At 71.3% G+C, this 221,404-nt stretch carries 214 protein-coding genes, 3 pseudogenes and 2 riboswitches (2 of these 219 only partly in view); of the genes and pseudogenes, 96 read left to right on the forward strand and 121 right to left on the reverse strand.

The annotated features are described in order from the left end of the window. From ACFV9W_RS03185 to ACFV9W_RS03195, 3 genes are all read left to right on the forward strand, one after another. Positions 1–50 carry the 3' end of a TetR/AcrR family transcriptional regulator gene (locus tag ACFV9W_RS03185; protein WP_385755085.1) on the forward strand. 508 nt of this gene lie to the left of the window's left edge, so the window shows 50 of its 558 coding nt (coding positions 509–558); its start codon lies beyond the left edge, outside the window; the stop codon is at positions 48–50. A gap of 72 nt (positions 51–122) precedes the next feature. Then, positions 123–713 (forward strand): TetR/AcrR family transcriptional regulator, encoded by a 591-nt coding sequence (locus ACFV9W_RS03190; protein ID WP_385755087.1) that lies wholly within the window; start codon positions 123–125, stop codon positions 711–713. Further along, positions 710–2,134 carry an MFS transporter gene (locus ACFV9W_RS03195; RefSeq protein WP_385755088.1) on the forward strand — a complete coding sequence of 475 codons (1,425 nt, stop codon included), beginning with the start codon at positions 710–712 and terminating at the stop codon, positions 2,132–2,134. The genes ACFV9W_RS03190 and ACFV9W_RS03195 overlap by 4 nt, the downstream gene beginning before the upstream one ends. Positions 2,135–2,184: 50 nt before the next feature. Here ACFV9W_RS03195 and ACFV9W_RS03200 read toward each other — a convergent pair whose 3' ends face one another. Beyond that, entirely contained in the window at positions 2,185–2,718 is a 534-nt protein-coding gene (locus ACFV9W_RS03200) for a MarR family winged helix-turn-helix transcriptional regulator (protein ID WP_385755091.1), read from the reverse strand. A gap of 58 nt (positions 2,719–2,776) precedes the next feature. Here ACFV9W_RS03200 and ACFV9W_RS03205 point away from each other — a divergent pair, with 58 nt between their 5' ends. Continuing rightward, positions 2,777–3,721: an amidohydrolase family protein gene (locus tag ACFV9W_RS03205; protein WP_385755093.1), complete on the forward strand. Its 945-nt coding sequence runs from the start codon at positions 2,777–2,779 to the stop codon at positions 3,719–3,721. Between the two features lie 25 nt (positions 3,722–3,746). On the opposite strand, the gene ACFV9W_RS03210 is transcribed toward ACFV9W_RS03205, so the two are convergent. From ACFV9W_RS03210 to ACFV9W_RS03225, 4 genes are all read right to left on the reverse strand, one after another. Then, positions 3,747–4,391, reverse strand: a complete 645-nt coding sequence (locus tag ACFV9W_RS03210) for a LysE family translocator (RefSeq protein WP_385755095.1) — start codon at positions 4,389–4,391, stop codon at positions 3,747–3,749. A 116-nt stretch (positions 4,392–4,507) separates the two neighbouring features. Next, positions 4,508–5,440 (reverse strand): hydroxymethylbilane synthase, encoded by a 933-nt coding sequence (gene hemC, locus ACFV9W_RS03215; RefSeq protein WP_385755097.1) that lies wholly within the window; start codon positions 5,438–5,440, stop codon positions 4,508–4,510. A 61-nt stretch (positions 5,441–5,501) separates the two neighbouring features. Then, positions 5,502–6,182 carry an HD family hydrolase gene (locus ACFV9W_RS03220; protein WP_385755098.1) on the reverse strand — a complete coding sequence of 227 codons (681 nt, stop codon included), beginning with the start codon at positions 6,180–6,182 and terminating at the stop codon, positions 5,502–5,504. A 48-nt stretch (positions 6,183–6,230) separates the two neighbouring features. Further along, positions 6,231–6,812, reverse strand: a complete 582-nt coding sequence (locus ACFV9W_RS03225) for a TetR/AcrR family transcriptional regulator (protein WP_385755100.1) — start codon at positions 6,810–6,812, stop codon at positions 6,231–6,233. A gap of 177 nt (positions 6,813–6,989) precedes the next feature. Here ACFV9W_RS03225 and ACFV9W_RS03230 point away from each other — a divergent pair, with 177 nt between their 5' ends. Beyond that, positions 6,990–7,541 (forward strand): hypothetical protein, encoded by a 552-nt coding sequence (locus tag ACFV9W_RS03230; protein ID WP_385755102.1) that lies wholly within the window; start codon positions 6,990–6,992, stop codon positions 7,539–7,541. Positions 7,542–7,565: 24 nt separating this feature from the next. On the opposite strand, the gene ACFV9W_RS03235 is transcribed toward ACFV9W_RS03230, so the two are convergent. Then, positions 7,566–8,318 (reverse strand): PIG-L deacetylase family protein, encoded by a 753-nt coding sequence (locus ACFV9W_RS03235; RefSeq protein ID WP_385755104.1) that lies wholly within the window; start codon positions 8,316–8,318, stop codon positions 7,566–7,568. A 29-nt stretch (positions 8,319–8,347) separates the two neighbouring features. Then, positions 8,348–9,652 carry an alpha/beta fold hydrolase gene (locus ACFV9W_RS03240; RefSeq protein ID WP_385755105.1) on the reverse strand — a complete coding sequence of 435 codons (1,305 nt, stop codon included), beginning with the start codon at positions 9,650–9,652 and terminating at the stop codon, positions 8,348–8,350. 157 nt (positions 9,653–9,809) lie between these two features. Here ACFV9W_RS03240 and ACFV9W_RS03245 point away from each other — a divergent pair, with 157 nt between their 5' ends. Further along, positions 9,810–10,280 carry a flavodoxin family protein gene (locus tag ACFV9W_RS03245; protein WP_385755107.1) on the forward strand — a complete coding sequence of 157 codons (471 nt, stop codon included), beginning with the start codon at positions 9,810–9,812 and terminating at the stop codon, positions 10,278–10,280. 20 nt (positions 10,281–10,300) lie between these two features. Here ACFV9W_RS03245 and ACFV9W_RS03250 read toward each other — a convergent pair whose 3' ends face one another. Next, complete coding sequence (locus ACFV9W_RS03250; RefSeq protein WP_385755109.1) at positions 10,301–10,768, reverse strand: nitroreductase/quinone reductase family protein; 468 nt, start codon at positions 10,766–10,768, stop codon at positions 10,301–10,303. A 91-nt stretch (positions 10,769–10,859) separates the two neighbouring features. Next, entirely contained in the window at positions 10,860–11,888 is a 1,029-nt protein-coding gene (locus ACFV9W_RS03255) for a LacI family DNA-binding transcriptional regulator (protein ID WP_385755111.1), read from the reverse strand. Between the two features lie 277 nt (positions 11,889–12,165). On the opposite strand from ACFV9W_RS03255, the gene ACFV9W_RS03260 reads away from it, so the two are divergent. Together ACFV9W_RS03260 and ACFV9W_RS03265 are read left to right on the forward strand one after the other, a co-directional pair. Further along, on the forward strand, positions 12,166–15,270 hold the full coding sequence (locus ACFV9W_RS03260) for a family 78 glycoside hydrolase catalytic domain (protein WP_385755113.1): 3,105 nt from the start codon (positions 12,166–12,168) through the stop codon (positions 15,268–15,270). Between the two features lie 89 nt (positions 15,271–15,359). Beyond that, positions 15,360–15,683: a hypothetical protein gene (locus ACFV9W_RS03265; RefSeq protein WP_385755115.1), complete on the forward strand. Its 324-nt coding sequence runs from the start codon at positions 15,360–15,362 to the stop codon at positions 15,681–15,683. A 446-nt stretch (positions 15,684–16,129) separates the two neighbouring features. Here ACFV9W_RS03265 and ACFV9W_RS03270 read toward each other — a convergent pair whose 3' ends face one another. From ACFV9W_RS03270 to ACFV9W_RS03300, 7 genes are read right to left on the reverse strand one after another with little or no spacing between them, the layout of a single operon-like run. Then, positions 16,130–17,155, reverse strand: coding sequence for a LacI family DNA-binding transcriptional regulator (locus ACFV9W_RS03270; protein WP_385755117.1), 1,026 nt, complete (start codon positions 17,153–17,155; stop codon positions 16,130–16,132). Further along, positions 17,148–17,468, reverse strand: a complete 321-nt coding sequence (locus tag ACFV9W_RS03275) for an L-rhamnose mutarotase (protein ID WP_385755510.1) — start codon at positions 17,466–17,468, stop codon at positions 17,148–17,150. The genes ACFV9W_RS03270 and ACFV9W_RS03275 overlap by 8 nt, the downstream gene beginning before the upstream one ends. 37 nt (positions 17,469–17,505) lie before the next feature. Beyond that, a complete protein-coding gene (rhaS, locus tag ACFV9W_RS03280) occupies positions 17,506–18,585 on the reverse strand; it encodes a rhamnose ABC transporter substrate-binding protein (protein WP_385755119.1) in 1,080 nt (359 codons plus the stop codon). 24 nt (positions 18,586–18,609) lie between these two features. Beyond that, positions 18,610–19,608, reverse strand: a complete 999-nt coding sequence (locus ACFV9W_RS03285; protein ID WP_385755121.1) for an ABC transporter permease — start codon at positions 19,606–19,608, stop codon at positions 18,610–18,612. Next, a complete protein-coding gene (locus ACFV9W_RS03290; RefSeq protein ID WP_385755122.1) occupies positions 19,601–20,656 on the reverse strand; it encodes an ABC transporter permease in 1,056 nt (351 codons plus the stop codon). Before ACFV9W_RS03290 ends, ACFV9W_RS03285 begins: the two co-directional genes overlap by 8 nt. After that, entirely contained in the window at positions 20,653–20,913 is a 261-nt protein-coding gene (locus tag ACFV9W_RS03295; RefSeq protein ID WP_385755123.1) for a hypothetical protein, read from the reverse strand. The genes ACFV9W_RS03290 and ACFV9W_RS03295 overlap by 4 nt, the downstream gene beginning before the upstream one ends. Next, the gene (locus ACFV9W_RS03300; protein ID WP_385755125.1) at positions 20,910–22,421 is read right to left on the reverse strand and encodes a sugar ABC transporter ATP-binding protein; all 1,512 of its coding nucleotides are present in this window, start codon (positions 22,419–22,421) and stop codon (positions 20,910–20,912) included. Before ACFV9W_RS03300 ends, ACFV9W_RS03295 begins: the two co-directional genes overlap by 4 nt. A gap of 276 nt (positions 22,422–22,697) precedes the next feature. On the opposite strand from ACFV9W_RS03300, the gene rhaI reads away from it, so the two are divergent. From rhaI to ACFV9W_RS03335, 7 genes are all read left to right on the forward strand, one after another. Further along, positions 22,698–23,864 carry an L-rhamnose isomerase gene (gene rhaI / locus ACFV9W_RS03305; protein WP_385755127.1) on the forward strand — a complete coding sequence of 389 codons (1,167 nt, stop codon included), beginning with the start codon at positions 22,698–22,700 and terminating at the stop codon, positions 23,862–23,864. Between the two features lie 52 nt (positions 23,865–23,916). Then, entirely contained in the window at positions 23,917–25,956 is a 2,040-nt protein-coding gene (locus tag ACFV9W_RS03310; RefSeq protein ID WP_385755129.1) for a bifunctional aldolase/short-chain dehydrogenase, read from the forward strand. 484 nt (positions 25,957–26,440) lie between these two features. Continuing rightward, positions 26,441–27,883 carry a rhamnulokinase family protein gene (locus tag ACFV9W_RS03315; RefSeq protein WP_385755131.1) on the forward strand — a complete coding sequence of 481 codons (1,443 nt, stop codon included), beginning with the start codon at positions 26,441–26,443 and terminating at the stop codon, positions 27,881–27,883. 92 nt (positions 27,884–27,975) lie between these two features. Beyond that, positions 27,976–28,752, forward strand: coding sequence for a (Fe-S)-binding protein (locus tag ACFV9W_RS03320; RefSeq protein ID WP_385755132.1), 777 nt, complete (start codon positions 27,976–27,978; stop codon positions 28,750–28,752). Then, a complete protein-coding gene (locus tag ACFV9W_RS03325) occupies positions 28,749–30,230 on the forward strand; it encodes a LutB/LldF family L-lactate oxidation iron-sulfur protein (RefSeq protein WP_385755134.1) in 1,482 nt (493 codons plus the stop codon). The genes ACFV9W_RS03320 and ACFV9W_RS03325 overlap by 4 nt, the downstream gene beginning before the upstream one ends. Further along, positions 30,227–30,874: a lactate utilization protein C gene (locus ACFV9W_RS03330; RefSeq protein WP_385755136.1), complete on the forward strand. Its 648-nt coding sequence runs from the start codon at positions 30,227–30,229 to the stop codon at positions 30,872–30,874. Before ACFV9W_RS03325 ends, ACFV9W_RS03330 begins: the two co-directional genes overlap by 4 nt. 23 nt (positions 30,875–30,897) lie before the next feature. Beyond that, positions 30,898–32,061: an ABC transporter ATP-binding protein gene (locus ACFV9W_RS03335; protein WP_385755138.1), complete on the forward strand. Its 1,164-nt coding sequence runs from the start codon at positions 30,898–30,900 to the stop codon at positions 32,059–32,061. Between the two features lie 49 nt (positions 32,062–32,110). Here ACFV9W_RS03335 and ACFV9W_RS03340 read toward each other — a convergent pair whose 3' ends face one another. From ACFV9W_RS03340 to ACFV9W_RS03355, 4 genes are all read right to left on the reverse strand, one after another. After that, positions 32,111–33,262: an NAD(P)/FAD-dependent oxidoreductase gene (locus tag ACFV9W_RS03340; protein WP_385755140.1), complete on the reverse strand. Its 1,152-nt coding sequence runs from the start codon at positions 33,260–33,262 to the stop codon at positions 32,111–32,113. Positions 33,263–33,340: 78 nt separating this feature from the next. After that, positions 33,341–34,300 carry an ABC transporter substrate-binding protein gene (locus ACFV9W_RS03345; protein WP_385755142.1) on the reverse strand — a complete coding sequence of 320 codons (960 nt, stop codon included), beginning with the start codon at positions 34,298–34,300 and terminating at the stop codon, positions 33,341–33,343. Beyond that, positions 34,300–34,977 carry an ABC transporter permease gene (locus ACFV9W_RS03350; protein WP_385755144.1) on the reverse strand — a complete coding sequence of 226 codons (678 nt, stop codon included), beginning with the start codon at positions 34,975–34,977 and terminating at the stop codon, positions 34,300–34,302. The genes ACFV9W_RS03345 and ACFV9W_RS03350 overlap by 1 nt, the downstream gene beginning before the upstream one ends. Next, positions 34,974–35,669: an ABC transporter permease gene (locus tag ACFV9W_RS03355; RefSeq protein ID WP_385755146.1), complete on the reverse strand. Its 696-nt coding sequence runs from the start codon at positions 35,667–35,669 to the stop codon at positions 34,974–34,976. Before ACFV9W_RS03355 ends, ACFV9W_RS03350 begins: the two co-directional genes overlap by 4 nt. Before the next feature lie 128 nt (positions 35,670–35,797). On the opposite strand from ACFV9W_RS03355, the gene ACFV9W_RS03360 reads away from it, so the two are divergent. Both ACFV9W_RS03360 and ACFV9W_RS03365 read left to right on the forward strand, forming a co-directional pair. Then, positions 35,798–36,763 (forward strand): pirin family protein, encoded by a 966-nt coding sequence (locus tag ACFV9W_RS03360; RefSeq protein ID WP_385755147.1) that lies wholly within the window; start codon positions 35,798–35,800, stop codon positions 36,761–36,763. Between the two features lie 388 nt (positions 36,764–37,151). Beyond that, on the forward strand, positions 37,152–37,772 hold the full coding sequence (locus ACFV9W_RS03365; protein WP_385755148.1) for a dihydrofolate reductase family protein: 621 nt from the start codon (positions 37,152–37,154) through the stop codon (positions 37,770–37,772). A 115-nt stretch (positions 37,773–37,887) separates the two neighbouring features. Here ACFV9W_RS03365 and ACFV9W_RS03370 read toward each other — a convergent pair whose 3' ends face one another. Then, positions 37,888–39,489, reverse strand: coding sequence for a BCCT family transporter (locus ACFV9W_RS03370; protein ID WP_385755149.1), 1,602 nt, complete (start codon positions 39,487–39,489; stop codon positions 37,888–37,890). Between the two features lie 559 nt (positions 39,490–40,048). Here ACFV9W_RS03370 and ACFV9W_RS03375 point away from each other — a divergent pair. After that, a complete protein-coding gene (locus ACFV9W_RS03375) occupies positions 40,049–40,558 on the forward strand; it encodes a DinB family protein (protein ID WP_385755150.1) in 510 nt (169 codons plus the stop codon). Positions 40,559–40,998: 440 nt separating this feature from the next. Here ACFV9W_RS03375 and ACFV9W_RS03380 read toward each other — a convergent pair whose 3' ends face one another. Continuing rightward, entirely contained in the window at positions 40,999–42,906 is a 1,908-nt protein-coding gene (locus ACFV9W_RS03380; protein ID WP_385755151.1) for an FAD-dependent monooxygenase, read from the reverse strand. Between the two features lie 80 nt (positions 42,907–42,986). On the opposite strand from ACFV9W_RS03380, the gene ACFV9W_RS03385 reads away from it, so the two are divergent. From ACFV9W_RS03385 to ACFV9W_RS03410, 6 genes are all read left to right on the forward strand, one after another. Next, positions 42,987–43,727, forward strand: coding sequence for an IclR family transcriptional regulator (locus ACFV9W_RS03385; RefSeq protein WP_385755152.1), 741 nt, complete (start codon positions 42,987–42,989; stop codon positions 43,725–43,727). A 329-nt stretch (positions 43,728–44,056) separates the two neighbouring features. Continuing rightward, positions 44,057–44,488, forward strand: coding sequence for a tryptophan synthase subunit alpha (locus ACFV9W_RS03390; protein WP_385755154.1), 432 nt, complete (start codon positions 44,057–44,059; stop codon positions 44,486–44,488). Between the two features lie 173 nt (positions 44,489–44,661). Next, positions 44,662–46,650 (forward strand): pentapeptide repeat-containing protein, encoded by a 1,989-nt coding sequence (locus ACFV9W_RS03395; protein ID WP_385755156.1) that lies wholly within the window; start codon positions 44,662–44,664, stop codon positions 46,648–46,650. Between the two features lie 134 nt (positions 46,651–46,784). Beyond that, complete coding sequence (locus ACFV9W_RS03400) at positions 46,785–46,925, forward strand: hypothetical protein (protein WP_385755158.1); 141 nt, start codon at positions 46,785–46,787, stop codon at positions 46,923–46,925. Between the two features lie 1,056 nt (positions 46,926–47,981). After that, entirely contained in the window at positions 47,982–48,152 is a 171-nt protein-coding gene (locus ACFV9W_RS03405) for a hypothetical protein (RefSeq protein WP_385755159.1), read from the forward strand. A gap of 6 nt (positions 48,153–48,158) precedes the next feature. Beyond that, positions 48,159–48,398, forward strand: a complete 240-nt coding sequence (locus ACFV9W_RS03410; RefSeq protein ID WP_385755160.1) for a hypothetical protein — start codon at positions 48,159–48,161, stop codon at positions 48,396–48,398. A gap of 550 nt (positions 48,399–48,948) precedes the next feature. Here ACFV9W_RS03410 and ACFV9W_RS03415 read toward each other — a convergent pair. Further along, entirely contained in the window at positions 48,949–49,611 is a 663-nt protein-coding gene (locus tag ACFV9W_RS03415; RefSeq protein ID WP_385755162.1) for a helix-turn-helix domain-containing protein, read from the reverse strand. Positions 49,612–49,642: 31 nt separating this feature from the next. On the opposite strand from ACFV9W_RS03415, the gene ACFV9W_RS03420 reads away from it, so the two are divergent. Further along, on the forward strand, positions 49,643–49,969 hold the full coding sequence (locus ACFV9W_RS03420; protein WP_385755163.1) for a hypothetical protein: 327 nt from the start codon (positions 49,643–49,645) through the stop codon (positions 49,967–49,969). Between the two features lie 146 nt (positions 49,970–50,115). Here the strand turns inward: ACFV9W_RS03420 and ACFV9W_RS03425 are convergent, their stop codons facing one another. Continuing rightward, positions 50,116–51,189, reverse strand: a complete 1,074-nt coding sequence (locus ACFV9W_RS03425) for a DMT family transporter (RefSeq protein WP_385755165.1) — start codon at positions 51,187–51,189, stop codon at positions 50,116–50,118. Between the two features lie 336 nt (positions 51,190–51,525). Between ACFV9W_RS03425 and ACFV9W_RS03430 the strand changes: the two genes are divergently transcribed. Further along, positions 51,526–52,983, forward strand: coding sequence for an alanine/glycine:cation symporter family protein (locus tag ACFV9W_RS03430; RefSeq protein WP_385755166.1), 1,458 nt, complete (start codon positions 51,526–51,528; stop codon positions 52,981–52,983). A 99-nt stretch (positions 52,984–53,082) separates the two neighbouring features. On the opposite strand, the gene ACFV9W_RS03435 is transcribed toward ACFV9W_RS03430, so the two are convergent. Further along, on the reverse strand, positions 53,083–53,769 hold the full coding sequence (locus ACFV9W_RS03435) for a GntR family transcriptional regulator (RefSeq protein WP_385755167.1): 687 nt from the start codon (positions 53,767–53,769) through the stop codon (positions 53,083–53,085). A 320-nt stretch (positions 53,770–54,089) separates the two neighbouring features. Here ACFV9W_RS03435 and ACFV9W_RS03440 point away from each other — a divergent pair, with 320 nt between their 5' ends. The 7 genes and pseudogenes from ACFV9W_RS03440 to ACFV9W_RS03470 all read left to right on the forward strand — a co-directional run. Next, positions 54,090–55,469 (forward strand): protoporphyrinogen/coproporphyrinogen oxidase, encoded by a 1,380-nt coding sequence (locus ACFV9W_RS03440; protein WP_385755169.1) that lies wholly within the window; start codon positions 54,090–54,092, stop codon positions 55,467–55,469. A 53-nt stretch (positions 55,470–55,522) separates the two neighbouring features. After that, on the forward strand, positions 55,523–56,416 hold the full coding sequence (locus tag ACFV9W_RS03445) for a dihydrodipicolinate synthase family protein (protein ID WP_385755171.1): 894 nt from the start codon (positions 55,523–55,525) through the stop codon (positions 56,414–56,416). 35 nt (positions 56,417–56,451) lie between these two features. Further along, a complete protein-coding gene (locus ACFV9W_RS03450; RefSeq protein ID WP_385755173.1) occupies positions 56,452–57,951 on the forward strand; it encodes an aldehyde dehydrogenase family protein in 1,500 nt (499 codons plus the stop codon). Positions 57,952–57,959: 8 nt separating this feature from the next. Then, complete coding sequence (locus ACFV9W_RS03455) at positions 57,960–58,214, forward strand: hypothetical protein (protein WP_385755174.1); 255 nt, start codon at positions 57,960–57,962, stop codon at positions 58,212–58,214. Positions 58,215–58,466: 252 nt separating this feature from the next. Then, entirely contained in the window at positions 58,467–59,375 is a 909-nt protein-coding gene (locus ACFV9W_RS03460) for a hypothetical protein (RefSeq protein WP_385755176.1), read from the forward strand. A 205-nt stretch (positions 59,376–59,580) separates the two neighbouring features. Further along, positions 59,581–59,799: a hypothetical protein gene (locus tag ACFV9W_RS03465; RefSeq protein WP_385755178.1), complete on the forward strand. Its 219-nt coding sequence runs from the start codon at positions 59,581–59,583 to the stop codon at positions 59,797–59,799. Then, positions 59,741–60,061: pseudogene (locus ACFV9W_RS03470) on the forward strand (transposase); the annotation flags it as partial. The gene ACFV9W_RS03465 and the pseudogene ACFV9W_RS03470, both read left to right, overlap by 59 nt. A 164-nt stretch (positions 60,062–60,225) precedes the next feature. Here ACFV9W_RS03470 and ACFV9W_RS03475 read toward each other — a convergent pair. Together ACFV9W_RS03475 and ACFV9W_RS03480 are read right to left on the reverse strand one after the other, a co-directional pair. Next, positions 60,226–60,504, reverse strand: coding sequence for a hypothetical protein (locus ACFV9W_RS03475; protein ID WP_385755179.1), 279 nt, complete (start codon positions 60,502–60,504; stop codon positions 60,226–60,228). Between the two features lie 6 nt (positions 60,505–60,510). Next, positions 60,511–61,806: a MerR family transcriptional regulator gene (locus ACFV9W_RS03480; RefSeq protein WP_385755511.1), complete on the reverse strand. Its 1,296-nt coding sequence runs from the start codon at positions 61,804–61,806 to the stop codon at positions 60,511–60,513. Positions 61,807–61,847: 41 nt separating this feature from the next. On the opposite strand from ACFV9W_RS03480, the gene ACFV9W_RS03485 reads away from it, so the two are divergent. From ACFV9W_RS03485 to ACFV9W_RS03505, 5 genes are all read left to right on the forward strand, one after another. After that, positions 61,848–62,015, forward strand: a complete 168-nt coding sequence (locus ACFV9W_RS03485) for a hypothetical protein (protein ID WP_385755181.1) — start codon at positions 61,848–61,850, stop codon at positions 62,013–62,015. A gap of 122 nt (positions 62,016–62,137) precedes the next feature. Beyond that, positions 62,138–62,581, forward strand: a complete 444-nt coding sequence (locus tag ACFV9W_RS03490; RefSeq protein ID WP_385755183.1) for an NUDIX hydrolase — start codon at positions 62,138–62,140, stop codon at positions 62,579–62,581. Positions 62,582–62,931: 350 nt separating this feature from the next. After that, positions 62,932–63,738 (forward strand): hypothetical protein, encoded by an 807-nt coding sequence (locus ACFV9W_RS03495; RefSeq protein ID WP_385755185.1) that lies wholly within the window; start codon positions 62,932–62,934, stop codon positions 63,736–63,738. A gap of 441 nt (positions 63,739–64,179) precedes the next feature. Beyond that, entirely contained in the window at positions 64,180–64,851 is a 672-nt protein-coding gene (locus tag ACFV9W_RS03500; protein ID WP_385755187.1) for an RNA polymerase sigma factor, read from the forward strand. Further along, the gene (locus ACFV9W_RS03505; RefSeq protein ID WP_385755189.1) at positions 64,848–65,939 is read left to right on the forward strand and encodes a CU044_5270 family protein; all 1,092 of its coding nucleotides are present in this window, start codon (positions 64,848–64,850) and stop codon (positions 65,937–65,939) included. The genes ACFV9W_RS03500 and ACFV9W_RS03505 overlap by 4 nt, the downstream gene beginning before the upstream one ends. Positions 65,940–66,398: 459 nt before the next feature. Here ACFV9W_RS03505 and ACFV9W_RS03510 read toward each other — a convergent pair. Continuing rightward, positions 66,399–66,590 (reverse strand): annotated as a pseudogene (locus tag ACFV9W_RS03510) (GNAT family N-acetyltransferase); the annotation flags it as partial. Between the two features lie 421 nt (positions 66,591–67,011). Here ACFV9W_RS03510 and ACFV9W_RS03515 point away from each other — a divergent pair. Further along, positions 67,012–68,781 carry an ATP-binding cassette domain-containing protein gene (locus ACFV9W_RS03515; RefSeq protein WP_385755512.1) on the forward strand — a complete coding sequence of 590 codons (1,770 nt, stop codon included), beginning with the start codon at positions 67,012–67,014 and terminating at the stop codon, positions 68,779–68,781. A gap of 176 nt (positions 68,782–68,957) precedes the next feature. Here ACFV9W_RS03515 and ACFV9W_RS03520 read toward each other — a convergent pair whose 3' ends face one another. Further along, the gene (locus ACFV9W_RS03520; protein WP_385755191.1) at positions 68,958–69,086 is read right to left on the reverse strand and encodes a DUF6281 family protein; all 129 of its coding nucleotides are present in this window, start codon (positions 69,084–69,086) and stop codon (positions 68,958–68,960) included. Between the two features lie 112 nt (positions 69,087–69,198). On the opposite strand from ACFV9W_RS03520, the gene ACFV9W_RS03525 reads away from it, so the two are divergent. Further along, on the forward strand, positions 69,199–69,447 hold the full coding sequence (locus ACFV9W_RS03525; protein ID WP_385755193.1) for an SCO4226 family nickel-binding protein: 249 nt from the start codon (positions 69,199–69,201) through the stop codon (positions 69,445–69,447). 166 nt (positions 69,448–69,613) lie between these two features. Continuing rightward, complete coding sequence (locus ACFV9W_RS03530) at positions 69,614–70,393, forward strand: methyltransferase domain-containing protein (protein WP_385755514.1); 780 nt, start codon at positions 69,614–69,616, stop codon at positions 70,391–70,393. A 100-nt stretch (positions 70,394–70,493) separates the two neighbouring features. Here the strand turns inward: ACFV9W_RS03530 and ACFV9W_RS03535 are convergent, their stop codons facing one another. The 11 genes and pseudogenes from ACFV9W_RS03535 to tnpA form a co-directional block, all read right to left on the reverse strand. Continuing rightward, positions 70,494–70,733 carry a hypothetical protein gene (locus ACFV9W_RS03535; RefSeq protein ID WP_385755194.1) on the reverse strand — a complete coding sequence of 80 codons (240 nt, stop codon included), beginning with the start codon at positions 70,731–70,733 and terminating at the stop codon, positions 70,494–70,496. 112 nt (positions 70,734–70,845) lie between these two features. Next, positions 70,846–72,009 carry an aromatic acid exporter family protein gene (locus ACFV9W_RS03540; RefSeq protein WP_385755195.1) on the reverse strand — a complete coding sequence of 388 codons (1,164 nt, stop codon included), beginning with the start codon at positions 72,007–72,009 and terminating at the stop codon, positions 70,846–70,848. A gap of 81 nt (positions 72,010–72,090) precedes the next feature. Next, a complete protein-coding gene (locus ACFV9W_RS03545; RefSeq protein ID WP_385755197.1) occupies positions 72,091–72,309 on the reverse strand; it encodes a hypothetical protein in 219 nt (72 codons plus the stop codon). Positions 72,310–72,354: 45 nt separating this feature from the next. Further along, on the reverse strand, positions 72,355–73,125 hold the full coding sequence (locus ACFV9W_RS03550) for a DUF1206 domain-containing protein (protein ID WP_385755198.1): 771 nt from the start codon (positions 73,123–73,125) through the stop codon (positions 72,355–72,357). 144 nt (positions 73,126–73,269) lie between these two features. Further along, complete coding sequence (locus ACFV9W_RS03555; protein WP_385755200.1) at positions 73,270–74,211, reverse strand: LysR substrate-binding domain-containing protein; 942 nt, start codon at positions 74,209–74,211, stop codon at positions 73,270–73,272. Positions 74,212–74,251: 40 nt separating this feature from the next. Then, a complete protein-coding gene (locus ACFV9W_RS03560) occupies positions 74,252–75,109 on the reverse strand; it encodes an HpcH/HpaI aldolase/citrate lyase family protein (protein WP_385755202.1) in 858 nt (285 codons plus the stop codon). Beyond that, positions 75,106–76,281, reverse strand: a complete 1,176-nt coding sequence (locus tag ACFV9W_RS03565; RefSeq protein ID WP_385755203.1) for a CaiB/BaiF CoA transferase family protein — start codon at positions 76,279–76,281, stop codon at positions 75,106–75,108. Before ACFV9W_RS03565 ends, ACFV9W_RS03560 begins: the two co-directional genes overlap by 4 nt. 44 nt (positions 76,282–76,325) lie before the next feature. Then, entirely contained in the window at positions 76,326–77,705 is a 1,380-nt protein-coding gene (locus ACFV9W_RS03570) for a GntP family permease (RefSeq protein WP_385755205.1), read from the reverse strand. Positions 77,706–77,835: 130 nt separating this feature from the next. Continuing rightward, positions 77,836–78,147 (reverse strand): winged helix-turn-helix domain-containing protein, encoded by a 312-nt coding sequence (locus ACFV9W_RS03575; RefSeq protein WP_385755206.1) that lies wholly within the window; start codon positions 78,145–78,147, stop codon positions 77,836–77,838. Beyond that, a complete protein-coding gene (locus ACFV9W_RS03580; protein ID WP_385755207.1) occupies positions 78,134–78,685 on the reverse strand; it encodes a hypothetical protein in 552 nt (183 codons plus the stop codon). Before ACFV9W_RS03580 ends, ACFV9W_RS03575 begins: the two co-directional genes overlap by 14 nt. A gap of 384 nt (positions 78,686–79,069) precedes the next feature. Further along, positions 79,070–79,345: pseudogene (gene tnpA / locus ACFV9W_RS03585) on the reverse strand (IS200/IS605 family transposase); the annotation flags it as partial. Between the two features lie 42 nt (positions 79,346–79,387). Between tnpA and ACFV9W_RS03590 the strand changes: the two are divergent. Further along, positions 79,388–80,620 (forward strand): RNA-guided endonuclease InsQ/TnpB family protein, encoded by a 1,233-nt coding sequence (locus tag ACFV9W_RS03590; protein WP_385755516.1) that lies wholly within the window; start codon positions 79,388–79,390, stop codon positions 80,618–80,620. 185 nt (positions 80,621–80,805) lie between these two features. Here the strand turns inward: ACFV9W_RS03590 and ACFV9W_RS03595 are convergent, their stop codons facing one another. Continuing rightward, positions 80,806–81,555, reverse strand: a complete 750-nt coding sequence (locus ACFV9W_RS03595; protein ID WP_385755208.1) for a TetR/AcrR family transcriptional regulator — start codon at positions 81,553–81,555, stop codon at positions 80,806–80,808. An 89-nt stretch (positions 81,556–81,644) separates the two neighbouring features. Between ACFV9W_RS03595 and ACFV9W_RS03600 the strand changes: the two genes are divergently transcribed. After that, positions 81,645–82,505, forward strand: a complete 861-nt coding sequence (locus ACFV9W_RS03600) for an SDR family oxidoreductase (protein ID WP_385755210.1) — start codon at positions 81,645–81,647, stop codon at positions 82,503–82,505. 34 nt (positions 82,506–82,539) lie between these two features. Here ACFV9W_RS03600 and ACFV9W_RS03605 read toward each other — a convergent pair whose 3' ends face one another. Further along, entirely contained in the window at positions 82,540–83,553 is a 1,014-nt protein-coding gene (locus ACFV9W_RS03605; protein WP_385755211.1) for a LacI family DNA-binding transcriptional regulator, read from the reverse strand. Positions 83,554–83,715: 162 nt separating this feature from the next. Between ACFV9W_RS03605 and ACFV9W_RS03610 the strand changes: the two genes are divergently transcribed. Next, complete coding sequence (locus tag ACFV9W_RS03610) at positions 83,716–85,194, forward strand: glycoside hydrolase family 43 protein (RefSeq protein ID WP_385755212.1); 1,479 nt, start codon at positions 83,716–83,718, stop codon at positions 85,192–85,194. Positions 85,195–85,239: 45 nt separating this feature from the next. On the opposite strand, the gene ACFV9W_RS03615 is transcribed toward ACFV9W_RS03610, so the two are convergent. The 3 genes from ACFV9W_RS03615 to ACFV9W_RS03625 form a co-directional block, all read right to left on the reverse strand. Then, positions 85,240–85,980: a class I SAM-dependent methyltransferase gene (locus tag ACFV9W_RS03615; RefSeq protein WP_385755213.1), complete on the reverse strand. Its 741-nt coding sequence runs from the start codon at positions 85,978–85,980 to the stop codon at positions 85,240–85,242. Between the two features lie 167 nt (positions 85,981–86,147). After that, the gene (locus ACFV9W_RS03620; RefSeq protein WP_385755214.1) at positions 86,148–87,065 is read right to left on the reverse strand and encodes a fumarylacetoacetate hydrolase family protein; all 918 of its coding nucleotides are present in this window, start codon (positions 87,063–87,065) and stop codon (positions 86,148–86,150) included. Next, a complete protein-coding gene (locus ACFV9W_RS03625; RefSeq protein ID WP_385755216.1) occupies positions 87,040–88,383 on the reverse strand; it encodes an MFS transporter in 1,344 nt (447 codons plus the stop codon). The genes ACFV9W_RS03620 and ACFV9W_RS03625 overlap by 26 nt, the downstream gene beginning before the upstream one ends. A 235-nt stretch (positions 88,384–88,618) precedes the next feature. Between ACFV9W_RS03625 and ACFV9W_RS03630 the strand changes: the two genes are divergently transcribed. Together ACFV9W_RS03630 and ACFV9W_RS03635 are read left to right on the forward strand one after the other, a co-directional pair. Beyond that, the gene (locus tag ACFV9W_RS03630; protein ID WP_385755218.1) at positions 88,619–89,947 is read left to right on the forward strand and encodes an enolase C-terminal domain-like protein; all 1,329 of its coding nucleotides are present in this window, start codon (positions 88,619–88,621) and stop codon (positions 89,945–89,947) included. A gap of 4 nt (positions 89,948–89,951) precedes the next feature. Then, positions 89,952–90,725: a FadR/GntR family transcriptional regulator gene (locus ACFV9W_RS03635; protein ID WP_385755219.1), complete on the forward strand. Its 774-nt coding sequence runs from the start codon at positions 89,952–89,954 to the stop codon at positions 90,723–90,725. A 20-nt stretch (positions 90,726–90,745) separates the two neighbouring features. Here the strand turns inward: ACFV9W_RS03635 and ACFV9W_RS03640 are convergent, their stop codons facing one another. Both ACFV9W_RS03640 and ACFV9W_RS03645 read right to left on the reverse strand, forming a co-directional pair. Beyond that, positions 90,746–91,894 carry an LCP family protein gene (locus ACFV9W_RS03640; protein ID WP_385755221.1) on the reverse strand — a complete coding sequence of 383 codons (1,149 nt, stop codon included), beginning with the start codon at positions 91,892–91,894 and terminating at the stop codon, positions 90,746–90,748. Positions 91,895–91,979: 85 nt separating this feature from the next. Beyond that, entirely contained in the window at positions 91,980–92,525 is a 546-nt protein-coding gene (locus tag ACFV9W_RS03645) for a transglycosylase SLT domain-containing protein (protein WP_385755223.1), read from the reverse strand. Positions 92,526–93,006: 481 nt separating this feature from the next. On the opposite strand from ACFV9W_RS03645, the gene ACFV9W_RS03650 reads away from it, so the two are divergent. Together ACFV9W_RS03650 and ACFV9W_RS03655 are read left to right on the forward strand one after the other, a co-directional pair. After that, complete coding sequence (locus tag ACFV9W_RS03650) at positions 93,007–94,419, forward strand: FG-GAP-like repeat-containing protein (RefSeq protein WP_385755518.1); 1,413 nt, start codon at positions 93,007–93,009, stop codon at positions 94,417–94,419. A gap of 177 nt (positions 94,420–94,596) precedes the next feature. Next, positions 94,597–95,277 carry an HAD family hydrolase gene (locus ACFV9W_RS03655; RefSeq protein ID WP_385755224.1) on the forward strand — a complete coding sequence of 227 codons (681 nt, stop codon included), beginning with the start codon at positions 94,597–94,599 and terminating at the stop codon, positions 95,275–95,277. Positions 95,278–95,316: 39 nt separating this feature from the next. Here the strand turns inward: ACFV9W_RS03655 and ACFV9W_RS03660 are convergent, their stop codons facing one another. The 4 genes from ACFV9W_RS03660 to ACFV9W_RS03675 all read right to left on the reverse strand — a co-directional run bounded on the left by ACFV9W_RS03660 (position 95,317) and on the right by ACFV9W_RS03675 (position 100,626). Then, entirely contained in the window at positions 95,317–96,681 is a 1,365-nt protein-coding gene (locus tag ACFV9W_RS03660) for an aspartate aminotransferase family protein (protein ID WP_385755226.1), read from the reverse strand. 51 nt (positions 96,682–96,732) lie between these two features. Next, positions 96,733–97,839 carry a phosphotransferase gene (locus tag ACFV9W_RS03665; protein ID WP_385755227.1) on the reverse strand — a complete coding sequence of 369 codons (1,107 nt, stop codon included), beginning with the start codon at positions 97,837–97,839 and terminating at the stop codon, positions 96,733–96,735. 229 nt (positions 97,840–98,068) lie between these two features. Further along, positions 98,069–99,013, reverse strand: a complete 945-nt coding sequence (locus ACFV9W_RS03670; RefSeq protein WP_385755228.1) for an SDR family NAD(P)-dependent oxidoreductase — start codon at positions 99,011–99,013, stop codon at positions 98,069–98,071. Between the two features lie 179 nt (positions 99,014–99,192). After that, the gene (locus tag ACFV9W_RS03675) at positions 99,193–100,626 is read right to left on the reverse strand and encodes an amino acid permease (RefSeq protein ID WP_385755230.1); all 1,434 of its coding nucleotides are present in this window, start codon (positions 100,624–100,626) and stop codon (positions 99,193–99,195) included. 123 nt (positions 100,627–100,749) lie between these two features. Between ACFV9W_RS03675 and ACFV9W_RS03680 the strand changes: the two genes are divergently transcribed. Continuing rightward, positions 100,750–101,598, forward strand: a complete 849-nt coding sequence (locus tag ACFV9W_RS03680) for an IclR family transcriptional regulator (protein ID WP_385755231.1) — start codon at positions 100,750–100,752, stop codon at positions 101,596–101,598. A 13-nt stretch (positions 101,599–101,611) separates the two neighbouring features. On the opposite strand, the gene hutC is transcribed toward ACFV9W_RS03680, so the two are convergent. Then, the gene (hutC, locus tag ACFV9W_RS03685) at positions 101,612–102,388 is read right to left on the reverse strand and encodes a histidine utilization repressor (protein WP_385755233.1); all 777 of its coding nucleotides are present in this window, start codon (positions 102,386–102,388) and stop codon (positions 101,612–101,614) included. Positions 102,389–102,580: 192 nt separating this feature from the next. Here hutC and hutU point away from each other — a divergent pair, with 192 nt between their 5' ends. Further along, positions 102,581–104,266: a urocanate hydratase gene (hutU, locus tag ACFV9W_RS03690; RefSeq protein ID WP_385755235.1), complete on the forward strand. Its 1,686-nt coding sequence runs from the start codon at positions 102,581–102,583 to the stop codon at positions 104,264–104,266. 167 nt (positions 104,267–104,433) lie between these two features. Here hutU and ACFV9W_RS03695 read toward each other — a convergent pair whose 3' ends face one another. The 3 genes from ACFV9W_RS03695 to hutH form a co-directional block, all read right to left on the reverse strand. Continuing rightward, complete coding sequence (locus tag ACFV9W_RS03695) at positions 104,434–105,294, reverse strand: alpha/beta fold hydrolase (protein ID WP_385755520.1); 861 nt, start codon at positions 105,292–105,294, stop codon at positions 104,434–104,436. Positions 105,295–105,354: 60 nt separating this feature from the next. Continuing rightward, positions 105,355–105,918, reverse strand: a complete 564-nt coding sequence (locus ACFV9W_RS03700) for a HutD family protein (protein WP_385755236.1) — start codon at positions 105,916–105,918, stop codon at positions 105,355–105,357. Between the two features lie 166 nt (positions 105,919–106,084). Continuing rightward, positions 106,085–107,620, reverse strand: a complete 1,536-nt coding sequence (hutH, locus tag ACFV9W_RS03705; protein WP_385755237.1) for a histidine ammonia-lyase — start codon at positions 107,618–107,620, stop codon at positions 106,085–106,087. Positions 107,621–107,748: 128 nt separating this feature from the next. Between hutH and ACFV9W_RS03710 the strand changes: the two genes are divergently transcribed. Beyond that, positions 107,749–108,525, forward strand: coding sequence for an IclR family transcriptional regulator (locus ACFV9W_RS03710; protein ID WP_385755239.1), 777 nt, complete (start codon positions 107,749–107,751; stop codon positions 108,523–108,525). Between the two features lie 10 nt (positions 108,526–108,535). Here the strand turns inward: ACFV9W_RS03710 and ACFV9W_RS03715 are convergent, their stop codons facing one another. After that, positions 108,536–109,306 (reverse strand): NAD(P)H-dependent oxidoreductase, encoded by a 771-nt coding sequence (locus tag ACFV9W_RS03715; RefSeq protein WP_385755241.1) that lies wholly within the window; start codon positions 109,304–109,306, stop codon positions 108,536–108,538. A gap of 158 nt (positions 109,307–109,464) precedes the next feature. On the opposite strand from ACFV9W_RS03715, the gene ACFV9W_RS03720 reads away from it, so the two are divergent. Then, positions 109,465–110,595, forward strand: coding sequence for a 5-methyltetrahydropteroyltriglutamate--homocysteine S-methyltransferase (locus ACFV9W_RS03720; RefSeq protein WP_385755243.1), 1,131 nt, complete (start codon positions 109,465–109,467; stop codon positions 110,593–110,595). Positions 110,596–110,802: 207 nt separating this feature from the next. After that, positions 110,803–111,813, forward strand: coding sequence for an alpha/beta fold hydrolase (locus ACFV9W_RS03725; RefSeq protein ID WP_385755245.1), 1,011 nt, complete (start codon positions 110,803–110,805; stop codon positions 111,811–111,813). 46 nt (positions 111,814–111,859) lie between these two features. Here the strand turns inward: ACFV9W_RS03725 and ACFV9W_RS03730 are convergent, their stop codons facing one another. Together ACFV9W_RS03730 and ACFV9W_RS03735 are read right to left on the reverse strand one after the other, a co-directional pair. Then, complete coding sequence (locus tag ACFV9W_RS03730) at positions 111,860–112,066, reverse strand: hypothetical protein (protein WP_385755247.1); 207 nt, start codon at positions 112,064–112,066, stop codon at positions 111,860–111,862. Positions 112,067–112,220: 154 nt separating this feature from the next. Continuing rightward, entirely contained in the window at positions 112,221–113,270 is a 1,050-nt protein-coding gene (locus ACFV9W_RS03735) for an aldo/keto reductase (RefSeq protein WP_385755249.1), read from the reverse strand. Positions 113,271–113,343: 73 nt separating this feature from the next. Between ACFV9W_RS03735 and ACFV9W_RS03740 the strand changes: the two genes are divergently transcribed. Beyond that, a complete protein-coding gene (locus ACFV9W_RS03740) occupies positions 113,344–113,880 on the forward strand; it encodes a TetR/AcrR family transcriptional regulator (protein ID WP_385755251.1) in 537 nt (178 codons plus the stop codon). Here ACFV9W_RS03740 and ACFV9W_RS03745 read toward each other — a convergent pair. Next, on the reverse strand, positions 113,867–114,799 hold the full coding sequence (locus tag ACFV9W_RS03745) for a DMT family transporter (RefSeq protein ID WP_385755253.1): 933 nt from the start codon (positions 114,797–114,799) through the stop codon (positions 113,867–113,869). The two genes, ACFV9W_RS03740 and ACFV9W_RS03745, sit on opposite strands and share 14 nt — an antisense overlap. A gap of 82 nt (positions 114,800–114,881) precedes the next feature. Here ACFV9W_RS03745 and ACFV9W_RS03750 point away from each other — a divergent pair, with 82 nt between their 5' ends. Next, the gene (locus ACFV9W_RS03750; RefSeq protein WP_385755254.1) at positions 114,882–115,391 is read left to right on the forward strand and encodes a MarR family winged helix-turn-helix transcriptional regulator; all 510 of its coding nucleotides are present in this window, start codon (positions 114,882–114,884) and stop codon (positions 115,389–115,391) included. 4 nt (positions 115,392–115,395) lie between these two features. On the opposite strand, the gene ACFV9W_RS03755 is transcribed toward ACFV9W_RS03750, so the two are convergent. From ACFV9W_RS03755 to ACFV9W_RS03765, 3 genes are all read right to left on the reverse strand, one after another. Further along, positions 115,396–116,754 (reverse strand): MFS transporter, encoded by a 1,359-nt coding sequence (locus tag ACFV9W_RS03755; protein ID WP_385755256.1) that lies wholly within the window; start codon positions 116,752–116,754, stop codon positions 115,396–115,398. Between the two features lie 135 nt (positions 116,755–116,889). Then, positions 116,890–117,348: an RpiB/LacA/LacB family sugar-phosphate isomerase gene (locus ACFV9W_RS03760; protein WP_385755258.1), complete on the reverse strand. Its 459-nt coding sequence runs from the start codon at positions 117,346–117,348 to the stop codon at positions 116,890–116,892. Between the two features lie 50 nt (positions 117,349–117,398). Continuing rightward, positions 117,399–118,394: a LacI family DNA-binding transcriptional regulator gene (locus ACFV9W_RS03765; protein WP_385755260.1), complete on the reverse strand. Its 996-nt coding sequence runs from the start codon at positions 118,392–118,394 to the stop codon at positions 117,399–117,401. A gap of 149 nt (positions 118,395–118,543) precedes the next feature. Between ACFV9W_RS03765 and ACFV9W_RS03770 the strand changes: the two genes are divergently transcribed. After that, positions 118,544–119,506, forward strand: coding sequence for a linear amide C-N hydrolase (locus ACFV9W_RS03770; RefSeq protein ID WP_385755261.1), 963 nt, complete (start codon positions 118,544–118,546; stop codon positions 119,504–119,506). Between the two features lie 104 nt (positions 119,507–119,610). Here ACFV9W_RS03770 and ACFV9W_RS03775 read toward each other — a convergent pair whose 3' ends face one another. The 7 genes from ACFV9W_RS03775 to ACFV9W_RS03805 form a co-directional block, all read right to left on the reverse strand. Beyond that, the gene (locus ACFV9W_RS03775) at positions 119,611–121,356 is read right to left on the reverse strand and encodes a CocE/NonD family hydrolase (protein WP_385755262.1); all 1,746 of its coding nucleotides are present in this window, start codon (positions 121,354–121,356) and stop codon (positions 119,611–119,613) included. Next, complete coding sequence (locus ACFV9W_RS03780; RefSeq protein WP_385755263.1) at positions 121,353–122,327, reverse strand: MBL fold metallo-hydrolase; 975 nt, start codon at positions 122,325–122,327, stop codon at positions 121,353–121,355. The genes ACFV9W_RS03775 and ACFV9W_RS03780 overlap by 4 nt, the downstream gene beginning before the upstream one ends. 8 nt (positions 122,328–122,335) lie before the next feature. Next, positions 122,336–123,262: an alpha/beta hydrolase gene (locus tag ACFV9W_RS03785; protein WP_385755264.1), complete on the reverse strand. Its 927-nt coding sequence runs from the start codon at positions 123,260–123,262 to the stop codon at positions 122,336–122,338. A gap of 5 nt (positions 123,263–123,267) precedes the next feature. Next, positions 123,268–124,449, reverse strand: coding sequence for an FAD-dependent oxidoreductase (locus ACFV9W_RS03790; RefSeq protein WP_385755265.1), 1,182 nt, complete (start codon positions 124,447–124,449; stop codon positions 123,268–123,270). A gap of 33 nt (positions 124,450–124,482) precedes the next feature. Further along, complete coding sequence (locus tag ACFV9W_RS03795; RefSeq protein WP_385755266.1) at positions 124,483–125,445, reverse strand: phosphotriesterase; 963 nt, start codon at positions 125,443–125,445, stop codon at positions 124,483–124,485. Positions 125,446–125,507: 62 nt separating this feature from the next. Continuing rightward, the gene (locus tag ACFV9W_RS03800) at positions 125,508–126,482 is read right to left on the reverse strand and encodes a phosphotriesterase (protein WP_385755267.1); all 975 of its coding nucleotides are present in this window, start codon (positions 126,480–126,482) and stop codon (positions 125,508–125,510) included. A 214-nt stretch (positions 126,483–126,696) separates the two neighbouring features. Beyond that, positions 126,697–127,305 (reverse strand): TetR/AcrR family transcriptional regulator, encoded by a 609-nt coding sequence (locus tag ACFV9W_RS03805; protein ID WP_385755268.1) that lies wholly within the window; start codon positions 127,303–127,305, stop codon positions 126,697–126,699. Between the two features lie 182 nt (positions 127,306–127,487). Between ACFV9W_RS03805 and ACFV9W_RS03810 the strand changes: the two genes are divergently transcribed. Next, positions 127,488–128,390 carry a haloacid dehalogenase type II gene (locus ACFV9W_RS03810; protein WP_385755270.1) on the forward strand — a complete coding sequence of 301 codons (903 nt, stop codon included), beginning with the start codon at positions 127,488–127,490 and terminating at the stop codon, positions 128,388–128,390. After that, the gene (locus ACFV9W_RS03815) at positions 128,351–128,593 is read left to right on the forward strand and encodes a hypothetical protein (RefSeq protein ID WP_385755272.1); all 243 of its coding nucleotides are present in this window, start codon (positions 128,351–128,353) and stop codon (positions 128,591–128,593) included. The genes ACFV9W_RS03810 and ACFV9W_RS03815 overlap by 40 nt, the downstream gene beginning before the upstream one ends. Positions 128,594–128,635: 42 nt before the next feature. Here the strand turns inward: ACFV9W_RS03815 and ACFV9W_RS03820 are convergent, their stop codons facing one another. From ACFV9W_RS03820 to ACFV9W_RS03845, 6 genes are all read right to left on the reverse strand, one after another. Beyond that, a complete protein-coding gene (locus tag ACFV9W_RS03820; RefSeq protein ID WP_385755274.1) occupies positions 128,636–129,307 on the reverse strand; it encodes an amidohydrolase family protein in 672 nt (223 codons plus the stop codon). Continuing rightward, positions 129,304–129,531 carry a hypothetical protein gene (locus ACFV9W_RS03825; RefSeq protein ID WP_385755276.1) on the reverse strand — a complete coding sequence of 76 codons (228 nt, stop codon included), beginning with the start codon at positions 129,529–129,531 and terminating at the stop codon, positions 129,304–129,306. Before ACFV9W_RS03825 ends, ACFV9W_RS03820 begins: the two co-directional genes overlap by 4 nt. Before the next feature lie 107 nt (positions 129,532–129,638). Continuing rightward, positions 129,639–130,328: a (2Fe-2S)-binding protein gene (locus tag ACFV9W_RS03830; RefSeq protein WP_385755278.1), complete on the reverse strand. Its 690-nt coding sequence runs from the start codon at positions 130,326–130,328 to the stop codon at positions 129,639–129,641. Further along, positions 130,325–130,711, reverse strand: a complete 387-nt coding sequence (locus ACFV9W_RS03835) for a (2Fe-2S) ferredoxin domain-containing protein (protein WP_385755280.1) — start codon at positions 130,709–130,711, stop codon at positions 130,325–130,327. Before ACFV9W_RS03835 ends, ACFV9W_RS03830 begins: the two co-directional genes overlap by 4 nt. A 61-nt stretch (positions 130,712–130,772) precedes the next feature. Then, a riboswitch (cobalamin riboswitch) is annotated at positions 130,773–130,895 on the reverse strand. A gap of 99 nt (positions 130,896–130,994) precedes the next feature. Next, on the reverse strand, positions 130,995–132,416 hold the full coding sequence (locus ACFV9W_RS03840; protein ID WP_385755522.1) for a PepSY-associated TM helix domain-containing protein: 1,422 nt from the start codon (positions 132,414–132,416) through the stop codon (positions 130,995–130,997). A gap of 185 nt (positions 132,417–132,601) precedes the next feature. After that, positions 132,602–133,303 (reverse strand): hypothetical protein, encoded by a 702-nt coding sequence (locus ACFV9W_RS03845; RefSeq protein WP_385755281.1) that lies wholly within the window; start codon positions 133,301–133,303, stop codon positions 132,602–132,604. 71 nt (positions 133,304–133,374) lie between these two features. Then, a riboswitch (cobalamin riboswitch) is annotated at positions 133,375–133,517 on the forward strand. A 29-nt stretch (positions 133,518–133,546) separates the two neighbouring features. Between ACFV9W_RS03845 and ACFV9W_RS03850 the strand changes: the two genes are divergently transcribed. The 4 genes from ACFV9W_RS03850 (at position 133,547) to ACFV9W_RS03865 (ending at position 137,345) form a co-directional block, all read left to right on the forward strand. Beyond that, positions 133,547–134,623: an ABC transporter substrate-binding protein gene (locus ACFV9W_RS03850; protein ID WP_385755282.1), complete on the forward strand. Its 1,077-nt coding sequence runs from the start codon at positions 133,547–133,549 to the stop codon at positions 134,621–134,623. After that, positions 134,620–135,729 (forward strand): FecCD family ABC transporter permease, encoded by a 1,110-nt coding sequence (locus ACFV9W_RS03855; protein WP_385755284.1) that lies wholly within the window; start codon positions 134,620–134,622, stop codon positions 135,727–135,729. The genes ACFV9W_RS03850 and ACFV9W_RS03855 overlap by 4 nt, the downstream gene beginning before the upstream one ends. Continuing rightward, the gene (locus ACFV9W_RS03860; protein WP_385755286.1) at positions 135,726–136,517 is read left to right on the forward strand and encodes an ABC transporter ATP-binding protein; all 792 of its coding nucleotides are present in this window, start codon (positions 135,726–135,728) and stop codon (positions 136,515–136,517) included. The genes ACFV9W_RS03855 and ACFV9W_RS03860 overlap by 4 nt, the downstream gene beginning before the upstream one ends. A gap of 129 nt (positions 136,518–136,646) precedes the next feature. Continuing rightward, positions 136,647–137,345 carry a haloacid dehalogenase type II gene (locus ACFV9W_RS03865; protein ID WP_385755288.1) on the forward strand — a complete coding sequence of 233 codons (699 nt, stop codon included), beginning with the start codon at positions 136,647–136,649 and terminating at the stop codon, positions 137,343–137,345. Positions 137,346–137,359: 14 nt separating this feature from the next. On the opposite strand, the gene ACFV9W_RS03870 is transcribed toward ACFV9W_RS03865, so the two are convergent. Next, a complete protein-coding gene (locus tag ACFV9W_RS03870) occupies positions 137,360–138,208 on the reverse strand; it encodes an alpha/beta fold hydrolase (RefSeq protein WP_385755290.1) in 849 nt (282 codons plus the stop codon). Positions 138,209–138,306: 98 nt separating this feature from the next. Here ACFV9W_RS03870 and ACFV9W_RS03875 point away from each other — a divergent pair, with 98 nt between their 5' ends. Continuing rightward, a complete protein-coding gene (locus ACFV9W_RS03875; protein WP_385755292.1) occupies positions 138,307–139,560 on the forward strand; it encodes an amidohydrolase in 1,254 nt (417 codons plus the stop codon). A 50-nt stretch (positions 139,561–139,610) separates the two neighbouring features. Here ACFV9W_RS03875 and ACFV9W_RS03880 read toward each other — a convergent pair whose 3' ends face one another. Both ACFV9W_RS03880 and ACFV9W_RS03885 read right to left on the reverse strand, forming a co-directional pair. Continuing rightward, positions 139,611–140,147 carry a DinB family protein gene (locus ACFV9W_RS03880; protein WP_385755294.1) on the reverse strand — a complete coding sequence of 179 codons (537 nt, stop codon included), beginning with the start codon at positions 140,145–140,147 and terminating at the stop codon, positions 139,611–139,613. Positions 140,148–140,334: 187 nt separating this feature from the next. Then, positions 140,335–141,819 carry a glycosyltransferase gene (locus tag ACFV9W_RS03885; protein ID WP_385755295.1) on the reverse strand — a complete coding sequence of 495 codons (1,485 nt, stop codon included), beginning with the start codon at positions 141,817–141,819 and terminating at the stop codon, positions 140,335–140,337. Positions 141,820–142,049: 230 nt separating this feature from the next. On the opposite strand from ACFV9W_RS03885, the gene ACFV9W_RS03890 reads away from it, so the two are divergent. Continuing rightward, positions 142,050–143,531: a DUF6056 family protein gene (locus tag ACFV9W_RS03890; RefSeq protein WP_385755297.1), complete on the forward strand. Its 1,482-nt coding sequence runs from the start codon at positions 142,050–142,052 to the stop codon at positions 143,529–143,531. Between the two features lies 1 nt (position 143,532). Here ACFV9W_RS03890 and ACFV9W_RS03895 read toward each other — a convergent pair whose 3' ends face one another. The 5 genes from ACFV9W_RS03895 to ACFV9W_RS03915 form a co-directional block, all read right to left on the reverse strand. Then, positions 143,533–144,351 carry an HpcH/HpaI aldolase/citrate lyase family protein gene (locus ACFV9W_RS03895; RefSeq protein ID WP_385755299.1) on the reverse strand — a complete coding sequence of 273 codons (819 nt, stop codon included), beginning with the start codon at positions 144,349–144,351 and terminating at the stop codon, positions 143,533–143,535. Further along, complete coding sequence (locus tag ACFV9W_RS03900) at positions 144,348–145,232, reverse strand: hypothetical protein (RefSeq protein WP_385755300.1); 885 nt, start codon at positions 145,230–145,232, stop codon at positions 144,348–144,350. The genes ACFV9W_RS03895 and ACFV9W_RS03900 overlap by 4 nt, the downstream gene beginning before the upstream one ends. 32 nt (positions 145,233–145,264) lie before the next feature. Continuing rightward, positions 145,265–146,623, reverse strand: coding sequence for an MFS transporter (locus ACFV9W_RS03905; protein WP_385755302.1), 1,359 nt, complete (start codon positions 146,621–146,623; stop codon positions 145,265–145,267). Positions 146,624–146,782: 159 nt separating this feature from the next. Continuing rightward, on the reverse strand, positions 146,783–147,598 hold the full coding sequence (locus tag ACFV9W_RS03910) for an alpha/beta fold hydrolase (RefSeq protein WP_385755303.1): 816 nt from the start codon (positions 147,596–147,598) through the stop codon (positions 146,783–146,785). 16 nt (positions 147,599–147,614) lie between these two features. Then, positions 147,615–148,571, reverse strand: a complete 957-nt coding sequence (locus ACFV9W_RS03915) for a LysR family transcriptional regulator (protein WP_385755305.1) — start codon at positions 148,569–148,571, stop codon at positions 147,615–147,617. Positions 148,572–148,739: 168 nt separating this feature from the next. Here ACFV9W_RS03915 and ACFV9W_RS03920 point away from each other — a divergent pair, with 168 nt between their 5' ends. Beyond that, complete coding sequence (locus ACFV9W_RS03920; RefSeq protein WP_385755306.1) at positions 148,740–149,954, forward strand: CaiB/BaiF CoA transferase family protein; 1,215 nt, start codon at positions 148,740–148,742, stop codon at positions 149,952–149,954. Positions 149,955–150,013: 59 nt separating this feature from the next. Then, positions 150,014–151,183, forward strand: a complete 1,170-nt coding sequence (locus ACFV9W_RS03925; protein WP_385755308.1) for an acyl-CoA dehydrogenase family protein — start codon at positions 150,014–150,016, stop codon at positions 151,181–151,183. Here the strand turns inward: ACFV9W_RS03925 and ACFV9W_RS03930 are convergent. Together ACFV9W_RS03930 and ACFV9W_RS03935 are read right to left on the reverse strand one after the other, a co-directional pair. After that, positions 151,158–151,535, reverse strand: a complete 378-nt coding sequence (locus ACFV9W_RS03930; protein ID WP_385755310.1) for a recombinase family protein — start codon at positions 151,533–151,535, stop codon at positions 151,158–151,160. The genes ACFV9W_RS03925 and ACFV9W_RS03930 overlap by 26 nt on opposite strands. 83 nt (positions 151,536–151,618) lie before the next feature. After that, entirely contained in the window at positions 151,619–152,059 is a 441-nt protein-coding gene (locus ACFV9W_RS03935; RefSeq protein ID WP_385755524.1) for an ATP-binding protein, read from the reverse strand. A gap of 301 nt (positions 152,060–152,360) precedes the next feature. Between ACFV9W_RS03935 and ACFV9W_RS03940 the strand changes: the two genes are divergently transcribed. The 3 genes from ACFV9W_RS03940 to ACFV9W_RS03950 all read left to right on the forward strand — a co-directional run bounded on the left by ACFV9W_RS03940 (position 152,361) and on the right by ACFV9W_RS03950 (position 154,382). Then, entirely contained in the window at positions 152,361–153,230 is an 870-nt protein-coding gene (locus tag ACFV9W_RS03940) for a helix-turn-helix domain-containing protein (RefSeq protein WP_385755312.1), read from the forward strand. After that, positions 153,227–153,484: a DUF397 domain-containing protein gene (locus ACFV9W_RS03945; RefSeq protein WP_385755314.1), complete on the forward strand. Its 258-nt coding sequence runs from the start codon at positions 153,227–153,229 to the stop codon at positions 153,482–153,484. Before ACFV9W_RS03940 ends, ACFV9W_RS03945 begins: the two co-directional genes overlap by 4 nt. Positions 153,485–153,566: 82 nt before the next feature. Further along, positions 153,567–154,382 (forward strand): SAM-dependent methyltransferase, encoded by an 816-nt coding sequence (locus ACFV9W_RS03950; RefSeq protein WP_385755316.1) that lies wholly within the window; start codon positions 153,567–153,569, stop codon positions 154,380–154,382. Positions 154,383–154,407: 25 nt separating this feature from the next. Here ACFV9W_RS03950 and ACFV9W_RS03955 read toward each other — a convergent pair whose 3' ends face one another. The 3 genes from ACFV9W_RS03955 to ACFV9W_RS03965 all read right to left on the reverse strand — a co-directional run bounded on the left by ACFV9W_RS03955 (position 154,408) and on the right by ACFV9W_RS03965 (position 159,412). Continuing rightward, entirely contained in the window at positions 154,408–155,643 is a 1,236-nt protein-coding gene (locus ACFV9W_RS03955; RefSeq protein WP_385755318.1) for a hypothetical protein, read from the reverse strand. Positions 155,644–155,845: 202 nt separating this feature from the next. Then, positions 155,846–157,555 (reverse strand): SulP family inorganic anion transporter, encoded by a 1,710-nt coding sequence (locus ACFV9W_RS03960; RefSeq protein ID WP_385755319.1) that lies wholly within the window; start codon positions 157,553–157,555, stop codon positions 155,846–155,848. Between the two features lie 42 nt (positions 157,556–157,597). Next, positions 157,598–159,412 carry an alkyl/aryl-sulfatase gene (locus tag ACFV9W_RS03965; protein WP_385755321.1) on the reverse strand — a complete coding sequence of 605 codons (1,815 nt, stop codon included), beginning with the start codon at positions 159,410–159,412 and terminating at the stop codon, positions 157,598–157,600. 274 nt (positions 159,413–159,686) lie between these two features. On the opposite strand from ACFV9W_RS03965, the gene ACFV9W_RS03970 reads away from it, so the two are divergent. Continuing rightward, complete coding sequence (locus tag ACFV9W_RS03970) at positions 159,687–160,379, forward strand: DUF899 domain-containing protein (protein ID WP_385755323.1); 693 nt, start codon at positions 159,687–159,689, stop codon at positions 160,377–160,379. A gap of 2 nt (positions 160,380–160,381) precedes the next feature. Here ACFV9W_RS03970 and ACFV9W_RS03975 read toward each other — a convergent pair whose 3' ends face one another. Beyond that, entirely contained in the window at positions 160,382–160,603 is a 222-nt protein-coding gene (locus ACFV9W_RS03975) for a hypothetical protein (RefSeq protein ID WP_385755325.1), read from the reverse strand. A gap of 167 nt (positions 160,604–160,770) precedes the next feature. Continuing rightward, the gene (locus ACFV9W_RS03980) at positions 160,771–161,652 is read right to left on the reverse strand and encodes a universal stress protein (RefSeq protein ID WP_385755327.1); all 882 of its coding nucleotides are present in this window, start codon (positions 161,650–161,652) and stop codon (positions 160,771–160,773) included. A 202-nt stretch (positions 161,653–161,854) separates the two neighbouring features. Between ACFV9W_RS03980 and ACFV9W_RS03985 the strand changes: the two genes are divergently transcribed. Both ACFV9W_RS03985 and ACFV9W_RS03990 read left to right on the forward strand, forming a co-directional pair. Next, complete coding sequence (locus ACFV9W_RS03985; protein ID WP_385755329.1) at positions 161,855–163,057, forward strand: serine hydrolase domain-containing protein; 1,203 nt, start codon at positions 161,855–161,857, stop codon at positions 163,055–163,057. A gap of 30 nt (positions 163,058–163,087) precedes the next feature. Next, positions 163,088–163,801: a TetR/AcrR family transcriptional regulator gene (locus ACFV9W_RS03990; protein ID WP_385755331.1), complete on the forward strand. Its 714-nt coding sequence runs from the start codon at positions 163,088–163,090 to the stop codon at positions 163,799–163,801. 239 nt (positions 163,802–164,040) lie between these two features. On the opposite strand, the gene ACFV9W_RS03995 is transcribed toward ACFV9W_RS03990, so the two are convergent. Further along, positions 164,041–164,883, reverse strand: coding sequence for an alpha/beta fold hydrolase (locus ACFV9W_RS03995; RefSeq protein ID WP_385755333.1), 843 nt, complete (start codon positions 164,881–164,883; stop codon positions 164,041–164,043). Positions 164,884–165,022: 139 nt separating this feature from the next. Between ACFV9W_RS03995 and ACFV9W_RS04000 the strand changes: the two genes are divergently transcribed. Next, complete coding sequence (locus ACFV9W_RS04000) at positions 165,023–166,258, forward strand: hypothetical protein (RefSeq protein ID WP_385755334.1); 1,236 nt, start codon at positions 165,023–165,025, stop codon at positions 166,256–166,258. A gap of 37 nt (positions 166,259–166,295) precedes the next feature. Here ACFV9W_RS04000 and ACFV9W_RS04005 read toward each other — a convergent pair whose 3' ends face one another. The 5 genes from ACFV9W_RS04005 to ACFV9W_RS04025 are packed head-to-tail and all read right to left on the reverse strand — an operon-like array spanning position 166,296 to position 170,889. Beyond that, positions 166,296–166,454 (reverse strand): hypothetical protein, encoded by a 159-nt coding sequence (locus ACFV9W_RS04005; RefSeq protein ID WP_385755336.1) that lies wholly within the window; start codon positions 166,452–166,454, stop codon positions 166,296–166,298. Beyond that, positions 166,451–167,938: a glycosyltransferase gene (locus tag ACFV9W_RS04010; protein ID WP_385755338.1), complete on the reverse strand. Its 1,488-nt coding sequence runs from the start codon at positions 167,936–167,938 to the stop codon at positions 166,451–166,453. The genes ACFV9W_RS04005 and ACFV9W_RS04010 overlap by 4 nt, the downstream gene beginning before the upstream one ends. Then, on the reverse strand, positions 167,938–168,678 hold the full coding sequence (locus ACFV9W_RS04015; protein ID WP_385755339.1) for a PHP domain-containing protein: 741 nt from the start codon (positions 168,676–168,678) through the stop codon (positions 167,938–167,940). The genes ACFV9W_RS04010 and ACFV9W_RS04015 overlap by 1 nt, the downstream gene beginning before the upstream one ends. Continuing rightward, positions 168,675–169,748, reverse strand: coding sequence for an ATP-grasp domain-containing protein (locus tag ACFV9W_RS04020; RefSeq protein ID WP_385755341.1), 1,074 nt, complete (start codon positions 169,746–169,748; stop codon positions 168,675–168,677). Before ACFV9W_RS04020 ends, ACFV9W_RS04015 begins: the two co-directional genes overlap by 4 nt. Before the next feature lie 7 nt (positions 169,749–169,755). Continuing rightward, complete coding sequence (locus ACFV9W_RS04025) at positions 169,756–170,889, reverse strand: PIG-L deacetylase family protein (RefSeq protein WP_385755343.1); 1,134 nt, start codon at positions 170,887–170,889, stop codon at positions 169,756–169,758. A 174-nt stretch (positions 170,890–171,063) separates the two neighbouring features. Here ACFV9W_RS04025 and ACFV9W_RS04030 point away from each other — a divergent pair, with 174 nt between their 5' ends. From ACFV9W_RS04030 to ACFV9W_RS04060, 7 genes are all read left to right on the forward strand, one after another. Beyond that, positions 171,064–171,864: a triphosphoribosyl-dephospho-CoA synthase gene (locus ACFV9W_RS04030; RefSeq protein ID WP_385755345.1), complete on the forward strand. Its 801-nt coding sequence runs from the start codon at positions 171,064–171,066 to the stop codon at positions 171,862–171,864. Between the two features lie 116 nt (positions 171,865–171,980). Then, positions 171,981–173,738: a PP2C family protein-serine/threonine phosphatase gene (locus ACFV9W_RS04035; protein WP_385755347.1), complete on the forward strand. Its 1,758-nt coding sequence runs from the start codon at positions 171,981–171,983 to the stop codon at positions 173,736–173,738. A gap of 191 nt (positions 173,739–173,929) precedes the next feature. Beyond that, complete coding sequence (locus ACFV9W_RS04040) at positions 173,930–175,555, forward strand: AMP-binding protein (protein WP_385755349.1); 1,626 nt, start codon at positions 173,930–173,932, stop codon at positions 175,553–175,555. Between the two features lie 44 nt (positions 175,556–175,599). After that, on the forward strand, positions 175,600–176,793 hold the full coding sequence (locus tag ACFV9W_RS04045; protein ID WP_385755350.1) for an acyl-CoA dehydrogenase family protein: 1,194 nt from the start codon (positions 175,600–175,602) through the stop codon (positions 176,791–176,793). Next, positions 176,790–178,148 (forward strand): phosphotransferase family protein, encoded by a 1,359-nt coding sequence (locus ACFV9W_RS04050; RefSeq protein ID WP_385755352.1) that lies wholly within the window; start codon positions 176,790–176,792, stop codon positions 178,146–178,148. The genes ACFV9W_RS04045 and ACFV9W_RS04050 overlap by 4 nt, the downstream gene beginning before the upstream one ends. A 45-nt stretch (positions 178,149–178,193) precedes the next feature. Further along, positions 178,194–179,024 carry a crotonase/enoyl-CoA hydratase family protein gene (locus ACFV9W_RS04055; protein ID WP_385755354.1) on the forward strand — a complete coding sequence of 277 codons (831 nt, stop codon included), beginning with the start codon at positions 178,194–178,196 and terminating at the stop codon, positions 179,022–179,024. Positions 179,025–179,062: 38 nt separating this feature from the next. Beyond that, on the forward strand, positions 179,063–179,977 hold the full coding sequence (locus ACFV9W_RS04060; protein ID WP_385755356.1) for an enoyl-CoA hydratase-related protein: 915 nt from the start codon (positions 179,063–179,065) through the stop codon (positions 179,975–179,977). Positions 179,978–180,068: 91 nt separating this feature from the next. On the opposite strand, the gene ACFV9W_RS04065 is transcribed toward ACFV9W_RS04060, so the two are convergent. The 3 genes from ACFV9W_RS04065 to ACFV9W_RS04075 all read right to left on the reverse strand — a co-directional run bounded on the left by ACFV9W_RS04065 (position 180,069) and on the right by ACFV9W_RS04075 (position 183,857). Then, a complete protein-coding gene (locus tag ACFV9W_RS04065) occupies positions 180,069–181,091 on the reverse strand; it encodes a phosphotransferase family protein (RefSeq protein WP_385755358.1) in 1,023 nt (340 codons plus the stop codon). Then, complete coding sequence (locus ACFV9W_RS04070) at positions 181,088–182,638, reverse strand: acyl-CoA synthetase (RefSeq protein ID WP_385755360.1); 1,551 nt, start codon at positions 182,636–182,638, stop codon at positions 181,088–181,090. The genes ACFV9W_RS04065 and ACFV9W_RS04070 overlap by 4 nt, the downstream gene beginning before the upstream one ends. A 151-nt stretch (positions 182,639–182,789) precedes the next feature. Next, on the reverse strand, positions 182,790–183,857 hold the full coding sequence (locus ACFV9W_RS04075) for an AraC family transcriptional regulator (protein ID WP_385755362.1): 1,068 nt from the start codon (positions 183,855–183,857) through the stop codon (positions 182,790–182,792). Positions 183,858–184,116: 259 nt separating this feature from the next. Here ACFV9W_RS04075 and ACFV9W_RS04080 point away from each other — a divergent pair, with 259 nt between their 5' ends. Further along, on the forward strand, positions 184,117–185,247 hold the full coding sequence (locus ACFV9W_RS04080) for an NDMA-dependent alcohol dehydrogenase (protein ID WP_385755364.1): 1,131 nt from the start codon (positions 184,117–184,119) through the stop codon (positions 185,245–185,247). An 87-nt stretch (positions 185,248–185,334) separates the two neighbouring features. Then, positions 185,335–186,753 (forward strand): aldehyde dehydrogenase family protein, encoded by a 1,419-nt coding sequence (locus ACFV9W_RS04085; protein WP_385755365.1) that lies wholly within the window; start codon positions 185,335–185,337, stop codon positions 186,751–186,753. A 33-nt stretch (positions 186,754–186,786) separates the two neighbouring features. Here the strand turns inward: ACFV9W_RS04085 and ACFV9W_RS04090 are convergent, their stop codons facing one another. Continuing rightward, on the reverse strand, positions 186,787–187,470 hold the full coding sequence (locus tag ACFV9W_RS04090) for a GAF and ANTAR domain-containing protein (protein ID WP_385755366.1): 684 nt from the start codon (positions 187,468–187,470) through the stop codon (positions 186,787–186,789). A 111-nt stretch (positions 187,471–187,581) separates the two neighbouring features. Continuing rightward, positions 187,582–188,394, reverse strand: coding sequence for an acyl carrier protein (locus ACFV9W_RS04095; protein WP_385755368.1), 813 nt, complete (start codon positions 188,392–188,394; stop codon positions 187,582–187,584). Positions 188,395–188,742: 348 nt separating this feature from the next. Between ACFV9W_RS04095 and paaI the strand changes: the two genes are divergently transcribed. After that, complete coding sequence (paaI, locus tag ACFV9W_RS04100) at positions 188,743–189,123, forward strand: hydroxyphenylacetyl-CoA thioesterase PaaI (protein WP_385755525.1); 381 nt, start codon at positions 188,743–188,745, stop codon at positions 189,121–189,123. On the opposite strand, the gene ACFV9W_RS04105 is transcribed toward paaI, so the two are convergent. From ACFV9W_RS04105 to ACFV9W_RS04150, 10 genes are all read right to left on the reverse strand, one after another. Then, positions 189,104–189,604, reverse strand: coding sequence for a DUF1348 family protein (locus ACFV9W_RS04105; protein WP_385755369.1), 501 nt, complete (start codon positions 189,602–189,604; stop codon positions 189,104–189,106). The two genes, paaI and ACFV9W_RS04105, sit on opposite strands and share 20 nt — an antisense overlap. A gap of 70 nt (positions 189,605–189,674) precedes the next feature. Beyond that, positions 189,675–190,835: a thiolase family protein gene (locus ACFV9W_RS04110; protein WP_385755372.1), complete on the reverse strand. Its 1,161-nt coding sequence runs from the start codon at positions 190,833–190,835 to the stop codon at positions 189,675–189,677. A 44-nt stretch (positions 190,836–190,879) separates the two neighbouring features. Then, positions 190,880–191,638: a 3-hydroxyacyl-CoA dehydrogenase gene (locus ACFV9W_RS04115; protein ID WP_385755375.1), complete on the reverse strand. Its 759-nt coding sequence runs from the start codon at positions 191,636–191,638 to the stop codon at positions 190,880–190,882. Positions 191,639–191,682: 44 nt separating this feature from the next. Further along, positions 191,683–192,840, reverse strand: coding sequence for an acyl-CoA dehydrogenase family protein (locus ACFV9W_RS04120; protein WP_385755376.1), 1,158 nt, complete (start codon positions 192,838–192,840; stop codon positions 191,683–191,685). 75 nt (positions 192,841–192,915) lie between these two features. Beyond that, positions 192,916–193,815 carry an acyl-CoA thioesterase gene (locus tag ACFV9W_RS04125; protein ID WP_385755378.1) on the reverse strand — a complete coding sequence of 300 codons (900 nt, stop codon included), beginning with the start codon at positions 193,813–193,815 and terminating at the stop codon, positions 192,916–192,918. Beyond that, positions 193,812–195,491, reverse strand: coding sequence for a class I adenylate-forming enzyme family protein (locus tag ACFV9W_RS04130; protein ID WP_385755380.1), 1,680 nt, complete (start codon positions 195,489–195,491; stop codon positions 193,812–193,814). The genes ACFV9W_RS04125 and ACFV9W_RS04130 overlap by 4 nt, the downstream gene beginning before the upstream one ends. A 23-nt stretch (positions 195,492–195,514) precedes the next feature. Then, the gene (locus ACFV9W_RS04135) at positions 195,515–196,660 is read right to left on the reverse strand and encodes a CaiB/BaiF CoA transferase family protein (RefSeq protein WP_385755382.1); all 1,146 of its coding nucleotides are present in this window, start codon (positions 196,658–196,660) and stop codon (positions 195,515–195,517) included. Continuing rightward, positions 196,657–197,424 carry a crotonase/enoyl-CoA hydratase family protein gene (locus tag ACFV9W_RS04140; RefSeq protein WP_385755384.1) on the reverse strand — a complete coding sequence of 256 codons (768 nt, stop codon included), beginning with the start codon at positions 197,422–197,424 and terminating at the stop codon, positions 196,657–196,659. Before ACFV9W_RS04140 ends, ACFV9W_RS04135 begins: the two co-directional genes overlap by 4 nt. A gap of 209 nt (positions 197,425–197,633) precedes the next feature. Continuing rightward, positions 197,634–198,509, reverse strand: coding sequence for a universal stress protein (locus tag ACFV9W_RS04145; protein WP_385755386.1), 876 nt, complete (start codon positions 198,507–198,509; stop codon positions 197,634–197,636). Between the two features lie 143 nt (positions 198,510–198,652). Further along, on the reverse strand, positions 198,653–199,618 hold the full coding sequence (locus tag ACFV9W_RS04150) for an aldo/keto reductase (RefSeq protein ID WP_385755388.1): 966 nt from the start codon (positions 199,616–199,618) through the stop codon (positions 198,653–198,655). An 83-nt stretch (positions 199,619–199,701) separates the two neighbouring features. On the opposite strand from ACFV9W_RS04150, the gene ACFV9W_RS04155 reads away from it, so the two are divergent. Together ACFV9W_RS04155 and ACFV9W_RS04160 are read left to right on the forward strand one after the other, a co-directional pair. Beyond that, positions 199,702–200,319 carry a TetR/AcrR family transcriptional regulator gene (locus ACFV9W_RS04155; RefSeq protein ID WP_385755390.1) on the forward strand — a complete coding sequence of 206 codons (618 nt, stop codon included), beginning with the start codon at positions 199,702–199,704 and terminating at the stop codon, positions 200,317–200,319. A 114-nt stretch (positions 200,320–200,433) separates the two neighbouring features. Then, positions 200,434–201,456 (forward strand): hypothetical protein, encoded by a 1,023-nt coding sequence (locus tag ACFV9W_RS04160; RefSeq protein ID WP_385755392.1) that lies wholly within the window; start codon positions 200,434–200,436, stop codon positions 201,454–201,456. Positions 201,457–201,558: 102 nt separating this feature from the next. Here the strand turns inward: ACFV9W_RS04160 and ACFV9W_RS04165 are convergent, their stop codons facing one another. After that, positions 201,559–202,545, reverse strand: coding sequence for an Acg family FMN-binding oxidoreductase (locus tag ACFV9W_RS04165; protein ID WP_385755394.1), 987 nt, complete (start codon positions 202,543–202,545; stop codon positions 201,559–201,561). Positions 202,546–202,731: 186 nt separating this feature from the next. Between ACFV9W_RS04165 and ACFV9W_RS04170 the strand changes: the two genes are divergently transcribed. Beyond that, positions 202,732–203,937 carry a pyridoxal phosphate-dependent aminotransferase gene (locus ACFV9W_RS04170; protein ID WP_385755396.1) on the forward strand — a complete coding sequence of 402 codons (1,206 nt, stop codon included), beginning with the start codon at positions 202,732–202,734 and terminating at the stop codon, positions 203,935–203,937. 62 nt (positions 203,938–203,999) lie between these two features. Further along, positions 204,000–204,521: a hypothetical protein gene (locus tag ACFV9W_RS04175; protein WP_385755398.1), complete on the forward strand. Its 522-nt coding sequence runs from the start codon at positions 204,000–204,002 to the stop codon at positions 204,519–204,521. Positions 204,522–204,533: 12 nt separating this feature from the next. Here ACFV9W_RS04175 and ACFV9W_RS04180 read toward each other — a convergent pair whose 3' ends face one another. Together ACFV9W_RS04180 and ACFV9W_RS04185 are read right to left on the reverse strand one after the other, a co-directional pair. After that, the gene (locus ACFV9W_RS04180; protein WP_385755400.1) at positions 204,534–204,848 is read right to left on the reverse strand and encodes an EthD family reductase; all 315 of its coding nucleotides are present in this window, start codon (positions 204,846–204,848) and stop codon (positions 204,534–204,536) included. Positions 204,849–204,957: 109 nt separating this feature from the next. Further along, positions 204,958–205,155: an antitoxin gene (locus ACFV9W_RS04185; protein ID WP_385755402.1), complete on the reverse strand. Its 198-nt coding sequence runs from the start codon at positions 205,153–205,155 to the stop codon at positions 204,958–204,960. 143 nt (positions 205,156–205,298) lie between these two features. Here ACFV9W_RS04185 and ACFV9W_RS04190 point away from each other — a divergent pair, with 143 nt between their 5' ends. After that, complete coding sequence (locus ACFV9W_RS04190; protein ID WP_385755404.1) at positions 205,299–206,003, forward strand: nucleotidyltransferase domain-containing protein; 705 nt, start codon at positions 205,299–205,301, stop codon at positions 206,001–206,003. A gap of 6 nt (positions 206,004–206,009) precedes the next feature. On the opposite strand, the gene ACFV9W_RS04195 is transcribed toward ACFV9W_RS04190, so the two are convergent. After that, positions 206,010–206,636 (reverse strand): TetR/AcrR family transcriptional regulator, encoded by a 627-nt coding sequence (locus ACFV9W_RS04195; RefSeq protein ID WP_385755406.1) that lies wholly within the window; start codon positions 206,634–206,636, stop codon positions 206,010–206,012. A 122-nt stretch (positions 206,637–206,758) separates the two neighbouring features. Here ACFV9W_RS04195 and ACFV9W_RS04200 point away from each other — a divergent pair, with 122 nt between their 5' ends. The 3 genes from ACFV9W_RS04200 to ACFV9W_RS04210 all read left to right on the forward strand — a co-directional run bounded on the left by ACFV9W_RS04200 (position 206,759) and on the right by ACFV9W_RS04210 (position 208,518). Continuing rightward, complete coding sequence (locus ACFV9W_RS04200; protein ID WP_385755407.1) at positions 206,759–207,169, forward strand: nuclear transport factor 2 family protein; 411 nt, start codon at positions 206,759–206,761, stop codon at positions 207,167–207,169. After that, positions 207,166–207,708: an anthrone oxygenase family protein gene (locus tag ACFV9W_RS04205; RefSeq protein WP_385755409.1), complete on the forward strand. Its 543-nt coding sequence runs from the start codon at positions 207,166–207,168 to the stop codon at positions 207,706–207,708. The genes ACFV9W_RS04200 and ACFV9W_RS04205 overlap by 4 nt, the downstream gene beginning before the upstream one ends. Before the next feature lie 162 nt (positions 207,709–207,870). Continuing rightward, entirely contained in the window at positions 207,871–208,518 is a 648-nt protein-coding gene (locus tag ACFV9W_RS04210; protein WP_385755411.1) for a Pr6Pr family membrane protein, read from the forward strand. Here the strand turns inward: ACFV9W_RS04210 and ACFV9W_RS04215 are convergent. From ACFV9W_RS04215 to ACFV9W_RS04230, 4 genes are all read right to left on the reverse strand, one after another. Further along, on the reverse strand, positions 208,484–209,632 hold the full coding sequence (locus ACFV9W_RS04215) for a hypothetical protein (protein ID WP_385755413.1): 1,149 nt from the start codon (positions 209,630–209,632) through the stop codon (positions 208,484–208,486). The two genes, ACFV9W_RS04210 and ACFV9W_RS04215, sit on opposite strands and share 35 nt — an antisense overlap. A 31-nt stretch (positions 209,633–209,663) precedes the next feature. Further along, positions 209,664–213,284 carry a CDP-glycerol glycerophosphotransferase family protein gene (locus ACFV9W_RS04220; protein ID WP_385755415.1) on the reverse strand — a complete coding sequence of 1,207 codons (3,621 nt, stop codon included), beginning with the start codon at positions 213,282–213,284 and terminating at the stop codon, positions 209,664–209,666. A 179-nt stretch (positions 213,285–213,463) separates the two neighbouring features. Beyond that, positions 213,464–214,834, reverse strand: a complete 1,371-nt coding sequence (locus ACFV9W_RS04225; protein ID WP_385755416.1) for a hypothetical protein — start codon at positions 214,832–214,834, stop codon at positions 213,464–213,466. A 128-nt stretch (positions 214,835–214,962) separates the two neighbouring features. Then, positions 214,963–215,433, reverse strand: a complete 471-nt coding sequence (locus ACFV9W_RS04230; RefSeq protein ID WP_385755418.1) for an ATP-binding protein — start codon at positions 215,431–215,433, stop codon at positions 214,963–214,965. A 191-nt stretch (positions 215,434–215,624) separates the two neighbouring features. Between ACFV9W_RS04230 and ACFV9W_RS04235 the strand changes: the two genes are divergently transcribed. Beyond that, complete coding sequence (locus ACFV9W_RS04235; protein WP_385755419.1) at positions 215,625–216,314, forward strand: TetR/AcrR family transcriptional regulator; 690 nt, start codon at positions 215,625–215,627, stop codon at positions 216,312–216,314. On the opposite strand, the gene ACFV9W_RS04240 is transcribed toward ACFV9W_RS04235, so the two are convergent. Continuing rightward, the gene (locus ACFV9W_RS04240) at positions 216,284–217,036 is read right to left on the reverse strand and encodes a response regulator transcription factor (RefSeq protein ID WP_385755421.1); all 753 of its coding nucleotides are present in this window, start codon (positions 217,034–217,036) and stop codon (positions 216,284–216,286) included. The two genes, ACFV9W_RS04235 and ACFV9W_RS04240, sit on opposite strands and share 31 nt — an antisense overlap. Before the next feature lie 166 nt (positions 217,037–217,202). On the opposite strand from ACFV9W_RS04240, the gene ACFV9W_RS04245 reads away from it, so the two are divergent. From ACFV9W_RS04245 to ACFV9W_RS04255, 3 genes are all read left to right on the forward strand, one after another. Then, positions 217,203–217,616 (forward strand): hypothetical protein, encoded by a 414-nt coding sequence (locus ACFV9W_RS04245; RefSeq protein ID WP_385755423.1) that lies wholly within the window; start codon positions 217,203–217,205, stop codon positions 217,614–217,616. A 96-nt stretch (positions 217,617–217,712) separates the two neighbouring features. Beyond that, complete coding sequence (locus ACFV9W_RS04250) at positions 217,713–218,117, forward strand: SseB family protein (RefSeq protein WP_385755425.1); 405 nt, start codon at positions 217,713–217,715, stop codon at positions 218,115–218,117. A gap of 57 nt (positions 218,118–218,174) precedes the next feature. Continuing rightward, on the forward strand, positions 218,175–218,858 hold the full coding sequence (locus tag ACFV9W_RS04255; RefSeq protein ID WP_385755427.1) for a phosphoribosyltransferase: 684 nt from the start codon (positions 218,175–218,177) through the stop codon (positions 218,856–218,858). Between the two features lie 13 nt (positions 218,859–218,871). On the opposite strand, the gene ACFV9W_RS04260 is transcribed toward ACFV9W_RS04255, so the two are convergent. Then, positions 218,872–220,221: a hypothetical protein gene (locus ACFV9W_RS04260; protein WP_385755429.1), complete on the reverse strand. Its 1,350-nt coding sequence runs from the start codon at positions 220,219–220,221 to the stop codon at positions 218,872–218,874. A 113-nt stretch (positions 220,222–220,334) separates the two neighbouring features. On the opposite strand from ACFV9W_RS04260, the gene ACFV9W_RS04265 reads away from it, so the two are divergent. After that, on the forward strand, positions 220,335–221,404 hold the 5' portion of the coding sequence (locus ACFV9W_RS04265; RefSeq protein ID WP_385755431.1) for a molybdopterin-dependent oxidoreductase. 154 nt of this gene lie beyond the right edge of the window; 1,070 of the gene's 1,224 nt are visible here — the first part of the coding sequence; it begins with the start codon at positions 220,335–220,337; the stop codon falls past the right edge of the window.

Consider the following 221,404-nt stretch of genomic DNA (forward strand, 5'->3'; position numbering starts at 1 on the left):
AGTTCTACGTGACCCGGATGAGGACCGCCGTCTCGCTCATCGTGAGCTGAGGGCGACGCAGACACACACGCACACACTCGAGCGAGTAGACACTGTCTAACTACGTCCGGTAGACAGTGTCTATGCAGACGAACCGCTCCACCGGCGACAGCCTCCGCGAGCGCCTCATCGACACCGGCGTGGCGCTCGTGGACACGGAAGGCGCGGCGACGTTGTCGCTGCGCGAGATCGCCCGGAGGGCGGGTGTCTCGCACGGCGCGCCCCGGCGCTACTTCCCGACCCACCTCGAACTGCTGTCGGCCATCGCCCGGCGCGGCTTCGAGGAGCTCGGCAAGCGCGTCACGCAAGCGCTCGCCGACGGCGACGGCCAGGCCCCGCGCACGCAGGTGGCCACCCTCGCCCACACCTATCTCGACTTCGCGGCGCGACATCGCGGCATGTACGAGCTGATGTTCCGCCACGACTTGTTGGAGAGCGGCGAGTTGGGGCTTCGTGAGACCAGTCTCCCGCTCTTCAAGATGCTCACGGAGCTGATCGCCGCCGCCCGGCCGGACACGGAACCCGCCCTCGCGGCCGGCGCACTGTGGGCGAACCTGCACGGGGTCGCCCAGCTGTGGGGCTGGGGCAGTCTCCAACTGGCCGTCGCCGTCGAGGACATCGAGCCGTTGCTGGCCACGGTGGTCGACGCCCACCTGGGCCCGGCACCCCGGTGAACGGCTCGACACGTCGGCGCGTCACACTCACGGGCAGCGTCGTCGGCGCGGTCCTCGTCGCGCTCGACGGCACGGTCCTGACCGTCGCCCAGCCTGCCCTCCAGGACGACCTCGGCGCCTCCCTCGCACAGGTCCAGTGGACCAGCACCGGCTATCTGATCGCGGTGGCGAGCCTGCTGGTGTTCGCCGGGCGGCTCGGCGACCGCTACGGGCACGCGCGGCTCTTCGGGTACGGGACGCTCGGGTTCGCGGCGGCCTCCGCCGGGATCGGCTTCGTGCCGGACATCCGCTGGGTGATCGGGCTGCGCGTGCTCCAGGGGGTGTGCGGCGCGCTGCTGCAACCAGCGACGCTCGGCATGCTGCGGGCGGCCTACGCGGCCGATTCCCTCGGCATGCCGATCGCGCTGCGCACCAGTGCGATCGGGGTCGCGGCGGCCGCGGGCCCACTGGTCGGCGGGGCGCTCACGGCCCAACTGGGTTGGCGTTCGGTGTTCTTCCTCGGGGTACTGCCCGCCGTCGTGATCGCCGTCTTCGTGCTGGCGGTGCGGGACGACGTCCGCGAGCGGCCCGATGACGTACCCGCCGGTGACCGGGCGGCGACGCCCGAACCCCGCGCCGTCGGACTCGATCCGGGCGGCGCGCTGCTGCTCGCCGTGGCGCTCGGCTGCCTGGTGGCGGCGCTGGCCGGGCTGCCGGGGAACGGGTGGACGGCGGGCACGACGCTGTTCGCGGCGGGTGCGGGCGTGGCGGCGACGGGCTTCGTCGCGCACGAGCGCCGCACGGCCGACCCGCTGTTGTCCCCCGCCCTGCTCGTGTCCCCGGCCGTCGCGCCCGCGCTGGCCATCCTGCTGACGGCGTCGGCGGCCCTGTTCGGCACGCTGTTCACGGCCACGTACTTCCTTCAGGACGTGCTCGGCCTCGACCCGTTCGGCACGGCGCTGCGGATGCTGCCCGCCGCCCTGTGCATGGTGCTGGCGGCGCCGCTCACCCCGGTACTGTTGCGCCGCTGCGGGAGCCGGGCGACGACGGCGGGCGGGATGCTGCTCCTGGCGGCGGGGGTGTTCGGCTTCGGCCGCCTCGACACGTCGGCGCCCCAACTGGCCATCACGGCCTGCGCGTTCGCGATGGGCACGGGTTTCGGCACGGTGATGGTCGCCGCGACGGAGTCGCTCGTCCGCCGGGCCGACCTCGGCGCGGCCGGCGTGGCGGGAGGCCTCCAGCAGACGGCGATGAACGTGGGCCCGACGCTCGGCGTGGCGACCGCGACGACACTGCTCGCGTCCGGCGCGGACTTCGTGGCGTCGATGGGCGTGACGCTGACGGTGCTCGCGGCCCTGCTGCTCATCACCTGCGCGGCCGCCGTTCAACTTCCCGCCATTGCGGCGCAGCGAGTGACCCGGGCGCGTACGCGAGCGCCCTAGGTGTGCTGTTCGGGCACGTTGGCGACGGCGAGCCCGGCACCTCCCACACGTCAGCCCTGTGCGGCCTTGCCCCCGACCGCAGAGCGCGACGCGGTGTCGCCGATGACGCCGGCGAGCCGCTGGAGCTGGGCGGCGAGCGCATGGCGCTCCGCGGGCGTGAAGTGCGCCAGGGCCTGGAACTGGCGCGCCCTCAGTTCGGCCCGCATGGCGGCGAGCCGGTCGGCGCCGTCCTCGGTGAGGCGGATCAGGACCTGTCGCTCGTCGTGTTCGGAGCGCCGCCGCGTGACCACTCCGTCGACCTCGAGTTGTTTGAGCATACGAGTGGCCGTGGGGACACTGACTTCCGCACCCGCGGCGAGCGCTCCGACCGACGCCCCCTCCCCCCGGACGTCCCCCACCAGTGGTTCCAGCATCGCCACCTGCGCCATGGACAGCCCGGCCGCGGACTGGCCGACGGAGGCGGCCCGAGACCGACGCATGGCGTAGAAGAGCTGGTCGGCGGCTCGTGCCAGCTCCTCCACGCCCGCCTCGTCGCCGCCGCCGTCCCGCCGCTCTTCACCTGCGCGTTTGCTCACATCTCCCATGACTGTTAGCTTACTAAATGACTTCATTAGCACGCTAACTAATAGGAAGCTAAACATCATGGAACTTCCCGCCCGCATCGACGTCCACCAGCACATCGTCCCGCCCGTCTGGGCGCGGGCCCTCGACTCACGCGGCCTGGACTCGGGCGGCTGGGCCATCCCGTCCTGGACCGCGGAAAGCGCGATCGCGATGATGGATCAGCAGGGAATCGCCAGCGGCGTCCTGTCCGTCACCGCGCCCGGCGTGCACCTGGACAGCGACGCCGCCGCCCGCGACCTCGCCCGCGCCGTCAACGAGTACGGCGCCGAAGTCGTCAAGGACCGCCCCGACCGCTTCGGCCACTTCGCGAGCGTTCCGCTGCCCGACGTCGACGCCGCCGTGGCGGAGGCCGTCTACGCGCTCGACACCTTGCACGCCGACGGCGTAGTGCTGATGTCCAACGCCCACGGCCGCTACCTCGGCGACCCGGACTTCGAGCCGCTGTGGGCGGAGCTCGACCGCCGCGCGGCCAACGTCTTCGTCCACCCCGCCCAGCCGCCGATGCCGCTGCTCCCGGGCACCCCCGCCCCGCTCGCCGACTACGTCTTCGACACCACCCGCACCGCCCTGAACCTGGTGCTCAACGGCGTCATGAGCCGGTACCCGAACGTGCGCGTGATCCTCTCCCACGGCGGCGGCTTCCTTCCCTACGCCGCCTACCGGTTCACCGGGCTGACTTCAATGGCCATCGACCCGGACCGCACGGAGGAGGACGTCCTGCGGGACCTCAAGCGTTTCTACTTCGACACCGCGCTGTCCGCGAGCCCCAGCGCCCTGCCCGCCCTGCTGGCCTTCGCCGAGCCCGGCCACGTCCTCTACGGAAGCGACTGGCCCTTCGCCCCGCAGGAAGCCGGCACCTACTACAACCGATATCTGACGTCGTACCCCAACTTCACGCCCGGCCAGGCGAAGGCCATCGACCGCGACAACGCCGAGGCGCTCTTCCCCCGCCTCGCCCGCTGACCGCGCGCGACACCGGCGAGGCCGCTCAGCCCGAGACGGGCGTACGGGACAGCGCCGTGCGCACCGCGAAGACGCCGAGCAGGCCGCCCGCCGTGAACCGCTGGGCGGTCATGGCGCGGGGGCGGGCCGCCAGGAATCCCGAGACGCGCGCCGCACCCAGCATGATCACGGCGTTCACGGCGAGGCCCACGACGATCTGTACGCCGCCGAGCTGGAGCAGCTGCGCCCAGGCGGGCCCGGCGTGCGGGTCGAGGAACTGGGGCAGCAGCGCGGCGTACAGGAGCGCGATCTTGGGGTTGAGCAGATTGGTCAGCAGCCCCATCGAGAACAGCCGGGCGTCGGACACCGCCGGCAGGTCCCCCGCCGGGGCGAACGGCGAGCGCCCGCCGGGCTTGAGCATGCTCCACGCCAGGTAGGCGAGGTAGGCGGCGCCGGCCAGCTTGACGATCAGGTACGCCACCGGCACGGCGGCGAACAGCGCGGACAGTCCCGCGGCCGCGGCCAGCAGATAGGCCACGAAGCCGACGGCCGTCCCGCTCAGACTGACCAGGCCCGCCCTGCGCCCCTGGGTGATCGCGCGCGACGCCAGGTGGATCATGTTCGGCCCCGGTGTGAGCGCCATGCCCAGTTCGATCAGGGCCACTCCCCCGACTGCGGTCGCACTGATCACCGGTCACCCTCCTGGTCGCTCACGGGACACCCGAACATCCGTGCCACAGATTACGTGATCAGGAGCGTCCGCTGATCGGGCCTCAAGGCCAGCAAGCCTTCCGCGACCTCACGACCTCAGTGCGGAATCCCGTCGATCAATTCCCGCGCACCCTGCCGCAGCAGCGCCACCGCCACCGACATCCCCAGCGTCGCCGGGTCCAACGGTCCCGCCCACTCCTGCGCGTTCAGCACACGCTTGCCGTCGGGGGTGAACACGCAGCCCCGCAGCGACAGGTCGCCGGAGCGTTCGGCGCGGGCGTAGCCGGCGATCGGTGAGTTGCAGTGGCCCTGAAGGACGTGCAGGAACATCCGCTCGGCGGTCGCCTCGCGCCAGGTGTCGCGGTCGCCGAGCCCGGTCACGGCCTCCAGCGTCGACTCGTCGTCCTCGCGGCACTGCAGCGCCAGGATCCCGGCGCCGATCGGCGGGCAGATCCGCTCCGGCGCGAGCACCTCGGTGATGACGTCGGTGCGGTTGATCCGCTCGAGGCCGGACAGCGCGAGGAGCAGGACGTCCGCGTCGCCCGCCGCCATCTTCTCCATGCGGCGGTTGGCGTTCCCGCGCATCGGGACGCACTCCAAGTGCGGGTGGGATGCGGCGAGTTGGGCGACACGGCGGACCGATGACGTGCCGACGCGGGTGCCCTCGGGCAGCTCGTCGAGGGTGCGGCCCGCCGGGTCGATCAGCGCGTCCCGTACGTCGTCCCGCTTGAGGTACGCGCCGAACGTGCAGCCCTCCGGCAGCGGCCGGTCCGCCGGGATGTCCTTGAGGCAGTGCACGGCGAGGTCGGCCTGGCCGTCGAGCAGCGCCCGGTCGACCTCCTTGGTGAACGCACCCTTGCCGCCGAGCTTCGACAGGTCGCCCATCCACTTGTCACCGCTGGTCGTGACGGGCACGACCTCGGTACGGATGCCGGGGTGCAGCGCGGCGAGTTCGGCGCGGACACGCTCCACCTGGGCCAGCGCCATCGGCGACGAACGGGAGACGATACGGATCAACTCGGCTGACATGCCGACACGATAGCCTCTTTGGCGTTGCCTGGATCGACACCCCTGCGCGGAGTGACCGTCCTCATTGCGGCCCGGCACGCCGCGACCAGCCGCGCGCCTCGCCCTCGTCGATGAGCCGCTGCCCGGCCTGCCACAGGGACGTGGACGCGTCCCCGATGACCGCCTTGCGGGCGCGGACGTCGTCGGCGGTGACGCCGGGCGTACGCCAGGTGCCGCCGCGCGCCATCCAGTTGAGAAGCAGGGGCTGCAACCGGTCCATCGCCTTGGCGAACACCGCTTCAGGGGTGCGCCGTTCCTCGAACTCGTCCCACAGCACCCTCATCCGACGGCCCTGGTCCGCGGGGAGCAGCCCGAACAGCTCGTCGGCCGCGGCACTCTCCCGCTCCTCCTGGTCGAGGCCCGCCGCACTTTCGTACAGCGGTGTGTCGCCTGCGTAGATCTCCACCAGGTCGTGCAGGAGCACCAGTTGGACGGTGTGCCCGACATTGATGGGGCGGTCGGAGTGCTCGGCGAGGACGACCACCATCAGCGCCAGGTGCCACGAGTGCTCCGCGTCGTTCTCGCGGCGCTCCGCCGCGGCCAGCGGCGACTGCCGCAGGACGGTCTTGAGCTGATCCACCTCGACGAGGAAGGTGAGTTGGTCCCGCAGCCGGTCGTCGAGGCCTTCGGGGAAGGGAGTCTTGTCGGCGAGCAGCGCGCGTCGCTCGTCACCCACACCACTCACGCCTTCGTCGTGACTCATGCCGCCATCGTGGCATGCGCGGGCCGACACGCAGCGGCGCGCCACCATTCAGGGCGCAGGGCGCAGGATGCCTTCCACCCCGGACAGGAACGTCTCGGAGATGAGCGTGGCGTCGGAGAGGCAGCCGGCGGCCATGGCGCCGTCCCGGAGCATCACGAAGTGCCGGCCTGCCGCGTCCGCGGGCGAGCAACCGGCCCGGTCGAGCAGTTCGACGGCGGTTTCCAGGAACCACTGCCGGTGCGCCAGTACGGCCTGGTGGACCGGGTGGGACGGGTCGGGGTACTCGGCCGCGGCGTTCAGGAAGGCGCAGCCGCGAAAGCCCGTGGACCGGATGCCCTCGGTGATGGTGCGGGCGACGGCGCGGACCGTGTCGGCAGCCGGCAGCTCCTGGGCGCGGACGGCCTCGACCTGGCCGCGGATGCCCTGGTCGGCCTGTTGCAGGTAGGCGAGGACGAGCTCTTCCTTGCCCTTGAAGTGCCGGTACAGCGTGGCCCGGGTGACCTGGGCTTCTTCGATGATCCGGTCCACGCCGACCGAGTGGATCCCCTCGGCGTAGAAGATGCGGGTCGCCGTGGAGAGCAGCCGCGTCCGCGCCTCGGACGTCCTGCCACCTGTCGTGCTCGCGCTCATGACGACACCGTACCAGGCGCGCGAGGGAGAACGTTCGGTCTTGACGGCGGGCCACGGGCGGCCTTAGATGGGAGTGGAAAGAGACCGAACGTTCTCCCTCGGTCGAACGCCGTGGCCCTGCCACGCATCCTTCTGCGCTTTCCTCCGCTTGTTCTCCGCCCTCCGAAAGGGATCCTCATGGAAACCGTCGTCTCCGCGCCCGCCCCCACAACGAGCCCCGTCGCGTCGCTGCGCCGCCTGTACCTGCTCCGCTTCGCCTTCGCCGCCGTATGGGCCGGCCTGCTCTTCACGAGCGCGGACACCCTGGGGCCCCTCAGCAAGACGCTGCTGGTGCTTTATCCCCTGTTCGACGTGGCCTGCGCGATCGTCGACGTCCGCTCCGCCAGGGCCGACCGCGGCCCCGTGCTCGGTCTCTGCGCGAACATCGCGCTCAGCGTCCTGACCACCGCGGGGCTGATCGCGGCCGTCTCCTCCGGCATCCCGGCCGTGCTGCGCCTGTGGGGCGCCTGGGCCATCACCGCGGGCCTCGTCCAACTGGCCGTCGGTGTCCTGCGGCGCGGCATGGGCGGGCAGTGGCCGATGATCGCCAGCGGCGGCATCTCCGCCCTCGCCGGGGCCTCCTTCATCGCCCAGGCCGCCAAGGACAACGCGTCACTGACGAACCTGGCCGGATACGCCTTCCTCGGCGGCGTCTTCTTCCTCGTCTCCGCGCTCCGCCTGCGGCGTTGAGGGACGGGCGCCCGGACGCGCGCCCTACCGGGCGAACACCTCGAACGGCACCGCCGGCTTCCCGCCGAAGCGCTCCGCCGCCGCCTGCGCGTTGCCCGTGAGGAAGGTGCGGCAGTACGTTTCCGGGTCCTCAGTCGCCAACACCTCGATGTACGTACGGTGTTCGAGGAGCGAGGTGATGGAGCGCTCCAGGCCGGCCGTGGCGTCGACGGCGTGCGTGGGCTGTGCGGAACCGGCGATGGCGACCCACCGCACCCCGTTCCACGGCTCGAGCCCCTGTTCGGTGAGTTCGGGGAAGATCCACCGGTTGCCCGCGTCGCCCGCCGCGTCGAGTGTGGCCCGGCCGACGGCGACGTGGTCGGGGGTGTTCCAGGCGACGCCGCCCCAGGTATCCCGGTGGTTGAGGGTGATGACGAGTTCCGGGCGGTGCCGGCGGATCGCGGCGGCGATGTCGCGGCGCAGCGCCGTGCCGTACTCGATGACGCCGTCCCGGTGGTCGAGGAACTCGACCGTCTCCACGCCGACGACCGCCGCACTGGCCCGCTGCTCCTGCTCGCGCAGCGGGCCGCACTTGGCCGGTTCGAGGGTGTCGATGCCGGCCTCGCCGCGGGTGGCGAGGACGTAGGTGACCTGGCGGCCCGCGTCCGTCCAGGCCGCGATGGCGGCGGAGCAGCCGTACTCCAGGTCGTCCGGGTGGGCGACGACGGCGAGGGCCCGCTGCCAGTCCTCCGGCATGGGCTGCAACGGGGCTTGGGTGTTCGATTCGGGCAGGGTCATACGGGCACCCTATGGCCCCGCCCGGAGGCTCACACCTCTCCGCGCACCATCGCCAGCAGCCGGTCGAGGACGCGCGGCCCGCCCGCCCGCAGGCCGTCGTGCTCGAACTCGTTCGTCACCCAGGGGCGCAGGCCGCGGATCGTGCGGGCCGTGCGCAGGGCGTGCTCCGTGTCCACGTACATGTCGTCGTGGTAGACGGCGGCGACCGTCGGGACCTCGTTCGCGGCGAGCCGCGCCGGGTCGTACAGCGGCGCCCAGTCGGTGCGGGCCGCGACCCGCTCGGCGACCTCGCGCAGCGGGCGCAGCGCCGGGTCGCAGTCGAACTGCCACGGGTGGATGGTCTCGCCGGTGAACAGCAGCGGCCCGCCGCCCGCGAGGGCCTTCTCCCCGTCGAACTGCGGGAATTCCCCGCGCACACGCTCCGCGGACCAGTCGGTGGCCCGCCCGCCCTGCGCGTAGATCGCCTCGTGGACGAGCGCGTACAACGGATGGGGGCGGTACGAGAGGGCGCCCGCGACCTGTTCCTGGAACGCGTCGGACAGCTCCCTCCCACCGGGGGTCCGCACGAACGCGTCCTCCAGGAGGTAGTGCAGCCGGTCGCTGCCGTCGCCCGCGCCGAGCCAGATGCCGAGCGACTGGAAGGCGGGGACCGTCAGTCGGTAGCCGTTCGGCAGGACCGGCTCGTACTCCTGGACGTACGCGGCGATCTCCTTCGCCCGCTCGACGTCCATCGGGTAACGGGCGTAGTGGGCCCGGACCTTGCGCTCGACGCGCGGGTAGGCGGCGCGGTAGACGTCGTCGGCGTGGCCGTCGAGCGTGGGCAGGCCGCCCGTGATGATCGCGGTCTCCAGGCCCTCGGGCGCGGACGACAGATAGCGGACGGCGCAGAAGCCGCCGAAGCTCTGCCCGAGGATCGTCCAGGGCGCACCGCCGGTGACCTCGCGGCGGATGTACTCGCAGTCGCGCACGATCGAGTCGGCGCGGAAGTGGCCCACGTACGCGGCCTGCTGTTCGGCGTCGCCGCGCAGCGGGAGCGTCTGGCGGTTCACGGTGGCGGAGGCGCCGGTGCCGCGCTGGTCGAGGAGGAGGACCCGGTAGTCCTTCAGGGCCCGGCCGAGCCAGGCCGCCGTGCCGGAGAAGCGGTTGGCGCCGAAGCCGGGGCCGCCCTGGAGGTAGAGCAGCCACGGCAGGTTCTCGTGCGCGCGCCCCGGGGCGACGGCCTCGCGCGCGAAGAGCTCGATGCGCTCTCCGTCGGGGACGTCGTGGTCCAGGGGGACGGAGAACCGGCGGTCGGTCAGGACGACCCCGGCCTGGCGGTAGCTGGCGGCGCTCAATGCGGCTCCTGTGCGGTGGGCGGTGGTGCGGGCGGTGCGTCCGGCCAGTCTCCCACCCCCATGATCGACACCTTCTGCCACATCCGGTTGTCACATCCGGGGCTCCTGACCGGTTCTCCCTTTTGGAAGCTCAGGAGCCACAGAAAGGATCGTCCCGATGAAAGCCGTCATCGTGTGCCACTCCGTGTCGCACGGCAATACGCGCCGTGTCGCCGACGCCATGGCCGAGGTACTGGACGCGAAGGTCCTCGGCCCCGACGAGGCCGACCCCGCGGAGCTCGCGGAGGCCGACCTCGTCGGATTCGGCTCCGGTGTCTTCTACGCGAAGCCGCATCCGCGCCTGACCGAGTTCGCCAGGGCCCTGCCCGCCGGGCAGGGCCGGGCCTTCGTGTTCGCCACCAGCGGGCTGCCGGAGACCCCCCTGACACGGTTCGCCCGCCCTCTGGTCCGGCTCCTCGAAAGCAAGGGCTTCCACGTCGACGGGTCCTTCACGTGCCGGGCGTTCGACACCTGGGCGCCCTTCAAGGTCGCCGGAGGCATCAACAAACACCGGCCGAACGACGCGGATCTCGCCGCGGCGCGGGAGTTCGCCGCGCGGCTGCGGGACGTCCGTGGGCCGGTCTCCTGACAGCGGTTCAAGACAGCGGTTCAAGACACCGGTTCAAGGACCACCACCGCCGTCTCGACCGGCCGCTTCGCCGCGTACGCGTCCAGGTTCGTCTCGATCGCGCGCCAGCGGTCCCACAGCCGCGCCCGCTCCTCGCCCGTCGCGGCACGCGCGCGTACCGTCCGCCGCCCAGTCACCAGGTGGACGCTCGCCTCGGGGTGTTCCTGGAGGTTGAGCCACCAGGCGGGCTCGCCCTCGCCCCACCCGTTCATCGCCAGTGTGACCAGGTGCGGGCCGTCCTCCACGTAGGCGACGATCACGCCGCGCGGGCGGCCGGTGCGGCGGCCCGTGGTGGTCAGGCGCAGGGTGCCCCACTTGCCGGGGCGCGGCTTCCAGAGTCCGATCCGGCCGCCGAAGGCCCGGTACGCGCCCCGGTGCACCTTCCAGGCCAGGCGGATGAACCAGCGCGGCGGCAGCCACGGCGCTTTCGTACGGTCCCCGGTCGGCATGGCGGCCTCCCCACGCACGGTTTGGCGGCGGTTCCGCAGCACGCTAGCCGCGGGCGACCGCGCCCGGTAGGGCCGAACGGTCCGCTGACGCTCAGCGCGCGCCGAGGCTCGATCCGCGCACCACCAACTCCGGTTGCAGCACCACCCGCCGGTGCTCGTGCGCGCTCTCCGGGTCGTCCGCCGCCTCGATCTCCTCCAGGAGCAGGTCCGCGGCAAGCGCGCCCATGTGGACCGCGGGCTGGCGCACCGACGTGAGCGGGACCGCTGCCGCCGACGCGAACTCGATGTCGTCGTAGCCGACGATCGCGATGTCCTCGGGGACCCGGACCCCGGCCGCGTACAGGGACTGGAGGACGCCGAGGGCGAGGAGGTCGTTGGCGCAGAAGACGGCCGTGGGGCGCTCGGTGAGGCCGAGGAGGCGGGCGCCCGCGTCGCGGCCCGCGGCCACGTCGAGGCGTTCGGTCGGGAGTTCGCGCAGCACGGAGGACGGGAGGCCGGCCTCCTTCAGCGCGCGCTGGGCGCCCTGACGGCGGTCCGCGACCTGATTGAGGGTGGGCGGTCCGCTGACGTACGCGATGGAGCGGTGGCCCGCGTCGACGAGGTGGCGCACGGCGAGCGCGCCGCCGTTGACGTCGTCGACCGAGACCGAGCACTCGGTGGCGCCCTCGGCGACCCGGTCGACCAGCACGAACGGGATGTCGTGCCTGCGGAAGGCCTCCACGGTGGGGCCGGTCGCCTCGGCGGGCGTCAGCAGCACTCCGCGCACCCGCTGCTCGGCGAAGAGCGACAGATAGTCGGCCTCCTCGGCCGGGCTCTGCGCGCTGTTGCACACCATCACCCCGAGCCCGGCGTCGCGGGCCGCACGCTCGGCGCCGCGTGCGACATCCACGAAGAAGGGGTTGCCCATGTCGAGGACGAGCAGGCCCATGATGCGGCTGCGTCCGGCACGCAGTTGGCGGGCGGACTCGCTGCGGACGTAGCCGAGCCGCTCGATGGCGGCCTGGACGCGGGCACGCGTGGCGTCGGCCACGGCCTCGGGCCGGTTGATCACATTCGAGACCGTGCCCACGGACACCCCCGCTTCACGGGCGACGTCCTTGATCCCCACGGACTGTCCCATCGGGTGTGGTCCTCCTGGTGAGCTGGTGCGGCAGTCGGAGTGTACGTGGCGGGGGCCGGTCGGTGTTCGATACGCCAGACGACTGGGTGAATCGTTTCGTTCAGGCCGGTCGCCTGGGCCACTGGGACGTCACCCGCCGTGCCTCCGTCCACGCGATCCGCCGTACCAATAAGCCGGATACACCTCACGCATACCTCATGCACGCCTCTTGCCTCTCGCGGCGCGGACCTGAATCGTTTGAACCGGAACACCTTCACCGACGAAGGGACACCCCGAGATGCGCAGCGACATACGTCGCAGAACCGTCCTCGCCGCGAGCGCGGGCGCGGTGCCCGTCCTCGCGGCAGCGGCCCCGTCCGCCACCGCGGCCCCGATCGGAGCCGCCGCTCTCCCCACTCCCCCGGGCGGCGCGGTCACCGGCCTCACCACCGAGCACCGTGTCGACCCCCTCGGCACCGACGCCGCCCGCCCCCGCTTCGGCTGGCAGCTCGGCTCCCCGAAGCGCGGCCTGGCGCAGGGCGCGTACCGGATCCGGGTGGCGTCCAGCGCGGCGCGGCTCGCCCGCGCGGACGTGTGGGACAGCGGCCGCGTGACGTCGTCCGACTCGGTGGCCGTGCGCTACGACGGTCCCGAACTCCGGCCGTCCACCGGCTACTTCTGGTCCGTGACGGTCTGGGACACGGACGGCCGCCAGGTCGGCACCTCCCCCGCCGCCCGCTTCGAGACGGCCCTGCTCAGCAGCGACGGCGTCACCCGGTGGGACGGCGCCCAGTGGATCGGCATGAAGGGCAAGAAGCCCAACTCTGCGGGCGCGCCGATGCTGCGCGGCCGGGCCACGCTGCGCAAGGGCGCCCGGGTCAGCGAGGCACGCCTGTACGTGACGACGCTCGGCGTCTACGAGGCGTACGTCAACGGCGAGCGCGTCACGGTCCCCGAGGGCGAGGGCCGCACGGCCGAACTGCTCACCCCGGGCTGGACCAACTACGACACGAGCGTCAACTACATGACGTACGACGTCACGGACCTGGTCATACGGGGCGGCGGCCGCGACGTGACGCTCGCCGCCGTGCTCGGCAACGGCTGGTACAACTCACGCGTCTCGGAGGGCAGCAAGTACTACTCCAAGGACGGCAACCCCCTGGCCCTCAAGGCCAAGCTGCTCGTCCGGTACGCCGACGGCAGCACGCAGAGCCTCGTCACGAAACCCGGCGCCGACTGGAAGGCCACGGACACCGGCCCCTACCGCGCCGACGACATCTACGACGGCCAGACCTACGACGCCCGCAAGGAACTCCCCGGCTGGACGGCGGGCGGCGGCGGCTTCGACACGTCGGCGTGGTCGGACGTCGAGGAGGTCGGCTACGCCGCGAAGTACCCGGACGCCAAACTGACCGCGTACCCCGGCGAGACGGCCCGCCTGATGGAGAAGTGGGACCGCACACCCGAGTCGTTGACGGTCTACTCCGAGGTCACGGGCGAGGAGTCGAGCGCCAACGGCAAGGGCCGCATCGTCCCCGACCCCGCCCGCTCCACCAGCGGCGAGCCGGGCCCCGTCACCCTGCGCCCCGGTGACACCGCCGTCTTCGACCTCGGCCAGAACATGGTCGGTGTCCCCCGCTACACGCTGCGCGGCCCGGCCGGAGCCGAAGTCGTCGTCAGGTTCGGCGAGATGCTCAACGACGACAGCAAGGGCGCGGACGGCCCCGTCGGCTCCCTCTACCGGGCCAATCTGCGCTCGGCCAAGGCCACGAGCACGTACATCCTCAAGGGCGCGGGCGGCGAGGGCGAGACGCACGAGGAGTCACTCACCTTCTACGGATTCCGCTATGTGTCGGTGGAGGTGACCACGAAGGACACGGAGGTCACCGTCACCGGCCTGACCGGCAGGGTCGCCACCTCCGCGATCCGCGAGACCGGCAGCATCCGGACCAACGACGACGACGTCAACCAGCTGATCAGCAACGTCCATTGGGGCCAGCGCGGCAACTACCTGTGGGTGCCCACCGACTGCCCGCAGCGCGACGAGCGGCTCGGCTGGACCGGCGACACCCAGGTGTTCTCCCGCACCGGCCTCTACAACACGGACTCGGTGGCCTTCCTCAGCCACTTCGAGGACATCCTGATCGAGTCGCAGAAGACGTACGGCGTCGACGGCGCGCAGTTCACGGCGGTGGCACCCGGCAACCGGTACAACGCGGCGCAGCCGTGCAGTGGTTGGGCGGACTGCGGGGTCGTCGTGCCGTGGACGGTGTGGCAGATGAGCGGCGACCGGACGGTCATCGACCGCAGCTGGGACGCCATGGTCACGTACATCGACTGGATCAGGAAAAAGGGCGGCGACACCTACGCCGGCCAGGGCGCGATCTTCGCCGACTGGCTCGCCTTCCAGAACACCGGCACCCAGCTGATGAGCGACGTCTACTACGCGTACAGCGTGCGTCTGATGGCACAGATGGCACGCGCAACGGGCAGGACGTCGGAGTCGAAGTCGTACGAAGCCCTCTTCACTCACATCCGCCGTGCCTTCATGGCCAAGTACATCGCGGTCGACGGCGACAAGATCACGGTCCGCTCCAGCCTCGGAGGCAAGCCGCTCATGGGCGGCGACCCCGAGGACGACAGCCAGTCGGCCCTCCTCTGGGTCCTCAAGCTCGGCTTCTACGACACGCAGGCCCAACGCCGCGCCCTGGTCGGCCTGTTGGCGGACAACATCGGCAACGACGCGGCGTACAAGGCGGCCCACCCCGACAGCGCCCGCGTCGGCTACGCGGAGAACACCCTCTCCGTCGGCTTCCTCGGCGCGAACGTCCTCGCCCCGGTCCTCACCGACGAGGGCCGCCCCGACCTCGCGTACGAACTCCTCCACCAGGACGCCATGCCGTCCTGGCTCTACTCGGTGAAGAACGGCGCGACGACGATCTGGGAACGCTGGAACTCCTACTCCAAGGAGGACGGCTTCGGCCCGGTCGAGATGAACTCCTTCAACCACTACTCGTACGGCGCGATCATGGAGTGGATGTACGCGTACATGGCCGGCATCGCCACCGACCCCGACCACCCCGGCTTCCGCCGCTTCCGCCTCCAGCCCCACCTCGACCCGACGGGCAGGATCACCGAGGTCGAGTCCCACCACCTCTCCCCCTACGGCGAGATCACGAGCACCTGGTCCCTGTCCGGCGACGGCACCCTCACGTACGAGGCGGTGGTCCCACCCAACACCGGGGCGACGCTGGCCCTCCCGGCCGTCTCAGCCGACACCGTCCGCGAGGGCCGCACCCCACTGGCGAAGACGGCCGGGGTCCGCTTCGAGGACTTCAAGGACAAGGTGGCCACGTATCGGCTGTCACCGGGTAGGTATCGGGTGACGAGCACGGTGCGCTGACGCGAGCAAGTAGGAAGGGAGCCGGACGTAGCCCGCCAAGGAATTCTGCCGGCGGGCTACATTCGGCCACGGCGTAAGGTCAGACCACCATGACCGACTACGACACCTACGGCAGCAGCACACACACTGCGAGTGAACTGGTCCACCTCGTCACGGGCCACCTCGATGTGGTCTTCACCGAGCGTGAAAGTTACTACCGGGGTGTCTACCACCTCGCCCAGGGAACGTACGGACGCATTGAGATCCAGCCGAACGCCATCCCCGGCGATGACGACCAGGACGACCTCTACACCCCGGAACACCCGTCGGCCCGGGTCCTTCTGCTCACCAACACCCCGACACCAGAACCCACCCTGCACGCACGACTCGGCACCATCTCAGGTCTCGTGCACTTGGGCCGCGAATCATGGTGAGCCGCTGGGGGCCCGCGACTCCTCACAATTACTTGAGCGCATCGGCCGATGCGGCTCCATGAGGCACTGGGAGGAGGACCGTGGAGCGCGACGTCCTGGTGCGGCTGTTGGCCGCTCACGAGGCGGAGCCCGCCACGGCCGCGGCGGCGCTGGCGGCTCTTCGCGGTGGCGCCGCCTACGTGGTGTGGGGTGGAGCTTCTTCATCTGAGGCGTACGCCCACATCTACGCCCGTCGGCTCCGGCATACAGAGCGGAGAGGAACTCGCACCTTGGGCCTTGAGCGGGCGGTCCATCTCCTCCGCGAGCATCACGGATCCGTGCGTCTCGGACGGATCATCGCCGTCGACAGGACCTGGGCCTTCATGCTCTTCCTCAGTGCGGATGCGGAAACTCTTGTTGCTTGTACTGGCGTGCAGCGGGCGGTCGAGTAGATACCAGCCTGGTGCTCAGCGCGAGCCCCTGCTCGACCCCCGCACAACCAACTCCGGCCGCAGCACGATGTGTTCGTGGTGGTGGTCCGCCGCGTGGGTGCCCGTTTCCTGGAGGAGGAGGTGGGCGGCGATGGTGCCGAGGCTGGTGGCCGGTTGGCGGATTGAGGTGAGGGGGACTGTCGCGGCCGAGGCGAATTCGATGTCGTCATAGCCGATCAGGGAGATGTCGTCGGGGACTCGGACGCCTGCCGTGTAGAGGGATTGCAGGACGCCGAAGGCCAGGAGGTCGTTCGCGCAGAAGACGGCCGTGGGGCGGTGGGCCAGGCCCAGGAGGCGGGCGCCCGCGTCGCGGCCTGCCGCCACGTCCAGACGGTCGGTGGGGAGTTCGTAGAGGTGCCAGGAGGGGAGGCGCATTTCCGCCAAGGCTTTGTGGGCGCCCTCGCGGCGGTCCTGGATCTGTTTGAGGTGGGGCGGGCCGCTGACGTAGGCGATGGAGCGGTGGCCCGTGTCGAGGAGGTGGCGGAGGGCGAGCGTGCCGCCCGCCACGTCGTCGACCGCCACCGAGCAGCCCGGTTCGTCGCCCGCGACCCGGTCCACGACGACGTACGGGATGCCGTGCCGGCGGAAGGCGCGGAGGGTGGCTCCGCTGGGGTCGGCGGGCGTGATGAGAGCGCCGCGTACCCGTTGTTCCGCGAAGAGGGACAGGTAATCGGCCTCCACTGCCGCGCTCTGCGCACTGTTGCACACCATCACGCCGAGCCCGGCCTCGCGCGCCGCGCGTTCGGCGCCGCGCGCGAGGTCCACGAAGAACGGGTTGCCCATGTCGAGGACGAGCAGCGACACGATCCGGCTCTGTCCGGCCCGCAGTTGGCGGGCGTATTCGCTGCGGACGTAGCCGAGGTGGGCGATGACCTGTCGGACGTGGCGGCGGGTGGGTTCGGAGACCCGGTCGGGCTGGTTGAGGACGTTGGAGACGGTGCCGACCGAGACACCTGCCGCCCGGGCCACGTCCTTGATGCCCACCGCGGACCGCTCAGGCAAGGTGGAAGACCTCGGTGAGCGGGCGCATCGCGGCGTCGGGCGCCTGCCCGTCCAACGCCTCGAAGAACTCGCCCATCTCGGCCTGCCAGCGTGCGTTGACGTCGGTGGCGTCCATGGCCGCGCGCGCCTTGTCGAAGTCCTCGGTCTCCAGGTAGCCGACGAGCAGTCCGTCCTCGCGGAGGAAGAGTGTGTAGTTGTGCCAGCCGGTGGCCGTCAGGGCGTCCTGCATTTCCTGCCATACGTGCGCGTGGCGTTCGCGGTACTCGTCGATGCGGTCGGGCTTGACCTTGAGGAGGAAGCAGACGCGTTGCATGTCACTCATTTCTCGTGCTCCGCTTCTCGTTTCCCGCTCAGAACTTGTAGTCGTCGATGTTCTTCTTGTCGAAGACGGTCGGCTTGCCGAGCGTGACGACGCCGTCCTGCTCGATCGTGTACTCGCCCATGTCTCCGGCCTTGAACTTCTCGCCCGCCTTGCCGGTGATCTGCCCGGACTCCAGGGCCACCGCGGTGTGCGCCGCGAGCGCGCCGAGCTTCGCCGGGTCCCACAGCTCGAACGCCTCGACGGTGCCGTTCTTGACGTAGGCGCGCATGTCGTTGGGCGTGCCGAGGCCGGTCAGCTTGACCTTGCCCTTGTACTTGGAACCGGAGAGGTACTGGGCCGCCGCCTTGATGCCGACCGTGGTCGGGGAGATGATTCCCTTCAGCTTCGGGTGCTCCTGGAGGAGGCCCTGGGTCTGCTGGAACGACTTCTGCGCGTCGTCGTCCCCGTAGGCGGTCGTGACGAGCTTGATGTCCTTGTACGCGGGCTTCTTCAGCTCGTCCTTCATGTACTTGATCCACGTGTTCTGGTTGGTGGCCGTCTGGGCCGCCGACAGAATCGCGATCTCGCCCTTGTTGCCGATCTGCTTGGCGAGCTGCTGCACCTGGGTGCGGCCGAGGTCCTCGGCGGAGGCCTGCGAGACGAAGGCGTTGCGGCAGTCGACCTTGGTGTCGGAGTCGTAGGTGACGATGCTGACGCCGTTCTTCATCGCCTGCTTGAGCGCGGTGCACAGCGCGCCCGGGTCCTGCGCGGACACCGCGATGGCGTCGGCCTGCTGCTGGGTGAGGGTGTTGACGTAGGAGACCTGTCCGGAGGTGTCGGTGCCGGAGCTGGTGCCGACCTCCTTGTACGTGGAGCCGAGCTGCTGCACCGCCTTCTTGCCGCCGTTGTCGGAGGTGGTGAAGTACGGGTTGTTGACCTGCTTGGGCAGGAAGGCGACCGTGAGGCCCTTCTTGGTCTTGGCGTTCGGGTCGGCCTTGCCCGCGGCCGCCGACTTGGCGTCCTCCTTGTTGGAGTCGGACTTGGTGGTGCCGCCGCAGGCGGTGGCGGCCACCATGAGGGCGGTGGAGACGGCGAGCGCGGCGGACAGCCGGCGGGTGGATGCGTTCATGGCGTTTCCTTACGGGACGTGGGGCTACGGAGCGACGGGTGCGGCTGTTGCCGTCTTCTTGCGGGACCTCGCCTGGGCGATCTGGCGGCCGACGCGCGGCGCGAGCACGGAGATGACGAGCAGGACGCCGGTGACGACGATCTGGGACTGCGCGGAGACGTTCAGCAGGCTCATCACGTTCTGCAGCGAGCCGAGCAGGAACACACCGGCGATGGCGCCGCCGAGGGTGCCCTTGCCGCCGTCGAAGTCGATGCCGCCGAGCAACACGGCGGCGATGACGGAGAGTTCGAGCCCGGTGGCGTTGTCGTAGCGGGCGCTCGCGTAGTGCAGGGCCCAGAAGACTCCGGTGAGCGCGGAGAGCACGCCCGTCGTGACGAACATCGACAGCTTGAGCCGCCTGACGCGCACACCGGCGAACCGGGCGGCCTCCTCGTTCGCGCCGATCGCGAAGAGGGAGCGGCCCATGCGGGTGGCGTGCAGTACGACGATCGCGATGGCGAGGAGGACGACGAAGGGCAGCGCGGCGTACGGGATGAACGTGTCGCCGATCCGGTTCGCCCCGAAGTCCAGGTACTGGGCGGGGAAGTCGGTCACCGAGTCGGAGCCGAGGACGATCTGGGCGATGCCTCGGTAGGCCGCCATCGTGCCGATGGTGACGGCGAGGGACGGCAGGCCGAGGCGGGTGACGAGCAGCCCGTTGATCAGTCCGCAGACGACGCCGAGCAGCAGGCACAGCGGGATGATCGTCTCGATGGCCATGCCGTTGTTCCACAGCGCGCCCATCACGGCGCCGGACAGGCCGACCGTGGAGCCGACCGACAGGTCGACCTCGCCGGAGATGACCAGCATCGTCATCGGCAGGGCGATGATCGCGATGGGCAGGGTGTTGCCGATCAGGAACGACAGGTTGAGCGCGTTGCCGAAGTTGTCGACGAACGCGAAGGAGCACAACAGCAGTACGACGAGCAGCGCGCCGACGGCGGTGTCCCAACGGACCGATCCCGCAAGGGAGTTCTTAGGCATGGCGGGCGCTCCTCATCTGTGCGGCCTGCTTGCGCAGCACGGCGGCGACGCGCAGCGCGACGATCCGGTCGACGGCGATGGCGAGCAGCAGCAGGATTCCGTTGATGGCGGTGACCCAGACGGAGCTGACGCCGATGGCGGGCAGCACGCTGTTGATGGAGGTCAGCAGCAGGGCGCCGAGGGCCGCGCCGTAGACGGTTCCGGCGCCGCCGGTGAAGGCGACACCTCCCACCACTACGGCGCTGACGACCGTGAGTTCGTAGCCGTTTCCGGTGCCGGAGTCGACGTTGCCGAAGCGCGCCAGGTACAGGGCGCCTGCGAGTCCGGCGAGCGCGCCGCACAGCACGTACGCGGTCATGATCCGCTTGCGGACGGGGATGCCGGCGAGGTTCGCGGCCTCGGGGCTGGAGCCGAGCGCGTACATCTCGCGGCCGCTGCGGTAGCTGCGCAGGTAGTAGCCGACGCAGAGCAGGACGGCGACGGCGAGCAGCGCGAGGTAGGGCACGATCCAGACGCCGTCGTGGCCGAAGTCGACGAAGGCGTCGGGCAGGTCGGCGGCGACGATCTGCTGCGAGCCGACCCAGATGGAGTCGATGCCGCGCACCACGTAGAGGGTGCCGAGGGTGACGACGAGGGCGGGCACCTTGCCGAGGCTGACAAGGGCGCCGTTGAGGACGCCGAAGACGGTGCCGATGGCGACGGCGTAGACGACGGCGATCAGTGAACTGCCGCCGCCCTGAAGGTAGTCGCCAGCGGCGAAGGCGGAGATGCCGAGCACCGAGCCGACGGACAGGTCGACGTTGCGGGTGATGACGACGATCGCCTGGCCGGTGGCGACGAGGACGAGGATGGTGGCGTTCAGGAGGAGGTCCTTGACGCCCTGCTGCGACAGGAACTCGGTGTTGAAGACCTGCGTGGCGAGCAGCATCACCACGAGCACGGCGGCGACGGCGAGTTCGCGCGCCTTGAACACCTTGTCGAGCAGCCGTCGCCCGGCGGTGGGCGGCGGCGCCGCGTCCTCGCGTACGGGTGGTGCGGTGATGGTCATGGGGTGCTCCTTGCGGTGTGCACGGGCGCGGGCAGCGCGTGGCCCGCACCGGCCGCGGCGGACAGCACGTGGCCCGCACCAGCCGAGGCGGGCAGCAAGTCGCCCTCGCCTGCCATCGCGAGCCACGCGGGCGGCGGCCCGGCGGTCGCGCCGGCATCCTCCGACGGGGTGCACGGCCTCCGGACACGGCCGGAACACGTGGTGGTGCGCGCCTCGGCGTGCCGGGAGGCGGCACCCGGGTTCCTCGCGGAGCTCATGCCGCCCTCCCCGTCGCCGCCGCCATCACGGACTCCTCGTTCGCCTCCGCGCGCGGCAGCTCCGCGGAGAGCCGGCCCTCGTGCATCACGAGCACCCGGTCGGCCATGCCGAGGATCTCGGGCAGGTCGGAGGAGATCATCAGGACGGCGACGCCGTCGGCCGCGAGGGAGGACAGCAGGCGGTGCACCTCGGCCTTGGTGCCGACGTCGATGCCGCGCGTGGGCTCGTCGACGATGAGCACCTGGGGTCCTGTGGCGAGCCACTTGGCGAGGACGACCTTCTGCTGGTTGCCGCCGGAGAGCGTGCCGACGACATCGGCGAGCCGCGCGTACTTGACCTGGAGCTTCACCGACCAGTCCAGGGACCGGCTGCGCTCCGCCTTGCGGTTCATGAGGCCCGCGCGTGAGGTGTCGGCGAAGCCGGTGAGCCCGATGTTGCGCTCGATGGACATGTCCATCACGAGGCCCTGGGCCCGCCGGTCCTCCGGGACGAGCGCGAGGCCCGCGTGCATCGCGAGGCTCGGCGCACCGGGCTTGAGCTTCTGCCCGAGGACCTCCACCTCGCCGCCGTCGAAGCGGTCGACGCCGAACACGGCGCGGGCCACCTCGCTGCGGCCGGCGCCCACGAGCCCGGCCAGGCCCACGATCTCGCCGCGCCGCACCTCGAAGGAGACGTCGGTGAACACACCCTCGCGGGTCAACCGGCTGACCTTGAGGGCGACTTCGCCGAGTTCGGTGTCCTGCTTGGGGTACAGCTCGTCGAGGTCGCGGCCGACCATACGGCGCACGAGGTCGTCCTCGGTGAGCCCGTCGACCGGTTCGCTCGCCACCCACGCCCCGTCCCGCAGCGTCGTGACCCGCTGGCACAGCTCGAAGATCTCCTCCAGGCGGTGCGAGATGAACAGCACGGCGGAGCCCTGCTCGCGCAGCGTCCGTACGACGCCGAACAGGCGGGCCACCTCGCTGCCGGTGAGCGCGGCGGTCGGCTCGTCCATGATCAGCACGCGGGCGTCGAAGGACAGCGCCTTGGCGATCTCGACGAGCTGCTGGTCGGCGATGGACAGGCCGCGGGCGGGCTGGTCCGGGTCGAGCTCCACGCCGAGCCGCTTGAACAGAGCGGCCGTGGACTCCTTGACCGTGGTGTGGTCGACGCGGCCGAAGGAGCGGCGCGGCTGGCGGCCCATGAAGATGTTCTCGGCGATGGACAGGTCGGGGAAGAGCGTCGGCTCCTGGTAGATGACGGCGACACCGGCGTCGCGGGCGTCGGCGGGGCCGTGGAACTCGACCGGGGAGCCGTCGAGCAGCACCGTCCCGGTGTCCGGGCGGTGCACCCCGGCGAGGGCCTTGATGAGCGTCGACTTTCCGGCGCCGTTCTCACCGGCGAGGGCGTGCGCCTCACCGGCGTGCAGGCTCAGTGACACACCACGCAGGGCGCGCACGGCACCGAAGGACTTGCTCACCCCCTCCAGGGCGAGCACCGGAGTGGTCTCCGGTTCAGGTGGCGTCATGACAGGTCTCCAGGGGTCGAAGGGCACCCGACGTGAAATGTTTCAGTGAAACGTTCCGGAAGCTAGCCACGCTCCGGCGCCCCGGTCAAGGGGTCTGAGCGGCCCGAATACGCCGACGTACGAAACGATTCCGTAACGCGCGGAAGTCCTCGCACACCCCCTTGACGCACCTCACGAGGGGGACTAGCTTCGCTGCACAATGAATCGATTCACACGCGATTCATTGGACAGACGATTCATCGGACGGCTCGCAGACCCGTGTACTCAGAGGTGGACATGCCTGACATCGCTGCCGTGAAGGCCGCACTCGCCAACCAGCGGATCGAGACGCCGTCCTGGGGCTACGGCAACTCGGGCACCCGGTTCAAGGTGTTCGCCCAGGCCGGTGTGCCCCGCACGCCGCACGAGAAGCTGGACGACGCGGCGAAGGTGCACGAGTTCACCGGCATCGCCCCGAAGGTCGCGCTGCACATCCCGTGGGACAAGGTCGACGACTATGCGGCCCTGTCGGCGTACGCGAAGGAGCGCGGCGTCGAACTCGGCACGATCAACTCCAACACCTTCCAGGACGACGACTACAAGTTCGGCAGTGTCTGCCACCCGGACCCGAAGGTCCGCCGCAAGGCGCTCGACCACCTTCTGGAATGCGTCGACATCATGGACGCGACGGGTTCCAAGGATCTGAAGATCTGGCTCGCCGACGGCACCAACTACCCGGGCCAGGACGACATCGTGGCCCGCCAGGACCGCCTCGCCGAGTCCCTCGCCGCCGTCTACGAGCGGCTCGGCGACGACCAGCGGCTGCTCCTGGAGTACAAGTTCTTCGAGCCCGCCTTCTACACGACGGACGTGCCGGACTGGGGCACCTCGTACATGCAGTGCATGAAGCTCGGCGACAAGGCGCAGGTCGTGGTCGACACGGGCCACCACGCGCCGGGCACGAACATCGAGTTCATCGTGGCGCTGCTGCTGCGCGAGAAGAAGCTCGGCGGCTTCGACTTCAACTCCCGCTTCTACGCGGACGACGACCTGATGGTGGGCGCCGCCGACCCGTTCCAGCTCTTCCGCATCCTGCACGAGGTCGCGAAGAACGGCGGCTTCGACCCGGCGACCAATGTGGCGTTCATGCTCGACCAGTGCCACAACATCGAGGCGAAGATCCCGGCGGTCATCCGCTCCGTGATGAATGTGCAGGAGGCCACCGCGAAGGCGCTGCTCGTGGACCGTGCGGCGCTGAGCACCGCGCAGGCGGCGGGCGACGTCCTGACCGCGAACTCCGTGATCATGGACGCGTACAACACCGATGTGCGGCCGCTGCTCGCCGAGTGGCGCGAGGAGCAGGGACTCGCGGCCGATCCCGTCGCCGCGTACGCCGCCTCCGGGTGGCAGGAGCGGATCGTGGCCGAGCGGGTCGGCGGGGAGCAGGCGGGGTGGGGCGCGTAACCGTCTTCCCGTCGTTCATCCCACTCAATTCCCCAGGTATTTAGGACCTTTCATGGCTACGCACCCGCAGGTCGCCGCCCTCATCGACCGTTCGAACCGGCTCGGCGCCGACCCCCGCAACACCAACTACGCCGGCGGGAACACCTCCGCCAAGGCCACCGAGACGGACCCGGTCACGGGCGGCGACGTCGAGCTGATGTGGGTCAAGGGCTCGGGCGGCGACCTGGGCACGCTCAAGGAGGCCGGGCTCGCGGTTCTGCGCGTGGACCGGCTCAAGGCGCTCACCGAGGTGTACCCGGGTGTCGAGCGCGAGGACGAGATGGTCGCCGCGTTCGACTACTGCCTGCACGGCAAGGGCGGCGCCGCGCCGTCCATCGACACGGCCATGCACGGCCTGGTGGACGCGGCACACGTCGACCATCTGCACCCGGACTCCGGCATCGCGCTCGCCTGCGCCGCCGACGGCGAGAAGCTGACCGCCGAGTGCTTCGGCGAGAAGGTCGTATGGGTGCCGTGGCGGCGCCCCGGCTTCCAACTCGGCCTGGACATCGCGGAGATCAAGGCCGCCAACCCGGACGCGATCGGCTGCATCCTGGGCGGCCACGGCATCACGGCGTGGGGTGACACGGCCGAGGAGTGCGAGGCCAACTCGCTGTTCATCATCCGCACCGCGGAGACGTTCCTCGCCGAGCGCGGCAAGGAGGAGCCCTTCGGCCCGGTCGTCGAGGGCTACGCGGGGCTGGGCGCGGCCGAGCGCCGGGCGCGCGCCGCCGAACTCGCCCCGCTGATCCGGGGCCTGGCCTCCACGGACCGCCCGCAGGTCGGCCACTTCGACGACTCGGGCCCCGTACTGGACTTCCTGGCGTCCGCCGAGCACCCGCGCCTCACCGCGCTCGGCACCTCGTGCCCGGACCACTTCCTTCGCACGAAGGTCCGCCCGCTCGTCCTCGACCTGCCGCCCACGGCCGAACTCGACGCCGTGGCCGCACGGTTGAAGGAACTGCACGCCGAGTACCGCACCGAGTACGCGGCGTACTACGAGCGGCACGCGAGCCCCGACTCCCCCGCGATGCGCGGCGCCGACCCGGCGATCGTGCTGGTGCCGGGTGTCGGCATGTTCTCCTTCGGCAAGGACAAGCAGACCGCGCGGGTGGCGGGCGAGTTCTACCTCAACGCGATCAACGTGATGCGCGGTGCGGAGGCCGTGTCGACGTACGCGCCGATCGAGGAGTCGGAGAAGTTCCGCATCGAGTACTGGGCCCTGGAGGAGGCCAAGCTCCAGCGGATGCCGAAGCCGAAGCCGCTCGCCACGCGGGTGGCGCTGGTGACGGGCGCGGGCTCGGGCATCGGCAAGGCCATCGCCCACCGGCTCGTCGCGGAGGGCGCGTGCGTGGTCGTCGCCGACCTCAACGCGGACGGTGCGGCAGCGGTGGCCGAGGAGCTGGGCGGGCCGGACAAGGCGGTCGCGGTGACGGTCGACGTCACGTCGGAGGAGCAGATCGCGGACGCCTTCAAGGCGGCGGCGCTGGCCTTCGGCGGGGTCGACCTGGTCGTCAACAACGCGGGCATCTCGATCTCGAAGCCGCTCCTGGAGACGACGGCGAAGGACTGGGACCTTCAGCACGACATCATGGCGCGCGGTTCGTTCCTCGTCTCGCGGGAGGCGGCGCGGGTGATGCGGGCGCAGGACATGGGCGGCGACATCGTCTACATCGCGTCGAAGAACGCGGTGTTCGCGGGCCCGAACAACGTGGCGTACTCGGCTACGAAGGCGGACCAGGCCCACCAAGTGCGGCTGCTGGCGGCCGAGTTGGGCGGGGACGGGATCCGGGTCAACGGGGTCAACCCGGATGGCGTGGTGCGCGGGTCCGGGATCTTCGCCGGGGGCTGGGGCGCGAAGCGTGCCGCGGTGTACGGGGTGGAGGAGGAGAAGCTGGGCGAGTTCTACGCGCAGCGGACGCTTTTGAAGCGGGAGGTGCTTCCGGAACACGTCGCGAACGCGGTCTTCGCGTTGACCGGGGGCGACCTTACGCATACGACGGGGTTGCATGTTCCGGTGGATGCGGGTGTGGCGGCGGCGTTCCTCCGTTGACCCGTCGTGGGCGCGCCCGGTTCGTCTTGGCGCCCACGGGTGGGTGGGCTTCATTCGGTCGGCGTGGCGCTGCCGGCTCGCCCACCCGCACGGGGCTCCGCCCCGGACCCCGCTGCTCAATCGCCGCAGGGGCTCAATCAAAACCCACCGATCCCCCGCTCATCACCCTCCCACCCGCCCCCTCCAGGGGCTACGGCCTCCCGGGGCGGCGCACCCACACCTCGGGCGATCCGCCACCAGGCACGGCTCGCCACCGCCCTCGGGCAACCGCCCGCCGTCTTGGGCAGTCTGCCGCCTGGGGCGGCAGGGTGGGCAAGGCGGCACCCCCGGTGCCGCGCAAGAAGGCGGACGGGCCCAACCCCGCGCGGGGTCCGGGGCCCGCCCCGGTTTGGGACGGGAAGGGGCGGCGGGGGCGATCCCACTCCCCCGCCACACACCGTCACCCACCACCCAACACCCCGCACACCCACCAAAGGCCACCCTCATGCCCACCACCCCCTACGCCGCGATAGACCTGGGCGCCTCCAGCGGCCGGATCATGACTGCCCGCGTCACCCACGACACCCTCGCCCTGACCGAGGCCCACCGCTTCCCGAACACCCCCGTCCGCACCCCCGACGGCCTCCACTGGGACATCCTCGGGCTCTACACCGGCATCCTGGAGGGCCTCCGGAAGGCCGGCCCGGTCCGCTCGATCGGGATCGACAGCTGGGCCGTCGACTACGGACTGCTCGACACGGACGGCTCCCTCCTCGGCAACCCTTACCACTACCGCGACACCCGCACGGACCACACCGCCGAGAAGCTGTGGGCGACGATCCCGCCGCAGGAGCTGTACGCGGCCACCGGCCTCCAGTACGTCCCGTTCAACACGATCTACCAGCTGACAGCAGCCCGCGGCACCGCACAACTCAACGCCGCCCACCGCCTGTTGCTGATCCCCGACCTCCTCACCTACTGGCTGACGGGACAGCAGGGCACCGAGCTGACGAACGCCTCCACCACCCAGCTCATCGACCCCCGCACCGGCGACTGGTCCCACGACATCGCCACCCGCGCCGGCATCGACGTGAACCTCTTCGCCCCGATTCGCCACCCCGGCGACCCGGCGGGCGAACTCCTCCCGCACGTCCTCGACGAGACCGGCCTCACAGGACCCGTCCCGGTCACCACCGTCGCCTCGCACGACACCGCGTCCGCCGTGGCCGCCGTCCCGGCGACCGAGGAGAACTTCGCGTACATCTGCACCGGCACCTGGTCCCTCGCGGGACTCGAACTGGACGCGCCCGTCCTCACGGAGGAGAGCCGCGCCGCGAACTTCACGAACGAGCTCGGCATCGACGGCACGGTCCGCTACCTCCGCAACATCATGGGCCTGTGGCTCCTCCAGGAGTGCCAACGCGCCTGGAACCAGCCCGACTTGACCACCCTCCTCGACGAGGCCGCGAAGGCGACCCCGCTGCGCTCGGTCGTCGACGCGGGCGACCCCACGTTCCTGCCGCCCGGCGGCATGCCGGACCGTATCGCCGCCGCCTGCCGCACCACCGGCCAGCCGGAACCCCGCACCCGCGCCGAGATCACCCGCTGCATCCTCGACTCCCTCGCCCTCGCCCACCGCCGCGCCATCGAGGACGCGTCCCGCCTCGCCGACCGCCCGGTCGACGTGGTGCACATCGTCGGCGGCGGCGCCCGGGGCCCCCTGCTGTGCCAACTCACGGCCGACGCCTGCGGCCTGCCCGTCGTGGCGGGCCCGGCCGAGGGCGCCGCGCTGGGCAACGTACTCGTGCAGGCGCGGGCCGACGGTGTCATCGGCGACCGCGCCGCGATGCGCCGGCTCGTCGCCGACACCCAGCCGCTCGCGCGCTACGAGCCGAGCGGCGACCGTGGCGCGTGGGACGCGGCGGAGGCACGTGTCCGCACCCCGTGACCAAGCCCCGATCACGACGTACGCTGCACGCGTCCGATGATCACCCGCAGTCCCACCGCACCGACCGAATCCGACCGACCGAAGGGGCCCCGATGCGTGTCGCACTCTTCCTGACCTGTGTCAACGACACGCTGTACCCGGACACGGGCCGCGCCGTCGTGAAGCTCCTCAACAGGCTCGGCGTGGACGTCGACTTCCCCGCGGCACAGACCTGCTGCGGCCAGCCGCACTACAACACCGGCTACCGCCGCGAGGCCGAGCCACTTGCCACCCACTACGCCGACACCTTCGGCCCCGGCCTCGCCTCGGGTGATTACGACGCAATCATCACGCCGTCCGGATCGTGCGCGGCGATGGTCCGCGAGCTGTACCCGCGGATGGGCGAACGGGCCCGCGCGGAGGGCCGCGGCGACACCCTCACCACGACCCTCGCACCGGTGATTCCGAAGACGTACGAGCTGACCGAGTTTCTCGTCGACGTCCTCAAGGTGACCGACGTCGGCGCGTACTACCCGCACAAGGTGACCTACCACCCCACCTGCCACGGCCTGCGCTCCCTCGGCCTGGGCGACCGGCCCACCCAACTCCTCAGCGCAGTCAAGGGACTTGAGCTGGTGGAGCTGCCGGGCGCGACGGAGTGCTGCGGCTTCGGTGGCACCTTCGCGGTGAAGAACGCGGACGTGTCGACGGCGATGGGCACCGACAAGGTCCGCAACGCCGAGGCGACCGGCGCGGACGTGCTGTGCGCGGCGGACAACTCCTGCCTGATGCACATCGGCGGCACCATGTCCCGCCTGAAGGTCGGCATGCGCCCCGTCCACATCGCGGAAATCCTGGCCGGCACCGAGGACGAGGAGGCCCTGGTATGAGCGGCGGAACGTTTGTCGGGATGCCGGCCTTCCCGAAGGCCGCGCACGAGGCCGTACGCGACACCACCCTGCGCGCCAACCTGAAGCACGCCACCCACACCATCCGCGACAAACGCGAACGCGCGGTGGCGGAGCTGGACGACTGGGCGCGCCTTCGCCAGGCCGGCAAGGAGATCAAGGACCACACCCTCCACCACCTGGAGCACTATCTCGTCCAGTTGGAGGAGTCGGTGACGGCGGCCGGCGGCACCGTGCACTGGGCGCGCGACGCCGACGAGGCCAACCGCATCGTCACCAGCCTCGTCCGCGAGACCGGCGAGTCCGAGGTCGTCAAGGTCAAGTCGATGGCCACCCAGGAGATCGGCCTCAACGAACACCTCGAGGCCGAGGGCATCCACGCCTACGAGACCGACCTCGCCGAGCTGATCGTGCAGCTCGGCGACGACCGCCCCTCACACATCCTCGTCCCCGCGATCCACCGCAACCGCGGCGAGATCCGCGACATCTTCCGCAAGGAGATGGGCAGTTGGGGCCGCCCGGCCCCGGAAGGCCTGACCGACACACCGGCCGAACTCGCCGAGGCGGCCCGGCTGCACCTGCGCGAGAAGTTCCTGCGCGCCAAGGTCGGCATCTCCGGCGCCAACTTCATGGTCGCCGAGACCGGCACGCTCGTCGTGGTCGAGTCCGAGGGCAACGGCCGCATGTGCCTCACCCTCCCCGAGACACTCATCTCCGTCGTCGGCATCGAAAAGATCGTGCCGACGTGGCGGGACCTGGAGGTCTTCCTCCAGACACTGCCGCGCTCCTCCACGGCCGAGCGGATGAACCCGTACACCTCCACCTGGACGGGCACCACCGACTCCGACGGCCCCCAGACCTTCCACCTCGTCCTCATCGACAACGGCCGCACCGACACCCTCGCCGACGAGGTCGGCCGCCAGGCCCTGCGCTGCATCCGCTGCTCCGCCTGCCTGAACGTGTGCCCGGTCTACGAGCGGGCGGGCGGGCACGCGTACGGTTCCGTCTACCCCGGCCCGATCGGCGCCATCCTCAGCCCCCAACTCCGGGGCACGGGCAGCGAGATCGACGCCTCACTCCCGTACGCCTCCTCGCTGTGCGGCGCCTGCTACGAGGTGTGTCCCGTCGCCATCGACATCCCCGAGGTGCTGGTGCACCTGCGCGAGCGGGTCGTGGCGGGCGGCCCCGCCACCCGCAACGGCAACAAGGTCATGCTCCGCCCGGCCAAGGGCCACGCCGCCGAACGCGCCGCGATGCGCGCCGCCACCTGGGCCTTCACCCACCCGGGCGCGCTCGCCACCGGCCAGCGCCTGGCCTCGCGCACCCGCCGCTTCCACCCGCGCACCATGCCCGGCCCCGGCAAGGCCTGGACGGACAGCCGCGACCTGCCCACGGTGCCCGCGGAACCCTTCCGCGACTGGTGGAAGCGTACGAACGGCGGAAAGGACACCCCGAAGTGAGCAGCAGAGACGTCATCCTGGGCCGGGTCCGCCGCGCCATCGGCGGCCCCGTCGAGGCGCCGGACACGTATGCCACCGACATCGACCGCGGCTACCTGCGCGAACACGGCTCCCGCACCACCGAGCAGACGGTCGAACTCCTCGCGGAGAACCTCGCCGACTACCGGGCGATCGTGCACCGAGCCACCAGTCAGGAGCTGCCGGCCACCCTCGCGGGGCTCCTTGCCGGGCACGGTTCGCGGACCGTGGCGGTGCCGCCCGAGCTGCCGGCCGCCTGGCTGGCCGAGGCGGCGCCGACGCAGGTCCCCGACAGCCCCGAGCACACCCCGTCCGAACTCGACCAGGTCGACAGCGTCGTCACCGCCTGCGCCGTCGCCGTCGCCGAGACCGGCACCATCGTCCTCGACGGCTCTCCAGACCAGGGCCGCCGCCGCATCACGCTCGTCCCCGACCATCACATCTGCGTCGTCCGTGTCCCGGACCAGGTGGTGTCCTCGGTCCCGCAGGCCCTCGAACGGCTGGATCCCGCCCGCCCCCTGACGTGGATCTCGGGCCCGTCCGCGACCAGCGACATCGAGCTCGACCGGGTCGAGGGCGTGCACGGGCCGCGCACCCTGGAGGTCGTTCTGGTGAGCGGTGGCTGAAGGGCGCGGCTAGCGTTGGTGACATGATCCGGTTCGACCATGTCACCAAGCGGTACGCGGACGGCACGACGGCGGTGGACGACCTCTCGTTCGAGGTGAACGAGGGCGAACTGGTCACGCTCGTCGGCCCTTCTGGCTGCGGCAAGACCACCACGATGATGATGGTGAACCGGCTGATCGAGCCGACGTCGGGTCACATCCACGTCGAGGGCGAGGACATCTCCGGCGTCGATCCGGTGCAGCTGCGGCGCCGCATCGGGTACGTGATCCAGCAGGTCGGTCTCTTCCCGCACCGCACGATCCTCGACAACACGGCGACCGTGCCCGCGCTCATCGGCTGGAAGAAGGCGAAGGCCAGGGCGCGCGCCGCGGAGCTGCTCGATCTGGTGGGCCTGGACCCGGCCACGTACGGGAGCCGCTACCCGGAACAGCTGTCGGGCGGTCAGCGCCAGCGGGTCGGGGTAGCCCGCGCGCTCGCCGCCGATCCGCCGGTTCTCCTCATGGACGAGCCCTTCGGGGCCGTCGACCCGGTGGTACGCGAGCAGTTGCAGGACGAGTTCCTGAAGATGCAGGCGGCCGTGCGCAAGACGGTCCTCCTGGTCACGCACGACATCGAGGAGGCGGTCCGGCTCGGCGACCGCATCGCGGTGTACGGGCAGGGCCGCATCGAGCAGTACGACACACCGGGGGCGGTGCTCGGCTCGCCCGCCACCCCGTACGTCGCCGAGTTCGTCGGCGCGGACCGGGGCCTGAAGCGCCTGTCGGTCACCGAGATCGAGCCGGACGACCTGGAGCAGCCGTCGGTGGTCCGCTTCGAGGAGCCGCCCGCGCGGGCGGCCGCCCGGATGCGGGAGGACGGGGTGCGGTGGGCGGTGGTCCTCGACGAGGGCGGTGACCTGCACGGTTGGGTCGGCGTCGATGAAGCGTCGCTGGCCGGTCCCGGTGGCCGGGTCGGTGATCTGGCGCACCGGATGCGTGCGTGGGTGCCGGTCGGCGCGCCGCTCAAGCAGGCGTTCGGCGTGATGCTCCAGCACGACGCGGGCTGGGTCGCGGTGCTCGACGGCGCTCGCTTCCTCGGTGTCCTGACCCCTGCGAAGCTGCACGAGGCGCTGCGCCGGTCGGTGGACGCGGACGCGCAGGGCGTGGCGCGCGACGAGGTCGATTTCGACTCGGTGGCGGACGCCTGATCGAGCTACGCGGGCACCCCACACGTAACCCTAACGTTGAGGTTGAGAGTCAACCTGCGTGGCGGTTCATCGCCCGCAAATTTTCGTCCTGCACGTCTACGTCGCCGTCGATCTCCCGGCCGGGGCGGTACGCCTCCAGTTCCTCGGCCGGCGTCCCGCTCGTGATCTCGTGCGCGACGAGCCGGCCGAGTACCGGCGCGAGCGTCACCGCGCTGTGCGACACCAGGTGGTACAGGCCGGGCGCCGACTCCGCCTCTCCGACCAGCGGCAGCCCGTCCAGTGGCACGGGTCGTACGCCGATGCGCGCGTCGGCGATGCGGGCGCCGTCGAGGCCCGGCACGACGGTGCTGGCGCGCCGGTGCAGCTCGGACGGCAGGCCGTCGGCGGCCGTGCCCTCCAGGCGCGCGTCGACCTCCCACGACAGGGCCAGTACGCCGCCGTCCGCCGTGGGCCGCAGGTCGATGCCGGGTGCCGAGAGGATCGCGGTCAGCGGCTCCTCAGCCAGTGGCGCGCTCTCGGCGACGAGCCCGGGCACGTGCCGTAGCGGAAGGCGTTCCCCGGCGAGCGCGGCGATCTGGTCGGCGGCGGGCCCCGCACAGTTCACGACGGTGTCCGCGCCCCAGCTGCGCTCCCCCGCCTCCGCCCCCACGACCCGGGCGCCACGGCGGAGCAGGCCCGTGACGCGGGTGCCGTAGTGGGTCTCGGCGCCGTGCCTGCGGACGGCCGCGTCCAGCAGGGTGCGCACCAGGCGCGGGGCGTCGAACCAGGCGGTGCCGGTGTGCACGACGATCTCTTCGGCGGTGCAGGCTGCCGGGTCGGCGGCGGGTGCGAGTTCGCGCAGTGCGGAGGCCGGGGCGGTGCGGCAGTCGTGGCCCCATTCGCGTACCCGACGTGCCCGTTCACGCAGTGCGCGCTGCGCGTCCTCGTCGTCCGCCCACTGCACGAGCGGCACCGGATGCCGCCAGGTGGGGCCGTCGAGTTCCTCGGCGAGGGCGCGGTGGCCGTCGGAGCCCTGGCGGTTCAGGCGGTAGTAGGCGTGCGGGGTCTTCAGGTGGGTGACGTCGGCGGCGAAGGTGGCGCTGGAGGTGCCGGAGGCGGGTCCGGCCTCCTCCAGGACGACGACTTCGACGCCCGCGCGGGCGAGGTGGTAGGCGACGCAGGCGCCCAGCACGCCCGCTCCGACGACGACGGCTCGATTCATGCGGCTTCCTGTACGTGTCCGGGTACTGCGGCGATGGGTAAGTCCACCGATTGCCCACCGAACCGCGACACACACCTCTCAGCCGCCCTGCCGCAGCAGCCCCTTGTCCTCCAGATAGGTCCGCGCGACATCCTCGGGGAGCCGTCGCCAGCTGTCGACCTGCTGGTTCATGGAGGCGAGGTCGTCGGTGGTGAGGACGGAGTTGAGCGCGCCGAGCGCCTTCGCGACCTTCTCGTTTCCAGCCCGTGAGCGATTGACGACGGGCACGAGGTAGTCGGCGTTCTGCAGCTTCTTGTCGTCGTCGAGCAGGACGAGCCCGAAGTCGCCGAGGGTGGCGTCGGTGGTCGTGGTGAGCACCATCTGGTCCTGCCCGTTCTGCACGGCGTTCTTGGCCTGCGTGGTACCGACGCCCTTGGGGTCTACGCCGGTGACGTCGATGCCGTAGACCTTCTCGAGGCCCGGCTGGCAGTAGGGCCGCTGTACGCACTCGTCCCCGGCGGCGAGCCGCACCTTCAGGCCGGAGGCGCCGAGGTCGCTGAGCGTCTTGAGGTCGTGCTTCTTCGCGTAGGCCTCGGTCACGGCGAACGCGTTCTGGTCGACGGCCTTCCCCGCGTCCAGCACATCGAGCCCGCGTGGCTCGGCGAGCGCGCGCAGGCTCTTCATGGTGGCGTCGAGATCGGGCGAGCCGACGGGTTTCGCGTCGGCGCCGCTGGCCTTGGCGTTGAGCCAGTCGGCGAAGGTGGCGGCGTACTCGGGCACGACGTCGATCTGCCCGGACTCCAGGGCGGGTTCGTACAGCTCGCGGTTGCCCACGGACAGCAGCTCGGTCCCGTACCCGGCCTGCTTCAGCAGCAGCGCGTACATATTGGCGAGCAGATCGCTCTCGGTGAATCCGGCGGAGCCGAGGACGAGGTGCTTGCTGTCGCCGGGCGGCGCCGTCACCTCGCCCCGGTCCTCAAGCGAGGGACCGGTGGCGCACCCGCCGGCGAACAGCAGGAGCCCGAGAAACAGCGCGACCCGACGCAGCACCTTGCTCATCATCCGGCCCTCCTCCCCCGCAGCCGTCCGGGTCCGAACCGCTCGACGAGCTCGAACAGCCCCTCGACGATCAGCGCGAAGACGGCGACGAGCACGGCGCCCGCGACCACCTGCGGTGTGCTGGCGAGGTTGAACCCTGCGGTGATGATCCGCCCGAGGCCGCCGCCACCGGCGATGGCGGCGATGGTGGCCGTGGCGACGAGTTGCACGGCGGCGATCCGCACACCGTTGAGAATCATCGGCAGCGCGAGCGGCGCCTCGACCTTCATCAGCATCTGCCGCCCGGACATCCCCATCCCGCGTGCGGCCCGCACGACTTCCCGGTCGACGCCGCGCATCCCGACGTACGCGTTGGTGAGCAGCGGCGGCACCGCGAACAGCACGAGGGCGACGACGGTGGGTCCCTCGCTGTACTGCCCGAGCGGCGTGAGCAGCAACAGCACGAGCACGGCGAAGGTGGGCACGGCGCGCCCCACGTTGGCGATGTTGACGGCGAGCGCCCCGCCCTTCCCGAGATGCCCCAGCACAAGGGCGATCGGCAGGGCGATGAGACAGCTGATGACGAGACAGACGACGGTCAGCGTCACGTGCTGGGCGAGCCGGTGCCAGACGCCGTTGTCGCCGGCCCAGTGCGCGGAGTCGGCGAGCCAGTTCCAGGAGTCGGAGAGCAGCTTCACGCGCGACTCGCTCTCGTCCAGGGGGTGAGGACCCGCCCGATGGCAAGGAGCACGACATCAGCGACGAGCGCGATGACGACACACAGCACGGACGCAGTGAGCACCTGGGCCTTGAAGTAGGTGTTCATGCCGCTGTAGATGAGATTGCCGAGCCCTCCGTAGCCGACGATGGCGCCGACGGTCACGAGCGAGATGGCGGACACGGTGGCGATGCGCAGACCGGCGAGCGCGGCGGGCAGTGCGAGCGGCAGTTCGACGGTCAGCAGGAGCCGGATCGGCCCGTACCCCATGCCGCGCGCGGCCTGCCGGGTGTCCTCGGGCACGGAGCGCAGCCCGGCGAGGATGTTCCGTACGAGGAGGGTGAGCGAGTAGAGCACGAGCCCAGCGATGACCAGCGTGGCGGAAAGACCGTAGACGGGCAGCAGCAGGGAGAACATGGCGAGCGACGGAATCGTGTAGAGCACGGTCGTCAGCGCGAGCACGGGCCCGGCGGCCCACCCCCACCGCCGGGCGAGCAGCGCGAGCGGCACGGCGATGACGACGGCGATGGCCACGGCGACGAGCGTGATCTCCAGATGCTGCACGGTGGCATCCAGCAGCATGTGCCGACGCGTGCTCAGATACTCGCCGCAGATCCAGTCGTTGCGGGCGAGGCAGTCGTCGGGCGGCGCGGTGCCGGACCCACCGTTCACGAGGCGCACCCGACCATTCCAGTGGCTCGGCCCCGGCTCGGCGCGCCGGGTGACCCGTACGGGCGGCGCTGCGCGTTCCGCGGCCCACACACCTGACGCGGCGCCGCGCCGGGGCTAGGGTCTGCGGCATGAGCAATCTTGACCGCGAACCAGTGCCCTCGGTGTGCGGCGGACGCGGCTTCGTCGTGGCGGAACCGGTGCGCGAACTCCTCAGCCCGCGCCGTGTGCGGCTCGGCGGCTCCACGGAGGTGCGCCGACTCCTGCCCAACCTGGGCCGCCGCATGGTCGGGGCCTGGGCGTTCGTCGACCACTACGGCCCGGACGACATCGCGGACGAGCCCGGCATGCAGGTGCCACCACACCCGCACATGGGCCTGCAAACGGTGAGCTGGCTGCACGAGGGCGAGGTCCTGCACCGTGACAGCACCGGCAGCCTCCAGACCATCCGCCCCCGCGAACTGGGCCTGATGACCTCGGGCCGGGCGATCTCCCACTCCGAGGAGAGCCCGCGCGCCCACGCCCGTTTCCTCCACGGCGCGCAGCTCTGGGTGGCACTCCCCGACTCCCACCGCCACGTGGACCCGCACTTCGAGCACCACGGAGCGCTTCCTACGGTGACCGCGCCCGGCCTCACGGCCACGGTCATCCTCGGCTCACTCGACGGCGCGGCGTCCCCCGGCACGACGTACACCCCGATCGTGGGCGCGGACCTGTCCCTCACCCACGGCACGGAGACCCGCCTCCCCCTGAATCCGGACTTCGAGTACGCGGTCCTGTCGATGTCCGGCGAGGCCCACGTCGACGACGTCCGCATGCTCCCCGGCTCGATGCTCTACCTCGGCTGCGGCCGCACCGAACTCCCGCTGCGCGCGGAGTCGGACGCGGGGCTGATGCTCCTTGGCGGGGAGCCGTTCGAGGAGGAGCTGGTGATGTTCTGGAACTTCATCGGCCGCAACCAGGACGAGATCACGCAGGCGCGGGAGGACTGGATGACGGGCTCCCGCTTCGGCGAGGTGAAGGGGTACGACGGGGAACGGCTGGATGCGCCGGAGCTGCCGGCGGTGCCGCTCAAGCCCCGGGGAAGAGTGCGCTGAGCTGCTCGTTTTACGGGACGCGCCACTGAGTGCCTCGACGCCACAGGAGACCAAGACCACCCGGCGTTCGGCCTCGCCGCACCAGTCCACTCCTGCCCGTCGTCCCGCACTGATAGCGGCCGGGCGGGGTGGAGGTCACAGGTCGCCGCCGAAGTGTGGGCACATGCGCCGGCGGCGCCGGCCTCTCGTGCGGATGCCGATGCCGCAGGCCCGCCTCTTCTTGAGCTGGAGGCTGTTGGTCGACCGGGGGGACGCCGACCGCGTCGGCCAAGTCGCACAGTACGGCCGGGCGATGAAATCGCGATCCCGGACCGGTCTACCCCTGTATGAACGGATCAGACGGCTTACCGCGAAGGCGACGGAAGGTCGCCACCAGGAGGACGGCACAGTGACCGAACACTTCGGCAAGGTGACCTGCGACCTCACGATCTCCGTCGACGGGTACTCGGCCGGGCTCAACCAGACCGAGGAACGACCGTTCGGCGACGACGCCGGTGATGGCTGGGGCGACAGGCTGCACGCCTGGATGTTCGAAACCCCGGAGCAGCGACAGGCCGAGCTCGACCGGCTGACGGAGGTCGGCGCCCTCATCATGGGGCGCAACATGTTCGGCCCCGTACGCGGCGAATGGGATCGACAGTGGAAGGGCTGGTGGGGCGACAATCCGCCGTACCACGCACCGGTCTTCGTGCTCACGCACCACCCGCGCGACCCGCAACCGATGGACGGCGGCACCACCTTCCACTTCGTCACCGACGGCATTGACTCCGCGCTGCGGCAGGCTCGCGAGGCGGCCGGGGGCCGCAACGTGTCGATCCACGGGGGTGCGACCACCATCAACCAGTACCTCGCCGCAGGCTTGATCGACGAGCTGCGGCTGCACATTGTGCCGTTCACGCTCGGCGCCGGTACGCGGCTGTTCGACGGCGTGCCGTCACTGAATCTTGAACAAGTGGAGTCGCGAGCAGCGAACTCGGTCACACATGTGACCTATCGCGTGCTGCCCTGAGCGACGCACGGGCAGAAACTCGGCCTCGCGCACTCCGATCAGGAGGTCGTGGAGTTCCCGCGGCGGGCCGGCGACACCGTGGTGTCGTGCACGCCGCCGGCGCCGTCTCGCTCACTCAGGGCGCGCCCTGCACCTCGTCCCGGAACGGGCTGTTCTTCGGGTCCGCGCATTCGGGGACGCGCTCGTGCGTCGGATCGGAGAGGGTGACGCGGTCGAGCGGCAACCGGCGGTCGTCCGCGTACAGCGCGCGCACCAGCCCGTAGCACATCACGATCATCACCACGCTGAACGGCAACGCGGTCGTGATCGAGGCCGTTTGCAGCGCCACGAGCCCGCCGGAGCCCGCGAGCAGCAGGACCGCCGCGACGGCTCCCTCGAGCACGGACCAGAAGACACGCTGGATCTTCGGCGCATCGACGTTGCCTCCCGAGGTCAGCAGGTCGATGACCAGGGATGCCGAATCCGACGACGTCACGAAGTACAGCGCCACGAGCACCGTCGCGAGTACGGTCGCCGCCTTCGCCAGCGGCAGCTCGTCGAGCAGGCCGAACAGGGCGATGGCCGGGTCCTGCGCCACCTTGTCGGACAGCTTCCCGCCGGTCGCCGCGTCGACCGAGAACGCGGTGTTCCCGAAGACGGCGAGCCACAGGAACGTGAGCGCCGCGGGCACGAGCAGCACGCCGAAGACGAACTCGCGAATGGTGCGGCCGCGCGAGATCCGGGCGATGAAGATGCCCACGAACGGCGCCCAGCTGATCCACCATCCCCAGTAGAAAATGGTCCACGACGCCTGCCAGCCGGAATGCGCGTCGGCGTCCGTCCACAGCGTCGTCTGCGGCAGCGTCTGGACGTAGTCGCCCACTTGCTGCACAAAGCTCGACAACACGTCGGTGGTGGGTCCCGCGAACAGGACGAACGTCATGAGGGCCAGGCTGATACACAAGTTGGTGACCGAAAGGCGCAGCATTCCCTTGTCGAGTCCAGACAGCAACGAGAAGGTGGCCGCCAGCGTGATGACGGCGATGAGCAGCACTTGGACCGTCGTCGACTGCTGAAGAATTCCCAGGCTCGCGAGCCCGGCATTCACCTGCAGAACGCCGAACGCCAGCGAGGTGGCGATGCCGAACATCGTCCCGAAGACCGCCAGGGTGTCGACCGCGTCACCGATACGGCCGTGAATGCGCTTGCCGAGCAGCGGGTACAGCGCACTGCGGATCGACAGCGGGAGATCGTGCCGGTAGGCGAAGTACGCGAGGGACAGGCCGACGACGATGTAGACCGCCCACGCGTGCAGGCCCCAGTGGAAGAACGTGAAGCGCATCGCCTCCGTGCGCGCCGCGACTCCCCCCGGCTGCGCCATCGGCGGGTCGGCGAGGTGCGACAAGGGCTCGGCAACCGACCAGAACACCAAACCGATCCCCATGCCCGCGGTGAACAACATCGCGAACCACGTGAGGTAGCGGTACTTCGGCCGACTGTCGGGCGGTCCGAGGCGGATCCGGCCGAAGCGGCTCGCGCCGAGCCAGATCACGAATACGAGGAAACAGCCGACCACGAGGATGTAGTACCAGTCGAGCGATTCAGCGATGCCCTCCTGGACCGTTTCGAAGAATCCGTGCAGGGCGTCGGTGGCAACGATTCCCGCGGTCAGGAATGCGATGATGACCACGACCGACACCGTGAAAACAACCGGATTCGTTTCGAGTCGCACTCTCATCGGCTGAACGTCAGCTCCGTTTCGTCATTTCCGCATTCCCCTCATGGGCCAGCCGCGAACGTACCAGCGCGGGTGAATGGAGCGCGGCGCGACACGCAATTCGCGCTTCTGGCAAGGAATACGCCGGTCACGGCAGGCGGATGCCCGACCTCCGGCCCGTCGCGGCCGGCTCCTTGGCGACCTCGACGATGCCGCGCCGCACCAACCGACGGCATGTGATGCGTCCCCGGCGAGGCGTTGTCGTACCCCCGGTGTAGCGTCCAGCCGAAGTCAGGCTCATGATCAACCATGTCGTCGAGTACGAGCCGGATCGCCACATCCGCTGGGAGCCGAGGCCCGGCCGAGGACACCCGGACTCCACCGTGCCCGGGACCGCGTGGGGCCACCGGTGGATCTTCAGCCTGCGCCCGAATGGCGCCGGGGCGACACAGGTGACCGAGACTTTCGACGGTTCACGCATGACGGCGGACAAACGCGCGGAAGTGGACAGCGGCCGCGCCTGGTGGCACACACAGATGGAAAGCACCCTGGAACGCCTCGCCGAACTGTGCGCCGCCCGGTGAACGCCGAACTCGACGCCCTCAAGGGCGCTTTGGACGGTCAGCGCACGCATGTCCTCGGGGCACTGGAGGGGCTCTCCGAGGAGGACCTGCGGCGGCCGGTACTGCCCAGCGGCTGGAGCTGTCTGGCCCTGCTGCGCCACCTCACCCTGGACGTCGAACGCTTCTGGTTCCCCGGGGTGATCGCGGGCGAGCCTGATGTGGCCGGCCAACTCACGGCAGGCACCGAGGCGCACTGGTACGTGCCCGAGAGGATGACCGCCGACGAGGTCTTCGCCGACTTCCGGGCGGCCATCGCGTGTGCCGATGCTGTACTCGGCGCGGTCACGCCCGAGCAGGAGCCCGCCGCCTGGCCCGTGGAGATCTGGCCGACCTGGCGGCTGCCCGACGTGCGGCACATCCTGATCCATGTGCTCACCGAAGTCGCCTGCCACACCGGGCACCTGGACGCGGCACGCGAACTGATCGACGGCAACACCTGGCTCGGCGTCAGCTCCTGCGCCGGATAGCCCTGTGCCCGGGTGAGGTTCGTTGGATCTTCGCTCTGCTGCCGCGCTGGGGCGTCGCGTCCGACGGCTACCGAATCCTGCGGTCCGACCGCGGCGCGATGCGCCTTGAGGCCGCCAAGATCTCCCCGATGTACACATCGCCTTCGCGGCTACCGGGCTCCGGTGGTGGTCGGCCGCGGGGAGTCCCCCCTGGCCAGGTATTGCTCGGGCCTCCTTACTGTCATCCAGCCCAGGACGCCCCAATTCGCCCGACGGATGGACGATTCAAGTCGTTGGTGGTTGCATGCCATTCCCGGGAACGGCACCACCTCGGATCCCTCCGCGCTGCGCCCCAACCAGCGGGACGGGCTGTGTGAGACCTGAGGGAAGACCGTCGCGGCAGGCTCGGCGGAGGGCCTGCCGGGGCAAAGGTGCCGGGTGAACGGGTCGCTGTGTCGGCCTCAGTCCACCTCGCGCAGGACCCCCCGGAGGAAGTCGGACAGCTCCGCGGTGGCTTCCAGCGGCAGGACATGGGCGACGTACTGGTCGGGGCGGGCCAGCACCATGCAGCCCCGGTCCCGGTCGATTCCGCGCAGGTCGAAGATGTCCGCCTGCCGCGGGTCGGGGCAGAAGGCCTTCTCGTGGTCCACCAGGGCGAGACGGCCCTTGCGGGGGCGCAGCACCGCAGGCAGTGCGGTCGGCTCGAGGGTGCGATGCGGCTGTTGCAGGATCGCGCGGACGTCGAGGACCGCATCCGGTTCGGCGCCCGCGGGGGTGAAGCGGGCCAACGGGGAGGCCGGAGAGGCGAGATGGTCGCAGAGCCCGTGGAACAGGCCATCGGCGGCCTGCAGTCCTATCCGGTCGGCGAAGAGGTAGAGCCGCCAGGCGCCGTCCGCCCGGGCCGCGTGCCCCAGCTGTACGGGCCGGGCATCGGCGAGCCGCACCACCGGCGCGGAGTGGAATCGCATCCCGATCGGGAAGCCCTTCGCGAGGTGCTGGTGCTCACCGGTGCCCGTGATCATCGACGGCTCGTAGCGGACGGACAGACCGGCGGTGTAGAGGCCCTGGGCGCGGAAGTAGTCGGAGAACTCCTCCCGTTCGCCTTCCGGCGCGCCCGTCTTGTCGCCCCCTCCCGCAGCCATCTTGGAGGCGAAGTCGCGGTCGAAGTCGATGAGGTCCTGGGCGACCCGCTGCCGCTCCTCGGAGTAGGTGTGCAGCAGCTCGGGGGCCGCCGTGCCGCTCAGTACGGCGGCCAGCTTCCAGCCGAGGTTGAAGGCGTCGGCCATCGACACGTTCATGCCCTGTCCGGCCTTGGCGCTGTGGGTGTGGCAGGCGTCGCCCGCGATGAAGGCGCGGGGCAGTCGGGCGCCCGTCTCCTCCTCGGGTACGTCGTCGAACTTCGCGCACAGCCGCTGGCCGACCTCGTACACCGCCCACCAGCCGACGTCCTTCACCTCGACCCGGTACGGCGAGAGGATCCGGTTCGCGGCCCCGGCGAGCACCGCGGGGGTGACGGCCTTCGCCCGCAGCAGGTCCCCGTACCGCTCCGCGTCCAGCTCGATGTAGAGCCGCACCAGGTAGCCGCCCTCACGCGGAATGATCAGCAGTGAGCCGGCCTCGGACTGGATCACGGACTTCAGCCGGATGTCGGGGAAGTCGGTGTCCACCAGGACATCCAGGACGCCCCACGTCTGGTTCAGCGCGTCGCCCTCGAGCCTCCGGCCGATCGCCTTGCGCACCGAGCTGCGCGCCCCGTCGGTGCCGACCACGTACTTGGCGCGCACCACGGACGTCCCGCCGCGCTCGTTCTCCAGGGTCACGGTGACCGGGTACTCCCCCGCGTCCGCGCCCTCGGCGATGTCCACGGCGGTGGCGTTCAAGGAGTAGTGCGGGACCGTCCGGGAGGCCGAGCGGGCCATGTGCTCGCGCAGGAAGTCCAGCATGCGGGCCTGGTTCACGATCAGGTGCGGCATCTCGGAGATGCCCTCCTCGACGTCGTCGATCCGGCCGGTGCGGACGATCGTGGAGCCGTCCGTGGGGTCGGGCTTCCAGAAGGTCACTTCGTTGACCTGGTACGCCTCCTGCTTCAGCTGCTCGGCCAGGCCGAAGGCCTCGAACATCTCCACGGTGCGGCAGGCGACCCCGTCGGCCTGCCCCACCAGCAGCGGACCGTCCTTGCGATCCACCACCACCGTCCGGATCCCGGGGAAGGCGGCCAGTTGCGCCGCCAGGACCAGGCCGGCCGGGCCGCAGCCGACGATCAGCACATCGGCGGTCTCGGGCAGGCCGGCGTCCGGGGCCTGGGCGGCGGGATGCGCCTCCTTCATCGAAGGGTCGCCGGGACGGTATCCGTCGAGATGGAACTGCACGATGCGAACTCCTTGGCAGAGGGGGCGGATGACGCCACGATTCTCCGCACGTCCCACCATGAGGGATAGACTTTTCTGCTATGCGGAACAAACCTGCCTACGCCGTCGGCTCCGTGGACTCCGCCCTGCTGCTGGCGATCGTGCTGCGCCAGGAGGGGCCGATGCGGGTCACCGACGCGGCGCAGCGGGTCGGGGTGTCCGTCTCGACCGCACACCGGCTGCTCGCCACGCTCGTGCACCGCGACTTCGCCGTGCAGCTGCCCGACCGCCGCTACGACGCCGGCCCGCAGCTGGGCCAGGCCCCCACCCGCGCACCCGTGGCCCGGCTGCGCGAGGCCGCCGGTCCGCACCTGCGCGCGCTGCGCGACCACTGGCACGAGACCGCCAACCTTCTGCTGCTGGACGAAGAGGGCACCGGGGTCCGCTTCCTCGCCACCGAGGAGGCCGACCAAGTGCTCCGCGTCGGCGACCGCACCGGCCGCATCCTGCCCGTCTACGCCGCCTCCGGCGGCCGTGCCCTGCTCGCCCTGTACGACGACGCGGCCGTGGAAGCGGTCCTGGAGCGCTGCGGCCTCGCCCCGGACCAGCGCGCCGTCCACCGGCGTGCCATCCAGCGCGCCCGCCGCGAGGGCCACGCCCTCAACCAGGAGGCCACCGAGACCGGCCTCACGGCGCTGGGCGTCGCCCTGCCCACCGGCACGGCCGGCTCCCCGCCCGCCGCGATCTCCCTCTCCATGCCGTCGGCCCGCTGGTCCCGCGCCCTCCTGCCCACCTTGTCGACCGCGCTCAAGGCGGCCGCGGCCCGCATCAGCTCCGGCTGAGGGTGCGGCGCGCACCACGACGCAGCCCGCCGCCGGAACGGCCACCACCGCGACCGGCGACCTCCGGCCGTACCCGTCGACCGCTGCGGAGCCTTCACATGCTCAGGGCATCAGCGCACCCTGGTTCTGGACGCGACCGCCGCGGGGCGGGACCGCCCAACTCCCTGGCCCGGCGTGCCGGAGGCCCACGGCGACTGCACTGCCTTCGCCCAGGTCACGCGTCTCGACGCAGCCGTGGATCATGGCGCACGTCCCTGACGCGCGAGGAGCTGGCTACGGAGCTCCGCGCCCTCCAAGGCACCTGCTACATCTTCGCCACCGCGCTGACGATGATGCGCGACAGCGAGATTCAACACGCAGCGTCAAGCCGCAGCGACAACTGGAGTGGGGAACGCCACGTTTCCGTCGAACAGTTCGTGCTCACGCAGGCAGTGGAAGAGCTGGCCCAGCATCCGGTCGAAGAGGCCACGCCGTGGCTCCACGGAGCCCGCGCGCACGGCCTCGACACGGTGTTCGTGGTCACCCCCACCGCCTGCGACGCACGCCTCGCCACGATCTGCGCCCAAGGCAGTGGCATGATCTACGCCCCCGCCACCGCGAGTGTCACCGGAGGACAAGGCCCGCTGCACCACGGCATGGAGGCTTTCGTCGCCCGGCTGTGTCAGATCACCTCACTGCCCATCGGCGTCGGCACCGGCGTGTCCACGCCCCAGCAGGCGGCCGCCACTATCTCGGGTGTCGAGCGGGCGACAGGTATGTGAGGCATGCACGCCGCACCGTGCCTGACAGATATTTACGGGTTGTTCAGGCACATACGGGCATGTTCGCAATGTGGGACCCGACCTCGCAACCGCGGCCCGTCATCGTCGACCCTGAACCGTTCCCGTTCCCAGGACGTCTATACGGGCATCTGACACCGTGGAGCCGCCACACCATGAGCACATCCGAACCACCAACCTGGCCGCACTGCGCGCACGGTGCAGACCCTGCCGCCGACCCTGTTGGTTGCCGCGGCATCCACGTCCCTGGCCACACCGCGTGCCTCGCCCACTTGGCCGACGCCGATCGTGACGCCTACGTCGCTGGCCTGGCTCCCGGCGCCAGCATTGACCACCGAGGTACCACGTTCACCGATTCCCTCCTCATCGCCGTACTCAACGCCCTCCGTGACCCCGCAACCGGAAAGGCCCGCTTAGGCACCGCCGTGTTCGAGTCGGCGACCTTCGAAGGCGACGCCGAGTTCGAGTCGGTCGCCTTCGAAGGTGACGCCGTGTTCGAGTCGGCCACCTTCGAAGGCGACGCCGAGTTCGAGTTGGTGACCTTCAAGGGCGACGCCGAGTTCGATTCGGTGACCTTCGAGGGCGGTGCCGAGTTCGAGTCGGCGATCTTCGAGGGCGATGCCTGGTTCGGGTCGGCGATCTTCAGCGACGCTGTGTTCATGTCGGCGACCTTCAAGGGCGACGCCTGGTTCGAATCAGCGACCTTCGTGATCGACGCCGTGTTCAAGTCGGCGATCTTCAAGGGCGACGCCGAGTTCGATTCGGCGACCTTCAAGGGCAACGCGGTGTTCGCGTCGGTGACCTTCGAGGGCGACGCCTGGCTCAGGTCGGCGATCTTCGAGGGCGACTCCTGGTTCAGGTCGGCGGCCTTCAAGGGCAACGCCGTGTTTGAGTCGGTGACCTTCAAGGGCGACGTCTGGTTCGAGACGGCGACCTTCGTGGTCGACGCCGTGTTCAGGTCGGCGATCTTCGAGGGCGACGCCTGGTTCGAATCAGCGACCTTCAAGGACAACGCCACGTTCGAGTCGGCGACCTTTGTGGACGCTGACAAGTTCGGGCCTTTGGTGTGTGCTGGGCGGGTTGGGCTGTCCGGCGCGGTGTTCGGCGGTCCGGTGACCCTTTCGTTCGCAGCGCGGCGTCTGGAGTGCCGTCGCACTCGCTGGTCCTCAACAGCGGAGATCCGTCTGCGCTATGCCACGGTGGACTTCGCTCATGCGGTGTTCGAGTACCCCCTCACGATCGCCGCCGAGCCAGATCCGTTCGTTCTCACCAACGGCCGACAGCTCACCGAAGAGCCCTTTGCGGGCGCGCCCGACCCTGGGGTGCGGGTGGCGTCGCTGCGTGGCGTGGATGCGGCCCATCTGGTCCTGGCCGACCTCGGTCTGTCGGGATGCCTGTTCGCCGGCACGGTCCATCTGGACCAACTCCGTTTGGAGGGGGCCTGCACCTTTGACACGGCTCCGCCCGCCGTGCACGGACGGCGCTGGCTGCCCGTGCGGTTCACCGCGCGCCGCGTCCTGGCCGAGGAACACCACTGGCGCGCCAGCCAGCCGCGGGCAGTGCGGGGCTGGAACGTGGCGGTCCTCGGTGCCGGGCGGGTGGGGCCGTTGCAGCTGGCTCCGGTGTACCGGGCTCTGCGTAAGGCCTTCGAGGATGGAAAGCACGAACCGGGTGCTGCGGATTTCTATTACGGGGAGATGGAGATGCGCCGCCACGCCGACGACATCCCCCGCAGTGAACGGGGGCTGCTGACCGCCTACTGGGCGCTGTCCGGCTACGGCCTGCGAGCCTCCCGGGCCCTGGTCTGGCTCGGGACGGCCATGCTCCTCACCATTGTCCTGCTGATGGCCTTCGGCCTCGCGCAGGACACCCCGAAGCAGACCGCGACCGGCACCGTCCCGGTCGGCGGGGGCAAGGTCACCTTCGAGATCGACAAGGACGATCCCCAGAACCCCACCGGCAACCGGTTCACCGGCGAGCGTTTCGAGAAAGCTCTGAACGTCACCCTCAACTCGGTGGTGTTCCGCTCCTCCGGACAGGACCTGACCACCGCCGGCACCTACATCGAGATGACCTCCCGCCTGACCGAACCCGTCCTGTTGGGCCTGGCCGTCCTCGCTGTCCGCAACCGCGTCAAACGCTGACGGCCCTGCCCGGCCAAGCGAAGCTCAGTGAACGGTTCGGCTGATCCGTTCACGTGCCCTGCTTGCCTGCACCGCCGATCATGCCTTTGAGCTGCACAGAAGCCCTTCGTCCCTAGATACACACGCTCGGGGCCGTGGCGGACGCCTGCATCGTAGGCTCCGCCCTCGTCCGCGCCCTGGCCTCCCGCCCCGGAGCCCGTGGCGTCACCGCCGCGGCCGACCTCGCCCGCCGCCTCGCCGACGGCCTCAACCACCCGCTACGCACCGCCGCATGAGCACACCTCAGAGCCAATAACTGCGTGGAGGCGACGAGCCGGGGACGGCTCCCCACTGCGTCCGGTCGGCCCAGTCCCACGAGCGCCACGCAGGGCCTGCCCGCAGCATCTTGACCGACGATTTCGACCGGTCACTTCGCCCGGCGTCGCTTGAGGATGCACCGCCTGACCATCCGCCAGGTCTGGCCCGTCGGCGCCTTCTGCTGCGCTTTCGCCCTCTCCGGCGAGCTGGACGTCAGCCGCGTCGGTGATTTCACCGACACCGTCGTCCGCACCCTCGCATGCGGGGCCGGCACCTGTGTCTTGACCTCACCGACGTCACCTGGTGCGGCCACGGCAGCCTGTTCACGCTCCTGGGGTTCCGGCATCCCGCGAACCGCATCGGCGGTAGCCTCTCCTTCCTCGCCGTCAGCGCTCCCGTCCGGGAGGCCCTCCACCGCATCAGCCTGAGCGAGCTCCTTGCCGTCGCCCCGGGGCAAACCCGGCTCGACTTGAATCCGGGTCAGAAATCGGCCCTCCGGCCGGGTGGGAGGGCAGATCGCGGGTACCAGGAAGGCCAGACCGCATGGAGTGGCGGGACGGGACGGCCGCCGCCGCGTGTTGGTGACGGCGGCGGCCGTCGGGCGCGAGGGCTCATGTCTCCCCTGCCGTGAGTCCTCGCGCGGGAACGTCCTCACGGTCGCGTGGGGCTGCGGGAGTTGCCCCACTGAGCAGGCCGGAGGACGAGGGCCGGGGTCCGGGTCACCGCATCACAGACGCGGGCTCCGGCTCCTCTCACCACGGATTCACTCCACAGACCCCGCAGGGGCAGGGCGGAGCCCGGTCGGCAGCTGCTCAACACAGTACCGGCACCGAACACGCTGCAGAAGCCCGCGAGTTGGCCGCTCGGGGCGGTTCAGGTTTACAGGGTCAGGGTCGGGGGATTCACCCGAGCACGGCCTGCGGCGTTGCTCAGGCTGCGCGTCCTGTGGTTCGGCAGTGCAGCCCAGGGGGTGCTGGTTCCCGTGACCGGTCGGCCGGTCACGGGAACCAACGAAGCCCCAGCTGCCGCTCGCGATGCTGATCACCATCCTCGGCCCGGCGGGATTCTTCACGTCGATCACGTTCATCGCGCCCATCACCATGGATGTCGCCGGCATCCCGGAGAGCTGGGTCACGATCTACATGGTCGTGTTCGGGCTGCGGCCGTTCATCGGCAACCTCCTGGGAGGGCGACTCGCGGACTAGAACCTCATGGGTCTGCTGCTGGGCAGCGAGTCCCTGCTGACGGCTACGCTGCTCGTCTTCTGGCCTGCCGCGGGCAACGTCGTGGTCGCCTTCATCGCGGTGTTCCTCACGGCCGCTTCCGGGTTCGCCACCGTGTCGCCGATCCAGCGCCTGGTGATGGAACGGGCCGAGCGCGCCAGCGCCCCGAACCTCGCATCCGCGATGAACATCGGTCCTCGGCAACGCCATCGGTGTCTGGCTCGGTGACTATGTGATCAGTGCAGGGCTCGGAGGCAGCAGCTCCAACCTTGCCGACGGCTACTGACCGCCGGCGCGCTCGTGGTGGGCACCCTGATCTGGCTGGAGTCGCGAAAGCCCACTGGCACCCAGCCCTCGGAGAGCCTCGACGGGTACCTGGAGTGGGTATAGCACCTGCCGCACCGCTGTCTCGCGCGGGCCTCTCGCTCGCCTGACACGCGCAGCGGCGCCCAAGACGTTCGGGCTGGCACTCGCTCGCCTCCCGATGGCCGTCGGGAGCGCGCGCTGGCGACGGCACTTACCCGCAACTATCGGGCGTGCCGTGGAGGGCTCTTGGTGGCCCTCTAGCAGGGGCGTTCACGCCAGATTGCCGCCCGGGAACGAGTCCGGGACGGCAACCTGGCACCTCGGGAACAGCGGCCAGTTCGAACTCCCCACGTACGGCCACCTCCGATTTCACTGACGGTCGTCACTGGCGAAATGCCGGTCGTGCTGCACGGGGTGGACGTGATTCCTGCGCCCGCGCAGCGCGATACGTGCTGGGCGAGGCCGGGCGGCGTCAGGAGGCGTCGCCGACGCCGCGCCCCGCCCACGCGACGTCGTCCGCCTTCAGCCCCGGGGTGTCGGCCAACGTGGTGGGGGCCATCGCGGTGAACGCACGGACCTCTCGATGGAGATGAGACTGGTCGGCGTATCCGCACTCCGCCGCGATCTGGGACACAGACTCGCCTGACGCCAGACGATGGGCGGCATGGTGGAAGCGAACCAGCCTCGCAACGCGCTTGGGCGGCAGGCCGATCTGCGACCGGAACCGTCCCCACAGGCGTTTGCGGCTCCATCCGGTCTCGATGGCCAGATCTTCGACCCGCACCCGGCCACGGCTGGCGACGATCCGCTCCCAGCCCCAGGCCACCTCCGGATCCACAGTCGGCCCCCTCCCGCGTTGGCGGGCGAGCAGAGCGTCCGTCAGCGCGAATCGGTCTTCCCACGACGTGGCGTCGTCCAACTGCTCCCGGATCCGTGCGCCCTGACGGCCCCACACATCGTCCAGGGCGATCGTGGAGCCGTCCAGATCCACCGGCGAGACCCCCAGCATGGCACGGGCAATCAGAGGGGAGAGCCGAACCTCCACGCATGCGGTGTTCTCGCCCCGCATGCAAACCGCCTCGGACAAGAGCCCCGCAACGAAGGTTCCGCGCTGCTGCCAGCCGCTGGCCGGCATACCGCCCACCCGAAATGGACTCGCCGGGGCCATGCTGATGCTCAGCGGACCGCTCAGCATTCTCATGGGCGCGTCTGGCCTCGCACAGGACAACGTGTTCGCCGCCTCGACCCACTACGCGTACGGGTTCAGTCTCACCACCTGGGGCGTGATCCACCTCGTGGTCGGAGCGGCGCTCGTCGTCGTGGGCCTGGCCATCCTGACGAACAAGAGCTGGGGCCGCGGGGCCGGCACAGCCGTGGCGGCGATCAGCCTCGTCACCCAGTTCATGTTCGTTCCGTACTACCCGCTGTGGGCAATCCCGGTCATGGTCATCGACCTCCTCATCATCTTCGCGCTGACGAGGTTCCACACCTGAACCGACGAGGAGCGGTGACCGCAGGTGGGCCTATGACGGACCCTCAAGGACGGCGCCGGATACGCATAGCGGAGTCCGCGGGCCTACTGGTTGAACCGCAGCCGCCGCGATTTCCGCGCGAGACGTGACACCCGGTCGGCGGCGGCTTACGCCGATGGCGTGGGCGCGGCCACCGACTCCGTACCGGTGTCCGTATCCGTATCCGTGGCCGCAGCCGTATCCGTGGCCCCCGCGCATCCGTCGCGCCCGCGACCTGCAGCGCTCCGCTCGACGACGAGCGATCCCGACCGGCGCCCGGTCCTCCGGGTCGGCACCGTCAGCACGGCCAGGCACGCCACCACCATCCCGATACCCAACCACCCCAGCACCGGCAGTCGTTCGCCCACGACGAGGACCGCGAGGATCGCCGCGACCGTGGGCTCCAGGAGTGAAAGTGTCGTCGCCGTGCTGGCGGGGACATGCGCGAGGCCCCAGCCGAAGAGGACGTAACCCGTGAACATCGGGACGAGGGCCATGTAGAGCCCCACCCCCGCGCTGGTCCAGGAGACGAGCAGCGGGGCGCCCGTTGCCAGCAATACCGGCATCAGCAGTACCCCGCCGATACCGAAGACCGTGCCCATCGCGGCGCGCGCCGTGACGCCCCGGCTGATCAGGCGGTGCGCCGCCCAGGAGTACAGGGCGTAGGTGAGGCCCGCGACCAGCCCGAGCGCCACTCCGACGACGGTCGTGGTGGCGGAGCGGGCCTGGTCGCCGGATCCGGCGGAGGCCGCCTCGGCCGCGCACAGCAGGGCGGTGCCCGTCAGGCCGAGCGCCGCTCCGGACATCCAGCGGCGCGTGAGGCGGCGGCCGTCCGCGAGGCGTTCGATCACCGCGGAGGCGAGCGGCGCCGAACCGATCGACACGACCGTTCCGGCGGCGACGCCGGCCAGGTGCATCGAGGTGTAGAAGGCGAGGGGGTAGGTGGCCACGGCGAGCGCGCCGAGCAGCACCACGCCGCGCTGCGTGCGCAGTTGGGGCTTCTCCGTGGCGATGCGGGGCGCGGCGATCAGTGCCTGGAGCAGTCCGCCGAGGCCCATGGCGACCGCGCCGATCGCGAGCGGACCCACGTCCGGGGCGAACGTCGCCGAGGTGCCCGTCGTGCCCCACAGCAGGGAGGCCGCGAGCACGCACAGCGCCCCCACTCCTGCCCCTGCGGGGGTGGGCCGTCCCGTTTCGGTCATCGCGTTCCTTTTTCCGTGAGCAGCCCATGGCTCGGCGCCGGGGCGCGCGAAGTACCCGGACGCACCGGCCGGTTGAGACTTCATGGGTTCTTGGGATTGCTGGGGATGCTGAGGGACCGGAGGGAGTTCTCCGCCAGGACCGTTCGAGGAGGGCCGTCAGGGACGGGTGTCAACGGGTGTCGGTACTGAGGGCTCAGCACGGCTCGGCGACCCCCGGTCGACCGGAACATTAATCTGTGATCACAGATCACACAAGGGTTTCCGTGGGCGGGCTCGCCGCGTAGAGTGCCGCCGTCGTCCAGGGACGGGTGTCACCGAGCCACTGGAGACGCCTCTATGGAAATCCTGTCCACGATCAGCGGGTGGGTCTGGGATCCGCTGGCCTATGTCGCTCTGGCCACCGGCGTGCTGTTCACGCTGGTCACGAAAGGGGTCCAGTTCCGCCGCGTGCCGGACATGATCCGGCAGCTGCGCGCGGGCGAGGCGGGCGAGGGCGGTCTGTCCTCGCTGCAGACCCTCGCCCTGTCCCTGTCCAGCCGGATCGGGGTCGGCTCCATCGCGGGCGTGGCCACGGCCGTCGCCTCCGGCGGCCCCGGCGCCCTGCTGTGGATGGTGGTCACCGCGCTGCTCGGGGCCACCGCCGCGTACGCCGAGGCCGTCCTCGCCCAGGTCTACAAGCGCCGCAGCCACGGCGAGGACCTCGGCGGCATGCCGTACTACATCAAGTACGGGCTCAAGGCTCCCTGGCTCGCCTCCGTCGCGGCCCTGGCGACGATGATCGCCTACGGTTTCGTGCTGCCCGGCGTGCAGGCCAACAACATCGCCTCCAGCGCCCAGTTGGCCTTCGGTACCGAGGGCTGGCAGGTGGGCCTCGTGCTCGCCGCCGTCCTCGGCGTGGTCGTCGTCGGCGGCACCCGCAGGATCGTGAAGGTGGTCGAGTCCGTCGTCCCCTTCGTGGCCCTCGGGTACATCATCAGCGCGTACGTGATCATCGCGCTGAACATCGAGAAGGTGCCGTCCGCCATCTCCCTGATCGTCTCCAGCGGGATGGGCGTCGACCAGGTCTTCGGCGGCATCATGGGCTTCGCCGTCGCCTGGGGTGTGCGCCGGGCCGTGTTCGCCTCCGCCCTCGGCCTGGGCGAGGGCACCTTCGCGGCGGCGGCCGCCACCGTCTCGCACCCGGGCAAGCAGGGCATCGTCCAGGCCTGCAGCATCTACATCGATGTCCTGCTGATCTGTACGGCGAGCGGTCTGCTGCTCGTGGTGACGGGCGCCTACAACGTGACGGACCCCTCCGGGGGCTTCCTCGTGGAGCACGTGCCCGGAGCGGTCGCGGGCCCCAACTACATGCAGGAGGCGATCGATTCGAGCCTGCCCGGCTGGGGCGCGGGGTTCGTCGCGGTGGCCGTGGCCATGTTCGCGTTCGTCTCGATGGTGTTCTTCTACTACGTCGCCCAGACCAACCTCGCCTTCCTGCTCGGCGAGCGCCGCAGCCGCGGCCTCGAGTCCCTGCTCAAGGCCGGCACGGTGGCCATCGCCTTCATCGGCACCGCCGTCACCGCCGACGCGATGTGGGCGGTGGGCGACATCGGCTACGGCATCCTCGGCTGGCTGAACATGGTCTGCGTCCTGCTCCTGACCCCCGTCGTGCGCAAGGTGATCAAGGACTACGACCGTCAGCGCAGCCAGGGCCTCGACCCGCGCTTCGACCCGGGCCCGCTCGGCATCCAGGGGGCCGACTACTGGCAGACCCAGACACAGAAGGGGACCGCCAAAGAGCCGGAGAGCGTCTGAGGCGCAGCTCGGGAACGCAGAGGGAGTTGAGTGAAGCGCCCGTGTGCGCTCCGCTCAACTCCCTCTGGCATCTTCCTGCTTCTGCTGTTTCTGCTTCTGCTAGTTCTGCTTCTTCTGCTCCTTGAGCTGCGCCTTGATGCGTTCTATCGCGCTCGCCAGGGACTCGCGGGTGACCGCGGCCGCCGCCTCCGCGTCGCCCGACTCGACGGTGTCCACCAGGCGTTCCTGATGGCGCCACAGCGCGTCGTCCACCGGCTTGTCGAGCGCGGAGCGGGCGCCCACCGTCTTGTAGGCGCGGCACTGTCCCCACAGCGCGCGCACCGTGTCGACCAGGACCGGATTGCCGGAGGCCTCGTACAGGACGCCGAGGACGGTCTCGTCGCGGTCGAGGTAGTCCATCACCCCGCCCTCCGCGATGGCCTCGCGCATGCTCACCAGTCCCTCGCGCATCGCGGCGATGCCGGCCGCGTCGATGCGTGCGGCACCGAGCCGCGTGGCCTCGACCTCCAGCAGGAGCCGCACGTCGTAGGCGTATACGAGTTCGGCGAGGTCCAGGCCCTTCACCACGGACCCCCGGTGCGGCGCGCGCTCGGCGAAGCCCGCCTCCTCCAGGCGGCGGATGGCTTCGCGTACGGGCATCTCGCTCGTGCCGACCAGTGCCGCGAGGTCGCGGATACGCAGCCGGTAACCGACCGGGAACTCTCCGCTCATGATCGACTCGTGCAGCACCGCGTAGACGCGGTCGGCCATGGAAGTGGCCGGTTCCAGGCGTTTCGAGGTATCCACGTGCGCATCCTAAACAGCCGACTGGCGGCCCACCCGGGGGTTGTCCGGCTTGGGTGGACTCCCTTGGGGACCGCTGTGTGATTTTTGATCAAATCCTAGTGGTGCCGCTCCGGGCGTCACCGGGCACCCTCGTGCGGGCGCGCCGGGAATCCCGGGAGCCGATGAGATCCGTCCCGCGAACCCCATTGTGTGATCTGTGATCACATCCTAGTGTTGCCCCCAGATCGCCGCGCGGCCCCTCCGTTCGCGCGCGTCCCCAACAGCACTCCCAACCCATCGGGCAGGTCCTCCGGCCTGCCATTAATCAGGGGGGCACTCCCATGAAAGACGTCGTCATCGTCGGCGGTGGCATCGCCGGACTCTCCGCCGCCTGGCGGCTGCGTCACCTCGACACACTGGTCCTGGAGTCGGACCACCGGGTCGGCGGCCGCGTCCGCTCCGAGAAGCGCGGCCGCTACTTCCTGAACTGGGGCGGCCACGTCTATGCGGGCGGCGACTCCGCCACCTCGCGGCTGCTCGACAGCACCGGTGTCGACGCCGTCCCCGTCCCCGGCTCGCTGTCCGGCCTGCACATGAACGGCAAGCTGCTGCTCAAGGGGCGCGTGGAGACGTACCCCTTCCGCATCCCCATGTCGCCCGCCGCCCGCATCGGCATGCTCACCACCGGCGCCAAGGTCTTCACGAAGGTCGGCAAGTACGCCCGCATCGTCGGCCGCCGCAAGGGCGAGAGCGAGGCCCAACGCCAGCAGCGGGTCTACGACTTCATGAACGACATCAGCTTCAAGGAGTTCATCGGCGACATCCCCGCCGACGCCCAGGCCCTCTTCGAGCCGACCGTCACCCGCTCCGCCGGTGACATCGACCAGATCTCCGCCGGAGCCGGCGTCGGCTACTTCAGCCTCGTGTGGAACATCGGCGCGGGACTGTCGAACTCCATCGTCGGCGGCCCCTCCACCCTCACCGAGACCATCGCCGCGGCGCTCGGCGAGAGCGTCCACCTCGGCGCCACCGTGCGCGAAGTGGTGCAGAAGAAGGACTCCGTCGTCGTCCGCTACGAGCAGGGCGGGCTCGAGTTCGAGGTCGAGGCCCGCACCGCCGTGCTGGCCACCCCGGCCCCCGTCACCCACCGCATCGCCCCCGACCTGGAGACGGACCTGCGCGACGCGCTCTCCAAGATCCAGTACGGGCCGTACGTCAGCGCCGCGTTCCTCACAGGCGAGACCGGCCCGCGCGCCTGGGACAACGCGTACGGCATCGCGACCCCCAAGCGGTCCTTCAACGTCGTGCTCAACATGTCCAACATCCAGCACGGCTACAGCCGCGAGCGGCACCCCGGCTCCTCGCTCATGACGTTCTCGCCGGGCACCCTCGCCCGCAATCTCATGGAGAAGGACGACGAGGACATCCGGAACACCTACCTCGAGGATCTCGACCAGGTGCTGCCGGGCGTGGCCTCCGACGTCGTCGAGTCGCACGTGTGGCGGCTCCCGCTGGGCGCCCCGTACTGCTTCCCCGGCCGCGGAAAGCTCCAGCCGACCCTGACCCGTCGCACCGGCCGCATCCTGCTCGCCGGCGACTACATGGGCTCCCTCTACACCGAGACCGCCATCCAGTCCGGCCTCAACGCCGCGACTGACGTGCGCGGGCTCCTCGCCACCGACCGGCAGACCGCGCACGCGGGCCTGGTCGCCGCTTCCTGAACTCCGCACCACCCGCCCCAACTGCCCCTGGATCGCAAGGAGAAGCACCCACCATGACCCTGCAGAACGGCATCCTGACCGCCCTCGCCACCCCCTACGACCAGACCGGTGACATCGACGAGAAGCTGCTGCGCGTCATCGTCGACCGCTCCGTCGACGGCGGCGTGTCCGGCGTCGTCGCGGGCGGCTCCACCGGCGAGTTCGCCACCATGACCGGCGACGAGCGCCGCCTGCTCGTCGAGACCGTCGTCGACCAGGCCGCGGGCCGCGTCCCGGTCATCGCCCAGACCGGCGCCGTCGCCACCCGCGAGGCCGTCGCGCTCACCCGGCACGCCGAGAAGGCGGGCGCCGACGTGGTGATGGTCGTCGCCCCGTACTACGAGACGCTGACGATGGACGAGACGCTGCGCTACCTGCGCACCGTCGCGGGATCCGTGTCCATCCCGGTCATGCTCTACAACATCCCGGACGCCACCGGCGTGAACCTCGACCCGGACACCGTCGGCGCGCTCGCCCGCGAGGTCGAGAACATCAAGTACATCAAGGACACCAGCGCCGACATGGCGCAGGCGGGTCAGCTCATCCACCGCCACGGCGATGTCATCGACACCTTCCTCGGCTGGGACAGCCTGCTGCTCGCCTCGGTCGCCGAGGGCGCCGCCGGTGTCATGGCCGGCTCCGCCAACGTGATGGCCGCCGACCTCGTCGCCGTCCACCAGGCGCTCACCGCGGGCGACTTGAAGCTGGCCAGGGCCCGCTGGAAGTCCGTCTTCCCGCTGATGGACACCCTGATGACCGGCGGCCCCTTCATCCAGGGTGTGCGCGCCGCGATGGAGGAGATCGGCCTGCCCGTCGGCCCGCCGCGCGAGCCGCTGCTGCCCGTCGAGGCCGCACACCGCGAGCGCATCCGCGCCGCGCTCGCCGGCCTGCCGCACCTGAACGTCTGAGACGGACCGCGACCGCGCCCCGAGGGAGCCACGACATGACCTTCACCGTCCACCGCCCCGCAGCCGGCACCACACCGCTGATCGACGCCGATGAGCTGCCGCCGCTCGGCCACTTCGTCGACGGCAAGTTCACCGAGCCCAACACTGAACTGACCGACGTCCTCGACCCGGCCACCGAGGAACTCCTCGCGCGCGTCCCACTCGGCACCGTCGAGGACACTGACCGCGCCGTGGCCGCAGCCCGCGCCGCCCACCCGGCCTGGGCCCGCCTCACCCCCAAGGAGCGCGCGGACCTCCTCCTGGCCGTCGCCGACCGGGTCGACGCCAACGCCGACCTCCTCGTACGCCTGGAGTCGGCCGACACCGGCAAGCCGTTCGCGGTGTCCCGCGACGACATCGCCATGACGGCCGACGGCTTCCGCTTCATGGCGGGCGCCCTGCGCACACCGAGCAGCAGCCTGGGCTCCGGCGAGTACGTCGCCGACCACACGTCACTGATGCTGCGCGAGCCGCTCGGTGTCATCGGCGCGGTCACCCCGTGGAACTACCCGCTGCTGATGGGCGCCTGGAAGATCGCCCCGATCCTGGCGGCGGGGAACTGCCTGGTCCTCAAGCCGTCCGAGCAGACGCCGCTGTCCACGCTGAAGTTCGCGGAGCTGGTCGCGGACCTCCTCCCGGCCGGTGTCTTCAACGTCGTCACCGGCCGCGGCTCCGTCGTCGGTGACCGGCTCGCGCGCCACCCCGACATCGCCATGATCGCGCTGACCGGTTCGACCGGCAGCGGGCAGGCCGTCGCCCGCGCCGCCGCCGACACCGTCAAGCGCGCCCATCTCGAACTGGGCGGCAAGGCCCCGTTCGTGGTCTTCGAGGACGCCGACCTCAAGGTGGCCGCGGAAGGCCTCCGTACGGCCGGGTTCTGGAATTCCGGTCAGGAGTGCGGCGCCGCGTGCCGTGTCCTCGTCCACGCCTCCGTGGCCGAGGAGTTCACCGCACACCTCGTGCGCGAGATCGAGCAGATCACGGTCGGCGACCCGCGCGCGGGCGACGACATCGAGATCGGCCCGCTGGTCTCCAAGCCGCACTACGACCGGGTGCGCGGCTACATCGGCCGCGCCATCGCCCAGGGCGCGCGGCCGGTGGTCGGTGGCGCCGCCCTCGAGGAGGACAAGCCCGGCTACTTCGTCGCGCCGACCGTGCTGGTCGACGTCGCCGAGGGCGCCGAGATCACCCGCGAGGAGGTCTTCGGCCCCGTCGTCAGTGTCGAGACGTTCACCGACGAGGACGAGGCGATCCGCCGCGCCAACGACAACCACGTCGGCCTCGGCGCCTCCGTATGGACCGAGAGCGCGCGCCGCAGCCACGCCGTCGCCGCCCGCATCGACGCCGGCACGGTCTGGGTCAACTCGCACCTCGTGCTCGCCAACGAGCTCCCGTGGGGCGGCTTCAAGGGCTCCGGCTACGGCCGCGACCTGTCGGTCTACGCCCTGGAGGACTACTCGCGCACCAAGCACGTCATGCATCACCACGGGCGCTGAGGCCCACGGTGAGCAGCAGCATCCGGATGTCCGAGCCCCAGATCTCCGCGCTCTGCATCCGGGCGCGGCCGGCGGCCGGCGCCGCACCGCCGGCCGCCCGAATCCTCACCCGCAGCGCCCTCGACGCCGAGCCGGTGGGGAAACGGGCCGTGGGCCTCGCCCACCTCTTCGACTACCTCGACGCGTACCGCGATGGTCGGATCGCGGCGGGCGTCGCCGCCGAGGTGACCCGTCCCGCGCCCGGGCGCAACACGTACCACTAACAGACGACCAGTCGAGAAGGGCCTCAACCAGTTCCAACAGCCCACGAGAAGAGTTCGAATACGGGTTCCCACTGCCTTCCTGGATCAGCAACGCGGTTACAGAGCGCCATGGCATGATCAGGTCACATGACCGGGGGGATGAGACTGCGCCGGGCCCGGCGCCACAGGATGCGCGCCGATCGGGCCATCGAGCGAGCGGCGGACGCGTACGGCAGAGCGGGCCTGGCCGGCGGGATGCCCCGCAGCGTCCGCGTGGTCCTGCGTACCAACGCCCGGTACACGGGCCGTTCCTGGATCTGGCAGCTTGCCGCGGTACTCGGGCTGATCTACTCGACAGCGATCGTACGCAAGTCGCTGATGCCGGCGACTTGGCAGGACACAAAGCTCCGCGACAGCTTCACGGAACTCGTCACCGCACTGTGGGACGCCCCGCCCCTTGCCTTCGCCGTCCTCTTCCCCTGGTTGATCACTTTCCCGGCCATGATGGCGGCGCTGTCCCTCATGCTCATCGTGGGCCCGGCCTGGCTGGGCATTGCTCTGGCGCTCGGGCGGATCGATCACCGCCCGGTGCGCGGCGCGGCGCGGCTGGCCCGCAGCGAGCCGGTCCGCCGGCTGTTCGAGGGGGTGGAGCGGTGTGGCGCGCTCCGCGCGTGCGGGCACGCCTCCGCCGGGCGCACGATGCGCAGGTTGTCCAAGGAACAGCGTGGCATCGAGAGTGTGGTACTGGGCTTGCACCGGGTCGACGGCAGGACTTCGTGGCGCGGCCCTCGTCGGCGTGCGCTCAAGCGGCATGCGCAACTGGTCGCCGCGGCGCTGCGCCGCGCCGAGGAACTGATCGACGTCGACCGGCAGGCGGGCGCCACTGAACTGGCCCGTCTCTATGTGAAGATCGCCGAACGGTATACGCAGGCCCGGCTCGGCGCTCTGCTGGACGAGGAAGAGCTTGAGGACCTGCAGCCCGTCCGGGACTGGGAGCCGGTCCGTCTGGCCGCCGCGGCCGTTCTCATCGCCGCTGCGGCGCTCGCGGTGACCCTGGCCGGGCTACCCGACGCGGCCGTGGTCTACGTCATCGGTGCGTGTGCCGTGCTGGTCCTGGTCATCCTGTACGGACGCCGCGTACACAGCGCGGTCCGGATCCTGGAACTGCTGCGCGGGCCCTGACCGAAAGCAACCGGCCCCCGAGCCATTGATCCAGACGTCTTTGACACGGCGGGGAGCCAGGCGACCGGGGCCCGCTGCACGTAGGCGCGCTGGTGGTCGGTGATGTCCGCAACGGGGACGGGCAGGCCGTGCCGGAATCTGCACGGTCACCGACGGGCACGTCACCCGCCACGCCACCCGGCCCTGCCGGGTGATGCCGGCCACCGTGCACACCAGCAGCGCGATCAGGATGGCGCTGGAAGCGGCCTCGCAGTTCGCGCCGTTCTGCGTCCGCCAGATCGTCATGACCAAGCCCCTGGGCCGGCTGGCCTTTCCCGAACTACTGCTGGACTTCGGCGTCTACGGCACCGGAGTCGTCCCGCAGCGCCGCCGACGACCTCGCCAAGGCGGTGGGAGAAGCCTTCCCTCAGCACCCGGACGCTGACGTGATCCTGAGCATCCCGGGGCTCGGCATCCAGCTCGGCGCCCGGACACTGGCCGAGATCGGGGACAACCGAAACCGATTCGCCGACGCTCGCGGCCTGAAGGCCTGCGCGGGCTCCTCACCGGTCACCAGGACTTCCGGCAGGAAGTCCTGCATCACCCGGCGGCGTGTGAAGAACGACCGCGTCAACCACGCCGGACACCTCTGGGCCTTCGCGGCCCCCAACGGCTCGCCCGACGCCAAGGCCCACGACCGGCGCCGTGGATAGAGCCGGGCAGGACCGGAGACGTCCAGATGAGACGCCCGAAGGGATCGGTCAGCACTTGAACGTATGCGCGGTCGCCATAGCCTCGGTCAAAGTGGGCGCGAGAACCGTAAGCATTCGGGCTCGCACAGTGTGCGACAGCCGGCTGTCTGAGAGCCGGGTCAGTGCGGGATGCGGCGGCCGAGGAACGCGGCTACGTGGTCGAGGGCCGGAGCGCACTCGGGGGCGGATTGTGCGGCGGCGATGGATCCGCCGGCGGTGCGGGGCAGGTCGCCGTAGATTTCGCGGACCACCGGCAGGGCGGCACGCGCGATGCGGGGCTCCAGGTCGCGGTCGCGGCCGAGCGCCGTCGCAAGGTCCCAGCCGTGCACGAGCAGCTCCACGAGGAGTTGCTCGACCAGGCGACGGCCGGGGGCAGGGCCGAAGGAGCGGTGCAGCATGCCCGGTTACCGGAAGGCCTCGCGAGCCTTGGCGGCGGCAGTCTCGAAGGCGGCGATGTGGTTGTCGCCGAGGTGGTCGTCGCCGTGGCCGTCGGTGGGGGGCGTGCCCTGAGCGAGACCGCCCCAGATGATGTTCTCCCACACCAGATGGTCGAGCAGGTCCCGGACGGTCCAGTCCTCGCAGGGGGTGGGCAGTTCGAACTGGTCCGGCACGGTTGCGCGTACGAGTGTGCCGACGGTGTCCTGGACGCGCAGGCACGCGGCGAGGACACCGCCAGGCCAGGGATCGGTGCCGTCCGCGTAGAGAGATTCCAGCCGGGCGTTGCGCGCGCCGGGAGCGGGATTGGCGCGCAAGGCGGTGGTGAGCCACTGCCCCTCCTCGGCGATCCCGGCGGGTGCGGGGCGGCCGCCGAGGACGCACAGCAGTTGCCAGAAGCGCTCCACCACGGGCTCGGAAGCGGCAGTGAGCTGCTCGTGCAGGAGTGTGCGGGCCTCGGGGCCGTCGGAGGTCACGGTGGGGTCGGCGTTCGCGCGGCTGGGGAGCCAGGCGGCGATGATGTCGGCGACGGTCTGGTCGGCGGCCGGGGAGTCGGCCGCGATACCGGCGCGCGTCGCCTCGCGGACGCGTGCCGTCCAGGTGTCGGTGAGTGCGCGCATTTCCTCCGCCATGCCAGAGTCCTGCACTCCCTGCCCGTGACGGGCGGCGTACTCCGCGATGCGCCGCATGGCGGGGCGCAGCTGCCCGTCGGCGATCAGCTCGCCCAACTCCAGCCAGGCGTCGACCTGTTCGTCGGCGGGATCTTCCGGAAGGTCGGCGCCGGCGGCGAGGAGCCCTTCGCGGAAGTGGGGTACGTCCAGATCGCCGAGCGTGTCGGTGAGGAATCCGTGGACCAGCTTGCGGCGTTCGTCGGGGGACATGTGGGCGGTGCGTGTCATCAGGGCGAGTCCTTCGTGGGTGGTGCGACGTGTGACGGTGCGCAGGACGGCCTGGTGGGTCCGCAGCTGTCGGATCTGCGCCTCCAGGGCCTCGGCGTGTGCGGCGGCCACCTCGGCGAGCCCGTCCTCGCGGTCCAGCGCGGCCCGGATCTCCCCGAGCCCCATCCCCAGGTCCCGCAGCGTGCGGGCCAGGTGCAGCCGGGCCACGCCCGCGGTGTCGTAGCGGCGGTAGCCGCCGGCGGTCCGGCCGACCGGTGCCACGACGCCGACATCCGACCAGTGCCTGACCACCTTCACCGGAAGCCCGGTCTGCCGCGCCACGGCCCCGATACTCCAGGTGGGCCGCGACGAGTCGTCCGTGTACATGTCCTCCACTCTCGACTCTCCCTTCGTGGGAGAGTCAAGCAGTGTCGGACGGCTCAGGTCACGGCGCCATCGCGCTCGGCGCGCTCCTCGGCGGCCAGGCGGCAGACGGTGTCGGCATCACCGCGGCGATGTGGGTGGGCGGTGGGCTCGCGCTCGCGGCTCTGGTCGCCACCGCGGAGGGCCGTGCTCCGACCACCGGTCGAGTCTGACCATTCGGGTGCGCGATAGGCAGGGTGACGAGAGCTTCCCGGATTGCGGAACCTTTGACGAAGACCACTGGCGTCCCGAGTCCTGTGCCGCCTGGCCGGCGTGACCGCTACGCTCTCGCGCCATGAGCGAAGCACCCACGCGTGACGCCTCCGTGGTCGTAGCGATCGACGACAAGAACAAGGTCGCGATCCTGACCGCCGACTTCCCGAAGCATGGGGGCGAATTCCTCTTCTTGCCCGGCGGCCGACGTGAAGCAGGCGAGGACGCGGCAGCATGCGCGCGGCGCGAACTCAAAGAGGAGGCGGGCGTCACTGCCACATCCTGGGCCCACCTGGGCAACTACGCCATGACGCTCGCCTCAACCGCCAGGATTGATCTGTTCCTGGCGAGCGGCCTAACTCTGGGGCTGCAGGAACTCACCGATAGCGAGCAGGACTTCAAGCTGGATTGGTGGCCCCTTGACGCAGCTCTCGCCGCCGCAGAGAAGGGCCGCTTCCTGCTACCCGCGGGGCCACTCGCCCTGCTCCTGGCTGCTCGCACAACACGCCTGACCTCTGTCGTATGACTCCCGGCCGAGCCGCCGATGAACTCATGCGCCACGACCGTTACGGCTGTCTGGCGCCGTGGAGTTGCCGGTCGCGTGCGCTCGGATGGTCACAGCCGATTGCGTGCTGAGTTCCGCGCATGTTTGGGCTTCGAACAGCGGGTGTCTGAGTCAGCGCAGCGGGAAAATGATGGCCGAGTCACAGGCTGCGTACCGGCAATGTCCTATCGGACTGCCCGGCTACGTCCTGGCCCCGCCCACAGTGCTGGGGACGCATCGATCCGCCGCTCCCACGATCGCTTGTGTCACGAATCCGTACCGGAGTTTTGGCGCACCCGCCTGATCGCCGGAGCTGCGAAACGGTGGAATGCATGACGGACGCAGGCAATGCCATCGATGCAGCGACCCAGGCCATTCTGACCGCCGATGCGTCGGACGATCAGGCGGCCCAGGCCCAGGCGCTCCACCACCTGGCGGTCGCCCTGAAAGGGGACGACCGCCTCGACGAATCGGTGCTCGTCTTTCACCTCGCCGCCCGGGCCGCCCAGGCCGCCAACGTGCCCGAGCTCGCAACAGAGGCTGGCAATGCGCGAACTGAACTGAGGCAGTTCATCTCGCAAGGGTGGCGTTACCAGGACAACCTCCCCGCACTCGATGTCGTGCTTCGTGCCCACGACGAGGGTGCGACGAGCTTCGCTCTGATCGGGCCGAGGACCGAGCGGTCACGCGAGCCGGACAGCCGGATCCACCTGGGTATGCAGCAACACGCCGAGGCAGTGACGCGGGAAAGGAACCGCGAACTGCAGCGCCGCGCAGAGGAGGAGCGCAACGGGACTGGCGTCGACTGGATGGAAGCTCCGCCCTATGCGGAGCTGGCAGTCGGGTTCATCGCTCTCAAGGTCCTCGGGCCGTTCATTGAGACTTTCGCGACCAAGCTCGGCGAGCAGTTGGGAGAGTCCGTCGGCCGGGCACTCGGCCGCATCAGACTGTTCCGGCCGGCCGGCGGGCGCAGGTTCCTGGGCGTGCGGGTACCGGCCTCGCAGGTGTTGACAAGAGTGGAACTCCCCGAGGACCTCACCGAAGAGGCTCGCCTCGCCCTCATCGACCTCGACCCCACAGTGGAAGAGGTGCGTGGTCGGCTCCTCCGCTGGGATGAGACCTCGAAGACATGGAAGTAGTGGAGGGGCCTGCCCCTCCGCACCGGCGACGCAACTACACGGGACGTGGCTCGGTGAAGTACGTGCCAGCAAGGGAGCCGTCATAGCCCATGGCCTGAGCACCGGCCTCCAGGCTCGGGTGGTCCCGGTCACCAACGTCAATCATGGCTTCGTAGTCCGCACGGGTCAGCTCGGGCTCAACCCATTCATGGGCGCAGCGGATGCGGATACGGATGGTGCTGCGGCGCCTCGCCGTCCAGGACGTAGGGGCCACCGAGGCCGAGAAACTCGGCTGCCTCCCGGCACGCGCCGGCCTCGCATGGGTGAGGTGCGTGCCCGCGCTTCACCACAGGGTGGGTGAGAAGGCCGGCATCAGGCTGGTGTGTAGTGCCGACCTCGGCGCACGCCGGCAGTGTGGCGTGCTTCACAGCAACGCGGGCCGTTCCGTGGACAGGCAAGGGTGTGGAGACTTCACTGCGTGCCCGCGTGCGCGACGGGGATCCGTACGCGTTCGGGCAGCTCTTCGACGAGCACGCCGCTGCGGTGTACCGGCATGCCGTGCGGCTGACCGGGCACGGGCGGCACGGGGCCGTGGCCGACGACATCGTGTCGCTGACCTTTCTGGAGGCGTGGCGGCTGCGCGAGCGGGTGCTGCCGGGGGAGGCGAGCCTGCGGCCCTGGCTGCTCGGGATCGCCACGAACGTCGCGCGCAACACCGCGCGTGCGGGCCGAAGACATCAGGCCGCGCTGGCCCGGATTCCGCCGCCGGGCCCCGCCCCCGACATCGCCGACGAGGTGGTCCAGCGAATGGCGGACGCCGCTGAACTCGCGGCCGCACACCGGGCGTTGGGCCGGTTGCGGCGCGGGGAGCGCGAGGTGTTCACACTCTGCGTGTGGGAAGGGCTGAGCGCCGCCACGGCGGCCGAGGCCCTGGGGGTGGCCGTGGGCACCGTACGGGCCCGGCTCTCGCGGGCACGCAAGCGGCTGCGCCACCTCACCGAGTCCGAGCTCGAAGCCGGAGCGGGCAAGGAGGCGGGCGTGCCGCAACGCCCGGTCCCGTTCGGACAGTTACCGGGTGGCCGCCTCTCGGCGGCCCGGTCCACGCAACCGCCGACGGAGGAGGACAGGCGATGAACAACACCCCGCGACGAAGCGGTCGACAGGGGCCCGGCCAAGGCCCCGAGGCACAACGGGAGTTGGCCGCTCTGCTGCCCGCCCCCGGCCGGCCGGAGCTCGCACAGGACCGACACCGCGTTCTGAGGGAGCACCTGATGGAGCACATCACTCGTGAGGCCGCGCAAGCCACGCAGACCGTCGAGTCCGACGGTTCCGGCGAAGCCGCGGTGCGCGCCGACGGGGACGGCCGCGGCGTGTGGTTGCCGACCCGACTGCCGCACCCCACCCGCCGGTTCAGGCGCTTCGCCGCGCCGCTCGCACTGGTCGTCGTCGTGACTGCCGGGGTCGTCGTGGTCGACCGGGTACGGGACGGCGCCGGCACCCAGCAGGTCACCGTGGCCGAGCAGCGCGAGGCCGAGCGGCTACTGAACCGGATCGCGGGCGCGGCGGGCCGCCGGTCCGCGAACGCCGTTCGCGACGACCAGTACATCTACACCAGGTCCCAGGGCAACTCGTCAGTGCTCGGTGGCCCGGATCGGCTCGTCCGGGACGGCAGGGGCAAGGTCGTCAGCGCCGTCCCCTACGAGGGCCCCGTGCTGCGGGAGCAGTGGGACCCGGTCGACGGCAAGCGCGATGGACTGCGCAGGTCCGAAGCGCTGGACACCCGCGACTGGCCCGAAGACGCGCGGACGCAGGACATGGCGATGTCCGACGTCCCGTACCTGACGTTCCGCCAGTTGCGGGCCCTGCCCACCGATCCGGACGCGCTGCTGGAGCGGCTCTACCGGGACACCGAGGGCATGCAGTCGGACCGGACAGAGGCCATCGCCGAGTACGTCCGGGTCGTGCTGCCCCAAGCCACGCTCCTGCCCGACCTGAGCGCCGCGCTCTTCCGCGCCACGGCCCGACTGCCCGGGGTACGCGTCGTGCAACACATCGAGGACGCCTCGGGCCGCAAGGGGATCGGCCTGACCTTCGCGGGTACCGAGGACGACCCGGCCTGGGTCTTCGACCCGACGAGCCTGGCCTACCTGGGCACGACGCGGACCGCGCTGCTGGAGGTGGGGGTGGCCGACAAGAAGGGGCAGGCCCCGCAGACCTCCTGACACCGGGCGGGCCGCGCCGGGACCCTGCTGGCAAGACATGCCGGATCCGCGGTGCCGAATCGTGCGGCTACCCGGATCCGGCCGGCACACCTTGGACGTGTCCCTTTGACGACAGGCCCTGGAGACCACGCCGGAGTCGTACGTACTAAGACCATGTCGGTGACCCCGCCGACGGGCACCGGCAGTCCCCCGCCTCCTCAGTCGGCCTCGGTGTCACACGAGTGGGGCTGTTGTCGGGACTTGCGCACCGACCAGACGACGTAGCCGAGCGCTCCGAAGATCACGAGGCCGAGAACAAGACCGAGCCACCCCGGCACGCCGCCAACGTCGTAGTGCCTCGGTGGTGTGTATGCGAGCAACACGGCAGCGCCCCCTAGTTGTTGGCGGCACTCCAGCCGTCCGCAGAGGCACCTTCCGGGCGCGAGAGACCAGGTGATGCTGCAGCCATCCGATTCGGCGGCCGGCGAAAAGGCCACCCACCTCGATCACCCAAGTGTGCGCCGGCGTGAACCCCTCCCGCAGCCGCTGCCGCACTCGCTGCTCGTCGTACCGCCCGAGCCGCTCCATATCCGTCCGCAGCACCACGGCCCGCAGCTCGGCCACCGGCTCGACGTCCGCCGTCGAAGCCGGCCGCATCATCCAGTCCCCCATGATCGCCAGGCTACTGCGCCCAGCTCTTCCCGCTCCCACGGACGAGTCGCCCGCGCCCCGATCTCTTGGCCATCTCCACGTGCCGAAACCTCTTAGGCCACACGCGTATCGGTGACCGGCGATTCGGCCACGGCGGGTGCCGCATCGCCTGCGGCGGCGTCGGCGTCCCCGCGTCCGCCGCCTTGCCCCAAGCGGGCTCCGACGCGTCCGAAATCGAGCGCGTTCGAATCCGTCGATGCGTCGTTAACCCGAGCATCGCCGAGCCGCCCGGGCTCGCCGCTGAACCCCAAGGAGGGTGCAGGTGCCAGTAACCGACGCCTCGACAACGATCCCGACAACTCCTCCCCCTCCCCCACCCGCCGATCTCAACTTCGTGGGCAAGCACGGCAAGAACCCGCTGGCAGACGCCAGTTTCGGCGCCATGTGCCGCCGTCTCCCCACCGTTCTGGCGCAGACCGCCCGCATGGCGTGGGCCGTCGACAGGACCGGCGTCGTGCTCCTCCTGGCCTGCCAGCTGCTCACCGGCATCGCGGCCGCCGTGATGCTCGCCTTCACGGCCCGGTCGATGACGCACCTGCTGGGTACGGGCTCCGTGTCCGAACGTCTGCACGGCGCACTGCCCGCGCTGATCATCGTGACGGCGGCTGCGGTAGTTGGTCGGATCAGCAGCGCCCTGTCCAGCTACGCGGACGGCCGGATCACGCCCGTACTGCTCACCGAGGCGGACGTCGCGCTCGTCGAGGCCGTCTGGCGCGTGGAATCGGCGGCATACAGCGAAGACGGCTTCACCGACCGCCAGGAGGCCGCCGAAGTCGGCGTAACCCGCACTCGGTTGATGATCCAAGATGCCCAGCGGTTCATGTCCGCGGCGATCCGGATGCTGGCCGCCGGCAGCGTCATCACCGCCCTGCACCCGCTGCTGCTGCCGCTGCTCCTGCTCGCCGTCGTCCCGGCCGGCGTGGGAGCCGTGCTCTCCGCCCGGGTGGACTACGAGACCCACTACCTCAACGTCGGCGACCGCAACGTGCGCTCGATGATGCGGTGGGTGGCCACGTACTCCCGCTACGGCGACGAGGTCCGCGCCAACGGCATGACCAGCTACCTCACCTACTGGTACCGGGCCCTGTCGGAGCGCATCGACGCCCGCACCCTGACCGCGGCCCCCAGGATGCTGCGCATCGTCCTGGCCACCAGCGCCCTCGGCGGCACCTTCCTGCTCGGCACCTGGGCCACCCTTGCCTGGCTGGCCGCCACCGGCCGCATCGCCCTGCCCGTCGCCGCCACCGCCCTGGTAGCAGTGCAGACGACGCTGGGCGCCCTGTCGCAGTTCGTCATCCACGGCGCGGCGCTGTTCCACACCTCGCTCTACCTGGCCGACATGCGCTCCTTCCTCGACATGGCGCACGAACGCGCCCCGAAGCGCGGCGCGTTGGCCATCCCGGAGCGCGTCGACGAGATCCGCCTCGACGAAGTCGTCTACCGGTACCCGGGCAAGGACACTCCAGCCGTCGCCGGGGTGTCGCTCACCCTTCGTCGTGGCGAGATCCTCGCCGTCGTCGGCGAGAACGGCTCGGGCAAGTCCACCCTCGTCAAGGCGATCACAGGGATCCTCCTCGCCGACAAGGGGCGCGTTCTCTGGGACGGTATCGATCTCGCGCAGGCCGCGCCCGACTCGGTGTGGTCACGCACCGCGCTGGTGCCGCAGAACTTCGCCTGCTGGCCGCTGCGGGTCCGCGAGAACATCACCCTCGGCCAGCCCAAGACCCGCGACGACGGGCCGGTGTGGGACGTCGTCGATGCCGTCGGCATGCGTGCTGAGATCGAGAAGCTGCCCCAGCAGCTCGACACGCTCCTCGCCCGCGAACTGTGGAGCGGTGTCGAGCTGTCCGGCGGGCAGTGGCAGCGTCTGGTCTGCGGCCGCGTCCTCTATCGCCGCACCCCGCTGATCGTGCTGGACGAGCCGACCTCACAGATGGACGCCCGCGGCGAGCACGCCATCTTCACCGAGATCAAACGATTGGCCGCCGACCGCATGACGATCGTGGTCACCCACCAACTGGCCAACACCAAGCTTGCCGACCGCGTTCTCGTCATGGACCAGGGCCGCGTCGTCGAGCACGGAACGTACGACGAACTCGTCGCCGCCAACGGCCACTTCGCGGAACTCGTCGCACTCGCCAAGGACCGCTGATCGACACGGGAGCCTTGCGCGTCCAGCACCATGGCCGTGCACGGCTCCCGTTGGTGTTCCGCGATCTGGTGCGCGCTCAGCGGTCGGGGCAGGTGCAGGTGCAGGTGCAGGCGGGGATGCAGCGGGAGCGGATCCCAGCGGCACGCGTCGGTCGCCACCGCGCCCCGACTTCCACCCTATGACTGGTCGATCAGCCTCTTGACCTCAGCGGGAAGTTTCGTGCCAGAGCGGACCGCCGTGAAAACTGCTTCTTCCGGCGTCTCTCCTACCGCTATGGCCACGTCGCAACGTCGAGCACGGTCCATCGTGACTCCTGTTGGTTACTGGGCGGCGTCGGAGGAGGATGGACTGTACGGAGCCGGCCGGTGAGCAGCCAGATGTGACCGACGGGCCGGGTGAGAGAGGAGGTGCGGCGTCATGTCGCAGTTCATGGACGTCCACCACGGGATGAAAGGCCTCACGGCCGACGACCTGATGAAGGCGCACCAGGCCGACCTCGCGATCGAGAAGGAAGAAGGCGTCCACTTCGAGAAGGCATGGGCGGACCCGCAGTCCGGTACGGTCTACTGCCTGTCCGAGGCCCCTTCCGCGGATGCGGTCCAGCGCATCCACGAACGGGCGGGGCACAAGGCCGACGAGATTCACGCCGTCCCGCTGTCCGTGTGATCCCGGGCCCGGGGCCCGAGTAGCGGCGCCGTACGGGAACGAAAGTCCGCGCGGGCCCGCACGGCGCTGCGGTGCGTCCCCCGGCTGTCCTGAGACGTATGCGCGGGTCGGGAGTACCGTCGATGGTGTGAGCGGAGACGATGCGAACCGGCGGTGGACGCAGTCCATGCCGGATGCCTATCAGCGTCACCTCGTGCCGGTGTTCTTCCGGCCCTTCGCGGCCGACCTCGCGGCGCGGGCGGCGGCCCTGCGCCCCCACCGGGTGCTCGAACTCGCGGCGGGCACCGGGGCCCTCACCACCGCGCTGCTCGACGCCGCACCGGGCGCCCGGGTCCTGGCGACCGACCTCAACGACGCGATGGTGACCCGCGGTTCGGCGCAGGAGCCGCGCGCGGAGTGGCGGCAGGCGGACGCGCAGAAGCTGCCGTTCGAGGACGCGTCGTTCGACCTCGTCCTGTGCCAGTTCGGCGTCATGTTCTTCCCGGACAGGCCCGGCGCCTACGCGGAGGTGCGCCGGGTCCTGGTCCCGGAGGGGCGCTTCCTCTTCAGCAGTTGGGGACCGGTGGACTCGCACGGATACGGCGCGGTCTTCCAGGACGCCTTGGAAGCCGCGATCCCGGAGGGCGCTCCGACCTTCCTCCGCGAGATCCCGCACGGTTACGCCGATCCGGCCGTGGTGGCCGAGGACCTCGCGGCGGCGGGGCTTCGCCTGGACGCCGCCGAGGACGTGACGCTGGACGGCGTCGCGGAGTCGGCCGCCTCCGTGGCCATCGGGTTCCTGACCGGTACGCCGGTGAGCGCCGCGCTCGCCGACCGTCCGGACGCGGCGGCGGTCCGGGACGCCGTCACCCGGGCCATGACGGACGCCTTCGGCCCCGGCCCCGTGACCGCCCCGATGACGGCGACGGTCTATGCGGCGCGGCGCATGCCCGGCGGAGCCGCGTAGTTACGTGTCCTTCTCCGGGCAGGTCGCCCTCTCCCTCAAGGCTCGGAGAGAAGGTCCGCTCACCGGGTGAGCGGGAGGGCGAACCAGTGTTCGCCCCTCGCTACTTGCCGTGCGTGATCAGGCTGCCGTCCTTGCAGTGCTCGGTGTGCTCGCCCACGTGGCCGCCCCCGAGCGCGGGGGTGACGGCGACCTCCTGGAGGCAGGTGGCCGCGTCGGCGGCGTTCACGTCGTCCGCGATGGCGACTCCGGAGCCGAGGTTGCTGCCGTTGACGGCCTGTGCCGGTGCGGCGAGGCCCGTGATGGCGAGGGCGAGGCCGGCGGCGCTGATGATCTTCTTCATGCCAGGCGAACGATGTGGCGTGCCCCGTGGGTGCGGGGCGGCGGGCAGGATCACCTGCCCAGGCGAGAAGGCAAACGTTCGCACGGGCTACGTGAGACGTACCCAGCCCTTCTCACTCGTCGGCGGTGACCATGAGGACGTCGCACGTGTGCTGGAACTCCTCCATCAAGCGGGTCGCCTCGACGACGAGGACGCCGTAGGGGCGGGTGGAGTCGGCCAGCGGCAGGTCGTGCTGCTTCGCCGACTCCGCGATCCGCTCCCGCGCCTTCTGCGCCGTGTCCGCCAGCTTGCACATCTCGTCGGCCTGCTCCGCGAGGGTGTCGCTGTCGATTTCCGCGACGACGTGGGCGATGTCGCGCAGTCGGCGTGCGAAGTCGGCGTACCTCTCGAGGACCGGGGCGTAGGTGTACGTGCTCTCCTTCTCGCGCCACGTGCCGAGACTGCGGGTCAGCGAGCCGAGCTGGTAGACCGCGCGCTCCAGCGCGTCCAGGGTGTCCCGGTAGCGTTCGAACGACTGGTAGCCCCGGTGCGCGGGCAGCAGGCGCCGCGGGTTGAAGGGCAGGCTGTTCTCGGCCGTGCTGAGCCCGCTGCGCGCGTTCTCGACCGCGTCCTGCAGGCGGCCGCTGGTGGTGCGCCAGTGCTCGGCCCGGTCGGCGTCCACGTCACCGCTGCCCAGGCCGTCCGCCACATCGTCGAGCAGTGCCTCGATCTCGGCGGCCAGGGCGTGCAGGCCATGTTCCGCGCTGCGGTAGCGCAGCGGAGGCGCGATGCACAGGTGCACGATCAGGCCGATGCCGCAGCCGACGAGAACGAGCAGGATGATCTGCCCGAGTTGGCTCGCCTTGTCCGCCGTGGAGGTGGCCGCGGCGTAGGTGGAGAAGGCGAAGAACGCGGCCGTCGGGACCTGGGACCGCTGTTCGCCCAGCGCCGGCCACTGCGCGATGATCAGAGCGATCAGGGCGACCAGCACGAAGGCGACGAGGTCGGGTCCCACGGTGAAGCCGATCGCGGCCTGTACCGCCACGCCAACCGTGACGGCACCGGCGTAGCGCAGCGCCTGCCACACCGATGCGTGGATCGTGGTGTTCATGGTGAGCGCCGCGGAGAACGGTGCGAACGCCGGCGACATCGCTTTCATGAGGTCGTGTGCGACCCACCACGCCAGTGTCGCGGCCAGCGCGCATTTGCCGATGAACAGCACGGTGTCGCGCTCGTGCCCGGACGAGCGCAACGCCCGCACCCACCACTGACCACAGCTTCGGATCCGGTCCAGCACGTACTCTGACTTTCCTTTCTGTGTGCCCCTTCGTGTGCAGCAGAACAACAGGGTGGGCCCGACCGTGCAGGGTTCGTGGCTCTACGGCATGTCGACCTTCTGTGCCGCGTCGACAAGGCGCCGCAGTTCTTCCTCTGTCCAGCCGGTCAGCCGCGACACATGTGCCCAGTCGTCGGGCGTCGCCCCACTCGACCGAAGGACCGCCGCCGCCTCGGCCTCCAGGTCCGTGCGGGCCGCGTCGAGGGCGGCGGTGGCGTCCTGGTAGCGCTGCAGCGCGAGTTCCAACTTGGGTTCGTCCATCGCCGCATTGTGCACCACGAAGCCGACGACGAGCGCGACGTCCCGTCACACCTTGCGCCACCTGGCGTTGGCCCAGGAGAAGAGACCGAAGGCGACGAGACCCACGGCGATCAGCACGAGCAGCCACGGGCCCGCCGGGGTGTCGGTGAAGGAGCGCAGCGTGTCGTCGATGCCCTTGGCCCGGCCCGGCTCGTGGCGCACCGCGGCGGTGACGGCGAAGGCTCCCGCGGCGGCGAAAACCACGCCGCGGGCGGTGCCGCCGAACACACCGAGAACGTCGACGTACTTGCGGGCGCGAGAGGAGAGTCCGGACATCTTCAGATGCTTGTGGAACTTCCGCAGGAGCGCCCGCACGGCGATCCAGAGGCCGGCCGCGGCGACGGCGCACCCGGCGGCACCGACGATCCACTGTCCGTGCGGCCATTCCAGCGCCTTCGCTGTGACGTCCTTGGAGCTCTCGTCGGAGCTGCCGCCGCCGCTCGACTTCTCCCCGGCGGCGAAGGACAGCACGGAGTACGCGACGAAGCCGTAGAAGACGCAGCGGCCGGCGGCCATCGCCCGTTTGCTCGCCTTCCTGCCGTCGGGTCCTGCCTGGCCGAAGACCGCCTCGGACAACCGCCACAGGGCCATTCCGGCCAGGGCGATGCCGAGCAGCCACAGCAGGGCCATGCCGAAGGGTTTCTCGGCGATCTCCGCCACCGCACCGCTGCGGTCCGCCTGCTTGCCGCCGCCGTCGGCGAAGGCGATGCGCAGGGCGAGGAATCCGATCAGGAGGTAGATGACACCGCGCCCGACGAAGCCCGCCCGGGCCGCCATCGCGAGCGCGGGGCTCTTCGCCGCGCTTCGAGCCCGTCCGAGTCCTCGTGTCCTCGCCGATCCAATAGCTGCCATGGCATCCGAATGCCCCCGGTTCGGACTTCAACTCCTGTCCGTGGCGGGCGTCTTCACGCCGAGGTTGCCCTACGGGGCGGTCCGAGGCAGCCGGATGCCCGGCCAGCGGCCCGTCGCGGCCAGCTCTCGGGTGACCTCGACGATGCCGCGTCGCACCGCCACCACCGTGTCGCGCGGCTCGTAGCCGTCCGTGGCCGTGCGCACCGCGATGTGGCGGCGCAGCACCGGGTCGACGATGCGGCGGACACCGAGGCCCTGGCGGGTTCCGTGGACCGCGAGCACCGAGCGCGGCAGGATCGTGCAGGCCTCGCCGCTCTCCGCGATACGGATCAGCGTGCCGAGCGATTCCACGTCGCCGACGTTTCTGGGCACGAGGCCGTGGGCGGCGAACGCCCGGTCGACCAGGGCCCGCAGGTTGCTGCGCGCCCCCGGTGTCACCAGCGGAACCTGCCGCAGGTCGTGCAGGGTCACCTCGTCCGGGCTCTCCGGGGCGGGGCCCGGGTGACCGATGAGGTACAACTCCTCGGAATACAGGGGCAGTTCCGCCGCGCGCGGCGCGTCGTCCTCGCGGAAGACCGCGGCCAGGTCGAGGCGCCCGGCGAGCAGCAGCTCGTGGACGTAGCCGCTCATGGATTCGAAGAGCTGCAGGTGGATGCCGGGATAGTGGGCGCGCACCCAGGAGAAGAGGGCGGGCGCGAGCGGCGCGGTCACCGTGGTGGGCAGGCCGATCGCGACCGGGCCGTGCACCGGCTGGCGGCCGCCGGTGACGTCCTGGGCGAGCCGGTCGAACTGCCGCACCAGTTGTTGCGCGTCCCGGTAGAGGGTCAGGCCCTGGGCGGTCGGCCGTACGCCGCGGGGGCCGCGGTCGAGGAGGCGGACGCCGAGATGCGCTTCGAGTTGGGCCATGCGCTGGCTGACGGCGGGCTGCGACACGTGCAGCACGCCGGCGGCCCGGGACAGACTGCCGGCGTCGACGACCGCGATGAAGTCGCGCAGCTGGGCGATGTCCACGGTGGTGTTCGCGGCCGCCTTCCGGCTCTGAGGTGCTGGTCTACGTCGTGGTGTGTCGTACGGCGAGTTCGGCGCGGTGGAGGATGCGGCGTGCTCGTTCGACGACAGGTCGGTCGATCATCTCACCGTCCACGGTCGCCGCCGCGTCGTGCCCTGCGGCGAGCACGCGTCGGGCCCACTCCACCTCGTCCTCGGCAGGGGCGAAGGCCGCGCGCACGGGCGCGATTTGCGCCGGGTGGATGCAGAGTTTGCCGCCGAAGCCCCAGGCGCGGGCGCGGGTGGCCGCCCGGGTCACGGCGGCCTCGTCGCGGACGGCCGTGCTCACTCCGTCCACGGGTGCGGGCCGTTCGTTCACCACCGACCAGCGGACCAGGTCGGCTCGGGCGGTATCCAGCGCCCTGTCGTCGGACACGTCCAGGTCGAGGGCGAGGTCGATGCTGCCGAAGAGCAGCCGGGCACAGGCAGGGTCGGCCGTGATCCGGTCGAGGGCGACCAGTCCGCGCGCGGTCTCGATCAGCGGGAGTACGCGGGTGCCGCTCGCCTCCCCCGCATCCCGGACCTGCGCGGCGGTCTCGGTCTTGGGGAGCACGACGGCCGCGGGCGACAGGGCGCGGCATGCGGCGAGGTCGTCCGCGTACTCGGCGGTCCGGGGGCCGTTGACCCGGACGACCACCGGGATGCCGGCGTTTCCGGGCCAGGCGGCGCGCAGCCGGTCGCGGGCGGTCGCCTTGTCGCCCGCCGCCACCGCGTCCTCCAGGTCGATGACGACGGCGTCGGCGCCGCTGGTGACCGCCTTCGCGAACCGGTCGGGGCGGGAGGCCGGCACGAACAGCCAGGTCACCGCCGTGGCCAGCGGATCCGTCGTGTCGGTGACCAGCGGGTCCGTCGTGCCCGTCATACGGCACCCCGGTCGGTGAGCTCGTCGATCTCGGTGGCGGTCAAGCCCACCTCGGCGAGGATGTCCCGGGTGTGCTCGCCGAGGGCGGGCACCGGGTCCATGCGCGGGACGTCGTCGACCAGTCCCGGCGGGGCGAGTGCGGGGATCGGGCCTGCTGGGGTCTGCACCTGGTGCCAGCGGTCGCGGGCGGCGAGCTGCGGGTGTTCCCACACCTCGGCCAGCGAGTTGACGCGGGCGTGCGCGACCGGGACGGCCGCGAGGAGTTCGACGGCCTCGGCTGCGGTGAGGTCGGCGAACCGCGCCGCGATGATCGCGCCGAGGGCCTCGCGGTGCGCGTTGCGGGCGGCGTTGCCCGCGTAGTCGGGGTGCGTCGCCAGCTCCGGCTGTCCCAGGAAGCGTTCGCAGAAGGCCGCCCACTCGCGCTCGTTCTGGATGCACATCATGACGACCTTGCCGTCCCCTGCGGTGAAGGGTCCGTACGGGTAGATGGTCGCGTGCGCCGCGCCCGCCCGGGGCGGCGGCTCGGCGCCGTCGTACGCGTAGTACAGCGGGAAGCCCAGCCACTCCACCGTCGCCTCCAGCATCGACACGTCGACATGTGAGCCCTCGCCGGTGCGGCCCCGTTCCAGCAGGGCCGCGAGGATGCCGCTGTAGGCGTACATCCCGGCGGCGATGTCGGACACGGAGATGCCCACCTTCGCCATCTCCTCGGCGCTGCCGGTCACCGACAGGAGTCCGGACTCGCTCTGCACCATCAGGTCGTACGCCTTCGCGGTGGCGTACGGGCCGGGGGTGCCGTAGCCGGAGATGTCGCAGACGATCAACTTGGGGTGGGCGGCGTGCAGTTCGGCCCAGCCGAGTCCTGCCCGCTCGGCCGCGCCGGGCGCCAGGTTCTGCACGAAGACGTCGGCCTCGGCGAGCAGCCGGCGCAGTACGTCCATGCCCTGCGGGTCCTTGATGTCGACGGTGAGCGACTCCTTGTTGCGGTTGACCCACACGAAGTGCGAGCTGAGCCCGCGCACGCGGCTGTCGTAGGCACGGGCGAAGTCACCGGCGCCCGGCCGCTCCACCTTGATGACGCGCGCGCCGAGGTCGGCGAGCTGACGGGTGGCGTACGGAGCGGCGATGGCCTGTTCGAGCGAGACGACGGTGATGTCGCGGAGGGGTTGCATGTGCTTCTTTCTTTCGTACGTGCTTGTGGGGCGGCGCGCGGGTCTCACACCACGAAGCTCACGGCGATGACCAGCACCAGTGAAACGACCGAGGCCATCGCGGTCACGAAGGTGAGTGCCTTGAGGGCGCCCCGGGTGGTCACCCCGAGGAGCGGTTGGAACATCCAGAAGAAGTTGCTGTTGACCTGCAAGGCGAAGAGCGATCCCGAACCGATGGCCAGCGCGAGGACCGCGGGCGGCACGGCGAGGTCGCCCATGATCGGGGCGATGATCCCGGCCGCGGCGATGGCGGCGACGCCGATGGAACCGATGGCCAGGTGCAGCAGCGCCGCGACGAGCCACACCAGCAGGATCGTCACCACGGTGGACATGCCCGCGTCGGCGGAGAAGATCCCGGAGAGCACCTTGTCGAGGCCGGTCTTGCCGATGACGGCCCCGAGCGATCCGCCGACTCCGGTGACGAGCAGGATCTGCCCGGTGCTGTGGAAGCCCTCGGTCACCGCCTGCTCCACGCGCTCGTTGCTGAGCACCCGCTTCGCGAGGGCGTACGCGCCGACCAGGCCTGCGAACAGGGCGAACGCGGGGTTGCCGAGGAAGGCGAGCAGGTCGGACCTCACGCCCGCGGCGTCGGCGATGGCGCCGGTGGCGATGAGCAGGAGGGGGACGACGATCGGAAGCAGCGAGAGGTACAGCGGCGGCATCGGGCGGCGGGCGTGGGCCCGCTCGTCCTCGGACGCGGGTGTTCCGGTGGGCTCGGTGGAATCGGCCGGCTCGGTCGGCTCTGCGTCGGCGGGGATTTCGTCGGTGTCCGCGTTCCAGAAGCCGACGCGCAGCAGCCGCCCGTAGAGGAACGTGGTCAGCAGAGCGGCGAGGGGGCCGAGGGCGAAGCCGTACACCAGCATCGTGCTGAGCGGCACATGCAGCAGGCCGGCGACCGCCAGGGTGCCGAGGCCCGGCACCACGAACACGTAGCCGACGAGGATTCCGGCGCTCAAGGCACCGCCCATCATGGGCAGCCCGTGGCGACCCATGCGCGGCGCCGCCGACTTGGCCAGCGGAGCGGCGAGGACGAGCTGGACGTCCACGTAGATGGACGGGAAGACGGCGCTCAGGGCGCCGGCGAGCGCGTAGGGGAGCTTGCCGGGGCCGAGGACGCGGATCAGTTTCTCGACCAGTTTCTGCAGCGCCCCCATGGAGTTCAGCAGTGAGCCGAGCAGCACGCCGAAGCCGATGAGCAGCCCCACTTCGGCCATGATGTCGCCGAAGCCGTCGACGATCGTGTCGATGGTGCCCTCGAAACCGAGGCCGGTCGCGATGCCGAGATAGAGCGAGCCGATGACCAGGGCGATCACCGGTTCCACCTTGGGCACCAGAATGAGCAGGACGACCACCAGGATGGCGATCGCGGTGTGCAGAGCTGTCACGGGGATTCCTCTCACCACGGCGTGAGTCCACGTGAGGGAACCATGCTGCTCACAGTGGCGGAAGACGGGAATCCGCGAGGGGGGTATCAGGCCTGCTTATAGCGCGGGCGGCGCTCCGGGTGTGCCGCGCTCAGCTGTCGTCGGCGCGGCGCCGTGATGTCTCCACGACCTGTTGCAGGGCGGCGACATGGTGCTCCAGGGCGCCGCGGCCCGTCTCGCTCAGACTCACCCACGTGCGCGGCCGCTTGCCGACGTAGCCCTTCTTGACCTCGACGTAGCCCTTCGTCTCCAGGGTGCTGACCTGCTTGGACAGGGCGGAGGCCGAGACACCGGCCTCGTCGCGGAGCCAGCCGAACTCGGCCCACTCCACGCCCGCGAGCAGCGATACGAGTGTCAGCCGTGTCGGGTCGAGGAGGACGGCGTCGTACTCAAATGCGGCCATGGAGGGCGCTTCCCGTGGTGTGTCGTTCGCGTGTCGCCGACGAGGCCAGCGCGCGCTGCATCCGTCCGCCGAAGAGGATCAGCGCGCCGCCCAGCAGCACGCCCAACGCCGTTCGCCAGTACGGCACATGGACGCCGAGGTCCGGCTGGAGCAGGGCGAACGCGATGCCGGCCGCGGCGAACACGAGGATCACCAGGCGGGAGACGAGGGCCCAGCGTCCGTTGATCTCGCTCCTGCGCAGCCGGGCGCGCTGCCCGAGCACCGCCGAGCCGCGGCGGGTGTTCAGGAGGACGACGTAGCCGATGGCGAGGGCCGAGAAGACGGGGGTGGCCCAGGCGGTGACGCCGGGGCCGAAGAAGTCGGGGGCTGCGAGCACCGCGAAGCTCCCGACGCCGAACACCACGTCCACCCAGCGTGCCGTGCCGGTGCCGTCGCGGGACTGGGCGCGGCGCTGCTCGATGCTCCGCAGGGCCCGGGCCGCCTCGGCGGCTTCGTGGGCCGTGGGCTCGTGTGCTGTGGGCTCGTGGGGCTCGGTCATGGGACACCCTCCATCGATGTGCGCCAGCAGAACTTGTTTCCTAATAGGAAACTAGTTTCCCGGACCTCGGCCGTCAAACTCGTGAAAATCAGGCCGTGCTACATGGTCCTCGTTCGTCACTGGTGTTCCGTACGTCGGCGAACCCGTCACTCCGCGCGGGCTGTTTGGCGGCCGGTTGCACTACCGGGATTCACTCGCAGTGCACCGACCTTCAGGCCAGTAGTGAAGCGAATCGGGTGATGGCGACGCGGAGCGTCGCAGAGGTTCATCCGGCGGTGCCGCACATCGCGCGGGACACTCACACGGCGCTGAGCGCCGCGACAGCTTGACCCTGGCGAGGGCGGAATCCGACCAGAGGTTGTTGGCCCGTCATTAGTGCCGCACGAGATCGGGGCACTCCTGGCGCAGACGGCGCGAGGAGACCGCCTTGAGCGAGTTGACCAGCTTGGTGACGGCCACCTTGGGCGGGAAGTCCACCAGCAGGTGGACGTGATTATCCTCGCCGTTGAACTCGACCAGCTCGCACGCGAGGTCCGTTACACCGACGGCATGATCTCCTCCATCCGTACGAGATGGGCATCTGAGAACGCTTTGTGACGGAGCGGCCACGAAGACCAGGTGGACATGCATCACGGACGCACAGTGCCGACCAGTTCTCATCTGCTCATCTCAGCCATGACCCAGATATCTACGGTGGCTTTTATGCAGCTTCGGTACTCCTTCCGACTCACCCCCACGCCGGGCCAGCGCACCGCGCTGGCGCGGGCGTTCGGGTGTGCCCGGGTGGTGTACAACGACGCGATCGCCGCGCGTGAGGCGGCCCGGGCCGAGGGCCGCAAAGCCCCGTCGATGGCCGAGCTGTCGGCAACGTTGATCACACAGGCGAAGCGGACGCCGGATCGGGCCTGGCTGGGCCGGGTCTCCGCGGTGGTGCTCCAGCAGTCCCTGCGGGACCTCGGCGCGGCCTATGGCGCGTACTTCGCGAGTCTGAAAGGCGAGCGCAAGGGCCGTAAGACCGGGCCTCCGGTCTTCAAGTCCCGTAAGGACCAGCGGCAGTCCATCCGATTCACCCGGAACGCCCGGTGGAAGATCACCGACAAGGGGCGCCTGTCCCTGCCGGGTGTGGGCGAGGTGCCGGTGCGCTGGTCGCGCACGCTACCCTCCGATCCTTCCTCCGTCACGGTGATCAAGGACGCGGCCGGGAGGTACTTCGCCAGCTTCGTCATCGCCACCGACCCGGACACCGACCTGGCAGCCGCCCCGGACAGCGACGGCCTGCCGGTGATCGGCATCGACCTCGGCCTCAAGCACTTCGCCGTCCTCTCGGACGGCACGAAGATCACCTCACCCAGGTTTCTGCGGCGGGCGGAGAAGAAGCTCAAGAAGGCACAGCGTGAACTGTCCCGTAAGCAGAAGGGATCGAATAACCGGGCCAAGGCCCGCCTCAAGGTTGCAGCCGCTCATGCCAAGGTGGCCGACGCGCGCCGGGAATTCCAGCACCAGCTGTCCACCCGGATCGTCCGCGAGAACCAAGCGGTCGCCGTGGAGGACCTGGCGGTGTCCGCAATGGCGCGCACCCGGCTGGCCAAGATCGTCCACGACGCGGGCTGGTCCACCTTCATCAACATGCTCCAGTACAAGTGCGAACGATACGGCCGGGTATTCGTGAGGATCGACCGGTTCGAACCGACCACCCGCCGCTGCTCCGCCTGCGGCCACGTCGACGGACCCAAACCACTCCACGTCAGAAAGTGGGACTGCCCGGCCTGCGGCGCACACCTGGACCGGGACGTGAACGCCGCAGTGAACGTGAAGGACGCCGCTGGACGAGCGGTGGATGCCTGTGGAGTGCTTGCAAGACCATGGCCCAGCGCCATGGCGGGGCGTGAAAAAGCAGGAAGCCAAGGAATCCATGCCGGAGCCCGCGCCGCGTAGCAGCGCAGCACCGGACCGGAAGGCCAAAATCCGCTCCCTTCGGGGAGAGGTTGCACGTCAAGCGCACATGTACCGCCTCCAGGCGGACCAGTACGAACACCTTCCGCACCGGCCGGCGCCCGACGCCGACCGGCCGGCCGTCCCGGAGCCGAACTGACGGTCAGGGGCGAACCACCGGCGCACGGTCAGGCCCCGTCCGCCGCGCCACCCTCCGCCAGCCGCGTGAGCCACTCGCGCAGCAGGATCTGCTCGGCCTCGCTGAGGACGTCCGGCTGGTCGGGCAGCGCGGCACGCAGGGCGCGGGCCGCCGCCGGTGCGGGGCCGGACTCGGCGGCGGAGAAGGTGGGTTCGGCGCGGGCGACGGCACTGACCATGGCCTCGCGCAGGACGGTCAGCAGCGCCGGGTCGCGGCGCTCCTGCGGAGTGGCGTGCCACGTGATGACCGCGCCCTGGCCCGTGGCCTGAATGATCTGCGCGGCCAGTTCCTCGTCGACCCGCAGCCATCCTCCGGCCGCCAGCCGCCGCACCCGGCCCCGCAGGATCTCCAGACCCGCGCGGTGCGCCACATCGGCGTCCCGGCCGGTGGACCTGTTCATCACCGCGAACAGTTCGGGGCGCGAGACACCGAACTCCACGACCATGTCCCAGCCGTGGCGCAGCTCCTCCACCGGGTCCTCCGGGGCGGGGTCGAGCTGGGCGCGCTTGCTCTCCAGGAACTGCGCGTAGCCGTGCTCGGCGACCGCTTCCAGGAGTCCGCCCTTGTCCCCGAAGAGGCGGTAGATCGCCGGTGGCTGCATGCCGGCCGCGGCGGCGACCGCGCGGGTGCTCACCGCGTCGGGGCCCCCGGCCTCCAGCAGCTCGACGGCCGCTTCGACGATGCGGCGGCGGGGGGTCACTGCATTCTCCGCACTCTCTGCGGTGTCACGGGTAGGCATGTATCGATGGTATCGACTATTCGCTTCCATCGTTAGTTCCAGTGTTATCGTTGCTCTGATTCCACTGGAAACGACGTTCGGAGAACCCCGTGATCATCGTGACCGGAGCCACCGGCAAGCTCGGCCGCCGCATCGTCGAGCGCCTCCTGGAGCGGGTCCCCGCCGACCAGGTCGGCGTCAGCGTGCGCGACCCCCGCAAGGCCCAGGACCTGGCCGACCGAGGCGTGCGCGTGCGGCAGGGCAGCTTCGACGACCCCGACTCCCTGGTGCACGCCTTCGAGGGCGCCGACCAGGTGCTTCTCGTCTCCCTCGACCGCACCGGCGAGGAGTGCGTCGCGGGCCACCGCACCGCCATCGACGCCGCTGTGAAGGCCGGTGTCGGGCGCATCCTCTACACCAGCCAGATGGGCGCCGCCCACGACTCGCGCTTCCAGCCGTGCCGCGACCACGCCAGGACCGAGGACCTCCTGCGCGCCACCGGCCTGCCCTGGACCTCCCTGCGCAACGGCTTCTACGCCGCCAGCGCCCTGCAGTTCCTCGAGTCCTCACGCCACAGCGGCGAAGCCGCTCTGCCCGCCGACGGGCCCGTCGCCTGGACGGGACATGACGACCTCGCCGAGGCCACCGCCGCGATCCTCACCGACGAGGGCCGGTTCGAAGGGCCCACCCCGGCACTCACCGGCCCCGCGGCGCTCGACTTCGACGCCATAACGGAACTCGCGGCCCGGACCGAAGGGCGCCCCTTCACCCGCACCGTCGTCGACGACAACACCTTCCGCGAGCAGGCCCTCTCGCACGGCGTCCCGGTCCCGGCCGCCGACGTGATGCTGAGCGTCTTCGTGGCGGCACGGGGCGGCGAGTTCAGCGCCGTCGACCCGACGCTCGCCGAGCTGATCGGCCGTGCGCCGACCGGCTTCCGTACGCTGCTGGAGCGCGCCTGGGCCGCGTAGGTGGCGGCGGCCATCGGCGGAGGCCCGCAGGCCCTCAACTGCCCGTGCTCTCCCGGATGATGAGCTCGTGCCCGACGACGTGAGCACGCGGCGGGGCTTCGGCCGGGCCGGCGATGCGGTCGAGGAGCAGGGCCACGGCCGCCCGGGCGATCTCCTGCTTGTCGGGGGCCACCGTCGTCAGGCTCGGCACGCTGAAGCGTGAGGCCTCGATGTCGTCGAAGCCGACCACGTCGAGGGTGCCCGGCACGCTCACGCGGCGCTCGTGCAGGGCCCGGAGTGCGCCCAGGGCCAGGTGGTCGTTGAGGCAGAGCAGGGCGTCGGGGCGCGGGCCCGAGTCGAGGAGCGTGGTCGCGGCGCGGGCGCCGTCGCGCCACTGGAAGGCGTCCACCGGCACGACGAGCCGGGCGTCGAACGGGAGCCCGGCCTCCTTCAGGGCCTTGCGGTAGCCGTCGGTGCGCAGCCGGTCCGTGCCCTGTGGGCCGTGCGCCCTGCCGCCGATGACGGCGATACGGCGGCGGCCTCGCGAGAGCAGGTGCGCGGTGGCCTCGCGGGCGGCCTCCACGTTGTCGATGGCGACATGGTCCGTGCCGCCCCCGGCGGGCCGCTCGCCGAGCAGGACCACCGGGAAGTCGCGGTCGCGGCCCGCGAGGTCGCGTGGGTTCAGGGCGAGCGGGCTGAGGACGACGCCGTCGGTGAACCGGGCGTCGAAGCCGCGCAGCGCGGCCAGTTCGCGCTCGCGCATCCCGCCGGTCCGGTGCAGCAGGACGGTCGGTCCGCGCCGGTCCGCCTCTGCCATGACGAGCCCCGCCAGTTCGGCGAAGTACGCGACGTCGAGTTCGGGCACGGCCAGCGTGATCATGCCGGTGCGGCCCTGGCGCAGTTGGCGGCCCGCGATGTTGACCCGGTAGCCGAGCGCGTCGATCGCCTCCTTGACCGCCGCGCGGGTCCGGTCCGACACCTGCTCGAAGTCGTTGATCACGTTGGAGACGGTCTTGGGCGAGACACCCGCGTACTCCGCCACGTCCTTGATCCTGGGCCTGGCGCCCATGCCGTTCACCCCGCTCACCCCTTCCGTCCGCCGCCCGTGAGCGTATCCGTACGGTCGCTCCGGTTGGCCGACTCGCCGTCACAGCCGCCGCGTTGACACGCCTGTGCCCCTTCCCTACCGTCCTGAAGCCTGGGGACTTACATCGATGTAAGGGAGTCGCTCATGCGCGCACGACACCGTGCCGCTCTCGTCGCCGGTCTGGCCGCCGCGTTACTCGCCCTGTTCGTCGGTCTGGTCAGCGCGACGCAGCCCACCACGGAGAAGTCCGCACCGGCCTCCGCGCAGAAGTCGGCCCCGGCCGCCGCCGCGTCGAGCACCTTCCGCAATCCGCTCAACTCCGGCCCCGACCCGTTCCTGTCGTACGCGAACGGGAAGTACCACCTCACGACCACTCAGGGCGGCAGCATCAAGATGTGGAGCTCGCCCTCCCTGGCCACGCTGCTCGACGCCGACCCGAAGACGGTGTGGACGGACAGCGACGCCTCGCGCAACCAGCACATCTGGGCGCCGGAGTTCTACCGCTTCGGCGAGCGCTGGTACATGTACTACACGGCCGACGACGGCACGGACGAGCACCACCGGCTCTACGTCCTGGAGTCGCAGGGCGACGACCCGACCGGCCCGTACCGCTTCAAGGCGAAGCTCGCCCCGCCCAACCACGCCGACGACTTCGCCATCGACCCGGGCGTCCTCCAGCACAACGGCAAGCTGTACCTCGCGTACAGCGGCCTCAACCCGTACCAGCACAACGGCCTCAACATCGCGCCGATGTCGAACCCGTACACCGTCTCGGGCGACGCGGTCGCCATCGACGGCGCGGGCGGCTGCCCCGAGGTCCGCGAGGGCCCCGAGTTCCTCAACCGCAACGGCCGTACGTGGATGACCTATTCGACCTGCGACACCGGCAAGCCCGACTACCAGGTGTGGATGATGTCGCTCGCGGACGGCGCCGACCCGATCGTGCCCGGCAACTGGAAGCAGCACGACGGGCCGGTCTTCAAGCGCGCCGACGACCGCGGTGTCTTCGGCCCCGGCCACCACGCCTTCTTCAAGTCCCCGGACGGCAAGGAGGACTGGCTGATCTACCACGCCAAGACGACGTCGACGAACACCTACAGCAACCGCACGACCCGCGCGCAGAAGATCGGTTGGAACGCCGACGGCAGCCCGGACCTCGGCACCCCGCTCGCCCTCGGCGCCACGCAGAACCTGCCCTCCAGCGACCCCGGTTCCGGCAACCACTGGATCAACGACGACGGCCGCTCCAGCGGTTCCGGCTCCGTGAAGTACACCGGTACGTGGAACTCCGGTACGGGCTGCGGGACCCAGTGCTTCTGGGGCGACGACCACTGGAGCGACAAGGCGGGCAACACCGCGACGTACTCCTTCACCGGCACCCGGATCGCCCTGCTCTCCGTCAAGGACACCGGCAACGGCATCGCCGCGATCAGCGTCGACGGCGGCCCCGAGCAGCGCGTCGACTTCCACGGCCCGATCCGCACCGGCGAGACCCTCCAGTACCTCAGCCCCCGCCTCACCAACGGCCCGCACACCCTGAAGATCCGGGTGACCGGCGACCGCAACGCGGACTCCTCGGGCTCGTTCGTGAGTGTGGACCGGGCGGAGGTGTACACGGACTGAGGCACGTGACGACGCCCGCCCCGGGCGGGGCCTGTCCGGCGGAACTTACGGTTTGTGGGTGACCCAGAGCAGTTCCGCCGGCCAGCGGTGTCCCCAGTCGGGTGGGTCGGTCTTGTTGTAGTCGTTGGGTGTTCCGGGTTCGGGCCGCGGCTCGATGAGATCGTCGATGACGAGACCCGCGCCGCGCAGGACCCTGATCCAGTCGCCGTAGGTGAGCTGATAGCTGGTCGCCCCGTCGCCTTCGGCGATGGTGTTCAGCCCGAAGTAGTCACGCTGCAGCGTCGTGGTCACGCGGCTTCCGCCCTCGTCGTAGCAGGCTTCGAACCATGGGCTGGCGACGTTGAACACCAGGCGCCCGCCTCGGCGCAGGACGCGTGCGGCCTGCGGGACGGCCAGGTGCGGGGGCGCCCAGCTGAGCCCACCGAAGTCGCAGAACACCAGGTCGAAGCTGTCGGCGGAGAACGGGAGGTGCTCTGCGGCGCCCTGCACCAGCGGGTACCGGTCCGCTCCCATCGTGCGGTCCGCTGCGGCGAGTTGGGCCTCGGACAGGTCGAGACCGACCACGGCGGCGCCCTCGGCGGCGAGCGCCCTGGACCATTGGCCGGCTCCGCAGCCGAGTTCGAGGACGCGCTTGCCGGTGACGTCGCCGAGGGCGCGCAGGTGCGCGTCGGGGATGGAGTACATGCCCCACAGGCGGGGCGTGGCGCCGATCCGTGGGTCGTGCTCGTGCTGGTAGGCGCTGCTGATCTCGTTCCAGAGCCGCCGGTTGGCGGGGATGCTGTCCACGCGCCGACTCCAGCACTGCCCGCCGGGGAAGGTCAACATGATCGGCGCGGTCGGTGCGGGCCTGTACCTGTCGCCGCACCTCTTCGGTGTCCATGGCGGGAGCCTCCCGCCTCAAGTGCGCTTCGAATGCGCTTGAGGTCGACCCCCGCCAGGGGCACGTCACCGCGTCATGGCGCCACCCTGTGCGCCCGCCGCGCACCCGGGTCGTCCAGTGCCGGTACCAGCCAGTCGAGGGCGGCCCGGCCGGTGCGTACGGGGTTGGTGAGGGTGCCGACGCCCTCGATGGTGATCGCCACCGTGTCGCCCTCGGTCAGGGTGACGTCGAGGCCCGGCACGATGCCCGTGCCCGTCGACAGCACCGCGCCCTCGGGGAACGGCTGGCAGTGCCACAGGTGGTCGACCAGGTCCTGGAGCGGGCGGTGGAAGGCGGCCGTGGTGGTCGTGCCCTCGAAGGCCACTCCCCCGTCCCGCCGTATCTGCATGCCGATCTTCAGCGCGCCGGCGTCCTGGACCTCCCACGCCGGGACGATGCCCGCGGACACCGCGGAGGCACCGGCGTAGATCTTCGCCTGCGGGAGGTAGAGGGGGTTGTCGCCCTCGATGGAGCGTGAGCTGACGTCGTTGACGACGACGTAACCGACCGTCTGCGCAAGGTGGTTGAGGACGAGGCCGAGCTCCGGCTCGGGGACGTTCAGCTCCGAGTCGTCGCGTACGGCGATGGGTTCGCCGTCCGTGACCACGCGCCACGGCTGCGACTTGAAGAACAGTTCGGGCCGGTCCGCGTCGTAGACCCGCTCGTACACCGACTGCTCGCTGCTCTCCTCCACCCTGGCGTCGCGCGAGCGTTCGTACGTGACACCTGCCGCCCACAGCTCCATCAGGCCGTCCAGCGGGGGCAGGAGCAGCAACGGGCCCACCACCGTCTCCGTGGGGCCCTCGACCCGGGCCCGCAGTTCGTCGAGCGGCAGCCGCAGCAGGTCCGCGATGCGGGGACCTCCCGTGAAGGCCCGTACGGTGCCTGCCTCGTCGGTGATCCCGGTGTGTACGGTCCCGTTCTCGTCAGCGAAGCGCACGATGTGCGTCATCGGCCGTCCCTTCTTCCGTCGATGCGTTGTTTTTCTGTCCGTTGTTCTTCTGTCCGACCCAGTGGAAGGTCGCCGCCACCAGCGCTCCGGCGGCGGCGAGCACCGCGATGAGGTACAGGCCGCCGGTCTGCGAGCCGGTGCCCGCTTCGACCGCTCCCATCGCGTACGGGCCCACGAATCCGCCGAGGTTCCCGAAGCCCGAGATCAGCGGGATGGTTCCGGCTATCTGTACCCCGGCGAGGATCGTCGGCGGCACCGTCCAGAACACCGGCTGGGCGCCCAGGAATCCGAACGCGGCGACGCACAGCGCGGCCACGGCGGGCACTGGCGGCAGCAGGACGCCGCCCAGCAGTCCGGCGACCGTGAGGAGCAGCGCGAGGCGCAGCGGGCCGCGCCGGTCGCCGGTCCGGTCCGACCACCAGGGCAGGATCAGCACCCCGGCGAGGGCGAAGACCCACGGCAGGGCGGAGACGAAGCCGATGCCGACATCGCCCAGGCCGTCGATGCGGCCGACCAGTGCGGGCAGCCAGAACGTCACCCCGTACACGCTGATCTGGATCGCGAAGTACACGAACATCAGGCGTAGTACGCGGCTGTCGCGCAGGATCTCGCCCGCCCGCTGCGGGGTGTCGGCGCCCTCGGGCGGGCGGTCGGCGGCGATCCGGTCGATGAGCAGGCGGCGCTCGTCGTCGGTCAGCCACGTCGCCTGCTCCGGGCGGTCGGTGAGCAGCCACGGGATGGCCAGCGCCATCACCACGGTCGGCGCGCCCTCCAGGAGGAACATCCACTTCCAGCCGTCGATCCCGGCGAGGCCGTGCAGCCCGATCAGATAGCCGCCCAGCGGGTTGCCGATGATGCTGGAGACCGCGACGGCCGACTGGAACACGCCCGTGGCCTTCCCGCGGTCCGGGCCCGCGAACCAGTACGTGATGTAGAGGATCACGCCGGGGAAGAACCCGGCCTCGGCGGCGCCGAGCAGGAAACGCAGGACGTAGAACGTGGTCGGGCTGCTGACCAGCGCCATCGCGCAGGACAACAGGCCCCACACGAACATCAGTCCGGCGAGCCAGCGGCGGGCGCCGATGCGGTGCAGGGCGAGGTTCGAGGGCACGCCGAGGACCGCGTAGCCGACGAAGAAGATGCCGGCGCCGAGGCCGAAGGCGGCCGCGTCGATGCCGACGTCCGTCTCCAGGTGGCTCTTGACCAGCGCCACGTTCGTACGGTCGAGGAAGCTCAGCACGAACATCACGAACAGCGGTGGCAGCAGGCGCCGTGACACCTTGCGGCGCACCCCCTGCACGGTGGTCGCTGTACTCATCGGACCTCCTGCGATCCAGGGAAGCTTGTCTGACAGATGCCCGGCGACTGCGCCAGACATCTGACCCGTGGACCGTAGTGATCGAGCAACTTCCTTGCAATACCTGGGATTTAAGAAATTGACCTTGCCGAAACGTCTGGCCACCGGTGCAGACATCTGACATGTTGAGGCCGTGTCGGCGGCTGCCGACCGCGGGTCTCCCGTGCTCTGACAGGTCTGACAGGAGTGATTGCCGATGACCGCCCGTATCGTCGACGTCGAGACGATCGACGTCCGCTTCCCGACCTCCGCGTCGCTCGACGGCTCGGACGCGATGAACGACGCGCCGGACTACTCCGCGGCCTACGTGGTGCTGCGCGTGGGCGGCGGGGACGAGCGCACCAACTCCCTTGAGGGGCACGGGTTCACGTTCACCATCGGGCGCGGCAACGACCTCGCCGTGCACGCCGCCCGGGCCATCGGCGAGCGGGCGCTCGGGATGTCCGTGGACGAGATCGTCGGCGACCTGGGCGCCTTCTCCCGCCACTTGCTCGGCGACAGCCAACTGCGCTGGCTCGGCCCGGACAAGGGCGCCATCCACCTGGGTACGGCCGCGGTCGTCAACGCCGCCTGGGACCTGGCAGGCAAGCTGGCCGGCAATCCGGTGTGGAAGCTGCTCGCCGACATGTCACCGCGGCAGATCGTGGACCTGGTGGACTGGCGCTATCTCAAGGACGCGCTGACACCGGAGGCCGCGCTCGCCCTGCTGGAGTCGCGGGCGGCCGGACGGGCCGAACGCGAGGCCCACGTACGGGAGATGGGCTACCCGGCGTACACCACCAGCGCGGGCTGGCTCGGCTATGACGACGCCAAGCTCGCCCGGCTGTGCCAGGAGGCCGTCGACGCGGGCTGGGACTCGGTGAAGCTCAAGGTCGGCGCCGACCTGGACGACGACGTGCGGCGCTGCCGGATCGCCCGCGACATCATCGGCCCCGACCGGCGGCTGATGATCGACGCCAACCAGACCCTGGGCGTCGCCGAAGCGGTCGAATGGGCCAAGGCGCTCGCCCAGTTCGACATCTGGTGGTTCGAGGAGCCGACCAGCCCCGACGACATCCTCGGGCACGCCGCCATCGCCCGCGCCATCGCGCCCACGCACGTGGCCACCGGCGAACACGCCCACAACGCCGTGATGTTCAAGCAGTTCCTGCAGGCCGACGCGATCGGCATCTGCCAGATCGACGCGTGCCGGCTGGGTGGTGTCAACGAGGCGGTCGCCGCCCTGCTGCTGGCCGCGGCGCACGACGTCCCGGTGTGCCCGCACGCGGGCGGCGTGGGCCTGTGCGAGCTGGTCCAGCACCTGTCGATCTTCGACTACGTGGCGGTCAGCGGCTCCATGGACGACCGCGTGGTGGAGTACGTCGACCACCTCCACGAGCACTTCCACGACCCGGTCCGCATCCGCGGCTCCCGCTACCTGGTGCCCGAGGCCCCCGGCTACAGCGCGCAGATCCGCCGCGAGACGCTGGCCGACTACCGCTTCCCGGACGGCCCGCGGTGGAGCGGCCCCGAAATGGCATCCTGAGCGCATGCCGATGCCCATCACACCCACCACAGCGTCCGCGGACGGCTCCGGCTCCGGCTCCGGCTCCGGCTCCGGCGACGCCGCGGGCAGTGTCGTCGACGTGGCGATCCACCGCTTGAGGAAGCGCATCGAGACGGGCGAGTTCAGCCCCGGGCACCGGCTCCCCCCGGAGACCGTTCTCGCCCACGAACTGGAGCTGTCCCGCCCGTCCCTTCGCGAGGCGGTACGGGCCCTCGCCATGGCCGGAGTGCTCGAAGTGCGGCGCGGCGACGGCACGTTCGTCACCGATCTGCGCCCGGACCGGCTCGTGCGGGCGGCGGTCGGCTTCCTCGATCTCGCGGGCGACACCGGGCTCGACGAGATGCTGGAGTGCCGCAAGGTCATGGAACCGGGCGCCACCGCGCTCGCGGCGACCCGCATCGACACCGTCACCCTGGACCGGCTCCAGGAACGCATCGAGCGGATGCGCACCCTCCAGGACGCCGAGGAACTCGTCCGCGAGGACCTCGCCTTCCACACCGACATCGTGGCGGCGACGGGCAACGCGACGTTGGTGTCCCTCCTGGAAACGGTCGCCCAGCGCACGGCCAGGGCCCGCATCTGGCGGGCCCTGGTGAAATGCGACGTCGTCACCTGGACGCACGAACAACACCTGGACATCTACCGGGCCCTGCGCGCCCACGACTCCCTGAGCGCCTTCGCGGCGGCCCACCGGCATGTGACCGATGTGGATACGTGGGTGCGGGAGCGGCTGGATGCGATCCGCGAGTCGGGCTGACACCTACGCCGTACGGTGCGTCAGACCCCCGCCCCCGACACCACCGGCGAGTCCGTCCGGTCGCCGACCGAGCCCTGTGTGGCCTTCTTCGGGATCGGCTGGTCGTGGCGGAGGGACTTCCAGACCTGGTGGGAGGCCTTCTTCAGGGGGAGGACGCGGCTCGCGTCCTGGGTGTCGTAGGTGACCGGGAGGGTGACCATGTTGGTGTGGTCGGGGCTGATGCCCTTCAGCTCCTTGGCGAGGCCGAGGAGTTTCTCGGCGGACGCCAGCTCGGAGTCCGCGCTGATGGTCTTGGTGGCCGTGTCCGCGAGGGCGTAGGACTTGCTGGGGCTGCCGAGCGGGTCGACCGTGTCGGCCCGGTGGATCAGGGCCTTGATGAACGCCTGCTGGAGCTGGATGCGGCCCAGGTCACTGCCGTCGCCGACGCCGTGCCGGGTGCGGACGAGCGCGAGCGCGTCCTCGCCCTTCAGGCGGTGCTTCCCGGTGTCCAGGGAGAGGCCGCTGTTGCTGTCGTGGATGGCGTTGCGGGTGGTGATGTCCACGCCGCCGAGCTCGTCGATCAGCTTCTGGAAGCCCTTGAAGTCGACTTCGAGGTAGTGGTCCATGCGGACGCCCGACATCTTCTCGACCGTCTTCACGGTGCAGGCGGGTCCGCCCAGCGCGTACGAGGAGTTGAACACCGCCTTGTGGGCCGCCTGGACGTCACCGTGCGACGTCTTGCAGGTGGGGCGGTCGACCTCGGTGTCGCGCGGGATGCTGACGACGGAAGCCTTCTTGTGGGTCTTGTCGACGTGCAGGACCATCGCCGTGTCCGCGCGGGCGCCCATGACGCCGCTGCCGTACTCGCCGTGGGTTCCCGCCCGGGAGTCGGAGCCGAGCAGGAGGATGTTCATCGCGCCGTCGCGCTGATCGTGCGGGCGGTCGCCGCCGAGGGCGGCGTCCACGTCCGTGCCCTTGATGTTGCCGTTGAGGTGCTGCCAGGCGTAGGCCACACCGCCGCCACCGACCAGGGTCAGCCCCAGGGCGCCGCCCGCCATCCAGCGCAGGGCTCGCTTGCGCTTGCGGTGTCGGGAGCGGCGCAACCGTGCGGGGCCGTAGGCGGGCACCGTGGGTGCCGCGGGCTCATCGGCCGGGTGCGGCTGGTGCTCGTTCCCGCTGTCGTGCGGCATGGGGAGGGCTTCCTTACTGCTGGGTACTGCCAGGTGCTGCTAGGTACTGCTGGTGCTACGTACTCGGTGCGTGCCGGGACGTGGCTCAGTACGCCGAGTCGACGTTGTCGATGGAGCCGTAGCGGTCGGCGGCGTAGTTCGCGGCCGCGGTGATGTTGGCGACCGGGTCCGTGATGTTGTTGGACGTGCCGGACACGTGGTACGCGTCGAAGGTGGGCTGGATCACCTGGAGCAGGCCCTTGGACGGGACGCCGTTCTGGGCGTTGATGTCCCAGCCGTTCTCGGCGTTCGGGTTGCCGGAGGACTCGCGCATGATGTTGCGGTGCAGGCCGTCGTACGAGCCGGGGATGCCCTTGGCCTTCATGATGTCGAGGGACTCGCGGATCCAGCCGTCGAGGTTGTTCGAGTACGTCTTGGCGGGCGCCGCGGGCTTGGCCGGGGCGGTGGCGGCCTTGGCGGTGTTGGCCTTGGCGGGCGCCGTCTGCTCGGCCGCCTGCGCCGGCGACGAGGGCACCAGGGTGAGGGCCGCGGCTGCGGCCGCCGCGGTGGCGATGCCGGCGGCGGAGATCCGGCGCATGCGGTCGGTGCGGTCGGCGGTGCGGGCCGGCATCGGGGCAAAGGGCATCAGCATGAGGGGGTGCCTCTCGTACGGGGTGGTGCACGAAGTGCGTCGTGCGGCGCGAGCCGGTGCCGGTGTTCTTCGGCCGCTCCCGGCTGCTCGGGACTTCATCAGGGGTAGCGGCGCTCGGTGGGCGGACGCAAAGGTGTGACGTACTACCCGGGTACGCAGAAGCGGCAGATCGGGCACTTCGGACTGGGGCCGGGCGGCGGGGTTCCACGTCGGCCGGAATTACTACCGTCCTTAGCATGTGCCGTGGCTCATATGGGTGGGCTCACAGCTGGAGGGGCAACCGGCAGGGGTTCGTGCGGCCTCCGTCACTGGACCCGGCGGCACCCGGGTGGCCCCGCCGTTCACCCCACATCCACCCCGGCGCGTACAACCAGTCGCCTTCTTCGGCGGTCTGCTGTGATGACGCTGCGCCGCACTCCGGGAGGAATCGCCGCGCACCGCCACCACGGCGACAGGACGAACGGGAGTGTGTGTGAACGGCATGAGACGGCAACGGCTGCTCGCGGCGTGCGCGACGGCGCTGGCGGTGACGGGCGGAGTGCTCCTGGTGGCACCCGCGCAGGCCGCACCCCGGGCGGCGGCCTCGCCCGCGGGGGACTTCGACGGCGACGGCTTCGGTGACCTCGCGGTGGGCGCGCCGGAAGGGACGATCGCCGGGTTCTCGAAGGCGGGCTACGTCTCGGTGGCGTACGGCACCGCGCAGGGTGTGCGGACCGCCCGGCACAAGGGCATCACCCAGCGCACCACGGGCATCCCGGGCACCCCGGAGGCGGGCGACCGGTTCGGTTCGGCGACGGCCGTCGGTGACGTGGACGGCGACGGGTACGCGGACCTGGTCATCGGGGCGGGCGGAGAGGCGATCGGCTCTGTGAAGGGGGCCGGTTCGGTCACCGTCGTCTTCGGCGCGAAGGGCGGGCTCGGCGCGGACGCCATCGCCTTCCACGCCCCGACGCCCACGGCCCGCCAGGCCTTCGGCGACAAGCTGGCCGTCGGCGACTTCGACCACGACGGGCGCGCCGACATCGCGGTCGCTGCCGGGACGAAGGTGCACGTGGTGAAGGGGGCCACCAAGCTGCGCGACACCCCGAAGCCGGCCGTGAAGGCCCTCACCCCGCCCGGCGGCGGCGCCGGAACCGGCCAGATCGCGGCGGCCGACGTCAACGGCGACGGCTACAAGGACCTCGCCACCGTCGCCTACGCCGACGACGCGGCGGACGAGGGCACCCTCGGCGTCCTGGCGGGCTCGGCCAGGGGCCTCACCGGTACGACGCTCGGCAAGACGGGTCTGCCGTTCGCGGGCTACAGCGTCGTCGCCGGTGACATCACGGGCGACGGCAAGGACGACATCGTCGTGGACACCACGTTCTCGGACGGCCCCGACGACTTCCTGATGCGCATGTTCCCGGGCACCGCCTCGGGCATGGGCAAGGGTGTCGCGTACGGGGGCGAGGCGCAGCCCGGCCGCGCCGGTGTCCTCGCGGACCTCGACGGCGACGGTCACGCCGACGTGGTCACCTCCGACACGACCGCCACCGATCCGGACGGCTTCAACAACGCGGGCGCGGTGACGGTCGTCCCGGGCGCCGAATCCGGCCTCGACGCGCAGGGCGCACACACCATCACCCTGTCCACGCCCGGCGTGACGGGCTCCAGCGAGGGCAACGACCTGTTCGGCGCGGCGGTGGCCGCAGGCGACTACGACGCTGACGGCACGGCCGACCTCACGGTGGGCGCCCCCGGCAAGTACCTCGGCACGGGCGCGGTCAGCGTCATCCCCGGCTCGGCCGACGGCCCGACCGGCAAGGGCTCGATCCTCTTCACCCCGGAGGACCTGGACCACCCGGCGCCCAAGGCCCGCTTCGGCTCGGCCCTGGGCGCGACGACGCGCCACTGACACGGACGGCCTCGGGGTGTGGCATCGCGCGCCCCGGGGCCGGAGCCGGTGTTACGGCGTATGCGCCTCGGCGAGCGAGAGAGAGGCTGGTGCCGTCAGGGTCAACGGACGTGGGCCGGTGACGGCCCCGTGCGCGAAGGGGTCGACCCGCGCGCCTCTCCTCCCCACACTGATCGGGTGACGACACCACCGGACTCCCCCGACGCCCTCCGCGCCGTCCTCTTCGACTCGGGCGGTGTGCTCGTGCGGCCGATCGGTGGCCGCTGGAACCCGCGTGCGGACTTCGAGCGGACCGTGCTCGGCCATGCCCCGTCGATCACCCCGGCACAGTTCACCGCGGCCATCGGGGCGGGCGACGAGTTCTTCGCGACCGAGGTGTCGACTCCCGACTACGACGACTACCACCGCCTGATGCTCCGCCACCTCGGCGTGGAGCCGACCTCGCACCTCCTGGCCGAGTTGCGCCGCGACGTGGCCCCGTCCGTGTTCCTGGAGACGTACTCGGACGTCGAGGACACCCTGGAGGCACTGAGCCGCCGAGGGGTCCGGATGGCCGTCGTGTCGGATGCGTGGCCCGACCTTCCCGAGCTCCACGGCGGACTCGGGATCGGCCGGTTCTTCGAGGCGTACGCGATCTCCGCCGTGCTCGGCTGCGACAAGCCGGACCCCCGCATGTACCACCACGCCAGCACCGCGCTGGGCCTCGCGCCGGAGCAGTGCCTGTTCGTGGACGACGATCCGGAGCTCGTCGCCGCGGCCATCCGGCTCGGTTACGCAGGGCGCGCGTTGTGCCGCGACGCGACCGAGACGGATGTGCCGCGCATCGCCTCCCTGACCGAACTCCTACAGTTCTTCTGACAGTTCAGGCCCCCTGGGGGCACGGCGAACCGGCGACCGTCAACGACCCACGCTCTCCGTGAGGACCTCGTCCAGGACGCTCACCAGACGATCCGCGTCGTTCTCGTCGAAGACCAGTGGCGGGCGGATCTTCAAGACGTTGCCCTCCGCGCCGGTCGCCGAGATCAGGACCTTGCGTTCGCGGAGGCCGTTGACCACCGCGGTCGCCAGTGCCTGGTCCGGGGTCTTGGTGTCGCGGTCCGTGACCAGTTCCACGCCCACGTACAGGCCCGCCCCGCGGACGTCGCCGATGGCCGGGTGGCGGGCGGCCAGGTCGGTGAGGCCCGTGCGCAGGATCTCGCCCACCCGGCGGGAGTTGTCGAGGAGGTTCTCGTCGCGGATGACGTCGAGGGTCGCCTGGGCCGCGGCGATGGCGACCGTGTTGCCGCCGAAGGTGTTGAAGTACCGCATGTCGTGGCCGAATTCGGCGACGGCGTCGTGGGTGACGGCGAGGCCGGCGACGGGGTAGCCGTTCCCCATGGGCTTGCCCATCGTGACGATGTCGGGGTGCACGTCGTGGCGCTGGTGGCCCCACATCCGCTCGCCCGAGCGGGCGAATCCGCACTGCACCTCGTCCGCGATGAACAGTCCGCCCGCCTCCTGCACCGCCTTCACCGCCGGGCCGAGCAGATCCGTCGGCTGGGCGTACAGTCCGTCGGAGCTGAAGAGGGAGTCGACGACGAAGGCGGCCACGCCCACTCCGTGGCGCTCCAACTCCCGTATCTGCTCGCGCACATGGTCGGCGAACCACTCCGCCATGCCCTCCGGGGAAACGCGGTACGAGTCCGGGGTCGGCACCCGGCGCACCCAGGTGCCCAGCAGAGCGTTCTCGCCCATCGCCGGTGAGATCCCCGCAACCTGGTCGGAATTGCCGTGGTACGCCTCCGAGGTGATGATGACGCCCTGGTTGCCGGTGCGGTACTTGGCGATGCGCAGCGCGAGGTCGTTGGCCTCCGAGCCGGTGCAGGTGAACATCGCGTGGCCGTCCGCGATCGGCCCGGTGAGGGTGCCCAGGAGGTCCTCGGCGTAGTCCAGGACACCTTCCTGGAGGTAGCGGGTGTGGGTGCACAGTGTCTGCATCTGCGCGTGCACGGCCTCGACGACGTGCGGGTGGGCGTGGCCGACCGAGACGACGTTGTTGTAGGCATCGAGGTACTCGTTCCCCTCGTCGTCCCAGAGGCGGCAGCCCTTGCCGCGCACGATGTGCAGCGGTTGCTGGTAGAAGAGGCGGTAGGCCGGGCCCAGCAATTTTTCGCGGCGCGCGACAAGTTGGCGGGAGGCCGGTGAGAGGCCCTCCGCCGCGCTCGGGTCGAACGCGTTGTTCATCTTTCCGCGGGCCTTGGCCGTGGGCTCAGGGGTGCTCATGCTCGTCCTTCGTGGTGGTGTGTGCGGTGGGCGGGCCGGGCGGCGGCCCGATCAGAGGAACGTCGCGGAGATCTCGTCGGGCGTACGGTCGAGGAACCACGCCAACTGGCCCCACCCCGGGCGGGTATTGCGCAGGATGTACGTGGTGTTCCCCGGGATCAGCGACGCCCGGTGCAGGGTGATGAGCGCACGGGCGACCACCCGGCCCATCACGAGGTGCGGGAGCAGCGCCAGTTCCGTCTCGGTGAGGTCGGCGTGGCGAAGGTATCCGCGCAGTACGTCGCGGGCCTCGGCGAACAGGTCCCGGACGGGGCGTCGCGCGGCGTCCCGGGGCAGTTGGTTGAGCAGCGCGGTGGCGACATCGACCGCGATCGCGGTGTGCACGGCGTCGCCGAAGTCGATGACACCGGTGACGAAGTGGGCGGCATCGTGGTCGACGAGGAGGTTCGAGGTGCTGAAGTCGTTGTGCAGCACCTGGCTGCGCAGGGACGGCAGTTGGGGCACGACCGTGTCCGTGTAGCGGTCCAGGCCCTCGGCCAGGGCCCGGCGTTGCGCGGCGTCCGGGACCTCGTCGAGCAGGGGGCGCAGCGCCGGGAGGTGACTGACATCCCAGGCGCACACCCTGCCGTCCGCCGCGTGCCGGAAGTCGGCGGCGGCGTGGCGGAGTTGGGCCAGCATCTCGCCCACGCGTTCCCGTTCCGGCGCGGAGGTCTCCGTCGTGTCGAGGGGTGTGCCCGCGGCGAAGGTCATGACGCGTGCCAGGCGCTGCCGGCCGGACCCGTCCCGTAGCGGTTCGAGCAGTCGGCCGCCGCGTGAGGGCAGCAGGTCGGGGACCGGCACCCGGTATCCGGACTCGTGCACGTGCCGCATCAGCTCGGTCTCGAAGTCGACCTCGTCGTCGTCCTCGTCGGGGTGGGAGACCTTCACGACGAAGCGCTCGCCGCCCGAGGTGTCGAGGCGGAAGGTGTCGTCCTTCTCCGTCGCCAGCCGGGTCGCGACGACGGCGTCGAGGGGCCATCGCGCACGGGCCAGGGCGACCGCTTCGGTCTCGCTCATCACCGCGTGGGCCGCGGCCAATCGCCCGCTCCCCAGGCCGAGCCGGTCGAGCGTCACACCGGGTCCCGCACCCTCGATCTTCCGGGCAACCGCGTCCGTCATGCAGCCGTCCTCCCCCGGCGCGCAGGTCACCGGTGATCTCCGTAATGACGTACTCGACGTAATGACGTACTCGACGTAATGACGTACTCGACGTCATGACGCACTCGACGTTCGTGCGCTCCTCGTGCCGCTCTGGTTTCCCGCTCCCCCTCACGCCTCGTGCCGCTCGTACTCCTGTGCCTCCCCGAAGGAATACGCCGCCACGCCCTCGCCAAAACCTGCCGACCGCCTACCGGAAGCCGAGGTACGGGTCCGTACCGGTCAACTCCCCGCTCGCGGCCCACAGTCGTGCGGCCACGTCCGCGTCCGCCATGTGCGCGGGAACCGGCTCCCGCCGCGGCGTCCCCCGCAGCCCGAAGACCCGCGGCCCCCACAGGTCGCCTCCCTGAACCTCCGGATCGAGCACGGCACGGACGACGGGCCACGCCCCGGCCTCCTTGCCCTGGACCAGGAGCGCGGCGGGCAGCGCGCGCAGCCGCTCGCCGGGCGTGGTCACGCGCACCGGCGGGCGGGACGGGGTGAGGGAGTCGAGCGCGCCGCCGGGGTGGGCGACCACGCTCAGGACGGTGCTGTCGAGGGCGCGGAGTCGGCGGTCGAGTTCGAAGCCGAAGGACATCTGGGCGAGCTTCGAGCGGCCGTAGGTGCGCTTGGGCCGGTAGTCGCGGGTCGACTGGAGGTCGTCGAGGTCCAGTCGTTCGGAGCGTGCGGCGAAGCTGCCCACCGTCACGACGCGGCCCGCGGGCGCAGCCTTCAGCAGGGGTGCCAGCCACTGGGTCAGGGCGAAGTGGCCGAGGTGGTTGGTGGCGAACATCAGCTCGTGGCCGTCGGAGGACTCCCGGCGGGGCGGGTCGTCGAGCGCGACGCCCGCGTTGTGGACGACCGCGTCGAGACGGTCGAGGCCTGACACCGACGCCTTCAGGGACGTCAGGTCGGCGAGGTCGAGGCGGAGGTGGCTCACCCGAGCCTCAGGAACGCGCGAGCGGATCGAGGCCGTCGCGGCGTCGGCCTTGGCGCGGTCCCGGCAGCCGAGGACGACGTGCGCGCCGGTGGCGGCGAGTTGCTCCGCGGTGAAGTAGCCGATTCCGGCGTTGCCCCCGGTGACCAGGAACGTCCTGCCCTCGGCGGACGGCAGCCGGTGAACGTCCCACGGCCGGTGCCGGGTTGCGGAAGACATGGTGTCGGACTCCTTGCGCTCGGGGGTGGTGTGCTCATGGCCTGCGGAGCACCCGTACGCCCACCCTCACAAGCCCCACCGACATGTCGCCGACAGGTCTCCGACACACCGCGGCCCGGGCCGCGACGCCGTTTGCACGGTCGGCGTCGCGGTCCGGGCCGCAGGAGTTCTCCGTCGGGTCAGCCGGCGACCTCGGCCCGCTTCTCCGTGTCCGTACCGGCCTCCGCCCCGGCCGGTGCGGACTGCGGGCCCGCACCGGTCCGGCGGCGTACCGCGAGGACGTAGACCACCGTGAGCAGCGCCAGCCAGACCGCGCCGACCTCGAGCGCCACTCGGGTGTCCTCGTGGAAGCCGAGCAGGACCAGCACGGCGGCCATGAAGACGAGCGTGATGATCTGGCCGTAGGGCCAGAAGGGGGCGGGGAACTTCAGGGCCGCGGTCTCCTCCGCCGACATCGAGCGGCGGGCCTTCACGTGGGTCAGCATGATCATCACCCAGACGAAGACCGTCGCGAACGTGGCGATCGAGGAGATGATCAGGAAGATCTCGCCGGGCACGACGGCGTTCATCACGACGCCGAAGAGCAGGGCGCCGACCATGACGAGGGTGGTCACCCACGGCACGCCGTTGCGGGTCGTGCGGTTCATGGCGGCGGGGCCGTGGCCGCGCTCGGCGAGGCCGTACATCGTGCGTCCGGCGGCGAAGATGTCGCTGTTGATGGCCGACAGGGCGGCGGTCAGGACGACGACGTTGAGGACGGCGGCCGCGGACTTGAGGCCGACCCCGGCGAAGATCTGCACGAACGGGCTGCCCGAGTCGTCGATCTGCTGCCACGGCGTGATCGACATGATCACGGCGAGGGTCAGGACGTAGAACAGGATGATCCGCATCGGGATGGTGTTGACCGCGCCCGGGATCGTCTTCTCCGGGGACTGCGCCTCGCCCGCCGTGACGCCAATGATCTCGGTGCCGCCGAAGGCGAACATGACGATGGCGAAGGAGATCACGAAGCCGTCGATGCCGCCCGCGAAGAAGCCGCCGTGGCTCCACAGGTTGTCGAGGCCGACGTGGACGTGCCCGCTGCCGAGGCCGAAGGCGATGACCGCGATGCCGACGAGGATCATCGCGACGATGGCGACGATCTTGATGAGAGACAGCCAGAACTCCAGCTCGCCGAAGACCTTCACGCTGACGAGGTTGAGCGCGCCGACGATGACGACGGCTGCGAGGACCCAGATCCAGCGGGGCACGTCGGGGAACCAGAAGCCCATGTAGACGCCGATGGCGGTGACATCGGCGACGGCCACGATGACCATCTCGAATGCGTACGTCCAGCCGGTGACGAAGCCGGCCAGCGGGCCCAGATGCCGGTTCGCGTACTCGCCGAAGGAACCGGCCGTCGGCGATGCCACGGCCATCTCGCCCAGCGACCTGAGGACGAGGAAGACGGCGGCGCCGCCGATCAGATAGGCGAGCAGGACGGCCGGGCCGCCCGCCTGTATGGACTCGGAGGAGCCGTAGAACAGCCCCGTGCCGATGGCTGAGCCGAGCGCGATGAAGCGGATGTGCCGCGAGTTGAGCCCACGGCTCAGGCCGGCCTTTTCGGTACGCAAACGAGTGTCTCCCTCTTCGGGGTGGGGCCAACGGACGTTCCGGGGGACCTGATGTCCGGGCTCCCTATGACGAACGGCAGCCTGTATATTCCTGTCTATACAGGTGCGTCAAGAGGTGGTCCGATGAGTGAGCGCACGAACGGCCCCGAGCGGTCCCCCGGAACCGCGTCGAGCGCGTCCCCGGCCGTGGGACGCGCCCTGGACATGTTGCTGTACCTCGCCGGCCGACCTGGCCTGGTGCAAGCCGCCACTCTAGCTCGTGACCTGGGCATTCCACGCTCGTCGGCCTACCACGTCCTCACGGTCCTGGCCGACCGCGGCTTCGTCACCTACGTGCCCTCCGAGCAGGCCTACGGGCTGGGTGTCTCGTCCTTCGAGGTGGGCTCCGCGTACCTGCGCCACGAGCCCCTGGAGCGGCTCGCCCGGCCCATCCTGCGCACCGTCGCGAGCCGGCTCGGCCAGACCGTGCACCTCGGGATCCTGCACGGCGCGGAGACGGTGTATCTGCTCAAGGAGCGCCCTCCGGCCCGTGCCGGTGACATCGACATCGCACTCGTGACGGATGTGGGTGTGCGGCTGCCCGCGCATCTGACTGCCAACGGGCGGGCCATCCTCGCGCACACCTCCGAGGCGCAGTTGCGCGCGCTGTTCTCCCGGCCCGGCGATCTGACCACTCGCACCGGGCGCGGTCCGCGTTCACTCACGGAGCTGACCGCCGAGCTCGGCAGGGAGCGGGAGCGCGGCTGGTCGCAGGAGGTGGAGCTGGTGTCACCGGGCTTCTGCTCGATGGGCGCCGCGGCCTTCGACCACAACGAACGCCCGGTGGCCGCGATCAGCACCACCTGGCGCCGCCACCACGGCCGTCACGACACCGAGGACGTCCGCGAGGCACTGGCCCAGGGCGCGGCGCGGCTGACCACGGCGCTCTCGGGACACGTCCCGACACCAGGTGGGGGCCAGGTGTCGTCCTGAGCCGGGCCGGTACTCAGTGCGTGGCGAACGCGCCCTCGAGCCGGTAGCGGGTGCCCGGGTGCAGCAGCCTCGCGATGCTCACGAGGGCGTCCCGCGACCAGGTGCGGCGCTGGATCAGCAGACACGGCTCGGCAGTGCCCACGTCGAGGATCGCGCACTCCTCCGGCGAGGCCAGGACCGCCTCCACGATGTGTTCGCCGCGGCCGAGCGGAGCCACCTTCGACAGGAACGCGAACGGTGTCTGCTGCGTGAAGTCCTGCTCCAGGTAGCCGGGCGCGAAGGCCGGGTTGACGTACCGGTCCTCCAGCTGGAGCGGCACCCCGTCCTCGTAGTGCACGACCTGTGAGCGGAAGACCGGTCGGCCCTTGCCGAGGCCGAGGTGTGCGCCCGTGCGCTCGTCGGCCTCCTCCTCGCCGAGGGACAGCACGCGGGCCGAGTAGCGGTGGCCGCGCCGGTGCACCTCGTCGGCGATGTTGTGGACCTCCAGGAGAGCGGAGCTGGCCTTGCGTTCGGCGACGAAGCTGCCGACGCCCATGACGCGCCGGATGACGCCGTCGGAGGCGAGTTCGCGCAGCGCGCGGTTGACCGTCATCCGGGACAGGCCGAGCGCGTCGACGAACTGGCTCTCCGAGGGCAGGGCGTCGTCCTCACGCCAGTGACCGGCCCTGATCTGCCGCTCGACGAGCTCCTTGACGCGCTGGTAGGCGGGCACGGCGCCGCTCGCGCCCTCCTCGTACCACCGGGCCAGCTCGGCCGGCTCCACCGTCGCGTCGCCCACTGTCCTCGCCATCCGCTCCCCCGCTACCGGCTACTGCTGCGTACATCGAATCCTATGGGGACGGCGCCCGCGGCGGACGGGCCGACGGTCCCGCTCGCGGGGAAGCGTCTCGGATCCGAGAAATACCGGCGGCCCCGCTGGTCCCGGCTCCCGCACTCGCGTGTCATGGCGGTGCACAACGGCTCGATCCCCTGAGGAGCACACATGACCAGCCCTTCCCCCGAAACGCCGGGCGTCGTCCGGGCCCCGCGCGGCACCGAGCTCAACACCCTGGGGTGGCAGCAGGAGGGCGCGCTGCGGATGCTCATGAACAACCTCGACCCCGAGGTCGCCGAGCACCCTGAGGACCTCGTCGTCTACGGCGGCACCGGGAAGGCCGCGCGCAACCACGCCGCGTACGACGCGATCGTGCGCACGCTCAAGACGCTCGAGGCGGACGAGACGCTGCTCGTGCAGTCCGGCAAGCCGGTCGGCGTGATGCGGACGAACGAGTGGGCTCCGCGGGTGCTGCTCGCGAACTCCAACCTCGTGGGTGACTGGGCGAATTGGGAGGACTTCCGCAAGCTGGAGGCCGAGGGCCTCATGATGTACGGCCAGATGACGGCCGGTTCGTGGATCTACATCGGCTCGCAGGGCATCCTTCAGGGCACCTACGAGACGTTCGGCGCGGTCGCCCGCAAGAAGTTCGACGGCACCCTTGCCGGGACCATCACGCTGACCGCGGGCATGGGCGGCATGGGTGGCGCCCAGCCGCTCGCGGTCACCATGAACGACGGTGTCGCGATCTGCGTCGACGTCGACGAGACCCGCATCGACCGCCGCATCGGCACCCGCTACCTCGACGTGAAGGCCGACAACCTCGACCACGCCCTCGAGCTGGCCGTGCAGGCGCGCGACGAGCGCCGCGGCCTGTCCATCGGCGTCGTCGGCAACGCCGCCGAGATCTTCCCCGAGCTCCTCGACCGGGACGCGCCGATCGACATCGTCACCGACCAGACCTCGGCGCACGACCCGCTCGCGTACCTGCCCGTCGGCATCTCCGTCGCGGACTGGCACAAGGAGCGCGAGGCGGACCCGGCCGGCTTCACCGAGAAGGCCCGCCAGGCCATGCGACTGCACGTCGAGGCCATGGTCGGCTTCCTCGACAAGGGGGCCGAGGTCTTCGACTACGGCAACTCGATCCGCGACGAGGCCCGCAAGGCCGGCTACGACCGGGCGTTCGCATTCCCCGGCTTCGTGCCCGCGCACATCCGTCCCCTCTTCGAGGAGGGGCTCGGCCCGTTCCGCTGGGCCGCCCTGTCCGGCGACCCGAAGGACATCGCGGCCACCGACAAGGCGATCAAGGAGCTGTTCCCGGAGAACAAGCACCTGCACCGCTGGCTCGACATGGCCGGTGAGCGTGTCGCGTTCGAGGGCCTTCCGGCGCGCATCTGCTGGCTCGGCTACGGCGAACGCCACCTGGCGGGCCTCAAGTTCAACGAGATGGTCGCCAGCGGCGAGCTGTCCGCGCCCGTCGCGATCGGCCGCGACCACCTCGACTCCGGTTCGGTGGCCTCGCCGTACCGCGAGACCGAGTCCATGCTCGACGGCTCGGACGCCATCGCCGACTGGCCGCTGCTCAACGCCCTCGTGAACACCTCGTCCGGCGCCTCCTGGGTGTCCATCCACCACGGCGGCGGTGTCGGCATGGGCCGCTCCATCCACGCCGGCCAGGTGTGCATCGCCGACGGCACCGAGCTCGCCGCCCGCAAGCTGGAGCGCGTGCTCACGAACGACCCCGGCATGGGTGTCATCCGGCACGTCGACGCCGGGTACGAGCACGCCTCCTCGGTCGCCAAGGAGCGCGGTGTGCGCGTTCCGATGACGGAGGGCGAGGGCGACTCCGCGTGAGTACGTCCCACAAGTTCCGGGAGGGCGCTCTCCCGGTCGCCGACGTTCCGGCCCGGCCCTGGTCCGGCCGGGACGACGGTCCTGGCCTCGCCCACTCCCCCACGAACAGGCCGCCAGGCCGCCCGGCATGAGAGCCGCGGCCTGGCGACCGCGCGCAGTTCCCCGCGCTATCCGGCGACCGCGTCGTGCACGAATCGCCGCAGGTGCGTACGCACAGCGTCGGGCTGTTCCAGCCACGGTTCGTGCCCGGCGTCCTCGATCCGCGTCAGCGGCACACCGAGCCGGAGCGCGAGGGATTCCAGTGCTTCGACGGGACGTGGATCCCGGACACCGGCGAGGAGTTCGGTCCGCGCCGGCAGACACGCGCGCAGTTCGGCCAGGCGCTCGTCGAGCGGGTCCGCTCGGCCGTCCTCGCCGAGTTCGGCGTTCATGGCCCAGTTCACGGGGCGGCGCCGCCTGGCTTCCTGAGCGGCCCGATGCCACCCGAGTTCGGGATCGGCATGGTCGGTGAACCAGGACAGCGCGAGCAGTTCGACTTCCTGCTCCTCGGTCCGGACAGGCATCTCTTGCAGCGCTTGGCGCCGCTCCAGTTGGGCTGCGGACATCCGGCGCCCTCGCTCCGCACGGTATCCGGTGCGCCAATCCCCCACGAACGGGCCGCACATGAGCAGCATCGCGGCCACGCGGCCGGGGTGCGCCAGACAGAACCGGCTCGCCAGGTCGGTGCCGTAGGAGTGCCCGACGAGCACGACTTCGGGGACACACCATGTGTCGAGCAGCTCGGCGAGATCGTCGACGTGCCGGGCGAGCGAGTGGCTGCCCCGCCACGGCGAACGGCCCGTGCCCCGCTGGTCGTAGCGGTACACGGGCGTGATGTCCCCGACCATGGCGGCCACATCGCCCAGATACCCCGGAAGGCCCGGGCCACCGTGGAGCATCACCACCGGCGGCCTCCGGGCCCAGTCCCCCAGCAGGGTCCAGCTCAACCGGGCCCCGTCGGTCGTCGATGCGAGGCCCCGCGTCGTCATCAAGGTCACCGCGCAGAACCTACCGACCGCGCCGACCCGCCGCCAAAGGTCAAGAGGAGCTCAGCGGACCTCGGTCAGGCTCACGACCGCCAGCACCCCGTCGACATCCACCTCGACGGAGTCCTCGTCGTCCTGGAGCAGCACCGCGTCCAGGCGGTTCAGGCGGGCTGTGCCCAGGGTCGCCGTGCCCTCCAGGACGATTGCCAGGACGCGGGTGCCCGGGGCCGGTTCGAGGACGGTCGGGCCACGGTCGATGCGGACGTCGGCCTTCGCCTCGGTGCGGCGGGTCATGACGTTGAAGTCGACCAGGGGGCCGCCGAGGAGACGGCAGTCGGTCGTGGCGTCGCCGGAGAAGGGGAAGGGAGCGTAGCGGGTGTCGATGGTGTGTTCCGTGCCGTCGACGGTGAGGGCCATGCCCGGTCCCTCGACGACGGTGATGATCCGGTCGACGCCCTCGAACGCGGAGAACGGGCCCGCGGTCGCCACGTCGGCGAGGCTGATCCGCCACGCGAAGTCCTCGGTGGTGGAGCCCTCGGGGTGCGCGCGCACCTCCGTCGTGATGCCTCCGCCGTTCTTCCAGGGGGCGGGGGTGCGTTCGTCGGCGCGCAGGATCTGGGATGCCATGAAGGTCGGTTGTCCTTGTCTTCGTACGGACGGCCGAGCCTAACGCCCGGCCGTGTGCCGTGGTTCGAGGGCGGCCTCGGTGAAGACGCGGTAGCCGGCCTCGGTGCGAAGTGCCGCACCTCCGGGGCCCCGCGAGGCCCCGGAGGTGTGTGGAAGTGCGGTCGGCTCAGACCAGGTCGCCGGTGACGGACTCGGCGGCGGCCACGGCGCGGCCGGAGGCGACGTACTGGACGGCCTCCTCGATCTCGGGGGCGAGCCAGCGGTCGGTGCCGGGGCCCTCGACGGTCTTGCGCAGGCCCTCGCGCACGGCCGCGGTGGCCGGGGCGGGGGTCAGCGGGGCGCGCAGGTCCAGGGCGCGGGCGGCGGTGTAGAGCTCGACGGCGAGGACGCGGTTCAGGCCGTCGATCGCGCGGCGCAGCTTGCGGGCGGCCGACCAGCCCATGGAGACGTGGTCCTCCTGCATGGCGCTGGAGGGGATCGAGTCGACGGAGGCCGGGGTGGCGAGCCGCTTGAGCTCGGAGACGATCGCGGCCTGCGTGTACTGGGCGATCATGTGGCCGGAGTCGACGCCCGGGTCGTCGGCCAGGAACGCGTTCAGACCGCGGTTGCGGGCCGGGTCGAGGAAGCGGTCGGTGCGGCGCTCGGAGATCGAGGCGACGTCGGCGACGGTGATCGCGAGGAAGTCGAGCACGGCGGCGACGGGGGCACCGTGGAAGTTGCCGTTGGACTCGACGCGGCCGTCGAGCGTGACGACCGGGTTGTCGACGGCGCTGGCGAGTTCACGGGAGGCGACGAGTTCGGCGTGGCCGAGGGTGTCGCGGGCGGTGCCGTGGACCTGCGGGGTGCAGCGCAGCGAGTAGGCGTCCTGCACGTAGGTGCAGTCCGGGCCCGCGTGGCTGGCGATGATCGCCGAGTCGGCGAGCAGGGAGCGCAGGTTGCCCGCGGAGTCGCCCTGGCCGGGGTGCGGGCGCATGGCCTGGAGGTCGGCGGCGAACACGGCGTCGGTGCCGAGCTGGCCCTCGACGCTCATGGCGGCGGCGATGTCGGCGGTGCGCAGCAGCTTGCGCAGGTCGTGGGCGGCGAGGACGAGCATGCCGAGCATGCCGTCGGTGCCGTTGATGAGGGCGAGGCCCTCCTTCTCCTCCAGGACGACCGGGGTGATGCCGGCGGCGGCGAGGGCCTCGCCCGCGGGCTTCTTCTCACCGTCGGCGGTGCGCACGACGCCCTCGCCCATGACGGCGAGCGCGCAGTGCGCGAGCGGGGCCAGGTCACCGGAGCAGCCGAGCGAGCCGTACTCGTGGACGACCGGGGTGATGTCGGCGTTCAGGAGCGCGGCGTACGCCTCGGCGGTCTCGGTGCGCACGCCGGTGCGGCCGGTGGCGAGGGTGGACAGACGCAGCAGCATGAGGGCGCGCACGACCTCGCGCTCGACCTCGGGGCCCGAACCCGCCGCGTGGGAGCGCACGAGGCTGCGCTGGAGCTGGGCGCGCAGCTCGGTGGGGATGTGCCGGGTGGCCAGGGCGCCGAAGCCCGTCGAGACGCCGTAGTGGGGCTTGACGTCGTCGGCGAGGGCCTTGATGACCTCGCGACTGCGGGCGATCTCCTGGAGGGCCTCGGGGGCGAGGGTCACCTGGGCGCCGTGACGGGCAACGGAAACAACTTCGTCGGCTGCGAGGGCACCGACACCAACAACAACGTTCATGCCCCTATGAAGCCGCAGCCGGAGTGGGGTTCGCGAGTCGTGCGACACGTCTTGTGTCTGGGATCCAAGACGCTGCGTCTGGGAACCCAGACAGATGGTTTGTGACATCTCTGGTCTACGCTCGCCCCATGAGCATCGTCCCGGCCGCCGCGCAGGTCCTGGCCGTCCTGCGCTACCTCGCCCGCCAGGCCGCGCCCGTGCCGGCGGCCGCCATCAGCCGCGACGTGGGACTGCCGCGCTCGACGACGTACCACCTGCTCGACACCCTGGCGGCGGACGGCTTCGTGGTCCATCTGCCGGAGGAACGGCGCTACGGGCTCGGGGTCAGCGCCTTCGAACTCGCCTCGGGCTACGAGCGCCAGGCCCCGTTCCAGCGTCTGGCGCGCGCCCCGCTGGCAGCGCTCGTCGACCGCACCGGGCACAACGCGAACCTCGCCGTGCTGCACGGCCGCGAGGTCATCTACGTCATCGAGGAGCGGGCGCCGGGCCGCCCGCCGCTGGTCAGCGAGGTGGGCGTGCGCCTGCCCGCCCATCTGACGGCGAGCGGGCGCGCGATCCTGGCCCTCCTGCCGCCGGCCCAGGTGCGCGCCCTCTTCCCCGACCGTTCGGCGTTCGTGCAGCGTCACAGCGCGGGCCCGGCGACGCTGACCGCCCTGCGCACGCTGCTGGCCCAGGCACGCCGCCGCGGCTACGCGACGGAGGAGGGCGAGGTCACCCCCGGCCTGTCCTCGGTCGCCGCACCGGTCCTCGACCACCACGCCCACCCGATCGCCGGGATCGCGGTGACGTTCCCCGACGACACGGTGGACGAGGCGGAGCAGCGGCGGATAGCGGGCCATGTGGCGCAGACGGCGCGGGAGCTGACACGGCGGGTGGGCGGGGCGCCGCGGGCGCCGTCGGCGTAGGCGGGGGCCCTCACCTCCGGTGCACCCCCAGCCCTTCGCCGCCAGCCGCGAGATCGGGGCGCAGGACGAGTTCTTCGTCGTAGTCGCCGCCCACCTCGGTCCGGTACGCCAGCGGTTCCTCGTCGGGAAGCGTGCGCAGCCGCTCCCGCAGTGCGGCGGACGTACGGGCGTAGTCCGCCGCGTCGTGCCGGTCCGCGCCGTATGTCACGAACGGCGCGAGCGGTGCCATGCCCGTGTACCAGAACGTGCCGTGCAGCAGCGGGAACAGCACTTCGTCCACCTGCCCGTGGATCCCGCGCGGCCCGAACCCGGACGGCCGGGCCCCCACCGACGTGACGACCAGGGCCCGCTTTCCGGCCAGGCCGCCGTCGCCGTACCGGCGGGTGTGCCCGTCCGGCGCCTTCACACCGAACCCGAGCCCCTGCACCAGCACCCGGTCGAACCAGCCCTTGAGGATCGCCGGGGGCCCGAACCACCACAGCGGGAAGTGCAGCACCACCACATCGGCCCAGATCAGCTTCTCGATCTCGCCCCGGATGTCAGCGCTCAACTCCCCCGCCTCATAGGCTCGTTCCTGCTCCGCGCCGACGAACAGCCGCTCACTTCCGGGCGTCCCGCACCCGAAGTCGTCGGCGTCGAGGACCGCCTTCCACTTCATCGCGTACAGGTCGGACACTCGGGTGGTGTGCCCGTACCCGTCGAGTGCGCCGAGCGCGTCGGCCATCAGGGAGCCGTTGAGGGAACGCTGTTCGGGGTGGGCGAAGACCCAGAGAATGTTCATGCCTCGAGCGTGCGCCCTGACCCTCGTACGGCGTCAGTGGCCAGATGGCCACGGGGTGAAGGAATCTGGCCACTGCCCAGGAGCCCCGGTCAAAGTGGTTGAGGAGCGCAATGATTCGGGTGAGGGTGTTGGCCGTAGCCGAGGAAAGGATGCCCGCCATGGCCGCCACCGCTCAGCCCCCGTTCCGCGCCGACCACGTCGGCAGCCTGCTGCGCCCGCCCGCACTCCTGAGGGCCCGCGAGCAGCACGCCGCGGGGAGGATCGACGATGCCGCGCTCGCCGCCGCCGAGGACGCGGCGGTGCGCGAAGTCGTCGCGATGCAGAGGGAAGCGGGACTGCGCAGCGCCACCGACGGCGAGTTCCGCCGCGCCTCGTGGCACATGGACTTCATCTACGCGCTCGGCGGCGTCCGGCGCGTGGACGACGAGTCGCTGCACGTGCGTTTCCACAACGAGGACGGCGACATCGAGTTCGCGCCGCCTTCCGCGCGCATCGACGGCAAGGTGACACTGGAGCGCACCATCTTCGCGGACGCCTTCACCTTCCTGCGCGACACAGTCGCCGAGGGTGTCACCCCGAAGCTGACCATCCCCTCGCCGAGCATGGTCCACTACCGCGGCGGCCGCGCCGCGATCGACACATCCGTCTACCCCGACCTCGACACCTTCTGGTCCGACCTCACCGACACCTACGCCGCCCAGATCCGCGGCGTGTACGAACTGGGCTGCCGCTACCTGCAGTTGGATGACACCTCGCTCGCCTATCTGAACGACCCCGAGCAGCGTTCCTACGTGGCGTCCATCGGCGGCGACGCGGAGCACCAGCACGAGACGTACATCGCGAACATCAACCGGGCACTCGCCGGCCGCCCCGACGACCTCCGCGTCACCACCCACATGTGCCGTGGCAACTTCGCCTCCTCCTGGGCCGCTTCGGGCAGCTACGACTTCATCGCCGAGGCCGTCTTCGGCGGCCTCGACGTCGACGGCTTCTTCCTGGAGTACGACGACGAGCGCTCCGGCGGCTTCGCCCCGCTGCGCCACGTCCCCAAGGGCAAGCAGGTCGTCCTCGGCCTCGTCACCACCAAGCGGCCGCAACTGGAGGACAAGGACACCCTCAAGAGGCGTATCGAGGAGGCCTCGCGGTACATCGACATCGATCAGCTGAGCCTGTCCCCGCAGTGCGGCTTCTCCTCCACCGTCGAGGGCAACAAACTCACCGCGCAGGACCAGCTGGCCAAGCTGCGCCTCATCGTGGAGACGGCGGAGGAGGTGTGGGGCGGGGTGTGATGTCACGCCCGTCCGTCACGGCTCGCAGCGGACCGGCCCCGCGCCACCCCTGAGGCACGCCACGACCGTGCCCGCCGGGGAAACGGAATCCATCCGCAACCGGCACGAAACCCTCCGCCGCGCCGCGCTCCGTACGCTCGCCGTACCGGTCCCGGGCCCCGGGATCCGGCACGCGCCCGTACAGGACCGGCACGGGGAGAAGGGCACATGGCGCACGTCATTCCGATCCGCAAGCCCGCCGTACGCGCGCCGGAGGCCGGCGGCGCGCTCGCCTTCGCCACCGTCCACGGCTACCGCCGCGCCTACCGGATCGCGGGCGAGGGCCCGGCCGTCCTGCTGATCCACGGCGTCGGGGCCTCCTGCGCGCACTGGGAGGACTGCATCGACATCCTCGCGCGCCGGCACACGGTCATCGCTCCCGACCTGCTCGGGCACGGCCATTCGGCGAAGCCGCGCGCCGACTACTCGGTCGCCGCGTACGCGAACGGCCTGCGCGACCTGCTCGGTGTGCTCGGCATCGACCGCGTCACCCTCGTCGGGCACTCCTTCGGCGGCGGGGTCGCGATGCAGTTCGCGTACCAGTTCCCCGAGCGCGTCGACCGGCTCGTCCTGATCTCCACCGGCGGGGTCGGCCGCCAGGTCACACCCGTCCTGCGGGCCGCGACCCTGCCTGGCGCGGGACTCGCGCTCGGCCTGCTGAAGGTGGCCGGGGCGCGCCTGCCGGTCAGCGCGGCGGTCCGCGCACTCCAGTTCCTGGACACCGGACTCGGCGTGGACGCGCCCGACCTCGTCGACGTCGTCGACGCCCTGCCCGACCAGAACTCCCGCGACGCCTTCACGCGGACGCTGCGGGCCGTCGTGGACTGGCGCGGCCAGGTGGTCACCATGCTGGACCGCTGCTATCTGGCGCGGGGTGTCCCCACCCTCCTCGTCTGGGGCGATCGCGACAGCGTGCTGCCCGTGGCGCACGCCCACACCGCGCACGAGGCGATGCCGGGCAGCCGGCTCGAAATCTTCCCGGGCGCCGGGCATTTCCCGCACCACACCGACCTCGCGCGGTTCGTCCGGCTGCTGGAGGAGTTCATCGCCACCACCACTCCCGGCGACTGGAGCGTCGAGCAGTGGCGCGAACTCCTCCGCACGGGAAGCCCCGCGGAGAAGTACGCGCGGGCCGTCTCCCGCGAGTACCGCGAGGCAGGCGAGCGCAGCGCTACGTGAGAGCGGTGCAACGTGAGCGCGGTACAACATGAGAGCAGTGCGGTTCCTACCGCATCAGGGACACCGCGAGCCCCACGACGATCAGCCCACTCGCCACTCCGACGAGAACCAGCCGCAGCGCCATCTCCCGGTTCCGCGGCGGCCCGGAGCCGTCACGCTCACAGACGGTCCGCCCGCGCCCGAGCACGGGTGAATCGAGCCAGTACGGATCGGTCAGCTCGGCCTGTCCCTCGGCCCGCACGGTGTCGCTCATACCGGGGAAACGACACTGCGCGAGGGGAGGGCGCGCGCCTGCCCGAACCGTTATGCCGCCCTCACGCAATGGTCACACCCACACGGTTGCGGAGGTGTCCGGTGACCAACCGGCCTGACCAGCAACGCGACCGACAGACGGTCGCGTGGCAGCCTCAGGCCACGGGCACCAACGGGCCGTCGAGGAGGCTCCGGTCCCCGTCGACCCCATGGGCCAGCGCGGCCGCCACGTCCTCGTGCGGGGCACCGAGGCGGATCGCGCTGACCTCGGTCAGCTTCTCGTAGTGGTGCGGGGCGAGTTCGACGTTCAGGGCATCCAGGTAGCCCGCCAGGTGGGCGGGGGTGCGGGGGCCCACGATGGGGAGCAGCGAGGCCGAGGACCGCGCCGCGCGCTCGCGCAGCCAGGCCAGTGCCACCTGGACGGGGCCCGTGCCCAGTTCCCCGGCCACCGCGAGGACGGCGTCGAGTACGGCGGTGCGCTGTTCGCCGCCCTCGCCGCCGGCCGCGGCGCGTGCACTGAGCCGGCCCTGCTCGCCGCGGCGGTACTTTCCGGTCAACAGGCCACCGGCCAGCGGCGAGTAGAGGAAGACTCCGAGGCCGTGCGCCTCGGCCATGGGGAGGAGTTCGCGGTCCGCCGAGCTTTCGGCGAGGCTGTACTCGGTCTGGATGCCGGCCAACGGTGTGCGTCCACCCAGCTCCGATCGGACGGCAGCGCCGGCCACCCGCCAGGCCGGGAAGTTCGACAGTCCGGCGTAGCGCACCTTGCCCGCCCGGGTCAGGTCGTCGAAGGCGGCCAGGATCTCCGGCAGCGGGGTGACACCGTCGGGCAGGTGCGGCATGAGGACATCGACGTAGTCGGTGCCAAGGCGCCGCAGGCTCTCCTCCAGGGACCGGATCATGGTCTTGCGGCTGTTGCCCGTGGTGCCGGGGCGGATCTGCGCGCTCCGGCTGCCGCTGTACTTGGTGATCACCACGTAGTCGTCGCGCTCGCGGCCGAGCAAGCCGCCGAGAACGGTCTCGGCCTCGCTGTTCTGGTAGATGTTCGAGACGTCGAAGGTGGTCCCGCCGGCCGCCACGAACGAGTCGAAGATCGCCCTGGCCCCCGCCAGGCCCGCCGCGGCCGGGGCCGAGCCGAAGTTGGCCGTACCCAGCACGTACTCCGACACCCGAAGGCCGCTGTGTCGCCCGAAGGTCCGGTAGCGCATGGGTGCCTCCTCAGGAACCGGATCTGCGGTACGGTCGACGACACTAGCACGTAAAACGAATGGTCATTCTTTTATGCCGAAGGTCAGCCAGGCCCACCTCGACGCCCGCCGTCAGCAGATCGTCGACGCCGCCCGCGCCCGCTTCGCCGAGGCCGGCTTCGCGCGGACGTCCATGCCCGACATCGTCCGCGCCTCCGGGCTCTCCACCGGGGCGATCTACCGGTACTTCAAGAGCAAGGACGAGATCGTCGCCGCCATCTGCGAAGAGTCGGGCCAGGCGCTCCCCGGGGCGCTGACCGCCGAGGCCGTACGCGACTTCCTTGAGCACATTCGCACCCTGGCCCGCGAGGAAGGGCACGCCAGGCTGGTCGCCCAGATCTACGCCGAGGCCGCGGTTTCGGCCAGCCTTGCCGCACTCGTCGATCGCCAGCTCGGTGAACTGCGCGCGACGGTGGCCGCGTTGCTGCCCGACCGCGAGCCCGCGCACGCGGACCGGATCGCGGAGGCCTTCGTCGCCGTCTGCCAGGGCTACAGCCAGCAGCTCGCGGTGCGGGGCGACGTCGACCCGGCGCCGTTCGCGGCGGCTCTGGTCGCGATCACCGAGTCGTAGCGGAGGAGTTGGCGCGACTCGCTTCCGGTTGGGCCGTCACCGCCGCGCCATCGGGCACACGCCCTCCACTCCTCGACGCGGTGGGTCGCCCCAGTGCGATGCCGAGCAGGACCAGGGCCATGCCCGCCGCCTGTCGCACGGTCAGCGCCTCTCCCCCGAGTACGACGCCGAGGGCCACTCCGGTGAGCGGGTTGAGCAGGCCGATGAGGCCTACCGTGGCGGCCGGCAGGTGGCGCAGACCGGTGAACCAGGCGACGAACGCGAGCGCCGTGGCGATCACCGCCGTGTAGGCGAGGGCCGCCGCGCCGTGTGCCGTGAACGATGGAGGTCCGCCCTCGAAGGCCACGGCGACGACGAGCAACAGCACTCCCCCGAAGGTGAGTTGCCAGGCCGTACTGGCCAGGACTCCCGCCTCGTTGCCCCAGCGCTTGGAGAGGGCGTAACCGACCGAGGACGTGGCGAGGGCTCCCGCCGACGCGAGCAGGCCGGGGACGCTGGGCGCGCCGGCCTGCCCGGCCAGCATCAGCACCACACCGCCCAAGCCGATCGCGGCTCCGGCCAGCGGCGCCGCTCGTGGCCGTTCGGACAGCAGCGCCCACGCGCTGAGCATCAGGGCGGCCGGTGACAGCGCCATCAGCGTCGAGGCGGTCGCGGTGGTCAGCAGGTGGGCGGCGATATAGACGAGCAGGAAGAACGCGCTGGTGTTGAGCAGCCCGAGCACGGCGGACCGCCACCACCAGGCGCCCCGCGGGAGCTTGCGGGACAGGCCCAGCAGCAGAAGACCGGCGGGCAGGGCCCGCAGTGCGGCGCCCCACCAGGGGCTGCCGGCCGGGAGGTACTCGTGGGTGACGAAGTAGTTGGCGCCCCAGGCCACCGGGGCGAGCGCCGCGACGGCACCCCACCGGTACATAGTTTCCATGGAAGGTAATATAACTTCCATGGAAGATACTCCGTCCAGTAGGCGAGATGTTCCGTCCAGTGCGGACAGGGACCACCCGGACATGGACCACGTAGCCCGCATCCAGGCCGCCTGGCGGCAGGAGCGCCCCGACCTCGACGTCGCGCCGCAGGGTGTCATCGGCCGGCTGCACCGGATCGCGACGCTGCTCACGCAGGAGTTGTGCACGGTCTACGGCCGGTACGACCTCAGCGAGGGCGAGTTCGACGTGCTGGCCGCGCTGCGCCGCGCGGGCGCCCCCTTCGAGCGCGCCCCCGGCGAGCTGGCCGCACACACCATGGTCACCACCGGCGCCATCTCGAAGCGCATCGACCGCCTGGAGCGGGCGGGCCTGGTCGCGCGGCGCCGGGCCACGGGCGATGGACGCGGCCGGGTCGTCGCGCTCACCGCCGCGGGCCGCACCCTCTTCGACCGCGCCTTCACCGACCACATCCGCAACGAGCACCGGCTCCTCGCCGCACTGCCACCGTCCGAGGCCGCGGCACTGGAACACCTCCTGACCTCGTGGCTCGCGCAACTGGAGTCACCCGCGCCGGGTCCGGGGCCGGGGTGATGACTCAGCGCGTCGCCGCGGCCCCAGCGGCAGGCGCCGCCCGGAGTTCCTCGTCGACGAGGCCGCGTACGCGCTCGCGTTCCGCACGCCCCCAGGTCTCCTTGGTGACCAGGATGCCGACGAGGCCGATCACCGCCGCGCCGAGGTAGAGCAGCGCGGCCCCCGGCCAGCCGAAGGCACCCACCAGAGCGGCGGCGAGCAGAGGCGCGAAGCCACCGATGGCCGCCGCGATCTGGTAGCCGAGCGAGGCACCCGACGTACGCGTCGCGGTGCGGAACTGTTCGGTGAGCAGGGACCCCTGGGTGCCGGTGAGCGACGCGTGGATGAGGCCGATGCCGATGATGAACACCGCGACGACCAGGGCGGGTTGGGCGGAGTTGGTGAGCAGGTACATGGGGAACGCGAAGAGGATGGCCGCCACGCACCCGGCGATGTAGATGGGTCGGCGTCCGATGCGGTCGGTGAGCACGCCGGCCAGGAACGTGACACCGATGGCGAGGACACTGGCGACGGTGATGGCGCCCAGGGCGACGGGCCGCAGGTCGGGGTGGTGGTCGGTGATGTAGCTGAGCAGGTACGTCGCGGTGGAGTAGTACGCGAAGGACTCGACGACGCGCAGCGCGATGACCCGCAGGATGCCTCGCCAGTCCCCCGCCAGCGTCGCCAGGAACGGGTTCCGCTCCGTCCTGCCACCGGCCTTGGCCTCCTGGAACTCCGGCGACTCGGACAGCCGCGAACGCACGATCAGCGCGGCGACCACAAGGACCGCACTCACCAGGAACGGGGTCCGCCACTGCCAGCTCCCCTCCAGCGTGGCACTCCAGGCGAACACACCACTGGCCAGGGCGATGCCCAGCGGGTTGCCTGACTGGGGTATCGCGGCGAACATGCCGCGCCGGTGCCAGGGCGCGTGCTCGTACGCCATGGTGATCGCCCCGCCCCATTCGGCGCCGAACGCGAGGCCCTGGATCATGCGGATCACGGTCAGCAGGATCGGGGCGAGCACGCCCACCTGCCCGTACGTGGGGAGCGCGCCGATGAGGAAGGTGGCCGCACCCATCACGATCATCGCCGCTACGAGGACGGGCTTGCGGCCGAACCTGTCGGCGAAGTAGCCGCCGACGGCGCCGCCGAGCGGGCGCATGACGAAGCCGACCGCGAGCGTGGCGAAGGAGAGCAGTGTGCCGACGAAGCGGTCGCTGTCGGGGAAGAAGACGGCGCCGAAGTAGAGGGCGGAGGCGGTGCCGTAGGCGATGAAGTCGTAGTTCTCGACGCTGGTGCCGAAGGCGGCGGCGATGGCGGTTTTGACGCGGTCCTTGGAGCCGAGCACGCTCGGCCGTCCGGCGGGTGTGCGGGTGGACATGGGGATCTCCTGCGGGTTCGGGGCACGTGCGGGTACGCCGAGGGGACGCGCGGCGCGGTGTGTGCGCGGGCGTGGGGAGAGGGGCGTCAGTGCGGGAGGAGAAGGTGGGAGAAGGGGAAGGTGCGGCGGGGTGTGTCAGGCGGTGGTGGGTGTCAGGGTGTCGAGGGCGTTGAGCTTCGCGACGCGGCGGCGGGTGTCCGCGTCGTCGTCGAAGGTGGCACCCAGGAACTCGCGGACGATGTCGGGCACGAGCGCGTGCGGGACGAGCCAGGCACCCATGGCGATGGCGTTGGCGTCGTCGTGCTCGACGGACTGGTGGGCGGAGTACGGCTCGTGGGCGAGACCGCAGCGGATGCCGGGGAGCTTGTTGGCGGCCATCACGGCGCCCTGCCCGGTGCCGCACACGAGCACGGCGCGTTCCGCGACACCGGAGAGTACGGGCTCGCAGGTGTCGCGGGTGATGTCGGGGAAGTCGACCGGCTCGGCGGTGTGCGTGCCGCAGTCCACGACCTCGTGGCCGAGCGCCTCGATGGCCTGCCGGACGGTGTCCTTGAGTGCGAAACCGGCGTGGTCCGCGCCGAGGGCGACCCTCATGTGTTGTCCTTCCTTACGCATACCCGGTGGCTCAACTGCCGCATGGGTGTTCACTGTTGGGGCTTGCGCGCTCGGTCGACGAAGGTCGTGGGGACGCGCCGGCCGGTGGCCGCGCGCCCTGCGATGAGGTCCACGACCCCGCGCACGCCGAGCCGTCCGATCTCGGCGGCGTCCTGGCGGACCGCGCTGATGGGCGGCGAGGCGAACTCGAACCAGTCGAGGTCGTCGACGGACACCACCTCGACGCGGGCGGCCTGTTCGGTCCCGAGCCGCTCGCGCAGCGCACGTACGGCGCCGAGCGTGGTCGGACCGTTCGCGCCGAAGACCGCGGTGAACGGGACGCCGCGGTCGAGAATCCGATGCATGGCCTTGGCGGCCCCCTCGGCGAGGAAGTCACCGGCGTCCAGGAGCGCTTCGTCGGTGCTGATGCCGTGCCCCTCGCGACCGGCGAGGTAGGCGGCGCGGCGTTCGGCGCCGGTGGAGATGGTGTCGGGGCCCCCGATGAAGGCGACGTCGCGATGCCCGCGCCGCCGCAGCCAGTCGAGCACCTGGCCGACACCCTGGGCGTTGTCCGTCCCGTACATCGGCGCGTCAAGGCCGTCGATGGTGCGGTTGAGGAAGACGAGCGGGAGGCCTGAGGCGACGGTGGCGGCGAGCTGCGGCGAGACGGTGCTCTGCGGCGCGAACAGCAGTCCGTCGATGCGCTGCGAGGCGAAGGTCTGGAGGTAGGCGTCCGCCTGGTCGGCGTCCTCGTTGGCGTTGGCCAGCAGGACGGTGTAGCCGTGCCGGCGGGCCTCCTGCTCGGCGGCGTGCGCCAGCTCAGAGAAGAACGGGTTGCGGATGTCCGAGACGAGCAACCCCAACACATCGGTCCGTGCGCGGCGCAGCGCACGGGCGGGCCCGTTGGCGACGTAGCCCAGCTCGGCGGCGGCCGCGAGCACCCGCCGCCGCGAGTCGGCCGAGGTCTGACTGCTCCCGCTGAGCACGCGCGACGCGGTCCCGAGCGCGACTCCGGCGCGCGCGGCGACGTCCTTGATGGTGGCCATCCGCCGACCCACCTCCTTGTGGATGTCGATTCACGGAAACGATGGAAACGTTTCCATAGCCTGGATGACTTTAAGATCGCACATGGGCGACGCCCTGGGCAAGGGTTTGACAGGTCGCGCGACCGATGGGCGCGGGGCAAGCTGACACCATGTGTACGCGTGTGATCTGGACACCACAGGGCTTCCCGGTTCTGGCCGGGCGGAACATGGACTGGAAGTTCGACCTGCACACCAGCTTGTGGGTCACCCCGCGCGGCGTCGAGCGCTCCGGCGCGCCCGCCGACATCAGGCCGCTGACCTGGACGAGCCGTTACGGAAGCGTGGTGGCCACCGCCTACGACCAGGCGGTCTGCGACGGCATGAACGAGAAGGGCCTCGCCGCCCATCTGCTGTGGCTGGTCGAGTCGGACTACGGTGAGCGCGACCCGTCGGCCGCGGCCCTGGAGCAGTCCATGTGGGGGCAGTTCGTCCTCGACCGGTTCGCCACGGTCGCCCAGCTCGTCGACTTCCTCGCCGCGCACCCCGTGCAGATCCTCGCCCAGTCCATGCGGAACACGAAGGGTGCCACCACACACCTCGCGGTCGAGGATCCGACCGGCGACTCGGCCATCGTGGAGATCCTCGACGGCGTGCCGCGCGTCCACCACGGCCCCGAACACACCGTGCTCACCAACTCACCTCCATATGAGGAGCAGTTGACGAACCTTCAGCAGTACGACGGCTTCGGCGGCACCGCCCCGCTGCCGGGCACGACCCGGGCCGCCGACCGCTTCGTGCGGGCCCGTTACTACCGCGATCACCTGCCCGCGCCGACGAGCGACGAGCACGCGTACGCGGCGCTGCTGAGCGTCCTGCGCAACACCGCCGAGCCGTTCGGGGTGCCGGCCACGGACGAGCCGAACATCTCACAGACGATCTGGTCGACCCTCGCCGACCTCACGAACCGTGTGTACGCGTTCGCGTCCTCGTATCGCACGGACATCTTCTGGACGGACCTGACACGTCTGGACCTCACACGCACGCGGCGTCTCGATCTGTCAGAAGCGGCGTTGAGCGGTGACGTGACGGGGCGGTACTCACCGGCCGGGCCGTTTGCGTACGCGGGTGACTGAGCCTCCCTCCCGTCGCGGCCTGCGCGCACCTGCACCGCCCCCCACTGGAATGGTCACGCGACGCCATAGCGGCCTCGCGGGGCACTCGAACCGCTGAACGAGTCCTACTCGCCGGCCGTCCTCGTGAACGGCAGCACCAGCCGTGACCGGTGCCCCGCATCCCGGTACACCTTGTGCGTGACAGGGCGCCCCACCGGCAGGTGGAACGCGTCCGGCGGCAGCAGCGCGTTGTGCTCGTCGGCCAGGGGTTCATTGTTGGAGAGTTCCGCGGTCAGGCGGTGGCCCGGCAGGAAAGTCGCCGCGAAGGGGTAGATCCGCAGGACGTACTCCTCGATGCGGCCCGGTTCGACGGGTAGCGCCCGCGTGTGGGGGTGGTGCGGGTCGCCCCCGGTGGAGCGGGACGTGTCGAGTTCGCGGTGGGAGGCCTTGAGGTAGGCCGTGGTGATGAGTTGCCGTTTGCCGGTCGGTGCCTCGTCCCACAGGCGCAGGATGAAGTTCGTGTCGGGCTGGTCGATCTCGACGAAGAGGTGGGCCGCGCCCTGGCCGATCATCTCGGTGGGTTCGGTGAAGGGGGCGGTGCTCCAGCTGAGGATCTCCACCTTGTCCGTCACCGTGAGGGGTGCCTGGTAGAAGCCGTCGGGGGCGGCGTGTTCGGCGCCCATCGGCTCGGGCTCGTAGGAGAGTTGGCGGCGCGGGCGGAGGTACAGCGAGCGGTGTGTCACGTCCTTCGGGGGCCACTGTGCGGCCCTGACCGTCTCGCGGGAGCCCTCCACATGGACGGTGACGGCCGGCTCGTCCATGACCCCGTTGTCGATGCCCTTGAGCCAGTACTCGTACCAGCGGAACATCTTGTCGTGTTCCTCGACGAACGGGCGTGACTGCATGGGCGGGTAGGGGCCGATGTCGAGCTTCTTGGGGCCGCGCAGTGTGTCGTAGAGCGCGATGGTGCCGTCCATCGTCCAGCCGCGGCCCTGGTCGATCTGGAGCCAGACGGGGATGTCGATGCTCGGGGCGAGGGTGATCGGATTGCGTTCCTCGTACCAGTCGCCGTCGACCTCGTTCATGACGATGTCGAACCACGCCTCGTGATTCTTGGGGTAGTTGAGGACGTGGACGAGGTTCGGCCAGGCCGAGACGTCCGGGTCCCGGAGGCGCTCCGCCACCCGCTTCCTGATCTCCTCCGGCGTGTACGTCTCCAGCATGCGCGACTTGACGCCGTCGGTGAACGCCCAACCGGAGTCGCCGCCCCGGCCCTCGCGGGCGGCGCGCGGCATGAGCCACATGATGCCGCCGTGGTACGTCGTCTCGTAGAAGTCGTAATGGCCGCCGCTGACGAAGATCGCCTTGAGGCTCGGCGGGCGTTCGGCCGCCGCCAGGACCTGCATGGAGCCGAAGTACGAGATGCCGATCATGCCGACGTTGCCGTCGCACCACGGCTGGGCGGCGACCCACTCGATGAAGTCGTACGCGTCCTGGCCCAGGGGGACGCCGCCGGCGTTGTAGTTGCCGATGTGCGTGCCTTCGGAGGCGCCCGATCCGCGCAGGTCGCCGATGACATGGACGTAGCCCTCCCCGACCACGCGCGCGATGTCGCCCGCCTCGACGCAGCCGTCCCACATCGGGCTGGGGCGGCGCTGCGGGGGCGTGGTGAGGGCGAGGGCCTGGAGTTCCTTGCCGTAGGGGCTCAGGGCCACGAGGGCGGGGCGTGGTGTGTCGTCCGCGGCGCGGGCGTAGGTGTCCGCCGCCAGCGTGACGCCGTCGCGCATCGGTACCCGGAGGTCCTTGCGGACGGCGATGGTGTGCTCGCCCGCCTGAATGGTGGTGCGGTGGTGGTCCTGTTGGTCGGTCATGGCTGCGTGCTCCTGTGTGACGCGCCCTCACCGGGCACGCTGCCGCCACGCGTGCGGTAGGCGTGCATCGAGGTGAAGAACGGCGAGGGTTCGAGCGTGGGGTCGCCGGTGTAGCCGAGTTCGTGGGCGGCCGCGGCGAACGGGGAGTACGGAGAGTCCGTGGGCGCAAGGCCGGAGGCCAGGCAGCGGCAGGCGGCCCCGGCCACCTGCGATTCGGCCGCGAGGCTCTCGTCGATGGCCTCCCTGGCCCGCGCCTCGTCGAGTTCGACGCCGTAAGGGGTGCCGTCGGCCCGGCGGTAGGGGTGCCCCAGGTAGAGGCGCCGCGGGCGGACCTCGTCGCGCAGGTGTCTCAGGCCTGCGCGGTACGCGGACGGGTCGGTGTAGCCGGGGAAGCCGTTGGCGGCGCCGTGGACCTGGACGGCGTCGCCGACGAACGCCGCGCACTGCCCGTCGACCACGTAGGCGACCGAACCCGGGGTGTGGCCCGGGAGCGCGTGCACGGACACGGTGACATCGCCGCCGAGGGAGAGTGTCTCGCCGCCCTTGACGAGCACGGTGGGTTCCAACTCCCCCGAGATGACGGCCTTCGTGGCCGCCGCCACCTTGGCCTCGCCCTCGGGGTCGTGCAGGTAGCGGCCGCGCCCGGCGCGGTATTCGTCGACGTGCGCCTGCCGGGAGCGGAGCATCGGGGCGTCGGCCTCGTGGATCACCACCTGCGCCCGGCGGCCGGTCAGTTCCCACAGGGCGTGCGCGCCGCCGACGTGGTCGATGTGACCGTGTGTCAGCAGGATCCAGCGGACGTCCTCGATACGGCGCCCGATGGCCTCCAGGGCGGGGGCCATGCCCTCGGCGGGCGAGGTGGAGATGCCGGTGTCGACGATCGCGGGTTCGGGTGCGTCGACGTAGAAGCTGTAGAGACCGAAGCGGCCCCAGGGCGAGAACAGGGGGTGGACGGTGACGTCGTGGGTCATGGCGGCCCTCAGCGTCCGGCCAGGAAGTCGCGGGTCTCCGTGAAGACCCGGTGGTACTCGGGAATCCACGAGAAGTGCTGGACGAAGCCGTGACCCGCGCCCGCGTACCGGCTCACGGTCGTCGCCGCCACTCCGGCCTCGCGCAGGCGGCGGCCGTACAGCTCGCCCTCGTCGCGCAGGGGGTCGAACTCGGCGGTGACGACGAGGGCCGGCGGCAGTCCGCTCAGGTCCTCGCGCTTGATGGGAGACACCAGCGGGTCGGCCGGGTCGGCGCCGCTGTCGACGTAGAAGGCGTTGAACGGCTTGAGCCCGGCGGTCTCCAGGCCGTAGCCGACCGCGTTCTCGCGGAGCGAGGCGTAGCGCTCCTCGTCGAAGCCCAGGTCGAGGGAGGGGTAGTAGAGGATCTGGTGGGTGATCCGGTCGAAGCCCTCGTCGTGCGCCCGGGCCGCGACGGCCGCGGCGAAGGTGCCTCCGGAGCTGTCGCCGGCGACGGCGAGGGTCGTGCCGTCCCAGCCCAGCGACTCGCCCTGGTCGGCGGCCCAACGGGTCACCGCCCAGCAGTCGTCGAGGCCGGCGGGGAAGGCGGACTCCGGCGCCCGCCGGAAGCCCACCGAGACGACCTTGAGGCCGGTCTCCTTCGCCAGCGAGCGTGCGACGTGGTCGTGGGTCTCCAGGCTGCCGAGGAAGAACGCTCCACCGTGGAAGTAGACGAGCAGGCCGTGACGGTCGGCATCGGTGGGTGTGTAGACGCGTACCGGGACGTCACCGGTCGTGGTGTGTGCGGTGACGTCCTCCACCGCGTGCAGCGGCAGGCGTTCGGCGACTGGAGGTACGTGGGACTCCTCGTCGGCGCGCATCGCCGCCGGGTCCAAGGGGCCCTCGGGTACGGGCGGGAGGGTTGCCAGGAACTTGGCTATCTCGGGGTGCAGCGGCATGGTGGTCACTCCTTCGTGGTGGCGGGCGTCGGCTGCTGGCCGGGGAAGACCTCGTCGATCCCGTCCTCGGCCCAGCCCTGCCGCGAGATGGCCTGCAGCTTGTCGGTGACCGGTTTGCGGGTGGCCTGGAACAGGGCCAGGGCCTCCGGTACGGAGTCCGCGCCGCGCAGGGCGTCGGCGAGCGCTCCGGCGTCCTCGATGGCCGAGTTGGCGCCCTGGCCCTGGTGGTGCAGCATCGAGTGCGCGGCGTCGCCGATGAGCACGACGGAGTCCGAGTGCCAGGCGTCGACCGGGTCGATGTCGTAGACGGCGCGGATGTTCACGCTGTACATGTCGAGGCCGCGCGTGATGTCCACGAGGCGCTCGTCGAAGCCCTCGACCGTGCGCAGCAGGTCCTCCTTGGTGACCTGTGGCGTCCATGTGCCGTCCGGGCACAGGGCGGTGATGTCGAAGGACACCTGGTCGCGGTGGCGCAGCGGCAGCAGGTAGACCTTCGTGCCGCGGCCGATGTACATGCGCAGGTTGTCGTCGGTGACCATGCCGCGGGCGTCGGTCACCGGGATGACGGCGCGGTAGGCGTGCTCGCCGGAGAACACCGGGTCCTTGTCGCTGAACAGCCGTTGTCGCACGACCGACTTGATGCCGTCGGCGCCGACGACGAGGTCCGCCTCCGCGGTGGTGCCGTCGGCGAAGGTGAGGAGGGAGCGGGCCCCCTTGTCCTCGATGCGTTCGAGCCGGTGGCCGAGGCGCACCATGCCCTCGGGCAGCGCGTCGAGCAGTGCCTCGATGAAGTCGCCGCGGTGGATGAGGTGTGTATGGGTCTGCGCGCCGTCGGCGGGCCAGGTCTCCTTCATGATGGGTTCGCCGGTGGGCGTGAGGATCTCGAAGTACTCGCTGGGCGAGCTGACGCGGGCGATCGCGTCGAAGATCCCCCACTCGCGGAACCGGTTCATGGTGACGGGGCGCAGCCCGATGCCGGCGCCGACCTCGCGGATCCGGCTCGCCTGTTCGTACACGGTGACGTCCGCGCCGAGCAGGCTCAGCGCCTTGGCCGCGGCGGCGCCGCCGTAGCCCGCTCCGACGACGGCGATCTTGAGTTCTTTCAGGTCCTGCATGGGCTTCAGGTCCTGCATGGGCTTCAGGTCCTGCATGGGCTTCAGGTCTTGCACGGGATTCAGGTCCTGCATGGGCTGGGGTCTCTCCTGCTTCTGGAGGGAGGTTCAGGAAGTCGGCTGGACGGCCAGGAAGTCGGCCGGGTTGTCGACGAAGACCGTCCGGATGGCGGCCTCGTCGAGTCCGGCGGCGCGCAGGTCCGGGATCAGCTCGTCGAACAGGTAGTTGACGGTGTGTCCCTTGACGCCGGGCCAGCCCAGCGGGGAGCAGTTGGCGTCGGCGGAGGCAAGGACCCGGCCGATGCGGCGGCCTCCGTCGACGAACCGCAGGAAGTGGTCCAGGCGCTCCTTGCGGGGGCGGGCCCAGAACGGCGGGTCGGGCAGCTCGGTCTCGTAGCCGAAGGTGTCGAACCCGATGCGGCCGCCCTGCTCGGCGATCCAGGTGTCGCGGGTCCTGTCGGCGTTCACTCCGTCGTCGACGTGCCCGAACAGGACGCGGTCCAGCGGGAGTTGCTCCTCGTTGAAGATCGCTACGGCGTTCTCGGCGTCGATGGCCAGGTGGGTGAGGATCGGCACGCCGGTGGTGAGCGCGGCGCGGGCGGCGGCGCGGTAGATGCGCTTGTCGAGGTCGGTCATGCGGCCGCCGCGGCTGACACCGACCTTGATGACACCGGCGAGGCTGCCGGTCTCACCGATGCCGACGGTGATCTCGTGGACGAACTGCCGTGCCAGGTAGTCGACTTCGGCGCGGGCGAAGTGCGGCAGGGCGGTGTCGCCGCCGACGAAGCCGGTGCAGGCGACGATGTGGACTCCGGTCTTCGCGGAGAGCGACTTGTAGTAGTCGATGTCGCGGCCGTTGCAGATGCCGGTCGCGTCGACGAAGGTGCCGCCGCCCAGTTCGTGGAAGCGACGCAGCTTGGGGACGGTCTCCTCGTAGCGCCGCTCGGGCGTCTGCCACCACTGCGTGTCCAGTTCGGATCCTGGCATGCCGTAGCCGATGTGTTCGTGGACGGCCACGAACCCCAGCTCCTCGACGGGGATCGGCCCCAGGACGGTGTTCACTCGCGACACAACGCTCACCTTCGGAAGGTCTTTTGACGGATGGTTGGGGGCGCGCCGGGCGTGCCGGGCGTTCAGCGCACCGCGAGCAGATCGCGCGGGTTGACCTCGAGGATGCGCCGTACGTCGCCGTCGTCGATGCCGTGCGCGCGCAGCAGCGGCACGAAGGCGGTCAGCAGGTGGCTGTACGGCAGATCGTTGCCGAGGTGCCCCTTGGCCACCCCGGTCGCGCCGACGGAGAGCAGGATCCGGTCGGCGTGTCCGGCGCGCACGAGGCCGGCGACCAGGGCGGCGCGCTCGGCGTCGGTCACATGCTCGTCGTCCTCGGTGCCGACGTGGTCGAGGAGGACGTGGGCCCCGCGGGCGGCGATCTTCGCGGGTGCGCCGACGGCGACGGCGCCCTTGCGGTCGAGGCCGCCGACGGCCACGCGGTCGGCCGGGAGCTGCTCGTCGAGGACGAGGTCGAGTTCTGCTGCGGCGTCGGCGCCGTGCCGGAAGGAGACGGCGGTGCCGGTGGCGAGGGCGGCGCGGGCGGCGCCGCGCAGCAGGCTCTCGTCGGTGGCGGTCATGCCCGCACGGGTGACGGCGGTGGTGACGAGGCCGGCCGGTCCGCGGCGCTCGACGCGCGGGACGACCATGCCCTCGGTGATCTCCCGGGCGAAGAGGTCGGCGAACTTGTCGGCCGGCCAGGGTGTCGGCGGATCGGCCTGCGGGGTGAGGAAGTAGCCGCCGAGCAGTTCCTCCGGGCCCTGGCCGGTCGAGGCGACGATGTGGACGCCGGTGGCGCGGGACAGGGACTCGTAGAGCCGCAGGTCGCGGCCGTGGAACATGCCGGTGCTGTCGACGAGGGTGCCGCCGCCGTGGGAGCGGAACTCGCGCAGCCCGGCGGCGAGCGTCTCGAAGATCTCGGCGCGGTCGAGGGTGATGTCGAAGGCGTGCTCGGCGCCCGGGAGCACCGAGAGCAGTGCCTCGTGGACGGAGACGACGCCCAGTTCGTCGGCCGGCACCGGTCCCAGGACGGTGTTCACGGTGGTGCTGTTCACGCTCATGCCTGCCTCACGTGTCCGGTGCGGGTGCGGTGGTGCGCCCCGTGGATGCCGTCACGCTAGCGATTCGCTTTACAGCGCGTCAAGGAAACAAACGCCATGAAAAATAACTGGTCAGAGCGTTGCGCGAGAGCCGGTCATGTGAGCAAAGAAGGCTCCTGCGAGGCCGTGGAGGACCTCGGAGGAGCCTTGAACGAGGGCGGTGCGGGGGGGGTGGTCAGGTCAGCAGGCGTACCCAGCTGGCGCTCAGCTCGTCGAGCAGTTGCTCGCGGCTGAGCTTCCAGTCGGCGCTGCCCCAGTGCTGGGCGACGTAGTCCAGCTCGGCCATCGCCAGCACCCCCTTGAAGCGGCGCTGGTGGGGCTCGAAGCGGCCGGCCCGCGCCAGGCCGTCCTCAATGTCGCTGATGGCCTCTTCCATCCACCGGTCGACGAGGTCGCGCAGCTCCGGATCGACCGCCGCGGCGTCCCGGCCGACGCGGATGATCGGCCGGATCTCGGGCCAGCTGTCGGCGGTGCGCCGCAGCCACGCGCCGATTCCCGCCGCCGTGCCGTCGGCCACGGTGGCGACGAGGTCCTGCGCCGTGGAGCCGTGCTCCGGGGAACGGACGCGCTGGAGTGCCTCGTTGAGCCGCTCGTCGATGAGCGCCTTCATCAGATCGGTCCGGGAGGGGAAGTACGCGTAGAACGTCACGCGGGTGGTGCCCGCGGCGGTCGCGATCTCGTCGACCTTGGTGGCGGCGTAGCCCTTCGTCGTGAACAGCTCGAGCCCGGACTCCAGCAGGAGGCGGCGCGTCATCTGCTTCTGCGCCTGTCGAAGGTTCGCCATGCCGGGAATCCTAACGTCACGCCGCGCACCGGCCCTCCGGGACGTCCCCCGAGGTCAGCGGGATGGGCGTGAACATCGACGGCTCCTCCTGATGTCTTTACCGCGCCTGCCCCCGGAGAGCATCATGATCCTTCGTGCCGCCGCGCGTGGCCGTCCGCGCCGCCTACGAAAGGTCGATGTCAGTGGATGGGCGAACCCAACAGGTCGAGGCCGTGCTGTTCGACACCTTCGGCACGGTCGTCGACTGGCGGACCGGAGTCGCGACCGCCGTCGACGACTTCGCCTCGCGCCACGGCCTGGACCTCGACGGGACGGCGTTCGCCATGCGCTGGCGGGAGCTCTACCAGCCGGCCATGGAACCCGTACGCACGGGCGAGCGGGACTTCACGCCGCTCGACGTTCTCCACGCGGAGAACCTGCGGATCGTGCTCGCCGAGCACGGAGTTGACCCCGCCGCCTTCGACGAGGCCGAGCTGAGGTGGCTCAACGAGGCGTGGCACCGGCTGCCCGCCTGGCCGGATTCGGCACCCGGCCTGGCACGACTCGCCCGCAGCGTCACGGTCGGCGCGCTGTCGAACGGCAATCTCGCGCTCCTGTCCCGCCTGGCCAAGCATGCGGGCCTCCCCTGGGACGTGATCGTCGCCTCTGACGTCACCCACGCGTACAAACCGCAGCGGCAGGCCTACGAGCGGGCGGCCTCGTTCCTGGGGCTGCGCACCGAACAGGTCATGCTCGCCGCGGCACACAACGACGATCTGCGGGCCGCCCGGGACGCGGGCCTGCGGACCGCGTTCATCCCGCGGCCACCGAGTACGGGCCCACGCAGGCGAAGGACCTGGCACCCGATGCGGACTGGGACGTGGTCGCGGGAGATCTGGTCCAGTTGGCGACGCTCGTCGGCCACCGGCCCTGGACCGCGGACCGGCACCTCGCACCGCCTGCGGTGTGAACTTCAGTTCCCACCGCAACTGCACGCAGCTCGTAGGATGCCGGGGTGCCAAGACCGATACCGACCAGCCGTCGCGCGTGGATCGTCACGTGGGCGGTGGTGTGCGCCGCCGGGCTCGCCGCCACGTACGGGTTGAACAGCTCCTCGGAGCCCGACCCGCAGCCCGAGAAGCCGGTCAGTGCCCAGTGCGCCGAGCTGGTCGCCTCCATCGAGAAGCAGTTGGCGAAGAACGAGCGGGACGGCAAGAAGGACGGAGTGGTGGCGTTCTCGCGCATCCGGAACGCCGCCGACGACGATTGCAGCGACGCCCTCCACGACCACTTCGGCGGCGAGCGGTGACCCGCCGCGTCTGGCTCACCGCACTGGCGGCTCTGGTCGTTCTCACCACCGGTGCTGCCATCGCCGTGCTTGCCACACCAGAATCGGATCCGCAGCCCACGCCCACCCGCGTGTACTCCTCCTGTCTGGCGGCCGACACCCGGCCACTGGCCAAGGGCGAAGACCCGTGCGCGGGGAACTGAACAACTCACCCTCTCCTACTGCGTGTTGACGCCCGCCTCGTACCGCCTGCCCGCCGCGATCACCGTCTCGACCGACCGCAGCGATGCCGTCCGCGCCGTGCGCGTGGGCGGCGACCGGCAGTCCGGCGCGGTGGGCCTCGTCGACGAGCGCCGCCAGCTCCTCCTCGGAGAACTGGGACTCCCAGCTCGCGGCACCGCCCTTGGTGAGCCCGCCGCCGGTCGCCATCACCTTGATGACTCGGGCGCCGGACTCGGCGTTGCCCCGCACCAGCCGACGGACTTCGTCCGGACCCGAGACCTCACCGCCGAGGAACCAGCAGTGGCCACCGGGCGGAGTGACAGGTGTCGTCGCGGGGACGAGCCGCGGCCCGACGGCCGAACCCTGCTCGATGTCCTGCGCGAGTCGCACCGCCAGGCCGTTGCGGTCGCCGAGGTCGCGGGCCGTCGTGACGCCGACGGCCAGTAGCTGCCGCGCCCGAACCGCCATCGCCGCGAACAGCGCCTCGTCGTCCTGTTCCTGGAGCGTGGTCACGGGGTCCGGTCCGCGTCGAAGCAGAGGTGCACGTGGGCGTCGATCAGGCCCGGGAGGACCGTCCCGGCCGGGAAGTCGAGCCGAGGTTCGTCGGGCCGCGCCTGGCGCTCGACCTCTTCGCGCGGGCCGACGGCGGCGAGGACGCCCTCGCGTACGAGGACCGACCCGTCGGCGACAACGTGACGATCAGGTCCGGCCAGGACACGCGCTGCGGTGATCAACATGAATCGCGGCTCTCTCTTGCATGCGAAGAACGTCAAGAACGTCGGCTGTCGCAACGCAGGACATCAGAAAGAGCGGCGGGTTCCTGGTTGTACGCGCCAACTCGCCCTCACCGTGTTCTCGTCCCCACCAGACAGCAGTCTCCGCACTTGCCGCCGCTGGGGGCCCGGTAGAAGAGGCAGCAGCTGCGGCGGCGAAACGCGAGCCCCGGTCCGGTGATCCGGCCCGTCCCCCGCAGCCTGCCCACCTCCAGCAACTCCCGCGTCAGAAAGGTGATTTCAGTCCTCAAGTCCGGGCGGATCCTCAGCAGTTGCGCCGCCGATCCGACAAGTGCCGAGGCGGAGTTGCCGGCCAGCAGGCGTGGTGCCACCTTGGTGGTGAGGCCGCTCTCGACCCGTTCCAGCATGTGGTCGACCTCCGTGTACACGGCGTCGGCGAGGGCCGGAAGTTCCGGTGCGCGGCGTCCCTCGGGGCCGGGCAGGCGGAGGGCCGAGCCCTCCCCGGACCATTCCACCGCGCTCATGGTCGGCACGATCCCGTGGACGAGCGCGCAGGCGAGGACCGGGGACCAGAGGCGTGCCGCGAGGCCCAGGTGCGCGATGGAGGCGCCGATGCGGGGTTCGGTGGCGGTGTCGTAGTGGTCGTTGACCGCCCGGGCGCGTTCGGCGAGGCCCGCGTGGGCGAGCTGCCTGCCGGGCGAACGCCGCGCCGGAGTCGTGTCGAGGGCGAAGAAGCCGCCGAGTCGCGCTGCCACGTCGTGCAGCGCCTCGGCGACCTGTTCGGACGGCACCGCGGTCATGAGACCCGGGCCCGGCGCGGTGGGTTGATCACGTAGAACTCCAGGATCTCGGGGCACGGTGCCACTCCCGGCCCGCCCGCCCGTACCCAGTCCGCGATGTCCTCGGTGGCGTCACGGTCGTTGACCAGGCCAAGCCACACCGGCCGCGCTCCGGCCGCCCGTCCGGCGGCGGAGGGCTGTACGACGATGACGTTGGCCTGTTCGCAGACGTCGAGGCACTCGGAGATCCGCAACGGGGCGATCTCCCGCAGCCGCGCCGTCTGCGCCGCGTGATCGCCGTTGACCTTGACGGTGCCGCAGCAGCAGTCGCGGCACACGACGAGGCGGCACGGAACCGCCCGGTCCGTCGCGGGTTCCGGGGCTTCGGCGAGCCTTTCGGGCATGGCGCATCCTCCCTCTGGCCGGGGAGTTCCGCCCCGGATCGCTTCGAGGGGGCGACGGCGTGAGTCTCCTGGCTCTCGGGTCCGCGCTCGTCCCGGCCTTCCCACCCTCGCGGGGCAGTGGTCTTCCGGGATCCGCTCGCCGATCACAGTGGCGGTACCGCACCGGATTCGCACCGGTTTCCTCGGGCCGCCGTCGCCCGTGTTCCTGGCCATCATGTCATCCGGCCCTCGCCCCTGGTGCCGGAGCACCGGCACCAGGGGCGAGGGCGTTCACCGGCCTACATCAAGCGGCCGGCGTATAGGTGCGCTTGCCCCGCCGGTACGCGATCTCGCCGAGCACGATGTCGCACAGCAGGAACGCCGCGAGCGGCAGGCCGAGCAGCGGCACGAAGTAGCCGAGCAGGGCGATCACCACCAGCGCCGGCACCACGACATACGGCGGCACCTGCTGCCAGGCACCGCGCGGAACCGGCCGCCCGAAGGCGGAACCGCGCCCGCGCTGCCACCACATCCGGTACCCCCACACGATGAGGAGCACCACCGCCAGGGCGAGGGCCGCCAGGGCGATCTGATTGACGAGGCCGAACAGGTTGCCGGTGTGCAGGTCGATGCCCCAGCGGGACAGCTTGGCGAGCACCGGGTAGTCGGCGAACCGCACGACGTCCGTGACCTGCCCGCTCGCCGGGTCGACGGCGACGGCGTCCTGCTTCTCCGGCCAACTCCGCTGGATCTGTTGGACGACGTACGCCGAGGAGTCGTCGGCGGGCGGCACGATCTCCACCGGGTTCGAGAGGCCTTCGCCGCGGGCCGCCTCCAGCACCGCGTTGAGGCCGACGCCGGCGTCCCCTGCCGGAGTGCCCGACCCGCCCATGTTGTGCCCCGCGTGTTCACCGCCGGAGGCCGGGGCGGCGGATGCGGAGACGGCAGGCGTCGTCTGGCCGAGCGCGGCACGCAGGTCGGTGATGCTCGCACCGGCGTACGTCGACCAGGTCAGGCCCGTAGCGGACAGGAAGAAGAGCCCGAGCGCCGCCCAGACACCCACCGAACCGTGCAGCGAGAGGGTGCGCCTGCGGCCGGACGTCCCTCGGATCGCCCGACGTGCGCGACGCCGACTGAACCAGAGGACGAGTCCGCCGCCCGCGATCACCCACATCCAGCTGGCCGCGAACTCGCTGTAGAGACGGCCCACTTGGCCGAGGTGGAGGTCGCGGTGGAGCTCGTCGATCCAGGTGCGCAGGGGCAGCGCGCCGGTCGATCCGTACTGTTCGAGGGCGCCACGGACCTCGCCGTTGTACGGGTTCACGAACACCGCGAGCGTGTGCTCGGCGTCGACACCCGCGACGCCGGAGAGCATGACGCGTGTCGTCGCCCCGGCCTCGGGAGACGGCCGCACCGCGCTGATGTCCCCTTCGGGGTGGGCCTTGCGGGCGGCGGCGACCTGATCGGCGATGGGCAGCTCGGACTTACCCACGGGGACGTTCAGCTCATGGGCGTACACGATCTTCTCGGCCTGGAACGAGCCCGCGTAGAGCAGTCCCGTGACCGCGGCGACGAACAGGAATGGGGCGACGAACACCCCTGCGTAGAAGTGCAGTCGGAGCACCAGCGGGCGAAGCGATGCCCACGGCGACCGGTCGGTGGGCGGCGCTTGCCGGGTCTCTTCTGCTGGGCGGGAGGCAGAGGTGTCTGACGTCTCGGAGGTGATGGACAACGTGGTCCTCCAGTTTCGGGCAGCACGGAGTCCGGGCGCGGGCCCCGCCTCTCGACGGCGGCCCTGGGCACATCCGGATCCGGTGCGTGGCAAGGGGACTCGGCCGTGCGGGCCCGTCCGGGGCGTGCGCACGGCCGACGCCCGAGGGTGCGGCGCAGCCTCGGGTGAACCGGCTGTCGTCAGGCGACAGCGTTCCCTGCGGGTGGGCCCCTGGAGGTGATGGGGTGCGCGAGGAGGAGTTCGCGCGGTGTACGGGCGGGCCGGGTGCGGCGGACGTGGATGCGCGGCCGGTGCGGCGGAACCGGAAGGCGGAACGGGAGCGTCAGCGGCGCGACGATCCGGTCGACGACGCACCGCGCGAGGCGGAACGCGGCCTGCTCGCCGTACGCGAGCCAGAGCCCGCTCAGCACGGCGGCCAGCAGGTGGGCCATCAGCATGCCGGTGGGAGACATGCCGCTCACGTCGTGACCGGCATGCGCCATTTCGTGCATGCCGCCCATCGCATCGGGCGGCATGGCACCCATGGGCATGCCGCCCATGGCATCCGTCGGTTCCATGGGCGCGCGGCACAGCACATGGTCCAGCCACTGCCCGGCGACGGAACCGCCTGAAGCCGCCGGGTGCGCGACGACCTGCGCCCACGAGAAGAAGAGGTGCAGCACCGCCTGCGCCGCCACCGCCAGGCCCACGACCGGCAGGATTCCGCGCTCGCGACCCGCGGGCACACACGCCGCTCCACCGGTGATCGCGAATCCGGCGGCCAGCGCCCACCACGGCACGGTGTCACCGGACATGAGCGTGTGCGCGATGGCCGTGAGCAGCACGCAGACGGCCGCGAACATCGCGGCCCGTCCAGCGCGAGCGTTCCGGCGTGTGGTCATGGCCGCCCCATCTTGGCATCCCCGCCACCGTGATCACCGGCAGGTTCGCAACCCCGCGTGCGCAGCGTGGAAGGCACGTAGGATCGCCGGGTCATCACCGCGACGGGTGACAGGAAGCCGGTGCGAATCCGGCACGGTCCCGCCACTGTGACCGGGCGGCGCGCGTCAGCGCGGCCCGGGAGTCAGGTCACTGGCCCGTCGCGGGCTCATTCCGAGGAGCGCGGACTCCGTAGGAGGCTTCACGTGTACGACGGTCCGTACCGTCCCCATGACCTTCCCCTCTCCCATGTACGGAGACTCACCCGTGTGCGACGGCGGCGCTTCGTCGTGCGTGTCACGGCTGCCCTCGCCGCACTGTCGGCGACAGTACTCACCGCCGCCTGCGGCCCGTCCGGACCGGATCCCGCAGGCGCCGACGGCCGCCCGCGGTCGTCGGCCGCCGAGGGATTCCCCGTCACCATCGACAACTGCGGCGTCAGGACGACGTACGACAGGCCGCCGTCCCGCGCGGTGACCATCCATCAGCATCCCGCCGAACTCCTGCTCTCCCTCGGCCTGAAGGACCGCATGGTCGGCACGGCGTTCCCCGACTCCGCCGTCCTGCCGAGCCTGCGCAAGGACTACGCGTCGGTGCCCGAACTCGCCGCGAAGGCGCCCTCGTTCGAGAAGGTCCTCGAAGCCGAACCCGACTTCGTCTACGGCGGCTACTCCAGCGCGTTCGACGAGAAGGAGGGCCGCTCGCGCAAGGCGCTCGCCGACGCGGGCATCGACACGTACCTCAACCGCGAGTACTGCGGCGAGAAGAACGTGACGATGCGGGACACCTACGCCGAGATACGCACCATCGGCAAGATCTTCGGGGTCTCCGACCGTGCCGACGCGCTCGTCTCCGACCTCCGCCGACGGGTGGAGAAGGCGAGCGCCGCCGTCCGGGGCAGGCCGGACGTCCCCGTGTTCGTGTACGACAGCGGCGACAAGTCCGCCTTCACCGCGGGCGGCAAGGGCCTGGGCACGCAGCTGATCGACCAGGCGGGCGGCCGCAATGTGTTCGCCGATCTGGACGACGTGTTCGGTGATGTCTCCTGGGAGCAGGTCGTCGACCGCAGGCCGGAGGTCATCGCGATCTACGACTACGCGGGCGACAAGAGCGTCGAGCAGAAGAAGCGGTACCTGCTGGCGCAGCCCGCGCTCGCCGACGTACCCGCCATCAAGCACAAGCGGTTCGTGGTGCTGCCGTTGACCGCGACGCTGGTCGGGGTCCGGTCGGCGTACGCGGTGGAGGGTCTTGCGCGCGGGCTGCACCCGGAGAGCTTCAAGTGACGGCGCCCGCGGTGGCCGACGAGCGGACACCGGGCGGGGCGCGGGAACGACACATCGGCCAGAGGGTGCGGCTCACCGCCACTCTGGTCGTGCTCGCCGCGCTGCTTTTCGTCTCGCTCACGGCCGGACTCGCCATCGGCTCGGTGCACGTACCGGCCGGCCAGGTGTGGGGCATCGTGACGCACGCGCTGGGCTTCGATGGGTGGGGTGAGGCGGACTGGTCGCGGGCGCGGGAGACGATCGTGCTCGACGTGCGGGCGCCGCGCGTCCTGCTCGGGGCCATGACCGGCGCCGGTCTCGCGGTCGTCGGCACGGCACTTCAGGCCCTGGTGCGCAATCCGCTCGCCGAGCCGTACCTCCTCGGTGTCTCGTCCGGCGCCTCGCTCGGCGCGGTCGCGGTCCTCGTGTTCGGGGTCGGCGTGTTCGGCGCGATGTCACTGTCGGCGGCGGCGTTCGCGGGCGCGCTCGGCGCGCTGGTCCTCGTCTACGCCACCGCGCGCACCGGCGGCCGCATCACGTCCGGCCGCCTGATCCTGTCGGGGGTGGCGGTCGCGTCGATCCTCAGCGCGCTGCTCAACCTGCTGCTGCTCACCACGGACCGCGGCAACGAGGCACGTACGGTGCTCGCCTGGACGCTCGGCGGTCTGGGCGGGGTGTCCTGGAACTCGCTGTGGCTGCCGGGACTCGGCCTGCTCCTCGGGATCGGCGTCCTCATGGTGCAGGCGCCGAACCTGAACCTGCTGCTGGCGGGCGAGGAGGCGGCCACGACGATGGGCCTGGACGTGGCCCGTTTCCGCGCCCGAATGTTCGTGCTGGTCTCGCTCGTCACCGGTGTGCTGGTCGCGGCGGCCGGGCCGATCGGTTTCGTCGGCCTGATGCTGCCGCACATCGTGCGTCTGCTCGTCGGCGGCGACCACCGGCGCGTGCTGCCGACGGCGGCCCTGGGAGGTGCGGTGTTCCTCGTGTGGGCGGACATCGCGGCGCGGACGGTCGCCGCGCCGATGGAGATCCCGGTCGGTGTGCTCACTGCGCTGTGCGGCGGCCCGTTCTTCCTGTGGCTGATGCGGCGGGACGCGCGGCGCCAGAACGCGGGAGGTGCCGGATGACACCCGCCGACCTTCACGTCGAGAACGTCACCGTCACGGCGGGCGCACGACGACTGGTCGACGACGTCTCGCTGACCGCCCGCCCCGGCGAGACCATCGGCCTCGTCGGGCCCAACGGCAGCGGCAAGTCCACACTGCTGCGGGCCGTGTACCGCGTGCTGCGCCCGGACGCGGGGACCGTGCGCGTGGACGGCGCCGACGCGTGGTCACTGCCGGTGCGCAGGCTGGCCCGCACGGTGGCCGCCGTCGTGCAGGACGCGGGGGCGGACGTGGAGTTGACGGTGAGAGAGGTCGTCGCGATGGGGCGGGCCCCGCACAAGCGCCTGTTGGCGGGCGACACGGCGGAGGACGCCGCACTGATCGAGGCGGCACTGGCCTCCGTCGACGCCGTCGACCTCGCCGACCGGTCCTTCGCCCACCTCTCCGGCGGCGAACGCCAGCGCGTCCTCATCGCCCGCGCCCTGGCCCAGCAACCCTCCCTCCTCGTCCTCGACGAACCCACCAACCACCTCGACATCCGCCACCAGCTGGAGATCCTCTCGGCGCTGCGCCGGCTGCCCGCGACGGTCCTGGTGGCCCTCCACGACCTCAATCTGGCCGCCCACTACTGCGACCGTCTGTACGTCCTGCGGGAAGGGTCGGTCGTCGCGTCGGGCCCACCGCACGAGGTGCTCACCCCGCGGCTCCTCGCCGAGGTCTACGAGGTGAACGCCGAGGTCACCGTCCACCCGCGGACGCGGCGGCCACAGGTGACGTATCTGCCGGAGGAGGAGGGGAGCTTCAACTAGCTTCGATGCCTTCTGGTGGCTTCCGGTGGCTTCCGGTCGGGCGGCGCGTGCGATGCGGGAATCCGGGTGGCTGCCGGTGGCGTTGGATCAATGGCCGGCAGCACACCCCCGCCCTCCGGGAGACACCTCATGTCCGAGCTCAAGCCATCGCCCGATATCGACGCCCTCGTGTTCGACGTGCTGGGAACGCTCGTCGACGAACCCGCCGGAATCCGTGCCGGGATTCGTCAACTCGCCCCGGGCCTCGACGACTTCACCGTCGAGAAGCTTCTCGCGCTGTGGCAGCAGCACATCGAGCGCGAGCAGCGGCGCGTATGCGAGGGTGACCGGGCCTACGCCGCCAGCGACGTCATCGACCTGGAGGCCGCGCGGCTCGTCGCGGACGCCGCCGGGGTCGAGGACGCGGCCGCGGTCGCCGAGTTGGGCCTGGCGGGGCGCAGGCTTCCGCCGTGGCCGGACACGGTGGCGGGGCTGGCCCGGCTCGCCGAGCGGTTCCCGTTGATGGGGCTGTCCAACGCGAGCCGGACGGCGCTGCTCGGCCTCAACGCCCACGCGGGTCTGCGCTGGCACCAGGCGCTGTCCGCCGAGGACGCCCGGGCGTACAAGCCGGACCCGGCGGTCTACCGGCTGGCCGTCGACGTGTCCGGGCGACCGCCGGAGCGGCTGCTGATGGTCGCCACCCACGCCTGGGACCTGCGCGCGGCCCAGGCCCTGGGGCTGCGTACCGCCTACGTCGCCCGCCCCGTCGGCGACCCGCCCGCGGCCTCCGACCGGTTCGACTTCCACGCCGCCGATCTGGCGGATCTCGCGGCGCAAATCGGGGCGTGAAAGGCAGGGACGTCTCAGGTGTGCGGCAAGAAGTCGGCGATCTCCGCCGCCACCGCGTCGGGTACGAGTGACGGCGCGAAGTGCATCTGCCCCGGGAACGACGTGTACGTGACCTTGGGCAGGGCCGCCGCGAGGCGGTCGAGGGTCGCCGGCATCGGGTCCCAGGTGTCGGCGCCCCGCATCAGCAGGGTCGGGACGGTGATGTCGGACCAGCGGTCCACGTCCGCCGAGTCCGCGATCAGCGATTCGAGGTCGCCGCACCAGCCCTGTGCCTCCTCGGGGTCGCTCTCACTCCCGCTCTCGCTGGGCTCTGCGGTCTCTGCGGGCTCCATCAGGTCCAGGAGCGCCGCCGGGACACGGGCCACCCTCTCCGCCAGCAGCCGGTCGGCACGCCGCTGATCGCCCTTCGCGGTCAGCTTCTGGAACTCCGCCAGTACGGGAGCCAGTTCGGCGCCCGCCGCGTACAGCGGCGGCTCCCACAGCACCAGCGAGCGCACCGGCAGGCCGGCCGCCGCCGCGTGCAGGGCGACGTTCGCGCCGTAGGACATGCCGGCCAGGTGCACGGGGCGGCCGATCGTGGCGATGAGTGCCGCGAGGTCCGCCACCTCGTCGGCGAAGTGCTTGGGCGAGCGGGCCGGTCCGCTCGGGGCGTGGCCGCGCCGCGCGGGCAGCCACACCTCGTAGCGGTCGGCGAGGCGTTCGGCCACGGGCTGCCAGGAGTGCAGCCCGCCGCCGGAGCCGTGGACCATGACGACCGGTGGGCCGGAGCCGAACCGGCGGTGAGCGATGGCCGTCCCGTCCGTGGACTCGACCGATGTGACAGGCCCGAAGACGGACTCGGGTGACTCGAACTCGCGCGACATGCCCGGACCCTCGCACGCCGCGCCGGAACCGGGCCACTCATTTTTGCCTCTCCCTTGGGTGACACTGAACCGACCATACGCAGCAGAGAGGTTGGATCATGACGCACGCGGTTGTCGCAGGCCTTGACGGAATCAGGGACGATCTGGCCGACCTCTACCGGGACCTCCACGAGCACCCGGAGCTGTCACTTCAGGAAACACGATCGGCCGATGTGCTCGCGCGGCGGCTGCGGGCCGCCGGTGTCGACGAGGTCGTCGAAGGTGTCGGCACGACCGGCGTGGTCGGCGTGGTGCGCAACGGCGAGGGACCCGTCGTCATGCTGCGCGCCGACTTCGACGCGCTGCCGGTGGAGGAGAAGACCGGGCTGCCCTACGCCAGCGTCGCCCGCGCGGTGGACCGCGAGGGCAAGGACGTGCCGGTCATGCACGCGTGCGGGCACGACATGCACGCGGCCTGCCTGGTCGGGGCGGCGACCCTGCTGGCCGGGGCGCGCGAGCAGTGGCGCGGCACGCTGCTGCTGGTGTTCCAGCCCGCTGAGGAACTCGGGTGCGGCGCCCGCGGCATGGTCGACGACGGGCTGTTCGAGCGGTTCCCCGCCCCGGAGGTCGTGCTGGGCCAGCATGTGGGGCCGCTGCCCGCCGGGTTCATCGGCCACGGCAGCGGACCGGTGATGGCCGCCTCCGACTCCCTCGATGTCACCCTGCACGGTCGCGGCGGGCACGGATCACGTCCGGAGGCCGCCATCGACCCGGTGCTGATGGCCGCCCACGTGGTGACCCGGCTGCAAGGTGTCGTCGCCCGCGAGGTGCCTCCGTCGGAGACTGCGGTCGTCACGGTGGGCCGCATGCAGGCCGGCACCAAGGACAACATCATTCCCGACGACGCCGAGCTGGGCATCAACATCCGCTCCACGACGGCCGCCACCCGCGAGCTCCTCCGCTCGGCGACCGAGCGGGTCGTCCGTGCCGAGGCCGCGGCAGGGGGCGCCACGCGCGATCCCGACCTCGCCTGGACCGGGAGCGTGCCCGCCCTGGTCAGCGACCCGGACGCCACCGCCACCACGCTGGCCGCGTTCGTCGGCCACTTCGGCGAGCAGTGCATCATCCCGATGCCGCCGGTCAACGCCAGTGAGGACGTTGGTGTGTTCGGCGAGGCGATCGGAGTGCCGACCGTCTTCTGGTTCTGGGGCGGCCTCGACACCGACACCGTCCTGGCCGCGCTGGGGGCCGGCAAGCTCGACGACCTGCCGGCCAACCACTCCCCGCACTTCGCCCCCGAGATCGAACCGACCCTGAGCACGGGCGTGGAGGCGCTCACGGTCGCGGCGCTGACGTGGCTGGGCACGCCGTGACACGTACGCCTCGGTAGTAGCCCTCGTGGCAGTACGCCTCGCCAGTGCGCTCAGTAGTAGCCCTTCGACCCGTCGATCAGCTCCCGCACGATGTCCGCGTGCCCCGCGTGCCGGCCGGTCTCCTCGATGAGGTGGATCAGCATCCAGCGCAGGTCGACCTTTCCGGCGCCGTATTTGGGGTGGCGGCCGGTGTCGTCGAGGGAGGCCGCGGCCACGATCTCGTTGCTGCGGGCGCACTGGGACTCGTAGTCGATCAGCAGTTGTTCGAGAGGGATGCCGTCGGTGCGCCAGTCGGCGTCCTCGTCGCCGGACTCGTCGGACTCGTCGGACTCGTCGAAGGACGGGTTCACCGACTCGTCGCCGCCGAGGAACAGCACTTCCAGCCAGGTGTGTTCGACCCAGCGCATGTGCCTGACGAGTCCGGCCATCGTCATCGCCGGGGAGGTCGGGACGACGCTGCGGCGCGCGTCCTCGTCGCTCAGTCCTTCGCACTTCCATCGCAGGATCTGGCGCTGGAGGTCCAGCCATCCGACGAGTGCCGTGCGCTCGTCGGCCTGGAACGGCGGGCGTTCGAGTGAAGGGGCCATGCCCAGGGACGCTAGCGTGCGCGCCGCCCCGCCGCCTTCGGGTTTTCGGACGACGACACCGACCGCACGTGTGTGTAACACCCAATGGCCGATTGGCGCTGTCACCGAGAGGGGCTCCTCGGCAGTCGGCGGCCGAGGGGCCCTTTCCGTGCGTCACCGGCCGCCAGGCATCCCGGCCGGTGACGTCTCACAGACTCTGGTGCTGCTTCTGCCTCAGCACGTCCGCCGAACTCCCGCTCACCGGTGCCCAGTCAGTCTCCCGATCCGGGGTGTGCGCGGTGCCTGATGTGATGGCCCAGCGGGCGATCACGAACGAGAGGGGTGTGGCGAGGACTCCCGCGATCAGCGCCGTGATGTCCTTGCCCATCCCCAGGGAGTGCACGCCGAGGAAGAGGAGCGCACCGCTGAAGACCATGTTCACGAGGCTCGACAGCGGGAAGCGGATGAAGGCCCGCCAGGTCGGCCGCGTGCGGCAGGTGATGCGACTGTTCAGCAGGAAGGAGCCGACGACACTGACCGAGAACCCGATGACGTGCGCGATCAGATACGGGATCCACCGGTTCAGCGACACGTACACGGCCATGTAGACGGCCGTGTTCACGATGCCGATCAGCCCGAAGACGACGAACTGCCGAAAGGTGCCACGAGCGCCCTGTCCGTGAACCGGTTCCTTCGGGCGCACGATCGCGTCCACGGTGAGTCGGGGTTCCGTTCCGGGGGCGGGCACGGTGGCGCCGCGCTGTGCGCTCGCCTCGGTCTCGCGCACCACATAGGGCGGCCGCTGTTTCGTCTCGCCGTAGATCCGGCCGACGTATTCGCCGATGACGCCGAGCGTGGCGAGCTGGATTCCACCCAGGGCCGCAATGGCGATCAGCAGCGTGGCGAATCCGGGAACGTCCACTCCGTGAATGACGACATCGGTGACGATCCAGAGCGCATAGGCGAATGCCGCGAGAGCAAGACCGAGGCCCGCATAGATGACCAGGCGCAACGGGCGGCTGTTGAAGGAGATCAGCCCGTCGATCCCGTAGTTGAGAAGGCGCCGGCCACCCCATTTCGACCGCCCCGCGGCGCGATTGACATTGTGATAGGTAAAACTGACGGTGTCGAAGCCGATCCAGGAGAAGATTCCCTTGGAGAACCGGTTGGCCTCCGGCAGCGCGAGCACCGCGTCGACCGCGCGGCGCGACAGCAGCCGGAAGTCGCCCTCGCCGTCGACGACATCGACGTCCATGCAGCGCCCCATGGCCTGGTAGTACGCCGAGCTGACGGTTCTGCGCAGCAGCCCCTCGCCGGAGCGGTCCCGGCGGGCGACGACCTGGTCGTAGCCGTGCCGGCGCAGTTCCAGCATCCGGTGCAGGAGCCCCGGCGGGTGCTGCAGGTCGGCGTCCATGAGGGCGACGGCCGCGCCGCGCGACATCCGAAGGCCCGCCAGCATCGCCGCCTCCTTGCCGAAGTTGCGGCTGAAGGACGTGTAGCGGACCCGCTCGTCCGCGGCGGCCAGATCGCGCAACCGGGCGCGCGTGGTGTCGCGGCTGCCGTCGTCGACGTAACAGATCTCGAAGGAGCGCCCCGTGTCCTCCAGGACTTCCATCAACGCACGGTGAAATGTGTTGATCACTTCTTCCTCGTTGAAGCACGGCACAACAACCGAGATCTGACACATTTCCATTCGCTACCCCAGCAGGCGTGAGTCCACGATTTCCGACTACGGCCACCACCATGACGCATCAGGTCAAGACAACGGTAAGAAGGCTCGGCCGAACGCGCCGGGAGCCACCCGCACCGCGCTATCTTTCGATCGGGCCGACCGGCGGAACCGAACGTCGGCACACTGCAAACCGTATTTTCGTGTCGCACGGAATTCCTTCCCGGCGGCACCGACCGAAAAGGGGGCGGCCTGTGGTGCACGCACCGGAGACGGCTGTTCGAGACCAGCGCACCGAAGTCGATCCGCAGCCGCGGAGGACATGGTGGCGGACGGCTGCACCCCTGGGGCTGCTCTCACTCCTGCCGCTCGCCGTTCTCGGCCACGCCGCGTGGAACGCCCGCCTCGTGCGTCCCGGCGGCGACGACTGGTGCTTCCTGCCGGTGGTCCAGGACGGCGGACTGTCCGCGATGGTGGGGAAGTTCTACCTCCACGACAACGGACGGGTCGTCAACGCCGTTGCGGTGTGGGCGTATGCGCGGTTCGGCGAGGCGGGCCAGCAGTGGTTCGCGCCGGTCTCCGCTGTGCTCGTCCTCGCGCTGTTGTGGGCCTTCGCCGTCGCCGTGCTGCACACCGCGCGGTTGCGGGTTCCCCGGGGTGTGCCGCTGCTGGCGGCGTCGATGGTGACGGCCCTGTTCCTCTTCGGGTCGCCGAACACCTACAAGACGTTCTACTGGCCGGCCGCCTCCGTCTCGCACACCCTGCCCCCGGTGTTCGCCTGCGCGGCGGCCGTCCCGGTGCTGCGCGCGGCGTCGCGGCGGGGCAAGCTCCTCGCGCTCGGCACCGTCGTCCTCGCGGGGGTGTCGATGGGAATGCTCTCGGAGGAGACGACCGTCGTCGCGGCGACCGTCCTGGGGTTCGCGCTGCTGATCAGCGGCCGGGTCTTCCCGGCGGTGCGCCGCCGGTTCCTGCGGCTGTGCTGCACGGCCGGTATCGGGAGTCTCGTCCTCGGCACACTGATCCTGTACACGTCCCCCGGCGCCTCGCGACGGCGCGAGCGCAAGAACGCGTCGACGATGCTCACCCCCGAGTCACTGCTCGGCGCCCTGCACGGGTTCGTCGAGATCACTGCCACGGTGCTCACGACGTGGTGGTACCTGGGGGCCGTCGTCGCGGGCGTCATCCTGGGCGTGGTGACTCCCGGCCTTCGGGACCGTGCCTCCCTCGCGAAGACGTACGTTCCGGTGCTCGCGGCCGGTGTCGGCGCGCTGCTCGTCTCGGGCTACGTGTGCACGGTCATCACGTACCCCGTCTTCAAGCACCATGTGGTGTCTTCGACCCGGCTGTGGAACGACTACCTGCTGCTGTACCTGCTGCTCCTCGTCGCCGTCGGCGCGCTCGCCGGGCACGCCGCGCGGCTTCGGGTGCGGCAACCGGCACCGACACCCGTCCTGGCCGTCGCCGGAGTGCTCTACGCCGTCGTGTGCGTCGCCCTCACGATTTCGCTCGCGGGCCTCGGCTCCACCATGCAGACGCACGCCCGGGACTGGGACCGCCAGGACCGCTGGATGAACGCGCAGGCCGCGGCCGGTGCCCGCACGCTGCCGTACAAGCGGCTGCCGCAGAGCAGGATGACCGAGCCGTTCCGCCATGGCGGGAAGGCGAAGTGGCCCGCTTCGTGCATCGCCACCTACTACGGCGTCGAACACATCAAGCAGGCTCACAAGCTGCCGTGACTCAGCCCGCCCGGTCCGCCTGGGCCAGCAGGCGGCGGGCCCGGTCCAGGACCGGCTTGTCGACCATCTGGCCGTCGACCGTGGTGACCGCGTCGCCCGCGGCGAGTACGGAGCGCGCCCAGGCCAGTTCGGACTCGCTGGGCGCGAATCCCGCTGCCACGGGGGCGAGTTGGGCCGGGTGGACGCACAGCTTGCCCGCGAAACCGAGGCGGCGGCCGTGCGTGACATCGGCGGTGAGGGCGTCCGTGTCCCGTACGGCGGTGGTGACGCCGTCGAGCGGAGGGCACAGGCCCACGGCGGCCGAGGCGAGCACCACCTGGGAGCGGGCGTGGGTCAGCGCGAGGTGGTCGTCGTGCGCGACCCCGAGGTCGGCCGCGAGGTCCACATTGCCGAAGGCGAGGCGCACCACACTCGCCGCCTCGGCCACCTCGTGGGCGCGCAGCACCCCGCGCGCCGTCTCGATCAGGGCGATGAGGGGGCAGCGTCCGGCCGTTCGCGCCGCGAGCTCCGAAAGGGCCGCCGGGTCCGCGGACTTGGGGACCATCACCGGGCAGCCGTGTTCCGCCGCGACCGCGAGGTCGGCCTCGGCCCAGGGGGTGCCGGGGGCGTTGATCCGCACGACCGGCCGGTGCCCCGCGGCCAGCCAGGCGGCGACGTGTGTACGCGCCTCGTCCTTGCCGGCCGGGGCGACGGCGTCCTCCAGATCGATGATGACGAGGTCGGCGCCGGAGGCGTGCGCCTTGGCGTAGCGGTCGGGGCGGTCGCCGGGCACGAAGAGGAGGGTGCGCGCGGCGGCGATCACGTCGAGGGCATCGGTCATGCGAAGGTCACCTCCGCGGAGGCGTGCCGCGCCTCACGGTGGGTGGCGACACCGAGCCGGGCGCCCCGCCCCTCGTCCGCGGGTGTCCCGGTGGCCAGCAGGTGTTCCCCGGCGAAGGCGGGCCGGTGCAGCCGGTAGGAGAGCGAACTCACCTGTCGTTCGGGCGAGTTGCGGCGTACGAGGTCCAGCATCAGCAGTGCGAGCAGCGGGCCGTGCACGACGAGGCCGGGGTAGCCCTCGACGTCGCGGCAGTACGGGGTGTCGTAGTGGATGCGGTGCGCGTTGGCGGTCAGTGCGCTGACCCGGAACAGCAGGCGCTCGTCGGGCTGGGCCCGCAGCTGCCAGGTGTCCTCGGTGTGCGGGAGGGCCGTGGTGTCGACCGTGGTGGGGTGGGCCGCCGCCGCGCTGCGTCCGGAGCGGTAGACGATGTCCTGTTCCTCGACGAGGCGGGTGCGGCCCGCCTGGCGGAACTCGCGGCGTTCGGTGACGAAGAGGAGTTCGCCGCTGCGGCCGCTCTTGGGAGTGACGGAGGCGAGGCTGCACACACGTTCGGCGGGTTCGCCGAGGCGCAGCGGCTCCTCGACGTGCACGCGGCCACCGGCGAACATGCGCTGCCGGTCGGGGATCGGGGGCAGGAAGCGGGCGTCGGCGAGGTGTCCGTCGGGGCCGAGTTCGCGCTGGGCGGGCCACTCCAGGAAGTACAGCCACTGCCACAGCGGGGGCAGCCGGTCGCCCGCCTTCGCGGCCGGTTCGGGCAGGTCGAGGACGGCCGAGAGGGCGGCGGCGGGGCCCGGCGGCAGGGCGTCCTCGTCGGTGGTCGCGGAGGGCGCCCAGGACTCCACGTAGGAGGCGAGGGACGGGGTGGAGGCGGCGGGTGCCATGGGGGTGCTTGCCTTCCGTCGAGGGGTGGGTGTCACGCGGGGGTGGTGGCGTCGGGCTTGGCGGGGGCCACCGTTGAGCCCTGCTCGGTCTCCAGCTGGGAGTCGCGGGACGGTTCGCGCACGAGGAGCGTGGCCAGGAGTGTGAGGCCGACGCAGCCGGTCACGTACCAGAAGAACACGGTCTCGTGCCCGTTCTGCTTGAGGGCGAGGGCGACCGGTTCGGTCAGCCCGCCGAAGGTCGCGGTGACGAGGGCGTGCGGGAGGCCGACGCCCAGGGCGCGCACCTTCGTGGGGAACATCTCGGCCTTGACGATGGCGGCGAGCGCCGAGTACCCGGTGACGAACGCGAGGGCGAGAGTCATCAGGAGGAAGGCCACCCACGGGTTGCTGGTGTGTCCGAGGAAGGTCATCACCGGGACCGTGAGCACCATGCAGCCGATGGAGAAGCCGAACATGACGGGGCGGCGGCCCACCCGGTCGGACAGCGCGCCGACCAGCGGCTGCAGCAGCATGTACACGAACAGGGCCGCGAACCCGATGACCGTGACGGTCGACTTGGGGATGCCCGCGGTGTTCACGAGGTACTTCTGCAGGTACGTGGTGTACGTGTAGAAGGCGACGGTGCCGCCGATGGCGAGGCCGAAGACGGCGAGGAGCTGGCGCGGGTACTCCTTGAACAGGGCGACGAGGCCCTTGCGTTCGCCGTCGGTGGCGCGAGCGCGCTCCTTCTGGAAGTGCTCGGACTCCTCCATGGTGCGCCGCAGGTACATGACGGTCAGGCCGGCCACCGCCCCGATGACGAACGGGATGCGCCAGCCCCAGTTCGCCAGTTGGGCCTCGGTGAGCACGTTCTGCAGGACGATCGCGACGAGCAGTGCGGAGAGCTGGCCGAGCACGATGGACACGTACTGGAAGCTGGAGTAGAAGCCGCGCCGCCCGGGCGGTGCCACCTCGGAGAGGTAGGAGGCGCTGGAGCCGAACTCGCCGCCCACCGAAAGGCCCTGGGCCAGGCGTGCCACCACGAGGAGGGCGGGCGCCCACAGGCCGATGACGTCATGCCCCGGCGACAGGGCGATAACGAGCGATCCGGCGCTCATCAGGAGCACGGAGAGGGTCAGCGCCTGCCTGCGGCCGAACCGGTCCGCGTAGCCACCCAGCAGCCAGCCGCCGAGCGGGCGCATCAGGAATCCGACCGCGAACACGACGGCGGTGGACAGGAGTTGGGCGGTCTGGCTGCCCTCAGGGAAGAACACCGGCGCGAAGTAGACACTGAAGGTGGCGTAGGCGAACCAGTCGTACCACTCGATGAGGTTGCCCAGGCAGCCGCGCACGACGTTCGCGGTGACGCGGGAGGGTGGTCTTGTGGCGGGTGTCCTGCTCGTCCGTGGCATCCGTGGCGTCTCCGTACTCAGTGCTCGATCGGCGTTGGTCGGGCGGCTCAAAACGCCACTCATCATGAGCGCTGATGTGGGATGCGGAACAATAGAATTCGGTGATGCGTCCATGCGTCGCGGGCATGGACGCCGGACATGTCTCCCCCGCGCCTCGCCCTACAGCGGCGCCCCCTTGAGGAACCTGACGACCGCCGTCCCCGCCTCGGCCCGGCACTCCTCGAAGTAGGCGTGGCGCGCGCCGGGGAACATCAACGTCATGGCGTCGGGGATGCGGGAGGCGAGCAGCGGCACGTTGTCGGGCGGGGTGAGCCGGTCCTGGTCGCCGTGGAGGATGAGCGTGGGCGCCATGATGTACGGCAGCGCGTCCCAGGCGTCGTGCCCGCTGCTGGCACGCAGGTGGCCGCGGCGGGCGTGCGGCGGCATCGAGGGATCGCCCAGCGTGTTGTACGGGCCGGGGTGGGATGCGCGCCAGGCGGGGGTGTACATGAGGTCGGTCAGTGCCTCCTCGGCGGCGCCCGGTTCGGTGCGGGCGAGGGCGTGGCGCACCTCGGCGTCACGCTCCACGGCGTGGGGGCCGCCGGGTGAGGTGCAGCCGAGGACGAGCCGCCGGATCCGCCCGGGGTGGCGCGCGGCGGCCCACTGCGCGACGCGCCCGCCCATGGAGGTGCCGTACAGGTCGGCGCGCTCGATGCCCAGGGCGTCGAGCACGGTGATCACGTCGTCCGCGAACTGCCAGGTCGCGTAGCCGTCCATGGCCTCGGGCCGGCCGCTGGCGCCCGTGCCCCGGTAGTCGACGGTGATCGTGCGGCGGGCCGGATGGAAGTCGTCGCGCACCGTGTCCCACCAGTGGTGGCTGTTGGCCTGCCCTGCGAGGAGGACGAGCGGGTGTCCGGTGCCGCGTGTCTGGTAGGCGAGGGTCGTGCCGTCGGGGGCCGTGGTGGTGCCTTCTTCGGTGTACACGTTCTCGATCATCCCCTGGATCTTCTTCTCACTCAGCCGTTCCGCCCTCGTCCTCCGTCTCGGGGAGCCGCGCAGAAGGCCATCCGCCGCTTTCCACGGCCGCGTTCACCTGGCGTACCAGCTCCCGCGCGACGACGTTCACCGCGGGTGGAGTGCGGCCGGTGCGGGGTGTGCCCAGGACGATGGAGCGCCAGGCGGCGGGCTCGCACAGGGGCGCGGCGCTGAGCGTGCCCGCGGCGACGTCCTCGGCGAGTCCCACGCCGGGCAGCACGGTCCAGCCGTGTCCGGCTCGTGCGAGTTGCTTCTGTACGGGCATCGAGTTGGTCTGCGCCGCCACCTCGATGCGGGCCCCCGCACGGGCCGCCGCCGACTCGATGAGGGCCCGCAGCGCGTGCCCGGACGTCGGCATCACCAGGGGGCGCGCCGCCGCCTCCGCGAACGGGACGGGCTTGTCGGCGCGGAGCCCGGCCTCCGGCGGCGCGGCCACCCACAGCCGCTCGCGCACCAGTGGGCGTACGTTCAGGGAGGGTGCGCTGCCGAGGTTGTAGAGCAGCGACAGGTCGAGGTCGCCGTCGTCGAGCCACTGCTGGAGGTGGCCCGAGTAGGCGGTCATCACGCGCAGTTGCACACCGGGGTGGGCCTCGCGCATGGCTGTCACCAGGGGTTCGGCGAGCAGTTCGAGCGTGCTCTCCAGCAGGCCGACGGTGACGATGCCGGACACCTCGCCGGGCGTGGGCCGCACCTCCGCGCGGGCCCGCTCCAGCTCGTGCAGCGCACGCCGGGCCCGCTCGACCACGGCCGCCCCGGCCTCGGTGGTGCGCATGCCCTGCCGGGTCCGTTCGAAGAGGGGGACGCCCAATTCCTCCTCAAGGGTGCGGATCTGGCGGGTCACGGCGGGCTGCACCAGGTGCAGGACCGTCGCGGCCCGCGTCACGCTGCCCACTTCGGCCACCGTCACCAGTGCCTTGAGCTGCTTGATGTCCATCGCGCTCCGCCCCTCGCCCCGCCATCCGCGCCGCGCATGGCGGCATCACGATTTGCTATTTCACGGGCATTGCCATGAAGACCCATGATGTTAGTCGTCATGGGGAGGCCGCCCGCCGGCCGCCCCGGGCAACGCACTCGACCACCCCCTGCTCCTGGAGGCCACCGCATGACCGGGACGACCGACCGTGCCGCCCCGCCGCCGACGCACCCGCTGTCCGGGATCACCGTCGTCAGCCTCGAACAGGCCGTGGCCGCGCCGTACGCCACCCGGCAGCTGGCCGACCTCGGCGCCCGCGTCATCAAGGTGGAGCGGCCCGACGGCGGCGACTTCGCCCGGCACTACGACACCACGGTGCACGGCGAGTCGAGCTATTTCGTCTGGCTGAACCGCGGCAAGGAGTCGCTCACCCTGGACGTGAAGTCCCCGGCGGGGCGCGGCATCCTCGACGAACTCCTCGCGGACGCCGATGTGTTCGTGCAGAACCTCGGGCCCGGCGCCGCCGCCCGCCTGGGCCTGGACGCCGCGACGCTGACCGCGAGGCACCCACGCCTGATCCCGTGCACCGTGTCCGGCTACGGCACCGACGGACCATGGGCCGACCGCAAGGCGTACGACATGCTGGTGCAGTGCCAGACCGGCCTGGTCTCGCTCACCGGCACGGCGGAGGAGACCGCGCGGGCCGGTGTGTCGATCGCCGACATCGCCGCCGGGATGTACGCCTACAGCGGCATCCTCACCGCCCTGTTCACCCGCGCCACCACCGGCGTCGCGCACGCCGTGGAGGTGTCACTGTTCGAGGCACTGGCCGAGTGGATGGGCCAGCCCGCCAACTACACCCGCTACGGCGGGACCCAGCCGCCTCGCATCGGCACCCAGCACGCCACCATCGCCCCGTACGGCGCCTACCCGGCGCGCGACGGCAAGCGGATCCTGATCTCCGTACAGAACGAGCGCGAGTGGCGCGCCCTGTGCGAACAGTTCCTGAAGCGGCCCGAGTTGGCCGCCGACCCGCGCTTCGCCACCGGCTCCGCCCGCGTCGCCCACCGCGAGGAGCTGAACGCCGTCATCGCCGAGCGCTTTCTGGCGTGCGACGGCGCCGACGCCGCCGAGGTGCTCGACGCGGCGGGCATCGCGAACGCGGGCGTCAACGACGTCGCCGAGTTCCTCGACCACCCGGTGCTCGCGGGCCGCGGGCGCTGGCACGAGGTCGGCACGCCCGGCGGCCCCGTCCAGGCGCTGCGGCCCCCGGCCGACCTGGCCGGAATCGACCCCCGGATGGACCCGGTGCCCGCCCTCGGCGAGCACACCGAACGGCTCCTGGCGGAGCGCGGACGCACCGCCGAACAGATCGCGGGCCTGCGCGCGGCGGGCGCGATCTGACACCCCGCTCCCCCTCCCCCGGACATCGCGACACGACAGCAAGCAGAGGAGAACGCCCCGTGAGCACCCTGGACGCCCTGGAAAGCGACGAGCGGTTCGTCGTCGAGACCGTGCACGACTTCGTCGACAAGCACGTCAAGCCGGTCGCACAGGAGTTGGAGCACTCCAACACCTACCCGGAAGCCCTCATCGAACAGATGAAGGAGATGGGCATCTACGGGCTCGCCGTCCCGGAGGAGTTCGGCGGCACCCCGGTCTCGATGCCCGCGTACGTCCTGATCACCGAGGAGCTCGCGCGCGGCTGGATGAGCCTCGCGGGCGCCATGGGCGGCCACACCGTCGTCGCCAAACTGCTCACGCTCTACGGCACCGAGGAGCAGAAGGCGGCGTATCTGCCCCGCATGGCGACCGGCGAGCTGCGGGCGACGATGGCGCTCACCGAGCCGGGCGGCGGCAGCGACCTCCAGGCGATGCGCACCTCGGCCCGCCGCCAGGAGGACGGCACGTATGTCGTCAACGGCTCCAAGACGTGGATCACCAACTCCCGCCGCTCCGGGCTCATCGCGCTGCTGTGCAAGACCGATCCGGACGCGACGCCCACCCACCGGGGCATCTCGATCCTGCTGGTCGAGCACGGCCCCGGCCTCACCGTCTCCCGCGACCTGCCCAAGCTGGGCTACAAGGGGGTCGAGAGCTGCGAGCTGTCCTTCGACGGGTACGTCGCCGCCGCCGGCAGTGTCCTCGGCGGGACGGAGGGCAAGGGGTTCGGGCAGATGATGAAGGGCCTGGAGACCGGCCGTCTGCAGGTCGCCTCGCGCGCCCTCGGCGTCGGCCGGGCCGCCCTCGAGGACTCGCTCGCGTACGCGCAGGAGCGGGAGTCGTTCGGCAAGCCGATCTGGCAGCACCAGGCGATCGGCCACTACCTCGCCGACATGGCCACCAAGCTCACCGCGGCCCGCCAGCTGACCCTGCACGCGGCCCGGGAGTACGACGCGGGCCGGCGGGTCGACATGGAGGCGGGGATGGCGAAGCTGTACGCGTCCGAGGCGGCGATGGAGATCGCCCTCAACGCCGTCCGGATCCACGGCGGTTACGGCTACTCCACCGAGTACGACGTCGAACGCTACTTCCGCGACGCGCCGCTGATGATCGTCGGCGAGGGCACGAACGAGATCCAGCGGAACGTGATCGCGGCTCAGCTCGTCAAGCGAGGGGGCCTGGACTCGTGAGGGGCGCCCAGGTGTAGCGGACGCGCACACCGTGGTCCCGCAGCCAGCTGGTCTCTCTGTGCCGCAGTTCGTGCGCGGACTCCGGGGCGATGGCGCAGGGCCAGCGGACGAGGACCGCGGTGACGTCGCCGGTCTGCACCAGCTGTCGCACCCGCCGCCAGCCGGTGCGCCGGGCCGGGTCGGGCTCGCCGTAGGTGTCGGTGACGACCTCGGCGATCGTCAGTCCGCGTTCCTGGGCGAACGCGCGGCCCTCGGTCTGCGCGCACTGCGTGGCGGGCCCGGTCGCGTCCGGGGCCCGGTCGGCGCATACGTACAGAACGGCGGGTGTCGCGGTGTCGCAGTGGGGGGTCATGGGCGCCTCCTGTAATGGGATCAAGGAGAATGGATTCCTCGCCGCGCGAGGGTCGTGGGGCGAGCCGGCCGGTCTCCGTGGACTCAGGAGAAGGCCGTCAACTCGGCCCAGACGACCTTCCCTTCGGCCCGCGTCGAGCGCGCGGAGCCCCAGCGGTCGGCGAGCTGCTGGACGAGGAACAGGCCGCGCCCGCCCTCCTCGCCCGGCCCGGCACGGTACTCGGGCGGCCGCACCGGAGTGGTGCCTTCGTCGTGGAGTTCGATGCGCAGGCTGCGCTCGTCGTCGGTCAGCGTGAGGCCGCACAGGACCTGATCGCTCTCGGTGTGCAGCAGGGCGTTCGTGGTCAGCTCGGACACCAGCAGCACCGCGTCGCAACAGGTGTCGCCCGGCACCTCCCAGGACCTCAGCCGCTCGCGCACGGTGTCGCGGGCGGATCTCGCGCTCGTGCGCCGCGCGGGCAGTCCGAACCAGAACTGCCGGCCGGGCGAGGTGGTGGCTAAGGCGGGGGACGCAGCCGGGGCCAGGGGCGTGGGGAGTGTCACGAATGTCGCCTTCCAGTGCCTTCCGCGGGGCGGGCGCGGTGTGGGGGTGCGGGCTACAGCTCGAGCCGTGAGGGGCACGGGCCCAGCCGGGCATCGCGGCCCGCGACGGGGCCTGATGCCGCGTCAGAGACGTGACGTGACCGCTCACAGTGCAACTATGCGCGTGATCGCGTGCACGCTGCAACCGACTCCCTGATAATTTCAGCGAGCGGGGTATCACCCTGGCGTCATCATCAAGTCACTGCAAGAATGCTCTTGTTGATGAAACTTCAGGAGGTTGGGCGTGAGTGAGGCCCGTTCTGCTACGAGCGCGCCGACAGTGCTGCGCATGATCCTGGGCCGTCGGCTCCAGGACATGCGGCTGGCTGCCGGTGCCTCGCTGGAGGACGCGGCGAAGGCACTGCGCGTGAAGACGCTGACGATCCGGCGGCTGGAAAAGGCCGAGGTGGCGCTGAAGCCTCTCTATGTGGAGAAGCTCCTGGAGACCTTCGGCGCGGGCCGGCAGGAGATCGACGAGTTCGTCGACCTCGCCGAACAGGCCAACGAGCCGGGCTGGTGGCACTCCTACCGGGACGCCGTCCCCAGCTGGTTCACGGCCTACGTCAGCCTGGAGACCGACGCCAAGACCCTGCGCACCTACGAACCGCAGTACGTCACGGGCCTCTTGCAGACCCCCGACTACGCACGCGCGGTCCTGCGCGGCGGCCTGCCGAACGGCAGCGAGGAGGACCTCGAGCGCCGCGTGGCGCTGCGCTTGCGCCGCCAGAGCCTTCTGGAGAAGGAGGACGCCCCCACACTGTGGGTGGTCATGGAGGAGGCTGTCCTGCACAAGGAGGTGGGCAGCCCCGACGTGATGCGGGAGCAGATCGAGCGCCTCCTGGACGTGTCCGAGCTACCGCACATCAGCCTGGACATCGTGCCGTTCTCCGCGGGCGCGCATGTCGGGGCGTGCGCCCCGTTCACGTACTTCCGGTTCGAAGAACCCGAGCTGCCCGACATCGTCTACAGCGAACTCCTGTCCGCATCCGTCTATTTGGACCAGCGCGCGGACGTGGTCGCCCATCTTGAGGCGCATTCGCGCATGGCGCTGCTGACGTCGTCGGATGACAGCAGGGCGCTCTTGAACCGTATGCGCAAGGAGTACTCAACATGACGGTCGTCGAAGTCGAAGAGGGCGTCTACAACGGGATGCCGGCCCGCAACCTCGGGGAGCAGGGCTGGGAGCGCCCCTGGAGCGGGCCCAACGGCGGGCAGTGCGTCGAGACGAAGCTGCTGGCCGACGGCCGCGTGGCCGTGCGGCAGTCCACCGACCCGGCCGGGCCGGCGCTGATCTACACACCGGAGGAGATCGCCGCGTTCGTCCGTGGCGTGAAGCAGGGCATGGCCGATCACTTGGCCGCCGGTTGAGCCGGTGGCCTGCGGGAGGGGCGCCGACACCGCCGGCGTTCCCGGCCTGTGGACCGACAGTCACACCGATGAAAGGGAGCACATGACCACCAGGCAGTCCGGCCGGGACCTCGACACGAGCAAGGCCCACTCGGCCCGGATGTACGACTACTTCCTCGGTGGCAAGGACCACTTCGAGGTCGACAAGGAGGCGGCCATGGTCGCCGCCAAGGCCCACCCCGGCCTGCCTGTCACCGCCCGCGAGAACCGTGCGTTCATGCACCGGGCCACCCGCGTGCTCGCGCAGGAGCACGGCATCCGCCAGTGGCTCGACATCGGCACCGGCATCCCCACGGAGCCCAATCTCCACCAGGTCGCCCAGTCCCTCGTCCCCGAGGCCCGCGTCGTCTACGCCGACAACGACCCGCTGGTCCTCAAGTACGCCGAGCGCCTCATGCGCAGCACGACCCAGGGACGCACGGCCTACATCGAGGCCACGGTCACCGACCCCGAGACGCTGCTCGACGCCGTGCAGGACGCCGAGGTCCTGGACTTCACCAAGCCCATCGCGCTCTCGCTCAACGCGCTGATGCACTTCGTCACCGACCCGCACGACCCGTACGCGATCGTGCGCCGGCTGCTCGAGCCGCTCCCGCCGGGCAGCGCCCTCGCCATGAACCACTGCACGCCGGACTTCGACCCGGAGACGTGGAACGGGGTGGCGGAGGCGTACACCAACTCCGGGACGCCCGTGCAGTTCCGCTCGCACAGCGACGTCCGCCGCTTCTTCGACGGCCTCGACCTGATCGAGCCCGGCATCATCTGCTGCCACCGCTGGCGCCGCGACAACCCGGAGGACGGGACGGAGATCGCGGACGCCGAGATCAGCCTCCTCGCGGGCGTGGGCATCAAGCACTGAGCGGGCGCAGGCGGGACCGGGGCCCTCAGCCCCGCCTGCCCCTCAGGTACCGGCGGGCCAGCACCACGCCGCCCGCCACGACCACGAGGCCGCCGGCCGCGGCCGCACCGATGGCGATCGGGGAGGTCCCCACCCGGCCGTTGATGTCGGTCGCCAGTGCCGCGCTGTCGTTGTCGTTCGTGCGGTCGTACTTGCCGATGACACGGACCGTGCCGCGCGCACCGGGCACCTTGTCGTCGATGCGCAGGCGCACGGTCACGGTCGTGCGGGCGCCCTTGCGGCCGTCGATCTGCTCGAACGCCTCGCTGCCCAGGCCGCACCGCCACACGCGGGAGCCCTTCGCGGGGCGCTTGCACGCGTTGCTCATCGGGTCGCCGTCCACCGTGTAGGGCGTGCCGGTGATCGTGGTGCCCTCGGGCGGGACGATCTCGAAGCGGTCCGGGTTGACGCCGGGCAGCTTGCCGCCGTTGACGTTGCGCGCGCCGATGCGCACCGTTACGGTCTGGCCGACCTTGCCGCGGACGGGCCCCTCGACGACCGGCGCGTAGTCGACCTGCGCGGTGCCGTACACGATCAGTGCGCCCCAGGCGTCGCGGCTCTCCTTGATGTCACTGGTGGGAACGCGTTCGAGTGTCAGCTCCGGACCGCTTCCCCGGTGCGGGTAGGCGGCCTTGTCCCTTCCCCCGTAGAGCAGTTCATAGCGGACGCTCTCCGCGGGAATGCCCGCGTCCAGGTACCCGATCATCGGCTGGGCGATCCGCCAGGCGGTGTGCGGGGGCACGGGTGTGTCGAACTCGCACCAGGCGAGTTCGGTCCCCGCCAGCCCCGCGTCCGAGGCCTCGTCCTCGGTGTCGGGGTACCAGCAGTTGCGGTACTTCTGGTCCACCGTCAGATGACGGTTGTAGGCGTTCATCCGCAGCGCGAACTTCCCGACCGGCCGACCGCTCTCGTTGACGAAGCCCGGCCGGAGCTCGACCGGCTCGTCCGGCCCGGCCAGGCCGGGCACCCGCTCCGGGCCGGCCGGTGTCAGGTCGGGCGGCTGGATCTCCATCCGCATGTCCGCGCGTACGTCCGCGGTGTTGTCGGCGCGTGCGGTGAGGTGCACGTAGAGCCCGGACGCCTCGGGCACGTCGAGCGTGAGTTGGACCTGTTCCTGCGCGAGCCCCGGGACCGCCGCCCCGGTCATGGCCAGCAGGGCCCCTGACACCAGCACCGCGACCCGCGCCCCGAAGCGCCGCCGGTGCCCGCGCATTCGCCGCATGGCCACTCCCCCGCACTCGGCCCGTCACGGCCCCGTTGGTGGACGGGACCGTGAGGGCACCCTACGAGACACCCGCCGTGACACCGCGCCGGGTGGGCCGAGGCTGCCGGAGCGGGTGCGCCCCAGGGACACTCCTGGTACTCGGCGGAGCCGGAGCGGCTCGCGGGGCTGCTCGACGACTTCGATCCGGACTTCCCTGTCGTCACTCCGTAGCCGGGGCCGGCCCCTGTTCGCGCCGCCCCGCGATCCACTCCCGCCCCTGCGCCTCCGCCGTGGCCAGCGGTCCGAGCAGTTCGGGGGCGGCGGGGACGATGCCGAGGCGGTCGCTCAGGCCCGTCGACTTCAGGACCCGGACGAGAGAAGGCTGCGCGCCCGCGAGGATCAGGCGGCCGCCGGCCTTGTCGAGGGAGCGGGCGTAGCGGTCGAGGAGTTTGATGACGGCGGAGGACGGGACGTCGGGGAGGGTACGGACGACGAGGACGAGGACCGCGTCGCGGGCCCCGTCGGGCGACGGCAGCTCGCCCTCGATCCGCGGGAGTTCGGCGAAGAAGGAGGTGCCCGCGTAGTCGAGGACCGTGACCTCGCCCGCGGGCAGCCGCTTCGGGGGCGTTGCGGTGTGCCAGGTGCCGTCCGGCGTGCGGGTCAGGGCGATGAGTTTCGCCTGGCGGGCGGCCTGGGCGCAGTACAGGAGCAGGGACAGGACCGCGCCGATGACGATGGCCTGCTGGAGCGGGAGCTGGGTGGTGGCCAGGAAGGTCAGGATCATCGCGGCCGACGACATCCAGGAGGTGCGCAGCACGAGTGCGATGTCGCGGCGCTTGCCCCAGATCAGTTCGCCGCCGACCACCAGGATCAGGCCGCCGATGACCGGCATGGGGATGCGTTCGGCGAGCGAGCCACAGACCAGGACGACCAGGGCGAGGAAGACGCCGGAGATCACTCCGGCCCAGCGGGTGCGGGCGCCCGCGCTCACCGCGACGCCGGTCCGCGACATCGAACCGCCGCTGGGCAGCGCCTGGAAGAGGCCGCCGAGGACGTTGGCGTACCCCTGGGAGCGGAAGTCCGCGTTGACGTCGGAGCGGGAGCCGTCGGGGTTGGGCATGGACGGGGAGATGCCCGCCGCCTGCGCGAGGGCGACCAGGGCGACGGAGCAGGCGCCGGTGAGCAGGTCGGGGAGCGCCGACAGGTCGGGGGCGGAGAAGGTCGGCAGGGCGCCGGGGATGTGCGCGATGTCCCGCACCAGTTCGACGTCCGTGCCCGCCACGGCCACCCCGACACTGACGACGACCATCGCCACCAGCAGCGCCACCGACTCCAGTCGCCGCACCGCGCGTGTGGCCGCCCACACCGCGACGGTGACGGCGGCGACGAGGGTCGCCGCCCCCTTCCAGTCGCCGACGTGTGCCAGCCAGTCCCCCACCTGGTACAGCTTGTTGTGGCCCTGCGGGGTGTAACCGGTGGCGTCCTTGAGAACACCGACGATGATCTGCAGGGCGATCCCGGTGGCGAAGCCGGTCATGACGGCGTTCGACACGAAGCTCATCACGACTCCGAGCCGCAGCACCCCCATCAGCAGCATCACCACGCCGACTAGCACGGTCAGCATCGCGATGTTGCCCGCGCTCTTCGGGTCGAGCCCGGCATCCGACAGCACGCTCTGCGAGGTCAGGGCGATGGCGCTGGTGAGCGTCGTGACCATCAGGACCGTACGGGAGGTCAGCGAGCCGACGATCGCGGGCACGACGCCCGCGTACAGGCCCGCGACCGGATTGAAGCCGGCGATGGCCGCGTACGCCATGCCCTCCGGGATGGAGAACAGCCCGGTCACCGCGCCGCTGGCCGCGTCGGCGGAGCTGGGGCGGCCGAGTCCGCGCAGCCACTTCTTCGGACCGCCCTGCCGCTCGGTTCCCATCCGCCGCCCCTTCACCTTGTGCTGCCAGGATCGGTCGGTGCGTCAGGGCGTCACGATCGCGAAGTTCGGGTCCGGTTCGTCCAGGAGGCCGAAGAGGCGGGCCAGGGCCGTCGCGTCGCCCTGCTGGCCGATGCCGTCGAGGCCGTGGCCCGCCAGGATGCCGAGGAGTTGGGCCTTGGTGAGCGTCACCGTCAGGTCGGCCTCGGTGTCGCGGGGCTCGGGGAAGTGGACGAGCGCGCCGTTGGAGAGTTCCATGCGGTGCGTCTCCGCGAGGTCGATCACCTTCCACACGATGCTGAGCCGCACGTCCCAGGCGCGCGGGCCGTTGACGCGGATGGCGAGCGAGTCGAAGATCTGCGTCACCGAGAGGGCCGAGGCCATGCTCGACGCGAGCGCGATCGGGGTCTTCGGGGCGCCGTCCGTCAGCTCGTGCGCCCCTTCGAGGAAGAAGTTGCGCCACGTCGCGCATTCGGCGCCGTACCCGAGCCGGGTCAGTACGTCGGCGAGCAGTTCCTTGGCGCCGGCGTGACTGGGGGCGCCGAAGACGACGTGGGAGGCGAGTTCGGCGGCGAAGCGCAGATCGCCCTCGTCGGCGAAGGCCCGCGCCGCCTCGACGGCCCGGTCGGCGCCGCCGAGCGCGCGCACGTACCGCTCGCCCTGGGCCTGCGGCGGGTGCTGCCACAGATGGGCGGGGTTGCCGTCGAACCAGCCCATGTAGCGCTGGTAGATGGCCTTCACGTCGTGCGAGACGGAGCCGTAGTAGCCGCGCGTGTGCCAGGCCTTCTCCAGCTCGGGCGGGAGCTGCATCTCCTCGGCGATCTCGATGCCGGTGTGTCCGGAGTTCATCAGGCGCAGCGTCTGGTCGTGCAAGTAGCCGTACAGGTCGCGCTGTTGGCCGAGGAACTGCGCGATGCGGTCCGTGCCCCAGGTCGGCCAGTGGTGGGAGGCGTAGACGACCTCGGCCTCGTGGCCGAAGAGTTCGAGTGCCTCGTTGAGGTAGCGCGACCACATGCGGGCGTCGCGGACCTGGGCGCCGCGCAGGGTGAGCAGGTTGTGGAGGGTGTGGCAGGCGTTCTCCGCCATGCACAGGGCGCGGCGGTCGGGCAGGTAGAAGTTCATCTCCGCGGGCGCCTCGGTGCCCGGTGTCATCTGGAAGACGAACTTCACGCCGTCCAGGACCTCTTCCTGACCGGTCCTCGTGATCATCACGCTCGGCGGGATCAGGCCGACCGAGCCGGACGACGTGGCCATCCCGAGCCCCATGTTGACCTGCCCGGTGGGCCCGGCCGGTGTCCCGAAGGCGGAGAAGTACACGCCGCGCCGGATCATCGCGGTGCCCGCGTAGACGTTCTCGGAGACCGCGTGCTCCATGAAGTGCTCGGGTGCCACGACCGGCACGTCGGAGTCCGGGCTGATCACGCCCATCACGCCGCCGAAGTGGTCGAAGTGCGGGTGGGTGTAGATCACCGCGGTCACCGGCCGGTCGCCGCGGTGCGCGCGGTACAGGCCGAGCGCCGCGGCGGCCGTCTCGGCGGACACCAGCGGGTCCACGACGACGACGCCGCGCTCGCCCTCGATCAGCGACATGTTCGACAGGTCGAGGCCGCGCACCTGGTACACGCCTTCGGCGACCTCGTAGAGACCCTGGCGCGCGCAGAGCGCGGCCTGCCGCCACAGGCTGGGGTGGACGGTGTCCGCGGGCTCCGGGCGCTCCCTCAGGTACGCGAACGCGTCACTGTTCCAGACGGTCGCACCGTCGGCGTTCTTGACGACGCCGGGTTCCAGGGCCGCCACGAACCCTTTGTCGGCGTCCGCCGCGTCGCTTCCGTCGTCCGGGGGCAGATCGTGCGCGGGCATCGGGTCCCTCCTCAGGTACCGGGGCTCCGCACCGGCCACGGTCCCGCCCCTTGCGCGGGTCCCACCGCCACGGGCCCTGATGCCCCAGCCTCTGGCCGCGCCGGGGCCCGGACCATCGGGGCTGGGCCGAACGGGTGACGTCCGGCCGGACGGGCTCCCGGGGAATCGCGGCGGCCACCGATGAGTTTCCGCGCCCGCGGCGGTCCCCACCCACGTAAGGAAGTACGCGCGATACGCGCGGTCCGCGCACCGCACCTCACCGTCCGGAGGCACCATGTCCACCACCGGCAACGCCCTGCCGCCCGTCGTCGACCGCGCCACGTGGGAGAAGGAACTGGCGGCGCTGCGGGTCCGCGAGAAGGCCGCCACCCGGGAGCTCGACGCCATCGCGGCCCAGCGGCGCCGGCTGCCGATGGTCGAGATGCCCGACTACGTGCTGGAGGGCGCGGACGGCCCCGTGCGGCTCGCCGAAGTCTTCGGCGAGCACCCGCAGTTGATCGTCTACAACCACATGTGGCACGCGGGCGAGGAGTGGCAGTGCGGCGGCTGCACCGGCTTCACGTCCCAGTTCACCCGGCTCGCGGGCCTCGAGAAGTTCGACGCCCGCTTCGTGATCGTCACGCAGGGGCCCATCGACGAGGCGCTCGCGTACCGGCGCAAGGTCGGCAACACGATGACCTGGTACTCCACCGCGAACAGCCCGTTCGGCGCCGATGTCGGCGCACCGCCGAACGCGGGGTTCGCGGTCAATGTGTTCCTGCGCGACGGCGACACGGTGTACCGCACCTGGCACACCGACGGCCGCGGCACCGAGCAGCTGAGCTATCTGTTCGGCCTGGTCGACCTGCTGCCGTACGGCCGGCAGGAGGAGTGGCAGGACTCCCCCGCGGGTTGGCCCAAGTCACCGACGTACAGCCGGTGGGCGTCGCCGCAGGAGATCGCGGCGGCGTACGGCGAGCGCGGCTGAGGTCAGGCGTCCTCGACGCCGAGCACCCGGTTCACGGTCTGCTGGGCCTCGTAGAAGTCCTCGTCGGAGACGTCCGGGTCGTCCTCTGTCTGTTCGAGCCAGTCCGACATCTCGTCGGGCGACCAGCGGTCGAAGTCCTTGGGGATGTCGAGCGTCGTGGTGTTCATGCGCAGCCGCGCGACGGCTGTCGCTTCCTCGACGCTGATGGTGTTCACTTCGGTCATCGCGCCCCTCCCATCGGGTCTACGGGATCGGACCGGCGACCTTGCCAGACGCTCCCGGGCAGTGTCCAACCGCGACGTCACGGACAGTGAGCACAGCGGGCCAAATTCTGGCCCACAGTGCCCGGTTGACCTCCGCAAACCCGGCAGCGGCTCCGGCCACGGACTGCTCAGGCGTCGTCCTCGTGGCCGTCCCTGACGACGAGGACCGGGCAGTCCGCGTGCAGGAGCAGGGCCTGGCTGACCGAGCCCATGATCAGCCCCTTGAAGCCGCCCCGGCCGCGGGCGCCCACGACGATCAGCCCGGCCTCCTTGGAGGCCTCGATCAGGGTGGGGCGCACCCTGCCCTCCACCAGCCGCCGCTCCACGGAGATGTGCGGGTGGGCGACCAGGCCGGGGGCGAGCGCGTCGGTGAGGGTCTGGCCGGCCGCCTTGCGCAGCTCGCTGATGTTGGAGACGAGCGGGGTCAGGGCGCCGGGGCGGTCCGGGCCCTCGGCGGACCAGGTGTTCCAGACGTGCAGGGCCAGCAGACCGGTGCCGCGGCGCTCGGCCTCGCCGAACGCCGCCTCGACCGCGGCCTGCGCGTCACCCGACGAATCGACCGCGACGGCGACCAGGCCGCCCGCGTCGGCCCGGCCCCGCACGACGAGCACGGGACACTTGGCGTGCGCGGCCAGGTACACCGCGACCGAGCCGATCAGGAGCCCGGTGAAGGCCCCGAGGCCGCGGCTGCCGACGACGACCAGGTCCGCGTCCGCCGAGCGGACCGTCAGGATGGTCAGCGGCTCGCCCTTGACGACCTCGCCCTCGATGTCGGCGAGGTCGGGCTCGGCGGCGCGGGCGTGTTCGACGGCCGAGGCGACCACGGCGTCGGCCTGTCCGCGCAGCGCGTCCGCGGCCGCCGCGAATCCGGCGGCGCGCATCACCGGCCAGATGAAGGCGTGCACGATCCGCAGCCCGAGGCCGCGGGCCCGCGCCTCCCGGGCCGCGATCGCCACGGCTTCCAGGCTCGAATCGGATCCGTCGGCCCCGACCAGTACATGGCCTGCCATGCGCGCGCTCCCTGTCGTTCCCGGCACCGTCCGTGGCCGCCTGTGCGGCCCGCTTCAAGACTGACCCGGTCTGCCGGGCGGCGCACGGCGAGACCCGGGCGCCGGGCCGTCCCATCCCGCCGTCGACAGCCCATTGCCCCGGCCGAACCACCGGTGTCACCATTGGTTCATAAATCGGCGGAGAGCCCTCGGGAGCACACGCATGGCACGCACGGCGCGATGGATGGCAGGCGGAGCGGCGGTCGCCGCCGGGGCAGGGATGGCCTGGCTGTGGCGGCACCAAGAGGAGGTCGCGTTCCGGCGGCCCGTGAACGAGTGGACGTTCACGCACATGTCGACGGTGCTGCCGGCGGCTGCCGTGCCCGCCGCCGCGCGGCCGCGCCCGCTGCCCCAGGGCGAGCTGCCGCCCGGGTTCACGTACGAGTTCCGGGGCGCGCGCCGCACGCTGGAGGAGCTGCACGCGCGCACGCACACCACGGGGTTCGCCGTGCTGCACCGCGGGCGGCTCGTGCACGAGAGCTACCCGGGCCGGTTCGGCGGGCCCGCCCGCCGCTTCCAGCTGTTCTCGCTCACCAAGTCGGTGACGTCGGTGCTGCTCGGCATCGCCCTGGCGGAGGGCGCGCTCGGCTCCCTCGACGACAAAGCGGTGACGTACTGCCCCGAGCTGGCCGGGTCGGCCTATGACGGGCCGACGGTCGCGGATCTGCTCGACATGACGAGCGGCGCCGGCGGGGTCGAGGACTACGAGGACCCGCAGGCGCCCGTCAACCGTCTGATGCGGGCCGTGACCGGCCGCGGCTCGGTGCTCGACGTGGTCCGCTCCGTCGACCCGGGTGCGGACCCCGGCACGTTCTTCAACTACTCGACGCTCGACACGCAGGTCCTCGGCTGGGTCCTCGAGGGCGCCACCGGCATGCCGCTGGCGCGGTACGCCGCCGAGCGGCTGTGGAGCCGGATCGGCGCGGAGACGGACGCGTACTACGGGCTCACGCGCGGCCGTCCGCGGACCGCCGTCGGCGGCGGATCGTTCAACGCGACGGTGCGGGACATGGCCCGAGTGGGGCTGCTCATGGCGCGCGGCGGCACCGTCGACGGCGAGCAGGTCGTCCCCGAGGAGTGGGTCGAGCGCGGACGCGGCAGCGGGAAGGAGTTCCTGCGGCCGGGAGCGCTCAGCGAGCTCTACCCCGCGCACTACGGCTACGCGAACCAGTGGTGGACGCTCGGCGGCGAGCACCGCGCCTTCACGGGGCTCGGCATCTACGGGCAGTTCCTGTGGGTCGATCCGGTGGCGGACGTCGTCGTGGTGAAGACGAGCGCCTGGCCCACGGCCGAGGATCCGGACCGGGACGCCGAGACCGTGGCGGCGCTTTCGGCCCTGGTCGACCACCTGTCCGAGGCGGAGTGACCGGGCGGGCCGGTGCATAGGATTGGCGCCATGACAGACCACGGCGTCCAGGGCGGCGGCGCCCCCGCACCGGCCGCCCGGCGCGGCCGGCCGCCGTCCACCGCCCTGAACCGGGACCGGATCCTGGACGCCGCCCGCGCCCTCGTCGAACGCGAGGGGCCCGACGCCCTGACCCTGCGCCGCCTCGGCGCCGAACTCGGCTCGAACCACACCGCCGTGCTGCGCCACTTCTCCGGCAAGGAGGACATCCTGCTCGGGCTCGCCGAGCAGCTGATCGAGGAGGCCGTCACGGGGTACGAGCCGACGGATTCCTGGCGTGAGACGCTGGCCGGCCTGGCCCGCCGCGTCCGCAGCGCCTGCCTCACCCACCCGCAGGTCGCCGCCGTCGTGGCAGGCCGGGTCTCGCGCCGCGACGCCGAGTTCCGGGGCGCGGACCTCGTCATCGGCGCGCTGCGGCAGGCGGGTTTCGGCGACCGGGAGGCGGCCCGCTACTACCGCGCGCTCGCCGACACCGCCCTCGCCATGGGCGCCCAGGAGGCCGCCCTCGCCGCGCTCGACAGCACGGCGCGGGAAGGCGACCGGCTGGCCTGGCGGCGCGAGTACCTGGCCGTGTCGCCGACCGCCTATCCGCACCTCGCGTCGGTCGCGCCGCACTTGGCCGCCGCGGACGAGGACGACCAGTTCGAGACAGTTCTCGGACTGCTCCTCGACGCGGTGGAGCTGCGGGCACCCCACAAACCCTGAAGCTCGGCACCGGCCGCCCTCTACACCCTCGACCGCCGTTCCGTCGCGACAACTGGCCGGAACTGTGCGGCACTTGATGCTTCTCCTACGATGACGTGAACCGCGGGGCACCCGGTGTCGGGCGACCCGTTCCGCTCGACCGGCTGTCGCCGGTCACGAGCGGCCCATGGACGTGGCAGCACCCGCTGGAGGGGAGCGGGTGTTGCTGCTCGTCGGGAGGGGGCGGAGGGTCGCCCGCGCTAGCGCAGGGTCAGCATCGCTTCGGCGATCTCCCCGACGTCCGCGGCACGGATCGCGGTGGCGGCCTCCTCCAGGACGAGCAGCCGCGCTCCGGGGACCTCCCTCGCGATCGCCTCGCCGTTGCCCACAGGGAAGAACGGGTCGCGGCGGCCGTGCACCACGAGCGTGGGGACGTCGATCCCGGGCAGCCGCTCGCGCCAGCGGGGTGCGCAGTCGAGCCGCGAGAACACCATCCCGAGCTGGTTGGCCATCTGGACCTGAGGGTCGGTGCCGGGCGTGCGGTCCCAGATCCGCGCCGCGACCGAGCGGGCGGCGGCGGGGTCGTCGCCCATGACCTCCGCGCCGGCCGCCGCGAACTCCGCGACCGCCTCGCGGTCGGACCAGTCGGGCATCGGACTCGAGAAGAGCCGGCCCATCGTCGCCCCGTCGTGATCGGGGAGGTCGTCGTCGACCGGGCCGGGCGCGACCGCGCGGGTGCCGACCAGGGTGAGCGCCGAGAACGTCCCCGGGTGGTCGAGCGCGGCCACCTGCGCGACCATCCCGCCGACGCCGATCCCCGCGAGGTGCGCGCGAGCACCGCCGAGCGCCTCGGCCAGGGCCGCCGCGTCGGCGGCCAGGTCGCGCAGCGTGTAGGCCGGCGCCTCCGGGTCCCCGGTCGTGGACTCGCCGCTGTCGCGCAGGTCGTAGCGCACGACCCGGCGCCCGCCCGCGGCGAGGCGCTCGCACAGCGCGTCGGGCCAGGACAACATCGTCGTCCCGCCCACGAGCAGCACCGGGGGCGCGTCCTCGGCGCCGAAGGACTCGATGCCGAGGACGATGTCATTGGCTTTCACGGTGGTCATACCAGGGAAGACCCGGCCCGCGGTCCGAATTCATCGCTCGGTGCACAGGGCTGGGCGGCGAGGCGAGGTGGTCTCGGCCCACGCCGCGTCCGTACACCCAAGAAGGCGCCAATGGGTGGATATGGGTTTGTATGGGGTCATGCCGTGCCACGCGATGAACCGCCGCTCGTTCTCCGCCCTGCTGCTGGGCTGCGCCGTGGCGGCGCCCGCTGCCCCGCTCCTCGGCTGCGCCCGGTCCGGCGGCACTCCGCACGACGACTCGGCGCGGGACGCCGTACGGCGTGCGTACACGTTCCTCGACCGGCGGGTCGACGAAGCGGCCGGCAGCCCGCACGGCCTGCCGCGCAGCTTCACCGGTGGCCACATGGCGCGGGACCACTCCACAACGGCCTTCACGTACGACGTCGCCCTCGTGGTCATCGCCTACTGCGCCCGGGGCACGGACGCCGACCTCAAGAGGGCCACCGCGCTGGCCCGTACGCTCCTTGCGCTCCAGGAGGAGGACTCCGGGGCGGACGGCAGGCTGCGGCAGTCGTACGTGTCGGGGCGTGTGCCGGACGGGCGGAAGGGGCCCGAGGTGGCGGCCGGTGACACCTTCACCGGCACCCTCGCCTGGGCGGGCCTCGCCCTCCTGCACGCCCACAAAGCCACTGGCACGGCCGGCTTCCGCGACGGCGCCGTGGCCGCCGCCGAGTGGATCCAGCGCCATGCGTACCGGCCGTCGGGCGTGCCCGGATACGCCGGAGGTGTCACCGCGCAGGGCGATGTCGTGCGCTGGAAGTCCAGCGAGCACAACGCCGATGTCGCGGGGTTCTTCCGGGGACTCGCCGACGTGGGCGAGCAGGAGTGGGCCGCCCGGGGCGACACCGCCGCCGGCTTCCTCGACGCCATGTGGGACGGCGACCGGGGCGCGTTCTGGACCGGGACCGGCACCGACGGCCGTACGGTCAACCGCATGCCCGTCCCCGAGGACCCGCAGACGTGGTCGTACCTCGCCACGCGGGACGCCGGGCACGCCGCCTCCGTCGACTGGGCGCGGAAGCGTCTCGCGGCCGAGGACGGGGGCTTCGTGGGGGTGTCGGTCAGCGACGCCGACACGTCCAAGGTGTGGTTCGAGGGCACCGCACACCTGGTGTGCGCGCTGCGGGCCCGCAACGGGGACGGGGATGCCGGGCACGCGGACCGGTTCCTCGATTCGCTGCGGGCCGCGCAGTCCGACGCCCCGAACGCGGACGGCCACGGCCTGGTCGCCGCGTCGTCCGACGGCCTGGACACCGGGGACGGCGACAAGATCTACGCCAGTCTGCACACAGGCACGACGGCCTGGTTCACCCTGGCGGCGCGGCGGGCCAATCCGTTCGTCCTGCCCCGCTGACCGGCTGCCCCACGTCCTCGCCGCGCGGCCGGCGGCGTCACAGCAGCCAGAGCCACCGCGCCACCAGCACCCCCGCGACGAGCAGCACCGCGAGCAGTTCCAGCCAGAACAGGCGGTGATCGCTGCGCCGGTCCTCGCGCGTCAGCTCGCGCGCCCGCCGCGCGAGCTGTTCCGGTGCGTGGTCGTCGTGCGTCATCGGCCCACCGCCACCTTTCCGGTCTTCTCGGTCTTGTCCCACGTCATCTGCTTGTTGCGGAGTTCCTGGACGAAGGAGGCGACCAGGCAGGCCGCCAGCAGGGAGCCGTATCCGGCCAGGTGCAGCAGCGGCGGGGCCAGCCACCGAAGCCGGGTGCCAGTGAGCATTTTGGCGAGCCAGGCGATCGGCATCGAGAGCGCGAGCCAGGCGTAGACGACGAGCATCACCGGGTGGATCGAGCCGTCCTGCGGGAGCAGTCCGGAGTGTTCAAGGAGCGGCATGAAGATGCCGGGCAGCGCCGTGATCACGAGGATCGCCGTGGCGATGGCGCCGGGGTAGATCAGGGCCTCGAACCAGCTGCGGCGGAAGGTGCCGGGGTCGATCACGGCCGACATGAACGTGATCAGGAGGTAGCAGATCAGGTTCGTCACCCAGAGCCAGTGGAACAGCGGCCAGGCGCGGTCGGGGTCGGTGAGGTAGAGGAAGAGCAGCGACGCCGAGCACAGCACGAGCAGCACGGGCGTGATCAGCAGGGAGAACCAGATCAGGCCGAAGAGGAAGGACCCGAGGCGGTGGTGCTCGCCGCGCGCGGTGCGGCCGCGGAACCAGATGTCCTTGTAGCGGCGGGTGACCTGGACGTTGCCGCGGGCCCAGCGCAGCCGCTGCTTCCACAGTCCCGCCAGGTCGCCGGGTTCCTCGGCGAGGACGGTGGCGAAGCCGTCGAAGACGACGCGGCGGCCCGCGAGCTGGGTCTCGAAGGTGGTGACGGTGTCCTCGGCCAGCGTCGTCGTGTCGATGCGGCCGCCGATGTCCTCCAGGTTGGCCCTGCTGTGCAGTTGGGCGCCGCCGGCGAGGCAGGCGACGACGCCCATGACGTTCTGGGCGCGGCGGGCGGCGGCCTGCGCGGTGATGTACTCGTAGGCGATGTAGCGGGTGAGGTAGTTGCCCTGTTTTCCGCTGCCCTCCTTGATGTACGCGGTCACGGCGCCGACGTCCGGCTTCGCGAGGTGCCGGGTCATCCGCCACAGCGCGTCCTCGTCGAAGACGACGTCGGCGTCCATGATGAGGACGGCTTCCGCCCAGTCGTCGCGCAGGACATGCTCCAGGCCGTGGTTGAGGGTGTGGGCCTTGCCCTGGCCGCCGTTCTCGCGGCGCAGGTGGATCACCCGGCCCGGGTGGCGGTCGGCCAGCTCTCGCATCACCTCGGGTGTCTCGTCCGTGCTGGCGTCGTCGACGACCACGACGCGCAGCCGGTCGGGCGGGTAGCGCATCGCGAGCAGGCCCTCGACGGAGGCGGTGAGGACGGGGGCCTCGTTCCAGGCGGGGATGAGGACGGCGGTGCGCGGCAGGTGCAGGGTGTCCTGGTCCTCGTACAGGTGCCGGAACCGCTGGAGGCCGATGAGCAGGAACTGGACGACGGCGGTGACCAGGGGCACGGCGCCGAGGAAGACGATCACCTCGGCGATGGTGTGCAGGATCTCCATCAGCCGGCGCACCGCCTCTCGGTCTCGGTCAGCGCCCCGGCGACCCAGGGGAAGACGCCGACGACCTCCGCGCGGTGGGCGTCGCTGCCCGCGGCGAGGTGGACGCCGGCCCGTGCCAGCAGCGCGGCGGTGCGCGGGGCGGGGCAGCGCCACTTCTCGTTGAGCTCGACCGTGACGTCGTGCTCCCGGCAGGCGCGGGCGAGCGGCGCGAGGAGGTGCGCGTCGACCGCCGTCTCGTCCAGGCCCGCCTTGGGCAACACGCTGAACAGGTGGGCCAGGTGCGCGGTGCGGCCGGCCGGGACGCGGGCGACGGCGCGCGTGGTGGCCGTCAGGAGGTGGTCGAGGGCCTCGGCCGGGGTGAGGGCGCCGGAGTCGATCCGCTCGCGGACCTCGTCCGGGTGGGCGGGCCCGTCGGGCAGCGGGAAGCGGTGGTCGGCGAGGGCTACGTGATCGATGCCGGTGAGGTCGTCGGGGAGGTCGATGCGCCCCTCGGTGTCCATGATCTTGGCCTCGACCCCGCAGACCAGGTGCACCTGTGTGTGGTTCCGCGCGGCGCGCACGGCGGCGACGTAGTCGGGCAGGTAGTCCGTGTCGGCGCGCACGTGGTCGGTGAGCACGAGGGTGTGCAGTCCGGCGGCCTCCGCGGCGGCGACCACGCGGTCGAGCGGGTCGTGGCCGTCGGAGAAGGCGGTGTGGGTGTGCAGGTCCGCGCCGAGCAGCGGGTGCGGGTGGCCGCTCATGCGGCGGCTCCCGCCCCGCCCGCCTCGCGCACGTCGCCCATGTCGCCCAGCTCGCTGGGGTGCAGCACGACGTCCTGCCAGTGGCGTACGACGGCGGTCTCGCGGTGGCCGATGCGCTCGGGCAGCGGCGCGCCGAGGAGCCCGGCGACCGCCCAGCGGGGCATGTCCACGCCCGCGGCGACGGTCAGCGACAGGCCGCCGGGCGGGCGGGGGTTGACCTCCAGGAGGGCGGGCTTGCCTTCGCGGTCCTCGCGCACCTGGACGTTGAGGACGCCGCGCAGGCCCAGGGTGCGCACGGTGTCCTCGGCGAGCGCGGACAGTTCGGGGTCGTGCAGGACACGACCGGCGACGACGATCCCGGAGTCCGTCTTGTCGCGGGCGCGCGGCACCGCGGCCACCACCCGCCCGTCCGCGTCGGTGAGCACGTCCACGGAGTACTCGGTGCCCGGCAGCATCTCCTGGAGGAGGTACGTGCCGTCCTGGGGCAGCCGGTCGAGGTCTGCGGCGCTCTCGACAACGGTGACGCCGCGGGAGCCGGAACCGGTGCGCGGCTTGGCGATGGCGGGGAAGCCGCCCGCGAAGTCGGCGCCGGGCACGTCCGTGGGGCCGATGAGGCGGGTGACCGGCTGGCGCACCCGGCCCTCGCACGCCTCGGCGAGCCGCCACTTGTCCAGGCAGGCCTCCAGGCCTTCGACGGACGGCACCAGCACGCGCACCCCGGCCTCGGCGAAGGAGTCCGCGGCGCGGGCCAGGGCCACGAGTTCGCTGTCCACGGTCGGGACGACGACGTCGACGGCGTGGCGGCGGGCCAGGTTCAGCACGGCCTCGGCGAAGTGCGGGGCGTGTCCGGGCGGCAGCAGCAGGCGGTAGGCGCGCGGCACCAGGTACAGGCCCGCGCCGTTGGGGTCGATGTCGGCGGCGTACCGCTCGGCGGCCCCGTCCAGGGCCCGCAGGAAGCACACGCCTGAGGGCCCGCCCGCGCCGGTCACGAGCACGCGGGGCGGTCGGCCGAACGCGTCGGAGAGGTCGGGGACCGGGACGGTGTGCGGCTCGGACATGGCCTGAGACATGGCCTGCTCAGACATGGTCCGCGGGGAAGAAGCCGAGCGGAGTGGCATCGCGGATGACCTCCAGAGGTTCTGCGTACCGGGCCTGCGAGAAGCGGCCCCAGTAACGGGCGGTGGAGCGCAGCAGGTCCTCTTCGAGGTACCAGCGGCTCGCGGCCTGGGAGTGGTGTTCGTTGATCGCGGAGAGCTTCGCGTCGAGGTCGCCCTCGCGCAGTCCGACGAAGCGGTTGGGGCGGTAGGCGACGGTCGCGGACGGCGACTGGTAGCAGGCCACGCGCGGCACCCGGCGGCTGGCGACGAGCGTCGCCCGGTGGACGGCCCTGTGGTCCTGGTGGGTGTCGCTGTCGGAGTGCACGAGGACGACGTCGGGCCGGGTGTCGGCCACGGTCCGCTCGATGGTCCTGACGGTGTGGCTGTCGTCGGCGATGGAGCCGTCGGGCAGGTCCTCCATGACCAGGCGGGCACCCATGGCCGTCGCCGCGCGGAGGGCCTCCTCACGGCGCTCATCGGGGTCGCCGCCGCCCGCGCCGCGGGACAGCGTCAGGATCGTGACGTCCCAGCCCTCGTCGGCCCTGCGGTGGATGGTGCCCCCGGCCCCGATCTCGACATCGTCGGGGTGGGCGCCGACGACCAGCATGTGCACGCGGCTGCGCGGCTCGGCGGCCTCGGCCGGGTCGGGCCGCTCGTGCAGGGCGCGGGCCACGGCCGCCACCAGTCCGTCGCGGTCGTGCCGCTCCACCATGTCGGCGGCCCGGCCGCGCAGCACGGCCCCGCCCCGCCTGGTGTTCGGCGTCTCCTCCGTGACCACGACCGGGACGTGCGGGTGCCGCGTGTGCCACTGCAGCAGGAAGGCGGTGAGCGCGTCGTCGCTTCCGCTGAGCCCGGTGTCCCAGACGGCGACGTCCCAGTCCGCCCCGGAGTCCGGCGGACGCTGCCCCGCCTCGACGAAGTCCTGCGGCGACCCGACGGTGTGGACCCACGCCGCTCCCTGCGCCAGCAGCGCCCGCGCCGCCGCCGATGCGGCACCTTCGACGTCACGGTCCGCGAGCAGTACGCGGGCCCCGGACAGCGCGGCGAGGACGTCCTCTGTGGTCGGGGGTGAACCGCCCTCCCCCTCAGGGGAGTTAGTGAATATTTCGGACATAAAGGCCACCTTAGCAGTGGCTCAGTAGACATGTGTGCACCAGTTAAAAGGTCAGTTCTTTCGCGGATATTCAGGGCCGCACGACCTCCCGCACACAGGACTTTGGTCCCGGTTTGCGCGTTTAGGCCCGGGGAGGACGACCCCTGTCCAACCGTCCAGTGGAAGCGACACCGCATGCTCGCCAGCACCCCGAACGTCACCGCCGACCGTCTCGCCGATCTCGCCGTCGCCGCCTTCACCCGCGCGGTGTTCCTGACGCCGAAGCCGGGGCTTCCGGACTGCCGGACCGCGCAGACCCCCGCCAACACCGTGTTCTCCGCCCTCGTCGACGCCGGTGTCGGCCTGCACGGCTCGTTCCGCGCCGCCGCCCTCGCCGGGGGCGACCTGGACCTGGACCGGCTCGCGGCGGCCTGCGCCGACGCGCAGCGCCAGGTGCCGTACGTCGCCTCCCTCAACGGCCTCGACGTCGCCGCCCGCTCGCTGTGCCTGCTGTCGGCGGCCTGGGCGCAGGGGGCGGAGGAAGCCGACGACGCCTGTCGCCGCGCCCTGGAACTGGACGCGCGGGTCGAGCCCACCGGGGACTTCCGCGACGGCTACCGCGCCCTGCGCGCCGAGGACAAGCGGCGCCATCTGACCACCGCCCTCGCCGCCCTGCCGGAGCTGCGCGCCGCACGGACGCGCGGTGTCCCCGAGGAGACCGCGCAGCTCGACGCGCTCCTCACGCTGATCGCGTCCGTCGACGACGTCCGGGTCGCGCAGGACAAGGGCCCGCTGGCCGTGCGTCTGATCCGGCAGGACGCCGCCGCGGTGCTGGCCGCGGGCGGCTCGGGCACCGAGGAGGGCGGCCGGCTGCTGTCCGAGCTCGACGAGGAGATGGTCCGCTACGGGATCTGCCCCGCGGCCAGCGGCGCCCTGCTCACGGTGCTGCTCTTCCTGGACTCGGTGGTCGAGCGCCCGCTGTCGGTCGCCGCCTGAACCTCGCAGCTCAGGCGGCACGCCACCGTGTGGCGTAGGCGGACTGGCCCGCACCGGCCCGGCCACCGAGGCTGATGGGCACTGGCCACGTCGCGCACAGGAGGCACTCCGCCCGTATGGACGCCACCTCAGCGGTGCCCGACGCCCGCACCCACCTGGCGCTCCGGTCGATCAGGGAGCTGCTGGCGGCCCAGCGGCGGCGGATCAGGCGGTACGCCGAGTCGTATCAGGAGCAGGGACAGGGCGAGGGCGGCCACGACGAGGGCGCGCTGTCCGCCACCGTCTCGTCCTCGCCGCTGCCGCCCGCGCCGACGAGCCGGGAGGTCCTCGACGCCCTGCCCGCGCCCGCGCTCCTGGTCGCCCCGCTCCGGGACGACGAAGGCCGCATCCAGGACGCCCTCTACGTCGCCCAGAACGCGGCAGCCCGCAGCTACGCCACCGAGCGCCTCCCGCACGGCGGCCTGCCGCGCTGGGAGGGTCCCGTGTCGCTGTTCGAGCGGTTCCCGTCCCTGACCGGGACGCCGCTGCCCGACATGCTGGCGGGCGCGCTGCGCGAGCGCGCCCCGCAGGGGCCCACGCTGATCGAATGGGTCGTGACCACGTCACACGGCCCGGTGCGGATCAACGACCAGGTCCGGGTCGCCCCGTGCGGCGAGCACCTCCTGATCACCTGGGAGCGCGGCCACCGCCTGCACATGGCGGCCGCCGCCCAGCAGCTGGTGCGCACCTGCTGGGCGGAGTGGAACCTGGGCGACGGCGGGGTCGACCCGTCGCGCGGCTTCCGCCGGGTGCTGGGCCTCGACGGGCAGGCGGACATCCCCACCCTGGCCGAGCTGGCGACGGCCGTCACCCCGGAGAGCCTGCCCGAGCTGTACCGGACGCTGTACGACGTCATCCTGCGCAAACGCACGGCCGTCTGCGAGCTGCGACTGAAGGGGGCCGGTGACAGGGTGGTCCGGATGACCGCCGAACCGGTGCGGATCGCCCCCGGCGGCCTGGTGTGGGCGCTGCGGGCCGTGCTCACCGATGTGACCGCCGAACGGCGCCGCCGCGCGACGGCCGAGCGCGCGGAACGCGAGGCGCGGCGCCAGCGCGAGCGGGCCGAGGCCGTCGCCGAGGTCGCGGGCGTACTGCGCGAGGCGGTCCTCCCCCACTTCCAGGACGAACTGGCCGCCTACGGACTCGAGGCCACCGCCGTGTACCGGCCCGACGCCCGGGAGGCCGGGGTCGGCGGCGACTGGTACAAGGCACGCAGACTCCCCGGCGACCGGCTCCTCGTGGCGCTCGGCGACGCCCGCGGGCACGGCCTCGCCGCGGTCACCCTCATGGCGAAGCTCCGATACGCGCTGGCGGGCCTCGCCTACACCGAGCAGCGCGTCGAGCAACTCACCGAGTGGCTCAATGAGTTGGCCTGCGCCGACGGCATCGAGTCCACCGCGACCGCGATCATCGCCCGCTACCACCCGGAGGAGGGGCTGCTGCGCTGGACCTGCGCGGGTCACCCGCGCCCCGTCCTCGTGCGGGACGGCGCGGTCCGCCAGCTGCCGGACCCCGAGGGCGGGCCAGGGCTCCCGCTGGGCGTCCTGTCGGGCGTGCCGTACACGGCGGCGGACGCGGCGCTGCGCGTGGGCGACCTCGTCCTGATGTACTCCGACGGGCTGACCGAGCGCCGCGACAGCGATCCCGACCTCGACACGCAGCGTTTTCTCGACGCGGCGAAGCGCTGCCTGCGCGGCGAAGCCCCCGGCGCGGGGCACGAGGCGCTCAACGAGTACGCCGAGCGCGTCGTCGGCGAGCTCGACGGACCGCACCGCTCCGACGACGCGACCCTCCTGGTCCTGCGGCGCACCGCGACACCGCCCCCAGCACCTTAACGACCGATCAGCATCTCCCCGCGGCAACGGCGAACCCGGCCGGAACAACCCCGTTTCGCGCCGCGGGGGTTGTCGTGGGACCGCGGGCCTTTTAACGTTCGATCAGTCCTGGATCGGGTCCCCGCACAGGCCGCCACGGCCAGGGTGACCCGGGCCGTCCGGCAGCCGTCGACGGGAGCCCCGTGTCCTTCGTGCCCGACGCAACTGAAGCCACTGACGCACCTGACACATCCGGTCCCACCGCACCGCCCGCCCCCTCGCCCGACGCCGCCCTGCGGGCCGGTCGCCGTCTCTCGCTCGCCCACCAACTGGCGCGCCAGGCCCGGCGCACGCCCACCGCACCGGCCCTGCGGCACCGGGACCGGGAGATCACGTATGCCGCCCTCGACGCGCGCGTGAACCGGCTCGCGCGCGCCTACGCCGCGCGTGGTGTCGGACCGGGCGACCGGGTCGCCGCACTGACCACCAACCGGACGGAGACGGTGGAGGTCTGGTTCGCCGCGCTGCGGCTCGGCGCGATCGCGGTGCCGGTCAACTTCCGTCTGGTGCCCGCCGAAGTGGCCCATGTCCTAGGCGACTGCACACCGACCGTGTTCGTGGTCGACGAGCCACTGGCACAACTCGGCCTGGAGGCACGGCGCCTCGCCGGCTCCGGCTGCCGGGTGCTGCACCTCGGGGAGGGCGAGGCCCCGGACGGCACCGAAAGCCTCACCGCGGTGCGTGACACGTACGACGACGGGCCCGTCGAGACCGATGTCGAGGAGAACGACCCGGCGTTCCTGATGTACACCTCGGGAACCACGGGCCGTTCCAAGGGCGCCGTACTCAGCCACCTCAACCTGATCGTGAACACCCTGCACATGGTGGAGGTCCAGGCGCCGAAGCCGACCGACCGCGGCCTGCTGAACATCCCGATGTTCCACATCGCGGGCGTCGACTCGGTCGTCGCCTCCATGCTCTACGGCACCTGCACGGTCATCGGCGCCACCGTCGGCTTCGACGCGGCGGAGACGGTCGACCTGCTGGAGCGGGAGCGGATCACCAGCTGCTTCCTGGTGCCCAGCCAGTGGAAGGCGATCTGCGAGGTGCCGGGCATCCGGGACCGCAAGCTCGTGCTGAACAGCCTGAGTTGGGGGGCGTCCGCCGCCCCGCCCTCCGTCCTGGAGGCGATGAACGACACGTTTCCCGGCGTCGTCATCAGGAGCGCCTTCGGCCAGACGGAGATGGCCTCGGTGACGTGCTACCTCGACGGCGAGGACGCGGTGCGCAAGCTCGGCTCCGTCGGCAAGCCGGTGCGGCACGTCGACGCGCGGATCGTGGACGAGGAGATGCGGGACGTACCGGTGGGCGAGGTCGGCGAAATCGTCTACCGCGGCGGCAACCTCATGCTGGGCTACTGGAACAACCCCGAGGCCACCGCCGCGGCCTTCGAGGGCGGCTGGTTCCACTCCGGCGACCTGTGCCGGATGGACGACGAGGGCTACATCTACGTCGTCGACCGCAAGAAGGACATGATCATCTCGGGTGGGGAGAACATCTACTCCGCCGAGGTCGAGGCCGTCATCGACCAGCACCCCAAGGTCGCCGAGGTGGCCGTCGTGGGCGTGCCGCACCCCGAGTGGGTGGAGACCCCGCGCGCGTACGTCGTGCCGAAGGATCCCGCCGATCCGCCCACCGAGGCGGACATCACCGAGCACTGCCGCGAACTGCTCGCCTCGTACAAGAAGCCGACCTCGGTCGTCGTCATCGAGGCGCTCCCGCGCAACGCCGCCGGGAAGGTCCTCAAGGTGCGGCTGCGCGAGGCCGCCCGCGACTGACAGGACTCCCCCGACGCTCCCCGACTGGACGGATCAAGATCCGCATGCCTGAAGCGACACACCAAGACCTGACGGAACTGCGTGCCCGGATGGCCGCGTTCATCAACGACGAGGTGATCCCCGCCGAGAAGGCGCTCGGCGGCGGCACCCCCGAGGCCCGCGCCACGCTCGCCGCGCTCCAGGAGCGGGCGAAGAAGCTGGACCTGTGGATCCTCGGCCACCCCGCCGAACTCGGCGGCAAGGGGCTGCCGTTGTACGACTTCGCGCTGGTCAACGAGATCATCGGGCGTTCCGAGTACGGCCAGCTGGCCGTCGGCACGTACACCATGCAGGACTCGATCATGCTCGACCTGTACGCCTCCCGGGCGCAGCGCGAACGCTGGCTGAAGCCGCTGGTCAACGCGGAGATCAGCCCGAGCGTCGGGCTCACCGAGCCGGAGGTGGCGGGCTCCGACCCGACGCGGATCGCGACGACGGCGGTGCTCGACGGCGACGAGTGGGTGATCAACGGCCACAAGTGGTTCACGACCGGGGCCAGCCGGGCCGCGTTCACGACGGTCTTCGCCCGCACGGACGAGGACGCCGCGAGCGCGCACGCCGCCGTGTCCGCGATCATCGTCCCGGCCGGCACCCCGGGCCTGGAGATCTCCCGGGTCCTGGAGACGATGGGCGACACCGAGGGCGACCACTGCGAACTGCGCCTGACCGACGTACGGGTTCCCGCCGACCATCTGCTCGGCGAGCGCGGCGAGGGCTTCACCATCGCGCAGCGCCGCCTCGGCCCCGGCCGCATCTTCCACTGCATGCGCTGGCTCGGGCAGGCGCAGCGGGCCTTCGAGTTGATGGTCGAGCGCGCCAACACGCGTTACGCGCACGGGTCGTTGCTCGCCGAGAAGGGCGAGATCCGGCGCTACATCGCTGAGTCGGCCGCCGAGATCCAGGCCGCCCGCCTGATGACGCTGGACGCGGCGCGCCGTTACGACCAGGGCGGGCAGGCCCGCCTGGAGATCAGCATGGTGAAGTTCTGGGGCGCGCAGGTGCTGCACAACGTCGTGGACCGCGCCATCCAGGTGCACGGCGCGCTCGGTGTCACCGCCGACACACCGCTGGAGGCCATGTACCGGCGGGCCCGCTACGCCCGCATCTACGACGGGCCCGACGAGGTGCACCGCATGGTCGTCGCGCGCAAGCTGCTCGCCGACGTGGGCAGGGCGCCGTGGGCGGGGCTGCCCGCGTGAGCGATCCGCTGCGGGAGGAACTGCGGGCCCGGCTGGGCGAGTTGTGGGGCGGGGCCGTGAGTGTCGAGGGCTGGCGGCGGCTTTCCGGTGGCGCGAGCCGGGACACGTTCTCCCTCGACGCCACGGCTCCCGACGGCGGCCCGCACCCGCTGATCCTGCGCTGCGACCCGCCGGCCAGGCCGAACCCCGAGGTGATGGCGCGGGAGGCCGCGGCCCTGGCGGCGGCCGCCGAGGCGGGGGTGCCGGTGCCCCGGCTCGTCGACCACAGCACGGCCCTCGGGCGCGCCTGCCTGCTCATGGAGCGCGTCGAGGGCGAGACGATCCCGCGCCGCCTGCTGCGCGACGAGCGGTTCGCGGCGGTGCGCCCGAAGCTGGCGCGCGAGCTCGGCCGGATCCTCGCGCGCATCCACGCGATCCCGGTCGCGTCCGTCCCGGACCTGCCGACGACCGACCCACTGGACCAACTCACCGACCTCTACCGGCAGTTCAACGATCCGCGCCCGGCGCTCGAACTGGGCTTCCACTGGCTCGCCGAGCACCGCCCGCCGACCACAGGACCCTGCCGCCTCGTGCACGGCGACTTCCGCAACGGCAACCTCATGGTCGACGAGACGGGGGTGCGCGCCGTCCTCGACTGGGAGCTCGCCCACCTCGGCGATCCGGTCGAGGATCTGGGCTGGCTGTGCGTGAAGGCCTGGCGGTTCGGTTCGGCCGAACCGGTGGGAGGCTTCGGACCGCGCGAGGAACTGCTCGCCGGGTACGCCGAGGCCTCCGGGACCCGTCCGGGCGAGGACGAGCTGCACTGGTGGGAGGTGTACGGCACGCTCCGCTGGGCGATGCTGTGCCGCATGCAGGCCGAGCGCTTCCTGTCCGGCGCCGAACAGTCCGTCGAGTACGCCGTGTTGGGCCGCAAGGTGTGCGAGCAGGAGTACGACCTGCTGCTCGCGCTCGGCGTCACCGAGCCCGGCCCCCTGCCCGATGTGCTCGCCGGCCGCGACGACACGACCGCCGCTCCCCCGCACGACCGGCCCGGCGCCGACGCGCTGTTGCGCTCCGTGCAGGCCTTCCTCACCGAGGAGACGGCGGGCGATCCGCGGCTGCGCTTCCTGTCGAAGGTGGCGGCGAACGCCGTGGCCGTGGCCCGCCGCGAGGCGCTGCTCGCGCCGCTCCAGGCCGGGGCCCACGCCCGCCGTCTGGCCGCGCTCGGCCTCGCCGACGACCGTGCCCTCGCCGAGGCCGTCCGCGACGGCACGGTGGACCCCGGCGACCCGGCGGTCCTCGAAGCCGTACGAGGCGGTGTCACGGACCGGCTCGCGGTCGCCAACCCGGCGTACGCGGCGCAGCCCGCACGATGAGCGCCACCCCGAACCCGTAGGCACAAGAACCGAGGGAGCACGCGCATGACCAGCACAGAGGCCGCCGACGACACCGCACAGCGGGTGACCGTCACCGTTTCCGACGGCGTCGCCGACGTCCGGCTCAACCGGCCCGACAAACGCAACGCGCTCGACCCGGCCATGTTCGAGGCGCTCGTCGCCACGGGCGAGCGGCTGAAGACCGAGCAGGGCGTCCGGGCCGTGGTGCTGTCCGGTGAGGGGCCGGACTTCTGCGCCGGGCTGGACTTCACGTCCTTCCAGGCGATGCGCGACGGGCAGCGACTGTCGGGGCTCGCCGCGCTGCCGCCGTCGGACGGGCCCGCGCAGGCGGCCGGGCAGCGCGCCGCGTACGTGTGGGCCGAGCTGCCGGTGCCGGTGATCGCGGCGCTGCGCGGCAACGCGCTCGGCGGCGGGCTCCAGGTCGCGCTCGGCGCCGACATCCGCATCGTGGCGCCGGACGCCCGGCTCAGCGTGTTCGAGGTGGCGTGGGGGCTCGTCCCCGACATGACCGGCACGCAGCTGCTGCCCGAGCTCGTGGGCCGCGACGTGGCCAAGGAACTGACCTTCACCGCACGGATCGTGGGCGGCGAGGAGGCCGCACGCATCGGCCTCGCCACGTACACGGCGGACGATCCGCTGGCCGCCGCGCTGGAGACGGCGGCCCGGATCGCGGCGCAGAGCCCGCACGCCGTCCGCGCGTCCAAGCGGCTCCTCGACCTCGCGGGCCGCACCGATCTCGCGACCGGCTTCGCCGAGGAACAGAAGGAGATCGGCGCGCTGATCGGCAGCCCGAACCAGGTCGAGGCGGTGGCGGCCCGCTTCGGGAAACGGGCGCCGCGCTTCACCGACATCTGACAACTCCCTTACGGCACAGAGAGCTTGAGGACCCCCGCATGACCGACGCCCAACAGGCCGCCACGGCAACCGACTTCACGGAGATCCGCTACGCGGTCGCCGACCGCATCGCCACCATCACCCTGCACCGGCCCGAGCGCCTGAACGCCTTCACGCACACCATGGCCGCCGAACTCATCGCGGCATTCGACCTGACCGACGCGGACGACGAGGTACGGGCCGTGGTCATCACCGGCTCGGGGCGCGGTTTCTGCGCGGGCGCGGACCTGGCGGGCGGCGCCGCCACGTTCGACCACGATGCCGCCGGCCGGGCCGGCGGGCGCGCCGACTTCGGCACCATCGACGGGGTGCCGCGCGACGGCGGCGGGTGTGTGGCGCTGCGCATCGCCGCCAGCGTGAAGCCGGTCGTGGTGGCGGTCAACGGCCCGGCGGTGGGCGTCGGTTCGACGATGACGCTGCCCGCCGACATCCGGATCGCCGCCGAGTCCGCCCGCTTCGGCTTCGTCTTCGCGCGCCGCGGCCTGGTGCCGGAGGCGGCGTCGAGCTGGTTCCTGCCGCGAGTGGTGGGGATCTCGCAGGCGATGGAGTGGGTGGCGACGGGCCGGGTCTTCGACGCGGCGGAGGCCCTCACCGGACGCCTCGTCTCACGCGTGGTCCCCGACGCGGACCTCCTCCCTACGGCGTACGCGCTGGCCGCCGAGATCGCCGAGAACACCTCCGCCGTCTCGGTCGCCCACTCGCGCCGCCTGATGTGGTCGATGCTCGGCGCCGCATCGCCGTGGGACGCGCACCGCCTCGACTCGGCGGCCATCCACAAGCTCGGCCAGGGCCCGGACGCCGCCGAGGGCGTGATGTCCTTCCTGGAGAAGCGCCCGGCGAAGTTCCCGACGACCCTCGCCGACCACGAGGACACCCTCCCGGCGTGGCCGGAGCCGCCGGAGGACGTGCGATGAGCGCGGCCGGCCGGGACCGGCCGCCTCACGCACGCTGACCCGTGACCGGCACTTCCTCACCCCTCGATGTCAGGCGGTACGGCGCTGCCCATTATGGACGGCCCAGCGCCCCCACCGCCTCGTACGCCGCCTCGCTCTGCCGCAGCACCTGCCGCTTCAGCTCCTCGACCGGCAGCTCGTTCTCGCCCATCACCCCGGCCGCGAAGCGGGCCGCGACGCCCGCGCCGATGCAGGCCGAGCGCCAGCGGGAGAACGCCACGTAGTACGGCAGGCGCGAGACGTCGAGGCCGGAGGCCTTCGCGTAGGCGTCGATCAGGTCGGTGCGGGTGGGGAAGCCGGGAGCCGCGCTCGGGCCGGCCGTCGTGGGTGGGGCCGTGTCGCCCGGTTGTTCCCAGGTGGAGACGAGCCAGCCGAGGTCGGCCAACGGGTCGCCCAGTGTGGCCAGTTCCCAGTCGAAGACGGCGACCACCGTGCCGTCGGGGGCGAAGGAGAGGTTGCCCGGGCGGAAGTCGCCGTGAACGATGCCCGTCGACTGCGGCGGTACGCGGTCGAGCAGCGCGTCGTGGACCGTGTCGAGGAGTGCCAGGTCGGGGGCGCCGGAGCGGTGCACCTGACGCTGCCAGCGGTGCAGTTGGCGTTCCACGTAGCCGCGCGGGCGCGCCATGTCGCCGAGTCCGACCTCGACCGGGTCCAGGCGGTGCAGGGAGGCGAGGACCTCCACCAGGCTCGTGCCCGCCCGGCGCCGGGCGTCCTGCGGCCAGTCCGCGACGGCGTCCCGGTCCGCACCCACCGTGCCCTCGACGAAGTCCATGACGTAGAACTCCGCCCCACTCACCGTGGTGTCGGCGCAGTAGGCGAGCGGTGCGGGCACCGGCACCTCTGTGGGCGCGAGGGCCGTCAGGAAGCGCCATTCGCGGCTCATGTCGTGTGCCGTGCTGAGGACTCCGCCGGTGGGCGGCCTGCGCAGCGCCCGGACGGTGCCGGTCGCGTCGGTCACCCGGTAGGTGAGGTTGGAACGGCCGCCGGACACCAGGTCGAAGGTGAGCGGTGGGGCGATGCCGGGGACGTGTGCGGCGAGCCAGGCTTCGGCCGCGGGTCCGACGCCGCTCGTCATGCCGGTCCCGGCGCGGCGTAGCGGGCCTTGAGTTTTCCCTTGACCAGCTTGCCCGTGGGCGTGCGCGGGAGTTCGTCCACGAAGTCGACGCTGCGGGGCGCCTTGTAGTGGGCGATGCGCTCGCGCACGTAGGCGATCAGGCGCTCCTCCAGCTCCGGGCCCGGTGTCACGCCCGGCGCGGGCTGCGCCACCGCCTTGACCGCCTCGCCCATCTCCGGGTCGGGGACACCGATCACGGCGACGTCGGTGATGTCGGGGTGGAGGGCGAGGACGTTCTCGATCTCCTGCGGGTAGATGTTCACCCCACCGGAAATGATCATGAAGGTGCGGCGGTCGGTGAGGAACAGGTAGCCGTCCTCGTCGAGGTGGCCGACGTCGCCGAGCGTCACCCAGTCCGTGTGCTCCGGGTGCTGTGCGCCCTTGGTCTTGCCGGGGTCGCCGAGGTATTCGAAGGTGCCGTCGCCCTCCCGTGCGAAGTAGACCGTGCCGGTCTCCCCCGCGGCCAGCACGCGGCCCTCGTCGTCGCAGATCCTCGGCTGCCCGAGGATGGGCCGGCCGACCGAGCCCGGTTTCGTGAGCCACTCCTCGGAGGTGATCAGCGTCATGCCGATGCCCTCGGTCGCGGAGTAGTACTCGTACAGCTTCGGCCCCCACCAGTCGATCATCGCGCGCTTGACGTCCGGCGGGCAGGGCGCGGCGGCGTGCACGACGACCTTGTGGCTGGAGAGGTCGTAGGCCGTGCGGACCTTCTCGGGCAGCCGCAGCAGACGGATGAAGTGGGTCGGCACCCACTGGCTGTGCGTGATGCGGTAGCGCTCGATGGCGCGCAGCGCGTCCTCGGGGTCGAAGCGCTCCATCATGACGACCGTGCCGCCGAGCGCGTGCACGGAGGCGCCGTAGCGCAGCGGCGCCGCGTGGTAGACGGGCGCGGGCGACAGGTACACGGCGTGCTCGTCGAAGCCGTAGAACAGGCGCAGGAGTTCGACGAGCGTGTCGCCCGGCTCGCCGACCTGACGGTCCGGGAGTTCGGGGCGGATGCCCTTGGGGCGGCCGGTGGTGCCGGAGGAGTAGAGCAGGTCGGCGCCGCGCGGCTGATCGGCGGGCGTCTCGGCGGAGGCCGCCGCGAGGGCGGTCGCGTAGTCGTCGAAGCCCTCGACGGCGCCGCCGTAGGCGAGCCGCACGCGCGCCGTGGCGGGGACCTGGACCACCACGTCCCGCGCCAGATCGGCCAGGGCGCCCGAGACGACAAGGGCGGCGGCGCCGGAGTCGGCCACGATGTACGCGATCTCGGACGCGGACAGATGGTGGTTGACGAGGGTGATGTAGAAACCGGAGCGGACCGCCGCCCAGTAGACCTCGTAGGCGTGGATCGAGTTGTCGGTGAGGAGGGCGACCACGTCGCCGCGGCGCAGGCCCGCCTCCCGGAACACGTGGGCGAGCCGGACGGAGCGCTCGTCCAGCTCCCCGTACGTCAGCTCTTCGCCGGTCGACGCCATGACGACGGCGGGCCGCTGCGGATCATTCTGGGCATGGGCACCTGGATACACGGGACGCCTTTCGCATGGACGTGGACGCCGGTGGGTGGCCGTGGACTCTTTCTAAGTCACCCCGTGAGGCGGCAGCAAGACGTACGACGCGATGAATTGATCGTTCGTTCAGGGCGGGCCTTCCGGTTCACTTGCCGACTCACTTGCCGGTTCAACTCCCGTCGGGCCGCTGGGAATCGGCCGCCGTCCAGCGCCGGAAGGCCCGCATGAAGCTCGACGGCTCCGAGTAGCCCAGCCGGTGCGCCAGCTCCGCCGCGGACAGCCGCTCGTGCCGCAAACCGTCCTGGACGAGGGTGAGCCGTACGTCGTCGAGCAGCCGCCGGTAAGTGGTGCCCTCGGCGGCGAGCTTGCGGCGCAAGGTGCGCGAAGTGATGTTCATGCGCCGGGCGATGTGCTCGATGCCGGGGTCGGGGCCGCCGCCTGCCAGCAGGTGCCGGCGCACGGTGCGGGCCGCGCCGCTGCCGCTCGCCCGCTGCGCCACGAGGCGCTCGCACAGCTCCTGGCAGATCTGGGAGGTGTGCGGGTTGCCGTGCGGCAGCGGGCTGTCGAGGAAGTCGTGGTCGTAGACGAGGGCCGTGGTCCCGGCGCCGTAGCGGACCGGCGCGTCCAGGACGGTGGCGGGCGCGGTGCCCGGCGGCTCGGGGAAGGCGAGGTCGACGCGGCGCAGCGGGACGGCGGGCCCGCCCGCGAACACCTGGCGGCCGAGGACGATATTGGCCGCGCAGTCCCGTTCGACGAGGAAGCGCCGTACGTCTGCGGGGATCCGGCCGCCGTCCATGCGGTGCAGGACGTCCCCCGCCGCGTCCACCACCGCGCTGTGCCGGGCGAAGCCGAAGGTGAGCGCCGAGTAGCGAAGGCCGCACCGGAACACCTCGCGCATCGTCGGCGCGCTGAGCAGCGCGTAGCCGAACAGGCCGAACGTGGTGACGTGGTAGCGGGCTCCGACCTCGATGCCGAGCCCCGGGCGGTCGCCGAGGCCGCGCAGCAGATTGCGGACGACGGCGATCTCCTGGGAGGCCTCGACGAGGTGGTGCGGGTCGCCGAGTGCCGCGGCGTCGATGCCCGAGCCCGCGAGACAGTCGACCGCGCCGAGCCCGCGTTCCGCGGCGAAGTCCAGCAGCAGGACGACGCCCGATGCGGCGCGCGGGAAGTCCCAGTCGGTGAAGCCCTCGGCGATGACCTCCGGCTGCGCGGCAGTCGTGTCCACCGACACGGTCATGACCGGCCCTCCGTTTCCCGCCGTTCACGCTGCCAACGCCCGCATCCGTCAGGGGAGTTCATGACAGCACGGCGATCTCGGCGGCCACAACCCGGCTGCGTGTCCGAATCTGTCCCGGCGTTGTCCGCTTTGGTCATGGAGGCACGCCGGTGGACCGCCCTAGCTTGAGGCAAGTGTGTCCGGCCCCGTCCGGCCGTCCGGTGTCGGTGACGAGGGCGCGGTCGGGCGCGGCCGTGTTGCCGAAGCTGGGAGGACGCGCATGCAGACCAAGGGAGCCCTGCTCCACAAGCCCGGCGAGGACTGGACGGTCGAGCCGATCGAGGTCGGCGATCCGGTCGCGGGCGAGGTACAACTGCGCCTGGCCGCCTCGGGGTTGTGCCACTCGGACGAACACTTCCGCGTCGGCGCCAGCCTCGCCGCCACCTACCCGCTGCTCGGCGGGCACGAGGGCGCGGGCGTGGTGACGAAGGTCGGCCCCGGCGTCACCGGTGTCGAGGAGGGCGACCACGCGATCCTCGGCTTCATCCCGGCCTGCGGTGTGTGCCGCCCCTGTTCGCAGGGCCTGCAGAACCTGTGCGACCAGGGTGCCAACCTGCTGACCGGGCAGTCCATCGCCGACAACACCTACCGCACGCTCACCGCGGGCGGCGACCCGGTCACACCGATGTGTCTGCTGGGCACGTTCGCCCCGTACGTGACCGTGAACCAGTCGTCCGTCATAAAGATCGAGAAGGATGTGCCGCTGGAGACGGCCGCACTGCTCGGATGCGGCGTCTCCACGGGCTGGGGCTCCGCCGTCTCCATCGGCGACACCCGCCCGGGCGACACCGTCGTGGTCGTCGGGGTCGGCGGCATCGGCATCAACGCGGTGCAGGGCGCGGCGGCGGCCGGCGCGCGGTTCGTGATCGCGGTGGACCCGGTCGAGTTCAAGCGGGACAAGGCACGGGAGTTCGGCGCCACGCACACCTTCGCCTCCATGGAGGAGGCCGAGGGGCCGGTCACGGAGCTGACCTGGGGTGCGAAGGCACACACCGTCATCCTCACGGTCGGTGAACTCCAGGGCGACCAGCTGGCCCCGGCGCTCGCGATGACCGCCAAGGGCGGCCAGGTCATCGCGACGGCCCTCGCCGACATGCAGCAGATCGACGCCAAGGTCAGCCTGTTCGACCTGACGCTGATGCAGAAGCGGATCCAGGGCGCCATCTTCGGCGGCATCAGCCCGCGCACCCAGATCCCGCGCCTCCTCGAGCAGTACCGCGCCGGCCGGCTCAAGCTGGACGAGCTCACCACGCGCACGTACCGCCTGGAGGAGATCAACCAGGGCTACCAGGACATGCGGGACGGCAAGAACCTGCGCGGCGTGGTCCGTTACACCGACGCCGACTACTGAGCCACCACACCACCGATGCGGGCGGGCCGGCCTCGGCCCGCCCGCTCCCCGTCCGCGAACCGCTCACCACTCCGAGGGAACCCGCAGATGCCCGACACCAGCAAGCTCTACATCGGCGGCCGCCCGGTCGCATCGGCAGGACCGGGAACCATCGACGTCATCAGCTCCAGCACCGAGGAGATCGTCGGCGCCGTCCCTGACGGTGTGCCCGCCGACGTGGACCGGGCGGTCGAGGCGGCCCGCGAGGCGTTCCCCGGCTGGTGGGACACGCCCGTCGAGCAGCGGGCGAAGTATCTGGAGGAGATCGCGGGCGGGCTGATGGCGCGCGCCGACGAGCTGGCCGCGCTGATCTCCTCGGAGATGGGTGCGCCGCTGTCCTTCGCGAAGGCGATCCAGGTGCCGCTGCCGGTCAACAGCTTCACGCAGGCCGCGGCGGTCGCCCGTACCTTCGCGTTCGAGCGCGAGGAGGGCTCCACGACGATCGTGCGCGAGCCGTACGGTGTCGTCGGCGCGATCACGCCGTGGAACTATCCGCTGCACCAGATCGCCGCGAAGGTCGCCTACGCGCTCGCCGCGGGCAACACCGTCGTCGTCAAGCCCAGCGAGGTCGCGCCCCTGAACGCGTGGGTGCTCGCCGAGATCATCGACGCGGCGGGGCTGCCGCCGGGCGTCTTCAACCTGGTCAGCGGCACAGGCCCGGTGGTCGGCGAGGCCATCGCCGCGCACCCGGGTATCGACGTCGTCTCCTTCACCGGCTCGACGCGCGCGGGCAAACGCGTGGCGCAGCTCGCCGCCGACACGGTCAAGAAGGTGGCCCTCGAACTGGGCGGCAAGAGCCCCAACGTGCTGCTGCCCGACACGGACTTCGGGGCCGCGCTCCCCCAGGCCGTCCAGGCCGCGATGATCAACTCCGGCCAGACGTGCTCCGCGCTCACCCGCCTCCTGGTGCCGCGCGAGCGCCTCACGGAGGCCGAGGAGCTGGCCCGGGCGATCGTCGAATCGATCACGGTCGGCGCCCCCGGCGACGAGAAGACCGTGCTCGGCCCGCTCGTCTCCGCGACCCAACTGGAGCGGGTGCGCGGCTATATCGACCGGGGTATCGCCGAGGGAGCCCGCCTGGTGACCGGCGGCAGCGACCCGGTGCCGGGCCTGGCCACCGGCTACTACGTCCGGCCCACGGTGTTCTCCGACGTCACCACCGACATGGTGATCCACAAGGAGGAGATCTTCGGCCCGGTCCTGTCCATCGAGCCGTACGAGGACGAGGACGACGCGGCCCGTATCGCCAACGACACGCCCTACGGCCTCGCCGGTGGCGTCTGGTCGGCGGACCCCGAGCGCGCCCGCGCCTTCGCGCGCCGCATCCGCTCGGGCCAGGTCCAGGTCAACGACGGCTCGTTCAACCCGAACGCGCCGTTCGGCGGCTACAAGCAGTCCGGCATCGGCCGCGAGTACGGCAGCCACGGGCTGGAGGAGTTCCTGGAGGTCAAGGCGATCCAGCACTGAGCGGGCGAGGGCGACGGGGCGGGCCGTGAGGGCTCACAGGCCGCCCCGTTCACTCACCAGGCGGGCCACCTCCCGGAGCTTGATGTTGTGCTCCTGGGAGTAGCGGCGCAGCACGGCGAACGCGTCCGCCTCGCTCAGGTCGTGGCCGGCCATCAGGATGCCCATCGCCTCGCCTATGACGTGGCGGGTCTCCACGGCGCGGTGCAGGGAGGCGTGTTCGCGGGCGCTGGAGAAGGCCACGGCGGCGTGCGAGGCGAGGAGCCAGCCGGCGGTCTCGCTGGCCTCCGTGAACGCCCCGGGCTCGGCGGAGTAGAGGTTGAGGGCGCCGAGGTCGCCCTCGTCCTCGGTGTAGAGCAGGAAGCCCATCATGCTGCCGATGCCGAGTTCATGGGCGCGCGGGGCGTACGAGCGCCAGCGCGTCGCCTCGGTCGAGACGTCCTTGATGCGGAACACGGGATGCCCCGTGCGGGCCGCGTCGAAGCACGGCCCCTCACGGACCTCGCCCTGGAGCCGGTCGCTCTCGACGACGAGGTCACTGGTGGCGGCCAGCGTCTCCACCTGCCCCTTGCGCAGGACGAGGATGCCGGCCGCGTCGCAGCCCTCGACCTGGTCGACGGACCAGGTGGTGATCTTGCGCAGCGTCGCGTCCACGGACTCCTGCGCCAGGAGCTCGCGCGCCATGGACGCCATGTTCAGGGCGAAGTCACGCCATTCCATGCCGCGCTCCTCGACTTCGGGGTGGGGTCCGTTCCGTGTGCCGGACCAAGCCTGCCATGCCCGCCCCGCCCGGCACCTGTCGCGGTCGGGGCGGGCGGGCTTCAGGGCGTGTCAGCCGCTGGTGGCCGAGGTGTTGGTGATCGGGAGCGTCTTCTGCGCTCCGGTCACGTAGAGGTCGCGCGGGGCCGTGCGCAGCACGAACTTGGTGTCGTCCCTGTCGACCCTGACGGACATCACGAAGAATCCGTCGTGCTCGGTGGTCGTCTTCACGTCGTACTGGCTCTCCCAGTACGTCTGCAAGAAGACCTCGGTGTCGTAGGGGTCGACTCCCTCGGGCGTGGTGACACGGCCCTGGACGGTGAGGATGTCGCCCGCCTTCACCTTCCGCTTGCTGACCTGGTAGCTGACGGAGCTGGACCGGGTCTCGACGCCGACCATGGTGTCCGCGAAGTAGCCGTCCTGCGGGGTATTGGGGTCGCCGTCCTCGTCGTAGGAGGCCGAGATCTCTACCTCGTGCTCGGCGTTGAGCAGGCTGCTCGCGCCCTCGTGGTCGATGCTGACGTTCCGGACGCTGAACTTGCCGTCGGCGTCGCTGACCGGTGTGCCCAGTTCCCGCGGCTCGTAGTAGTTCGGGTCGATCGGGTCGCCCCACGGGTTCCAGGTGGTGAAGCGGACGACCTCCTTGACGGTGACGGGGATGTTGGGCGCCGGGGTGCCGTCGGCCTTGGTGACGGTGCCGGTGACATCGACGCGGCGGTCGTCGTAGTCGGTGCTGGTCGGGTTGGTGGTCACGTGCAGGACGTAGGCGTCGCCGGGTGCGGCGTCCGCGCTCTGCGCCGCGGCGGCGGGCGCGGACAGGACGCCCGCGGCGAGCAGCAGCGCCGCGAGGACGGCCGGCCGCTTCGGAAGGGTGTTTCCGGACACGGTTCAACTCCAAGTTCGGTCAGTTCATGAGGAGTTGCGCCGGGCGGTACCGGTCCCGCCGCGGCGCGTGTGTGCATCACACACGGTTCGATGGACGGGGTGGGGCGGGAGTTGTCCGCGGGGCGGGCGCTGTTGCACGGCTGTGGCGCGGGACCGTTTTGCCCGGGTTCGGCGTTCACCTGGATGTCGCCCGCGGGACACACCGGGCGCCGCGGCCCGCCGGACACCCTTGACAGGCCGTGCGCTCCTTGATTGCTTGGCCCCACGACACACCGAATGATCGGTCGGCAGGCCGAGCGGGAGGGAAGCAGCGTGACGGAATCCGCCGAACCGGGCCCCGCGGAGCGCATGTTCGCCGCTGACCTGGCCTCCCAGCTCCTCGGTATCGAACTCCTGGAGCACGGTCCGGGGCACGCCGCGCTCCGGATGAAGGTGACGCCGTCCATGGTCAACGGCCACGGCATCGCGCACGGAGGCTACGTGTTCCTCTTCGCCGACACGGCCTTCGCCTGCGCCTGCAACAGCGAGGGCCCCGTCACCGTGGCCTCCGGCGCCGACGTCACCTTCGTCGCCCCCGCGTACGAGGGCGACGTGCTGGAGGCCACCGCCCGCGAGGTCACCCGTTTCGGCCGCAGCGGCCTGTACGACGTGCGGGTGACGCGCGGGGAGTCGGTGATCGCCGAGTTCCGGGGGCGCAGCCGCAGCGTCGCTACAGGCCCAGTTCACTGAGGCCCGGGTGGTCGTCGGGGCGGCGGCCCTGCGGCCAGTGGAACTTGCGGTCCGCCTCGGCGATCGGCAGGTCGTTGATGGAGGCGAGCCGCCTGCGCATCAGCCCGTTCTCGTCGAACTCCCAGTTCTCGTTGCCGTACGCGCGCTTCCAGTTGCCCGCGTCGTCGTGGCACTCGTACGCGAAGCGGACCGCGATGCGGGGGCCGTCGAACGCCCACAGCTCCTTGATCAGGCGGTAGTCGAGCTCCTGGTTCCACTTGCGGGTGAGGAAGTCGACGATCTCGGCGCGCCCTGCGGGGAATTCGGCGCGGTTGCGCCACTGGCTGTCGGGCGTGTAGGCGAGCGCGACGCGCTGCGGGTCACGGGTGTTCCAGGCGTCCTCCGCGAGGCGCACCTTCGCCGCGGCCGTCTCGCGCGTGAACGGGGGAAGCGGTGGGCGGGCGGTGGCGGCATCGGATGCGGGGGCTGTGTGTTCGGTCATGGTGCGACTCCTCCCCCGTCCGACCGCTCGCGCAACGCCCGCCGGAGGTGCTTCCCGGCCCGGGGCGGTGTCAGAGCAGTTCGAGCACCGTCGCGTTGGCCATGCCGCCGCCCTCGCACATGGACTGGAGGCCGTAGCGGATGCCGTTGTCCTTCATGTGGTGCACGAGCGTGGTCATGAGGCGGGCGCCGGAGCCGCCGAGCGGGTGGCCGAGGGCCATGGCGCCGCCGTTGGGGTTCAGGCGCGCGTAGTCGGCGCCGGTCTGGCACTGCCAGCCGAGCGAGACGGAGGCGAACGCCTCGTTGATCTCGTACGCGCCGATCTCGTCGAGGGCGAGCCCGGAACGCTGAAGCACCTTGGCGGTGGCGGGGATCGGGCCCTTGAGCATGGTGATGGGGTCGACGCCGGTGACGGTGCCGGTGTGGAAGCGGGCCAGCGGCGTCCAGCCGTTGCGGGCGGCCACCTCGGAGGTGGTGACGAGGAGGGCGGCGGCGCCGTCGGAGATCTGCGAGGCGTTGCCCGCCGAGATGACCCCGTCCTCCTTGAACGGTGTCTTCAGTGCGGCCAGCTTCTCGACCGTCGTGCCGCGCCGTACGCCCTCGTCGGTGTCGAAGAGCGTGCCGTCGGCGAGGGGGACCGGGGTGATCTGGTTCTTGAAGCGGCCCTCGTCGATGGCGCGGGCGGCCTTCTCATGCGAGTCGGCGGCGTGCTGGTCGAGCTCGGCGCGGGTGAGCCCGAACTCCTCGGCGATCATCTCGGCGCCGACACCCTGGTTGAAGACGACGTGGTCGTAGCGCTCGCCGACGAGCGGGCCGAACGGCTTGCCGAGCTGGCCGCCCGCGCGCGTGGAGCCCATCGGGACGCGGGACATGGACTCGACGCCGCCCGCGATGGCGATGTCGTACTGCCCGGCGATGACCCCGGCGGCGGCCTGGTGGACGGACTGCTGCGAGGAACCGCACTGGCGGTCGATGGTCAGACCGGGCACGGACTCGGGCCAGCCGGCGGCGAGCACCGCGAAGCGGCCGACGCCGCCCGCCTGCTCGCCGACCTGGGAGACGCAGCCCCAGATGACGTCGTCGACGGTGGCCGGGTCGAGGCCGTTGCGCTCGGCGAGGGCCTTGAGGACGTGGGCGGAGAGGTCGACGGGGTGGATGTCGGAGAGCGCGCCGCCCGGCTTGCCCTTGCCGACGGGGGTCCGCAGGGCATCGACGATGACTGCGTCACGCATGCTGAACTCCTCTGTAGGATACGGGGGTTGGTGTCGCGCGCGGTCTACTTCGGGGCCATGCGGATCGCGCCGTCGAGGCGGATGGTCTCGCCGTTGAGCATCGGGTTGGTGACGATGGAGTCGACCATGTGCGCGTACTCGGCGGGTTGTCCGAGGCGGGCCGGGTGCGGGACCTGGGCGCCGAGCGAGTCCTTGGCCTCCTGCGGGAGGCGGCCGAGCAGCGGGGTCTCGAACAGGCCGGGCGCGATGGTCATCACGCGGATGTTCATGCGGGCGAGGTCGCGGGCGATCGGCAGGGTCATGCCGACGATGCCGCCCTTGGACGCCGAGTACGCGCACTGGCCGATCTGCCCGTCGAAGGCGGCCACGGAGGCGGTGTTGACGATGACGCCGCGCTCGCCGTCGACCGGTTCGTTGCCGGTCATGGCCTGGGCGGCGAGGCGGATGACGTTGAAGGTGCCGATGAGGTTGATCTCGACGACCTTGCGGAAGGTGTCGAGGACGTAAGGGCCCTCCTTGCCGACGGTGCGCCCGGCGGAGCCGATGCCCGCGCAGTTCACGGCGACGCGCAGCGGGGCGAGCGCGACGGCGGCCTCGACGGCGGCGGTGGCGTCGGTCTCGCTGGTGACGTCGCCGGCGACGAAGGTGGCGCCGAGTTCCTTGGCCACGTTCTCGCCGTCGGAGGTGGGCAGGTCGAAGATGACGACCTTGGCGCCCGTGGCGGCGAGGCGTTCGGCGGTGGCGCGGCCGAGGCCGGAGGCGCCGCCAGTGATGAGGGCGGAGGACTGGGCGTCGAGCTGCATGGCAGGTCCCTTCTTGGGGCCGGGAGTGGCAGGGGGGAAGAGGGTCAGAGGCCGAGCGACTTGGCGATGATGGTCTTCATCACTTCGTTGGTGCCGCCGTAGATCCGCGAGACGCGGGTGTCGGCGTACAGGCGGGCGATGGGGTATTCGGTGACGTATCCGTAACCGCCGTGCAGCTGAAGGCACTTGTCGATGACGCGGCCCGCGACCTCGGTGCAGAACAGCTTGGCTTTCGCGGCGTCGGCGACGGAGAGTTCGCCCTCGTCGTGCAGTTCGAGGGCGCGGTCGGCCATCAGCTGGGCGGCCTCGACCTCGGTGGCGCACTCGGCGAGCACGAACTTGGTGTTCTGGAAGTGCGCGACGGGCTTGCCGAAGACCGTGCGCTCCTTCACGTAGTCGGTGGCGAAGCGCAGCGCCGCCGCGGCGGTGCCCGAGCCGCCGAGGGCGATCATGAGGCGTTCCTGGGCGAGGTTGTGGGACAGGTAGGAGAAGCCCTTGCCCTCCTCGCCGAGGAGGTTCCCGGCCGGCACCTTGACGTCCACGAAGGCGAGTTCGGCGGTGTCGGAGGCCTTGAGCCCGATCTTCTGGAGCTTGCGGCCGACGGAGAAGCCCTCGCTGGCGGACTCCACGACGAGGATGGAGAGTCCGCCGCGGCGGTCCTCCGGATCGTAGGGCGCGGTGCGGGCGACGACGAGGACCAGGTCGGCAAGGGCCCCGCCGGTGATGAACGTCTTGGCGCCGTTGAGGACGTAGTGGCTGCCGTCGGCGGACAGTTCGGCCTTCGTCTGGATGTTGGCGAGGTCGGAGCCGGTGCCGGGTTCGGTCATGGCGATCGCCGTCATGAGGTCGCCGGAGACGAAGCCGGGCAGCCAGCGCTCCTTCTGCTCCTGCGTCGCGTACGTCATGAGGTACGGCAGGATCAGGTTCGAGTGCACGGAGTAGTTGCCGAAGGTGACGCCGGCGCGTGTCGTCTCCTCGACGGCCACCGCCGCGAATTTGAGGCTGGCCTCGCCCGCGCCGCCGAACTCCTCGGGCACCTGGATGCCGAGCACCCCCAGCTCACCGAGCCTGCGGTAGAAGTCGCGCGGCGGATGCCCCTGTTCCTCCCACTCCTGGTGGACGGGGGTGACTTCCTTGGCGATGAAGTCCCGCAGCATCGAGCGGAACGCCTCATGGTCCTCGTTGAACAGCGTACGGCGCACAGCGGCCCCTTCTGCCTGTGTAGAACGATCGTTAAGTTACGTCGGCGTGCCGCGCCCTGACAACCCTTGCGCGGGTCACCGGGGTGCGGGCACGTGGAGCAGCGCCTCTTGGGTGACGGAGGCGACCAACTCCCCTTCCCTGGTCCAGAATTCGCCGTGCGCCAGGGTCCGCCCGTCGCCCGCCACGACGCTGTGGCACGCGAACAGCAGCCATGCGTCGGCGCGGACCGGCCGGTGGAACCACATGGCGTGGTCGAGGGAGGCGAGCGAGATCCCGCGCGGTCGCGGCTCTCCGTAGGCCACCAGGGCGGTGGGGGCCAGCGGGGCGTCGCAGATGTAGGCGAGTACGCCGGCGTGCAGGCCCGGCTCGTCGGGCAGGGCGCCGGTGGTGCGCATCCAGGCGTAGCGGTCGATGCGTCCGGCGTCCGGGTCCCGCTCGAGGGGCACCTCGCGGTACTCGACGGAGGTGCTCAGCGGATGGTCCTGCGGCCGGTGCGCCCAGCCGTTGCCAAGACCTTCCGGTCCGGGCACGTCGGGCATGCCGGGCTGGCGCCAACTCCCGCCGTTCTGCGGCTGCTTGAACGAGACGCTCATGGTGAGCGACTCCTTGCCGTCCTGGAACGCGGTGACCTGTCGCATCGAGTAGCTGCGGCCGTCGCGTACGACCTCGGGCTCGTAGCGCACGGGCCGTTCCGGCGACAGGGCGCGCAGGAAGTAGGCGTGCAGTGAGTGCACGACCCGGTCGTCGTCCACGGTGCGGTGTGCGGCGTCGAGGGCCTGGGCGAGGACGGCGCCGCCGTAGCTGCGGGCTGCCGCGCGGCCGGAGTGGCAGTACCCGTGGAAGACACCGTCGTCGGCCGCCTCGACCCGGATGTGTCGTCCCTGACCGAGTTCGCCGAGAGGGGCCCGGGGTGCGTCGCCCGTCTCCCGGTAGGCGTGCCGGGCCTTCGCCTCTTCGACCATGCCGCCGCTCACGTGTGCGTCACTCCCGTTCCGTCGGTGGTCGCGTACCGCTGCCGCAGGTCCGTCTTGAGGATCTTCCCGGCGGCCGAGACCGGGAGGGCCTCCAGGAAGTGGATCTCGCGCAGCCGCTGGTACGGGGCGACGTGCTCGGCCACGAACGCCATGAGTTTCTCGGCGAGTTCGGGGCCCGCCTGATGCCCGGCGCGCGGGACCACGTACGCGACGGGGATCTCGCCGACCTCGGCCCTCGGCGCGCCGATGACGCTGGCGCCCGCGACGGCGGGGTGCCGGTGCAGCAGGTCCTCAAGGGGTGTCGGATAGACGTTGTACCCCTTGTAGATCAGCATGTCCTTGGCCCGGCCGACGAGGTACAGCCAGCCGTCCTCGTCGACGCGCCCCAGATCGCCCGTGCGCAGCCAGCCGTCCTGGAACTGCTCGGCCGTCAGGTCGGGGTGCCCCTGGTAGCCGTCGGTGATCTGCGGGCCGCGCGCCCACACTTCGCCGGTCGCGCCGACGGGCAGGGCCGGGCCGCAGCCGAGGTCCCTGATCTCGACCTCGGTGTCGAAGACGGGGGCGCCCACTCTGCCCTCCGGCACGGGATTGTCGTCCACCAGCGGGTGCGCGGCCAGCGCCATGGTGGCCTCCGTGAGCCCGTACCCCTCGACGATCGTGGCGTTCGGGAAGAGCGCGCCGAGGCGCCGCATGGTGTCCGTGTCGACGGGCGCGGCACCGGAGTTGACGCTGCGCACGGAAGACAGGTCGAGGTCGTCGACGCCGGGCAGCGCGAGCAGCGCGTGGAAGAGGGCAGGCGAGCCGGGCACGGAGGTGACGCCGTGCTCCTCGATGAGCCGCACGAAGCGGCGGGGTTCGAAGCGGCCCGCCATCACGACCGTGCTGGCCACCGCCACGCCGACGGACTGGCCGACCAGGCCCATGGCGTGGAAGAGCGGGGCGAGCGCCACGGCGGTGGACGCGCCCAGGTCCATGGTGTGCGCGGTACGGGCCGCGGGCACGGACTCCAGCGCCACTCGGCCTTCGGCGTCGGTGACGGGTACGGCAGCGCCGCGCCAGCAGGCCATCTGCAGGGCGTTGGCCAGGACATTGCAGTGCAGGACGCGGACCGCCTTGGAGCGGCCTGTGGTGCCTCCGGTGAAGGCGAGGTGTGCCAGATCGGCGCCGCCGACGTCTGCCCGCTCCCCCGGTTCGGTGACCAGCAGTTCCTCAAGCGATACGCCGCCGGGTGCGGCGTCGCCGTCGGGGGCCGGCGCGGTGGCCGTGGACGGGACGAGGACGGTCAGGCGGACGCCCGGTGCGGCGGCCTTGGCGAGCGCGGGCGCGGTGGCCGGGTGGGTGAGCGCGGCGACGGCGCGCGCCTCGTCGAGCTGCTCGCGCAGCGCCGCGGGCGGCAGGGCCGGGTTGAGGGGCACGACGACCGCCCCGGCCAGCAGGACGGCGTAGTATGAGACCGTGAACCAGGCCGAGTTGGGCTGGTGCAGCGCGACCGCGTCGCCCTTGCCGACACCCCGTGCGCGCAGTCCGGCGGCGATCCGCAGCGCGGTGTCGTACAACTCACGGTAGGTGAAGGCGAGTTCGCCGTCGCGCAGGGCGGTGCGGTCGGGGTGGCGGTGGGCGGTTCCGGCGAGCATGTCGCCCACGGCGGCGTCGGGGTAGTCGAGACTCTGGGGCATGCCCGGGGGCACGTAGCACGTCGTCAACCGACGATTCCCTTCTCGCGGAGTGTGTCGATGTCGTCGGGGGCGAGCCCGGCCAGCGTGGCGAGGACCTCGGTGGTGTCGGCGCCGACGCGCGGGGCGGGGGCGGGCTCGCCGGTCGGGGTGGTGGTGAAGCGCGGCGCTGGCGAGGGCTCGGGGCCGCCGTGCGGGCCGCGCCGGTAGGTCGAGCGGGCGCTGTTGTGCGGATGCTCGGGCGCTTCGTTCAGCGACAGGACCGGGGAGACGCAGGCGCCCTGCCCGTCGAAGGCGCGGGCCCACTCGTCGCGGGTGCGGGTGGCGAACAGGCGCGTCAACTCGCCCTTCATCACGGCCCAGTTGGCGCGGTCGTGCTGGCGCGCGAAGCGCTCGTCGCCTTCGAGGCCGAGGACGCGCAGCAGCGCCGCGTAGAACTGCGGCTCGATGGCGCCGACGGCGACGTGCCGGTCGTCGGCGCAGCGGTACACGGCGTAGAACGGGGCGCCGCCATCGAGCATGTTGACGCCGCGCCGGTCCTCCCAGCCGCCCTTGGCCAGGAACCCGTAGGTCATGGCGAGCAGCAGCGCGGTGCCGTCCGTCATGGCGGCGTCGACGACCTGTCCCTCGCCGCTGGTGCGGGCGTGCAGCAGGGCGCTGACGAGGCCGAGCGCGAGCAGCATGCCGCCCCCGCCGAAGTCGCCCACCAGGTTGAGCGGCGGCACGGGATCCCCGCCTGCGGGGCCCATGGCGTGCAACGCCCCGGTCACGGCGATGTAGTTGATGTCGTGGCCCGGCTCCTGGGCGAGCGGCCCGTCCTGGCCCCAGCCGGTCATCCGCCCGTACACGAGCTTCGGGTTCGCTGCGAGCAGGACGTCGGGGCCGAGGCCGAGCCGTTCCGCGACGCCGGGCCTGAACCCTTCGATGACGGCGTCCGAGCGGGCGATCAACTCCCGTACGACGGCTGCGCCTTCGGCGTCCTTGAGGTTCACGGCGACCGAGCTGCGCCCGCGCAGGATGACGGGGTGAGGGCTGTCCTTGCCCGCTTCGGCGGGGCGGTCGACGCGAATGACCTCGGCTCCGAGATCGGCGAGCAGCATCCCGCAGAACGGTGCGGGGCCGATGCCGCCCAGCTCGACGACCCGGATCCCGGCGAGCGGTCCGGCGCTCACCGGCCGGTCCAGCGCGGGGCACGCTTCTCGGCGAAGGCGCGGGCGCCTTCGCGCGCGTCGTCGGACTGCATCACCGGGCCCGCGAGCTCCCGCATGCGCTGCCACTCCTCGTCGGCGGTCCAGTTCGGCGCGTTGGCGATGATCTCCTTGGTGGCGCGGACGGCGAGCGGCCCGTTGGCGGCGATGGCGCGGGCGAGCGCGAGCGCGCCGTCGAGGGCGCCGCCGGGGTCGGTGACCCGGTTGACGAGGCCGTAGGTGTGGGCGCGTTCGGCGTCGAGGAAGTCGCCGGTCAGGGCGATCTCCAGGGCGACGGAGTACGGGATGCGCCGCGGCAGCCGCAGCAGCCCGCCCGCCGCGGCGACGAGCCCCCGCTTGACCTCGGGTATCCCGAACTTGGCGTCGCGGGCCGCCACGACCATGTCGCAGGCGAGCGCGATCTCGCAGCCACCGGCCAGGGCGTACCCCTCGACGGCGGCGATGACCGGCTTGCGCGGCGGCGCCTCGGTGATCCCGGCGAGGCCGCGCCCCTCGACGGTCGGGGTCTCGCCCTTGAGGAACGCCTTGAGGTCCATCCCGGAGCAGAAGCTGCCGCCCGCGCCGGTGATGACGCCGACCACCTGGTCGTCCCTGCGGTCGAGTTCGTCGAGCGCGGCGGCCACGCCTTCGGCGACGACCCGGTTGACCGCGTTGCGGGCCTCGGGGCGGTTGAGCGTGATGACGGTGATCCCGTCGGCGCGGAATTCGCTGAGCACGGCGTCGGTCATGGCGTGGCTCCCGGAGTGGGTCGCGGACTGCGTACGCTGCGACGGAGCGACCGACGACCGCTCCGCCCGGCACGGCTCGGCCTCACCCACCCCGCATTGAACAATCGTTAAGCTACGAGGGTGGGTGCCGGGCTGTCCAGACCCGTGATCAATTCCGGGGGACGGCAAGGGTGTTCATGGTGGGGGCCACCGCCGGCCCCGATGGCGCGTCAGCGGCGTGTGACGAGGACCGGGCAGTCCGCGTGGTGCAGCAGCGCCTGGCTGACCGAGCCGAGCAGCAGCCCCTGGAAGCCGCCCCGGCCGCGCGCGCCGACCACGAGGAGGCTCGCCTCCTGCGAGGTCTCGATCAGGCTCGGGCGCACCCGGCCGTGCACCGAGCGCGCCTCGACCTCGACGTCGGGGTGGCGGCTCCGGCCGGCGGCCAGCGCCCCGGACAGGGCCGCCTCGCTGTCCTCGCGCAGCTTGTCGGTGTCGAACCAGAGCGGGGCCGGCCCGCCGGGGCCTGCGGGCCCCGTGCCGCTCCAGGTGTTCCACACGTGCACGGCCAGCAGTCCGCTCCCGCGGCGCGCGGCGTCGTCGAAGGCCTCCTCGACCGCCGTCTTCGCGGCGTCCGAGCCGTCGACGGCGACCGCCACGGGACCCTCCGGCCGCGCCCGGCCGCGTACGACGAGGACGGGGCAGTCCGCGTGCGCGGCGAGGTGCACGGCGACGGAGCCGATCAGCAGGCCGGAGAAGGCGCCCAGGCCGCGGCTGCCGACGACGACCAGGGCGGCGTCCCGGGAACGGTTGGCCAGGACGGTGAGCGCCTCGCCCGTGACGACCTCGCCCTCGACGGGGGCGAGGCCCGGCTCCTCGGCCCTGACCCGCTCGACCGCCTCGGCCACGATCTCCTCCGCCCGGCGGCGCAGGGCCGGCTCGGCGGTGTCCGCGGACCCCGAACCGTGCCGGACCTTCATCATCGGCCAGGTGAACGCGTTCAGGATGCGCACGCCGAGCCCGCGCCGCCGCGCCTCGTGCGCGGCGACCGCGACCGCCTCCAGGCTCGACTCCGACCCGTCGGCCCCGACCAGCACGTGGCCCGCCATGTGTGCGCTCCTTCGTCGGTACTGCCGTCCAGACTGCGTGTCCCCACTGTCCAGACTGACCCGACGGGCGCCCCTTCGCACGGCGGGACGTCAGCAGGCATCCCGTCCATGCGGCGGCGATCAGGGACGCCGCACCGCCTCCTTCACTCGTGCCCCTCGATCCGGATGTCACCCGCCCGCGTCGGCACGGCGTCCAGCTTTGCCAGGGTCGCCGCGTCGAGGGCGAGCGCACCCGCCGCGACGTTCGCCGCGAGGTGGTCGGCGTCGGCGGTGCCCGGGATCAGGAGGACGTTCGGGGCATGGTGCAGCAGCCAGGCGAGTCCGACCTGGGCCGGTGTCGCGCCGAGCGCCTCGGCGGCCGTGGTGACGGCGGGCTCGTCGGTGACCTTGGGCATGCCGGGGAAGGCGCTGCCCAGCGGGAAGTAGGGCACCCAGGCGATGCCCTGGGCGAGGCAGATGTCCAGCATCTCCTCGTCGTCGCGGGCCACAAGGCTGTACGCGTTCTGCACGCAGGCGATCCCGGCGGGCAGGCCGCGGCGCAATTCGTCGAGGCCGACGTTGCTGAGCCCGATGGCGCCGATCTTGCCCTCGTCGCGCAGGGCGGTCATGACGGCGAGCTGGTCGTCGATGTCGACCACCTGGTCGCCCTCGGCCCGCAGCCCGGGGCCGGTCTCGGCGCGGCGCAGATTGACCAGCGGGACCTGGTCGACACCGAGGCTCTTGAGGTTGTCCTCGACGCCGGCCCGCAGTTCCTCGGGGCGCTGGGCGAGGCGCAGCGGCAGCGGGCCGCCCGAGTCGGGGGTGGCGCCGACCTTGCTGACGACGAGGACCTCGTCCTCGGGGCGCAGCGCCTCACGGATGATCGCGTTGGAGAAGCCGTCGCCGTAGAACTGGGCGGTGTCGATGTGGTCGACGCCCAGCTCGACGGCGCGGCGCAGCAGCGCGACGGCCGCGGCGCGGTCCGGGGCCAGTCGCTCCAGCTGCATCGCGCCGAATCCGACGCGCGAGACGTCCCGGCCGAGGAGCCGTCCTGCGCCGCCGGGGCGCGGGGTGCCGTTCGCGGTGACGGTGGAGGAGGAAGAAGCAGAAGAAGACGCGGAAGAGGTCATGGGAATCCCGCCTCGTGCGAAGATAGAGGAAACGGAGGAACCTCCGTTACGCCGAAGGTAGCACAACCGGAGGAGCCTCCGCTTTGTCTGCGTCCACATCCGACCAGCATCCGAACCCCGGCGCGGGCAAGGCCGACCGCCCCGCCCGCGCGGACGCGCGCCGCAACCGGGAGCGGCTCCTCACCGCCGCCCGCACCGCCTTCACCCGGGACGACACGACGGTGGCCCTGGAGGCGGTCGCCCGCGAGGCGGGGGTCGGCATCGGCACCCTGTACCGGCACTTCCCCACCCGCGAGGCCCTCGTCGAGGCCGTCTACTCCGCCGAGCTGGACGCCGTGACCGCCGCCGTCGAGCCGCTGCTCGGCGAGCTGCCGCCGCACGAGGCGCTGCGGGCCTGGATGGACCGGTACGCGGACCTCGTCACGGCCAAGCGCGCGATGGCCGGCAGCCTCACCCTCGCTCCGGCCTCCGGACGCGGCGTCACCGCGAACACCCGGGAGCGTCTGACCGCCTCGGTCGCCGCCTTCCTCGACGCCGGGGCGCGCACGGGAACACTGCGCGGCGACGTGCCCGCCGACGACGTGATCACCATGCTGCTCGGCGTGTTCCTGTCGACGACGGCGGGCGACCGCGGGGACCGGGTCCGCCCGCTGCTCGACCTCGTGGTGGACGCGCTGCGCCCGCGCGAGGCGTCGGCGTAACCACGCCCGGAACCCGGTGGCTGATCAGCACCCCACTCCTCCCCCGCGCACGTTTCACCCCGCACACGTCGGCAAGGCACCCCACGGACGATGATCACTTCGTGGGGAGGCCAGATGCGGACAGTCGGTCACAGCGCCGGCCGCGACGACAACACGGACCCCGGAGCGGGCGGTTCGCGGCGACGGGCACTCATCGCCGCGGGAGTCGCGTCCGCCGCCGCGCTCATCGGCGGCTGCGGCACATCCGGGGCCGACGACCGGCCCTCCCGTACCGAGAAGGCCGCGCGCGGCCGAGCGAAGTCCTCCCGCTCACCCTCGCCCCGCCCCACCCGCAAGCGCCCCGAACTGCCGCGCGGCGGGCGCCGGTTGTTCCCCGAGCACCGGCTCGTCGGCTACTGCGGGCTGCCGGGCGCGACGGCGCTCGGCCGGCTCGGCACGGGTGACCTCGACGACCGCGTCACGGAGCTCGAACGGCGCGGGCGCGCGTACGCCGAAGGACGTCGCGTGCTGCCCGTCCTGGAGCTGCTCGCCACCGTCGCCAACCCCGGCCCGGGCCCCGACGGCACGTACCGCACCCGCACACCCGACGCGACGATCCGCACCTTCCACGAGGCCGCGCGCCGCCACAAGGCGCTGCTGCTCCTCAACATCCAGCCCGGCCGCGCGGACGCCCTCGACGAGGTGAAGGCACTCGACAAGTGGCTCGTCCGGCCGGACGTGGGCATCGCTCTCGACCCCGAGTGGGAGATGAGTCCCGGCCAGATCCCCGGCGACACCTACGGACACACCAGCGGCCCCGAACTCACCCGCATCGCCGACCACCTCGCCTCGCTCGTGAAGGACCACGACCTCCCGGAGAAGCCGTTCGTCTACCACCAGGTCGCCGAGTCGGTCGTCCACGACGAAGGGGCGCTCGACGTCCCGGAGGGCGTCGCCGTCATCAAAAGCGCCGACGGCATAGGCAGCCCTCAGCTCAAACGGCATACCTGGGAACGCCTGGTCGACCGGATGCCCGACCGGCTGCACACCGGATTCAAGCTGTTCCTCGACGAGGACACCGAGGGCGGCACCCGCGTGATGACCCCCGACCAAGTACTCGGCCTGCGCCCGCGGCCGTCGTACGTGATGTACGAGTGAGGCGGTCGCGGCGCGGGCCGAACGGGGACCTGTCCAGGTCGCGGCAGACCTGCCGTCCGGGCGTGCCGGGGCCAGGACCGCTCCGGCCCCGGAGTCGCACGCCTACACGATGCTGAGGATGTCCCCCAGCGGACGACGCGGTGTCACGGGCCCCATCGGGCCGTACCCGAGCCGGAGCACCATCTGGACCTGTCCGAGGTCGGACAGCGGATCGCGGGCGAGATCCCGCAGATCCGGCCACTCCAGGGCGTGCGAGGTGACCGAGGCCGCCAGGCCGTGCACCGTCGCGACCAGGAGGACCCGTTCCATGGCCTGTCCCGCGCGCAGCCACTCCGCCGGCCCGTCGCCGGCCGTGCCGAGCAGGGCCAGGTTCGGCTCGTCCTCGAAGGCGGCCGTCCCGGGGCCGCGGACGGGGTGCCGACCGGCGAAGTCCCTCATGGGCGCGCCGCCGGACCGTGCGCGCGGGCCGAAGGCGTACTCGGGAACGCCGTCGTGGCTCACGTCCGCCTCGTCCCCGCGCCGGGTCCAGCGCTCCACGTCGCCCTGGCGCTCCGGGTCGGAGCCGTCGCGGCCCTCGGCGTCGCGGACGAGGTCCCGCAGCAGGTTCGCGTGCCATTGACCGGCGAACCGCAGGCGGGCGCCCTCCCGGTCGGCGGCGTCGCCGACCGCGCTGCGGGCCGATCCGGGGATGTCCTTGGCCGCGAAGGGCCAACGGCTCGTGTGCCGTCGACGGATCGCGGGACTCAGCTCCTCCAGGCCCTTGTCCACCGGCCCGGTCTCGGCGAAGTCGACGGTCGCGAGCAGCGTCGGCTCGGCGGGATCGGGCACCAGGCGGACCCGTGGGAACCAGCCCGCGTGGGCGGCCGCCACGCGCAGATTGAACAGTGCGGCGCCGCACCCCAGGTGGACGGCCCGCAGGTCGGGGTCGGCCGCCGGCATGACGCGGTCCGTGTCGACGGTGAGCCGCAGCGTCCCGGTGGCGGTGTCGTACCGGAACCGCCACGGCTGGGCGTTGTGCATGGAGGGAGCGGCGGCCGCGTCTTCGACGAGTGCGGAGACGGTGGCGCGATTCGGCGGGGGCTTCGGCATGGTTCCTCCTCGGCGCTCACCACCATTTTCCGCGGGACGCCAGACCTCGCACAGGAGCCCATGGTCCCTTGCGGCCCGGGCCGAAAGGCCCTCTCCCGGCCGGTGTCCGCCGCCTCCCGATTCGCGGCCGCGCGGCTGCTGGAGGCACCTGGACCGGCCACCGACCCGCTGAAATAGGATCGCGCCATGCCCGACACGACCGAGTCCACGCCCGCCGTCAAGATCTCGCAACGGGCGCGGAACGTCGCCCCGTTCTACGCCATGGAGTTCGGCAAGCAGGCCGCGGCGCTGGAGGCCGAGGGCCACCACGTCGTGAAGCTCAACCTCGGCGAGCCGGACTCCGGGGCGCCGCCCGCGGTCCGGGAGGCGATGCGCGAGGCCATGGACGGCCGGCCGCTGGCCTACACGGCGGCCCTGGGGCTGCCCGCGCTCAGGGAAGCCATCGCCCGCTTCTACAAGGAGCGGCACGACGTCGACGTCGACCCGGCCCGCGTCGTCGTGACCGCCGGCGCCTCCGCCGCGCTGGTGCTGGCCACCGCAGCCCTCGTCGACCAGGGCGACGAGGTGCTCATCGCGAACCCCTCGTACCCGTGCAACCGGCAGATCGTCGAGAGCTTCGGCGCCGATGTCGCCCTCGTCCCCACGGACGCGGCCACCCGCTTCCAGCTGGATGCGGCATCGGTGCGCGGGCACTGGACGGACCGGACGTCGGGCGTCATGGTCGCCACGCCCTCGAACCCGACCGGGACCTCCGTGCCGCTCGACGAACTCGACGCGATCTGCCAGTTCGCGCGCGAGCGCGGCGCCTGGCGGCTCGTCGACGAGATCTACCTCGACCTCGGCGACCACGACGAGCAGGGCAGGCCGCCGCGCAGCGCGCTGTCGGTCGACCCCGACGCCGTCGTCATCAACAGCTTCTCGAAGTACTTCGGCATGACCGGGTGGCGGCTCGGCTGGTGCATCGCGCCGGAGCCGCTCGTCGCCGCGATGGAGCGGCTCGCCCAGAACTACTTCCTGTGCGCCTCGGCGCCCGCCCAGCTGGCCGCGCTGGAGTGCTTCACCCCGGCGTCCCTGGCGGTCTGCGAGGAGCGCCGTACCGAGTTCACGGAGCGGCGCGCGCTCGTCCTCGCCGGGCTGCGCCGGATCGGGCTGCCGGTCCCGGTCCCGCCCGATGGCGCCTTCTACGTCTACTTCGACGTCGCCGGCACGGGCCTGACCTCGTGGGAGTTCTGCGAGCGGGCCCTGCGGGACGCCCACGTGGCGCTCACCCCGGGCCGCGACTTCGGCACGCACACGGCGGACACCCACGTACGCCTGTCGTACGCGGCGTCGTCCGACGAACTCCGTGAGGGAATGGAGCGGCTGGGCAAGTTCGTGGCGACGCTGCGCTGAACCGGCCGTTCACCAGGGCGCATCGGCAGGGCCCGTCCGCCCTGCCGCTATAGGGTTCGATCATGAGCGAAAGCACCCCGCCGGAGGCCGCCCCGTACGACCGTGCCGCGGTGCTCGGCGAGCGCCTGAAGGAGCGCATCTACGCCTCCCTCACCCTGCTCGCCGTCCTGGTGGGCCTGGCGCAGGGCGGGCACAGCAGCCACAAGGGGGCGACGGTGGCGGTGGCGGCCACCGCGCTCGGCCTGTGGCTGGCGACCCTGGTGGCGGACATGCAGGCCCACCCCGTCGTGCACGGCAGCCGGCCCACCCTGCACGAGATCAAGCACGAGCTGTTCACCAGCAGCCCCCTGCTGACCAGCGCCATCGGGCCGCTGCTGCTGATCGGTGTGTCAGCGCTCGGGGCCGTGGACCTCACCACGGCGCTGTGGATCGCCGCGGGCAGCGAAGTCCTCACGCTCGCGCTGTGGGGATTCGTCGGCGGCCGCCGGGCCGGTGCCGGGGCCCTGCACGCCGTGGTGACATCGGCGCTGAACGCCGCGATCGGCCTGGGCGTGGTCTCCGTGAAGCTGCTCGCCGGGCACTGACCCGGCGGCGCGTCAGAGCGGGAAGGTGACGACCTCCGAGAAGCTCATGCTGACCCCGCCCGGCGCGACGAAGTTGGAGATGTCCTCGGCGCCCGCCCGGCCGGCCGGTGTGCCGAGGGCGGCGAGCGCGTCCTCCTTGGAGTCCCAGTCGAGCGCCGCCACCAGGAAGTGCGGCGGCGTCGAGCCGTCGGGCATCTCGGACACGCTCCACTGGAAGGACCGCAGGCCCGGCATCTCCGACGCCAGCGGCGCGTGCACCTCGCGGTAGTGGGCCAGGAACTTCGCGGGGTCGGCGGGGTGGTCGTAGATGACGGTCATCCGGTACATCGGTGGGCCTCCTCGTGGCACGGTCCGCTTGAGGCAGGGGCGGTGTCGAGCCGCCCCTCCCGCACCACTGGCCTTCCCCGGCCGTGCCGGGACAGTCCCCGGCCGTCTGTTACTTCTGCGACTCGTCCTGCCCCTTGCCCTGGTCCATGCCGAGGTGCTTCCTGGCCTGCTCCTGGGCGGAGTCGACCTTGGAGCTGTACTTGCCGCCGGTCTTCTTGTCCACGGCGTCACCCGCCATGTCGATGCCCTTGCCGGCCTGGGACTCGTGCCCCTTGATCATCTGCTTGAGCTTGTCGAACGCGGACATTGCTACCTCCTCGTAGGCCTCTCCTACCCACCAGGATCACGCCTGTGGACACGGCTCGCATTCGGGCGCACCGGCACGGCGGACGCGGGGAGGGCCGGGAAAAGCGCATGCCCCGCACCCACCGGCGACGGCACACTGCCCCCATGGATCATGTGAGCGCCGCCGAGCGACTGGTACGCGACCGGTTCCCGGACGCCCGCGCCGCGTTCCTCGCGGGCAGCGTCCTGACGGAACGCCGCACGCCGCGCTCCGACCTCGACATCGTGGTCCTGCTGTCCGGCCCGCCGGCGCCCTACCGCGAGAGCCTCCACCACGAGGGCTGGCCGGTGGAACTGTTCGTACAGACCGAGGCCGACTGGCACCGCTTCGTCGAACGGGAGACCGCGGTCCGGCGCTCCCCGCTCCTGGCCATGTGCGCGGAGGGGCTGCTGCTGTCCGACGCGGACGGGATCGGCGCGGCGCTGCGGGCGGAGGCCCGGCGGCGGTGGGCGGCCGGCCCGCCACCGCCCTCGGAGAACGAACTGGAGGACAGGCGCTACGCCCTGACCGACACCCTCGACGACCTCGAAGGCTGCACCGACCCCCTGGAACGCACCTACCTGGTCGCGCACCTGCTGGGCCGCGCCTCGGAACTCGCGCTGCTCGCGGGCGGCCACTGGCTCGGCAACGGCAAGTGGCTCTCGCGGCGACTGGCGGACGCGGACCCGGTCCTGCACGAGCGGCTGACGGCCGGCGCGGCGGCGTCCATGTCCGGCACGGACGACGCCGCGGACCGCTTCGGCGCCGTGGTGGGCGAGATCCTGGAGGCGGCCGGCGGCCGGCGCTGGGCCGGGTACCGCCGCGGCTGATCCCGCCTACGCCTCGCGCTGGGCGCCGAAGAGGCGCAGGACGCTCAGGCGGAGGGCGGCCTCGGCGTCGGCGTGTGTCATGCGGCCGGAGGTCGCCTCGTCGCCCGCGGCGTGACCGAGGGCGACCATCGAGGAGACTAGCCAGTGCGGCGGGAGGTCCGAGGCGAACTCGCCCGTGTTCTGGCCGCGTTCGACGAGCCGGGCAAGGCGTTCGGTGACGGGTTCGTGGAGTTCGCGGTCACGGTCCTGCGCACCGTCCCGCCCGATCCCTCCGCCGGACTCCGGCGACGGGGTGGCGGCCTGGAGAAGCGGGGCGTTGTCCTCGAAGGACCGCCACGCCGTGTCGAGGAATCTCAGCAGCGCGGCCGTGGCCGTCCCCTCGTCGAGCATCGCCGCTTCGAGCGCGGTGACGGACTGTGCCGTCATCCGGTCGATCGCGGCCCTGACCAGACCCTCGCGAGAGGAGAAGTGCGCGTAGACCGTCTGCCGTGTGACCCCGGCGGCCTGCGCCACGGCGGCCATCCCCGCGTCGGGTTGCTGCCGGAGCAGCCGTGCGGCCGCGTCGAGGACCTGGGTCCTGCTGCGCTCGGCGTCGGCCCGGCGGCGCGGACGACGTTCCTCGGAGGCAACCATCTTTTACACCCTTGTCAGATTTAACGGCTCAGGGATATCTTACAGACGTGTAAGAGATCGTAGCCAACCGAGGCTCGCCGACTCAATGTGCCGGCGACCGGACCGACAATCCGCGGAGAGCCATGCCGCCACTCACCGAGACCGATCCCGCCACCTTCATCGCCGCCTTCTTCGACTCCCTCACCTCCTCCACCGTCCGGGGCGACGCGCCGGACGAGGTGATGGATCGCCACTTCACGCCGGACATCGTGCAGTTCAGCGACGGAATCCGGCTGGATCACCAGCGCCTGCGCGATCACTTGCGGCCGGTCGCGAAGAACGTGACGGACTGGCGCTTCGAGGTCCACGAGGCATTCGCCGACGGCCGACACCTGGCCGCGCGCCTCACCATCCACTCCTCCACCCGCAAGGGCGGGCCGTCCACCACCGACGTCCACCTGTTCGCGGACTTCACGGAGGACGGACGCATGCACCGTGCACACCAACTCACGCGCCGCGTCCCCGCACCGGAGACCAAGGCAGAGTCCCCATGAGCACATCGCGCTCGACGCGCATCCGGCTCGTCCACGGCATGGCGCTGCTCGCCACGGGACTGCTGGCCGGCGCCTTCGGGTACGGCGCCGCGAACCTCGTGCCCACCTTCGACGCCGTGCCTCAGCAGATGCGGTTCGACTTCCACACCGAGCTGATGAAGGTCAACGGGATCACGGTGCAGGGCGCGATGACCGTGTCTGCTCTGAGTTCGCTCGCCCTCGCCGCCCTCCTGCGCGGCCGCCACAGAGCCGTGGCCGCGACGGCGTTCGCCCTCACCCTCGCATCCTTCCTTGTCACCCGCTTCGGGAACGTCCCGATCAACGGCAGGATCAAACAGTGGGCGGCTCACGGCCCTTCGCCGGACGCGGTGGAACTTCTGCAGCGCTGGGAGCTGTTCAACATCGTCCGGACGCTCACCGCCGTTGTCGCGTTCTCCCTCCTCATAGGTCTCGCGCTGCGCTCACGCGGACCCGAATCGGGTGGCGCGCACTCCACAGAGGCTCGGGCGAGTCCTGGAGCTGCGTCTGGAGCCCGGTGAGGCGGCCCCACCCTCACCTTCACCACTATCCCCATATCGGCCATACTCGACGAAATACGCACACCACCGCACGTCGAGGAGTCCGTCATCACCATCACAGGACCCGCACCCAGCTCAGCCGTTGACCAAAGCTCCGGCCTCTCCCGGCCGTGGCACGGTGTGTTGGCCGTCGTCGTCGCGGCGGCGCTCGTCGCTCAGCTCGTGCTCGTGTTCAGCGGTGGGTCCGCCGCCGGGGCCGGGGACACGACGGGGGACGACGCCGGCGTGCTGACCCGGCTGGTGCGCATGCTCAGTTACTTCACGATCCAGAGCAACATCCTCGTCCTGGTCTGCTCCCTGTCGCTGGTGCTGCGTCCCGGCCGGGACGGCCCCGTGTGGCGGGTGCTGCGGCTCGACACGCTGCTCGGCATCACGATCACCGGCCTGGTGTTCGCGATCGTCCTCGCGCCGCAGATCCACCTCGAGGGCGTCTCGTTGTGGATCACCGTGGGGCTGCACTACGTCGCGCCGCCGATGACGCTCGTCGGCTGGCTGCTGTTCGGGCCGCGCGGGCGGATCGACGGCGTGAGCGTGGGCTGGGCGTTCGTGTGGCCCGCGCTGTGGATCGCGTACACGCTCGTGCACGGCGCGGTCACGGACTGGTATCCGTATCCGTTCCTCGACGTGCACGCGCGCGGGTACGGGCTCGCGCTGCGGAACATCGCCGGGGTGCTCGTGGTCGCGGGCGTGCTGGCCTGGCTGTTCGCGTGGATCGACCGGCGGCTCGGGCGCCGGCTCAAGCGGCCGCTGCCACTTCCCGGCCGCTTCTGACGCGGCAGCGCACCACGGTGCGCTCCGAGTCGACGCCGTGCGCGTTCAGGGCCAGGACCTTGACGGCGTGTTCGCCGCGGCTCAAGGGCGTACGAGGTGTCCACGCCCACGTCCCGTCCTCCGCGACGGGCGCCCTGCCCAGGAAGCGGGCGTTCTCCCAGAGCTGGACCTGCGCCGCGCCTGATGCCACGCCCTCGAAGCGCGCCGGTTCGTCGCCCGCCATCGGCGCCGTGACCCGCGGGGCATCGACCCAGGTGCCGGGTGCGGCGGTGGACCTCAGGAGGGCGTCCATGGCGGGACGGGCCGTCTCGGGGTCCTCGTAACCGTTGCGGACGAAGCCGATGCGCGGCGCGATGCCGTCGATCAGCAGGTTGACCAGGGCCATGACGACGGGGACGTTACGGCGTGCCACGCGGTCGTGGGCGGGGGCGTGCGGGGAGTCGGTCAGGATGAAGTTGACGTTGTCGTAGTCCGCGAACAGGGTCAGGTGCGGCTCGATCTCCGTCTTGTACTGGGGATCGCCGAGCGCGGAGATCAGGTAGATGTTGGCGTCGCGGTGGGCGCTGTCGCGGACCAGGGCGGGCAGCGCCTCGTCGAGCGCGCGCACGTCGGTGTCCGTGGCGTCCCGGCCCAGCATGTGGGCGGCGGTGCGCGGGTGGAGTTTCTCGACGTACGAGCCGATCCTGAACTGCGGGACGACCGACACGATGTTGCGGTAGCCGTACTTCAGGCCGAAGTACAGCGCCGCGCTGCCGCCCTTGGAGGTGCCCAGCAGGACGCAGTCCTCGCGGGTGAGGTCGAGGGCGGTGGCGAAGCGGTCGATGAGCGCGGCGACGGAGTGCTCGATGCCGAAGTCGCCGTCCTGGCACAGGTAGTAGCTGTTGTGGCCGTCGAATCTGTCGCGGATCCACAGGACGTTGGCGCGCAGGGTGTCCAGGACGCCGGTGGACCAGCCGTACTCGTCGGGGGCCTGGAAGTTGGCGAAGACGACGACCAAGCGCCGGTTGCCACCCCGGGCGTGGAAGAAGCGATAGTCGACGGGGACGGCGCCGGTGGTGTCGGTGCCGGTGCCGGTGAACATGCGGCGGCCGTGGGCCGTGGAGGTGCGGGACATGCGGAAGTCGTTCCTCTGCTGGGTGTGGGGGTCAGGCCGCGCGGCGGAAGCGCGTACGGGAGGGCAGGGCCGGGACGCCGAGCATCCGGTCGACGACGCGGGCCGAGGCCGCGCCGTCCTCCAGATCGCAGTAGCGCTGTGTGAAGTGGCGGTACTTGAGGGCGTACGTGCCGCTCAGCGTGTCGATGTCCCGGACGGCGTCGACGAGTTGCCGCGAGGTGTGAAGAAGCGGGCCGGGAGCGGAGCGCTCGAAGTCGAAGTAGAAGCCGCGCAGGGTGTCGCGGTAGTGATCCAGGTCGTACGTGAAGAAGAGCATCGGCCTGCCGGTGTTGGCGAAGTCGAACATCAGGGACGAGTAGTCGGTCACCAGGATGTCCGTGACGAGCATCAGGTCGGCCATGTCGTTGTACGTGGAGACGTCGAAGACGAACCCGTCCCCCGCGCCGGGCACCGGGTCCACGACGTTGGGGTGGCGGCGCACCAGCAGGACGTGGTCCTCGCCGAGCCGGGCCCGCGCGTCGTCGAGGTCGATGCGGAAGTCGAGCGTGTACTGGCCCGCAGCGTGGTACTGGTCGTCGCGCCAGGTCGGCGCGTACAGGACTACCTTCTTGCCCTCGGGCAGGCCGATCCGCTCCCGGACCACCGCGGCACGCTTCTCCTGATACGCCGGCGGACGGTGGTGCACGTCGTTGCGGGGATAACCGGTCTCCAGCATCTCGCCCTCGAAGCCGAAGGCGCGGCGCAGGATCGGGGTGCTGAAGGAGTTCGGCGAGATCAGCATGGACCACTGGCCGACCTCGGTGGCCAGGCGGTCCAGATAGCCCTGGTCGGAGAAGTGCACCGACTCGATGTCGTGGCCGATCTTCTTCAGCGGGGTGCCGTGCCAGGTCTGGACGACGGTCTGGCCTTCGCGGCGCCGGAACCAGGCGGGGAAGTGGTTGTTGTAGACCAGGTACTGGGAGCGGGCCAGCGCCTCGTACCACTCGGGCGACCACATGCGCACGGCGCGGGCCCCGGTCGGGACCTCGACCTGGTCGTCGCGGACGACCCACAGGAGGTCCAGGTCGGTGCCGCGGCGCACCAGTTCGTCGAAGACGGCGCGCGGGCTGTCGGCGATCTGCGTGCCGCGGAAGCTGTCGAAGAGCACCGCGGGGCGCACCGGGCGCTTGCGGCACTGCGGGTAGTGGCGGGTACGCAATTGGCGCTGTGCGTACGGGCCGCGCGCGGCGGCCGGGATGCCGGAGTGGGAGCGCAGGGTGAACCGGTCGTGCTGCTGCGACTGCACCTCGAAGCGGCGCCCGACGAGGGTGCGTTCGCTGGGCAGGGTGGCGATCAGTTCGCGGTGCGCCTTCAGGGCGAGGTCGCGGCTGCGACCGGGCACCCGGAACGCGAAGTCCCAGCGGCCCGCCGCGAGTGGCACCGCGCCGTTCATCCCCTCGATGCGCGAGGGGGCGAGCGTGAATCGGAAGCGTCCGGCCACACACTCCACCGGGAAGCCCCACTCCTCTCCCTTGGCGCGGGAGCGCACGACGAGGCGCAGATCCCCGAGCTCCTCGGCCGACAGGTGCTCCTGGCCGGGGAAGGAACCCTCCACGGTGAGGCCGCCGCCGTCGGTCCAGGTGCAGCGGTCGGCGACCGGCAGTTCGTCGCGGACGAAGAGCACCAGGTAGCCGGAGGCGTTGCGCAGGACGACGACCTCGCGGTCCGCGGCGATCCGCTCGGGCAGCGGGTGGGCACCGTCGGCCGTATCGGGGGCGACGACCGGGTACAGCGGCCGCTTCCGGCCCGGTATGTGCAGCGAGGTCTTCCAGCCGTTGCTTCCCATGGCCCACGCGGTGGGGGTCTCGACAGCTGCCTTGGGCGCCAGCGCGCGCAGCGGAATCCGTGTGCGGAACGTGCACCAGCCCTCGCCGCCGTCCGTGAAGTCGACCGGCGCGTCGTGCTCGGCGGCCCCGGCCAGCGCGCGCACCCGCAGCGTGGCGGTCTGCGGTGTCTCGGGCGCGAGGAGCACGCCCCGCAGCTCCACGTGCTCGCCCGTGACGCGGTGTCCGGTGATGCGGGCGCGGACGATCTCCACGCGGAGCTTGAGCGCGCCGTTCACGAAGAGCGGGACGACGCGGACGTTCTTGTCGACGTAGAAGTCCCGCGGGTGGGAGGCGCTGCCTGCGTCACCGGCGATGATCGACTTGTACCGGAACAGGCCCCTGCTCAGTGCGCCGACCGCGACGTCCCACGTGCCCTCGACCCACTGGCCCTTGTGCTTGAGTCGCTCGGGATCGATGGTCGCCTCGAACCCGGACCAGTCGTAGGAGTAGCGCTGCTGGCCGGAGTGCTCAGTGGCCTCCGGCGCGTAGGTGGTCCGCGCGGGCAGCGCGAGGAACCGGCCCTGCTTCTTCTGCCGCAGCGCGACGGCCTTGAGCGAGTGGCGGCGCTTGCCGGCGTCGAGATTTCGGATGTAGGCGCGCCCGGAGAGCCTCAACTTGCCGTCCCGCCACTCCGCTTCGGCCAAGGAGCCGCGCAGGGTGAACTCGCGGCCCATGCGGTAGGCACTCTTGGGCACTCCGGTGCCGCGGTCGTCCAGGTGCGGATAGGCGAGGTGGCGGCGGAGCCGGCGGCGGACGGGCAGCGAGCCGCGGTTGCCGCGCTCGAACTCCAGGACGCCGAGCAGCTCGTCCAGCCTGCCCGCGCGCACCAGGCCCCACTTCACGCGGTCGACGGCGCCGAGCTCCTCGACGATGCCGTCGTCCACGGAGGCGAGGAACCCGGCCGCGTGGCGCATGAAGTAGGCACGGGCCTCGTCGTCGGCGTCGCGCAGCGCGTTGAGGTGGATCATGAGGTCGGACTCGAGGCAGGAGCGGTCGTAGTGCCGCTTCTCCTCGACGTACGCCGCGGACTCCCGCGCCCGCTCGGCCAGGTATCGGCTCAGGTCTCCGACGGCGGTGATGCGGTCGCGGATGTTGTCGAGGGCGTGGTTGGTCTGCGTGATCGAGGGGGCGGCGCCGCGGTCCCGGCGGCGCCAGTAGTAGACGGGCGTACCGACGACGTCGACGCGCTCCGCGCTGTAGTGGGCGACGAGGTTGACCCACACGTCCTCGTAGAGCACCCCCTCGGGGTACGTGATGGCGGTGCGGTCCCAGAAGGAGCGGCGGAACACCTTGTTCCACACCGTGCGGTCGAAGACCAGGTCACGGTGGCGGGTGATGTGGGTGCGGCGCCGGTCCCTGGACAGGTGCTTGTGGTGCAGGGTGGAGGGCCAGGACGTGCGGGAGTTCATCATGCGCACGTTGCCGGAGACGAAGTCGGAGCCGCTCTGGGCGAGGGTCCCGATCAGCAGCTCGTACGCGTAGTCGGGGATGACGTCGTCGCCGTCCACGAAGGCGAGGAATTCTGCGTCCGGGTGAATGGCCCTGAGACCCGTGTTGCGGGCGTGGCCGGGGCCGTGCGCGTCCTGCCGGATCAGGCGGAAGCGGGGGTCGGCGGCGCAGTGCCGGGCGGCGAGCTCGGCGGAGCCGTCGGTGGACCCGTCGTCGACGAGGACGACCTCGAAGTCCGTGAAGGTCTGGAGCGAGATCGACCGCAGACACTCCTCGAGATAGGTGTCCACGTTCTGGAACGGTACGACGACGCTGAGTCGCGGGGCGGCCTCGGGCATGGTCCCTCCGGGTTCGACGGGTGCCGGTCGCGGACAGGAGCGGAGCTTGAGCCGAAGCTCTGCGACCAGCGATATCCATCAGACCGGGACAGTCCGGGATCTCCGTGGGAGACGTCGGGGCGGCGTCCGGGAGTCCTCCGGGAATCGCGCGGCGGCGGCTCCTGGAGGACCCCCGGCGCTCAGGCGGCGGAGCACCCCCGCTCCTCGAAGGCGGCCGCGCTCGTGTGGCTGCCTTCGGGCAGATACGGGCCCATCACCCGCTTCTCGTCGTCCCCGGTCCTCGTGTTCTGCGGGACGTGGGTGAAGCTTTTCGCGGGGAGCATGTTGCGCATCAGCACATAGCCGTCGTTCACGTGACCGGCTCCGTCGCCCTTCTCGGGCCAGGCGATCCAGTCGATGCCGCACGCGGCCGTGGCATTGCGTGGCCGGTCCTCGGGCCGGCTCACGACGACCGTGTAGTAGCCGTTCTTGTCGGGGTGCAGCTGCTCGTCGTACAGGCAGCTGCGTTTTCCCTCGACGCGCGTGCTCCACGCCTCGTACGAGCACATCGACCAGTAGCGCAACTGTCCGGAGCCCATCCGCTTGTCGCCGTCGTGGGTCGCCGGGGTCGTCGGCAGCTTGCCGCGCAGGACGGTGACCGGGCCGAGGTCGCGGCTGAGGCGGGCGGACACGTAGGCGTTGTCGAGGTTGGAGTACTGGCCGACGGAGCGGGGCGGGGCCGGGGTGCACCGGTCGTGGTACGTGCAGTCGCGCAGCCATTGCGTGGTGTAGGAGGCGTGCCAGCGCACCGGATCGGAGGCAGGGAAGCCGACCGGCTTGCCGGGCTGTTCACGCAGCGTGTTGTACTCGTCGATCGGCTGGACACGCGGGCCGCCCTGCTCGCCGGGCTCCAGGGCGTCGCACACCTTCGAACCGGTCACCTTGGTGCCGTCGGCCAGGGTGAGCACCGGCTCGGGCAGGCCGACTCCGCCGCTCACGTCGCGGCCGCGATCGGGCACGTACACGCGGTAGACGAGCGACTGGGCGTTGCTGCCCTGCTTGCCCGCGTACAGCGTGTTGGGCCGCTGGTCCGCCGGGTCCTTCGGCGGTGTGCGCGGGTCGACCTGGACGGTCCAGTCACGCTTGGGGAAGGTCCGCTTGGCACCGGTGAGGAACGGGTTGCGGGACCCTGGATCGGGCCGGATCTGCTGGTCGTTGAGGGCGGTCAGCGGGGTGGCAGCGGTCGGTTCGTAGGAATTGAGCGACTGGTAGCGGGCGTGCGCGTAGGCGCCGTTCAGGGTCAGCTTCGCGCCCTTGGGGAGCGTGTAGTGGCTCGCCCAGTACAGGGCGCCCGTGTCGAGGTAGGCGAAGTTGAACTTGTCCTGCTCGGAGGTGAAGGGGCCCGTCCAGAAGCAGGACGAGGCGCTGTCGGACGTGGCGGGTTCCCGACGCTCGGCCGCGGCGGAGCCGAGCGGGGCGAGGACCGCCGCGGGCAGCAGGCAGGCCGCGGCGGCGAGCAGCAGCCGCTGCCGCCGTCCGCTGGGGACCCGCCTCGGAAATCTCAATCGCATGGCGCTCCCAAATCACGTCATGTGGACCGCCGGACGGTTGGTTCGACGGTGGCGCGAATCTAGGCATCGTTTAGCGTTCCGTCAATGATCTGTGCAGGCTTTGACCCATGTACGGAAGTTGTGGAAGCTCAGACCCCGGGGATCTCGGCCCATACGCAGTGGCCGCCCGCGAGCCTGCGGCTGCCCCAGGCCCCGCCGGCCAGCCGGTCCACGAGCAGCAGACCGCGGCCCCGTTCGACCGAGCCCGGCGGCACGGGCGCGCGCCGCAGGACGGCGGCGGGAAGGCCGGGCCCCCGGTCGAGCACCTCGATGCACAGCGTGCGGCTCACGGTGAGGCGCAACTGGTAGGGACCGCGGGCGTGTTCGCAGGCGTTGGCGACGAGTTCGCTGGCGACGAGGACGGCGGCGTCGAGGGTGCGCTGGCCGACGTCGTACGCGCGCAGCGCCTGCCGCACCCGCTCGCGGGCCTGGGCGGCCGCCAGCTCGACGGACTGGTTCCAGGTCAGCAACGGGCGGGAGCGTTCCGCGTATTCGGGCAGCGCCTGCCGACCGGCCACGGCGTGCTGCTCGCTCTGCCCGTTCGCACGGTAGACGTACATGACGGCTCCTCCGGATCGGTAGGTGGTGGTGGCCCTCTCCCATGACATTCGACGCCGCCGGGAAACCGGTTTGGATACAGCGCGCGATCGCCGGGAGTTCCGTGGGAATTCGCCGGGAGGCGTCCGCCGGCCCGGCGTCGCGTACGGTGTGCGCAGCTCAGTGGAGTGGAGGGATTGTCACGGAGGCGGACTTGGCGGACAGCGGCAACGGCACGACGGGCGCGGGGGCCCCCCGCAAGAAGGCCGTCAAGAAGGCCGCCATGGACAGCGAGGCCACGAGCAAGCTCCTTGAGCACGCCGCCCTCGAACTCATCGAGCGGGACGGCGTCCTGGCGGGCCTGAACCTGCGCGAGGTCGCCGACCGGGCCGGGGTGAACCGCGGCCTCGTCTACCACTACTTCGGCTCCCGCCGTGACCTGCTGCGCGCCGCCCTACAGCGCACGGCGGCCGAGCGGCGGGCCCGGCTCCTCGTCGAGGAGGGACCGCGGCGCTTCGGGGACCGGGTGACGCGCTCGGTGCGCGGCTGCGTGCGGCTCGCGTCCTCGGTCCGGCTGCTGGTCCTGCTGATGCTGGACGGCGACACGAAGCTGAAGACGATGCCCTTCCGCGAGCAGACCCAGGAGCGACTGCGCACCGACATCGACAGTGGATACGTGGCGGACGACGTGGACCCCGTCGCGCTGCACGCCTTCCTTCAGTCGGTCAACTACGGCTACGTACTGGCGCGTTCGTCGCTTGCCAAGGAGTTCGGCATCGGGGTGCGCGATCTCGACGAGCGGTTCGTCGCTCTCCTGGACCGGATGAGTGCGGGCGTCGACGGGCCGGCCGCGACGGCGGACGAGGACGCCGGTCAGAACTCACGGTCGGGGTCGAACACGTAGCCGTAGCCGCGCTTGGTGTGGATCGCGGGCGGGCCCAGCGGGTCGAGCTTGCGGCGCAGATACCGGATATAGGTGTCGACGGCGTCCCGGCCCTGGTGGTGCGGGCCCCACACCGCGCCGAGGATCTGCTGGCGCGACAGCACCTGCCGGGGGTGGGCCATCAGGAATTCGAGCAGCCCGTACTCCGTGGGAGTCAACTCCACGGGGGTTCCGGCACGGGTGACGGTGCGGGTCTCCTGGATCAGCGCGATATCGCCGACCTGCACGCCCGCGGGGCCGTCCGGCTCCTTTGGCCGGGGCTCGGCCTGCGGCACGGCGACCTCCCGTTCCCACACGCACCGCCGGATCAGCGCCCTGATGCGCATCTGGATCTCCGTGGCGTCGGCGGGCACCACGATGTAGTCGTCCGCGCCCGCGGCGAACGCGGCCACGCGCCGGTTGGCCTCGGTGTTCCGGGTGAGGAGGACGACGGGCACGGTGTCCCCGCCGCCGCGCAGCTCACGCACCATGTCGATAGCGCTGCCGTCCGGGAGGTCGGTCACGCTGATCACCAGGTCGGGTGCCGCGTCTGCGGCCCGCTCGACCAGTTCGGCGGCGGTGACGGCGGTGACCGCGTCCAGTCCCAGGAGTTCTTTGCACAGCATGGCCGCACGCTCGGCCGGGACGTGCTCGCCGCACCCGAGGAGAGCCTTGCGGAAGTGACCGATATAGGCGGAATGCACGGCTTGAGTCTATGCGGAACCCCGTGTTCGGTCGGGTCCTGCCACGGCCCGACCGGCGCACGACCGGCCCCCGTACCACCCCGGCGCACCCCCTGTCGTCACGCCCTCGCCGCGTGAAAGGATTCCCGGACACAACTCCGACACAGCACGCCCGCAGGAGGCCCGCATGCGTAGGAGGACGGGCGGGCTGTTCACGACCGGTGACGGAACGGTGGTGATGCTCGCCGAACAGCGCCCCGGCGCCGACGGCCAGTGGCGGATCACCGCCCGCACCCAGGCCGGCCGGCAGATCGCCGAGGTCAGGTTCCGGCTGTGCGAACAGTGCGCGGTCGGCCGGATACAGGCGATCTGGGTCGACGAGCCGTGGCGCCGCGAGGGGATAGGGCACGAGCTGCTGCGCGGCGCGATCGCCGTCGGTGACGGCTTTCGCTGGACCACCACGCTGCAGTCGTCGATGGGCCGCCGCTTCTTCGTCGCCATGGGCGACACCGAGGGTGTGGAACTGCTGCACGGCCGGCCGCTGTGCCCGCACATGATGGGGCGGTGGGGCCGGGCCTGGGCGAGACGGGCGGCGGCCTGAACCGGCCGCCGTCGGCTCCGGATCTCCCTTGCATGGACCGACACCTCTTGGGTACGCGGGGCGCCATCCGCCCGTACTCCAGAGGGGACATCGACCATGCACGAGAACTCCATCCCGCAGAACGGCCCCTCCCCCGCACAGCAGGCACTGAGCGCCCTCAGCCTGAACACGGAGGACCAGGGCGCACTCGACAAGCTCGCCGAGTGCGAGGTCCTCGTCCCCGTGCCCGACGAGGTGGGCGCGGAACAGGACACGGCCTCCGCGGCGCTGTCCCTGCCGGTCATCGAGCAGCCCGGCGGCGAGCAGCTGGTCCCGTTGTTCACGTCCGAGCTGCGCATGTCGGAACTGCTTCCGTTCATTTCGCGCTGCACGACGGTCCCGCTCGGCGCGCTCGCCTCGCGCTGGCCGACGGAGTTGTCGATGACGATCGACGCGGGTTCGCCGGACGCCCTGACGCTCAACGGCGAGGGCGTACGGGAGTTGCTCGGCCACCGGGCCTGAGCAAGCCGGACCGCGGAACCCCCCACCGACACAACTGAGGACCACCGAGGAGGCCCCGTGCCCTTCCGTGACCGTACGCACGCCGGTGAAGAGCTCGCCCTGCGGCTGCTGGAATGGGCCGACTCCAGCGACCTCATGGATCCGGTCGTGCTGGCGCTGCCCCGCGGGGGCGTCCCCGTGGCGGCGCCCGTCGCACACGCGCTGCACGCGCCGCTCGACGTGCTGGTCGCCCGCAAGATCGGTGTGCCGGGCCGGCGCGAGACCGCGATCGGCGCGGTCGTCGGCGAGGAACCCCCGCTGTTCGACCGGGTGGCCCTCGAACTCCTGGGCCTGAGCGAGGACGGGCTCGGCTCCGACATCGCCGAGGCCAGGAACGAACTGCGCCGCCGTGACCACTTGTACCGCGCCGGACGCCCCGCACCGCCGGTCGAGGGCCGGACGGTCGTCCTCGTCGACGACGGACTCGCCACCGGCCTCACCGCCACCGCCGCCCTCTTCTCGCTGCGCCGTCAGAACCCGGCGGGTCTCGTTCTCGCGGCCCCCGTCGGCAGTCCGCAGACCGTGGCGGACCTGCGCGGGCACACCGGCGACGTGATCTGCCTCGACCAGCCGCCGGAATTCCAGGCCGTGAGCGAGGGCTACGAGCGGTTCCCGCAGGTCACGGACGCGGAGGTGCTGGACGTACTGAACTCGTTCCACGCGCAGGAGGAGCGCCACGAGAAGAGCGGGCGGCGCGGCTGAACCGCAGCGGGAGTCACCACCCCGTGAGCACCAGATGGTTGACCAGCAGGGCGAGCACCACCTGTGCGGCGAGCCACGGTCTGGCCCGGGGCAGGAAGGCGCAGGCGGGGACGAGCCACAGGGCGAAGGGCAGCCAGATCCGTTCGGTCTCCGCCTTGCTCATGCCGGACAGGTCGGCGACGAGCAGGGCGAGGAGCGCGGCTCCCGTGAGGAGCGCGAGCCGCGCCTGCCCGCTCTCCCTGTCGTCCGGGCGGACGAGGAGCCCGGCCGTTCGTCGCAGCCCCGCCACCGTCGCCACGCCGACGACCAGCACGGTGCATGCGAGGTTGGCCCACACCCAGTAGCCGTACGGCCGGATGCCGCCCGCGCCCTGGTAGTAACGGGTCGTCAGCAGCTGGTACGCCTCCCACCAGTTGAACCCGGCGAGCGTGAACGCGGCCGGTACGACCGCGAGTCCGGCGCAGAACAGCACCGCGAGCGCCACCGGCCGCTCCCGCACCCTCCCCCGCCCGAGGAAGAGGACCGCGAGACCGATCAGTGCGAACAGCGTGAGCCCGTACGAGAGATAGCAGGTCAGCCCGAACAGCAGCCCCGCCCCTGCCGCCCACAGGACCGAACGGCCGCTCACCGCGAGCGCGAGCAGCGCGACCGCCCAGGCGGCGACAGCGGCGAAGTACGCATCGGCCGAGGCCCCCATCCACACCGCGCCCGGCACGACGACGAGGAACGGGGCGGCGCGGCGCACCAGTTCCTCCCCCGCGAGCGCGCGCACGGCGACGAGCACGGCCACGCACGCCGTCGCGCCGACGGCGATGCACCACAGGCCGGCCCAGCCCCCGCCGCCGAGCCCGACACGGTCGAGGAGGACGAAGGTGAGCGGGGCGGCGGGCGGGTGGCCTGCCGTGTGGGCGGGCCAGTGGTCGGGTGAGTCGATGAGGATGTGCCGGGTGTAGGTGCGCAGGGTCGCCGGGATGTCGTGGAAGCGGTCGATGACCTGGAGGTACTCGTACTTGGTGGTGAGGCGTTTCGCGATGCCGCGGTGCCAGCCGTCGATCAGGGCGAGGGAGAGGATCCAGGCGGTCGCGGTGGCCCACGCTGTGGCGAGCAGTGCGCGCCAGTTCAGCCGGGCCGCGAGCACGGGCCCGTAGGCGACGACGGCGGCGGCCACGGCGAGGGCGGCGGGTGTGCCGGGGCCCAGGTGCGGGAGCCATCTTCCGTACAGCGGTGGCGTGCCGACGTGCAGGGTGCCGTAGGTGTCCTCCATGTGGCGGCCGATGAGCGCGGCGGCCGCCACGAGGAGGAGCGCTGCCGCGGCGGCGTACAGGTCGCGGCGGGTGCCGCGCGGTTCGGTGCGGGGGGTCACACGGGAACGCTAGGCCGAGAGGCGGCCCGCGCTGCGCCGACCGGCCCTGATGTCAGCGTTTCGTCATGAGTCGCGCACCCCGATGGGCGGTCCCCGCGGCCTACGGTCGAGTCATGCGCGACACCCCCGCCTCCCCCTCCTTCTGGCGCAGCCCGCTGCGCGGCCCCTGGCTCACCTCCGTGCTGGGTCTGGTGCTGCTCTTCGGCATCACGGTGCTGTTCGTGACGGGCCTCGTCTCGTACGCGGCCTACAACCCGGGGCTCGCCCCGGTCAACGACAAGACCCCGGACAAGGGGATCCTCGGCTTCTACCTCTTCGCCTGGCCGACGGACCCGCACTGGCTGTACCGGCTCACGCAGGGTGTGCATGTCACGCTCGGCATCACGCTGATCCCCGTACTCCTCGCGAAGCTGTGGTCGGTGGTGCCGAAGCTGTTCGCGCTGCCGCCTGCCCGTTCGCTGGCGCACGCGCTCGAACGTGTCTCGCTGTTGCTGCTGGTGGGCGGCGGGCTCTTCGAGTTCGTCACGGGGGTGTTGAACGTTCAGCTCGATTACCTCTTCCCCGGTTCGTTCTATCCGCTGCACTTCTACGGGGCGTGGGTGTTCTTCGCCGCGTTCGTGGCGCACGCGGTGCTGAAGGTTCCGGCGGCGATGCGGAACGTGCGAAAGGCGCGCGAGGAGGGCGAGTTGGTGGCCCCGCGACCCGATCCGCCGACGGTGTCGCGGCGTGGTGCGCTGTGGTTCGTGGGCGGCGGCTCGCTGCTGTTGTTCGGAACGACGGCGGGGCAGAGCTTCGACGGGCCGCTGCGCCGCACCGCGCTGCTCGCCCCGCACGGCGGCGCCGACCCGGGCCCCGGCCCGAACGGCTTCCAGATCAACAAGACCGCCGCCTACGCGGGGATCGACCGAGCGGAGACGGCGGAGGACGCGTGGCTCCTCGTCGTGGTCGGCAGCTCGGGCCGCACGGTGCGCCTCGGCCGCGCCGAGCTCTCCCAACTCCCGTTGCACAGCTCGTCGTTGCCCATCGCCTGTGTTGAGGGCTGGTCGACGTCCGATCAGTGGTGGCGCGGAGTGCGGCTGCGTGATCTCGCGGCGTTGGTGGGTCACGACGGCGATCCGCCGGATGTGCTCGTGGAGTCGCTGCAGCGGCGCGGCGCCTTCCGGCACGCGGCGCTGCGCGCCAA

It is taken from the genome of Streptomyces sp. NPDC059897 (assembly GCF_042730865.1).
Taxonomy (GTDB): Bacteria; Actinomycetota; Actinomycetes; order Streptomycetales; family Streptomycetaceae; genus Streptomyces.

What these genes read in the sequence shown, in the direction of transcription:
- ACFV9W_RS03190 (WP_385755087.1), top strand. Translation starts at nt 123, where the DNA reads ATGCAGACGAACCGCTCCACCGGCGACAGCCTCCGCGAGCGCCTCATC.
- ACFV9W_RS03200 (WP_385755091.1), bottom strand. Translation starts at nt 2,718, where the DNA reads ATGGGAGATGTGAGCAAACGCGCAGGTGAAGAGCGGCGGGACGGCGGC.
- ACFV9W_RS03205 (WP_385755093.1), top strand. Translation starts at nt 2,777, where the DNA reads ATGGAACTTCCCGCCCGCATCGACGTCCACCAGCACATCGTCCCGCCC.
- hemC (WP_385755097.1), bottom strand. Translation starts at nt 5,440, where the DNA reads ATGTCAGCCGAGTTGATCCGTATCGTCTCCCGTTCGTCGCCGATGGCG.
- ACFV9W_RS03220 (WP_385755098.1), bottom strand. Translation starts at nt 6,182, where the DNA reads ATGAGTCACGACGAAGGCGTGAGTGGTGTGGGTGACGAGCGACGCGCG.
- ACFV9W_RS03225 (WP_385755100.1), bottom strand. Translation starts at nt 6,812, where the DNA reads ATGAGCGCGAGCACGACAGGTGGCAGGACGTCCGAGGCGCGGACGCGG.
- ACFV9W_RS03230 (WP_385755102.1), top strand. Translation starts at nt 6,990, where the DNA reads ATGGAAACCGTCGTCTCCGCGCCCGCCCCCACAACGAGCCCCGTCGCG.
- ACFV9W_RS03235 (WP_385755104.1), bottom strand. Translation starts at nt 8,318, where the DNA reads ATGACCCTGCCCGAATCGAACACCCAAGCCCCGTTGCAGCCCATGCCG.
- ACFV9W_RS03245 (WP_385755107.1), top strand. Translation starts at nt 9,810, where the DNA reads ATGAAAGCCGTCATCGTGTGCCACTCCGTGTCGCACGGCAATACGCGC.
- ACFV9W_RS03250 (WP_385755109.1), bottom strand. Translation starts at nt 10,768, where the DNA reads ATGCCGACCGGGGACCGTACGAAAGCGCCGTGGCTGCCGCCGCGCTGG.
- ACFV9W_RS03255 (WP_385755111.1), bottom strand. Translation starts at nt 11,888, where the DNA reads ATGGGACAGTCCGTGGGGATCAAGGACGTCGCCCGTGAAGCGGGGGTG.
- ACFV9W_RS03260 (WP_385755113.1), top strand. Translation starts at nt 12,166, where the DNA reads ATGCGCAGCGACATACGTCGCAGAACCGTCCTCGCCGCGAGCGCGGGC.
- ACFV9W_RS03265 (WP_385755115.1), top strand. Translation starts at nt 15,360, where the DNA reads ATGACCGACTACGACACCTACGGCAGCAGCACACACACTGCGAGTGAA.
- ACFV9W_RS03275 (WP_385755510.1), bottom strand. Translation starts at nt 17,468, where the DNA reads ATGCAACGCGTCTGCTTCCTCCTCAAGGTCAAGCCCGACCGCATCGAC.
- rhaS (WP_385755119.1), bottom strand. Translation starts at nt 18,585, where the DNA reads ATGAACGCATCCACCCGCCGGCTGTCCGCCGCGCTCGCCGTCTCCACC.
- ACFV9W_RS03285 (WP_385755121.1), bottom strand. Translation starts at nt 19,608, where the DNA reads ATGCCTAAGAACTCCCTTGCGGGATCGGTCCGTTGGGACACCGCCGTC.
- ACFV9W_RS03290 (WP_385755122.1), bottom strand. Translation starts at nt 20,656, where the DNA reads ATGACCATCACCGCACCACCCGTACGCGAGGACGCGGCGCCGCCGCCC.
- ACFV9W_RS03295 (WP_385755123.1), bottom strand. Translation starts at nt 20,913, where the DNA reads ATGAGCTCCGCGAGGAACCCGGGTGCCGCCTCCCGGCACGCCGAGGCG.
- ACFV9W_RS03300 (WP_385755125.1), bottom strand. Translation starts at nt 22,421, where the DNA reads ATGACGCCACCTGAACCGGAGACCACTCCGGTGCTCGCCCTGGAGGGG.
- rhaI (WP_385755127.1), top strand. Translation starts at nt 22,698, where the DNA reads ATGCCTGACATCGCTGCCGTGAAGGCCGCACTCGCCAACCAGCGGATC.
- ACFV9W_RS03310 (WP_385755129.1), top strand. Translation starts at nt 23,917, where the DNA reads ATGGCTACGCACCCGCAGGTCGCCGCCCTCATCGACCGTTCGAACCGG.
- ACFV9W_RS03315 (WP_385755131.1), top strand. Translation starts at nt 26,441, where the DNA reads ATGCCCACCACCCCCTACGCCGCGATAGACCTGGGCGCCTCCAGCGGC.
- ACFV9W_RS03320 (WP_385755132.1), top strand. Translation starts at nt 27,976, where the DNA reads ATGCGTGTCGCACTCTTCCTGACCTGTGTCAACGACACGCTGTACCCG.
- ACFV9W_RS03325 (WP_385755134.1), top strand. Translation starts at nt 28,749, where the DNA reads ATGAGCGGCGGAACGTTTGTCGGGATGCCGGCCTTCCCGAAGGCCGCG.
- ACFV9W_RS03335 (WP_385755138.1), top strand. Translation starts at nt 30,898, where the DNA reads ATGATCCGGTTCGACCATGTCACCAAGCGGTACGCGGACGGCACGACG.
- ACFV9W_RS03340 (WP_385755140.1), bottom strand. Translation starts at nt 33,262, where the DNA reads ATGAATCGAGCCGTCGTCGTCGGAGCGGGCGTGCTGGGCGCCTGCGTC.
- ACFV9W_RS03345 (WP_385755142.1), bottom strand. Translation starts at nt 34,300, where the DNA reads ATGAGCAAGGTGCTGCGTCGGGTCGCGCTGTTTCTCGGGCTCCTGCTG.
- ACFV9W_RS03360 (WP_385755147.1), top strand. Translation starts at nt 35,798, where the DNA reads ATGAGCAATCTTGACCGCGAACCAGTGCCCTCGGTGTGCGGCGGACGC.
- ACFV9W_RS03370 (WP_385755149.1), bottom strand. Translation starts at nt 39,489, where the DNA reads ATGAGAGTGCGACTCGAAACGAATCCGGTTGTTTTCACGGTGTCGGTC.
- ACFV9W_RS03385 (WP_385755152.1), top strand. Translation starts at nt 42,987, where the DNA reads ATGCGGAACAAACCTGCCTACGCCGTCGGCTCCGTGGACTCCGCCCTG.
- ACFV9W_RS03390 (WP_385755154.1), top strand. Translation starts at nt 44,057, where the DNA reads ATGATGCGCGACAGCGAGATTCAACACGCAGCGTCAAGCCGCAGCGAC.
- ACFV9W_RS03395 (WP_385755156.1), top strand. Translation starts at nt 44,662, where the DNA reads ATGAGCACATCCGAACCACCAACCTGGCCGCACTGCGCGCACGGTGCA.
- ACFV9W_RS03405 (WP_385755159.1), top strand. Translation starts at nt 47,982, where the DNA reads ATGCTGATCACCATCCTCGGCCCGGCGGGATTCTTCACGTCGATCACG.
- ACFV9W_RS03410 (WP_385755160.1), top strand. Translation starts at nt 48,159, where the DNA reads ATGGGTCTGCTGCTGGGCAGCGAGTCCCTGCTGACGGCTACGCTGCTC.
- ACFV9W_RS03415 (WP_385755162.1), bottom strand. Translation starts at nt 49,611, where the DNA reads ATGCCGGCCAGCGGCTGGCAGCAGCGCGGAACCTTCGTTGCGGGGCTC.
- ACFV9W_RS03420 (WP_385755163.1), top strand. Translation starts at nt 49,643, where the DNA reads ATGCTGATGCTCAGCGGACCGCTCAGCATTCTCATGGGCGCGTCTGGC.
- ACFV9W_RS03425 (WP_385755165.1), bottom strand. Translation starts at nt 51,189, where the DNA reads ATGACCGAAACGGGACGGCCCACCCCCGCAGGGGCAGGAGTGGGGGCG.
- ACFV9W_RS03430 (WP_385755166.1), top strand. Translation starts at nt 51,526, where the DNA reads ATGGAAATCCTGTCCACGATCAGCGGGTGGGTCTGGGATCCGCTGGCC.
- ACFV9W_RS03440 (WP_385755169.1), top strand. Translation starts at nt 54,090, where the DNA reads ATGAAAGACGTCGTCATCGTCGGCGGTGGCATCGCCGGACTCTCCGCC.
- ACFV9W_RS03445 (WP_385755171.1), top strand. Translation starts at nt 55,523, where the DNA reads ATGACCCTGCAGAACGGCATCCTGACCGCCCTCGCCACCCCCTACGAC.
- ACFV9W_RS03450 (WP_385755173.1), top strand. Translation starts at nt 56,452, where the DNA reads ATGACCTTCACCGTCCACCGCCCCGCAGCCGGCACCACACCGCTGATC.
- ACFV9W_RS03475 (WP_385755179.1), bottom strand. Translation starts at nt 60,504, where the DNA reads ATGCTGCACCGCTCCTTCGGCCCTGCCCCCGGCCGTCGCCTGGTCGAG.
- ACFV9W_RS03480 (WP_385755511.1), bottom strand. Translation starts at nt 61,806, where the DNA reads ATGTACACGGACGACTCGTCGCGGCCCACCTGGAGTATCGGGGCCGTG.
- ACFV9W_RS03490 (WP_385755183.1), top strand. Translation starts at nt 62,138, where the DNA reads ATGAGCGAAGCACCCACGCGTGACGCCTCCGTGGTCGTAGCGATCGAC.
- ACFV9W_RS03495 (WP_385755185.1), top strand. Translation starts at nt 62,932, where the DNA reads ATGACGGACGCAGGCAATGCCATCGATGCAGCGACCCAGGCCATTCTG.
- ACFV9W_RS03505 (WP_385755189.1), top strand. Translation starts at nt 64,848, where the DNA reads ATGAACAACACCCCGCGACGAAGCGGTCGACAGGGGCCCGGCCAAGGC.
- ACFV9W_RS03515 (WP_385755512.1), top strand. Translation starts at nt 67,012, where the DNA reads ATGTGCCGCCGTCTCCCCACCGTTCTGGCGCAGACCGCCCGCATGGCG.
- ACFV9W_RS03520 (WP_385755191.1), bottom strand. Translation starts at nt 69,086, where the DNA reads ATGGACCGTGCTCGACGTTGCGACGTGGCCATAGCGGTAGGAGAGACG.
- ACFV9W_RS03525 (WP_385755193.1), top strand. Translation starts at nt 69,199, where the DNA reads ATGTCGCAGTTCATGGACGTCCACCACGGGATGAAAGGCCTCACGGCC.
- ACFV9W_RS03530 (WP_385755514.1), top strand. Translation starts at nt 69,614, where the DNA reads ATGCCGGATGCCTATCAGCGTCACCTCGTGCCGGTGTTCTTCCGGCCC.
- ACFV9W_RS03535 (WP_385755194.1), bottom strand. Translation starts at nt 70,733, where the DNA reads ATGAAGAAGATCATCAGCGCCGCCGGCCTCGCCCTCGCCATCACGGGC.
- ACFV9W_RS03545 (WP_385755197.1), bottom strand. Translation starts at nt 72,309, where the DNA reads ATGGACGAACCCAAGTTGGAACTCGCGCTGCAGCGCTACCAGGACGCC.
- ACFV9W_RS03550 (WP_385755198.1), bottom strand. Translation starts at nt 73,125, where the DNA reads ATGGCGGCCCGGGCGGGCTTCGTCGGGCGCGGTGTCATCTACCTCCTG.
- ACFV9W_RS03560 (WP_385755202.1), bottom strand. Translation starts at nt 75,109, where the DNA reads ATGACGGGCACGACGGACCCGCTGGTCACCGACACGACGGATCCGCTG.
- ACFV9W_RS03565 (WP_385755203.1), bottom strand. Translation starts at nt 76,281, where the DNA reads ATGCAACCCCTCCGCGACATCACCGTCGTCTCGCTCGAACAGGCCATC.
- ACFV9W_RS03575 (WP_385755206.1), bottom strand. Translation starts at nt 78,147, where the DNA reads ATGGCCGCATTTGAGTACGACGCCGTCCTCCTCGACCCGACACGGCTG.
- ACFV9W_RS03580 (WP_385755207.1), bottom strand. Translation starts at nt 78,685, where the DNA reads ATGACCGAGCCCCACGAGCCCACAGCACACGAGCCCACGGCCCACGAA.
- ACFV9W_RS03590 (WP_385755516.1), top strand. Translation starts at nt 79,388, where the DNA reads ATGCAGCTTCGGTACTCCTTCCGACTCACCCCCACGCCGGGCCAGCGC.
- ACFV9W_RS03595 (WP_385755208.1), bottom strand. Translation starts at nt 81,555, where the DNA reads ATGCCTACCCGTGACACCGCAGAGAGTGCGGAGAATGCAGTGACCCCC.
- ACFV9W_RS03605 (WP_385755211.1), bottom strand. Translation starts at nt 83,553, where the DNA reads ATGGGCGCCAGGCCCAGGATCAAGGACGTGGCGGAGTACGCGGGTGTC.
- ACFV9W_RS03610 (WP_385755212.1), top strand. Translation starts at nt 83,716, where the DNA reads ATGCGCGCACGACACCGTGCCGCTCTCGTCGCCGGTCTGGCCGCCGCG.
- ACFV9W_RS03620 (WP_385755214.1), bottom strand. Translation starts at nt 87,065, where the DNA reads ATGACGCACATCGTGCGCTTCGCTGACGAGAACGGGACCGTACACACC.
- ACFV9W_RS03625 (WP_385755216.1), bottom strand. Translation starts at nt 88,383, where the DNA reads ATGAGTACAGCGACCACCGTGCAGGGGGTGCGCCGCAAGGTGTCACGG.
- ACFV9W_RS03630 (WP_385755218.1), top strand. Translation starts at nt 88,619, where the DNA reads ATGACCGCCCGTATCGTCGACGTCGAGACGATCGACGTCCGCTTCCCG.
- ACFV9W_RS03635 (WP_385755219.1), top strand. Translation starts at nt 89,952, where the DNA reads ATGCCGATGCCCATCACACCCACCACAGCGTCCGCGGACGGCTCCGGC.
- ACFV9W_RS03640 (WP_385755221.1), bottom strand. Translation starts at nt 91,894, where the DNA reads ATGCCGCACGACAGCGGGAACGAGCACCAGCCGCACCCGGCCGATGAG.
- ACFV9W_RS03645 (WP_385755223.1), bottom strand. Translation starts at nt 92,525, where the DNA reads ATGCTGATGCCCTTTGCCCCGATGCCGGCCCGCACCGCCGACCGCACC.
- ACFV9W_RS03650 (WP_385755518.1), top strand. Translation starts at nt 93,007, where the DNA reads ATGAGACGGCAACGGCTGCTCGCGGCGTGCGCGACGGCGCTGGCGGTG.
- ACFV9W_RS03660 (WP_385755226.1), bottom strand. Translation starts at nt 96,681, where the DNA reads ATGAGCACCCCTGAGCCCACGGCCAAGGCCCGCGGAAAGATGAACAAC.
- ACFV9W_RS03665 (WP_385755227.1), bottom strand. Translation starts at nt 97,839, where the DNA reads ATGACGGACGCGGTTGCCCGGAAGATCGAGGGTGCGGGACCCGGTGTG.
- ACFV9W_RS03670 (WP_385755228.1), bottom strand. Translation starts at nt 99,013, where the DNA reads ATGTCTTCCGCAACCCGGCACCGGCCGTGGGACGTTCACCGGCTGCCG.
- ACFV9W_RS03680 (WP_385755231.1), top strand. Translation starts at nt 100,750, where the DNA reads ATGAGTGAGCGCACGAACGGCCCCGAGCGGTCCCCCGGAACCGCGTCG.
- hutC (WP_385755233.1), bottom strand. Translation starts at nt 102,388, where the DNA reads ATGGCGAGGACAGTGGGCGACGCGACGGTGGAGCCGGCCGAGCTGGCC.
- hutU (WP_385755235.1), top strand. Translation starts at nt 102,581, where the DNA reads ATGACCAGCCCTTCCCCCGAAACGCCGGGCGTCGTCCGGGCCCCGCGC.
- ACFV9W_RS03695 (WP_385755520.1), bottom strand. Translation starts at nt 105,294, where the DNA reads ATGACGACGCGGGGCCTCGCATCGACGACCGACGGGGCCCGGTTGAGC.
- ACFV9W_RS03700 (WP_385755236.1), bottom strand. Translation starts at nt 105,918, where the DNA reads ATGGCATCCCAGATCCTGCGCGCCGACGAACGCACCCCCGCCCCCTGG.
- hutH (WP_385755237.1), bottom strand. Translation starts at nt 107,620, where the DNA reads ATGAACGTTGTTGTTGGTGTCGGTGCCCTCGCAGCCGACGAAGTTGTT.
- ACFV9W_RS03710 (WP_385755239.1), top strand. Translation starts at nt 107,749, where the DNA reads ATGAGCATCGTCCCGGCCGCCGCGCAGGTCCTGGCCGTCCTGCGCTAC.
- ACFV9W_RS03715 (WP_385755241.1), bottom strand. Translation starts at nt 109,306, where the DNA reads ATGAACATTCTCTGGGTCTTCGCCCACCCCGAACAGCGTTCCCTCAAC.
- ACFV9W_RS03720 (WP_385755243.1), top strand. Translation starts at nt 109,465, where the DNA reads ATGGCCGCCACCGCTCAGCCCCCGTTCCGCGCCGACCACGTCGGCAGC.
- ACFV9W_RS03725 (WP_385755245.1), top strand. Translation starts at nt 110,803, where the DNA reads ATGGCGCACGTCATTCCGATCCGCAAGCCCGCCGTACGCGCGCCGGAG.
- ACFV9W_RS03730 (WP_385755247.1), bottom strand. Translation starts at nt 112,066, where the DNA reads ATGAGCGACACCGTGCGGGCCGAGGGACAGGCCGAGCTGACCGATCCG.
- ACFV9W_RS03735 (WP_385755249.1), bottom strand. Translation starts at nt 113,270, where the DNA reads ATGCGCTACCGGACCTTCGGGCGACACAGCGGCCTTCGGGTGTCGGAG.
- ACFV9W_RS03740 (WP_385755251.1), top strand. Translation starts at nt 113,344, where the DNA reads ATGCCGAAGGTCAGCCAGGCCCACCTCGACGCCCGCCGTCAGCAGATC.
- ACFV9W_RS03745 (WP_385755253.1), bottom strand. Translation starts at nt 114,799, where the DNA reads ATGGAAACTATGTACCGGTGGGGTGCCGTCGCGGCGCTCGCCCCGGTG.
- ACFV9W_RS03750 (WP_385755254.1), top strand. Translation starts at nt 114,882, where the DNA reads ATGGACCACGTAGCCCGCATCCAGGCCGCCTGGCGGCAGGAGCGCCCC.
- ACFV9W_RS03755 (WP_385755256.1), bottom strand. Translation starts at nt 116,754, where the DNA reads ATGTCCACCCGCACACCCGCCGGACGGCCGAGCGTGCTCGGCTCCAAG.
- ACFV9W_RS03760 (WP_385755258.1), bottom strand. Translation starts at nt 117,348, where the DNA reads ATGAGGGTCGCCCTCGGCGCGGACCACGCCGGTTTCGCACTCAAGGAC.
- ACFV9W_RS03765 (WP_385755260.1), bottom strand. Translation starts at nt 118,394, where the DNA reads ATGGCCACCATCAAGGACGTCGCCGCGCGCGCCGGAGTCGCGCTCGGG.
- ACFV9W_RS03770 (WP_385755261.1), top strand. Translation starts at nt 118,544, where the DNA reads ATGTGTACGCGTGTGATCTGGACACCACAGGGCTTCCCGGTTCTGGCC.
- ACFV9W_RS03775 (WP_385755262.1), bottom strand. Translation starts at nt 121,356, where the DNA reads ATGACCGACCAACAGGACCACCACCGCACCACCATTCAGGCGGGCGAG.
- ACFV9W_RS03780 (WP_385755263.1), bottom strand. Translation starts at nt 122,327, where the DNA reads ATGACCCACGACGTCACCGTCCACCCCCTGTTCTCGCCCTGGGGCCGC.
- ACFV9W_RS03785 (WP_385755264.1), bottom strand. Translation starts at nt 123,262, where the DNA reads ATGCCGCTGCACCCCGAGATAGCCAAGTTCCTGGCAACCCTCCCGCCC.
- ACFV9W_RS03790 (WP_385755265.1), bottom strand. Translation starts at nt 124,449, where the DNA reads ATGCAGGACCTGAATCCCGTGCAAGACCTGAAGCCCATGCAGGACCTG.
- ACFV9W_RS03800 (WP_385755267.1), bottom strand. Translation starts at nt 126,482, where the DNA reads ATGAGCGTGAACAGCACCACCGTGAACACCGTCCTGGGACCGGTGCCG.
- ACFV9W_RS03805 (WP_385755268.1), bottom strand. Translation starts at nt 127,305, where the DNA reads ATGGCGAACCTTCGACAGGCGCAGAAGCAGATGACGCGCCGCCTCCTG.
- ACFV9W_RS03825 (WP_385755276.1), bottom strand. Translation starts at nt 129,531, where the DNA reads ATGTTGATCACCGCAGCGCGTGTCCTGGCCGGACCTGATCGTCACGTT.
- ACFV9W_RS03830 (WP_385755278.1), bottom strand. Translation starts at nt 130,328, where the DNA reads ATGACCGCGGTGCCGTCCGAACAGGTCGCCGAGGCGCTGCACGACGTG.
- ACFV9W_RS03835 (WP_385755280.1), bottom strand. Translation starts at nt 130,711, where the DNA reads ATGCCCGAAAGGCTCGCCGAAGCCCCGGAACCCGCGACGGACCGGGCG.
- ACFV9W_RS03845 (WP_385755281.1), bottom strand. Translation starts at nt 133,303, where the DNA reads ATGACCACACGCCGGAACGCTCGCGCTGGACGGGCCGCGATGTTCGCG.
- ACFV9W_RS03860 (WP_385755286.1), top strand. Translation starts at nt 135,726, where the DNA reads ATGACACCCGCCGACCTTCACGTCGAGAACGTCACCGTCACGGCGGGC.
- ACFV9W_RS03865 (WP_385755288.1), top strand. Translation starts at nt 136,647, where the DNA reads ATGTCCGAGCTCAAGCCATCGCCCGATATCGACGCCCTCGTGTTCGAC.
- ACFV9W_RS03870 (WP_385755290.1), bottom strand. Translation starts at nt 138,208, where the DNA reads ATGTCGCGCGAGTTCGAGTCACCCGAGTCCGTCTTCGGGCCTGTCACA.
- ACFV9W_RS03875 (WP_385755292.1), top strand. Translation starts at nt 138,307, where the DNA reads ATGACGCACGCGGTTGTCGCAGGCCTTGACGGAATCAGGGACGATCTG.
- ACFV9W_RS03880 (WP_385755294.1), bottom strand. Translation starts at nt 140,147, where the DNA reads ATGGCCCCTTCACTCGAACGCCCGCCGTTCCAGGCCGACGAGCGCACG.
- ACFV9W_RS03885 (WP_385755295.1), bottom strand. Translation starts at nt 141,819, where the DNA reads ATGGAAATGTGTCAGATCTCGGTTGTTGTGCCGTGCTTCAACGAGGAA.
- ACFV9W_RS03895 (WP_385755299.1), bottom strand. Translation starts at nt 144,351, where the DNA reads ATGACCGATGCCCTCGACGTGATCGCCGCCGCGCGCACCCTCCTCTTC.
- ACFV9W_RS03900 (WP_385755300.1), bottom strand. Translation starts at nt 145,232, where the DNA reads ATGGCACCCGCCGCCTCCACCCCGTCCCTCGCCTCCTACGTGGAGTCC.
- ACFV9W_RS03905 (WP_385755302.1), bottom strand. Translation starts at nt 146,623, where the DNA reads ATGCCACGGACGAGCAGGACACCCGCCACAAGACCACCCTCCCGCGTC.
- ACFV9W_RS03910 (WP_385755303.1), bottom strand. Translation starts at nt 147,598, where the DNA reads ATGATCGAGAACGTGTACACCGAAGAAGGCACCACCACGGCCCCCGAC.
- ACFV9W_RS03915 (WP_385755305.1), bottom strand. Translation starts at nt 148,571, where the DNA reads ATGGACATCAAGCAGCTCAAGGCACTGGTGACGGTGGCCGAAGTGGGC.
- ACFV9W_RS03920 (WP_385755306.1), top strand. Translation starts at nt 148,740, where the DNA reads ATGACCGGGACGACCGACCGTGCCGCCCCGCCGCCGACGCACCCGCTG.
- ACFV9W_RS03930 (WP_385755310.1), bottom strand. Translation starts at nt 151,535, where the DNA reads ATGACCCCCCACTGCGACACCGCGACACCCGCCGTTCTGTACGTATGC.
- ACFV9W_RS03945 (WP_385755314.1), top strand. Translation starts at nt 153,227, where the DNA reads ATGACGGTCGTCGAAGTCGAAGAGGGCGTCTACAACGGGATGCCGGCC.
- ACFV9W_RS03950 (WP_385755316.1), top strand. Translation starts at nt 153,567, where the DNA reads ATGACCACCAGGCAGTCCGGCCGGGACCTCGACACGAGCAAGGCCCAC.
- ACFV9W_RS03955 (WP_385755318.1), bottom strand. Translation starts at nt 155,643, where the DNA reads ATGCGGCGAATGCGCGGGCACCGGCGGCGCTTCGGGGCGCGGGTCGCG.
- ACFV9W_RS03960 (WP_385755319.1), bottom strand. Translation starts at nt 157,555, where the DNA reads ATGGGAACCGAGCGGCAGGGCGGTCCGAAGAAGTGGCTGCGCGGACTC.
- ACFV9W_RS03965 (WP_385755321.1), bottom strand. Translation starts at nt 159,412, where the DNA reads ATGCCCGCGCACGATCTGCCCCCGGACGACGGAAGCGACGCGGCGGAC.
- ACFV9W_RS03970 (WP_385755323.1), top strand. Translation starts at nt 159,687, where the DNA reads ATGTCCACCACCGGCAACGCCCTGCCGCCCGTCGTCGACCGCGCCACG.
- ACFV9W_RS03975 (WP_385755325.1), bottom strand. Translation starts at nt 160,603, where the DNA reads ATGACCGAAGTGAACACCATCAGCGTCGAGGAAGCGACAGCCGTCGCG.
- ACFV9W_RS03980 (WP_385755327.1), bottom strand. Translation starts at nt 161,652, where the DNA reads ATGGCAGGCCATGTACTGGTCGGGGCCGACGGATCCGATTCGAGCCTG.
- ACFV9W_RS03985 (WP_385755329.1), top strand. Translation starts at nt 161,855, where the DNA reads ATGGCACGCACGGCGCGATGGATGGCAGGCGGAGCGGCGGTCGCCGCC.
- ACFV9W_RS03990 (WP_385755331.1), top strand. Translation starts at nt 163,088, where the DNA reads ATGACAGACCACGGCGTCCAGGGCGGCGGCGCCCCCGCACCGGCCGCC.
- ACFV9W_RS03995 (WP_385755333.1), bottom strand. Translation starts at nt 164,883, where the DNA reads ATGACCACCGTGAAAGCCAATGACATCGTCCTCGGCATCGAGTCCTTC.
- ACFV9W_RS04000 (WP_385755334.1), top strand. Translation starts at nt 165,023, where the DNA reads ATGCCGTGCCACGCGATGAACCGCCGCTCGTTCTCCGCCCTGCTGCTG.
- ACFV9W_RS04005 (WP_385755336.1), bottom strand. Translation starts at nt 166,454, where the DNA reads ATGACGCACGACGACCACGCACCGGAACAGCTCGCGCGGCGGGCGCGC.
- ACFV9W_RS04010 (WP_385755338.1), bottom strand. Translation starts at nt 167,938, where the DNA reads ATGGAGATCCTGCACACCATCGCCGAGGTGATCGTCTTCCTCGGCGCC.
- ACFV9W_RS04015 (WP_385755339.1), bottom strand. Translation starts at nt 168,678, where the DNA reads ATGAGCGGCCACCCGCACCCGCTGCTCGGCGCGGACCTGCACACCCAC.
- ACFV9W_RS04020 (WP_385755341.1), bottom strand. Translation starts at nt 169,748, where the DNA reads ATGTCTCAGGCCATGTCCGAGCCGCACACCGTCCCGGTCCCCGACCTC.
- ACFV9W_RS04025 (WP_385755343.1), bottom strand. Translation starts at nt 170,889, where the DNA reads ATGTCCGAAATATTCACTAACTCCCCTGAGGGGGAGGGCGGTTCACCC.
- ACFV9W_RS04030 (WP_385755345.1), top strand. Translation starts at nt 171,064, where the DNA reads ATGCTCGCCAGCACCCCGAACGTCACCGCCGACCGTCTCGCCGATCTC.
- ACFV9W_RS04035 (WP_385755347.1), top strand. Translation starts at nt 171,981, where the DNA reads ATGGACGCCACCTCAGCGGTGCCCGACGCCCGCACCCACCTGGCGCTC.
- ACFV9W_RS04045 (WP_385755350.1), top strand. Translation starts at nt 175,600, where the DNA reads ATGCCTGAAGCGACACACCAAGACCTGACGGAACTGCGTGCCCGGATG.
- ACFV9W_RS04055 (WP_385755354.1), top strand. Translation starts at nt 178,194, where the DNA reads ATGACCAGCACAGAGGCCGCCGACGACACCGCACAGCGGGTGACCGTC.
- ACFV9W_RS04060 (WP_385755356.1), top strand. Translation starts at nt 179,063, where the DNA reads ATGACCGACGCCCAACAGGCCGCCACGGCAACCGACTTCACGGAGATC.
- ACFV9W_RS04065 (WP_385755358.1), bottom strand. Translation starts at nt 181,091, where the DNA reads ATGACGAGCGGCGTCGGACCCGCGGCCGAAGCCTGGCTCGCCGCACAC.
- ACFV9W_RS04075 (WP_385755362.1), bottom strand. Translation starts at nt 183,857, where the DNA reads ATGACCGTGTCGGTGGACACGACTGCCGCGCAGCCGGAGGTCATCGCC.
- ACFV9W_RS04080 (WP_385755364.1), top strand. Translation starts at nt 184,117, where the DNA reads ATGCAGACCAAGGGAGCCCTGCTCCACAAGCCCGGCGAGGACTGGACG.
- ACFV9W_RS04085 (WP_385755365.1), top strand. Translation starts at nt 185,335, where the DNA reads ATGCCCGACACCAGCAAGCTCTACATCGGCGGCCGCCCGGTCGCATCG.
- ACFV9W_RS04090 (WP_385755366.1), bottom strand. Translation starts at nt 187,470, where the DNA reads ATGGAATGGCGTGACTTCGCCCTGAACATGGCGTCCATGGCGCGCGAG.
- paaI (WP_385755525.1), top strand. Translation starts at nt 188,743, where the DNA reads ATGTTCGCCGCTGACCTGGCCTCCCAGCTCCTCGGTATCGAACTCCTG.
- ACFV9W_RS04105 (WP_385755369.1), bottom strand. Translation starts at nt 189,604, where the DNA reads ATGACCGAACACACAGCCCCCGCATCCGATGCCGCCACCGCCCGCCCA.
- ACFV9W_RS04110 (WP_385755372.1), bottom strand. Translation starts at nt 190,835, where the DNA reads ATGCGTGACGCAGTCATCGTCGATGCCCTGCGGACCCCCGTCGGCAAG.
- ACFV9W_RS04115 (WP_385755375.1), bottom strand. Translation starts at nt 191,638, where the DNA reads ATGCAGCTCGACGCCCAGTCCTCCGCCCTCATCACTGGCGGCGCCTCC.
- ACFV9W_RS04130 (WP_385755380.1), bottom strand. Translation starts at nt 195,491, where the DNA reads ATGCCCCAGAGTCTCGACTACCCCGACGCCGCCGTGGGCGACATGCTC.
- ACFV9W_RS04140 (WP_385755384.1), bottom strand. Translation starts at nt 197,424, where the DNA reads ATGACCGACGCCGTGCTCAGCGAATTCCGCGCCGACGGGATCACCGTC.
- ACFV9W_RS04145 (WP_385755386.1), bottom strand. Translation starts at nt 198,509, where the DNA reads ATGGCGGGCCACGTGCTGGTCGGGGCCGACGGGTCGGAGTCGAGCCTG.
- ACFV9W_RS04150 (WP_385755388.1), bottom strand. Translation starts at nt 199,618, where the DNA reads ATGACCTCTTCCGCGTCTTCTTCTGCTTCTTCCTCCTCCACCGTCACC.
- ACFV9W_RS04160 (WP_385755392.1), top strand. Translation starts at nt 200,434, where the DNA reads ATGCGGACAGTCGGTCACAGCGCCGGCCGCGACGACAACACGGACCCC.
- ACFV9W_RS04165 (WP_385755394.1), bottom strand. Translation starts at nt 202,545, where the DNA reads ATGCCGAAGCCCCCGCCGAATCGCGCCACCGTCTCCGCACTCGTCGAA.
- ACFV9W_RS04170 (WP_385755396.1), top strand. Translation starts at nt 202,732, where the DNA reads ATGCCCGACACGACCGAGTCCACGCCCGCCGTCAAGATCTCGCAACGG.
- ACFV9W_RS04175 (WP_385755398.1), top strand. Translation starts at nt 204,000, where the DNA reads ATGAGCGAAAGCACCCCGCCGGAGGCCGCCCCGTACGACCGTGCCGCG.
- ACFV9W_RS04180 (WP_385755400.1), bottom strand. Translation starts at nt 204,848, where the DNA reads ATGTACCGGATGACCGTCATCTACGACCACCCCGCCGACCCCGCGAAG.
- ACFV9W_RS04185 (WP_385755402.1), bottom strand. Translation starts at nt 205,155, where the DNA reads ATGTCCGCGTTCGACAAGCTCAAGCAGATGATCAAGGGGCACGAGTCC.
- ACFV9W_RS04190 (WP_385755404.1), top strand. Translation starts at nt 205,299, where the DNA reads ATGGATCATGTGAGCGCCGCCGAGCGACTGGTACGCGACCGGTTCCCG.
- ACFV9W_RS04195 (WP_385755406.1), bottom strand. Translation starts at nt 206,636, where the DNA reads ATGGTTGCCTCCGAGGAACGTCGTCCGCGCCGCCGGGCCGACGCCGAG.
- ACFV9W_RS04200 (WP_385755407.1), top strand. Translation starts at nt 206,759, where the DNA reads ATGCCGCCACTCACCGAGACCGATCCCGCCACCTTCATCGCCGCCTTC.
- ACFV9W_RS04205 (WP_385755409.1), top strand. Translation starts at nt 207,166, where the DNA reads ATGAGCACATCGCGCTCGACGCGCATCCGGCTCGTCCACGGCATGGCG.
- ACFV9W_RS04215 (WP_385755413.1), bottom strand. Translation starts at nt 209,632, where the DNA reads ATGTCCCGCACCTCCACGGCCCACGGCCGCCGCATGTTCACCGGCACC.
- ACFV9W_RS04220 (WP_385755415.1), bottom strand. Translation starts at nt 213,284, where the DNA reads ATGCCCGAGGCCGCCCCGCGACTCAGCGTCGTCGTACCGTTCCAGAAC.
- ACFV9W_RS04225 (WP_385755416.1), bottom strand. Translation starts at nt 214,834, where the DNA reads ATGCGATTGAGATTTCCGAGGCGGGTCCCCAGCGGACGGCGGCAGCGG.
- ACFV9W_RS04230 (WP_385755418.1), bottom strand. Translation starts at nt 215,433, where the DNA reads ATGTACGTCTACCGTGCGAACGGGCAGAGCGAGCAGCACGCCGTGGCC.
- ACFV9W_RS04245 (WP_385755423.1), top strand. Translation starts at nt 217,203, where the DNA reads ATGCGTAGGAGGACGGGCGGGCTGTTCACGACCGGTGACGGAACGGTG.
- ACFV9W_RS04250 (WP_385755425.1), top strand. Translation starts at nt 217,713, where the DNA reads ATGCACGAGAACTCCATCCCGCAGAACGGCCCCTCCCCCGCACAGCAG.